A 230686-nucleotide genomic window follows, 5' to 3' on the forward strand; every position below is an offset into this window, starting at 1 on the left:
TCGATGACAGAGGTATCTTCGGTTGATTCGATCTCGATATCGATCGTTCCACCATACACTCCGGAAGAAGGTCTTCCTTTTGCATCTACATCACGGTTTAGGGAATAGGCACAATGAAGTACATCGTACTCCTTGCCCGAAAAGTTTAATCTTGCTTTGAAAGCCATAACTTTTTGTTTTAGGGTTTGTTATTAATTAACTGTAAATGGAACATCAAAAATTCTGCCATTTTTACGTTAAAATCAATACGATATAAGAAAAAGATAAAAATATCTTTAAAGTACTTTCAGGAAGGGTTGTTTTTAAATTAAAACTAATTTATTCGCCGGAATATTCTCCAGTGTATGAATTACCAAACAAAGCCTTTGAGGGATAAAGTGGTTCCGAAGAATGGAAAAGCAGAAATATTTCCGGTCGTTTTCTTTTTAAGACAGCGGTTTCCGCTATCTGTCTTATTTCCTGTACTGTTAACTGCTCAATGCAGTTTCGATTTCTTTAAGCGGCTTCCCTCTTTCTTGCTATCTTTACCAGCATGAAGATTACTTTCATCAGGCATTCAAAAGTTGATTTCAAGTGGAAAGCACGCTATCATTCCAGGGACTTTGATTTGGCTTGCGGGGCCTACGACCATGCACATACCTTAAACTGCGGAAGCTTAAAACTAACCGGGAAAAGCGTATACATCAGTGAGCTGAAAAGAGCAGAAGAAACTGCTCATGCTTTTCTCCATGGAGAAAAAGAACTGTTCAGAACGGCTTTGCTGAATGAAATCCCCTTAAACTCTTTTATGGAGACAAAAATTAAATTACCAACCTTCATCTGGATGATTGCCGGCCGGCTGCAATGGTATTTTAATTCTTCGAGACAGAAAGAAGTCCGTACCCAATCTAAATTACGGATCAATCATTTCCTAAACCTCCTGGAAGAGAAAAATGAAGATTGCACCATTATCGGACATGGCTTTTATTTCGCCCAGATGATGAGCGAAATAAAAAAAAGAAAGGCCTCAGGCAATACGGGAAAAAGGATCCAAAATGAAGAGGTCAGGACCTTTATTTTACATCCCCTTCGGGACGAAGGTACAGACCAATTTCCGCAATAGCAGGCTGAAGCCTGGAAGAAAGAATCGTTAACCTCAATTCCTTTGCCGTTACCGAAGGGAAGCGCAGTAAGCGTTTATAGCCTATAGTAGTGCCTTCTGTTGCTTTTTTCCAGGCATTCCCCTCTTTATATTCCAGTAAAAATTGCTCTACCCTTTGTCCGATCTGTAAATTCTCCTGAAGCAATAACAGGTTAAATTTCTGATCTTTATCCAGCTTAAACTCCATCACCAGGTTGCCTTCTGTCTTTCCTGTTTTCCAGTAAGAACTGTCTTTTCCATCCAACAAGAGGTTGGTCTTTTTCGTAGTGCTGCCCTTTAATGTCGCTGATTTCAGCAGGTTATTTTTAAAGGTCTCCAGGAGTTGTTTCCTGAATCCTGTTAACGCATTTACATCACTCTCATTGATCTTTCCTTTTTTATCCGGTGGAATGTTGAGCAGCAAGACTCCGTTCCTGCCTACTGAGCTGTAATAGATGTCCATCAATTTCTCCGGCGTTTTCACTTTAGTATCTTCTGCCGGATGGTGGAACCATCCCGGACGGATGGACACATCTATTTCTGCAGGGTACCATACCAGGCTCTTTGCTTTGGCAATTTTCTCCCTGCTGCCCAGGTCATTCGACATGAGGTCTCGGGGTGCAAAATCGGCGTCCTTTTGAGAGTTTGCCGCGATTGCTTCAGGAATCATCTGATCCCCGGGAACCACACTCCATTCAGTTTCCCTTCCATATCCGGTTTCTGTACCTACCCATCTTACATCCGGTCCGGAAACTGCAATTGTAGCTGAGGGCTGCAATTTACGGATCAGGTTATACCAGCGGCTATATTCATAGACCTGCTTTTTTCCGGTTGGCCCTTCTCCGTTCGCGCCATCAAACCAAACTTCATCAATCTGCCCATATTGCGTGAGCAGCTCTGTCAGCTGGTTGATGAAATAATCATTGTATTGCATGCTTCCGAAATACGGGGAATTGCGGTCCCATGGAGAAAGGTAAATTCCAAACCCAATACCAAATGCTTTACAAGCTTCGGCGACTTCCTTTACCACATCCCCTTTTCCGCCTTTCCATGGACTATTTTTAACAGAGTGTGTTGTAAATTTACTTGGCCACAGACAAAATCCATCGTGGTGTTTGGCTGTCAGAATGATTTGTTTAAAACCGGCATCTTTACAAACTTTTACCCACTGACGGGCATCGAGTTCTTCAGGGTTAAATATTTTAGGATCTTCCGTACCATCCCCCCATTCTTTATTGGTAAAGGTGTTGATTCCAAAATGAATGAAAGCAGTCAATTCCAGTTGTTGCCACCTGAGTTGTCGCGGGGAAGGCGTCACATTTGCTGCTTTTCTCACGATATCCGCTTCTTTATCTGCCGGACTGATTTTAACGTAATTCTTATCTGTAAATAGCTGCGCCTTTCCTGCTTGGGGTAAGCCAAGAGCGATGGTACAGCCAACAATAAACGTTAAGCGATGGCAGGCTTTGCCTTTTAAAAATTTTATTTCCATGATCTGTCCGGTATTAAGCACCATTAAATAAGCTGAAAGTGCCTTTTTCAAAGAAAGGACGAATTTCATTTATAAAATTGGCCTTAATTGCCAAAATGTTAAGCTTTTTTGGCATTTGTCCGCAGATTCGGCCGAATAAAAGGCCTTAAATACGGATCAGGAAATCAGAAGATTTTATTTTTCTAAATATTAAGTACAGTATTTAAGAGACTAAAATTCAGGTTAGGATTTCTTCGGTTCTCTTTTGGAAAGCTCAGAACCAAAAACCTTATCCCACAAATCAGAAGTCACACCATAACCTTTGGTTGCATCATCATAATGGTGTAACATATGGTGTTGTTTTAGTTTTTTCCAGAAAGGAGCTGTAAATTTTGCATGATGTAGCATATAATGGGTCATATCATATACAAGATAGCCAAAGATGAATCCGCAAAAGAAACCATCCAGCATACTTACCGGAATAAAGACCCGGAAAAGAAAGTAAAAAGCGGTAGCCAGAGGAATGCTTGCTGATGGCGGCATCACCAAGCGGTGTGCATCGTTCGGATAATCATGGTGTACGCCATGAAAGATGAAATGAATTCTTTTTCCCCATTCCGACTTTGGATAAAAGTGAAACACAAAACGATGCATCACATATTCAATTAAAGTCCAGATAAAAAGGCCCAGCAAAATCTGCCCTAGTGCACTGAGTGGACTGTTGATCACAAACGATTGCCAGCAAAAATATCCGATCACAGGAATGAATACGATTAAGGGAACAAAATAGGGAACCTTAGACAAGCCCTCCAATAGTGAACTCTTAAACATTCTAACAGATTCGGATGAATTGGATATGTAGTTCTTTTTCATTAGGATCAACTTTTGCGAAAGACAAACTTATGCAGGATTCGTTAAAAATTAATTCAACAATAATAGTTATGAAATTATCATGACATTCTTAAAGATACAAAAAAGTTATTTCTTACGATATGGTAAGATTTCGCAGAAACCTAAGTCGTAATTTTGTGTTGTAATTAATAATTGAGCTATGAAAAACGAAATTTTAGGTATTCATCACATTACCGCCATCGCAGGAAACGCAAAAAAGAATTATGATTTTTACACCCGCATATTGGGATTAAGGTTAGTTAAAAAAACAGTTAATTTCGATGACCCTCATACCTACCATTTCTATTATGGAGATGAACACGGAACTCCCGGAAGCATTTTAACTTTCTTCCCCTGGGAAGGAATCGGAGCAGGCAGAAGAGGAACCAGACAGGTTACTGAAATTGGCTACAGTGTACCTGCAGGAAGCCTTGATTTCTGGCAAAACAGATTAGAAAAGAACAACGTCATCTATAATAAACCTGCCGTAAAATTTGGAGAAAGGTATTTAACCTTCCTGGATCCTGACGGATTGAAATTCGAATTAACAGAAGCAAAAACTCCGGATAGCAGGGTACAATGGGAAACCAAAGAAGTCAGCAAAGAAAATGCTGTCCATGGATTTCACCACATTACCATTACCACGAATAAAATGGAAGCTACAGCAGCTATTTTAACGCATGTATTGGGTTATCGCCTACAGGAAACCGAGGTGAACCGATCCCGCTTCATTACTGATACGGTGGAACATGCAGCAATTGTAGATTTAGTAGAGGCTCCTGGAGAAGCCGTCGGACATGTTGCCGGTGGTTCAGTACACCATGTTGCCTTCCGGGTTAAAGACGAGGAGACGTTGATGTATTTCAGGGATAAAATTGTGGACTTGGGTTTAAACATCACCGAAAAAATTGACCGCAATTATTTCTATTCTTTATACTTCCGCGAACCCGGAGGCGTACTTTTTGAATTGGCAACAGACAATCCGGGCTTCACTGTTGACGAGTCTTTGGAAGAATTGGGAACCAACTTGAAATTGCCAGCACAATACGAAAGCAACAGGGTAATGATTGAGGGGATTTTACCAAAATTAGACTAACATGTATATACACCAGAAAAATATCATCACGGCCGGAATTCCAATGGAAAGCGCAGATAAAGCCATTGTATTTTTACATGGCCGTGGTGCTTCTGCAGCGGACATCATCCAGTTAAATCAACATTTAAAAGTAACTGATGCCGTTTTATTCGCGCCACAAGCAAGTAACCATAGCTGGTATCCTTATGGCTTTATGGCACCGGAAAATGAAAATCAGCCCGCACTGGATTCCGCTTTGGAACTGATCGGTGACCTGGTTGCTGAAATTGTTGCCAATGGCATCCCTTTAAACAAGGTGTTTTTTGCAGGCTTTTCTCAGGGTGCCTGTCTGACTTTGGAATACATCAGCAGAAACGCAGCCCGGTATGGTGGAGCCATTGCCTTTACCGGCGGCCTGATTGGCGAAACCATTAACCGTTCTAAGTATACAGGTGATTTTATGCAAACGCCGGTATTCATCAGCACTGGAAACCCTGACCCTCATGTTCCGGTATCCAGAGTAGAAGAAAGCGGGGCAATCCTGAAAGAAATGAACGCAGAGGTACAGGTAAAGATTTACCCCGGAAGAGTCCATACCATCAGTAACCCGGAGCTGGAGCTGGCCCGGAAAATGGTGTTTCATTTATAACAACCTCATCAATATAAAACTATGGCACAGAAGATATTACATAAAGCCAATACCCGCAACATTGCAGATCATGGCTGGTTAAAAAGCTTTCAAACCTTTAGCTTTGGAATGAACTATGATCCTGATCGTGTGCAATTCGGCGCGTTAAGGGTGCTGAATGACGACATTGTAGATGGAGGAATGGGGTTTGGAGAACATCCGCACGACAATATGGAGATCATTTCCATTTCGCTGGAGGGCTCATTACAACATGAAGACAGCATGAAAAATGTAGCCATTATTGAACCCGGTGAGATCCAGGTCATGAGTGCGGGAACAGGAATTTATCACAAGGAGTTCAATAAGAACCCCGATCAGCCTGTAAAGTTCCTTCAGATCTGGCTGTTTCCGAATCAAAGAAATGTGAGCCCAAGGTATCAGCAAAAGCGCTATGATACGTTGTTAAAACCGAATGAATTTACCCAGATCTTATCTCCGGAAAAAGACCTCAACAGCGTCTGGATCTATCAGGATGCCTGGTTTCATATCGGAAGATTTGAAGCGGGGGTTAAACTCAGGCATCCCTTAAAAAATAAAGAAAATGGCATTTATGTCTTCGTGATTAAGGGTTCATTAAAAATAAACGGGCAGGAATTAGAAGAGCGGGATGGCTATGGATTATGGGAAACCGAATCAATTGAAGTAGAAACATCAGCAGCATCAGAAATTTTGCTGATGGAAGTTCCTATGAATTATTAAAGCCATGAAAAAAACAGAGATTTTAGTGGTGTGCTGTCATCCGGAGATTTCAGCAACCATCATCCGGTTGATTGACAAAGGGGAAGAAATGACGGGAACCGCCGTTTCTTCTCCGGAGGAGGCTATAATTAGCTTTACTTCCAGGGCTTATGACCTTGTGCTCATTGGCGCAGGCCTGGCACCGGAGACTGAAAAACAGCTGGAGGCTGAGCTGAAAAAGCAAAGTCCGGAGGTTCCAGTTGTTTATCATTTTGGAGGCGGAAGCGGATTGCTGTATACAGAGATCAAACGGGCATTAAACAAGCGTTAACCTTAAGCTGCCTTTCTCTGGTTTTGATTTCATTCCCTGCCTGGAAACAAAAAATCAGTTCCGGTCAGTAGAAGCGATAATTAGATTTACGCTTACGGGACACCGGCTGGCCCCCAGGGCTTAAGACGCCGATAAACAGCGAGTAATGTTTTTTTATTGTATTATCTTGAGGTTTAGCATCTTTAAATGGCCGATTTTTTGTTATTTTGAGTGTTATTAATACACCGGGTTACCTTTATACCAATTCTACATGCCTGAAGAACAGAAAAACAGCAATATTTTATCCATCGATATCGGTGGAACAAGCATCAAAGCATGTATTTTAGACCCTAAGGGCGAACAGCTTTCGGAATTCAAAAAGCTTCCTACTCCCAAAAACTCCAGTCCGGAGGAAGTCATCAAATCTATTAAAGAGCTGGTGGCAACATTAGACCTTCCTTTCGAGAAAATTTCTATTGGCTTTCCCGGTTATGTAAAATGTGGCGTAGTGCAAACTGCACCAAACCTGGCAAAAAACAAATGGACCAATGTGGACCTTGCACAGCAGATCAGCGATACCTTTGGGAAACCGGTTCGCCTGATCAATGATGCGGATCAGCAGGCCCTTGGAATTGTATCCGGAAAAGGTTTTGAGATTGTCTTTACTGTGGGAACCGGCTTCGGTACTGCCCTGGTATTTGACGGAGACCTCCTCCCACATTTGGAACTGGCGCATCTTCCGATCACCAAAACCAAAGATTACGATGACTATCTCGGCAATAAGGCTTTTGAGAAACAAGGGAAGAAAGAATGGAATGAGCGCCTGGAACGCGTGATTGAAATTTACAAAACCGTATTTAATTACGATACCCTATATATCGGTGGTGGCAACTCCAAAGAAATTAATTTCCCCTTAGACCATAACATCAAACTCGTTTCCAATAAAGACGGAATCAAGGGCGGTGCTAAATTATGGGACCTGGAAGAGAAGTTTCATGTATTCACCACACACCCTAAAAAATAAATAGCAGATAATGAACAAGTACACTTTAGGAATGATTGGCCTGGGCACAATGGGCCGCAATTTATTGCTTAATATGGCCGACAATGGCTACTCAGTAACAGGTTATGATAAGAGTCAGGACATGTTAAAGAAGCTGGAAGAGGACGGAAAAGCACATCAATTGAAAGGTTATGCTGTCCTTGAAGATTTCATCCAAAGCCTGGAATTACCAAGAAGAATCGTTCTTTTGGTACCTGCAGGACCGATTGTAGACAGTGTCATCCAGGAAGTTCTTCCTTTATTGGATAAAGGTGACCTGATCATTGACAGTGGAAACTCCCATTTCACAGATACCACCAGACGCTCCCTGGAGCTGGCTGATCAGGGGATCCATTTCTTCGGAATGGGTATCTCAGGTGGTGAGGAAGGTGCAAGATTCGGACCCAGCATGATGCCGGGTGGTGATAAAGCAGCTTATGAGGCCGTGAAGCCAATTCTTGAAGCAGTTTCTGCAAAAGTAAACGGTGATCCATGTGTGGCTTATATTGGCCCCGGAGCTTCCGGACATTTTGTTAAAATGGTGCACAATGGCATTGAATATAGCATGATGCAAATCCTTGCGGAAACTTATGACTTGTTGAAAAACAGCCTGGGTTACAACAACGAGCAGATCTATGCGGTATTTGAAAAATGGAACAATGGCCGTTTGAAATCGTTTCTGCTGGAAGTAACCAGAGATATTTTCAAAGTAAAGGATGAAAAATCCGGAGGGTACCTGATTGATGTGATCAAAGACCAGGCTAAATCTAAAGGAACCGGAAAATGGACTTCTCAGGTTTCTATGGACCTCCAGTTGCCGATCCCTACCATCAACGAATCGGTAAGTGCAAGGGACCTATCTAAATTCAAAGATTTAAGGGTAGCACTTGATAAAGCTTTACCCCATCCTTCAGTAAAAATTGACAACCCGGAAGAATTTATCGTTCATTTAGAGCAGGCACTTTATTTTGCCATGATCACTTCTTATGCACAGGGTTTACATTTATTAAATCAGGCTTCTATTGAATATAAATATGAGTTGAACCTACAGGAGATCTCTCAGATCTGGCGTGGAGGATGTATCATCAGGGCGGTATTGCTGGAAGATATTTATCAGGCTTATAAAAAACAACCCCAACTACCTCACCTTTATTTGGATGAAAGCATTCAGCAACAGTTGAAAGACATCATTCCTGGAACAAGAAATGTGGTGGTTACCGCAATTAACCATGGTATTGCCGTACCGTGTTTTGCCTCTGCCCTAACCTATTATGATTCATTAAGAACAGCAAATTCACCGTTGAACTTAACGCAGGCACAGCGAGACTTTTTTGGCGCACATACTTTTGAACGCACAGACAGCGAAGGAATATTTCACGCAGACTGGAATTCAGACAATTCATAAATAACCCCAGTGAACTAAAGACACAAATTCACAACAATGAAAACAAGCATCAACCTCAATCCAACCATAATCGTCATTTTTGGTGGTACCGGTGATTTAAATTTGCGCAAACTTGCGCCTGCACTTTACAATCTGTATTCTGATGGCTTTATGCCGGCAAAATATGCGATCATTGGTACAGCCCGAAAGAAGCTTACTGATGATGACTTCAGAAAAACATTGATGGGAGGCGTAAACAGCTTCTCCAGATCCGGTAAGGTGAAGGAAGAAAAGTGGAACAAATTTGCAGAACATATTCATTACAGCCCGGTTGATGTAGAAGCTCCGGAAACTTTTGGTGTTTTAAAAACCAATATTGAGAAGTACCAGAAAGAATTTGGTCCGGATACACAGATCCTGTACTATCTTGCAGTAGCACCGAACCTGTTTCCACTGATCGCCAAATGCCTTTCAGAATATAACCTGGCCGGAGAGGAAGACAATTGCAGAATCGTGATTGAAAAACCTTTTGGAAGGGACCTGGAAACAGCGAGAGAGCTGAACAGCATCCTGACCGGGATTTTTACAGAAAAACAGATCTATCGGATCGATCATTATCTGGGTAAAGAAACGGTTCAGAACATCATGGCATTCCGTTTTGCCAACTCCTTCCTGGAGCCACTTTGGAACAGGACGTATATTGACCACGTACAGATCTCGGTAACAGAGCAGCTGGGTGTGGGCGACAGAGGTGGTTACTATGAGAGTGCCGGTGCCTTGAGAGACATGATCCAGAATCACCTGCTTCAATTGCTTTGTTTAATTGGAATGGAAACCCCGATTAACTTTGATGCGGATGAGATCAGAAATAAAAAAGTAGATGTATTGAAAGCAATGCGTCCTTTCAGTCCGGAAGACATCAGGTTTAGCACCGTCCGCGGACAGTATACCAAAGGATGGGTAGAGGGCAAAGAAGTACCGGGATACCGCCATGAGAATGGGGTTGATCCGGATTCAAATACAGAAACCTTTGCTGCAATCAAATTCTTTGTAGACAACTGGAGATGGCAGGGAATTCCTTTCTATGTTCGTACAGGAAAGCGTTTATTCCAGACATCTTCATTGATCACCATTCAGTTTAAAGATGTACCTCACCAGGTTTTCCCTTCGGGAGTAACCGAACACTGGCAACAAAACAGGCTGATCATCAGCATCCAGCCGGAAATGAGTATCCGTTTACAGGTTCAGGCGAAAAGACCTGGACTGGACATGGTCTTAAATCCTGTGGATATGGTTTTTGACTATAAAGGAACTTATACTGCTCAGGCTCCGGAAGCCTATGAGACCTTGTTACTGGATGTAATGACGGGTGATCAGACACAGTTTATGCGTGCAGATCAGGTCGAAAGTGCATGGGAACTGTTAATGCCGATAGTGAATGCCTGGGAAACTAAAAAATCACTGAGCTTCCCGAACTATACTGCCGATTCATGGGGACCGGAAGATGCGGAAGCTTTGATCGCCAGAGATGGTTTCCATTGGTTCACTTTACCATTGAATAAAGATTAAATAAATAACATTTTTAAGAGGCTAATTATAAGGCGGTCCTATATCGCTTTATGATTGGCCTCTTGACAATAAAAACAAATCGTGATGAACTTATTGATTTATAAAACCCAGGAAGAATTACAGGAAGACCTTGTTGACTACATTGTGGCAATTGCCAATAAGGCGATTGAAGAACATGGCATTTTCAACTTCGTATTAACCGGGGGGAACTCTCCAAAAGCACTGTACCATTCGCTGGCGACAACCTATAAAGAAAAAATCGACTGGACTAAAGTCTATTTCTTTTTTGGAGATGAGCGCAATGTAATGCCAACGCATGAGAGTTACAATGGCCTGATGGCAAAAAATGCCATGCTTGACCTGCTGGAGATCCCTGAGGATCAGATTTTCTATGTAGATACGACGCTGGCTCCTGAAAAGGCAGCTATTGAATATACCAAAGCAATCAATGCACATTTCAAGGGTTCAGATTTAAATTTCGACCTGATTCTGTTAGGAATGGGTGATGATGCACACACCGCTTCCCTGTTTCCGGGAACGACGATATTAAACAGCAAAGAAGTAGAAGTTGACTCCGTATTTGTAGAGAAACTAGCTACTTATCGCATCAGTTTTACAGCTCCACTAATCAACAAAGCGAGAAATATTGCCTTCCTGGTTTTTGGAGAAAACAAAGCCAATGCCGTAAAACACGTAATTGATGACAAGAAAAAGAACACCAAATTGTACCCTACACAATTGATACAACCGATTGACGGAAGTGTAACCTGGTTCTTAGACGATGCCGCTGCAGCTTTGCTGGACAGCTAACTAAACAACACAGATTCTGATTCTCGAGATCAGCGCCAAATAACAAAGGGCATTCGGTTCCGGATGCCCTTTGCCGTATATAAAACCTGCCGCCCCTGCTTTTTGATTTACCGTACCAACCATCCCAATCCTGGTATTTTTCACATCCCGGCTAGCCAACGCTAATCTCATACTTCTGGTATTTAACCCAAATTTCAGCAAATGAATACTCCAAAAGCATCGAATATTATCCCCTCAATCCTGAACAGAATGAATAATTTTTTCATAAAAAGCAAAGAATCTTGACTGATAGATGATTACAGACGCTAGCCATATGGATTTGATGTTTTTTGAATAAAAAAAACATCAATAACAACGCTAAAAATGAACAATATGAACAGAAATTAAGCCCCCTTTGTAGCCTAAGTTTGAAGTAGTGAAAAACCAATTGACTGTTTTGACGCTCTCAGCGGCATTTAAAGCAGTTGTAAATGCCGATTACTATGCTCTTGTTCAGACTGAAAAATAGGTTTACCGGTTATTTTTGGTTGCTACTAACTTTTGCGTTGGTGGCCGGAGGAGGAAATGTAGCAAAAGGACAATTGAGAACTTATGCCACATTGAGCACACAGGGTGGATCAGGAATTGTTACCGGCCTGGCAAATGTCAGAGGAGCCAGCACTACAACTCCGCCGGCAGGATCAACCCCCGCGAATCTTTCTGCGACAGGAACAACAGGTGCCTTAGGTGGATCTGCAGTTCCGGTGTTTATCAATTTACAATTTGCATCCAATGTTCCTACAAATACAGTTGTATTTATAAAAGTCTCTGCAATAACGCTTCCCTCAGTAGCAAGTTCTGTTAGCGCAGTAGCTTACAATAACACTACTGCTGCCACTGGCTCAACTTTTTACAACTTAGTAGCGGGGGATGGCACTCAATATATCGGGGTTTATGCAACCAGTGTATTCAATCAGGTTCGTCTTATCGTGACCGCAGGTGGTGGCGGACTTCTGGGTGCTCCCGCTGAAACAGCTAGTGCAAATGTATTTCATGCCTTTTACAGCACCTCAAATACCGCCGACTGCGGATCCGCAATAGGAACTTCATGGTCTGGAAATGGAACAGTAGCCAATTCATCAAATGCAATAGATGGTAATTTGGCCACCTATTCAGACATTACTCCTTCCCTCCTGTTAAGCACCGTTGAACAGAGCTTTTATTTCTCAGGCCCCTCTGTTACAAATGATGAGGTAAAGGCGACCCTTTCCATCCCTCCCTCAGTATTGAGTCTTGGCTTACTTAGTAATATCACCGTAAATGCCTACAATGGCAGTAATACGACGCCTGTCTGGACCACTAATCTTGGGGCGGTATTAAGCCTTGATCTGCTCGGTCTTTTTAATACGGGGGCACCGATTACGGTTTCCGTAAAGCCCAGCCTGCCATTCGACAGACTTTCTATAAACTATAGCGCGGTACTAGGGCTTTTGGTGACCTTACATGTTCATGAAATTCAACGAACCAGCCCCAGTCCGGTATTCACCGTTCAAAATGCAACCATTTGTACAAACTCTACTGCGACATTAATTGCGACTGCCCCTGCAGGAAATCAAACCCTCTGGTATAATGCCAGTGGCACCCTTCTTTTTACCGGCAATAGTTTTACCACACCAGTATTAAGCACAACAACTACCTATTACGCAGCGACCAGTAAAATCGGATGTACCGGAGAATCATTAAGATTGCCGGCAATTGTTACAGTTAACCCCTTACCAACGGTTGCTCCAATTACCGGAACCACCAGCATCTGCTTAAATCAAAGCACCACATTGAGCAGTACCACAACCGGAGGGGTCTGGTCCAGCGGTACAACAGGAGTAGCCACAATCAACAGCAGCACAGGCGTAGTCAGCAGCGTTGCCGCCGGAACCAGCACCATCACTTATACCTATACAGATCCGGCTACCACCTGCTCCAATTCGGTCAGCACTACCCTGACTGTCAAGCCCCTGCCTACCTTAACAAGTAGCTTAACGCCCGCCGTTTGCAGCAGCAGTGCTTTCAGCTATACCGCAACCAGCAGCCTGGGCAGCACCAGCTTTAGCTGGACCCGTGCAACGGTTGCCGGCATCAGCAATGCTTCAGGATCGGGCGCAACCAATGCCATTAATGAAACCCTGATCAATACCACCAATACGGCAATCACAGTCACCTATGCCTTCAGTTTAACCGCAAATGGTTGCAGCAACACGATAAATGTCCAGTTAAAAGTGAACCCCAAACCTGGGGCACCTCATATATTATCTAATTAACCCTCTTAATTACTTACCAAACCCTAAAAACTTAAAATTATGAAAACGACAAGTAAAACAATCAGATTAGCGATGGCATTTTGTTTACTATTCATCTTGCCAATGGGCGTTTTTGCCGCTGTACCGGACATCTATGTATGTGGAACCGGATCCGTTACCTTAGCCTATACCGGTACTTATGTTCTCACCACAGGAGATAAGGTGGTTTGGCAAAAAGTCGATGCAGGCGGGGTGCCTGTCAGCGGATCTGCTGCAGTAACCAACACTTATTCAGGAACCTCAGGCAGTGCAGACCTTACCGTTGCCGGTGGTACAGACATGACTACCGCCGGAGAGCATTTTTGGGTTGCCCACGTAATCAGTGCTGACCCTGCTGCCTGTACGGGTGATGTTTCTACTGCAATCGATATCTACATGCTGCCAACGTTTTCCGTAGCCGTTACGCCTGCAGCAACCTCTTATTGTGTGGCCGGAACAACAAACACCACAAAAACCGTAGTGAGCTCACTGGCTACTCCAGCTTCGGGGCTTCCAACAGGAGTAGTTTTTGATTACGACTGGATTGGTACTACTGCCGGTGCGGGTGCTGTGGATGGTACAGATCCTAAAAAATTCAACATGACTTCTACCACTCCTGCAAGTTATACCGTGACCTCAAACGTAAAATACAATGTAAGCGGAACAGGAAAGATTTTGAAATCTGCAGGTGGTACAGCTTGTACACAGGCACAATCAACCACCATTACGGTAGCGCCTAAACCAGGAACACCAACCATTACCGTTTCTTAACCAGATAGTATAAACGCCGGAAATGGCTATTGATTGAAAATACATGTCCTATAGAAAAAAAAGTTTTGTGTCAGGTATGCTGTTGCTCAGTGCAACGGCATGCTTTGCGCAATCTTCAGGTTCTGCCACTGCGAATATCCCCAACGGATCTTCGTTAAAGTTGCGGGCCAATTCTGTAAGTGCAGTATCTTATCAATGGATCAAAGACGATTTAACCATACCAGGCGCCACACAGGAAGAGTACCAGGCATTTCTTCCCGGTACCTATACCGTTATTTCGTTTAATGCAGAGGGCTGTGCTTCTGACATCTCCCCCGCCCTGGTCCTGACCGCCGATCCTGTTGGCTCGGTTAGTGCCGATGTAATGATCAAAAAACAATCCGAATCAAAAGGGGTCAGCATTAACAATACTTTTGAATATACCATTCAGGTGAAAAATAATGGTGCAGGTGCAGCAAATATGATCAAGGTTCATGACGTACTTCCAAATGAATTGAGCCTGGAAGATCTTGGCCGGCCAAGTCTCGGATTTGTCAATTACAACCAGGGAAGTAAAACCATTGTATGGGAAATTGTTAAACTGGAAAATGGGGAGACTGCAGACCTCAGAATAAAAGTCAAAGCATTAAATCCCGGAATGGTCACTAATACGGCTACAGTGACCGCCAATGAACAGGACCCCAATATGAGCAACAACAGCTCAACCGACGTTAAATCAGTTGCCAACATTACCATTCCCAATGTATTTACACCAAATGGAGATGGACTAAACGACACCTTCGCCATCCCAGGCCTGGAGTTTTTTGAGGCCAATGAGCTCACCATGTTCAACCGTTGGGGATCTACCGTATTTGACAAAAAAGGATATAAAAATGATTGGGACGGAGCTCAACTGAATGAAGGCACCTACTTCTACCTGCTGAAAATTAAGTCTGCATCCAATAAATGGGAGGTTTACAAAGGTTTCGTCACCATTATCCGCGGAAAATAGCAGCTCACATGACTCAGTTAACAACATGAAAAAAGCTTTATTATTATTCCTGTTCTTCAGCATTCATCAGGGCCTCAGCGCCCAGCAGGATAGCCAGTTTACGCAGTACATCTTCAATGGGCTTCATATCAATCCTGCCTATGCCGGTACCAAGGGCGATTATTACATCCAGTCTTCCTACCGTTCCCAATGGCAGGGCGTAACCGGTGCTCCAAAATCATTTTCTATCGCAGCTGATGGCTCTTTTTATGATGGCAATGTAGGCCTTGGCTTAATCATCGCCAATGATCAGATCGGTGCTCAAAATAACCTTACCGCCTTTGCCAATTATGCGTATCACTTAAAGTTAGATGAGGAAGCAAGCTCAGCACTTTCCTTTGGACTTGCTGCAGGAATGATGCAAATGGGCATTAACGGAAGCAAACTCATTGAGATTAGCCCCGGAGATGGAGCTATAACCCCTTACATGTCGCAAACACGGACTTATCCCGATGCCCGTTTCGGTATCTATTACTCCGGAAAGAAATATTTCGCAGGGATTTCCGCAACCAACCTTATTGCCAGATACATGTCCGACAAACACGACAATGATTTTCTCGTCCCCATACCTGAACCTCATTTTTACCTGACTGCCGGAGCCTTATTTCAGCTGAGTGACGAAATACATATTAAACCGAGCATTTTGGTTAAGGATGATTTCAAAGGTCCCACCGCCGTTGATTTTAATGCTTTCTTTTTAATCAAAGAACGCGCATGGGTGGGTGGCTTTTACAGGGGCAGCTATCACCTGCATAACAGCAATTTGCAACTGAACCTCCCGGCCAGCAATTCTGTTGGCCTGATCACTGAAATCTTTGCCACACCAGATTTGAGAATTGGTTATTCTTATGATTATTCTCTTGGTAAACTCAGGGGATATGGCAGTGGAAGTCATGAGATTTCTGCAGGCTTATACCTCAATAAGAAAGATGACAGAAAAGCCCGGTTAACCAGGTGTTATGTTTTTTAGCATAGATGCATCTGCTCTATAAATCCCGGTCTTCAGTTCAAAGAACAATTCTTTTGCTACCTTGTTATTAGGAAAACGCTTATCTATCGGTTATGGAAACCAAAATGGACATTCTGATTGCAGGAGGAGGATTAGCGGGATTGACCGCAGCAATTCATCTTTTAAAATCAGGATTCCCCGTTACAGTTATCGAAAAGAATACGTATCCTCAGCATAAAGTATGTGGTGAATACATTTCAAATGAAGTTCTTCCTTATCTGGAATGGCTGGGCCTGGCCATTCACAATGCCGCTCCCAGCAGGATTCAACATTTCCAGATTTCTACAGCTGAAGGCCACTGCCTGAATGCCGTCCTCCCCCTGGGAGGCTTTGGCATGAGCAGATACCTGCTGGATGCACTCCTGTACGAACATGCAGTCGGCCTTGGCTGTAAGTTTATTCATGAAACCGTCAGCGACATCCGTTTTAACGACGATGAATTTCAGGTAAGCCTGGGAAATAAACAAGTCATTTCTGCAGGAATTGTGATTGGTGCCTATGGAAAACGAGATGGCTTAGATCAGAAATTATCGCGCAACTTTATTCAAAAGAAATCACCATGGCTGGCTGTAAAAGCGCATTATGAAGGGCCTTTTCCCGATGATCTCGTTGCCCTTCATAATTTTGACGGCGGATATTGTGGCGTTTCCAAAGTAGAGGACAACCGGATCAATATCTGTTATCTTGTAGACTATGCTTCTTTTAAACGCTACAAAAGTATTCCAGAACATCGAATGCAGGTATTGTATAAGAATGAACATTTAAGAAAGATCTTTGAAAACTCCAGAATGCTGTTCGATCAGTCTCTGGTGATCAGTCAGATTTCTTTCGATCCTAAAAATGCGGTATCGCAACACGTGTTGATGATTGGAGATACTGCCGGATTGATTCATCCGCTTTGTGGAAACGGGATGGCCATGGCGATCCATAGCGCCAAGCTCTGTGCAGAATCGGTGATCTCTTACCTGGAAGGCAAGACCAGTACCCGTAAAAAAATGGAAACACAATATGAGGCCTTGTGGAAAAAGCATTTCAACAAAAGACTGGTTACCGGAAAAATAATCTCCCGAATTCTGAGAAAGAAGCAACTCTCCGCCAGATTACTCCGTATATTAATAAAATTCCCTGCGCTGTTACAGGCACTGATTAAGCAAACCCATGGAAAACCCATAATGGCCAAATGATGGTAAATACCTCCCAAAGAAGCGAAGCCCCGGAAATCATGGATGATTTTTCCATGGAGGGAGAAATATTGAGGGATGCGCTGGATAAAATTGCCGGGATCAACCGGCTTCTTGGCGGGAATAAGGTAACCCTGGACGGCCTGCAGCAATTACTTCGCAACGGCCAGGAACAGGGCCGCGGAAGGGAAATCAGCATTCTGGATGTAGGTTGTGGAAATGGGGATATGCTAAGGACCCTCGCTGATTTTGCCAAAAAAAACAAATTGAAATTCAGGCTTACCGGTATAGATGCCAACCCTTTTACCATTGGTCATGCCCGGCAATTGTCTGCAGGTTATGAGCAGCTGGATTTCCGTTGTGCTGACATCTTTGAAGAAATCCGCTCAGAAAACAAATACGACCTCATTTTATGCACCCTTACCTTGCATCATTTTAAAGATGAGGAAATTTTAACATTGCTCAAAGGCTTTAAACAACGTTCCAGATTAGGTATCGTGATCAATGATTTGCAGCGCAGTGCCCTTCCCTATTACCTGTTTATCGCATTATGCTTTGTCTTCAGGCTCAACAGCATGTCGAAACAGGATGGCCTGGTTTCGATTTTAAGGGGATTTAAAAAGGCCGATCTCCAACGTTACTCCAATCAATTAAACTTTAAACACACCAGCATCCGATGGAAATGGGCTTTCCGCTACCAATGGATAATTCCGTCAATATGAGTGTAAAAATCAAAACCCTGGCGAAGTCACTGCCTGGATATTCCAGAACAACAGCCGAGATCCTGCCTTTTTTGGATGCCTGGCTGTCCGGACAAGAGGACCGGTTTGTGCGAAAAGTAAAGAAGATCTTCGAAAATGCCATGGTAGACCGAAGGTACTCGATCATGTCGCCGGAAGAAGTTTTCAGTCAGCTGTCTTTTGAAGAAAGGAATGACATCTATATCCGTGAGGGCATTCAGCTTGGTACTGCAAGTTTAAAGCTGGCTTTAGAACAGGCATCCTGGAAAGGATCAGATTTAGATTACATCATTACTGTAAGCTGTACCGGCATGATGATCCCCTCGATGGATGCTTACATCATCAACAACCTGAAACTAAGACAAGACATTGTGCGTTTGCCTGTTACAGAAATGGGCTGTGCCGCCGGCATCTCCGGAATCATTTACGCCAAGAACTTCCTGCAGGCAAATCCCGGAAAACGTGCCGCAGTGATTGCTGTAGAGTCCCCTACCGCAACTTTTCAGCTGAATGATTTTTCTATGGCCAATATCGTGAGTGCAGCGATCTTTGGAGATGGGGCAGCCTGTGTATTGCTGTCTTCTGATGAAAGTGATGAAGGACCTGAAATCATTGGGGAAGAGATGTATCATTTTTATGATACGGATCAACTGATGGGTTTTCACCTGAAGAATACAGGTTTAACCATGGTGCTGGATGTCGCTGTTCCCGAACAAATCGAGCTGCATTTTCCTCAGATCATCCATCCTTTTCTTGCAAAACACGGAGTGAGCATCTCAGAGATCGATCATTTGATATTCCATCCTGGAGGCAAAAAAATCATACAGGTGGTAGAAGAATTATTTAACAAAGTTGGGAAAAACATCGACGACACCAGGGAAGTATTGCGGCTATACGGCAATATGTCGAGCGCAACAGTCCTTTACGTACTGGCCCGTTTCCTGGATCAGCCGCAAAAAAAAGGAGATCTTGGACTGATGCTAAGTTTCGGACCTGGTTTTTCTGCACAGAGAATATTATTAAAGTGGTAAATTAGCGGATTAATTATAGAAAAAACATGAATACAGCAGAAATACTAAGCCACTTACCTTATAGCAAACCATTTTTATTTGTTGATGAATTGCAGCACATTGATGAAAACGGCGTGACCGGATCCTATACTTTTTCTGAAGATCTGGACTTTTACAAAGGTCATTTCAAGGATCATCCGGTAACACCAGGTGTAATTTTAACAGAAACAATGGCACAGATTGGTTTGGTTTGCCTCGGTATTTATTTGACAGCAACCGCAGCGGCAGGTGTTCCCGGACATGTAATGCTGACCTCAACCGCGATCGATTTTATGAAGCCTGTTTTCCCGGGAGAAAAGGTAACGGTAACTGCAGAAAAGGTTTACTTCCGTTTTAAAAAATTAAACTGTACCGTTCAGATGACCAATGCAGCAGGCGAAGTGGTTTGTAAAGGAACCATAGCAGGAATGGTGACCAATAAAATGAATGCCTAACAGAGTCGTCATCACCGGTCTGGGTGTAGTTGCACCAAATGGGGTTGGATTAACCCCATTCCTGGAAGCCATACGACAAGGCCATTCCGGTATTGCGCATGACCCGATATTGGAACAGCTTCAGTTTTCCTGTCAGATTGCAGGGAAACCGGAGCTTTCCCAATCATTAATTACCGGGTATTTTTCGGAACTGGAATTGAAAAACTTTAACAGTTCCGGAATTCTATATGGTGTTATTGCTGCGATGGATGCCTGGCAAGATGCCGGACTCCACGTTGCAGCAACAGCAGAACCGGACTGGGATAGCGGAACCATTTTTGGAACAGGCACTTCCGGGGTTGATAAATTCCGGGAAGCTGTTTATAAGATCGATGAACTTCAGGCCCGTAAACTGGGCAGTAACGTAGTGGGCCAAACCATGGCCAGCGGCGTCAGTGCATATGTTGGCGGAAAGCTGGGACTGGGCAACCAGGTCAGCACCAATTCTTCTGCTTGTACAACGGGCACAGAAAGCATTTTAATGGCTTATGAGCGCATCAAATCAGGTCAGGCGACCAGAATGCTTGCCGGAAGCACCAGCGACAGCGGGCCTTATATCTGGGCCGGATTCGATGCCATGCGGGTTTGTACCTTTAAGCACAACCAATCGCCTGAGCAGGGCTCCAGACCAATGAGTGCCAGTGCCAGCGGTTTTGTTCCGGGAAGCGGTGCCGGGGCGCTGGTCCTGGAATCACTGGAAAGCGCGCTTTCCCGGGGGGCCAGGATTTATGCAGAGGTACTTGGAGGAAACCTGAACTCCGGCGGACAACGTGGTACAGGAACCATGACTGCCCCAAATGCCATCGCCGTGCAACGCTGTATTGCAACAGCCGTCCGGAATTCAGGCATTGAAGCAAAGGACATCGATCTCATTAACGGCCACCTTACTGCTACCTCTAAAGATGCCCTGGAAGTAGAGAACTGGAGCATCGCCCTGCAAAGATCAGGCACCGGTTTCCCTTTCATCAATTCTTTAAAATCCATGGTTGGACATTGCCTGAGTGCTGCAGGAAGTATAGAATCTGTAGCAGCCGTATTGCAGCTGTATCATGGTTTTATTGCACCGAACCTCAACTGTGAAGATTTACATCCGGAGATTACGGACAGAATAGATTCCACTAAAATCCCTCAGAAGATGATGACTAAAAATATTGAAGTCATTGCAAAGGCAAGCTTCGGATTTGGGGATGTAAATGCCTGCATTATTTTAAAAAAACATATTGCCTCCTGATCTGTTTGATAGAGGTATTAAGGATTAAACATGGACAGACAGTTATTACTCTCGAAATTAAAAACCATTGTTGCCAGCTACAGTCATGACAAGGATGCATTAGAATACCTCAGCGAAACCACTGATTTCACGAAAGACCTGAAGATCAATTCTGCCAATCTGGTGGATGTTGTGCTGGATGTCGAAGAAGAGTTCGACATTGAAATAGACAACCTGTCTATGGAGCGTATGCTCAACGTCAGCGCAGCCATAGAAATCATTGAAAGTAAATTGAAAGAGAAGTGATCGGAAACGATATTGTTGATTTGCTTCAGGCAGATGCCGAGAGCAACTGGCGCAGAAAGGGCTACCTCCAAAAGGTCTTTTCTTCGGAAGAGCAGCAGCTCATTCATAGCGCTTCTAATCCCTGCCAAATGGTCTGGCTGCTGTGGAGCATGAAAGAAGCTGTTTATAAGATTCATTCCCGAAAGAAGAACTGGCAGGCTTTTGCTCCCGGAAAACTGTACTGTTCGGAAGTAAAGATCAGCGGACAATGTGCAAGCGGCGTGGTAACCTGTCAGCGGATCCGGTATTTTACCCAAAGCTCCCTATGTCCTGATTTTATTCATACCATAGCTGGAGAAAGTTTCCCCATTGAAGCCGCAAGCATCAGGATCAGCAGTTATGATCCTTCAGACCTGAGTTATAGAAACACGGCTCCGGCCACAGTGAGTCACCATGGCCGATACCTTGCTTTAGCTTATTTATAGGCCGGTTGAACCAGGTTTTCTTCAATCAGCAGATTGATAATTCCATCGGCCATTCCTACTTTAGGCACATAAATTTGTTTGATGCCCGTCCATTTTAACAGCGTAATGTATATTTCACAGGCCGGAATGATTACATCTGCGCGATCCGGGTTCAGTCCAAAAACCTGAATTCTTTCTTTTAAAGAATGTGCATTCAGGTTATTATAAAGGCCCTTTAACTTTAGGAAAGACATTGGCATCCCTTCTTTCTCATCAGACATGCGGTACAGCTTATTGATGTTTCCACCTGTACCGATGGCCGCCATATTTTTCAAAGTTTTGGTATTCTCTTTTACCCAAAGCTTCATCTCTTCCCAGGTCTCTTCCCGGTCCTGGTTGTCAAGGATTCTGATCGTTCCAATATCAAAAGATTTAGAGGCGATCGGAATGCGGTTTACAAAGACTGAAAGCTCTGTGCTACCTCCGCCTACATCAATGTAAAGATAACTTTTCTTGTTGTCCAGGTTCTCTTCAATATGATTGGAATAGATAATATTGGCTTCTCTTTGCCCCTCGATAATTTCCAGGTCAAGGTCTGTCAGTTTTTTTACTTTTTTAATGATCTCGGCTCCGTTATCCGCTTCACGCATTGCGGAAGTGGCACAAGCCAGGTATTTAGAGACCTGATATACGTCCATCAGGTTTTTGAAAGCAGCCATTGTTTTCAGCAGCTCTTCCATTTTACGCTCAGAGATCCGATGGTCTAAAAAGGCATCATCTCCCAGTCGCAGGGGAACCCTGATTAAAGTATTCTTTTTAAAACCGAATCCTTCGTCAGTTTTTGTGATATCAGCAATTAATAACCTAACGGCATTTGACCCTATATCTATAGCAGCATATCTAAGCATTGGTTTTATTGATGTTTATTTTTTAAATAATTGTAGGTCTGCACCTGCGCCCTAACTTTTGTATTGATTCTGTTTTTATGGTATTTATTGTTGTTCAGCTTCGTGATGTCACGGGCTTTCACATTGTCCTGTAACTGGAATTCGATGATGTCTCTGATTTCCTGTCTGACTTCCTTATCCAGCACAGGAAAACCTACCTCTACCCGGTGCTCAAAATTCCGGCTCATCAGGTCGGCAGAAGAAAGGAACATTTCTTCTTTTCCATTATTCCCGAAGATAAAGACCCGGGCATGCTCCAGAAATTTATCGATGATGCTGATCACGGTAATATTTTCACTAAAACCTGCAATTCCCGGTACCAGGGTACAAATCCCCCTTACGATCATTTTGATCTGAACCCCGGCATTGCTTGCTTCATATAATTTCTCCACCACACCTTCATCTGCGAGGCTGTTTACTTTCAGGATCATATAAGCCGGCTTGCCTTGTTTGGCAATCCTTATTTCCCGATCGATCAGGCCGTAGAACTTTGTTCTTGACTCTAAAGGAGAGACAATCAAATGCTTGAATCCGGTGGCCACTGTCTTTTTATTTAAAGCAGTAAAAAGTTTCAGCAGGTCGAGGGTGATTTCTTTTTTGGAAGTAAAGATGCTATGGTCACAATAGATCCTGGCTGTTTTCTCATTGAAATTTCCGGTCGCAAGGTTGGCATAATAAACTGCCCTTCCTTTTTCCATTCTTTTCACCAGGCAGATTTTGGAATGCACCTTATAATCAGTGAGGCCATAATTTACATTGACCCCTTCTTCTTTGAGCCTGGTGCTCCAGAAAATATTTGCCTGTTCATCAAACCGGGCTTTCAGTTCTACCAGACAGTTTACTTTCTTGCCATTTTTAGCGGCATTGATCAGGGCATTGACTACCCTGGAATTTTCCGCCAGACGGTAAAGCGTAATGTTAATTTCTGCTACTTTCGGGTCGATTGCTGCTTCTCTGAGGAACAGAATGATGTAATCGTACGACTGGTAAGGCAGGTTGATCAGGTAATCCCTTGTGGCCAGTTTATTAAAGATACTTTCCGTACGGTGCAAGCCTGCTACTTTAATTGCCGGGTTTGCTGCGTATTCCAGTTCTTTGCCCCCTACGTTCGGGAAGGAGATAAAATCGCCAAACCTATGGTAACGGTTTCCGGGGATCAGGCTTTCTGCTTCAATCTTCATTTTATTCACGAGTACGGTCAGCATCTCGAAAGGCATTTCCGTATCGTAAAGCAAGCGCATTGGTTTTCCTTTTTTACGTTTATCAAGGCTGGTTTTCAGTTCTTCAATAAACTTATCGCTTACATTTTTATCGATGTCCAGCTCCGCATCTCTGGTCAGCTGGATGGAATAAGCATCAAGCTCATCGTAGTTAAAAACATAGAATATATCGTCCAGGCAGTATTTGATAATGTCTTCTGCGAGGATAATGAACTTAAGACCATTGGTTTCCGGTAAGACCAAAAACCTTGGAAGGTCCGGAGGCAATTCAATCAGGGAATACCTTGCACTTGTCTTGGACGACTTTTTAGACAATCTTACGAAAAAGTACAGGTAGCGGTCTTTGAGTTCCGGGAAAGGCTTATCCAGGTCCACCATAATGGGAACAAGGTTGGAAAGGATCTTATCACGGAAATGGTTTCTTACGAATTCTCCCCTGGCTACGTTGAGCTGGGTTTCATTAAGGATAAAGATCCTGTTTTGTGCCAGTTCATTGATCAGGGTGGCCTGAAACAGCTGCTCGAACTTGCGTTCCTGTTTGACCACAATATTCTTTATTTCATTTAAGATCTTTTTGGGATTGAAGCCCAATAAGGCCTTTGCTTTTTCGTTTAGGTTTGCTAAACGACTCATTGTGGCTACCCTAACCCTATAAAACTCTTCCAGATTGGACGAAAATATAGACAGGAACTTGATCCGCTCAATCAGGGGAACCGTTTCATCTGCAGCTTCCTGCAAGACCCGTTCGTTAAAATATAACCAACTGATCTCTCTATTTAGAAATGGTGCCTTTTTTCTCGTCATGTATAAAATAAAAAAATCCCTGTAAGAAACAGGGATGCTCAAAACTGCAAATTCTATTGTTAAGTAATTGTTAATTATTACCTAACCATAGAATTAAAACTTAACCTCCCGCTATTTGCTCTCTGCTACATCCTTGACAGGTGTTGCAGGTGCTGCGGCTGCTACCTCAGGTTTTGCCTCAGGAGTAGTTTCCGCTTTTGCCGGAGCGGCTTTCGGAGCAGCAGCTTTTGGCGCTGCAGGCTTAGCAGCAGCAACAGGTTTCGTTGCCGCGGCCTTAGGGGCAGCAGGTTTCTTCGCAACAGCAGGTTTTGCCGCCGGCTTAGCCGCTGCTTTTGCAGGTGCTTTTGTTGCCGCAACCACTTCTTTTTTCACTTCAACAGCATTTTCAGCTACTGCTTTAGCTGCCGGCTTTGCTTTAGCTTCTACTTTTTTAACGGTTTTTGCAATGGCATCAGCCGCTTTTTCTTCCGTAGCAATTGCTGCAACTTTCACGCTCTGAACTACCGGTTTAGCTTTCGCAACGGCTTTCTTAACCACCTTCTTTGCATTCTTAACGTCTTTGGAAACTTCTTTCTTTACCTCTTTTTTTACAGACTTGGCTTTCTTCTCCGCTTTCTTTCCGGCTTTCTCTGCTTTCTTTTTAACGGTATCGCTTGCTGCAGCTGCTTCTTCCAGTTTTTCATTCACTGCTTTCCTTACTTCCAGGAATTTCTTAGACAATTTTCCAGCTACAACTTTACTTGCTTTAGCAATATCGTCACCTATTTTCTCGGCATCATGGCCTAAATGTTTTACTACTTCAAAGAACTTATCGCTAAGACTCTTTTCCAATTGTTTTTTGGCTGCCTTTTTATCAGCTTTCTTCTGTACTCTTGATTTATTGCCTTTCATATTCTTTTATTTATAAGTTTTATTGTTGATCGTATTCTTTGTTTAATGTTTTATATTTGTGAGAACAACCCTCAACGGGTTAATTTTTACGTTAAATCTAATATATTTTTTATTCTAAAGCTATAATCATGCCCACTTTTGATATTGTAAGTAAAGTTGACGCGCAAACTTTTGATAACGCGATGAACAATGCAAAAAAAGAAATCCTAAACCGTTATGATTTCAACACTTCTAAAAGTACGATAGACCATGATAAGAAGACCAATCAAATCACTATTGTAACAGAGGATGATATGCGTTTAAAGGCAATTCAAGACGCTATTATTTCCAGAATGGTTAAACAAGGACTGGATTCAAGCAGTCTTGATTTTGGTAAAGAGCAATATGCTTCAGGAAATATGATCAGAAAAGAGATCTCTGTAAAAGAAGGTATTGACAAAGAAACCGCAAAAAAAATTGTTGCAAAAATAAAAGCCAGCGGACTAAAAGTTCAGGCTTCGATGATGGATGACCAGGTTCGTGTACAGAGCAAGAGCATTGATGACCTTCAGGCAGTCATTTCTCTTTGCAGAGGCGAAGACTTCGGACAGCCATTACAATTCATCAATATGCGTAACTAATCGTTGTTACCTCATCTTATTTAAAGGAAAATCCTAAGATAAGATGAGGTAATTTTATAAGTATAAACCGATACTCATGGAAATTATTGATAGTGGTTTTATTTATTCAGACGACCCACAGAAAATAGATGCTGTTGCGGTCCACCATTACCTGAGCACCCAATCCTACTGGGCGCAGAATATCCCCTTAAAAACAGTACAGAAGTCTATAGACAACTCTCTTTGTTTTGGAATCTATAAAGATTCAGCACAGATTGGATTTGCCAGATGGATTACAGACAAGGCCACCTTTGCCTACCTTGCCGATGTATATGTATCGGAGATCTACCGCGGACAGGGCCTCTCTAAAAAACTGATGTCCCTCATGCTTTTCCACCCTGACCTGCAGGGATTAAGAAGATACATGCTCGCCACCATGGATGCTCATGGATTGTATGAACAATTTGGCTTTAAGCACATAGAACATCCGGAAAGGCTGATGGCGGTAGTCATCAAAGACGCTTACCTTTAAACTGTTTTCACATCTCCTTCACTGTAATCCCTGATATCGGCAATGTATCCGTTCAGGATCAGGAAGTCGAACAGTGGCTTTGCATCCGGTGTTACCGGCATGTTGGCACTGGTAATGACCGTATTGGTCTTTTTATCTAAAAACGGATAAGCGAATAAACGCACGTTCTTGCTGAACATATCACTCACATAGCTCAAAAGCTGACTGGAATAATTCTCTCCGAAATTACTGGAATTGAACACAAATTTAAGGTTGTTGATGTTCGTAGAAATCCCTACACTTTTCGGTTTGCATCGGTCTAAATATTTAGCCAGTTTATTGTGCCTTGTAAAGTTAGACACCATCACGAGGTTGCCCGTTTTGCACATGTCTTCTGCTCTTTTGGCCACTGCTTCCAGGTCAAAGCTTTCCGGCTCTTCATCTCCTGCACTCAGTACATTGGACATCAGAACTTCAATCAATACACTTAAATTTTCTTTGCTCACACTCTCAGAGCGCACAAACTGATCCACCGCCTTATTTAACATGCTAAAGTTAGGATTCGATTTCTGTGCGTATTTGGTCCGCAGGATCATGATGTCCTTTTTGTACAAAAGGTCTTTCGGCAAACAAGGGTTCCCAAGGGAATCAAATATGGCCGCATCCGAAAAATCCTTCACAATCAGGTAAAGGTTCAAAAGGATGTTATTGATGTTCTTAAATGCAGGTCCGTTTACAGAGATTAAATCGATCTCCACAGAACCAACAGTCAGGTTATCTGCCAGAGACTCGATCATTGTTTTCGGGTCCTGGTTATAGTAGAAAGCAGCATAAACAAGGTTTACGCCTATAATTCCCAATACATTCTGCTGCAAGGCAGCATCGGTATCAAGTAACCTCACATGGAAAAAAATCTCATTGGGCTCCCCTCCCGGCTCTGCCTGGAAACGGATTCCGATCCAGCCATGCGGATCATTGGATTTGTTATAATTTAAAGTTGTTACCGTATCTGCAAAGGCAAAGAAAGTACGGTCATCGTATTTCTCCCCGTTTAACCTTTCGTTTAACAAGGCAAACTCATGGCCCAGCATTTTCAATAACCTGGATTGACTCACATATCTCCCTGATTCTTCGACACCATAGATCGCATCACTAAAGGTCATATCATAAGCAGACATGGTCTTTGCAACCGTTCCTGAAGCAGCCCCTGCGGTAAAAAAGTTACGGGCCACTTCCTGTCCTGCACCAATCTCTGCAAAGGTTCCGTAGATCTTAGGGTTTAAGTTAATCTTCAAAGCTTTACGCTTGGTATCCAGAATTTCTCTTTCCATTTTGCAAAAATAACACAATAACGCGGATTTCAGGCCATAAAATTGCCTATCTTGATCTCAATTTTTTTAAGATCAAAACACTACCTTGGTTGTCAGATGCTAAACGTTAAAAACCTCGACATACAATTCCTGAATAAAGAAGACAAATCCTGGCTAAAAGCTGTGAATGACATCAGTTTCCGGCTGGAAAAAGGAAAAGTACTCGGAATTGTCGGGGAGTCCGGATCAGGGAAATCGGTGACTTCATTTTCTATCATGAGGCTCCATGATCCGGAAAGCACAAAAATTACCGGCGACATTGAGTTCGATAAAATTGACCTGCTTGCTTTATCTCCTGCAGAGATCAGAAAATACAGAGGCAATAAGATTGCGATGATTTTTCAGGAACCGATGACCTCGCTGAACCCGGTATTTACCTGTGGCTATCAGGTTCAGGAAGCGATCATCCTGCATCAGCATACCAGCAAAAGCGAAGCACGGGAAAAGGCCATAGAATTGTTTAAAGAAGTGCAGCTCCCCCGTCCTGAGCAGATCTTTGAAAGCTATCCGCATCAGCTTTCCGGCGGACAGAAGCAAAGGGTAATGATTGCCATGGCACTGAGCTGTAATCCGGAACTGTTAATCGCCGATGAACCGACTACAGCATTGGATGTGACCGTTCAGAAAACGATCCTGGAGCTGTTACTGAGGATAAAAGAAGAACGTCAGATGGCCATGATCTTTATCTCGCATGATCTGGCCGTTATCCGCGAGATTGCGGATGAGGTGGCGGTGATGTACAAAGGAAATATTGTAGAACAGGGGCCGGCAAAACACCTGTTTGAATCGCCGGAACATCCCTATACCAAAGGACTGCTGGCCTGCAGACCTGATCCCAAACATTTGTTAAAGAAACTGCCTGTTGTTGCAGATTTTCTAAACGAAAATAAGGATATGGCGGTTGCTCATTTATTGAAAAGCAATACCTATACTGCTTTGGAAATTGCAGAAAGAAGAAAAACACTGTATGCGCAGGCTCCTATCCTTCAGGTAAAAAACCTATGCACCTGGTATCCGGTAAAAAAGGGCCTATTCGGCAAAACGACAGACTTTGTAAAGGCAGTAGATGACATCTCCTTTGATATTTTTCCAGGAGAGACACTAGGACTGGTCGGTGAATCCGGTTGCGGTAAAACCACCTTGGGCAGAAGTATTCTGAGATTGGTGGAACCTACTTCAGGAGCCTTATTGTTCGAAGGTACAGACATCCTTTCCCTGAATAAACCTTCGTTAAGAAAAATGAGAAGAGAGGTACAGATTATCTTTCAGGACCCTTATTCTTCTTTAAATCCCCGGTTAACGGTAGGCAATGCACTGATGGAACCTCTACAGGTTCATGGGGTATTTGACAATGACAAACAGCGAAAAGCACATGTACTGGAATTGCTGGAACGGGTAGACCTGAAAGCGGAATACTTTAACAGATATCCACATGAGTTTTCAGGAGGGCAACGTCAGCGGATTGTGATCGCAAGGGCATTGGCACTCCAGCCGAAATTCATTATCTGCGATGAATCGGTCTCTGCGCTGGATGTATCGGTACAGGCCCAGGTATTGAACCTGCTGCGTCAGTTGCAGCAGGATTTCGGATTGACCTATATTTTCATTTCACATGACTTGTCGGTGGTCAAACACATTTCAGACCGAATGATCGTCATGAATAAAGGAAAAGTAGAAGAAGCGGGTTTTCCGGAAGACATCTACAATCATCCGCAGGCAGAATACACTAAAAGATTGATTGCAGCCATTCCGGGGCGGAATTCTGACAAGGTTTAACTTCAACTCCGGTGTTCATTAATATTAATGGATTTCCATTTCATCCTGCCCCGCAGCAAGGCGCAATAAAGCGGTATTGAGCAAACGTCTGACTACCCTTTCTTTTACTTTATCGTAATGTTTTAACAGTACCATTACTTTAAAAATGGCCGCATCCTTATTGATGGCAATGGTCTTTACCGACAATCCACCTTCCATCACGTTTTCTGTATTATTGGCAATCGCATTATTCAGATATTCTTCCAGAAAAGCGGGTGTATATCCATTTTTCAAAGGCATATCAAATTCAATGCTGAGCTTCTTTGTATTTTGTTTAGACTGGTTGATGATGACAGAGCTGAAGGCAACAGAATTCGGAATGATCACCATATCGCTGTCTTCATTCTGAAGGATCATATTGATCAGGGTAATGTCCAGGATCTTACCTTCATGCTCTCCCAAACGAATATGATCGCCCAGGGAAAGGCGATCGGAAAACATGATGATCAGACCATTGATCATATTGGCAATATAATCTTTAAACGTTACCGCCAATGCCGCAGCAACAATGGAAACACTAAAAATCAGATCTTTCGGATCGACATCAAAAAAAGAGGTAAATGCGATTGCAAAAACGATGGTATTCAGGATAGAAACGACTCTGTTGATTCCAAGAATAAAGTTATCCTTGATGTTCTTTTTTAGCTTGTGTTTTTTAATGTACCAGTAAATAACAATCAGCCGGAGTACAGAGATGATCAGACTTGGTCCTAAAAAGAGAATGGAAGTATCTGCAATTTTATCCAGCGTAGGAAATTCTGTATAAATCTCAGGATTAGTGGCGTAAAAATAGATCAACACTAAGCAAATGAATGCTTTGCCCAGGATCATTAGCAGTTCCTTCCCTGTTTGTCTTTCTTTGTCTTCTATCATTTTAAACTGGAGTTTTTATTAAAAAAGCCTCATTTCCTCCGGTAAAAGCAAAGGTACAAAATTCATGGTGTGATTTTATTCAGACAGAAAAACGTTCCGGGGGTATAAACGATCAAAAAGCGTAATGACGTCCTCCACCATCCACAACAGCCACCGTACCGGTGATGTATTTCGCCCTCGGAGACACCAGAAAAGTGGCGAGATTGGCGACATCCTGAGCTTCGCCGAAGTCCCCGAGAGGGATTTCCTGTTCCGCATAGGCTTTACGTTGTTCATCACTAAAGAAACGACGGATATTCTCGGTATCGATCAGACCTGGCTGTAAGCAATTGACCCGGATGCCATACTTCCCCAACGCTCCGGATAATTGCTTGGACCATACTGTTATCGCAGCCTTAGCAACAGCGGAAGCATTGATCGTCCTTAATTCATAGGTACTCGTGATGTTCAGGATGACACCCTGCCCACGCTCCATAAACTGGGGCAAAAGTTGTTGAGTGAGTTGCCGGTGGCGATCAAAATCCAGGGTCATCGAAGCTGCCCATTCTTCTTCCGCTCCGATCACATCTAAAGGACGACTGCGACCTGCGTTGTTGACCAGAATATCAACATGTCCGAGGCTGGACAATGCAGCGGCGGCGATCTTTTCAGGGGCATCAGCGGCAACGAAATCCTGGATAAAAGTAACTGGCTCTGTGCCACCAGCTTCTCTGATTTCGGCTTTCATACTGTTCAACAAATCTTCGTTTCTTGCGGTGGCAAAAACTTTTACTCCCTCCATAGCCAATTCTTTCGTGATTGCCCGTCCAAATCCCTGACTTGCGCCAGTCACAACTGCTGTTTTATCGTTTAAATAAAGATCCATAATTTTATGATTAAGGTGACCGCCTCCAGGACGATCCGGTTAAAAAAAATGTTTTTCAGAAATTCCTTTGTAAAAGTAGTCCGAAGCATCTAATTTTACCTGTGCTACAGCCAATTGTGCGGTACGAACAAACTTGTAAGTAATGGCAGCCCGAAAGAAAAACTCGACCTATACCCGTAATGAAGAACACATCATTGAATGTGACCTTACCTATGCTGTCAACAAAATCAACGGCAGATGGAAAATATTGATCATCAGCAAACTGGAATCCGGAAAGATGAGGTTCGGGGAGCTAAAGAAAGAGTTTCCCTATATGACGGAGCGCATGCTCACCTTACAGCTCCGGGCAATGGAACAGGATGGGCTTGTTAAACGCACAGTTTATGCAGAAATTCCTCCAAGGGTGGAATATGAACTCACAGAGATGGCATTGGCATTCGGGCCAATTTTCAAACAATTGAGTGAATGGGGAGGCAAGTACCGCCTTCCGGTTAAAGCAACGGTAGAAGGGGAAGGATAATGGTCTTTAATTAAAGCTTTTTACGATGAAACTAAATTTCGAAACCCTTATTATTTTTGTTCAGAATGTTGATCAGCTTAAACCATTTTACGTTGACATTTTAAAACTCGGCATTGTTGAAGAAATTAAATCGGAATGGTTGCTGCTGGAGGCAGGTCATTGCAAAATCGGATTGCACAAAATCGGCGATCAATATCTGGAGGCCGGTGCAGCAGCATTTAAATTTGACAACAACACTAAAGTTGTCTTTGAGGTTGAAGAAGACATTCATCAAATCCGGGAATACCTGCTCCGTGAAAAGGTGTTGATGAAAGAAATAAAAACCTTTGACAATTACGACTATTTACTTTGCGATGGAGAAGACCCGGAAGGGAATGTCTTTCAAATCAAACAAAGGAAGAAATAGCCGGCCTCCCCTCCCCTTATTTCCTGAATTCCGTACGCTACTGTCATTTCAAATCCCTCTTAAACACATTTAACTAGGGTTTCGGTCAGTTTTTCAGTTCAAATTGCTACCTTCGAAAGATTCATATCTATACTATGGCAAAAAATAAATCATCTCACTTAGAACTCGTTTTAATACAATTAATCAGCGATGTTCTGGAGAAAAGCAATAAAGAGGCTTTAAATTACAAACAAGTCTCGGCAAAATTAAACATTACAGATACCGCTTCGAAAGAAACGATCCTTGACATACTAAAACAACAAACCCGTAAAGGGGTATTTGCAGAACCTGAAAGAGGAAAGTTCCGCTTAAAGGACCTAAAGGTTTACCTTACAGGTAAAGTAGACATGACGGCTGATGGTTCAGCGTTCATCATTCCCGACGATGAGTTCGAGAAAGACGTTTTTGTCTCTTCCAGAAAGCTCCACAATGCCTTACATGGTGACAAGGTAAAAGTTTACATCTACGCTAAGAAAAGCGGACGTAAAAATGAAGGTGAAGTGGTGGAAATCATCGAACGCGCGAAAACCGACTTCATCGGGGTCATTAAAATTTCCGACCGTTTCGCTTTTGTCAACATCGACGACCGCAAAATGATGCAGGACATCTTTGTTCCTTTGAGTGACCTTAACGGCGCTAAAAACGGACAAAAAGTACAGGTCAGCATTACGGACTGGCCGGATGGAGCTAAAAACCCAATTGGTAAAATCATTGCGATCCTTGGTGAGCAGGGCGAGAACAATACAGAAATGAACGCCATCCTTGCGCAATACGGCTTCCCCCTAAGCTTCCCTCCGGAAGTGGAAAAAGAAGCCAATGCGATTCCTGAACAGGTTACTGAAGCAGAGATCAAAGGCCGTAAGGACTTCAGGGATACGGTAACATTTACCATTGACCCTGCGGATGCAAAAGATTTCGATGATGCGATTTCCTTCAAAAAACTGGAAAACGGAAATTATGAAATCGGCGTACACATTGCCGATGTTTCTCACTACGTGATCCCTAACTCTCCGCTGGACAAAGAAGCTTACGGAAGGGCGACTTCCGTATATCTCGTAGACAGGGTGATTCCCATGCTTCCTGAACGTCTGAGTAACGGCGTATGTTCATTGCGTCCTCATGAGGATAAATTGTGTTTCGCTGCAGTCTTTGAACTGGATGATAAAGCAAACATCATTACCGAATGGTTCGGAAGAACGGTGATCCATTCCAACAGACGGTTCAGCTATGAGGAAGCTCAGGAAGTGATTGAAACCAAAACCGGCGACCACGCCGAAGAAATCCTGAAATTAAACGAACTGGCCTATATTTTAAGGGACAGAAAGTTTAAAAACGGAGCGATCAGCTTTGAGAGCACGGAAGTGAAGTTCAAACTGGACGAAAGCGGAAAGCCGATTGGTGTCTTCGTTAAGGAGCGTAAAGATGCCCATAAACTGATTGAAGATTACATGTTGCTGGCCAATAAAAAGGTAGCAGAATTCATCGCCAAGAAAGGAAAAGGAAAACAGAAATACACCTTTATTTACCGTTCCCACGATTCGCCAAACCTGGAAAACCTGGGTAATTTCGCGCTCTTTGCCGCACGTTTCGGTTATAAGATCAATATGAAATCCGATAAGGACATTGCGAAATCACTGAACTACCTGATGGAAGATGTGGAAGGCAAAAAGGAACAGAATGTACTGACCCAGCTTGCCATCCGTTCCATGGCCAAAGCCGTGTATACGACGAAAAAAACCAGCCATTACGGATTGGCATTTGACCATTATACCCACTTTACCTCTCCAATCAGACGTTACCCTGATGTGATGGTACACCGCCTGCTTGCGGCTTACCTGAACAATGAAAAATCGGCCAATGCCGAAGAATATGAGGTAGCTGCATCCCACTCCTCTTCTATGGAAAAACGTGCTGCAGATGCAGAACGCGCTTCCATCAAATACAAACAGGCAGAATACCTGGAAGAAAACATCGGCAATACCTTCCTGGGGATTATCTCGGGAGTTACCGAATGGGGAATGTATGTGGAGCTGGTAGAAAACAAGTGTGAGGGCATGATTCGCCTGAGAGACTTATCAGACGATTTCTATGTACTTGACGAAAAAAATTACTGCATCATCGGACAGCGTAAAAAGAAAACTTACCAGCTGGGTGATGAAGTACAGGTAAAAGTCAAAAAAGTAGACCTTTCAAAAAGACAGATAGATTTTTCTTTAATACAATAATATAAAACAGATACTTCGGTAAACTCCATTGCAAAAAATGTATACTCCTGCCCAACTACAAGAAATCATAGAAAACGCAATTCAGAACGTTCAATATCCTTCACATCCTGAGCGGCTTTATCAGCCCATCAGTTATATCATGAGCCTGGGGGGCAAAAGAATAAGACCAGCATTGGTGCTGATGGCTGCTGATTTATTCGGGGCTGACCTTGATAAGGCCATTCCTGCAGCTTTGGCCATAGAAACCTTTCACAACTTCACGTTGATCCATGACGACATTATGGACAATGCTCCTTTGCGCAGGGGTAAACCAAGTGTACATGAAAAGTGGGGGGTAAACAATGCCATCCTGAGCGGTGATGTCATGATGGTAGAGTCCAATAAACACCTGTCGATGCTGGACACTGCAGTCCTGAAAGATGCCCTCAACACCTTCAACGCTACTGCACAGGGCGTATGCGAAGGTCAGCAGCTCGATATGGAGTTTGAAGAACGGGATTTCGTGAGCATTGAGGAATACATCAATATGATCCGCCTGAAAACAGCAGTATTGCTCGGTGGCGCTATGAAACTAGGTGCACAGGTGGCAGGTGCAACGGCAGAAGAAGCGGAACAGTTGTATCAGTTCGGAGAAAATATCGGAATTGCTTTCCAGCTTCAGGACGATATCCTGGATGTTTACGGTGATCCGGAAAAATTCGGAAAACAGGTTGGCGGAGACATCATTGCCAATAAAAAGACCTTACTCCTGCTCAAACTAAAAGAACTTGCCGGGGATTCAGACCTGCTGGAACTGGAGAAACAAAGTGTAAGTCAGGATTTTGAGGATAAGATCAGCAATACCACCCTATTGTATAACAAATACAACATCAGGGAACTGGCCACCACAGAAATGAGAAATTATTCTGAAAAAGCCTTCAATGCGCTGAGCGCTTTAGCGGTCCCTGAAGAACGCAAAAGGGAATTGATACTCCTATCTAACCAATTGATGAACAGAGAGCACTAGTCGCTTTAAAATCAGTCTGAAACAATATTGAGCAGCTATAAGGAGATCCGTTAATCTTCTAATAGCTGCTTTACTTTTTCAGAGGTCAGTGGTTTCACATAAAAGTCTTTTACACACAGGAAGGACTTTGCCCTCAATCGTTCTCTCGGATCAATTGAAGAGGAAACAATGACCACATCAATAAAGATATTGTGTTCTTCCATCATGTGCAGAAACTTCCAGCCGTCGATCTCCGGCATATGAAGGTCCAGGAGGATCAGGTCGGGATTGTTTTCCCTAATGTAACCCAATGCAATTTCCGGATCATCAAAAAGCGCAATTTTCTTATCGCTATGGTGTTTTTTAATCAACATCTGGTGCAGCCGGTTCGTGATCACATCATCATCCACCAACACAATGTGTTTATTGTCTCCCCGGTCGTTTAAAGCATCAAACAAATCCGTATTTTCCTGCTGGTGCAGCATGGAGTTGAGCATTTTAATGATTTCATCCAGTTTTAGCGCCTGCAGGTTGATGTCGCTCAGCAGCTGATTGATCTTCAGGATATCATAAGATTCCAGCGGATGATAATTGGTAATGGTAGAGAGACTTAAAATATTGGTGATGGGTGCCCTTAACTCATGAGAGGTGAGGTGTGAATACTCGCTCAGCATTTGCATTGGACCCAGGGTATCTGTATTGTTGATCAGGGTACAGATCACCTGATCTTCCTCCCCTTCTTTTGATAAAGGAGTGAAAATAATCTGTAGAAAAAGATCCGTTGATTTCTCTATTGCGAAGCGTTGCTCTATACTGAAACTGTGTCCCAGGAAGCATCTCGCCAGCAGGCTTTGAAAATTATTTCTGTATTTCTGAGCAATCATTTCCACAGCAGAATCCCCAATTTCGGGACTTTTAGCAAGGAAGCCACCAAGATCATGCTGGGACTCGATCTTGAAAAATGCAAGCTTGTAATTTTTATCTATCAGGAAAAATGAACTGTTTGCGCTTTCGCACATCCTTCTAATTGGCATGTTTGACCTCATTTATGCCATTAAATGAACATAAATCGGCATAAATACAATTTACCTGATATTCATTTCCTAGCTTTAGCATTAACATAATTAAACCTTATTTATTATAAACTGATACTTTGACGAACTTTATGGAGCTATAATTGCCTTACATTCAAAACAATTAACCCTCGAACTCATCACAAATCAACGAAATATATATTACTTATGCAAGAAATTCTATCAAAGAAGGATATTGGTGACAGGATAAAGGATTTACGATTAGAAAATGGCCTTTCCCAGTCATTTATAGCTGAAATACTAAATTTATCCCGAAGCAATTACTCCCAAATAGAACTTGGAAATCAATACCCCTCCTTCCATACTTTACATAGCATTGCCAGATATTATAGCAAGAGCTATGAATGGCTTTTGCATGGCATTAGCGGGACGCAAAATGAAGAACCGACAGTTAGGGTTGACCTGCTGATTAAAGACCTGGAAAGCACCTTAAAAAGTTTCACGAACTCATTGGCAAAACTGGAACAGGAACTGGTACAGATTAAGAACAAAAGAACAGAAGCTACCTCATAACCACAAAAAAAGGCCACAACATCAAGTCGTGGCCTTTTCTATATTTTAATATTGTACTATTCTGCCGGAGCTGCTTCTTCAGTTGCTTCAGATTTAGTCTCTTCAGCTTTAACTGCTTTCTTTGCAGGTGCTTTTTTAGCCGGTGCAGCTTCTTCTGTAGCTGGAGCAGCAGCTTTTGCAGCTTTAGCTACAGGTGCTTTTTTCTCTGCTACTTCTTCAGTAACTACCGGTAAAGGCAAGATAGAAACGTATGATTTGTTATCTTGTTTCTTTTTGAAGATTACGGTACCATCAACCAAAGCGAATAAAGTATGGTCTTTACCAATACCTACTCCTTTATCAGGATGATGTTTAGTACCACGCTGACGTACCAGAATGTTTCCGGCGATAGCTAACTGACCACCAAAAATTTTAATACCTAAGCGTTTACTATGCGATTCACGTCCGTTTCTCGAACTACCGGCTCCTTTTTTGTGTGCCATCTTGTTTTATATTTTACAAATCACCTGATATTCCGGCAATTTTTTTGTTTAACAACTAATTATAAACTGATACCAGAGATCTGGATTTTAGTGAAGTACTGGCGGTGACCATTTTTCTTTTTGTAACCTTTTCTACGTTTCTTTTTGAAAACGATTACTTTATCACCTTTTAAATGAGACACGATCTTAGCTGAAACCGTAGCACCTTTCAAAGTAGGAGCTCCTACTGTGATTTTACCACCATCTTCAACCAACAATACATTGTCAAATTCAATACTAGCGCCTTCATCTCCTTGCAAACGGTGTACAAAAAGGTGCTGGTCTTTTGCAACTTTGAATTGCTGTCCTGCTATATTTACTATTGCGTACATTGTTAAATAATTATTATTTTAAACTGTTTATTTTTTTATCGAGGTGCAAATATAGAATTAATTATTCTAAATCCATAACAGATTTATTTTTTCTTTCCATACCTTTCTTCTGCGTCATTGATGCTCTGTGACACAAGGGTTTTCATTTGCTCTGCCAGCCCTTTTAATTTCGGGATTTCTACGTAATCGGTCAGATAGACTACCTTTTTAGATTTCTTCTTATAATTGAACTGGATCACATAGCGCAATACTTTCGAAGAATCCAGGTTCGTTCCCTGGTTCGCAATGACCTCCGGAAAATTCCAGAAACCAATTTCTGCCGCTTTACTATGCAAATACAGCATGTCATTCGGCCGTAGTTTTACATTTGTTTTGATCACCGAGTCTTTCCCGTCCACGTACTGATAATCCCCTGTTTTAGAATTATAAGTGTTCTCCAGATTATTCCCTAAGCCCCATTTGAAATCAATAGATTCGAATTCTGTCGACTTAAACGGCGCATTACGAAACATTGGCGTGTAATAAATGACACAATAGGCCAGGAAAGGGACGACAATGGTTAATAATAGGAAGATTTTCTTCGCTTTGCTACTCATGTTATTTTATTGTTGTTAGTATATACTCTTTTTAAAGGCTAATCCAGGGGCTCTGAGAGCTCTCCCTCCCACTTACTCACTACCGCAGTAGCGATACTGTTTCCGATCACGTTAGTTGCTGATCTTCCCATATCCAGTAAAGGATCGATCCCGATCAGTAAGGCCAGGCCTGCTTCCGGAATATTGAAAGAAGCAATGGTACCTGCAATCACCACAAGGGACGCCCTTGGCACACCCGCAATTCCTTTACTCGTTAACATCAGGATCAGCAACATGGAAACCTGTTGCTCAAAAGACAAATGAATGCCATAAGACTGCGCAATGAATAAGGAAGCAAATGTCATATATAACATAGAACCATCCAGGTTAAAAGAATAACCCAGCGGCAATACAAAACTTACAATTTTCTCTTTACAACCGAAACGTTCCAGCTGAAGCATCGTTTTTGGATAAGCAGCTTCACTGCTTGCGGTACTGAAGGCTACCAGTACCGGCTCTTTCATTCTGTTCATCAGGTTAAACACCCTGCTTTTGAGAATGGTAAAACCGATAAAGATCAGCAGGATCCAGAGCAATAACATACTCGAATAGAACTCCCCGATAAACAGGGCATAGGTCGACAGGACAGTGAGTCCTTGTTTCGCCACAATAGCGGCCATCGCCCCAAACACCGCAAAAGGTGCAAAATTCATTACATATCCCGTAACCTTTAAGATCACATGTGCTACCGCGTCAAAGAATTTAATGATCACCTGTCCCTTTTCTCCGATCGCAGCCGTGGCTACCCCAAAGAATAAAGAGAAAACGACGATCTGCAGGATCTCATTGGTGGCCATGGCCTCCGTCATACTCTTGGGAACAATGTGAGAGATGAAATCTTTAAGTGATACCGCCACTTTATGAATCCCTGTATCTGCATTGCTCGGAGGCAAAGGCAGCTGCATCGCTTCACCTGGCTTAAATATATTCACCATGATCATTCCCAGTACCAGTGATAAAAGCGAGGCGCTCATGAACCATAACATGGTTTTTCCGCCAATCCTTCCAACAGCTTTGATGTCCCCAACTTTGGCCACCCCTACTACAAGCGTAGAGAAAACCAGGGGTGCAACGATCATTTTAATCAACCGAAGAAAGATATCACTTAATAAGGTAAGGGGTTCTAATTTTTTCTCTCTGACCTTTTCCGCTTCTACACGGGCTTTCTGGGCAGCAACCTTCTGAATGTTTAAATCCGCATACTGAACAACAGTGGTGTCTTTCAGGTTGTTTAATTTGACTTCTATCCCTTTTACTCTTATCTCTGCTTTGGTAATGTCTCCATTGTAGTCTTTAAATGAATTTACATTTAAATAATACCCGAGAGCGACCCCTAATATTAAGGCAAGAAAAATAAAAAATGTTAACCTGTTGTTCTTTGACATCGTAAGCTTTTAAAGTAATTGTACAGCCTGTAAAACTACAACAATTAAATTATTCTCTAAATATTATTGATAAAGGAACTAACTTTATACCTTGCATTTTGTAACAAATGGCCCCTGCCTATATCTAAACCAATAATAAAAAGACGCATATTGAAAGAGAAAGACCTGTTATTTAAACAAATCTTTGACACCAACTCCAAGAAAATATTCCACCTGTGCTACGGCTATACCGGGGATGAGGATTCGGCCAATGACCTGCTCCAGGAAACCTTTCTAAAGGTTTGGCAAAATCTGGACAAGTTCAGAAACAAGTCGCTGATTTCTACCTGGATTTACCGGATTGCCGTAAATACCTGCCTCACCTATTTAAGATCAGAAAAGCGACAGGCAAAAGATGAATTAACCGACAACATTATTGAAACGCGCCCTGAAGAATTTTCTGAGAAGAACGAACAGGTGGCCTTACTTTATAAGTCGATTTCTCAATTGGAAGAAAATGACCGTTTGATCATTACGATGGTACTGGATGAACTTCCTTACCATGAGATCGCCGAGATATCAGGGATTAGCGAAGGAAACCTAAGGGTAAAAATCCACCGCATTAAATTAAAACTTACAGAATTATACAATCAGCATGCAAGAATTTGATCATATACAATCGCTTTGGCAATCACATTCTGTAGAGGTGAAAATCTCTTCGGATGAAATGTTGGCACAGGCAAAAAAGGAAGTAAACTCCATTAGCAACCGATCGAGACTCAACATTGTGGGAATGGTAACCTCCTTTGTAGCTGTTGGAAGTCTGTGTTTTTTCATCGACTTTCTGTCCTGGACCACTTATGCAGGAATCATAATTGTGCTGCTGGCTATAGCCGCGCTTACCGTCATTTTAATTCAGGGACACCGCCTGATCTCCAGAAATGATTTCACCACACATCCCAATGAATTTCTGGTGAGCCTGAAACAATACCAGCTGAGCAGGTTTAGCCTTTACAACAAAATGTACTGGATCTATGCAGTTGCCCTCACCCTGGGTGTTGGACTTTACCTGATCGAAGTAGTGACTTATATGGCACTATGGGCACAGATTCTCATCGTCCTCTTCTCCTTCCTGTGGATGATCTTTTGCTCCACTTTAGTCCGCAAGGCGGTGATCAAAAAAGACAGGGAAAGAATCGCCCTGCTGATCGAAAAGTTCGAAAGACTTGGAAGTCAGTTCAAAACACAATCTTAAATCAGAAAAAACAAGTCATAAAAAAAGTCATCGTCCTAATCGGAGATGACTTTTTACTATTAACTAACCCAAATCTAATTCATCCGAACTTACATATGGATCATCCTGCTACAAATATACCTTCAATCATCCCCCTGCGATAGGCGAAAATCACCAATTTAGCGGTTTTCGTTAAATTTATTTACTTGAGTGACTTGCCAAAGTCCCTGCTCATTCTTTTCGATCGTCAGGAAATTACGTTGTAAAAAAGTAGGAAATTTAAAATCCACACGAACCATCACCACATTACCGCTGCTCGATAGCACTTCATAATCTGAATCGCAGTTAAGCTCTGTTGGTCCCATCTTTTTGTAGAAAGCCAATAAGTCAGATTTGCGTTGTTTCTGTGCCTTTCTTCCATTGCAAAAACTGACGAATGCATCCTCACTCATCACCTGGTCAAAAAGCTTCACATCCGTATGCAGATTTGCATCGATGTAAGCGCCGACTACATCAACTGGTTTACTGTTTATATTCTTCTTTGGGGGGTGGTCTTCAAAAGTCTTACCGAAGGCGAAAGTGCAGCCAATACATAGTATGGACAGGCACATTGTTAGCTTGTTTTTCATGAGCATTTGTTTTTTTAAGGTTGCGAACGATCATCAGAAATGGCCGTTTTTGAGCGCTTAACCGATGATGGTTTCATGAGACGTTTTTTTTATTAAAATTCAGTTAAATAACTGAATATCAATATGCTAAAAACACTTTTCAATAAAAAAACACAACAAAAAGCTTACCTGTACTGGCCCGGGGTTACCTGAAAAGAATTCCTGAACAGGCGGATAAATGAGCTTGGGCATTCGAAACCAACAATGTCTACGATTTCATTGATCGGGTAATTTGTATTGCGCAGAAAATATTTCGCCTGCTGCAACCTGATGCTCGTTAAGAACTGATGCGGCGATTGCTGGTAAGCCTGTTTAAAAGTACGGAGGAAATGATTTACAGACAGGCAGGCAATTTTGGCAATATCTTCCAGACAGATATTTTTGTTGTAATTGCTGATGATGTAATCCCTGGCAATTGAGAGCCTTCTCAGGATTTCAGACTTGGTGGTATGGCTGAGGAATTTCAGGGAAGCTTCTCTGCTGATCACCTCAGAATGATAAATTTCATAATAATTGATCAGGCAATGTTCCAGATAACTGCTCAGCATCAATGAATCCGTACTCCCCTCATCGATGTGCTTTTTCAGGTGCAGCATGTTGAACTTCATATTGCCCTGTAAAGGATAGATCGCCTCTACAAAAACCGGCGCTTCTTTCCTGTTGTTTTCAGGATCATCCAGAAGAATGCTGTCCTTTGCTGTTCTTGAATATTCAAAATCACTTACAAATTCAGGATCAAATAACACCGACATGGAACGGACTTTCGATGGAGAATTGATCCTTTTGGTATAAGAAGTCTGCTGATTAAAAAAGATGAAGTTTTCAGAGAAGAGCGTCAGGTCACGGTTAGAAGCGGTATAATCGGCAGATCCGCTAAAGATCATGTCAATCGCGTACCTGCCGGAAATTTCCGGATGAAAAGAATCATAGGCAGACTCAATTATGACTTCATTTTTGTTGACCAGTGTTCTCTGATACTTCATGTCTTCTTTAATTAGGCATCGGTATAATCTCTCTCTTCCAATAATACAAACCTGTTGCCGCAGGGATCCGGAAATTCGATGGCTACCCCATCCGCCCTGTAAACAGGTTCCGTTAAACCATCCACCCGTTCTTCTTTAAGCCGGTAATGGTCCCTCAGACAATCATCCGTATATAAAATAACCGGTGCGGTTTCCAACTCCTCATTTTGCAGCAACATTAGAAAATCACCATTGAACATTTTTAATACCGCACAATCCCTGCCCGGCATGTTCAGTTCTTCCTGTTTTTTTAAACCGAGCTTATTGATAAAGAAATCCAGCGAACTTCTGATGTCCGTCACATAGACTACTTTATATTTTTGTTCAAGATTCATAGTAAAAAACCGGCAAAGATGAGTTCTTTTGTAAATTATTTAACAAAATTAACATTGCTTAATCACTGTCTGTTCCCCCCTCAGGGGGTATATTTCAGATTTCACAAAATATCACCCTTTAAGGGGTATTTTTTAATTGTGAAGGGATAAATATATTTACAGTGGTTTAAACCCTGAACTCCCACCGAACTTGCATTACAAAAAGATTATTTTCATTGGATTAGCCCTGTTGCTTAACAGTTTATACAGTTTTTCCCAGCGCTACAACTTCCGTCAGTACGACATCGAAGATGGCTTAACGCAATCACAGGTTACCGCCATTACCCAGGACAGCAAACGCAGGTTATGGGTGACTACCCTTGGCGGGGTCAGCTGCTTTAACGGAAAGCAATTCTGTAGTTATACCAAGACCAATGGTTTAAACAACAATTTCACCCTGGCGCTCAGCCTGAATAAAAATGATGAGATATGGGTTGGAACTGCCTGGGGAATCTCGAAATTTAACGGACAAAAATTCAACAACTATAAACAGACCAAGGAATGGGTAGGGAAACTCGTCACCAGTCATGAGGGCATCATCTACGGGCTGAGCTCAACAAAGCTCTTCAGGACCAGCGAAAAAGGAACAGAATTCCTGAACATCAGCAGCGAAGGCGATGACAATGTAACTGCGCTTAAGGTAGACGATACCGGAAAAGTAGCCGTTGCCGTACTCAGAAAAGGGATCTTCTACCTGGAAAATGAAAAATGGAGGCCACATCCGCTCAATGATCAGTTGAAGAACTTATACATCACCGATTTTTTCAGCGACAGGTTTCACCGGAATAAATTATGGTTTCTGACCAATGAAGGGCTTTTCGCCGCAGAGAACAACAAAATATCTCAATACGTTTCGGGAAAATTCAAAGTAATAGAACAGGATTCAAAAAGCAATATCTGGATTGGAGCTGCAAACGGAGCCTATTACCTGACCGATACGGCACTGATTCATTTCAACGGCAAAAACGGCTTTAGCAACAACATGGTGAATGCCATTTTTAAGGATGCAGAAAACAACATCTGGCTGGCAACCGATGGTACCGGATTGTTTAGGTTTATTGACCGCAGCTATGTCATTTTTGACGAATCCCAGGGTTTGAGAAGTAAGATCGTCATGAGCCTGGCCAAAGGCCCCTCGGCAGAGGAAATATGGATGGGCACCTATGGTGGCTTATTTCAATATAAAAATGGTCAGATTAAAGAGATCAGTATTCCTTCCGATATGGAAAGCAGCAGGAACATCAACTTCCTGTACAATGACCGGGCTAAAAACATCTGGATAGGAACCGTATATGGTGGCCTCTGGAGGTACAACGGGAAGCGCATGGAGCAAATGGTCAAAGACCAGCATGCCATCGCTTACAACACAATTCTGGAGGACAGCCGGGGCCAGATCTGGTTGTCTACCAATGCAGGTTGTTTTCTATTGGATCAAAAGCGCAAACAATTGAAATGGATTGGCAAGCAATTTGGCAGTACACTACTGGAGACTTACCTCGGCGAGATCCTGGTCGGCACACAGGATGGCGCCTACCTGATCAATTCCAAACATGAGATCTCCCAGCTCAAACTTCCGCAGCTTGCCGGCTCCAGTATCCTTTGCATGTCTAAAGCGGCGGGTTCGGTCCTTTTTGGAACCTCAGACAATGGCGTACTGGTCTGGAACCCGAAAACGGGAAAGACCATGCCCATCAGCACCCGTGACGGACTGGCCTCAGACCACATTTACAGCATGCTTGCTGACGACCAGGGCATCATTTGGGTCGGAACAGGGAAAGGCATCAATAAGATCAATACCAGCAATTTCAGCGTCATCAAAAACAACAATGAACAGGCATTACTGGTAGAGTGCAATCAAAATGCCATTCTTCAGGACCAGAACAAGGTCTGGATTGGCACCACCAAGGGGGCCATTGTCTACAACAGCGCTTCCTATATTCCAAAATCCGGCAAACCCTATATCTACATTAATTCGGTGACTGCCTTTGCACAAAACAAGGGAAATCAGCAAAAACAACAAACCACTTTTAAAGCAGGCGACCTGAGCGGGATCATCACACTCCCCTATCAGCAAAACAACATTATCGTCAATTTTACCGGCATTTTTCTGACCAATCCAGAGGGATTGCTCTATCAATACCGCTTAATCGGACTGGATACCAAGTTCAGTGAAACGATCAGCAATACCTCCATGAATTTCAGTTCCGTACCCCCGGGCAGGTATACCTTTCAGGTAAAGGCCATTACAAAAAGCGGCACCTCTTCCCTCAATGCGGCTTCTTTTACTTTTGAAATTACCCCTCCCTATTATCAGACTGGTGTATTCAGATTGTTTATCTTTGTGCTCATTGTCCTGCTCATTCTTTTAGCCGTTTATATCATCATCAACCTGAAAGAACGCAAGCGGAAACTGAGGTTAAAGATCAAGCTCGAAGAGCAATTTAAGGTGAGAAAACAAACTGCTGAAGATTTTCATGACGATCTTGGTAACAAATTGACCCGTATCTCCGTCTTATCAGAAGTATTGAGCAGTATGATTGATGAGAAAGATACTGAAAAGAGAAATATCATCTTAAAGATCAATGACAATGTGAATGAATTATATAGGGGTACCAAGGATATATTATGGTCGTTAAATCCTAAAAACGATAAATTGAGCGAATTGCTGGAGCACATCCGGGAATTCGGTAAGGAGATGTTTAACAGCACTCCAATCCGGTTTGAAGATCACATTCAGCTGAATCATCATGACGGAAAACTATCGTTAGACATGAGCAGGAACCTGCTGATGATCTTTAAGGAAGCGATACACAACGCGCTGAAACATTCCAAAGCAGGAATGGTCATTTTTTCAGCAACAGTACAGGATGGGGTTCTCGAAATCGGGGTTAAAGACGATGGGCAGGGACTTGATGCTGCAGTATCCATGGATGGGCATGGAATAAACAATATGAACGTGAGAGCACAAAGAATCAACGCAAAACTAAATATCAATTCGGACCATTCCGGTACAGAGATCATGCTAAGGGTTAATCTTTCCACGCTAATGCGCGCTACAAATGTATAATCAGCCGGAACCAAGAATCGTGATCATTGAGGACGACCAGACCATCAGGGAGGGTTATGCTTATTTAATTAACCATACCTCACCTTATACAGTGGTAGCCACCTATCCCTCTTTCGACTCTGCAAGAAATAAAATTGTCAGGGACAATCCTGATGTCATTATTCTGGATATCCAGCTTCCCGGAACCAATGGTATTGATGCTTTACCGGTCCTCAAGAGGTTACTTCCGGATGTTTACATCATCATGCTCACGGTTTATGAAACTGAAAAGACGATTCTTGATGCCCTGGCAAATGGTGCTTCCGGTTATTTCACAAAGAATACCCCTACGGCAAAATTGATTGAAGCCATCAGGGATGTGGTTCAGGGCGGTGGCCCGATGAGTCCTGATGTGGCTAAAACAGTGATTCTCTCTTTACAAAGAAATCCGGATTCCCCGCTCACCAGAAGAGAGACCCAGATTCTGGAACTCATGACCACAGGTAAAGACCGTGGACAAATTGCAAAAGAGTTGTTTATCGAAATAGAAACCGTAAGAACGCATACTAAAAATATCTACAGCAAGCTCAATGTAAATTCCAAGGCGGAAGCCATACAGGTTGCAAAAGACAAAAGGCTGGTTTAAAAAACCAGCCTTTTGTCAATCATATTTTCGGAAAGCAACTTATTCTTTGATTTCATTTGTTGAGAAGCTATTCCCGCTCAGACGGTATTGCAGCATCTTAATTGCTCCGGCTTTAATCGTGGTATCCTTAGGATTCACCATCGGGAAAGACCGGAATAAATCGCCATTTTTAATGATGAATTTATCTCCACCCTGATACGCCTTTTTCATAGAACTACTCAAAGGAGGGAAACTGATCTTTCTGAATTCACCACCGGCATATTCATAAACATTGAGGTCCAGTACATTTTTCTTGCTGAGCAATTCAATATAAAGTTCCGGATTGCCATCGTTGTCAAGATCCATATTCCAGGCATCAGTAATGATGCCTTTGCGTTCGTTGGAAAAGGATTTGTAATTGTTTCTAAGGGTGTCTGATAATAAAATCAGGTATCCACCTACACTATCCACTCCCTTACCCCAGCTGACTACCTCAAAGTTAATTCCCGGGCGGATGGCAATGTCCTTATAAAAAGGAAACTGGCCCGCAGGCTTTTTAACATCAGGTTGAGCGGATTTGTTAGCCGCCATCTTTTCGGAAGCGCTGTCTCCACAGGAAGCCAATAAAAGCAGCCCTGCAAATAGCAGGGGCAGCTTCATGAAATATTTACCTAGGTTCATCATTTATCTTTTTTTAACGAACAATTATTTAGCTTTTACATCTGCAGCACCATTGTTTAAAATGGTTTCTGTGACTACACTTTGCTTACCTGCAGGCGTGATCACCAGGGTTTTCAAAACGCGTTTTTCTCCTTTAGGAACGATCAATTTCACTCCGTTAGTATACAGGTTGCCGTTAACCGAAGGGCGGGTAAGGTCTAATGTATAATAAATTTTCGATCCCTGTACCGGAGCTTTAAGTTCAATATTGAAGTTTTCTCCGTTCATCACCCTCTCGTTTAAGCCCAGTGGTGTAGGAACCCAATAATTGGTTTCAGTCTGGTCTAATCTTGCCAAATGTAATGGAAGACGCTCTTCAGAGAAGTTTTTCAGGTCTTTACGCTCAGGCTGGCTCCAGGCAATTTCCGCTAAAGAGAATACTCTTGGAATGATCATATATTCTACTTTTACAGGCGTCTGGATGTACTCTGTCCAAAGGTTGGCCTGAACACCGATCACGTATTTCTGCTGATCCGCATTCAGTTCTTTAGGCATTGGATCATAAGCATAAGAACTTGTATACGGTGCAAAACCACCAATATTGGTCGGCTCATCCGGAGAATTACTTTGCTTATGGTCAAAATACAAACCACCTGCATTAGGGGTCATGATCACATCATGGCTTTGTTTAGCCGCAGCGATCCCACCTTCAGTACCTCTCCACGACATCACTGTCGCATTTGGTGCCAGTCCGCCTTCCAGGATTTCATCCCATCCGATCACAGAACGGCCTCTTTTATTCACGTGTTTTTCAATTCTCTGGATGAAATAGCTCTGTAATCCGTGCTCATCTTTCAGGTTCAGCTTTTTGATCAGCTTCTGACAAAATTCGCTTTGTTTCCAATATTCTTTAGGACATTCATCACCACCAATATGGATGTATTTTGAAGGGAACAATGCGATCACTTCATCCAATACATTTTCAAGGAATTTAAAAGTGTTGTCATTAGGTACGAATACATCGTCAAATACACCAAACTGCTGTTGCACCTGTTTGCCTTTTCTGCTTCCTGACCATGGTGTTTTCGCATCTACAAAAGTATCTCTTTCCGGAAAGCAGCTCAACTCAGGGTAAGCGGCAATTGCAGCAGAAGCATGTCCGGGAAGTTCAATTTCAGGAACCACATTGATAAATCTTGCGGCGGCATAAGCCAGGACCTCTTTGACGTCATTCTGCGTGTAAAAACCTTTATATTCCTTATTATCCGTTCCTACACCCGGGTGGTGTCCGATGATGGTTCCGTTTCTGCTTCCTCCTACTGAGGTCAGCTTTGGATATTTCTTAATTTCTATTCTCCATCCCTGATCGTCTGTCAGGTGCCAGTGAAAATTATTCAGTTTATACTGAGACATCACATCGATGTATTTTTTTACCAGAGAAACCGGGAAGAAATGACGGGATACATCCAGGTGCATTCCTCTGTATTTAAAACGTGGATAGTCATTGATCTCAGCTGCCGGAATCAGAATCTCGTTATTTTGTTTTTCCGGCATCAGCTGTGTCATGGATTGTACCGCGTAGAACAATCCTGCTTCCTGACCCACAATCGTAATCTTTTTATCTGTAATGTTGATTTTATAACCTTCCGCAGGCAACTGACCTGCACCTTCTGAGGTCAGGATGATGGCCCTTTCGTTTGCACTTTCAGATTTCACTTCTCTCAGGGCAAAACCGCCTTTAGCAGTGACAAAAGCATTTAGCAAATCTGCCATCCTTGAATTTTTAGGCTCATTGGAGATTAAAACGACTGTTTTATCCAGCTTAAAGGTTCCGCTATTCTTCTTAACGGACACTGGCGCAGGGATAATCCCCATGTTCGGGTCTTGCTGTGCTGATGCTTCTATTGCAAGAAATGCCAACAGAACAATTGTAAATAGTTTTTTCATTTGTGTGTTTTGTGTTTAATTCTTTTTTTTAATCCCATGGAATTTCAGCAGCCTGGTAAACAGCTGATCATTCCTACAGGTTGGTTAAATAATCGGGTTTGAATTAATGCACAAGATAAAAAAAATCCTTTAAAATAAGGTTTAAGAATGGCTATAACTTAAAACCTATGGGTTTTCTGGGTTCCTCCTCTTTTTCCATAAACTGATTTAAGTAACCAAACAGCAGTGCGATCTTATCATCCTGCTTGCCCAGCCGTTTTTCTACCTGCTCCGCGAGGAGGCAACATCTTTATGCAAAAGCAGGGTTTCCCTTAGTTTTACGAAAATTTCAATGATGCGGATGCTCATCTTTAAAGCCCTCTCGCTTTTCAGTACATTGGATAACATTAAGACTCCGTGTTCTGTAAATACATAGGGAAAAGTACCTCCAAGTGCCTGTTTCGAAGGTATCGCATTTTGCGATACCATGTTACTGACCTCTTCTTCTGTCAGCTGAAACATGAAATTCTCAGGGAACCTATCCTTATTTCGTTTGACCTGCTCCCGCAGCCTGATCGGTTTAACCCCATACAATTCTGCCAGATCCCTGTCTAACATTACTTTTTGGTTTCTAAGGAGATAAATCTTACTGAGGACAACCTCATCCGGTACGACGGCATTTTTTAATGGACTCATAAGTCTAATATATCCGAATATCGCTACCGCTGGTTATTTTATCGCAAAAAAAAACGGGCCCCTTAGGGAGCCCGTTTTCCTGACATCATGATGTCATGGTATCTTGATATCTATTAAGATAAAGCTTTCACTTCATGTTCTTTAGCAGCCAGATAACGTTCTGCATCCAATGCAGCCATACATCCTGATCCCGCAGCGGTTACTGCCTGACGGTAGTAATGATCCTGAACATCACCGGCAGCAAAAACACCTTCTACATTTGTTTTTGTAGATCCCGGAATGGTTTGCAGGTAACCTGTTTCGTCCATATCCAACCATCCTTTAAAGATGTCTGTATTTGGCTTATGACCAATTGCAACGAAGAAACCTTCCACAGGAATTTCTGATTCCACACCAGTCTGGTTATTCAGAACTTTCACTGCAGTTACATTTTTACCATTACCAATGATCTCCTGAGTTTCCGTATGGTATACCACCTCGATATTAGGGGTATTCAACACACGGTGAACCATTGCTTTTGAAGCTCTGAATTCATCTCTTCTCACCAGCATGTATACTTTTTTACAAAGTTTAGCCAGGTAAGTTGCTTCTTCAGCAGCAGTATCACCAGCACCCACAATTGCGACATCCTGTCCTTTAAAGAAGAAGCCGTCACATACTGCACATGCGGAAACACCAAAACCATTGTATTTTTGTTCTGAAGGTAAGCCCAGCCATTTCGCGGTAGCACCGGTAGAAATGATTACCGTATCTGCAGTAATCGTTTTAATGTCATCTACCACCACTTTATGTGGCATAGAAGAAAAGTCTACAGAACTCACATAACCAAAACGAATATCCGTTCCAAAGCGTTCTGCCTGCTTACGGAAGTCTTCCATCATTTCCGGTCCCATAACTCCACCCGGATATCCCGGAAAATTATCAACGTCGGTGGTTTGTGTCAATTGTCCACCCGGCTCCATACCGGTGTACATTACTGGTTTCAGGTCTGCGCGGGCCGCATAAATTGCTGCAGTATATCCTGCCGGTCCTGAACCTATAATTAAACATTGAACGTGCTCTATTTCTTCTGACATATTATTTATTCTTTCTATTATTATACAAAATTACACTTTTATCCCGCTTTGAACAAGAGACAAAATGCAACAAAGCCGCATTATGATTAAGGGATTATAAATCAGTGCTTTTATTCTCTTCCTCAGCAGATCAGGTTTGGATAATCCCCACATTGAAGGCCTTTTTAATAGGCGACTGGTTCGCTGCTTCTATCCCCATGGAAATCACTTTCCGCGTTTCTTTAGGATCAATGATGCCATCCACCCATAGTCTGGATGCCGCATAATAAGGAGTGGTCTGACTGTTATAACGGTCTGTAATTTCCTTTAACAGTTCGGCTTCTTTTTCCGGGGTAATGGTTTCTCCCTTTGATTTTAAAGAAGCTTCCTGAATCTGCAGCAGTACTTTTGCAGCCTGTGATCCACCCATTACCGCAATTTTGGCGCTTGGCCATGCGTAGATCAATCTTGGGTCATAAGCTTTACCGCACATGGCATAGTTCCCTGCACCGTAAGAATTTCCCAGAACGATGGTAAATTTAGGCACCACAGAATTGGCCACTGCATTCACCATTTTCGCTCCATCTTTAATGATTCCTCCCTGTTCAGATCTGCTGCCCACCATGAATCCCGTCACATCCTGTAAGAATACCAAAGGAATTTTCTTCTGGTTGCAGTTCATAATGAAACGGGCGGCTTTATCAGCGCTGTCGGAATAGATGACCCCGCCGAATTGCATTTCTCCTTTTTTGGATTTCACAACTTTACGCTGATTGGCCACGATGCCAACTGCCCAGCCATCCACCCTGCCCAATCCGCAGATGATGCTTTGGCCATACAATTCCTTATACTGTTCAAACTCGGAATTGTCTACCAGGCGCTGGATAATGTCCAGCATATCATAAGGTTTTTCTCTGTTTTCGGGTAGGATGCCATAAATTTCTTCCGGATCAAGCTTAGGCATTGCAGGTTTAATCCTGTCAAAGCCTGCAGATTCCGGAGCGCCCAACATGCTCATGATGTTGCGGATGCTGTCCAGACAAGCCTGGTCATTGGGGTGTTTATAATCGGTTACGCCCGAGATCTCACAATGTGTGGTTGCTCCGCCAAGGGATTCATTATCGATGTCTTCCCCGATGGCAGATTTCACCAGGTAAGAACCTGCAAGAAATACAGAGCCCGTACCATCCACAATCATTGCTTCATCGCTCATGATCGGAAGGTAGGCACCACCGGCAACACAAGAGCCCATGATTGCAGAAATCTGTACGATTCCCTCCGCAGACATCAGTGCATTGTTGCGGAACATTCGTCCAAAATGTTCTTTATCCGGAAAGATCTCATCCTGCATCGGCAGGTAAACGCCTGCACTATCCACCAGATAGATTACCGGTAAACGGTTTTCCATGGCAATTTCCTGCGCCCTAAGGTTCTTTTTTGCCGTCATAGGGAACCACGCTCCGGCCTTCACCGTCGCATCGTTAGCAACGATCATGCACTGCCTTCCGGAAACATAGCCAATTCCACAAACAACGCCTGCAGAAGGACAGCCTCCCTGTTCGGCATACATGCCTTCAGCGGCCAATGCACCTACTTCCAGAAATTCGCTTTCTTTATCAATTAAATAGGCGATACGCTCACGCGCCAATAGCTTTCCTTTTTCCTTTTGCTTTGCAGCACTCTTCTCTCCCCCACCCTGATATATCTTTTTAAGTCTTGTCTTTAATTCGTAAACGGATTGTTTGTTCAAGTCTTCGTTTTTGTTGAACTCTATATTCATTGGGGCAAGTTAAATCTATTTTCCATTGAAACAAAAGTCCGTTTCGGGCTTTGGTATAAAGCTTTCATTTGTTTTGTATTCCGTTATAAATTTGTTGCAAATATTTCTTTTTATCCCCGCTGCAGGCAGCTGTTTTTCTATCCCCCAGATCCGCTTTCAGCATAAGAAAGAAGGTGTTTTTCTCGCTGAGCCCAATCTTTGCAGCAGGAAAGCCATTAAAAATCTGATTCCCGGGAATCTTCTCCGATCGAAATTTCAGGCGTATACAATTCCCTGAATTCTTCCAGAAATTCTTTCAAATCACTATAGCCCATCAGGATCCTTAACCTTTCATCCCGGTCTACCTTAATCGAGACCTGCAATGCCCAGCCCCTGTAAAGCACATACAACACTTCGATGAGCTCGTCGAATGAATGCTCCTTAAAAAAGGAATGGATCAACAGCCTGAGTCTTTCCTGTTTGTTATTGTCCATATACATTTTTATTTCTCCTTTCTTTTTAAGCCCTCAAACCGACATTCGCCTGCATTCAACCTCAGGAGAAAGCACTTTCCATTTTCAGCTGTCCAGGGCATACTTTTGTTTGTCCTGACGAAATGTGGCCGCTGTACCGGCCTGTTCCAAATGGAAGTGATATACATCGGCTTTGCGGAAATATTAAGACATAACAAAGCCATACTCAACAACAACAATTTTTTCATATTGAAATTTATTTAAGTTCTGATAAGCTAAAATTTTAGTACATGAGATGTATCCCCCGATACCCCCTCTATACTATCGAATCTATATATTTTAGGAGATTGAGTGGTAAGATTTATTCGATTATTTTAGGACCGATAATTGCCGTCTAATTGAAAAGCCCAAATGAACGACATCTACACTTCCATAAAAAACTTTATATCCTACCGCTTCAACTTGCAGGAAGACAGCGAGGAACAGGCCGAAACCGTAGAATCCATCAAGAAGAACGTGGAATTCAGAGGGGCAAATTTATGGACTTTAATCTTTGCCATTTTTGTAGCCTGTATAGGACTTAATGTAAATTCTACTGCCGTAATTATAGGAGCCATGCTAATTTCCCCGCTCATGGGACCGATTATGGGGATTGGCTTAGGGATCGGCACCAATGATTTTGAACTCGTCAAAAAAGGCCTGAGAAATTTAACCATTGCCACCATCATCAGCATCATCGCTTCTTCCTTATATTTTACCTTAACGCCATTGCATGAGGCACAATCGGAGTTGCTGGCCAGAACATCGCCTTCTGTATGGGATGTTTTTATTGCCGCTTTAGGGGGCCTTGCCGGAATCGTGGCCGCTACAAGAAAGGAAAAAAGCAATGTGATCCCAGGCGTAGCGATTGCCACGGCCCTGATGCCTCCGTTGTGTACCGCAGGCTTTGGAATTGCGACCGGAAACCTCTACTTTTTCCTCGGTGCCATTTACCTCTATTTTATCAATAGTGTTTTCATTTGTGTCGCAACTTTTCTCATCGTTCGTTACCTGAAATTCCACAAGAAAGACTTTGGAGACAAAGTCTATGAGAAAAGAGTAAGCCGTTACATCCTTATGATCGTACTCCTTACCGCAGCGCCAAGTGTTTACCTGGCCTACAGGATAGTAGACAAAAGTATTTTTGAGAGCAATGCCGCCAGGTTTGTGCACCAGGAACTCAATTACAAAGACACACAGGTCATCTCTAAAAGTTTCAAATACAATAGAAAAGGAAGTGAAATTGATTTACTCCTGCTCGGAAACGAGCTCTCTTCAGGACAACTGGATTCCCTGAGCAATAAGCTGAAAGGCTATCAGCTGAAAGGAACAAAACTCGTCATCAGACAAGGATTGAATGCCAAAAATGAGATCGACCTTTCTCAAATTAAAGCCAGTATCCTGGAAGATGTTTTCAAGAGCAATTCCGCACAGGTTAAGCCCAATACAGGTTCTGCCGCCCTGGATTTACCCTTGCCCGACCTCAGGCCGGAACTGAAAATACTCTATCCCGACCTGAAGGCCTACAGCATTTCCAATACCATATTTAACAGAACTGATTCCAACCGCGCCGACACCATGACCATGTTCGTTGCATCGTTTGTGAAACCAGTGCCTGTTGCCGATCAAAACAAGCTCAGGTTATGGTTAAAGAACCGGGTAAAAGCAGATTCCCTGAAATTGATTATTCAATAGGCTTTTCTTCCGAAAGCACCTCCTTTAAGATCAGGACTGCTTTTTCCATCATTTCTTGCTTAAACCCTGTAAATCCCAGGAAAAAGGCCCCTTCATGCCTGAACGCTACAGACAATTCATCAATGGCATACAGCATGACACCCCGCTCCCTTGTCTTACGAAGGATTTCCAGTGGGTCATACTTTTTTAACAGCCAGATGATCAGGTGCATTCCCGCGTCCGCCACAGAAATACGAACCTCTGCAGCAAGGTGCTTTTGAAGCAGGACTACCAGGTCTTCCTGTGCTTTTTTATAAATCAGCCGCATTCTCCGCAGGTGCCGGGAGAAATGTCCCTCCAGGATAAACTTCGTCAGGATGGCCTGATCGATCACCGGACTTTGACGATCGATGACTGCCTTTGCGATGGTAAACTCAGTGGCCATTTCTGCCGATGGCAGCACCATATAACCGATTCTCAATGCCGGAAACAGGGTTTTATTAAAGGTCCCCACATAGATCACCCGGCCAAAGGTATCCAGGCCTTTTAAAGCGGGAATCGGCCTTTTTACGTAGCGGAATTCACTCTCATAATCGTCTTCAATGACCCACATCTGATGATCGGAGGCCCATTTCAATAATTTGATGCGCTCAATTAAAGGCATCGTCTCTCCCAATGGATACTGATGTGAAGGGGTCACATAAGCCAGCTTTGCAGCAGGAAAACGGCGCATTGCATAGTCCAGGTCCATTCCTGACTTCCCTACAGGAACCGGACAAATTTTTGCACCAAACCTTGCTATGGCCGATTTCGCCCTCAGGTACCCCGGGTCTTCCATCCAGCACAGTTCATCCTTTTTCAGCAATAGTTCGGCCGCCAGGTGTAAAGCCTGACTGGAGCCGTTTACAATAATGATCTGATCTGCGCTGCAATGAATAGAACGGTTCATCCGGAGGTAATCCGTTAGTGCTTCCCTTAAAGGCAGGTACCCCTGTGCACTGTCGTAACCCAGATGAAGGCGATGGATGTCTTTATATACTGAGGCGGCAAGTCTGGCCCAAACCTGGAAAGGGAAATCCGCAAAGGAAGGTATGGAAGGCTGGAAAGGTAAGGTTGCTTCCTGCCCGATATAGTCCAGTACAAATTTGGTATGCAGGGGAAAATCATTGCAGTTGACCGCTGTTTTTTTCACCCTGACCAGCGGAACCGCTGGCATCTTCTTTTTACCCGGAGGTTTCAGCTCATTCAATTGCTCAGAGACATAAGTCCCCGCACCTACTGCTGAGGTTAAAAAGCCTTCCAGCCGAAGCTGCTCAAAAGCCAGCAGCACACAATTTCGGGAAATGCTGAATTCAGCAGCCAGACTACGGGTAGAAGGCATCCGGTCTCCATGCCTCAGCATTCCTTCAAAAACGCCTTTCTTAATTTCCTCATACAACTGGATGTACAGTGGCGTTTTACGCGAACGGTCAAGCTGAATAAAAGTAAGTAAGATTTCAGGAGATATTTTACTCATAAACTGGTACTATAAATATTCTTCAAAATGGCTCTTTTACAAGAGCCAATGTAGCGTTAGTTTTGCCTTCACGCAAATAGAAAAAGATGAAGGAGCATAGAAAAACCCTGTTGATTACGCTTACCCTTGGTATTTTAACCGCAATTGGCTCTATCTCTATTGACATCTACCTTCCGGCATTTGAAGTCATGGCCCATTATTTTAAGGTGCCCCTTGTACGAATTGAAAGTACAGTAACCGTTTTTCTTTTTGGAATGGCCTTCGGGCAGCTATTTATCGGACCATTATCCGATGTCTGGGGCAGAAAGCGGCCACTGCAAATCGGGTTAACGGTTTATATTTTATGCAGTCTGTGTTGTATCCTTACGAGCTCCTTTACCCTGTTTCTTGTGTTGAGGTTTATTCAGGGCCTTGCGGGAAGTGCCTGTCAGGTGATTTCCCGGGCATTGGTAAACGACCTCTACGGAGACCGGAAAGCCGCCCATGTATTTACAATTCTACAAATCATCATGGGAATTTCTCCAATTCTGGCCCCTATGACCGGCGGGATGCTGGCCGATGCGGAGACCTGGAAATACCTGTTTCTGATCATGGCGCTGATATCGGCTACCGGACTGACAGGCTGTTTAACCATCCTGCCACCGGGAAAACGCCCGGAAGACCATAAAAAGCTGAACCTCCCGGCCATCCGTAATGCCTACAGCTATTGCCTAAAAAATACCGCTTTTGTAAACTATGCGCTCCTGAGGGCCATCAGCAACAGCGCTGCTTTCGCTTTTGTGACCGGTTCTCCTTTTGTGCTGATGCAGATCTATGGCCTGAGCAAAAAGCAATTCGGCCTTGTTTTCTCCCTCCTTGCAGTTGGGATCATTTGTACAGGCATACTCAATACCCGATTCCTGTCCTGCTATGGCGCAGCACGGATCACGAAATTTGCAATTGCTGTTCAGATGATCACCGGCTTTGTGATGATCATCCTGTTGGCTACCGGTGGCTCCCTACTCAGCCTGCTGAGTGTAACTTTTATCTTCATGTCGATGCTGGGATTCATCCTTCCCAATGCGACCTCCTTATATCTTGTTGCCGTTTCTACATATAGTGGTGCCGGATCGGCACTTGTTGGAAGCATGAGCTATTTATCTGCCTTTCTCATCACTTCCCTGCTGAGTCTACTGCACAACAATACCGCCTACCCCATGTTTATCGTGATGTGGGTCTGTGTTGTCCTTGCTTTTTCATGTCTGATGTATCGGAAAATCAGTTAGGGCAACAAATCGATATACCAGTACCCCGCAGGTTTCTCTGCGGTATCTACCGGAGAAGGGAAAGTCTTATACACCTTTTCTCCCAGGCTAAAATGAACCGGTGATTTAAAAACTGGCCCATCAAAAACGAAAGTATGAAACTCTCCGTTCTCTCCACATGGATCGATTCCGGGCGGAAGGTCGTCCATAAACTGCTCGTCGATCACCCTTCCACAAAACGCTTCCAGACCTTCTTTTGCACAGACGATCACCGTTTTATAACCCAGACTTAAAAATTCCCGGATGATGGCCCGGGTATCCTTTTTCCATAAAGGGAAGACGGCTTTTAGTCCGACTTCTTCCAGTTTGGTTTCCCGGTATTTCTTTAAGTCTTCCAGAAAGATATCTCCAAAAATAGAATGCGTGATTCCCTCCCCCCGTAAGCCGGTTAAATGCCGATGCATACTTTCTTCGTAATCTTCCATTTTTGGGGATTCCGGTAATCGGATCTGGTACAATGGAATTCCAATATTTTCCGCCTGTGTCCTGAGTAACGCTTCCCTGACTCCATGCATGCTCACCCTGTTGAAGGCTTCATTTACGGTGGTCAGCAAATACCTGACTTCAAAATCATCATCTGCTAAAATATGGTGCAGGGCGAGGCAACTGTCTTTGCCCCCGCTCCAGTTGAAAAGGCTGATCTTTTTACTCATCATGGTACAATATTACAAGAACTTTTCTGAGTTACTACAAGAAGTCCCCTGAGTTATTACAAGAGTTTCCCTGAGTTATTACAGGAGCTTCCCTGAATCCTGAACATGCCTGAACACTATTTCGGCATGATTATCGTTCTTTTAAACGTATGAAGATTAAACTGGTCTTATTTTTTTTAGCTTGTCAGACGGCTGTTTACGCGCAAAATTTTAAATACCCAACGCTTCCAAATCAGGGGAAATCGTTGTCGGCATTGCTTCCTGCAAACTGGAAAATCCTGGATTCTATTTCCGGCGACCTGAACCATGATCAGCTGAATGACCTTGCTTTTATCATGGAATACCATAAGGAAGTCCGGGAAAGCCGCGCTTATGGCGACAATACCACAGAAATCATCACAGAAATTCAGAAGCCAAGAATTCTGGCTGTTTACTTTAAACGTGCAAACGGAGAAGGGTACCAGATTGGCGTACAAAACAATAATTTCATCCTCCGTTCTGCAGAGGGTGGCACCATGGGAGATCCATTACGGCCATTAAAAATCGATTCCAACAAACTCGTTTTATCCTTTGAAGGGGGTGGCGACTGGCGCTGGAAGCTGAACTATACCTTCCGGTATAAGGATAAAAACTGGTTTCTGGAAAAAGCCGGCAACGAGTATTACAATGAAGCCTCCGGAGAGATGACCAATAAAAAGTATGATTTCGTGCTCAGAAAGCGCCGCGTGACAACAGGAAAGACCCACAACAGAGATGCAGCGAATGAAACCATTTCTGAAGACTTCCCCTTTAAAACCCTGCGCACCTTCCAAAGCTTTAAGAAGCCCTGGACCTGGGAAATAGGTCCGGACGAATTCTTATAATTTAGCTGAGGTTTCGGTCTTTGAACCATTTATCGTCCGGAAGGACATTGAAGTTCATCATTTGATCTACCAGAATTTTCGGATCAGCTTCGTTGAAGACCAGATCTCTGTTGCTTTGTTTCAGAAACTGATGTTGTACCATCACATCCATCTGGGCAAAAAGATGGTCATAGAAACCCGCTATGTTCAGGACACCGATTGGCTTGGTATGTAAACCCAATTGCAGCCAGGTCAGGACTTCAAAGAATTCTTCCAGGGTTCCAAAGCCTCCGGGCAGGATGATAAAACCATCAGCGAGGTCTGCCATCTTTTGTTTGCGCTGGTGCATATTTTCCGTGATGATCATTTCGGTAAGCCCTGTATGGCCCACTTCTTTGTCCATCAGAAATTGAGGAATCACTCCCGTTACCAGTCCCTTACGTTTCAACATCTCATCGGCAATGATGCCCATTACGCCGACACTGCCGCCACCATAGACCAGGCGGATCTCCTGATCGGTAAAAGTCTGGGCAAGATTTTCGATCGCTGCCAATAAAACCGGATCGCCGTTAAAGTTGGCACCGCAATAAACACCTATAGCTTTCATAAAAAATTAAAATAAGAAAGGGTTTCCGTAGAAACCCTTTCGGCAATAAATTATCTGAATATTGAATTATCTCGTACTCGAATAGTTTGGTGCTTCTTTGGTGATCGAGATGTCATGTGGATGACTTTCTCTCATACCTGCAGCAGTGATGCGCACAAACTTCGCTTTTTGTAAATCTTCGATCGTTGCTGCTCCGCAATAGTGCATTCCAGCTCTCAATCCACCTACATACTGGTAGATCACTTCTGCTAAAGTTCCTTTGTAAGGAACACGGCCTACAATTCCTTCCGGAACCAGTTTGGTCACTACATCTTCTTCATCCTGGAAATAACGGTCTTTAGATCCTTGTTGCATGGCTTCTACAGAACCCATACCACGGTAAGATTTAAATTTACGTCCTTCATAAATGATGGTTTCACCTGGTGATTCTTCTACTCCTGCGAACAATGAACCTGCCATAATACAGCTTGCTCCTGCAGCGATCGCTTTAACGATATCACCGGTTTGTTTGATTCCGCCATCGGCGATGACAGGAATGCCTGTACCGATCAATGCCTGGGCACATTCGAAAACCGCATATAACTGAGGTACACCTACCCCTGCGATGATCCTTGTGGTACAGATTGAACCTGGTCCGATCCCTACTTTAACCGCATCAGCACCAGCTTCAGCCAATGCTCTCGCTGCATCTGCAGTAGCGATATTTCCGGCAATTACCTGTAAATCCGGGAACCTTGCTTTAATGGCTTTCACCATATCAATCACACCTTTGGAATGGCCATGTGCAGTATCTACAGTAACCACATCAACTCCTGCGGCAACTAATGCTGCTACACGGTCGATATTGTCTGCTGCTACACCGACCGCAGCACCTACGCGTAGTCTTCCACGCTCATCTTTACAGGCTTTAGGGTAGTTTTTATATTTCTGGATGTCCTTGAAAGTGATTAAACCTGCAAGGTGTCCTTCTGCATTAATTACAGGAAGTTTTTCAATTTTATAATCTTGTAAGATCTCTTCTGCCTGTAAAAGGGTGGTACCTTCAGGAGCAGTGATCAGATTTTCTCTGGTCATCACTTCTGAAACTTTACGTTGCATGTCTTTTTGGAAACGAAGATCTCTGTTGGTAATGATACCTACCAGTTTATTGTCGGCATCAATTACAGGAATTCCACCTATTTTAAAGTCCTTCATGATCTGGAATGCATCTGCCACTTTAGCATCAGCATTTAAAGTAACCGGATCCTGGATCATTCCACTTTCTGAACGTTTTACTTTTCTGACTTCTTCCGCCTGACGCTCGATGCTCATGTTCTTATGAAGCATTCCGATACCACCTGCCTGGGCGATGGCAATTGCCAGACCAGCTTCAGTTACGGTATCCATTGCTGCAGAAACTACAGGGACATTTAAGCGTATTTTTTTGGTAAGAAAACTTCCGGTATCCACGTCGCGTGGCAGAACTTCAGAATAAGCAGGGACTAATAATACGTCGTCGTATGTTAAGCCTTCAGAGATAAATTTATTGGGATCGAGTTGCATAGCAAATAATTTAGGAGTTACTATTTGCCGGGCAAACATACGATTATTTTGGCTTTTCTGCAACAGTTATCCGAATATAGCCGCTTTGAGTTAAAAGATTACACTAAGATTAAGATTCCTTAATCCCGGAAAAGGAACTCCTGATCAGTTCAGCTTTATGCAGGAGTATTTAGCATTTGTTTCAGGTGATGTTCCATATGCGCAACATAGTCGATGAAAAGCCATTCGAGGGTTTGAGGGGCTTCTCCCCCATTCCAGCATGTTCTACTCAGGTTCTCCGGAGCAATATGATGAATCAATTCGAGGATATGCCGGTTATAGCTTTCCCAGAATAAGATCAGTTGTTTACTGTCGAGCAAGTTGTAATGGCTATAGGTATTCCAGTTGTTCTGATCGTAAATGATGGTTGGGCTTTCTTCAAACTGCGCCCTTACAAATCGCTGGTGGTTGTTTGTTGCGCTGTCAATCAGGTGTCCAAGTATTTCCTTATTGCTCCATTTTCCGGGAGCAGGTTTGCGCGAAAATTCTGCTTCGGGGATCCGGGTTAATAAAGCGGGAATGGTATCGCACAGATACTGAAGACGGGTAATGCTTTGCTGGATGGACATATCGCAAAGGTAATAGAAAACTTAAAAAACGTCATGCGGCCTTTGCAATCAGGGGGATGGGGAACAAAGACCAACATGACGTAACGAGAGAGAATTTTATAAAGTGGACCAACCCGATGCCCAATAAGGGGATTGCGAGAAAGCGCCATAGAAAGCATTTTCGAAACTTAAAGGACCATCATTAAAAAACGGTTGTGTCATCCCATAAGCAGGTGCCGTAACCGAAGTAGACTGTGTGTTATTGACATAGCTTCCGGCAGGGGTAATTGCGGCATTAAAGCCATGAAAATAATTGCCTTCCAGTATGGAAGGGCCGTATGCGTAAGATGCTTCTGTACCATCATTAAACACCAATCCTGAGGGATAACCGACGATGATGGAATCATACAATTCAAGTTCAGCACCCCGGCGATTGCGAATCCCGTATCTATAGGCCCCATTCCCAAAGGAGGAATAGAAAAAAGTTGAGGTTCCAATAATACTCAAACTGCTAAGTATAGGATGGGTTTTAGGCATCAAGCCAAAGGCAGGATCTTCCAATACCCCATTGTTATCAGATTCAATCCCATGAGAATCAGAATTCCCCCCACTTCGGCTATGTAAAGAATTTTTATCGGCAAGAGCCAGCGAATAGGCAATTTCACCTCTATACCCGTTGTCAAAATCGAAGTTATCATCCTGAGGAGCCTTAGAGATTAAATACGAGGCATTAACCGTTCCCCCAAAAAACTCAAAGGAATCATCCAGGCCATAACTTGCTTCGATATGCTCCAGGGTCGTACCGCGGCCAACACCCCCGCAGGTAAGAGAATTCACTTCATTATCCGCAGCTAAAATAAATCCTGCATATTCAATACGCGCATACTGTATGCTTCCAGAGTTGTCCATGGTATCCAAACCACCAAAGGAAAAGTCTTTTCCCGGGAGGCCTTCAATGTATTTTGAGCCAACGTTTACAGGTGCATTGCCTAAAAGAATAATTCCGCCAAAATCTCCCGGGTCGGCAGATTTTCTGTTGTCACCAAGTTTGTACCGGCTGGTAAAAACAATGGGTTGGTCTACTGTACCTATGGCCGAAATTTTCGCCCCTTTTTGAATCACAATTACTCCATTTGGATAAAGGCTGTTGTTTACAGTTGACTTGATATAGGTCCCCGGCTGAATTGTTAAAGTAGCGCCATTTTTAACCACTAAAACCCCGTTGATTTCCCATACTTTGGAATTATCCCAGGTCGTGTTAGTCGTGATACTTCCACTTACCGTCTGTACCGGCAATAAAGCAGCAGCGGCATAACTTGCTTTTAAGTTTCTCTTTTCGAACCCTTTATTAGTTTGAGGGTCAACCTCTTTTTTACAGGAGAAGCAAAGGGCTAAACTGGAAAAAAGCAAAATATTTACGATCTGGATTTTCATAAGGAGAGCGTTAATGATTATTTAAAATATTGAGCGATGTCAGTAACAAGAAGATTAATTACAGTTCCACGTCTTGAAGCCGGTCCAACTGTGGTCTCGACCTTTTCATCAGTGATGACTAATATGGAAGAACTTCCCGGGGTAAACGTGATTAGTTTCCTTCCGCTTTCTGGTTTAATTGGTTTCACTGAATTGGTAAAATCATAAGGTAAATCATCATTCGTTCCTCTTTTTACGATTTTAACGAAATAATTAGTTCCTGCCTCTGCAGTTAAAGAAGGTAATTCGACTGCATTACTAAATGAGCCATCAGTTTTTATTTCTATCCGCAGATCGGTTGGTGTAAAAACACCTGCTTTTTCCTTTAGGACAACCATATCGGCCGGTCCCTGAAAAATATTCACCTTACTATTGAACTTAATACTCAATAACATATTTGCCGGGTTTACTGGCTGCCCGATATCAATCTTGTCAAAAATATTTGTCCCGTCATAATAAAAAGCCAATGACTGGGCACTTTGATCTGCTGGGATTTCCCTTGTTAGTAAAATTCCGGTTTCTCCCTGTTTCCTCACCTGCAGCTGGCGGTTTTTTCCGTCGTCAACTCCTAAAGACATGATTTTGGACAACTCAGTTCCTGTACCTGAACCTATCGTTTTTCCATCCAAAACCAATTCAAGTATACCACTACTTGCATAACCTTTGATCTTTAGGGTAACAAAGTTTCCATATACCTTCTCTCCGTCATAATAACAGTTGATAATTTGATCGAACTGATTGGAAGAGATTTTTCTTGTAGCTAAAATTTCATTATGCCCTTTAAGCCGGACAGTCAATGAAGAATTTTCATCTTCAACTGAGACTTTAACATCAGCAAGATTAAAACTTTCATTATTATTTATGGTTTGAGCAATCACTTTGCCGTCTTTTACAAACTCAAGGGTGTCTGTCGCTCCTTTGGTTCCGCGAATCTGCAGGTTTACAATTTTAACAGCTTTTGGTTCCGCAAGCTCCTGTTTTTTACATCCCGTAAACCCTAAAAAGGCAATACTTATGGCGATAAAAAGAATATTTTGTATGTTTTTTTTCATGTATAATAAAATCTAAAAGTGATTGCAGCAAAATTGCTGCAATCACCTGATCTATATCAGATAAAGAGATTAAAGAGTTGACCAGCCAGCTGCCCAGTTTGTAGAAGGGAACGCGCCTTTAGAAGCACCTAAAAGGTTTAGTGTACCATCATTAAAGAATGGTTGTCCGATGCTGAATGAAGGAGCAGGTGTTGCTGTAGACTGAGTGTTACCAGCGTAAGTTCCAGCAGGAGTAATCGCAGCTGTAAATCCGTGGAAATCGTTACCATCTAGTACAGAAGAACCTGGAGTAGTTCCGTCAAATACAAAACCTGAAGGATAACCAGTGATGATTGAATCATATAATTCGATCTCAGCACCACGACGGTTACGTACTGCATACTTGTAACCAGAGTTAGTAGTTGATGTACCAATGATAGAGATATTACTCAATACCGGGTGAGTTTTTGGAGTCAGGCTGAAAGTAGGATCTTCTGCAGGAGCATTGTTATCCGACTCGATACCGTTTGAATCTGAACCACCACCACTTGTACTGTGAGTAGAGTTTTTATCAGCTACTGCAACAGCAAAGCTAATGCTTCCGTTGTATCCATTGTCAAAATCGAAGTTATCATCATCTGCTGCTTTAGAAACTAAATAAGAAGCATTCACTGAACCACCGAAGAATTCAAATGAATCATCTCTTCCATAGTTTACTTCAATGTGATCTAAAGTAGTCAGGTTTCCAACGCCACCGCAAGTAAGTCCGTTTACTTCGTTATCAGCGCTCAGGTTAAAACCTGCATACTCGATACGCACGTACTGAATTGTTCCTGAATTATCATTTTCAACAGAACCACCAAATTCATATTCGCTTCCAGGAAGTCCTTCAATCAGTTTCTTTCCTGTAGAAGTATTCACATGCGCATTACCTAAAAGAATGATACCTCCGAAGTCACCAGGGGCAGCAGCTTTAGTAGCATCACCAAGTAAATAACGGCTGGTGAAAACGATTGGATTTTGAGCAGTACCAACAGCAGAAATTTTAGATCCTTTTTGAATTACCAAAACTCCGTTTGGAACGTTTGCAGTGTTAACAGTAGATTTTATGTAAGTTCCTGGCAAAATAGTTAAAGTAGCACCATTTTTCACAGTTAACACACCACTGATTTCCCAAACTTTAGAAGCATCCCAGGTAGTATTAGTAGTGATGTTTCCGCTCACAGTTTGTACCGGAAGAGCTGACGCTGAAGCATAGCTAGCTTTTGTGCTACGTTGTGAGAAAGAACTGTCATTAGAATTTTGGTCTTTTTTGCAAGAAGAAGCGAATGTTAAAGCAGCCAGGGCTAAACCTGTAAATAGTATATTTTTCATAATCTAATAATTCTTGTATTCGGTTTTTTGGATGATTTGTTTTTTTATAATTATTCTAAACACAAATGATGTTAACATTTTATGTTTTTTTTATTAAATTGCAGTCGTATTGAAGCTGACTAACGCTTTTAAGCTTAAGACCCTTGGTCTGATCGCTTTATGAATGGATTTATTTAATTTTTAAGGCAGTTTTTTACTGTTATACTGTTCGCGCCATTGGGGTAGCACAGATTTTTAGGCAGGGCTTCTCACAGCCCTGCTTTTTTTCTTTTATAACAGATCAAAGTCCCTCATTTTTATTGCTCCTTTCTTTATTTAAAAGTTGAACTTTAGGTTAATTAAAAATTATAATTTAATTGCAGACTAAAAGTACGGCCGATGCGCTGAGAGAATGTCTTCAGATCTCCGCTTTCATAATTATCTGTAAATCCAGGTTTTAGTAAAGCACGGTTATCACCTTCCGATACGCCTCCCTGCCCTTGCAGGTCATAACTCTTCTGGTTATTGTAATACTCTATTTTCTGATTCAGTAAATTGCCGGCATTTAATTTGATTTCAATTCCAGGCTTCACAAATTTATAGCTGACTTGTGCATCGAACTGGCTGTAAGGCCTCTGATAGTCAATATCGGCAGCGTTTACAGCAACAATATAAGTCTTGCGACCTGTTCTGTTGTACACCAGATTTAAACCAAGATGACTGCCATCATACTGTATCCCGGCATTTAGTAAATATGGAGTCTGCCCATATAAAGGTCTTTTAACTTTGCTCAAAACAGGTTCTTTTCCTGCTGTAGCACGAATGTTGCTTCGCACATCGGAATGAATATAGGTTGCGTTTCCAAAGACCGAAACATCGCTTAACCAGGCCAGGTCTGAAATAAAACTCAGCTTCTTACGAAACTCCATCTCCAGACCATAGTTTTTTGCCCAAACAGAATTGTCAAGAATATATTCAAATCTTCCATCAAGGGCCGTCCGTCTGGTTAACTCTACCGGCTTGTCGAAATAACGATAAAATGCGCCTACGGATAAGGTCTCGCCCAGCCCGGGAAACAACTCAGCTCTAAAGTCCAAGCCATCAACCCTGGTGCTCGTCACTCCTTCGCTATATACATAACCATCAAGATCAGGGTTATACATCTGGAATCTTACCCGCTCCAAAAATTCAGGACGTACTACCGTACGTGAATAGGCCAGGCGTAAATTAATTTTTTGTGTCGGACTATAGGTGAAATTTGCAGAAGGCAACCATCTCCAGGCAACATCCGAGGTATTGATGTCTGTATCCCCCAAAGCCGGCGCATTTGATGGGTTTCTTAATTCTTTATACTTATAATATTCCGCACGAACTCCCCATACCAATCTAAATTGTTCATTAAAACGGTTATCCAACATCAGGTAACCCGCGTGTTGCTGACTTTTACCTTCATAGCCATCAATTAACCAGGGTTGAACCTGCCAGACAAAACCTTTGGAGTTTAAATTTTCAGGTTTGATTTTCTCAGCAAGCGGCAAATACAGCAGGCTATCGGGTGTTATTTTGTCAAAATGATTCAACTGTGCACCTTGCCAGTCAAAGGTTAATTGTTTTCTCGTTCCGGAATAACCTGCTTTCAGGGTATTGCGTGTATTGGCCAGACTAAAGGGAGCTGATCCTGAGACATTCCAGTTATAATCAGTTTCTTTATTCAGGTAATGGTGACGGGAATTCGGAAAATCACCCGTTTGACTGGAATTGGTCCAATCCATCAATATATACTTACCATTCACCAGCTGAGGATATAAATCCCGGCGGATCACATCTTTCTGGTTACGTGTAATGCCTGTTCTGGCGATATCCCATTCCAGCTTTACTTTCCCTAGCTGGTGTTGCAATCCTAATTTATTTTGGAGTAAATCCAGAAAAGTAGGATTCACATTGATGCGTTGATTTGGAGGTCTGGTTGCAATTTCTGTTTCCGATGCAGTTTCCAGATAGTTATTAATAATACTGATATTATTTTCAAATTTTCTGGTATAGGTGTTTCTAAGGCTAATCCGATGATTTTTCAACTTCAGACCTGCGTTTAAGATGGCACCCCAGGTAGTATTAAAATTGTAGAAATTTCCATAGTTATTGGTTCCCATATTAAAGAACCCCCTTCTAAAATCACTTACATCGGAAATATTCTGTGTATTTCTGTAGCTTAAAGATCCGATCACCCCGAAGGTGCTTGAAGTATCGACATTCATCACACGTCCCAGGGTAAACTGGTAATTTTGAGCAATGGGTGCGCGCGACTTATACAAAGTCATGTTGTCCTGGGTAAAGCGTCTGCTTTGAGCAAATTTATCCTCTGCCCTTGGAATATCAGGACGGCTTGGGTTTAAATCTACTGTATATCTTAAATCTTTTGGAAAATCCCTTCTTCCGTCATCAAAGCCCAGGTAGTCATACTTTCCACGTTTAGGAGAATAAAAATCTTTGCCGGTGCTATTGTCATTTACTCCGGAGCCTATAGAGATACTGGTAAAATTTGCATCGGGAATATCTTTGGTATTGATTTGTACCAAACCACCAGCAAAACCGGCATTCATATCTGGGGTGATCGTCTTGCTCACGGTTACGTTATCGATCAGATTGGAAGGAATCAAGTCGAAAGAAAAACTTCTTCTTCCGGTTTCAGTACTGGGTAATACGGTACCGTCCAAAGTAGCTGAATTGTAGCGTTCGCCCATTCCTCTTACCACAATATACTTGTTGTCTACGGTAGAGATTCCGGTAATTCTTTTGATCGCTTCTCCCAGATTTGCATCCGGTGTTTTACTGATCTGTTCCGCACTGATCCCATTGCTCAGTTCCGCCGAGTTTTTTTGTTTTGCCAAAAGTCCTTCTGTCGATGTCTTTTTGTAGCCACCGGTAATTACAACCCCTGTCAGGGTTTCTGAAGCTGGTTTCATACTGATGCTCAATGGCGTATTTTGTCCAGATTTAACGATCACATCGGTTACTCTCCTACCCTGGTAGCTGACATAACTTATTTCCACCGTATAATTTCCCGGATCAAGGCTGATGCTAAACGATCCGTCCACAGAACTGCTTGCAGTACGGTTCAGTTCTACAATCTTAATCCCGGCACCAGGCAAGGGTTCACCTTTTTCGTCCAGGATTTTACCACTGATTTTACCCTGTTTTACCGGATCAGGAAGTTTATATAAAAGAATGGTTTTAGGATCGCTCACCTTGTAGGTCACCCCGGTTCCTTCCAGCATTTTCTGAACCACCTGTGCAACCGGCATGTCTTTTACATCGATACTGATCTGGTGTGCGGTTCTAAAAATTGCAGGATTATAATTGATGACACATCCTGCTTTGTCTTCTACGGCGGTCAGCCCTTTGGTCAGGTTTACATTTGACAGCTTTAAGCTGATTCTGTTTTCCATTGCATTCTGAGCCTTGGTATTTCCTGAAACACTGCAAATACAGCATGCCGAAAGTAAGGCCGTCATCACAAGGGATTGGTGTTTTATTTTATTGAAGTATTTTATTATTAAAAAGTATAGCGTTATATTCATTGAAAGTTTTTTAATTATCGAGAGTTACGAAACATTTTTAAGAACCGTCCTGTTACAGCAGGGCGGTTTTGTTTGTAATAATTATTGAGTTATATTTTTCATAGCGTAGCCGATAGGGATGTGGCGGGTTTTATAAAAACTTAGCTAATCATTGACAGTCCTCCCCCCATAAAGTAATTATTGTTTTATGTGTATTGAATTGATAATGGATCTTACCACTGCTCATGGTATGTAATTGTTCTACAATCTGTTTGATGTTTTTATTATGGAAGGTCGCATTGAAGCGGCACTTTAGCATTTGTTCATTTTTTACGTTAAAACTTACATTGTAACTTCTTTCCAGACGGGTAAGGATCATGCTCAGCAATTCATTTTTAAAGATGAACCTGTTTTCTGTCCAGCTGTTAAAATCGGCTGCTTTTGTCTCATTCACTGCATAGCTGGAATCCCTTAATTTATAGACCAGATTTTTTCCCGGAGTAAGGAAAGAAAGGTGTGTCAGTTTACCTTCATTTGAAGAAGAGATCCCAACTTTACCTGTACGTACAGAGATGCTGAAATGCTGGCTTCCCGGATAAGCATCGATGTTAAACGACGTTCCCAGTACCCTTGTTTGTAAATTGCCGCTATGAACGATGAACGGGCGGCTGGCATCAGATTTCACTTCAAAAAAAGCTTCTCCTTCGAGATGAATTTCTCTTGTTTTACCTTTTTCGAAATGTTGAGGGAAGCTCAGCTTACTCACCGCATTCAGATAAACCACCGAACTATCCGGGAGTAACAATTTAACTCTTTCTCCCCTTTTGGTGATTTTAGTCATCAGGGCGATCTGCTGATTTCCTTCTTTCGTTTCTGTCTTCACCGAATACCAACCCAAAGCAGCAGCACAAACCAGGATAAAGGAAGCCGCATATTTTAACCAGGATGAATTTGCTTTTTTAAGAAGATCCTCTTCTTCTGCGATTTTTGACCAGACCGATTGAAGCTCCACCTTTGCAGATAGAGAATCATCTCTCCAGCTATTGTCTTCATTCCATACTGCTGCAGTCGACTCCTCAAAAGATTCGTCCATTTCTTCCTGTTCGCGGATATGGAAAAATAATTCTTTTTCCTGTTCAGGAGTGGTATTCCCTTCCAGGTAAAGTTTAAATAATTTTTTTAATTCTTCGTTTGTATTCACTTTCATCAATTAAAACGGCCAAACTTCTGCCTGTCTATAAGTATATATCCCGCAAATGGAGGAGATGTCTAGCCGATGATGAAATATTTTTTAAAATAATCACAAAACATTGATAATCAGCACAAAAAAAACCTCCATTGATTAGAAGGAGGCTGATCATAATAGGGATAGATTGTTTTAAAGTGCTGAGGCCAGAGTACAGAGGACAAGTACGGTCTCCGGGGTATGAATTTTGAAATACTGTCTGATATGGCTTAAAGACTTGGCCATATGACTGTGAACGGTATTCTTGGAAATGTTCAACTGATTTGAAATGTGTTCGTAAGTAGCGCCTTCTTCACGGCTCAGCTTAAAGACCTTTTTACTCTGTGGCGGCAAACTACTAATTGCCCTTTCGGCCAGATTGCGGTAATCCTTTAAATCCATAAAACTGGCGATGGGATCGTAAACCTGTTCTGTTTTCAACTGTTCGTTCTGGTAGGCATCCGCTTTAGCTTTACGCTGAAATTCTTTGAACACCAGATTTTTGGTGATCGTTAGCAGGAAGGCATCAAAATCCCGGGATTCATCTATGGTATGTTTGTATTTCCAAAGGCGTACAAAGACAAGTTGGGTTAATTCAGCAGCAGATTCGGAACACCTCACAAAGCGATAAGCAAACTGATGAACTTTCCCCTTATAACGGTAATACAACTCATTAAAGGCAGCTGTATCACCTTCGCGAAGCAAAACAACTAATTTCTCAAGCAAGGATTTGTCTAACTGTTTCAAAATAATAGGGGATAAGATTTTTCAGTTTTTATACCCCCGAAAATAGCTCCCCTATTTTAACTTAATATTAAGCCTAAATCAAATGTGTTAACGTCTTTTCTATTTTTAAGATTATCGGTGAGTCAGCACCATACTTTGACTTGCTTTGCTCAGGTGACTATCGGACAGCACCACACTATTTTGAGTAGTAAACCGGGGTTCATTAACAGCCGAAAGCTTTTGACCGATCTTTCCCTGTGAAGAAATCTGAAGCAATGCTTTGCTCAATAAAGCATCATTTACATTTCCAAATGGAACCAATGGAAGCACAGAAAATTCGCTGACTTCTGTGTCCGGAAGAATTCCGGTATGGTATCCCCCCTGCCCCTGTGCATTGAATAATTTATAGATGATCGGATACATCTCCCAATCTACCTGTTTGGGGATCCGTTCATCCCGGATTAAAAAGCTGGCTTCGTCTTTACCCATTGTTTTTTCTCCTATAACTTTTACCTGCATATAAGGCCTAAGGTTATTGATAAGCACTTCTGACGCAGAGGCGGTGGCCCCTGTTGCCAGTACAAAGACGCTCTTCATACTGATGTTACTTTGAAGAAGGGAATTGAAATCCACCCTTTTATCGAAGGTGGCAGCCGCACCAATGGATTCTTTCCTTTGTCCTCCATTCTTATTTCCCTTGTAAATGATAAAATCTGTATTGTAATTTATGCCGGGAGCAATCATTGCGCATAACCCTGCAGCCTCCGACACATCCCCGCCTGAATTATAACGAAGGTCGATGATCAGGTCTGAAACCGCAGCATTTTTAAATTCGGAGAAAACAGAAAGAAGGGCCCTGCTCAAGCCTCCCGAGAAGCCGTCAATGTAAACATATCCAATTTTTGCTCCTCCCCATTCTATGACCTGATGAATCGGGGGCTGATCAAAAGTTAAACCCGCTATCATGTTCAGTTCCGGTTGATCCGTATAGGTTCCATCTTTTAATGTGGTCAGAACCAGATTAGTTGTTCTGCCAGTGAGCAATTCCTGATCAAGCGCAGCCGCATTACTGCTGCTAAAGACCTTCCCGTTTACCTTACGAATATAAGCCCCTCTTTTAAGGCCATATCTTTCGGCGGGCGAGCCTTTCAGGACACATTTCACCAGTCCAAAAACCTGCTGACCGAGCGGCTCCTGAATCACGGCATAATCAAATCCATATAAAGAGCGGGAACTGGAAACACCAGCCTGATTGGGCAGATAAAGCTGGGAAAAGCGGTCCGAAGTATTTTTCACTGAAGCAAAGAATGCCATTGGCGACTGGCCCAGGCCCGGTTTCTTCGGCAGTTCAGCAGCCCAGTAATAGTATCTGTTGAGGCTATCCAGAATCCAGGTATTGATTTGTTCATTACTCCCCTGGGGGTATTCCTTTTTTATATTGTCTTTCTTACAGGCACCAATCGTTGCTATTAATCCTATACAAAATCCCGAAATAATAAGTTTGATCAACCGACCAGCTCTTTTGTTTTGAATTTCCATTTTAATAGCGTTAGCATTAATTAGCTGAAGACAAATGTAATGCGGTACTATAAACAAATTGTTAAGTCCGCTTCAATTCCAACTCATTTATAGGGAGTTAAAAAATAGAATCCCGACGACGGCTTTTTTAGGTCATCTTTTTATCTTTACCAACCAGAATTACCCTGGGCTTTTGCAGTAAAAAGCCTGATTTTAACACGAAAACATGAGTTATATTACAGAATTTAAAGATATCCCGCTGGAAAGCTATTTAAGACTAAGAAAAGAATCGGGCTTGGGTGCCAAGACCGAAGAGGCCGGAAGAATCGGCTTAAAAAACTCCATATGCTCGGTATTGGTTTCTGATCCGGAATCCGGGCGTGCCCATATAGGAATGGGAAGGATCATTGGTGATGGTGGCTGCCATTGCCAGGTAACGGACATTTGTGTATTACCTGAACATCAGGGAAAAGGGCTTGGAAAAGCAATTATGGAAAAGCTCATGGAATTTATTAACAATGAACTTCCTGCTTCCTGTTACATCAGCTTAATTGCAGATGGAGATGCCTCTTTCTTATATGAGAAATTTGGCTTCAGGGATACCATGCCTGAATCGAAAGGTATGTATTATAAGAGATAGCCCTGCATAAGAAGTAGCCCTGCTTAAGCAGAAGTAAAATCCTCCCAGACCAGGGCGCTAATTCTCCAGCCTTCCCGGGTTTTGATAAACTGAAAGATCTTATTTCCGGATGCTTTAAATGGAACACCGTTTAAAGCTCCGCTTTTCTCATACTTTGAAAATCTCTGGGCGATGTTTCCGGAGATTTTTGTTGCTGCACTGACCTCCCATTCTTTGAATTCTTTTAAAGTTCCATCGGCAAGTATTTTCATTCTGGGTGTGACGAAAGACTCCAAATGATAAATCTCCTCCTCCAGTCCGGTTTTCTTTATAAAGACCGCTTCCGGCAGACAAGTTTCCCTCATTTCCTCCCAATCCGGCTGATGGCCATTTACATTGTTAAAAATGCCAAAGAAACGATGTACAAGTCGATTTAACAACAATTCATCCACCTCAATATCGTACAGGAACAGCTCCTTTCCCTCTACCTTTATTTCTTTATCCAGGACCAACCCCAGTCGTTCCAACAGCTGCATAGAACTGCTGTTGTGCTTTAAGGTTGTTGCCAGAATCCTGCGATGTCTGGCCAGCGTGGAAGGATGATTCAATACTGCAGATGCGGCTTCAAAAGCATATCCTTTTCCATTGTACCCCGGAAGAAAGGCGAAACCAATGTCATGATAATCCAGGTAATCCCGTTTGATCATGCTGACCATTCCAATAGGAACGCCTCCGGCTTTGAGCTTCACTACAGAATAGCCGAAATTAGGATTATCTATAATTTTCCGGATGTAAACTTCCGCTTCCTGTTTATTGTTTACGTTTCTGTCTCCAATAAACTTTTTCCAGCCCTCCGTATTCAACAGCTCCAGAATAAATTCAGCGTCATCTAATGTCATCCTGCTGATGAAAAGGCGGTCGGTTTCAAAAAACATAATGGTTTGACTTAGTGTCCATTTCAAAATTATAAATCATTTTAAACAAACACCTCCCAATCTGTAAATTGTTTTAAACAAATCCGAAAATTGTCATCAATATAAAATCCTAATATGAAAATCCAATATTGTGTGTACTTTGCTCCGCTTGCTGAAATAAATATTAAAACAATTTTTCTAAAGAGAAAATGAAAACATCATGATCTTACAGCCCGCATAATGACTGATGACCAAAATCATGATGGCTTCATGGCCAATAAACCAGGCTTAGGGGTTCTTGAGCACTACTGAACTGAACTTGAGAACTCTTAAGAACCTTTGAACTGAGCCTGCGAGCTCTTGAGAACCATTAAAAAACAATAAAAGATCAAAAAAAAACAATAAAAGGTCGAAAAAATAATGATATGCTGATGAAAACAAAAGAACTGACTATAATAGGACTCGGTGGTGTTGGGGGTTATTTCGGGTTTAAACTCGCACAGAAATATGCTTCATCTGATGCACTGAACATCTCGTTTGTTGCCAGGGCACAGACCTATGAGATCGTAAAAGAAAAAGGATTGACCTTACTTTCTGCAGAACACGAAAACCCCATTGCCCATCCCCATCAGATTTACAGCAATCTGGAAGAATTGCCTGCAACGGATGTATTCGTCATTTGTGTAAAGGAATACGATCTGGAAAACATTTGCCGGCAATTGAAATCCAGAATTAAGGATGATACCGTGATTTTACCCCTGATGAACGGCGTAGATATCTATGAAAGAATCCGTAAAATTATTTCCAATGGGATCGTACTCCCATCCTGTGTCTATGTAGCCTCCCATATTAAGGAAAAAGGCCTGGTAGAACATAAAGGCAATCCAGGTAAAATCGTAATGGGCAAAGACCCTGAAAATCCACAGTACGATGCCTTAGAGGTGGCAACCCTACTGAAAGATGCCGGGATTGACCTGGACTATAAAGAAGATTCCTTCCCTGATATCTGGACAAAATATTTCTTCATTGCCAGTTTTGGCCTGGTTACCGCGCGTTACAATAAATCAATCGGACAGGTAGTAGAAGAACCGGAACTCCACAACAGAGCAGCTTTGATTATGAAAGAAATTAAAGAGATTGCGAAAAAGAAAGAAGTGGCTATCTCTGAAGACATCATTGAAAAGACCTTTCAAAAAGCAGCATCCTTTCCTTATCAGACCCCAACTTCTTTGCAATTGGATGTGCAGTCGGGAAAAGCAAATACAGAACTTGAATTGTTTGCCGGGGCCATCATTGACTATGGAAAAGACTTAGAAATTCCAGTCGCCGAAACCCGGCAGATTTACAATGAAATAAAAGCAGGATTACTTCAGTAAATCCTCCGGCAGAATCCATAAAAAAAACGTATTTTTAAGTAGCAGATTTTGGATTATTTTAAAGATTAAACAAGGTTGAAACTGCTTCGGATGAAACCCGGATAGAACAGGGATCAAACAGGGATAGAACAGGGACAAATTCCGTGTTTGATCCCTGTTCTATCCCTTCTTTATGCTTCCCTAATCCCGGCTTCTTCCGAAGCGGATCCTAAAGTAGTATTTCGTCTTCAATCCCCTGTTAAAAAATCTCCTCATCGCCTCGCTGAACAGCTCTTCATTAAAGAGAAAATAGCCGCAGAAATTTCCTTAAAATCCTGCAGGTGCAGGGTGTTTTCCTTTGACATTGATGATCGTCCTGCTGATGACAGGCTGCAAAGCAATCAGCACAATGGTAATCAGACAAAGGATCGCAATCATTTCATAATAATCAATACAAAACTGAAGGAAAGCCTGCTTCTGAACGGCTTTATTTAGCAAACCTGTCGCCACCTTAGCCGCCTGATCTTTCAGCATCCCATGTCCTGACAAGGCAGACTGGTAAATATGCAGCCGTTCTGCCAGTCCGAAATCAAGCAAAGACAAGCCCTTCCCCATATCGTTGCTATGTCCCCCTTTGAAATACAGCTGACAATAATTGATCAGCGATAAGCTCAGGCTAAAAGTAGAGAAGCGAACGAAAACCCCGACTGAAGCCGCAGATTGTCCCATTTGTACCGGAACAGCCGAAACGATAAACATCACAATCGGCGACATCACCATCCCTGCCCCCAGGCCCTGAAGAAATAAAGGGATAATAAATGTTTCCGCATCTGCTTCCGAGGCAAAGAGAAAACACATCATTCCAAAAAATACCATTAACAAAGCGAAGCCCGCAATCCACAAAACCCGCAGCATCTTTTGCAGGATTAAAAAGCGGATAGCAATAAAAGATCCGGTAATGATGCCAAGGATGTTATAAATCATCAGCTCATTGGCATGCAGGGAATCCATCCCCAATACCGTGATAAAATAGGTGCTGGTTAATCCGAATGCTCCCCGGATCAGGTAAAGGATCACGAGAAAAACAATCCCGATGCTAAAATTCCGGTACTTAAACACAGAAAGATCTACCGTAGGACGCTTTAATGAGCGCTGTCTCAGGACAGAGGTCAGAAATAACAGCACAATGGCGATCATACTGTACACGATCCCTGAGTCTTCCAGCCAGTCCTTTTGCTGCCCGTAGATCAAAACATAGGCGATCAGCACGAGCATCACGACAAACAGTAAAAAACTGCCCCAATCCAATTGATATAAAGGTTTTTTCCGAAAAATATGAACCCGGTTTAAGATCATGAACAACAGAGCTGCACTAGGCAGAAAGCAAAAAATGATCGCTTTATACAGCACATTATATTCAAAATTCTCCACCAAAGGTGCTGCGAATAATGCCGTTACAGGCGATACACAGAGGATCATCGCATAAAATATGGTATAGCCCACCTCTCTGGAATGTTCAGACTTTAAGCGCCCGAACAACAGGTTTAAGCAAATGCTCGTAATTCCGCAATTCACCAGCCCCTGCAAAAAGCGGAAAGTAAATACCAGCCAGATCTCCCGGGTATGGTAACAGCAATAGGCAATCAGGATCTCCAGTACGATACAGATCAGCAGATACTCTTTAGTCACGATCCGTTCAAAGAACCTGCGTTCTACCCCTGCAAAACTGGCAATGGCCGCATAAAACAAAAGCAAAGAAAACTGCACATCAGCAGGTTCCATTCCATAATATCCCGCAGCAGCGCTTCCATCAGCCGTAGACAAAGCAAACAGCAATACAGAAGACAAGAGCAGCAGCATAATGCTCAGCCGGATCAACCATTCCGGTGCCCATGATTTAAAGATGGGGATTGCTTTAATCATGGGGACTGTTCTTTTTGATATGTACCGTAACGCTCATTCCTGCATTCAGGTTTGACAAGGCCGCCATAGCACCTTCCAGACGAATCCTTACCGGAATCCGCTGCGCAATTTTCACGAAATTCCCCGTTGCATTGTCCGGAGGTAAAAGCGAGAACCTGGAACCTGTAGCCGCCGATAAGGACTCTATTTTTCCCGAAAATTCTTTCCCCGGGAAGGCATCCACCTCGATGTCCACAGGTTCTCCAACATACATTTTTCCAATCTGTGTTTCTTTAAAATTGGCGATCACCCATTTCCCCGCATCACGGTCCACGATGTAAGCAATGGTTTGTCCGCTTTGGACCAGCTGCCCCGGCTGAATGGTTCTTCTGCCCATCTTGCCGTTATAAGGTGCTACAATTACCGTATAAGAAGTATTGAGGTCGTTCCTTTTTACCACAGCTGCCCTCCGCTGAATTTCAGAAAGCAATACTTCAGACTGTGCCCTGATTTCGTTTGTTTTGGAAAGTGCAGCAGCATAATCTTCCTGAGCGGCATTGTATTCCGCCTGGGCAACTTCCAGCATGCTCTGCATACTTTCCAATTGCTGGCGGGTGGCAGATTCGGCCTCAAATAATCTTTTATAACGGTCGTATTCTGCCTGCTGTTTCCAGAGTTTTGCTTTTGCAGCCGCAATTTTTGCCTTGCTCGCCCCTGCACTTGTACCGGCGGTCTGGATATTGCTCTGCAATACAGAAACCTGTGCTTTGGCATTAGACAGGGAAGCCAGGGCCTCGTCCTGCTGAACGGTATAGTCGCTGTCGTCGATTACCAGCAGGGTATCTCCCTTTTTCACTTCCTGGTTCTCTACATACCGTACCGATTTTATATAACCATTTACCCTGGAGGTAACCGGATTGATGTATTCTTCTACCTGGGCATCATTGGTATCCTCATACCTTAAATAAGTAAATACCGTTCTTGTCCCCCAAAACAGCAATACGACCAATACGATGGCCGCAATCATGGTCGTGACACGTGAAATTATTCTATCTGTTTTATTTTGTTGTTTAGTGCTCATTTTTATAGGGTGCCTACTGCTTTTTGTAATTGATAATATTGAATTCTGGCGTTTACCTTTGCGGTAGTCAGCTCAAACCGCGATTGTAACAGCTGTGTTTCTGCATCCAGCAGGTCGGTCAGTAAAGCCAGCTGGTTGAAATAAGTATTTTGTACGATGCGATAACTTTCCGAAGCCTGTGTAATGTTTTCTGAGGCCACTTCTATTCTTTTCAACGATTCTGTATACCGGATATAAGATTCCTGGACCTCCTGACGAAGGTTTTCCCTGACCTCTTCGTCCTCAACTTCCTGTCTGTGGAGCTGAATTTCCGCCACTTTCACCTTGTGTTTATTCGTATAGAAAGACGAAACAGGCACTTTTAACTTAATCCCGGCCATTCCATTGCTATACAGCGAAAGGGCATAAGGGTAAAACTGGATTTGCGGGTACGCATACATGTACTCCCCAAACAAACCGATTGAAGGCAGCACATTGGATTTCACCTGCTTCAGCTTTAATGCGCTCAGTTCCTGTTCTTTTTTTGAGATCTGAATTTTAAAGGAGCCGGATTCTGCTTCAGACAGGTAGTTCGATAAACCTTTTAGCAATACCGGATCGGCTTCCGCATCAGAAACGATGGGATTACACCGCACATCATCTGCATTACCGGTCAAAAGGTTGAGTTTTTGCGAGGCGATCACAATGCTGTTTTCAATCTCGGTCAGCATCATCCTTTGTTTCGACAAGCGAAGTTCCGCACGCAGGACATCACTTTTAAGAACCGTTCCGTTTTTATACAATTCATTGATCTCATGAAGCTGCTTTTCCCGGTCCTTAATGTCTTGCAGCAGCAGGAGCTGGTAAGATTTATTGCGGTAGACATCGTAAAAGTAAACCGCGGCGATGTAATGGATTTCCTGTTTGGTCAGGTTCTTTCTGGCAATTGCCAGCTCATTCTCTCTCCTGGACGAAGCAATCTCCCTGTTGGTTTTTCCTCCGTTGTAAATGTTCAGATAGGCATCTGCAGAAACCTTGTAATATTTAGGTTCTACCGGATACTGTGAGGGGGTATGAAACAAACCTTTTTCATAAATCGGCATTTGAAAAATATTCGCCAGTACGCCATTTGCGGCGATTTCCGGCAGTCTTTCTGACCGGGCTACCTGGATTCCGGCTTCAGCAGCCAATACTTCCAGCTGCTTCATCTGAAGCTTCTTGCTGTTGCTGTCGGTTAACTGCCAGACCTCTTTGATGGTAAGTGGGATTTCGGGACTTGAGGGCTGTTGTGCATGGACGAAAAGAGAGGATAAAAGAACGGACATGCACATCCCAAACTTTCTTTTATACGGACTAAAATTCATATAGATTAATTAATGGCACAAATTTCGGCTAAGAATTGTTTCTTTATTTTATCTAAACTGACATATATTTGTTCAAACCAGCCACATGAATACCTTAAGCAACGAAGCCTTATTATCTGCAATTGATGCGCATCAGGAAAGCACTTATGTATGGCACAGTAAATTTGAAGACCGTTTCCGGCACCATAAGCACATCAAAGGCCAGTTGACCTATGTAGAGGGAGGGGTAATTTTTCTTTATGCGAATGACAAATCCTACTTTATTCCGGCACGTCATTACCTTTGGATTCCTGCCGGTGTGGAGCATCATTTACAGCATCGTTACCGGGCAGCCATTGTCCGCAATATCTATTTTGATACCGCTCCAGAAGAGAATAACCCATTTTTTGACCATATCGGCATTTATCCGGTAAATGGATTGTTATTGGAAATGCTTAAATTTTCCGAGCACTGGAACGGGGACATTTTTCCGGGAACACATGAATATGGTTTTTTAAACACGATACAGAACATACTTCCTACTATCAGCAAGCATCCCTTACCCATCGTTGTTCCGACTACAGACAATGAAAGACTGCGACCGGTGCTCTGGTATATTCATCAGCACCTGGCGGATGAGCTGACACTGGAGGTCATTGCTGCTGCCACAGGTTTCAGTGAACGCACCTTATCTAGGATCTTCCAGGCTTCTCTGGACATTTCATTTTTTCAATATCTGAAACTGGTCAGGATCACTAAAGCCATGGAGAAACTCCTGGAGAGCGACCTGACCATTAGCGAAATTGCCTACGAAGTAGGCTATGACAGCATCTCCTCTTTTAGCAATACTTTCTTTAAGATGACAGGACGCAGGCCTTCCACCTTCAAAGAATTAAAAATAGCGAGTTTAGATCCGGATTAGTTACCGGCGTCTTCTTCAGGTTCGGTATGTTGTCTGAGTTGTTTTGGTCCCTGAGGCCAGATGTAACAGGTGGATTGCTTTTTCCATCCCAGGCTTTTATAAAAATCTCCCTTTCCCGGAGCAGCAGTTAAGTTTACGAAATGATAATTATCGCCCAACTTTTCATTCAGGGTTTTAACCAGGTATTTACCCAATCCATTTCCCTGAAAGTCCGGGTCAACAATGATATCTGCCAGCACCGCATAATACCTTCCGTCGTCTACCGTCCTTCCAAAAGCAATCAGCTGATCTTCCTTATAAATGAAGAGTGTCCAGCTGCTTCTTCTGAATGCAGCTTCTATTTCTACTTCTTCCCTTTTTCTCCAGTCTACCTTCGAAAACAGCTCACATACGTAAGCCCAGTCCACAGTGGATAAATCAGGATTGATTTTATAAGTAAGGTCATTCGCATGTATTTTGTTCGGAGACATATTTATCTTAAAGATTTTAATTGGGCACAAATATCAGTAAATAATTCTTTTCTATTTAATCCTTTGGATGATTGTGGAAAAATCTGCCGTATGCCCCTGATTCCTTAAAAAAACAAGGAATACAGGCCTGTAAAACCGACAATTCAATCAGCAATACCATAAATGTATTCAACCAAATCTACATTTTTATTGCCGCAATAGATAGAATTGTTAAGCCAGTAAAAAACAAAAAAATAGAATTTTTCCCATGAAGAAAAATTCCTATAATTGTGCAAAATAATTAACCACTCATGAATAAGCTAAAACTGCTGTTATCCGGCATTTTCTTCCTGGCTTCGCTCTGCTCCTACGCTCAGAACAAACCTGTTATCCAAAAAAATTTTAAATATGGAAAGATCGATCCTGCAGAATTCGGCACGAAAGTAACAGGTATAGATTCTGCCGCCGCAGCAGTAGCATTGTTTGATGTAGGTAAAGGCTGGTTTGAACTGAGTCCCAAAACCAATGGTTTTGTCTATGTTTTTGAGCGCCATACCCGTTATAAGATCATCAATAAAAACGGTTATGACCTCGCGAATTTAGAGATCCAGTTTTACCGCAAGAATGGCTATGAAACCTCACTCGACTATATGGAGGCAGCCACCTACAATATGGAAAACGGCAAAATGGTGGTGAGTAAGATCAACAAAGAGGCTAAGTTTTCCGAAAAACAGGACAAGAACTTCACCATGAAGAAATTTACCCTTCCCAATGTAAAAGAAGGCGCGATTATCGAATATAAATACAGAATTAAATCTGACTTTACCTTCACACTGAGCCCCTGGTATTTCCAGAAAGAAATTCCGGTTTTATACTCCTGCCTTCAGATCAGAATTCCTGAATATTACACTTATAAAACAACAGGTGGCGGATTTGTGCATTTAAACCCAAGTTATGAAGCACAAAATCAAACCTTTACACTGGGAGGAGACCAGCTCAGCGCCACGGTTAACCAGACCACTTATATTGCTGAAAATGTGCCGGCCCTGAAAACAGAACGTTTCATTACCACCCTGAAAGATTATGTAAGTAAGGTTGAATTTGAACTGAGCGCCACGCGTTTTCCGGGTGCGATGTACGAGGAGCATACTTCTACCTGGCCCAAGATCGTAAAGGTTTTAAAAGGAGATGAAAATTTTGGCAAGTTTACTGATAAAAGAAGCTACAATAAGACGCTCGTACAGCAGCTCATCAAAGGGGAAACCAATCCCGACAGCATTGTCAAAATCCTTTTTAAACATGTTAAAAGCAATATAAAATGGGATGATGAATGCAGTAAGTATGCAAATGTCTCCAATCCAAAAGCTGTTTTTGAAAAGAAATCCGGAAACTCTGCGGACATCAACCTGAGTTTGTATTGCTTACTGAACGAAGCTAATATTAAAGTATTTCCTGTATTGCTCAGTACAAGATCAAACGGAATGCATCCCGGCTTTCCAATGCTGACACAGTTTGACAACGTGATCGTAGCCGTTCAAACCGGTGATAAATACCAGCTGCTGGATGCAACAGATAAAAACCATACCCCGGGCCTGATCTCTTATGACAACCTCAACCATGAAGGGCTCAAAGTAGACCTGGCTTCGGAAACCGGAGAATGGATCTCTCTTGAAGAAGATAAACTCAGCCGGAAAAACATTACCTATAGCCTGGTACTCGATGCAGAGAATAAATTATCAGGCAAGCTTTTTCTTTCCTTCACGAATTATGAAGGACTGGGCCGCCGGGATAACTATCAGGCTGCAGCAAATCAGGAAGAATACCTGAAGAAATACAAAGAAGACAAACCCGGACTTAGTGTTAAAAATTACCAGGTCACGAATTTAGACCTTGTGGAAGAGCCATTGGCAGAATCTATGGATGTCCTGATCGAAGACAATGTGGAGGAAGCCGGGAACCTCGTATACCTCAGCCCCTTGTTGTTTGACCGGACCAAAGAAAATCCATTCAAGCTCGAAGAGCGGAAATTTCCGGTAGACTTTGGTTATCCGACGGAAGAAAATTACCGCATCAGCATTGAGTTCCCTACAGGATATCAATTGGACAAGATGCCCAAAAATGAAAGAATTGTATTACCGGATGAGACTGCTTCTTTTACTTTTATAACGGCAACAGAAGAAAACAAGCTCTTGCTCTCCAGCAAAATCACCCTTAAAAAAGCTTTTTATACCCCTGAAGAATACCAGGATCTAAAAGAGCTCTTTAAAAACATCGTGAGAAAACAGGCGGAACAAATCGTATTTAAGAAGATTTAATGAAACAGAAATTGATGTTAACAGCCATGCTGGCCTTTGCCGGGAGCTGCAGTTACGCCCAGGGGGAATATGATGTCAGCAAAATTCCTGCAACGCTAACGGAGAATGCAGCCGTAGTGGTCAGAAATGAAGAGATGGTCTATGAGGTTAAGGGACTGGGAACGGCGAGAGAGGATTATAAAACCGCCGTAACCATTTTAAATAAAAAGGGAGAAGGCGCTTCCAACATGTACGAGCATTATGATAAATTCTCCAGCATCTACAATTTAAAAGCAACGCTTTACGATGCAAAAGGAATAAAAATAAAGGAGTATCGTTCTTCTGATTTCAAAGACAGGAGTGCTGTATCCGGAGGTACATTGTATTCAGACAGCAGAATAAAGTTCATGGAATTTTTATATGCTTCTTTTCCTTACACCATTGAATACAGCTACAGTGTCGATTACAGCGGCATTTTAAGCTATCCTTCCTGGAATCCGGCATCTTCCTGGGCCATGTCGGTAGAAAAGTCTTCCTATACTTTTAAGATCCCGAAATCATTGAGCTTTAAGCAGCTCAACAGTGTTGGATTGAAAACAGATTCTACGGTTATAAAAGACCAGAAGCAGTACCAATGGTCCTGCGCGGCTGTTCCTGCATTGGTTCATGAGCCGATGAGTACCGGATTAAAGACCGTAACCCCATGGGTTAGCCTGGCACCAAATCAGTTTGAATATGACAGCTCCAAAGCAAATATTGAAAACTGGCAAAATCTGGGTGGCTGGTTGTACCAGCTGAGCAGCGGTTCGCAGGTCCTGCCGGCATCCGCAAAGTCAAAGGTACAGGAGCTCATCAAAGATGCGAAGTCACCAAAGGAAAAAATGAAATTGCTTTACCGGCATTTACAGGAAAACACAAGATATGTTGGCGTTCAGCTTGGGATCGGTGGGTTTACGCCCATCGTCGCAGAGAAAGTATCTACCGTAAACTATGGAGATTGTAAGGGGCTTTCCAATTATATGAAGGCCATGCTGCAGGAAGCAGGCATAAAATCAAACCTGGTGGTGATCGGGAATGGCATGCCTTCGCTTAACCGCAAATATGCCAGTATGAATCAGGCCAACCATATGATCCTTTGTGTGCCTTTGGAAAAAGACACCACCTGGCTGGAATGTACGAGCTCCTATGATCCCATGGGTTTCATCGGCAATAACAATTCAGGCAGAACGGTTTTACTCGTGACCGAAGATGGAGGTAAACTCGTGGAAACACCACTCATGACCCCTTCCGCCAATTATTTGAAACGAAGTACAAAGGTTATTCTAAATGAAGAAGGCAGTGCGGACATCCAGATTGACGCGAAATATGCGAACGCCCAATATGAGGACAACATTGGATTAATGCTGATAGAGCCGGTTACGCAGCGTAAAAACATCATGAATTCCTTAGGGATTCCGAATATGGAGATCACTTCTTTGAAGTACAGTCAGCCGGACAAAGACCAGCCTTTATTAAATGAAAGCATCAGTCTGAAAAGCAGCCAGCTGCTGAGCGGAGGCGGGGGAAAACTATTCCTCACGATGAACCTGTTAAACAGGCAGGAAAATTCGCTGACGCCAATTGAGAAGCGCAAAACTCCTTTCTCTCTTAACTATGGTTATCTGGATGAAGATGAGGTGATCTACACCATTCCAAAGGGATTTAAAGTAGAATTCATCCCTAAAGATATCCTCATAGAATCTGAATTTGGAAAGTATACGGCAAAAGTGGTTGCCAAAGACAATACCCTCATTTATACGCGGACAAAGTCCATCATTAACAAACAATATCCTGCTGAAAAATACAATGATTACGTTGCTTTTCATAAAAAGCTGTATCAGGCAGACAAACAAAAAGGAATCCTGGCTAAAATAGAATAGCCAGGAGATTTCCTTTTATTTCTTTCCAACCACCACCTTTGTGAAGTCGGCAGGGTTCAGATATTGATTGGCCAGCTGTTTCAGTTCTTCAGCGGTAATCGTTTTTACGGTTTCGATATAGTTATCGTAATAGGTATAATCCAAACCGGAGAAATACGCATTTTTAAACTTGTCAGCATGAGAGAAAGCATTCTCCAGGCTGCCCAGCATAGAGCCAAGCATGTAATTGCGGACCAGGTTCAATTCTTCTTCAGTCACCGTTTCTGTTCTCAGCAGCTCGATTTCTTTTTCAATCTCCGTCAGTGCACTGCTGCAAACATCTGCTCCTACTTCTGTGGCAATAAAGAAATAACCAGCGTCTTTTAAAGAGACTACTGCAGAGCCAATGCCATAAGTATAGCCTTTATCCTCACGGATATTTGCCATCAGCCTGGAGCCGAAATAACCACCAAGCAAACAGTTCAACACCTGGAATCCAGGAAAATCTTTGTGTTTTCTGGTAATGGCAAGTGCGCCCATCCGAATGGCCGACTGAATCGCGTCCGGACGCTCAATCAGGACTTCTCCCTTTGTTCCTTCGCTAAACTCAAATTTATTGACAACCGATGCTTCATGGTTGTCCCAGTCTTTTCCAAGGAAATCATTCAACAGGTTGAATTCTTTATCTTCGAACTTCCCGGCCACGATAATCGTACAGTTTTCAGGTTTGTATGCCGCCTTGAAATAGCTCAGTAAATCGGCCTGCTGTATGGCATCGTAATCCGATGCTGCAATATTGGAACCGTAGGTAGAATCTCCGAAAATGGCATGTGCAAAATGTTTCCTGGCCAGGAAATCATTCTTCTGCAAGCTCACCTGCAGCGATTGTTTTTGATTCTGGATAAAAATATCCAGTTCCTGCTGAGGAAAAATACTCTCGTTCAGGATCGACCTGAGGATCGGCAATACTGCCGCCAGGTGTTTATTTAAGGTATAAACCTTTACGCTCGACTGATCTGCACCATATTCCGTTTGCAGGAAAGCACCATAATAATCTACTTTTTCTGCAATATCTTTGGCTGTTAGTTTCGCCGTTCCGTTATTGATCAGGTGGCTTACCGCGACTGCCTGAAGGGGCTTTGACTGGTCCCAGTTTACATTCTCAAATATAAACTCAATCCGCACCAGTTCCTGTTTACCTGCATTGATCGTGAATACGGGAATCCCGTTATCCAGTTGCTGCTTTAATGGTTCAATAAAATTTATTTCATCTACCTGTTTCGATTCAGGCGCTAATGTACGATTAAGCATCTTGAGCAGTTAAATAGTATAAAATTGAAGATTGTTCTTTTACGAAGGTGCGTTGTGCAACTTCTAAAATGCGCGATGAAGTCACATCATGGTATTTATGAATCTCTGTGTTCAGCAGGTTTGCATCTCCTAACAATTCATAATAAGCCAGGTTCATGGCCTTATCTAAAAGGCTCATCTCGGCAAATACAATAATGGATTCAGACTTGTTTTTCACCTTGGTGAGTTCATCCACCGTTACTTCTTCTGCGGCGATGGCATTCAGCTCTTTCCAGATGGCTGCTTCGGCAGCTTCCATGCTTACGCCTTCTACCAGTTTTCCTTCTACAATGAACAATCCTTTGTCAATACTTCCCGTCAGGTAAGCATTGATCTCGCTGAACAACTGCTGTTCTTTGAGCAGGCTATTGTACAGTCTCGACGATTGTCCCTGCGAAAGGATATCCGACAACAGGTCGTAAACCTGGTAATCTTTATCGGCCCTGTCCGGCATCTGAAAAGCCATATAGATCGCATTCAGCGGAACCTCTGCGGTTACCGTTTCCTGACGTGCTTCTGTTTGCTGAGGTTCAGCCGGCAGGTTTCTCAGGTAACGTTCTCCTGCGGGAATTGGTGCAAACCATTTCTCGGCAAGCGCTTTTACATCTTCGGTTTTCACATTACCGCCAACTACCATAATGGCATTCTGAGGGTTGTAATGCTTTTGAAAAAATGCCTTTACATCTTCCATCTTAGCATCTTCAATCTGCTTCAGGTCCTGTCCGATGGTGGCCCAGCGGTAAGGGTGTTCCTTATAAGCGAGTGGTCTCAGCTTCAGCCATACATCGCCATAAGGCTGATTCAGATAACGCTGTTTAAACTCTTCACATACCACATTACGTTGTGTTTCCAGGCTTTTCTCAGAAAAGGCAAGGCTCAGCATACGGTCGCTCTCCAGCCAGAAAGCAGTTTCCAGATTGGTGGCAGGAAGTGTGATATAATAATTGGTGATGTCATTGCTGGTAAAAGCATTGTTCTCTCCCCCTACTCTTTGCAGGGGTTCATCATAACTTGGAATATTTACAGAGCCCCCAAACATGAGGTGTTCAAATAAATGGGCAAAGCCGGTTTTATCTTGTTCTTCGTCTCTTGCACCAACGTCGTATAGAATGTTTAACACCGCCATAGGCGTTGTATCATCCTCGTGTACCAGGACACGCAATCCATTGGCCAATGTAAAACGGTTAAAATCTACCATATATTTATTAAAATAATTGTTTCAAATATAGGAATAAAGCAAAAGGGAAATGTGATAATAATGTGAAATAAAAAGAAAGGAACTTATGGTATATTTGCAGTATGAATACTGCCGAATTATTGCATAGGGCCTTACATTTTGACTTTCTTACCCAGGAAGAAGGTGTTTTTTTGTATCACCATGCATCAACTGCCGAACTGGCCTATGTAGCCAATGAACTGAGGAAAAAACAAGTACCCAGCGGGAAAGTGACCTGGCAGATAGACCGTAATGTCAACACCACTAACGTATGTATTGCCAATTGTAAATTCTGTAATTTCTTCAGAAGACCTGGCCACGACGAGAGTTACATTACGGATATCGAGACTTATAAAGTTAAAATTGAAGAGACTTTCAGATTGGGCGGTGATCAGTTGCTGCTTCAGGGCGGGCATCATCCTGACCTTGGCTTAAAATTTTATGCCGATCTGTTTAAACAACTCAAAGAATTATATCCTGACCTGAAACTGCATGCTTTAGGTCCGCCGGAAATTGCACACGTCGCGAAACTGGAAGGCATTTCTCATACGGAAGTGCTGAGTGCCCTGAAAGCCGCGGGAATGGACTCGCTTCCCGGTGCGGGTGCTGAAATCCTGAACGACCGTGTCAGAAGGCTGATTTCCAAAGGGAAATGTGGCGGAAAAGAATGGCTGGATGTGATGCGTGCTGCTCATCAGCTGGACATTACCACTTCTGCGACCATGATGTTCGGACATGTAGAAACCATTGAAGAACGTTTTGAACACCTGGTATGGATCAGGGAGGTTCAAAGTGAAAAGCCGGCAGATGCCAAAGGTTTCCTTGCTTTTATTCCATGGCCTTTCCAGGACGACGGCACCTTGTTAAAAAGATTAAGGGGCATCAGCAACAATGTTTCCGGTGATGAGTACATCAGAATGCTGGCGCTGAGCAGAATTATGCTGCCTAACGTTAAAAATATTCAGGCCTCATGGCTTACAGTGGGTAAAAATGTAGCTGAATTGTGTTTACATGCCGGAGCAAATGATTTCGGGTCCATCATGATTGAAGAGAATGTGGTTTCTGCAGCGGGAGCGCCGCACCGTTTTACGGCGAAAGGAATTCAGGATGCGATCAGGGAAGCAGGTTTTGAACCTCAGCTTCGTGGTCAGCAGTACAACTACCGCGATCTTCCGGAGCACCTGGAAGAACAGGTGATCAATTACTAAAAAAAGAGGGGAACTTACGTTCCCCTCCCACCTCAAACTTAAACAATCATCCCTCTTAAGAAACTCCAAATAATTTTACAATATCCAACACTTGCTGGGTAGTTAACGGCTCATCAAATGATTCTGAGGCTGCTGCAGCATTCACAGCAGTTCCATTAATTCCAATAATTGAAATCGTAGCCTGAGTAGTCAGTTCCTCTCCGGCATATACTGCCGCCGCATTCGGCACTCCGCTATCATTTCCTCCGGTAATCCATGGTTTGATGGCAAAGCCATTTTGGGAACGCATGTAACGGATTTTTGCAGCATGACGTGCTTCCACAGAGTGAATGTTAAGTGCAGCGGTCAGCACACCTCCCTGTCCTACCAAAGCAGGAGCCTGTCCTTTATAAGCACGAACACCGGTATCTTCCAGGGCCTGTGCTACTGCAAGAAACACCCCGTAATTACCTACTGCGAAAGGATTCGGAAAGGCACCGCTTGCGGTCCAGTCGTAACTTGCTTTTGCAGTAACTGCATCTGAACCAATCACCCCTTTCAGGAAATTCACATGTGAAGTTTCATGTCCGCTGATGATGCCAATTGCAGTTTTATCCGAAGTACCCTGTGCTGTTCCCGGGAAATCCGCACCACCTGATGCTTTTAACGCCTGGGTATAAAATGCCGCTTCAAAATGTTCCAGTGTTAGCGCAAACTGAAGTACTGCTTTTACACCTGATGGTAAAGTACTTTGTCCGTAAGCTTTGGTAAACATAGAACCTAAGGCCATAGGAACGGCCGCAAGGCTTACTTTTTTACCGATATTAAAGAACTCCTTCATGGCTGTTCTCCGTGGACTAAAGCGTTCATACACTTCTCCATCCACTTTTTCAATTTCTTCTAATATATCTACGATATTCATGTTTTCCAGGTTTAGGCGTTAAAATTGGTTACGTTGATTTTTGTTTTGACAAATCCACCGGCAATGGCCAATACTTCCAGAGGGTTACGGGATTTGTCCAGGCCATTGACCATATCCACCACTTCCACATTAGAGAAGGAGTTTGGAGAAATCAGCTCTCTGATATAAGCCGCATGACGGGCTTCCACGGATACAATTTTACCTGCAAGGGTTAAATAAACGGTACTTTTTAATAAACTGCCTGCACCATTATAAGCGGAAACACCTAAATCTTCGAACGCTTTTGCGGTTCCTAAAACACTGGTACGGTCTGCAAAATTGATTTTTGAAAAATCAACCTCTAAACTGCCAATGGCTGCTGCTCCCAATGCATTTTTGAAAAATTCACGATGGGCAATTTCATGAAACTGAATGTCTTTAAAATAAGCAAGTTCTGCCGCACTGATATTGGCATAAGGCGTAGCTGCTACCTGAATATAAAAGGCGGCTTCCAGTTGCTCTAATGCATAGGCATAGTTTAATACGCCAAAGTCATCTTTAAAATCCAGAGTTACCCCGGTTGCTCCCGGCTCCATTGGATTATTACGGTCTTTTTTACAACCGGCAGCGATCAATGCGATACCTGCTGCTCCTGCTCCTGCATATTGCAGGAAAGAACGGCGCTGCAATGTGGAATTAAAAATACTGCTTTCCTCCTGCAGCATTTCTTTTTCTTCTTGTAAGTTTTTCATAAGGCTATTTTTTTTATGGCCATGAAGCGCTCATCATCTTGTGATTCATTTCGTTAGGTCATCTTTAAGATCATGATGGTTTCATAGTTTTTTGTTTTGGGTTTAAAGCTCATGAAGCTTACCTGCGCAGGTTTCAGATTCATAAAATTTACTGGGTTTATAAACGCATCTACGAGATAAAAAGGAGGACGGTTTTCAGTGCGGGGAAGAAATATTCTTAGTTCCCTCAATTTTTTAATAAATTCACCCTATAAAACTGATAAACTGTGCTGAATACAATTATTGTTGATGATGAAGAATTTGCCCGCTCCTCTCTTTATTTCTTATTACAGGAAAACTGCGAGGGCATCCATATTTCAGGGATTGCCAAATCTGTAGCTGAAGCAAGGCAATTGCTGGTTAACAATAAGATAGACCTGATTTTCCTGGACATAGCCATGCCCGGAGAGAATGGTTTTGACCTGATTCCGCAGGCACAAATCAGTAAATCACATGTGATCTTTACCACTGCTTATGACCAGTATGCACTCCGGGCAATCAAGGCAAATGCACTGGATTATTTGCTAAAACCCATCGATATTGATGAGCTGAAACTGGCCGTAGAAAAAGCAGGTAAATATATTGCCCTGAATAAAAAAGAGCACAACAGGAATGAAAATCTTCAAAATCTGGCCGTTCATTTATCCGAAAGAAATGAGATCCGGAAGATCAGTTTGCCCAATGGACAGGGCTATTCACTGATCAATATTGACGACATTATTCATATTGAAGCAGACAGCAATTACTCCATATTTCATCTCGCCAATAAGGAAACCATTACTGTTTCCAAGGTTTTAAAAGAATATGAGGAGATCCTTCCCGAACAACAGTTTGTCAGAATTCATAAATCAAGCATCGTCAACCTGAATTATTTAAAGGAATATAATTCTAAGAATGGCATGGAAGTGATCCTGAAGAACGGGGAGAAAATCGCAGTTTCCAGAAGAAGGGCGAGTGATTTTGCAGAAAAGATTAAATCATATACCCGTTTTGAAAGTGATAAATAATAAAAAAACATCGGCCATTAAGCTTTTCACGATCAGCATTTTAAGCTTTTTGTTCAGTGCAACTGGTTTTTCACAAAGCACCTACCTGCAGCATTTCAGCACAAAAAGCGGACTCCCAAGCAACAATTGTTTTTATACCTTACAAGACAGCAAGGGATACATATGGATTGCAACCGATGCCGGGGTAAGCCGTTTTGACGGTAAAATATTCGAAACATTTTCGATCAACGATGGTCTTCCCGATAACCAGATCCTCCAGTTAAAGGAAGATAAAAGCGGAAAGATCTGGTTTCTCGCACTGAATGGGCAGCTCAGTTATTTTTTCAATGGAAAGATCTATAATGAGACCAACAACAACCTGTTGAAATTACTCAAGTTCAATGCGGTAATCGTCTCTTTTTTCCAGGACAGCAAAGGCCGGATCTGGCTGGGAACCAATAAGAATGTACTCGTGATGTATCAGGATAAACACATTACAAAATACATTTCGGCTGATCATGACCGGCAGTTCATCAATACTTTTGTCCATGAAGATGCTGCAGGGAAAATCTGGGCAATCAGCAATACCTCTGTGCGGATGCTGCAGGGAACTAAATTCAAAGTAGCCCCACATAGCAGTTTACCCATTTCGTATAAAACAGCGCTCAACCTTCCCGATAAAACCCTGGCCTACCTCGACGCTTCCGGCTTAAAGATCAGAACAGGTAATGAAGAAAAATTACTGACCAAAGTCAATACGGCCTTGCTGAGCAATGACCCCGGTTATTTTCACCTGGATCAGAATAAAGACCTCTGGCTAAGCAATGCCTCCGGCATTTACCATATTGAGTCTGACGGAAAAACGAAGCGTTACCTGGACAATATTTCTTCCAGTCAGGCGATCAGGGATGCCAAAGGCAATATGTGGTTTACCACCACCAATGGGATTTACATGCTCCCTCAGAAAAATGAGCGGTTGTATGTGGTCAACAAAGCCAACGGGCTGGGCAGTGATCTCGTAAAAAGCATTACAAAGGACGACAAGAACAGGTTATGGCTTGGGATGGATGAAGCAAAAATCAATGTCGTTGATCAGCAGAACAACCAGATCAACCAAATTGCCCTGGGAGACAAGAAGAAATACAACATCGTTAAACAACTTGCTTTCGATACCACTGACCATTCCATTTACTTTGCTTCTGATTATGGCTTAGGGAGGATCAATGACATATATAAAGACAACAGGAACATTGATTACCTCCGGGAAACGAGCAGCTCCATGTTTGTCATTAAAAGTTTCAGCATCTCCTCAGGGGGACTTAAAAGTCTGGCACTGGCACTTTCTTCGGGTGTGGTCATTATCCCAGACAGGTTAAAGAAATTTGAGTTCAGCTCCCTTTCTTTCCGGCAGGGAGAAGATTTCTTTAACAACAGGTCCTACCGGGTATTCTACGACCGGCATCAGGGCTTATGGTTTTCAAACATCAATGGTTTGTCTGAGTTCAATAAGGGAACCCTCACCAATTTCTTCGAGAAACAGCCCCTGTTAACGAAGCGGATTAACGACATTCAAGAGCTTCCCGATGGCACGATTGTGCTCGCTACCGATGGAAACGGGCTGTTGTTTATGAAAGAAGGGCTGATCGTCAAAGTCATCACCCAGGAGGATGGCCTGGCAGACAACATCTGCAAGCGCCTGTTTGTAAAAAACAACCAGACCTGGGTAGTCACCAATAATGGGATCAACAGGATTTATTTCGATGGGACAAATGCAACAGTCGAATCCTTTGAATACACGAATGCACTGCTGACAGATGATGTGAATTGCCTGTATATTGACGATAAGAACGCCTATTTTGCCACCAATAATGGCCTGGTTTATTTTGCCTATAACCAATCAGAGCACAATAAAGAAGCGCCAAAGGTTTACATCACCTCTGTGGTCAACAACAAGAATAAGCTGGGGATGAACCATCCGGATCACGTATTGGATCCTTCCAACAACAGCATTACCTTTTACTATAGTGCCATAGATTTCCAGAACAAGAACATCCTTTACCGGTACCGCCTGAAAGCAGATGCCCCATGGACGGAAACAAAAAGCCGGAGAATAGAGTTCTCTTCCCTGGAACCCGGAGAATATAGCTTTGAGCTGAGCGCCAAATCAAACAACAGCAACTGGAGCAGCCCTGCGAAGGTTAATTTTGTGCTTAAAGCACATTTCTGGCAAACCGCCTGGTTCCTGGGGCTGATTTTTCTGCTGGCAGGTTTTGCTTTTTATAAGCTGGCGGTTATTGTAACCCGGCGACAAAAAAATAAAGAACAGGAGCAGCTGCTGCTGAAAAATAAAATACTCATGCTGGAGCAACGGGCCCTGCAGGCGATGATGAACCCCCATTTCGTGTTCAATGTGATGAATTCCATTCAGCATTACATCAATACAAAGGATACCAACTCCGCCAATAAGATCCTCACGGGATTTGCAAAGCTGATCAGAAAGAACCTGGAAATCTGTACCCGGAGTTTCATCACACTGGAGGAAGAACTGGATTATCTGGAGCTCTACCTGAGCCTCGAGAAAAAAAGATTCGGGGAAAAACTGATGTACCAGATCAAAGTGAGCCCCGCCATCGACAAAGAAGAGACGATGGTTCCCTCGATGATTTTACAGCCTTATATTGAAAATGCCATCTGGCATGGCATCATGCCTAAGGAAGAAGGCGGTAAAATCGACCTGCTGATTGACCTGCAGGGACCGGATCACCTGATCATTAAAATTATTGATGATGGTGTTGGCATAGACAATTCCCTCCGAAACAGAAAAGGCGATCACCAGAGCAAAGGAATGGACCTGACCAAAGAACGCATCAATTTATTAAACCAGGTTGAAGCGAATCCTATACAGATAAAAGTACAACAGACCGGTATTTCGGGCACTTTTGTATCCATTTTGATCCCTTTAATACAGTAATTTACCGTTTACTCAATTATATATACCACTTACTAATTCTATATTAATCCTGCTGAAATTTGCATTAAACTTGTTATAGATATTAAAACAAACATAGTTTGTAAAAAGCGTTCTTATAGAATTGATCAAAGATATTTTACCTAACCTAAAACTATATCTCAATTCAGGTTTCATTTGTGTGTTAAAAAATGGTAAAGCCTCAAACTTTACCATTTTTTTTTGCCCGCTCCGCTCCTTTCCACTGCTCAAAATAAATCTGCTATTTATTTTTAAATAACTCTTCTCATAAAAGTTTTTTATACTAATTTTGATGCACCAAAAAATCAATTAAAACAGCTTTGTTTATATTTAAAAAGATTTTTTGTATTTTTAACGTACCAATAAAAACCTTACTGAATTTATTTTTTTTGTAATGAAAACTCCAAAAACACCGATTAACAAAAGCCCTTTAGTTGACCCTGAAACTGAGATGGATGATTCAAGTGAAGAAACCAGTAAAAAGAAGTCATATCAGGATGATGAAGATGACGATTTTGACATGCCTTTAGATGACCTGGATACCTTCGACAACTTCAGTGATGATGATGACGACGACTATTAACAGGTAGAACATAATGATTTTCTAAGCATCCTCCACGGGATGCTTTTTATTTTAATTCCAGCTCAGCACATGCAGATTATAGCAGTATCCGATTCAAAGACAAAAAGAGATTTTTTAAACGTTGCCCGTTTTCTATATAAAGATGATCCCAACTGGATCTGTCCGCTGGATGCGGACATTGAACAGATCTTCGATGCAGCAAAAAATCCCTTCTTTAAACACGGTACCTGTAAACGCTGGATCTTAAATGACGAAACCGGAAAGACCATCGGCCGGGTGGCTGCCTTTATCAATGAAAAGAAAGCCCATCAATATGAACAACCTACCGGCGGCATGGGTTTCTTTGAATGTACCGACAACAAAACAGCAGCTTTCCTGCTGTTTGATACGGCAGAAGCCTGGTTGCAGGAACAGGGAATGAAAGCCATGGACGGCCCGATCAATTTCGGGGAGAATGATTCCTTCTGGGGATTGCTCGTAGAAGGCTTTACACCCCCTTCTTACGGCATGAATTACAATCATGCATACTATCGCCGCTTTTTTGAAGATTATGGATTTAAGACCGCCTATGAGCAAATCACCAACCACCTGGCAGTCAGGAAACCTTTCCCGGAGCGCTTTACCAAAATCGCCAACTGGGTAGCCAATAAGCCGGGTTATACTTTTGAGCATTTTTCCAAGAAAAATTCGGCAAAGTACGTGCAGGACCTGATGGACATTTACAATGATGGATGGCAGGATTTTGAAAACTTTGTACCGATCAAAAAAGAAACGCTGGAAGAGAGTTTTAAAAAGATGGAAGCCATCATGGACGAAAAGCTGATCTGGTTTGCCTACATCAACGGGGAACCTGCATCCTTTGTAGTGATCATCCCGGATGCCAATCAGATGATCAAAGGTTTTAACGGAAAACTGGGACTGATTGAAAAACTGACCTTCCTTTACAAACGTTGGGTTGGGGTGAACAGGATGCGTGCGATTGTGATGGGAACTAAAAAAGCTTATCAGAAACACGGACTGGAATCCGCATTGTTCATTAAGCTAAAGGAATATGTATTGCCTTTAAATCAGTATGATGAACTTGAGCTTTCCTGGGTAGGAGATTTTAACGACAAAATGCTTTCTATTCATGAAGCAACAGGTGCCACCTTTGGTAAGCGACACCTGACACTTCGTAAAATCTTCTAAAAAGAATTATTTTTCTCTGATTTCTTCATAAAGGTCAATCACCTTCTTCTGAAGTTTGATGATCTCTTCTTCTCTCAAAGAAAGTTTATCTTTCAGGCTATTGATTTCTTCAAAATTAAGCGACTGAGGATTTTCTCCCTCTTTAGAGATAATATCCATAGTGGAGACTGCAAACAGGTTCGCAATCTGTTCTAATCTTGAGATGTTAATATCTGTGATACCTGTTTCAATTTTAGAAAAGGCAGGAATAGAAATATTTAGACGTTTAGCCACTTCCCCTTGGCTCCAGCCATTTTTCTGGCGTAATTGTCTAATGTTTTTTCCAATGATATTCATGTGATTAATTTAGGTGTATTATTATAGTTAGTACTTTATTTTATTTTGTATTCAACTCGCGTGCCAATTTCACTAAATCCAGTCCACCAAAATTTCCGGAGCTCATTAACAATAAGTTAGTACCAACAAAATTCAACCCTAATAAGTAATCTTTAAGCGCATCAGAATTATTAAAAAACTGCAATTCCTTACTTTGAAACGCCATTTGAACCTCAGATTTGCTAAAAGGTTTAATCTTTTTATGCTCAAAAGTTTTTTCATCAATATATACAATTGCATGGTCTGCTTCGTCCATTGTACCTGCATACTGTGCTAAAAAATCTTTATTCAAACTGCTAAATGTATGTAACTCTATACACGCCACCAATTTCCTTTCAGTAAATTGAGTTTTCACCGCCTGAATGGTCGCTTTCAACTTTGAAGGCGAGTGTGCAAAATCTTTATAGACATTTGTCTTCTCTGTTTTACTCAGCAGTTCCAGCCTTTTCGCTGCTCCTGTAAAGGAAGAAATCGCCTGATTAAACTGCTCATCATTTACAGCCAAAGCATTACAAACCAACCTGGCGGCGTTGAGGTTCATTAAGTTATGATTTCCAAAGACATTTAAAACAGTGTGGTCGGGCAACAGGGAAGTTATACCGTCTTTCACCTCATGCTGAGGAATTTCGTAACCTATTTTTTCTATCGCGGCCTTTGATTTCAAGACCATTTTATTTAAATCTTCGTCTGCAGCGCAATAAATTAATTTCCCGCCCGGCTGAATCGTATCGATAAACAAGTCAAACTGATGGGTATAATCTTCGAATGTAGGGAATACATTGATGTGGTCCCAGGCGATTCCGCTGATCACACCGATATTTGCCTTGTACAAATGAAATTTCGGCCTGCGGTCTATCGGAGAAGCCAGGTATTCATCCCCCTCAATAATGATCAGTGGTGCTGAATCGGTAACCTTCACCATGGTGTCAAAACCAGCCAGCTGTGCACCCACCAGGTAATCAAAATCCCGGTTATAATAATTCAATACATGCAGGATCATGGAAGTGATCGTTGTCTTTCCATGACTCCCCCCGATAACCACCCTCAGCTTGTCTTTCGTCTGCTCGTAAATGTATTCCGGATAAGAGTAGATCTTCAGTCCAAGTTCCTGGGCCTTCAATAGCTCCGGGTTATCCAGCAAAGCGTGCATCCCTAAAATCACCACATCCAAATCAGTGGTAATTCTAGCGGCATCCCATCCCATTTTTTCGGGCAGGATGCCATGTCCGGCAAGCCTGCTTACAGAAGGTTCAAAAATAACGTCATCAGATCCCGTTACCTGATATCCTTTTTTATGTAATGCAATGGCAAGATTGTGCATGGCACTACCACCGATAGCTATAAAATGTACGCGCATATGTCTATGATAATGATGAATAAATTATACCGCCGGAGCGGTATTAATCTTTTTTAAAGCGGGCAGCAACCCATTCTCCAATCTTTTTATGATCGATATACCTGATCTGGAATTTCTCACATTCTGCCTTGATCATATCCAGGTCCGGAGATTCATAGAATCCGCTGAAGAAAATACTCCCACCGGCAGTCAGCACTGAAGCGTATACCCCGATCTGATCAAGCAGGATGTTCCTGTTGATATTGGCAAGGATCACTTCAAAAGGCTGTGCAGGGATCGTTTCCTTTCCACCACAGGCAGCGGTAATGTTGCTGATCTGATTTAAGGCTGAATTTTCTAAAGTACTCTGGTAACACACCTCATCATTGTCTATCGCAACCAATGATGATGCGCCTTTTTTTGAAGCAAGGATGGCCAGAATCCCTGTTCCGCAACCCATGTCAAGAACGGTCTTTCCCGCAACGTCTGTCGACAGGATATACTGCATCATCATCGTAGTGGTCTGATGGTGCCCTGTTCCGAAAGCCATTTTAGGATCGATCACAATCTCATACTGATACTGAGGCTGTGCCTGGTGAAAAGTTGCCCTGACATAACATTGATCGTCGATGATCAGGGGTTCAAAATTCTTTTCCCATTCTTCGTTCCAGTTCTCCGCAGCAATTTCTGTGATGGTGTAATTCGATTCAAATTCCCCTTCATACCTGGCTAAAACATCGCCAAGGTCCTCCTTTTTATAACTATCGAAATCAATAAATGCCGCAAATCCATTTTCAGTATCTTCAAATGTATTGTAGCCAATTTCCGCCAGATCACTGATCAGCAAATCCTGCTGATATTCTGCTATCGCTGTAAAGCTGAATGTTACCTGTATGTACTGCATTAAGAATTGAAAGTTTTAACGATATCTACAAAATCTCTGGATTTCAATGAGGCACCACCAATCAGGCCACCATCGATATCAGGCTGAGCGAACAATTCCGCTGCATTTTTAGGGTTGGCACTACCACCGTAAAGGATAGAAGTCGCATCTGCAATCTCCTGACCATATTTGGCAGCAATTTCCTTACGGATATAAGCATGAACTTCCTGAGCCTGATCTGAAGTTGCAGTTAAGCCCGTACCGATGGCCCATACTGGTTCATAAGCGATCACCAGTTTAGCGAAATCTGCTGCATCCAATCCAAAAATACCATGCTCAAGCTGAGATTTAAGGACTTCAAAATAACTTCCGTTATTTCTTTCGTCTAAAGTCTCTCCGATACAGAAAATCGGTGTCAGGTTATTTTTCAAAGCGATCACTGTTTTTTGTGCCAGCAACTCATCGCTTTCTGCGAAATACTGACGTCTTTCAGAGTGACCAACGATCACATATTCTGCGCCTACAGATTTGATCATCTTTGCAGAGATCTCTCCTGTAAAAGCACCGCTTTCATTCTGATGGCAGTTCTGAGCACCAATCTTAACCGTTTCGCCACCTAGTTTTGCCAGACTGTTTAAATGTAGGTAAGGTGAGCAGATGATGGCGATTTGATCCCCTTTTTTCTCATCTCTTACCATATTTACAATCTCTGAAAACAAGGATACGCCTTCGGCATAATCCAGGTTCATTTTCCAATTTCCGGCAACAATTTTTTTTCTGGTCATATGTTTATTGTTTTAGCAGGGATGAAGGGATCAAATATCCCCGGCTCCTGCTGGTTTTTCTAATTATTATCAGAAGTTCTGTAAGCTTGAGTCTGCTCAAAAACTTCTCTTAAAATATTTTTCTCTACTTCGTCAAACGCAGTTTTTCTACGTTCAAACACTTTTTCTGTGGTCTCGAACATTTTATCCAGCTGATAGGTTTCAAAGCCATGGGCTCCGCCCCAGGCAAAGTCAGGGATAAAATTCCTCGGGAACCCGGAACCAAAGACATTGGCACCTACGCCTACTACAGTTCCGGTATTAAACATCGTATTGATCCCGCATTTCACATGATCAGCCATGATCATCCCGCAAAACTGTAATCCTGTTTTACGAAAGCTTTCTCCGGCATAGTCCCAAAGTTTCACTTCAGCATAATTGTTCTTCAGGTTAGAGTTATTCGTATCGGCACCGATGTTACACCATTGGCCCAGTACGGAATTCCCCAGATAACCTTCGTGGCCCTTTCCGGAGTAACCCCAGATCACTGCATTGTTGATCTCTCCGCCTACCCTGCTGAACGGTCCGATGGTGGTTTGTCCGTAGATTTTGGCCCCCATCTTTACCTGCGAATCATGACAAAGGGCAAAAGATCCCCTGATGTGTGTCCCTTCCCAAACCTGACTGTTCTTACCGATATATATAGGTCCGCTCAGGCTGTTAAATGTGGAACACTCCGCACCTCCGCCTTCTTCAACAAAAATATCATCTCCCAGCAAGGTATTGGTTTGGCTTAAAGCCTGGGATGTTCTGCCTTTGGTCAGCAAGGTAAAGTCTTTCTTAAGCTCTCCGTCGTTATTTTTAAAAATATCTTCAGGATAGTATATTCTGGTTAGTTCCTCTTCATAAAGCACGGGTGTTAAATCCCGGGCCTGATCCAATTGCATTCCTGCTGCCCCGCGATAAGCAATTACCAGGTCCTGTTTTTTCAGCACCTCTCCCATACGAAGCTTATCAATTGCTTCCAGTAAACCGGCATCAGGACATACTGCACCATTAATGGCTAAATCAGCTCCGCTTTGAGCAGGATATTTAAGGGCAAGATAAGGAAGGGCATAAAAGCCGGCGGTAGCCCCCAGGTGTTTTTCCCATTTTTGAGCGATGGTTAAAATTCCAACGCGAAGGTCGGCCACTGGTCTTGTGAAAGATAACGGGCGAAGGGATAGCCAGGCATTATCATCAAATAAATTGATTGTCATAAGCTACAAAAATAAAAAAAGTCCCGAAGCAACAGCATCGGGACTTAAAATAATTACCTTTTTTGGTGGAATTACTTCTTAGCGTAACGAGTTTTAAATTTATCGATACGACCAGCAGTATCTACCAACTTCATTTTACCAGTATAGAAAGGGTGTGAAGTGTGTGAAATCTCTAATTTGTAAAGAGGATATTCGTTACCATCTTCCCACTGAATTGATTCTTTAGTATCTACACAAGATTTAGTTAAAAAAGAATATTCATTTGACATATCTTTAAATACTACAAATCTATAGTTTGATGGATGCAGATCTTTTTTCATAATGTTTATATATTATTATATTTCCTTATTTCTCGCTTATTTTTAAGGTTGCAAATATCCTAAAATTATTTTTCAATAGCAAGTAAGTGTGGAAAAATTATCTACTATACTTTTTCCGGGTCTCGATTTTCTCTTTTTGCCGCGTTAAATAGGCATCAGCGATGACTTCAGCCGAAGGCAGCTCCGAATTACTGACCAATAGCTTTTTCAATTTATCTTCGTTTACATCTGTACGGTACAGTATATTCATCATTTTGGAAATGTCATTGTCCAGCAGGTAAGCAAATGCCTGGACCAGTCTTTCCCTTAACAGGGCCTCTGATAAGAGATCTTCAATTTCAAAATCCCGGCTGATGATGCTCGTTAATGATTTCAGGTCCTCCACTATTTCGCTTTTATTTCCTGACACAACTCCACCAGTACTCCGTTTGTTCCTTTTGGATGAAGGAAACAAACCAGTTTATTGTCTGCTCCTTTTTTAGGCTGCTCATTCAATAAGACAAAACCTGCTCCCCTGAGGCGTTCCATTTCCGCCAGGATATCTTCCACATCGAAAGCAATGTGGTGAATCCCCTCTCCTTTTTTTTCCAGGAACTTTGCAATCGGGCTGTCCGGATTTGTGGCAGACAACAATTCAATCTTGTTTTCCCCGGTTTTAAAAAAGGCGGTATTCACCCCTTCGGAAGCCACCTCCTCTTTTTTATAGCAAGCGGTATTCAATAGCTTTTCGTAAAGTTCGCAGGATAAATCCAGGTCCTTAACAGCGATACCTATATGCTCAATTTTCCTCATATTCTGATTAAACGGTTAGAAAAATGTAAAAATGCGTGTTTTAACTATAAGGTCATAGCTATTATTTATAATTGTTGGCATTCTTTTTTTGTACCTTTGTGTATTAATAAGAATAAATATATACGATGGAACTTCCTATTTACTTAGATAACAATGCGACTACTCCTCTTGATCCAAGGGTTTTAGAAGCGATGCTACCATATTTCACCAGCAAATTTGGTAATGCTGCCAGCCGGAACCATGCTTTTGGATGGGTTGCTGAAGAAGGTGTTGATTATGCACGTGAACAAGCGGCAAAACTAATTGGCTGTACTGAAAAAGAAATCATCTTTACTTCAGGTGCAACAGAAGCAGACAATTTAGGTATCAAAGGGGTTTTTGAAATGTACTCAGATAAAGGTAACCATATCATTACCGCTACTACTGAGCATAAAGCTGTTTTAGATACTTGTAAACACCTGGAGAAATTAGGTGCTAAAGTAACTTACCTGAAAGTGAAAGAAGACGGATTGATCGATCTTCAGGAACTGGAAGCAGCAATGACAGAACAAACGATCCTTGTAACCATCATGTATGGTAACAACGAGATCGGTGTGGTTCAGCCGGTTAAAGAAATCTCTGCAATTGCACATAAATTCGGTGCCTTATTCATGACTGATGCGACACAGGCTGTAGGAAAAATTCCTGTAGATGTAAATGCAGACGGGATTGACCTAATGGCTTTCTCTGCACACAAAATGTACGGTCCTAAAGGTGTTGGTGTACTTTATGTACGTCGTAAAAACCCAAGGGTTAAAGTTACTGCACAGATTGATGGTGGTGGTCATGAGCGTGGCATGCGTTCGGGAACATTAAATGTACCGGGAATTGTTGGTTTGGGTAAAGCATGTGAGCTTTGTCGTCTTGAAATGGATGAAGAAGCAAAACGTTTATCTAAATTAAGAGATAAACTGGAAGCATCTTTAAGCCAGATGGAAGAAAGTTATGTAAATGGTAATGTAGAACACCGTTTACCACATGTAGCAAATATCTCCTTTAAATATGTAGAAGGTGAAGGCCTGATGATGGCAATGAAAGACCTTGCAGTATCTTCGGGTTCAGCTTGTACTTCTGCTTCACTTGAGCCTTCATATGTGTTAAAAAGCTTAGGTCTTTCGGATGATTTGGCACACTCTTCTATCCGTTTCGGATTGGGTCGTTTTACGACTGAAGAAGAGATTGATTATGCGATTGAAAACACTAAAAAAGCAGTAAACCACCTGAGAGACCTTTCTCCGCTGTGGGAAATGTTTAAAGATGGAATTGACTTAAGCAAAATTGAATGGGCGGAGCACTAAGCTTTCCCCTTAAATAAACAACATTAAAATCAATCCCTCTAACCGGGGATTTAGAGGAAAAAACAAAATGGCATACTCAGAGAAAGTAATGGAACACTATACCAACCCAAGAAACGTTGGTACTTTAAATAAAGATAGCAAATCTGTTGGAACAGGATTAGTTGGTGCACCTGAGTGCGGTGACGTAATGCGCCTGCAGATTGAAGTAGATGAAAACAATGTAATTACAGATGCAAAATTCAAAACCTTTGGTTGCGGATCTGCAATTGCTTCTTCTTCTTTAGCTACAGAATGGTTAAAAGGAAAAACGGTTGATGAAGCATTGACTATTGACAACATGGATATCGTGGAAGAACTGGCTTTACCTCCGGTAAAAATCCATTGTTCTGTATTGGCAGAAGATGCGATCAAGTCAGCAATCAACGATTACCGTGTTAAAAACGGTATGGAGCCGATTGCAATGCCTAAATCTCATCACTAATTTCTATTCTGATTTTAGTTTTGGTATACCATTTGAACGATCATTCCTGAAATTAAATTTATAAAAAGATGATTACGATAACCGATAAAGCGAAAAGCAAAATTGATCACCTGATGCAGGATTCGCATCTGGATGAAAAATATTTTTTGCGTGTCTCAGTTAAAGGTGGAGGCTGCTCTGGTTTATCATACAATTTAGATTTTGATAACGAAGAGAAAGCCGGAGACCAGTTTTTTGAAGACAGAGGGATCAGGATTGCATTAGACATGAAATCCTTCCTATATCTTGCAGGTACTGAACTTGACTTTACAGATGGTTTAAACGGAAAGGGATTTAACTTCAATAATCCCAATGCAAGCCGCTCTTGCGGTTGCGGCGAAAGCTTCTCTGTTTAAAAGATAAACCTTATTTATTTTAAAGGGCACAATAGTGCCCTTTTTTCATTTCCAAAGAAAAAAGTTTATCATTGTCCCTCCAATCAAACAAAATAAATCAACATGGTATTATTCAATGAGTTTTCTACTGTCCCAAGCCTCTTGAGAAACGTGGTAGAAAATATCCATAAACCAGAGGAAACCTTTCTCATTCATAAGAAGAATACAGAATGGGAAGAAATCTCTTTTGGGAAAACACTTGAACACGCGGATGCAGTAGCTACCTTTTTCCTGGACAAAGGAATTGTAAAAGGCGACAGAATGGGTTTGATGATCGAAAACTCACCTGAGTATGTCTACTACGATCAGGGCATTCAACAGATTGGTGCCATCAACGTCTCCATCTATCCTACGCTGTCCGAACATGAGGTAGAGTACATCATCAACGATTCAGGAATCAGGGCCATATTGGTCGGCAATCCCTTCCTCTATAAAAAAATAGTTAAAATAGCCGCAAACTGCAGGCAACTACAATACATCATCCCGGTTTTTGCCGAATATCAAAAGATTGCTTTACCGGAAGACCTGAGAACGGAGATCGTCCCTTTTTCTGAACTGCTGGAAACCCCGGTGAGCGATGAACAGAGAACAGAAATCACGCGTTTGCGTACAGCTTTACGCCCTTCGGATATTTCTTCCTTAATTTATACTTCCGGCACAACAGGAACGCCAAAAGGCGTCATGTTGTCGCATTACAATTTTGTTGAAAATGTAAGGGCCTGTCTGGAGCAGATCACGGTAATTAACGAGACTGAAACCTTCCTTTCCTTCCTGCCATTGTCACACGTATTTGAACGTACGGCAACCTATCACGTATGCTGTGCACAAGGCTGCAAGATCGCCTATGCACAAAGCCTGGAATTGCTGGCTAAGAATATGGGAGAGATCAAACCAACAGTCATGAGTTGCGTTCCCCGTTTACTGGAAAGAATTCATGATAAAGCCATTAAAAGCGGTACTGCAGAAGGTGGCTTAAAAGCGAAAATCTTCCTTTGGGCATTGGAAACCGGACAAGAATACCGCCGGCAGAAAGAAGCGGGCAAAAATCCGGGAATCCTATTATCCGGTAAAAAAGCCATCGCCGAGAAACTGGTGTTCAGTAAGATCAAAGAAAAGACCGGCGGAAGGTTAAAATTCATGCTTTCCGGTGGTGCCGCACTTCCGAAGAATGTGGGTGAGTTTTTCGGTAACCTGGGCATCAAAGTACTGGAAGGATTCGGATTAACGGAAACTTCTCCGGTAATGGCAGTTACAGAATACCACAGACAGGTATATGGTACCGTAGGACGTGTAATTCCAGGGATAGAAATTGGCATTCAAAACATAGAAACGAAAGAAATACTGAGCATCCAGACACATGAAACTTTTAAAGAAGATTTTGAATGTGAAGAGGGTGAAATCATCGTTCGCGGACATTGTGTAATGCAGGGCTATTTCAATAAACCTGCAGAGACTGCAGAAGCAATAGATAAGGATGACTGGTTCCATACCGGAGACATCGGCCGTTTCTATAGCGGAAACCTGCAAATTACCGACCGGTTAAAAAACATGATCGTGAATGCTTATGGTAAAAATGTATACCCTACCCCGGTAGAAAACATCTACCTCAAAAGCCTTAAAATTGATCAGTTGTTCCTGATTGGTGATAAAAGAGAATACCTGACTGCCTTTATCATTCCCAATAAGGAAAACCTGCAGGAAGAATTCAAACTTCCCGAATCGTTTTTTCAACAGCCAGATCTTTTTATTGAAGATAAAGAGATTGTGGAATGGATTGGAAAAGACATCAAAAAGTTATCAAATGAGCTCGCTAAATTTGAACGCATTAAAAATTTCAAGATCAAAAGGAACCCTTTCAGCATTGAAGATGGAGAAATGACACCAACGCTGAAAGCAAAAAGAAAGGTAATTGAGAAAAAGTATGCAGCGAACATTGATGAAATGTATACGGAGTCTGTGGAAGCGGATTAATAAAATCATTCCGATATCACAAATTTATACCCTCAGCTATCGCAGGTATATTTTAGTATTTAGATAAACGAAAAGGCACCATCATCATTAAATTGAGTATGGTGCTTTTTTTCAATTCAAATTTGAATTAGAAAAATTGAGCGCATTACACGTATAATAATTATTATACATATATGAATAAAACACTTCAAATCGCTATTTTTGCCTAAACACAGAATTTTGTGTTGAATATCACACAATAAACATTTTCCGGCCTCAGGCCGGACAGATCACATATATGAGTACAGGACTATCAGAACAAGAGTTATTGCGCAGAAATTCGCTAAATCAACTCCGTGAATTAGGGATCGATCCCTACCCTGCCGAAGCATTTGAAATCAATGCTAATGCCGCAGATATTTTAGCTAACTACGAAAGAGATAAAACAGCTTATAAGAATATCAGCATTGCAGGTCGTATCATGACCCGTAGAATTATGGGAAGTGCTTCCTTCGTAGAATTACAAGACTCCACAGGCAGAATCCAGGTTTATCTGAAAAGAGACGATCTGTGCCCAGATGAGGATAAGACCTTGTACAATACTGTATTTAAGAAGTTGTTAGATCTTGGCGATTTTATCGGCGTTAAAGGTTATGTTTTCACCACTCAGACTGGAGAAATTTCCCTTCACGTTACTGAATTCAAATTACTCTCTAAATCCTTAAAACCTTTACCAGTGGTAAAACGTGATGAGGAAGGAAATATTTACGATGGATTTACTGATCCTGAAATGCGCTACAGACAGCGTTATGTGGATCTTACCGTAAACCCTGGATTCAAACAGATCTTCATCAACCGTTCCAAAGTGATCAATACCATGAGGAACTATTTTGATGAACAAGGATGGATGGAAGTGGAAACACCAATCCTTCAGCCGATCCATGGTGGTGCTGCTGCGCGTCCTTTCGCAACTCATCACAATACCCTGGATATGCCCTTATACCTTCGTATTGCCAACGAATTATACCTTAAGAGGTTAATCGTTGCGGGTTTCGACGGGGTATATGAGTTCGGTAAAATGTTCAGAAATGAAGGTATGGACCGGACGCACAATCCGGAATTCACTTCGATGGAGATCTACGTAGCTTATAAAGATTATATCTGGATGATGGCTATGGTAGAAGAATGTCTGGAGAAAATCGCTTTGGCCATTCATGGAAAGACAACCATCGAGGTTGGTAAACATACCATCAACTTCGAAGGTCCTTATGAAAAACTGACCATGTATGAGTCGATCCAGAAATACACTGGTATTGATGTTTCTGCCATGACAGAAGACGAAATCAAAGACGTTTGTAAAAGCCTGAACATTGAAGTTGATGCTTCTATGGGCAGAGGTAAACTGATTGATGAGTTGTTCAGTGAGAAAGTGGAAGCCAACCTGATCCAGCCTACCTATATTACGGATTATCCGTTGGAAATGACCCCTCTTGCTAAAAAACACAGAAGCAAAGAAGGTCTGGTAGAAAGATTCGAGTTGTTTGTAAACGGAAAAGAAATCGGCAATGCTTACTCTGAGCTGAACGATCCGATTGATCAGAAAGAACGTCTGGAAGATCAGTTGAAACTGGCTGCAAGAGGTGACGACGAAGCGATGGCAATGGATGATGACTTTATCCGTGCCCTGGAATACGGAATGCCTCCTACCTCAGGTTTGGGAATCGGAATTGACAGACTTGTGATGCTGATGACCAACCAGTCTACCATTCAGGAAGTATTGTTCTTCCCTCAGATGAGACCGGAGAAAAAAGCAAAAATTACTACTGATGAAGATTTCGTCAATGCCGGAATCCCTGCAGAATGGGTTCAGGTGATCAGAAAGATGAATATCAATACGATTGAAGAGCTGAAAGCTGCCAGTCCGAATAAAGTTTTCAATGATTTAGGAGGAATGCGCAAGAAAATGAAGTTAGAATTAACCATGCCTTCAAAAGAAGACGTAACTGCCTGGTTTTCTTAACAAACTGATAACAAAAATTTAAAGGCTTGCTACAAATAATGTAGCAAGCCTTTTTTATTTTTAGACATATTTAAATGATAGAAAAAATGAACAGTTCAAGTTTAGAAATAACAGAAAAAGAATACTGCATCAAATTGAGCAAAGAAGCCTTTGACCTGACCTTAATCCGTCAGCTGATCACCAGGATTCAGTCGGAACAATTGTTCTTCAGCAAAAAGAAGGATTATATGGAAGATGACATCATCAGCAGAACTACGCGCGACAGCATTGAGAATTTCGACAGATTGAGTGAAAAATAAAAAGCCACATTTGCATGTGGCTTTTTATCTGAATTTTTTTGTGATGTTATCTGTATCTTACTTGTTGTTGTCTGTCCATCATTCCCATCTGATCTTTCATTTGTTTGATCTGATCAGCAAGTAATTTATTCTTATCGGCTTTCTTCGCTTCTGTCAGATACATCTGCGCTTCTCTTTTGTTTCTCTTTCCCATCGCAATTCCTGCAAGGCTTAGTTTAGCCAATGCAATGTTGTGGTCCATTGTCATTCCTAAAGAAAGTGCTTTCTTAAAGTATTTCTCTGAAGCCATAGGTGCTTTTCTGGACTCAATCAAACCAATCAACAGGTTATAGTAACCATGTTGGGTTCTGATCAGTTGTTTTTCATAATTGGTAATTCTGTTCAGAAAAACTTCTGATTTAGGCATGTTGTCTTTTCTAAGGTACCACTGCGCAAGCAGCATATTCTCGTTGAAGAAATAAGTCACCAGGATTAAAATACTTATGAAAAATGCTAAAATTCCCCATCCCCATAAACCGAAGACCATCAGGGCAATCGCCCCTCCTAACACTGCAAAACCTAAAATAAGGCGAATTATATTTGGCATATTCCTTTTAAATTATTTTTTGCAAATATCGTGTTTATATAACAAAAAGTAGATTTAAAGTTATAATTTCAACAAAAAAAGGAAGGAGCGCTGACCTCTTTAAACATGGAAAGCGATTACAGATCATTATAAGCCCTTATCCCATGAAACCATCATGATCTTACAGATCACATAACGAAGCAAATAATAAGATCATAATCGCTTCATAACCATTAAAAAATAATAGATCACCATGAAAAAACTGATCAGTGCCGTACTATTACTATTTGCTATGAATGCCAATTCACAAGAAATCAATAAGAAAATCCAGGATGATGCAGGGAATGTACTTGGATTGATCAACACCTGTACCAGGGAAGGCTTAAATACCATTCCGGAAATGAAGAGCAGGTATGATGTGGAATATCCAAACTATCAACCTGACAAGGCCACCTTAAAAGCCTTAAAACCACTATTAAAAGGGAAGAAAATTACCATTGTGATGGGCACCTGGTGTGGGGACAGCCATTTGCAGGTTCCTCATTTTTATAAAATTCTGGATGCACTGGAAATCTCCGAAAAAGAAACGGAGCTCATTTGTGTAGACCGCAGTAAAAAGGCGGAAAATGGCCTTATAGACCAGTTAAACATTTTACACGTGCCAACTTTTATCTTCACAGAAAATGGGGAAGAAATAGGCCGGATCATAGAATCGCCAAGGGAGACCCTGGAAAAAGATATGTTGAGTATCTTAGCAAAAAAATAACGTTATGCCTGTTGATTTAGATAAAAGCTGGGTAGAAGCCCTGGACGGTGAGTTTGATAAAGCATATATGAAAGCTTTAAAAGCATTCTTACTGGAAGAAAAAGAAAATGGATATACCATCTATCCTAAAGGTGCAGACATTTTCAATGCACTTAACCATACACCATTTGACAAGGTAAAGGTTGTGATCTTAGGACAAGATCCATACCATGGTGTCGGACAGGCACATGGTTTATCCTTCTCAGTACAAAAAGGAATGACCATCCCTCCTTCCTTAAAAAACATTTACAAAGAACTACTGGAAGATATTCCGGGTTTTCAAATCCCTTCACATGGCAATCTGACCCAATGGGCAGACCAGGGGGTCTTGTTACTCAATGCCACCTTGACGGTAAGGGCCCAAACTGCGGGATCTCATCAGGGAAAAGGCTGGGAAACTTTTACGGATAAGATCATCAGTGAATTGTCTGCCCAGAGAACAGGTATCATCTTCATTCTTTGGGGAAGGTACGCACAAAACAAGGCTGCGCTTATTGACACCAGTAAGCATACCATTCTTACGGCAGCTCACCCCTCTCCTTTCTCGGCTTACAATGGTTTCTTTGGAAGTAATCACTTCTCAAAAACAAATGCGAAGCTGATCGAGGAAGGTAAAGCCCCGATTAACTGGCAAATCAGCTAAATAAAAACGGGGGTTGTTAAAAACAACCCCCGTTTTTACTCCGGACAAGGACATTCCCTGTCTCCCGAAAAATAAGCTTAATACTCCAAAGGAACGATCGGTTCTTTTTTGGTGGTAGACATGATCATCATCGTCTGAAAAGTCTTTACTACAGAAATCTTACTGATTTTATCCATGATCAAACGCTCATAAGCTTTGATGTCATTTACATATACCTTTAACAGAAAATCTGCCTGTCCGGTTACGTGGTGGCATTCTGTAATCTCTTTAATCTCATTTACCTCATCCAAAAAAATCTGAATGGTATTGTTCTTATGAAAGTCCAGTTGAACCTGGATGAAAGTTTTGATTCCTAAGCCCAGTTTCTCTTCATCAACCAAAGCATGGTAACTCTTTATAAAACCAGACATCTCCAGTTTACGCACCCGCTCTAAAGTTGGTGCCGGAGAGAGTCCAATCTCCTGAGACAAAAGTAAGTTGGTAATCCGACCGTTCTCCTGTAGTAATTTAAGTATTTTAAAGTCTGTTTTATCTAATTCTGCTGCCATCTGTATTTTAAAATATGGTCAAAGGTAGGCTATCAATGCGTAATTCACCAAATTTTATTCTATTAATCGTATAAAAATTTATAGTTTATTTCTCTTTATTTTTTTAGATTTGTCTAAATATATAGTTAGATACACAAAAATGCAATCATTCACTGAAGAGAACTATCTGAAAATCATCTACCATTTATCGGTAAACAATGACCAGGCTGTACAAACCAATGCCATCGCAGAAAAAATGCAGACCAAAGCTGCTTCAGTAACAGACATGATTAAAAAACTCGCTGATAAAAAGCTGGTACTTTATAAAAAGTATCAGGGCGTGCATTTAACAGAGACAGGAAAACAGGCAGCCATTAATATTGTGCGCAAGCACCGCCTCTGGGAGGTCTTTCTAGTAGAAAAGCTAAATTTTAAATGGGATGAGGTACATGACATTGCGGAAGAACTGGAACACATCAACTCGGCAGAGCTGGTAGAACGTTTAGATGAATTTCTATCCTTTCCAAAAAACGATCCTCATGGGGATCCGATTCCCGATAAACACGGGAAATTTGATGCCGTTCCATTTACCAGACTCAGTAAGCTTAAAACCGGAGAAAAGGGCCTCATCATGGGGGTCAGTGAGCATTCTTCTGCATTTTTAAAACACCTTGAAAAACTGGGGCTCACCCTGGGGAAAACATTAACATTAACCACCATCACAGATTTTGACGGTTCTGTAGAAATCATCGTCGAAGACAAAAAGATCAGCGTTACCAGAGAAGTAGCCAAACACATACTCATCAGGATTTAATATGAAGCATTCCGAATCACTAAGCGAAGTAAATCAAAGTGTAGACACCAGCAAGCGGACCGGATGGCGCCGTATCTTATCTTTTATCGGCCCGGCATACCTGGTAAGTGTGGGTTATATGGATCCGGGAAACTGGGCAACCGACATTGCAGGAGGAAGTAAATTTGGTTATCAGCTGATCTGGATCTTACTCATGTCGAACCTCATCGCTTTGTTATTGCAGTCGCTGAGCGCAAGACTCGGTATTGTCCGCGGACTCGATCTGGCACAGGCTTCCAGAAACGCCTATCCCAAATGGATTAACATTCCCCTCTTTGGACTGGCCCAGACCGCTATCATTGCCTGCGACCTTGCAGAGATCATCGGGATGGCCATTGGTCTACAGCTCTTATTCGGTCTTCCACTGATCTGGGGGATTAGTGTCACCATTTTTGACACCGTTTTACTGCTCTTTCTGCTCAACAAAGGAATGCGCAAAATGGAAGCATTTATTGTTTCCATGGTGTTTATTGTCGGCCTTTCCTTTTTGGTGGAGATGTTCATCGTAGAACCTTCTTTAAAAGAAATCGTGAAAGGTTTTGAGCCTTCCATGTTATCAGGAGACGCTTTATACATTGCCATCGGGATTATCGGTGCCACAGTGATGCCGCATAACTTATACCTGCACTCTTCACTCGTACAAACCAGAAAGTTTGAGCGGGACCAGAAAGGCATTAAAGAAGCCATTAAATTTAACTTTATTGACACTGCCGTAGCCTTGAACCTCGCATTTTTTGTCAATGCAGCGATCTTAATTCTTGCCGCAGCGGCATTTTATAAAAATGGATTACACGAAGTTGCAGAAATTCAGGATGCCCATAAACTACTTCAGAATATATTCGGGAATGTAGCCCCTGCCCTCTTTGCGATTGCGTTAATTGCCGCCGGACAAAGCTCTACAGTAACCGGAACACTGGCAGGGCAGATCGTGATGGAAGGCCATTTGAAATTGAGAATTCAACCCTGGTTGCGCCGTTTAATTACCCGTTTGCTGGCCATCATTCCGGCTTTCTTTACCATTCTTTATTTTGGTGATGGTGCTTTAGGTGGATTGTTAATCCTAAGTCAGGTGGTGCTCAGCTTACAGCTGGGTTTTGCCGTAATCCCACTGATTCACTTTACTTCGGACAAGAAAACCATGAAAGGCTTTGCCATAAAACCATGGGTAAAGGTCCTTGCCTGGATCAGTTCCCTGCTGATTGTGGCCCTGAACGTAAAACTTGTGATAGAAGAAATTGCTACCTGGTCCAGTTCGGGAGGTTGGTATTTATACGTGATTGTCATCCCCGGAGCGATTCTCATCGGTTTACTCCTGCTTTATGTATTCATTTATCCATTGCTGGGCGCTGGAAAAGAAGAGCACAACAATGTCCCTCATGGAAATGCCCTGGATATAGAAAGCGTAGAAAAAATCAGTTATACCAGAATCGGAATCACTGTTGACTTTTCCAAAAATGACAGAAACACCATCCGTCATGCCCTCCTTCAGGGGGGTAAACAGGCCAGCTATTACCTCATTCACGTTGTAGAGACCGCAGCAGCCAGGTATCACGGGAAATCAGTCCTTGATTATGAGACCCAAAGTGATGCAGAGAACCTGGAGAAATACCGTACAAACCTGAAAGAGCTGGGCTATAATGCTACCGCACATATTGGTTATGGCGGGACAGTAACGGCAATTGTAGAAATCAGCAAACAGAATAACCTGGAACTACTCGTAATGGGTGCCCATGGACACCAGGGCTTAAAGGACCTGATTTTAGGAACAACGGTGAATTCTGTAAGACATAAAGTAACTATTCCGGTATTAATTGTCCGATAAAATTCAGAAATCCCTATTTCTTTCGGATATTAGCGCTATTCTTATCAAACCTAAACCTAGTTTAGGTTTGATATTTGCTTTGAACCATCATCAACGGATGAATTACCTCGAAGCCAAAACAATAAATTACAGATGAAGAACGATATCCAGATTAAAAATAAAAGAGCCTACTTTGATTACCATATTGTTGAGGAGTTTAATGCCGGACTGGCCCTGTTGGGTACCGAAATTAAAGCCATCAGACAAGGTAAAGCAAATATGTCCGATGCCTTTTGCATGTTCATAGGGGAGGTTCTTTATGTTAGAAATTTACACATTTCCGAATATAGCCACAGCTCTTTTCACCATCACGACATTAAGCGCGACCGTATTTTGCTGCTCCATAAGAAAGAGCTGAAGAAACTGAAAGCGAAAAGTGAGGAAAAGGGATATACCATTGTTCCTTTAAGGATCTATACCAATGAAAGAGGTTTTGCAAAAATCCAGATTGCATTGGCACAGGGTAAAAAGGAATTCGACAAAAGGGACAGCATTAAAGACAGGGAATCCAAAAGAGAAATGGATCGGGCAATGAAGTTTTAACTTACCAGGCCTGGTCCCCTACTAAAGGAACGAAGCGGAAGGTATCGAGCTCGATGCGTTCGTAATCCGTTTCACTTACCCTGATGACCGTCACCATTTTCTGGCTATGCTCATCTCCCACAGGGATCACGAGAATACCTCCTATTTTCAATTGTTTGAGCAGGATCTCCGGAACAAAAGGTGCACCGGCAGTAACGATGATCTTATGGTAAGGGGCATATTCTGCAATGCCCTTAGAACCGTCTCCAAAGAAAAAGTTGGCATTATAGCCCATCCCCGGTAAAACACGGATGGTATGTCTGTAAATGCTTTCCTGACGTTCTATGGTGTATACATTGGCACCCAGTTCCATTAAAATGCAGGTTTGGTATCCTGATCCTGTACCGATCTCCAATACTTTATCTCCCTTTTTGATGTGGAGCAATTCACTTTGGTAAGCAACAGTATAAGGCTGAGAAATCGTTTGACCGTCTCCGATAGGGAAAGCAATGTCTTTATAAGCCTGATTCCAGAAAGTTTCATCAAAGAAAAAATGACGGGGTACTTTCCCGATTGCATTCAACACATTTTGATCTGTGATACCTCTGCCTTCGAGATGAGCAACCAATTTCTTTCTCGCTCCCCGCTCCCTGTAATTATCTACAAACTTATACGCCATTACGTCAAAAATAGGCTTTTGAAATCTAATCCTGAACTATAATCGGTGGCAAAATTCTAATCATCACAGTATCAATCGCTATAAAACTAGTATGGATCGACATCTACCTGAACAATAGCACTTCTATAGTCCTTTTGCGACTGAAATTGCAAAATAACCTCCTTCAATACCGATTTTACTTTCGTAATCGCCGTATTTTTATCGCTTTTGATGATGATCTGTTTGATGTAATAATTCCTGATCCGGCCCACCATAGGCTGCTCCGGTCCAAGGACCCGGTTCCCCAGTTGTACCCTTAAGGCAGTTGCAAACTGCTGGGCGGCAACATTCAGCAGGTTCATGTCTTTATGCTTAATGTTGACAAAAATCATGCGGGTAAAAGGTGGATAATGAAACTCCCTTCTCTCCCTGATTTCATCAGTATACATCTCCTGGTACTTGTTCTCAATAACCTGCGCAATGATCCGGTGCTTGTCGTCATAAGCCTGAATGACTACTTTCCCCTGTTTATCCCTTCTACCGGCCCTTCCTGCTACTTGTGCCAGCAACTGGTAGCTCCTTTCGAATGCCCTGAAGTCTGGATAATTCAACAACGTATCTGCATTGATTACTCCGATCAGCGTTACATTGTCGAAATCCAATCCTTTCGCCACCATTTGAGTACCGATCAGAATGTCTGTTTTTTTCTCCTGAAAGTCGGAAATGATCTGTTGTAATCCATTCCTTGTCCGGGTACTGTCTACATCCAAACGGGATATCTTCGCTTCCGGAAAGATCAGGCTCAGCTCTTCTTCTACCCTTTCCGTTCCAAAGCCTTTCTGTTCAATATGTACCGATCCGCAGGCCGGACAAACATTGATGCTGCTCTGGTGATAGCCGCAATAATGACAATGCAGCTTTCCGCTCGTTTTATGATAGGTAAGACTCACATCACAGTTCACGCATTTAGGCGCATAACCGCAGGTTGCGCAGATGAGAATCGTTGCATAGCCCCTCCGGTTTTGAAACAGGATTACCTGTTCCTTAAGTTTTAGCGTAGCCTCAATCTCATCAACCAGAATATTGGAGAAATAGGAAACCATTTTTTTCTTTTTGGTTTCTTCCGCAATGCTGATGACTTCCTGAACAGGCAGTTCCACCCCTCCAAACCTTTCGCTCATCGTTACCAATCCGTATTTCTGGTGCAAGGCATTAAAATAGCTTTCAATCGAAGGTGTTGCAGAGCCTAAAACAACTTTTGCTTTGTGCAGCCAGGCAAGGTATACTGCAGCATCCCTTGCCTGATAACGTGGTGCAGGTTCCTGCTGTTTATAAGAAGATTCATGCTCTTCGTCCACCACTATCAGTTTTAAATCCTGAAAAGGCAAAAACACGGCAGAACGTGCGCCCAGCACCACCCTGTATTTCCCGTTCAGGACCTTATTCCAGATCTCTACCCTTTCATTATTATTGAATTTAGAGTGGTATACCCCAATCGCATCGCCAAAATAACGTTGAATACGTTCCACAATCTGCGTGGTTAAGGCAATCTCCGGCAATAAGAAAAGGACTTGTCCGCCTTTTTCAATTGCCTTTTCAATGAGTTTAATATAGACCTGTGTTTTACCCGAGGCCGTTACCCCATGCAGTAAAACCACATCTTTTTGATCAAATTCGTTTTCAATTTGCGTCAGTGCCTGCTCCTGTGTCTCACTCAATTCAAAGTTCATCACGAAGTCATCGTCCTGTTCTTTCAATCGGCTCACCGGCCTCTTCTCTACCACAAAGATCTCTTTATCCAGCAGCGTTTTAAGCGCAGCCTGGCCACAATCGCTCTCTTCAAGAAGTTGTTGCTTAGGAACCAGACTTTGTTGCTTAGAAAGCTTTAAAAACGTTAGTAAAGCATTCAGCTGTTTTGGTGCACGTTCCAGCACAGAAAACAATTGTTTCAGGTTTTCTTCTTCATGATAAAAAGAATGAAGGCTGATAAAAGACTTCAGCAACGGCTTATATTTTTCTACCACTTCCTCAGCGATATACACCATTTCCTTATCCAGTAAGGTGTTGATGATCGGATACACGGTTTTCTGTCCCAGCAGTGCAGATACCTGATCTATCGTGAGGCGGTTATGGATCTTTAACGCATTGATCAGCACTTCCTGCTTTGCGGTTAAGACTTCGCCATCCTGAGGAAATTCTTCTTTAAGAACGATGATCGTCTCACTCGCCAGCTTTAAGCCGGCCGGTAATGCCGCAGACATCACTTCACCTTCATTACAAAGGTAATAACCTGTCATCCAGTCCCAGAACTCCAGTTGGGTAGTGGTAATGACCGGATGATCATCAACAACATCGATGATATATTTTGCCTGATAAACCTCGGGGGCATTTTTACTAATGCTCTTGATTAATGCAGTATAGATCTTATTTTTTCCGAATTGCACCACCACCCGTTTTCCTACAGCAACCTCCCCGTTGAGGTCGAAGGGAACGCGGTAAATGTAATTTTTAGCCAGGGATAAGGGCAGGATGACTTCTATGAAGAGGGTTTCCCTTTCTTCAAATTCCAATTGATCAGCAGCCATGATTATTTATTTTTTGAAGCGGCAAGAAATAAACTCAGCCAGCCAAGGATAAACAACAATCCTCCTATCGGGGTTACCGGACCGATAAAGCGCACAAAACTGATCTGGGTAATCTCTCTTGTTGCCAGCAGATAAAGGGAACCTGAGAACAGGACAATCCCAAAAGTAAAAAAACCGTAGGCCAGCTTTATCAGCTTCGGCTGGTTCAGACTGAGCTGCGAAAGGAACAATAAAGCGAAAGTATGATAAAACTGGTATTCTACCCCTTTGCTCCAAATGACCAAAGCTTCCGGGCTTACCTGGCTCTTTAAACCATGGGCACCAAAGGCACCAAGTACTACAGCGGTCAATCCAAATAGAGATGCGGTTAAAATAATACGTCTGTTCATCATAAAATCGGCTTTTTTAATCCTTCAAAATTAAGAAACTTGGTTGCATTTTCTTAGTAATCCCAACTTATTAAATTAAATTTGTAGGAACAACAATAAAACCTGTACCAGTATATTGCTTACTAAAGTTGGGATTGAGCTTAGGTAGGCTTCACAACGGCAAAAAATATCTGATTTGAAAAAGATCCTCGTTAGCATCATCGTACTTCTGACAGCCATTGTGACCATGGCTTATTTATATTTCTCCAAACTGAATACCCGTCATGCACAGTCTGATCTCAGTCTGTATGCCGCAGTAAACCAATCGGGCTTTGTATTCTCTTTTGAAAATGACAAAAGCATTCTTGACATTTTCAAAGGACAAGACAACTTTGAGGAAATCATTGGAGAAGATAAAGCGAAGCAAATGCAATCCCTGAAAACCTTTTTACTCTCCTCGCCGGCAATCAATAAACTCATTCATAAACAAACGGTATACCTTAGCTTCCTTCCCGGAACAGGCAAAGAGATCAATTACCTCCTGAGCACTCAAAGCGGAACGGAAGTGAGTAAAAGACAATTGTTCCAGTCCTTAAAATCAGGAAATATTCTGCTCGACAGTACCGGCAATACGACGAAAATTACCTTACCGGACAGCAGCATATTTTATTTAGGGGTTAAAGACCATTTAATCCTGCTTTCCAATACCCCAAAGCCAGTCGCAGAAATACTCACGAAAACATTTGATAAAAAAGACGACAATTTTGTGGCCTATATTAAGTCGGGCAGCAGGTTTTCTAAAAACAGCCTTGCACAGCTTTACCTGAACTTTAACCGCATTCCGACAATATTGAAAGCGGTAGTACCCGGAAAATTAATTGGAGAAGCAGCTGTACTCGACCATCAGGACGCCTTTGCAATATTCAGCTATAATTTCAGTAAGGAAAGGGTTTTGTTTACCGGTACTACGCAATTAAACGACCCGCAAAGCTATTACCAGCTGTTCTCTGAAACACCTCCGCAAAAGATTACGATCAGTACGATCCTTCCGGAACAAACAGCCAATTACAGCATCTATGCGGTAGACAGCTATGCCAACTGGAGAAAAAAACTGGCCCCATGGTTTGCCCACAGGAAGGAAGACAAAAAAAGAGAAAAACTCATCGAAGACATTAACCTGAAATACCATTTAAATCTGGAAGCACTTTTTCCAAAATATTTCAAAAACCAGTTCTTAAATTTTCAGCTGGGCAGTGGTGAAAAACTGGCCGCGATAAACCTGACAAACGGAGACAAGCTCAATCAGCTGCTTCTTGACCTAAGCGATAACTATTCGGACGAAATCAAACAATTTAAAGAAGCCGATCTTCTATACACTTATTTCGGGATGCCTTTTAAATCCTATAAGAAACCCTATTATGTCATCATCGACAACTATCTGGTCTTTTCTAACTATCCCGCTCCGATCCAGACTTTTCTGGATGACTACAGAAGCAACAAATTATTGGTCAACACCCACACTTATACCAACGTAAACAATCAATTGCCGAATAATTCAAACCTCAATTTCTATGTGGACCACCGGAATTCTGCTGAGCTCCTGAATAAAAATATTTACCTTCCTTACCTGAAACACCTTCAATCAGAAAAAGGATTGAAAGAATATGAAGCTTTCGTCTATCAGTTAAGCGGAGACAACGGAACCTTCCAAAGCAATATTCTGTTAAGCAAGCCATTGGTTATTGAAAAAGAATTTTAGAATTTTCACCATAAATCATTAATAATCATCAAGTTTGTTAAGCAATTTTTTAAAACATGTTAAAAAGGGGAATAATTATCTGCATCTCACTCCTATCCGCTAATTGCTTAAAAGCACAGCAGTATGGGTTATTTAATACAAAAACGCTCTTTGACGGGTTTGAAAACCCAGCACAAAAGACCTTTACACTGGATTCTTCCAGAAAATTTGCCTCCAACTTCCTCCTCCCTTATTTTGGGGTAAATGCAGCGAGTAAGGGCAATTCTGATTTCATCAGAAAAGCAATAAATGAGAACAAGACGGACAACAGCCTTTTGCCCATGGGCAAAAAAGGAAACAATACCGTCGCTCAAAATACAAACATCTACTTGTTCAATCTTAAAATTTTCAATTCTTACAAATACCAGAAGGAACTCGGCTTTTCCTGGCAACTCAGGACAGATGCCCACCTGAATTACACAAATGAGACCCTGGATCTGATCAATAACTACAAAAACCTGATCACACAGCCTCAGCAGTCAAATGCTTTTAACAACGATGGTTATGTTCAATCGTACCATCAATTCAGCGTCAGTTACCGGGAAAATTATACTAAAAAATTAGCTTTTGGTGTCAAGTTTAGCATTTTAAGTGGAACAACCTATAACAAACTGGACATCACAGATTCAGAGCTCAGGGACATCGGCGGTGTAAGAAATATCGCATTCAATGGAAGTTACCGGGGAACTTTTCTGAAAGGAAAGGAGATCTCCTACAATACTTTTATGCCCAGCTTCAGAAATCCAGGTGCCTCCATCAGCCTTGGAACTTCCTACAATGCTAAAAGCGGCGTTTTTATAATGGCCAATTTAAAAGACCTGGGCTTTATACGCTGGAACAGCAAATCTTATACAAAGGACATCAATGCGTTAATTCCACTTACAGGCTCAGAAACCAATAAGGAGATGAAAAACCGCATTACCGATGCCATTACGCTCAAACCAGACACCAACAGTTTCTATTCCCTAACCAATGCAAAAGCTGATTTTATGCTCTCCAAAAGCTTTGGTTTCTACACCCCGGGATTGATTGTATCCAAGAACCTTTTTTATAAAGGGGGCGATGCGGCATTCGTCAACAAATTTAAATATGAGAACTTTTCCCTAACAGCTATCCCTACTTATAACTTCAATAACCTATTCTTCATGGGGCTCCAGGGAATGTACCAAACGCCTAACTTTGAAGTATTTCTTGGCTCCGATGATTTGCTCAAAACGGTAAGTCAGGCCAAAGGCTACTTTAACAAAGATGCGACGACAGGAAAAGGCTATAATGGTGCAGCAGTTTACTTCGGACTGGCGATAAAGGTCGGAAACTTCGTGGAACATCCGTTAAACAGCAGCACGATGCCTGGCCTGGGGGATGAGCCTCAAAGTCTTTTCAAACGGTTTTTCAGCATTTTCTCTAAAAAGAGGTAGGGTTTTTATTCCTTAAATAATATCTTATTCTATCGGCACACCAATCTCAATAAGGTGTCGTTACTGAAACACCCTGCAAAAGCAAACAGGAAAAAATAATAGCCTCATGAAGCGAGAATCGAAATCACAGATCCCAAATATTGCGTATCAGAAGTAAACTTTCCGTCTGCCGAAACAAAGAAGATCCAGCAATGCAACTCATCGTCTTTGTACAATTCAGGTATAGTTAACGTTGCAGACAAGTCACTTCTTCTTGTTTCCGGGAATTCCATGCACCTCTTCTTCATCTGATTATAGCAAATGATATAAGCCAGATCGTCTGATTTCGTCGTAATACTCCTCATCCTCGGCATTTGCCAGCTCACTGTCAGTACGCCATCTTTTTCTACTAAAAATTCTGGTTTTATAACCGGATCTATTGATTTATGCAAGCTTAACTTCACTTTAGCATAATTCAGCTCATAGTCCGGATAAATGCCTGTTACCGCGTTTTCTAAATGATAAGCTACCGCTACATTTATTGGAATCCGCTTCTTTCCTACCCCTCTGTAACCCAGAGCGACAAAACCGGAACAACAGGCCAGAAAATCATTAATCAGCTTGAAACGGCTTCGTTGATCCACCTGACTCAGACTCGCTTTTTTATTCGTTTTTTCAGGGGAATTTTTGACAATGTCTTTTCCCTTCCATTTCGCGGCAACGACATGTCCGACAGTGCCGTTGAAGGGACCAAATATCCCTGGTTTATAAGTGCCCATATTTCAAAATTTTAAATTGAATCCAATTACCAAAATAGCTTTCCAACGTAGACACTGTTTGAAATACGTTTTCTATCGCTTGAGATAAATGAGATATAAAGTTCCATTAATGACTTCTTTCTTTCGATGAATAAAGGAAGCAGATCTTTACCGATGGACCTGGCAGCACCAGCTGTAACGAATTTTGCCAGATTCAACTCCGGAAAGTAAGCCAGCAGCATCACCTGATCCGACCAATGACTTCCCTCCGGATCAGTTTCTCCATCCCAGCTAAACTCCACTCCATTATCAACCAGTTTTATTCCAGCTCCCGGGGATATCGGCAGCTCGCCTTTAGTTAATAAGACCTTTTCGAAATCAATTTTGATCTTTGGATAATTCCCTTTGGTTGCATTCTTCCAATTATACACGAACGCCGGATTTTGTGGATGTACTTTAGTCAGTTTAGCCTCAATTTCAAATCCAATCATAATAAAGGGCATTACCGGATTTAGAAATTTAGAAGTTACCTTCGTTCTCTGCATTACACCCAATTGCGATTTACTCCGCTTCTTATTGTTTTCTCCAATGCCACGTGTGACCATTTTGCCATTTAGCTCATAAGAGACTGTATTTCCCAGTTTTCCACTAGGAAGCCTGTTTTTTGACGTCGCCATATCTTTATAGGTTATATAATTATAAATTTAATAAACTATTATAACAATAACAACCTTAAATTACAAATTCAAAAGATTTAATTTCCCGACATCGCCGAAGATTACCGAAATTTGCTGCAAATTATCCGGCAAATCAGCAGCTGTAAGCTTAGAATAGTAAAATCAGCATTTTTATGTAAACTTATCGTAGTATAGAACACTCTTTATAGGCTTGCTTGGATATGATTTGCACAGCCTTTGGCCCTGAACAGGGGTTGCTGAGGGGTTGACGTAGGGTTGGTAACGTCAAAGGCCTTATCAACCCTTATCAACCCTACGTCAACCCCTCAGCAACCCCTCAGCAACACCAATGCCTATACGAAGCTCCTCCGCATCCTTCCGAACACTTAGAAACAACATTGTAATACCAGGAAAAAACTGAGGAAGCGCGCTAAGAACCGATTTTAGCCGGGAAAATATTACTTCTTCTTAGGCGTTGTTAAAACGAAATCCTTTAGATAAAAGGGTTCAAAATAAGCTACATCTTCAAATTTTGCAGCTTCAAAAGCTTCCATCGCAAGGCGGCTCATATTGGAAGCAGAGTTGAAATTTATTTCAGAAAAGCGGGCATGCTCATGACGCAATGCTTCGGCACACTTTGCCGCACCATCACCTATAAAAGTGATGACCTGATTATTCAATAAGTCTTCAAAGCTTTGCTCATCTATGATTTTTGCCTCTACAGGAGAAATATGCTGTAATTGCTGATCAAATACAGCCGTAAAGACTTCCATTCTTCTCGCATCGATCATAGAACAGATCAATCCTTTGTTTTCCGGCTGCTGTGCAGCAAAACCTTCAGCCATCATCTGCAGCGTATCTATTGCAATCAAAGGCTTGTCTAAAGCAAAACAAAGTCCTTTAGCCGTAGACACACCAATTCGCAATCCGGTATAAGAACCCGGACCTTTACTCACTGCAATCGCATCGAGTTCCTCATACTTTAATCCCGCAGTGTCCATTACAGATTTGATGAATAAAGTCAGGCTACCTGCATGAATGTTACTCGCCATTTCTTCTTTCAGTGCAATGGTTTTCCCATTCTGAGAGATGGCGGCAGAACAAACTTGTGTGGCAGTTTCGATTTGAAGTATAGTGGTCATCAGATAAAATTAAATACTCAGGCTTAAGGAACGGGATCGTGTCCATGTTTCCCCCAGGGGTGACAGCGTCCAATCCGTTTCAAAGTTAACCATCCTCCTTTAAAAGGTCCGTGTTTTTTTATTGCCTCCATCCCATACTGAGAGCATGTAGGTGTAAAACGACATTGCGCCCCTAATAATGGCGATAAAAGCAACTGATAAGCCCTGATCAGCAGCAGGAAGAACCAGCCGATGACCTGCTTAACTGCCCTGATCATTTTTGATGTTGTTAATCAGCCTTTTTAAGGCGCCATCCATCTTCTTCTCCATAAAAGAGAACTCATAGATCTTCTTTCCTACAAACTGTAAAGAAAAAATAAGCAGCTGCTCCTGTTCCGCAATTGCGGGATAGAGCTCGGCCTGTTTTTGCAAACGGTAAGCCTCACGGCTTCTTCTCTTGATCAGGTTCCGGTCTACCGCTTTTTTGAAGCGCTTTTTGGAAACATTGATCACTACCTGAGCAGGGAAGCTGTGCGGGGCATCAACAAAAAGATAGGAAACGCGAAATGGATATAATAAAAAAGAAGAACCGTCTTTAAATAGCAGATCTAATAATTTTCTACTACATAACCGTTCTTCTTTATTAAATGTGTTCATGTTTTTGATCGCAAATTTGCAGATATTGTGATCTGCTAACACTTAATGTGCTGCAATCAAAAATTATGCTTTGTGACGACGTTCGTCAGAAACTGATAGTTTGCTTCTTCCTTTTGCACGACGAGAAGCTAATACTCTTCTACCGTTTGCTGTAGCCATTCTTTCGCGGAAGCCGTGTTTGTTTCTTCTCTTTCTTTGCGAAGGTTGGAATGTTCTTTTCATAACTGTATTATATCTTAGACTATTTTTTTAAATAAGAGGTGCAAATATAGCTTGATTTTTATTTAATTGCAAATAGAATTCAAGGTAGTTTTCTTTTTTCTTGATTTCTTACAAGCCAAGCGCCGCTTTAAGCTTGATATAGCCCGTTTTACTTACCGGAAGCCATATGTCAGATTTCAACAATACAATATAACTGTCCTTTTCTTTCAGCTCTATTTTTGTCACCTGCGCCAAATTTATGATATATGAACGATGAATACGAATAAATTGAGAAGATTCTAAAGTTTGCTCAAAAAAACTCATCGTTTTATTCTTGTGAAATATTCCTTCAGTAGTACTCAGCTTCACATAATCGTCATCTGCTTCCAGGTAATGAATGTCGGTAACCGCAATGATCTTGATCACACCATTCTTCTTCACCACCACCCTGTTGTTCTGTGCAGGGTTCAGGGCTGCAGAATCCAGCAGTTCTTTCGTATTGCCATCTCCATTGTTTAACCTCGCCGGCAATTTATGGATCGCCTGCTCAAACCGGCTTTGCTCTATTGGTTTCAACAGATAGTCTACCGCATTGACTTCAAAAGCCTTGATGGCGTATTCATCAAAGGCTGTAGTAAAGATGACCGCAGGATGCTTCTCTACCAGCTCCAGCATCTCAAAGCCATTGATCTTGGGCATCTGAATATCCAGAAAGATGAAATCCGGCTGATGCTGCGTAATGGCCTTAATCCCTTCAAACCCATCGCTACACTCTGCAACGATCTCAATATCCGGAAAATTGCTTAAGTAATGTTTCACTATGTCTCGGGCAAGGGATTCATCATCTATTAGTATCGTTCTCATCATTGTTTCTGAGGTATTTTAAGCGTAGTTATATACATATTTTCTTCTGTGGCCCTGGTTTGCAGTAATTTCTCATCTCCAAACAACAAATACAGTCGCCTTTTAATGGCCGTCAACCCAAAGCCCGTTCCTCCTGTCGCCTTCATTTCCGGATCAAAAGGATTTTGAACCGTCACTTCAAGCATGTTATTCTCCAGCGTAACCAATATGGAAATCGTAATGGCCGCAGCGGTATTGTACAAACCGAATTTAATGGCATTCTCCACAATCGGTTGCAGCAGAGTCCCTGGCAAGCATAAATCTATGGTTTCTTCCTCAACTTTCACATCAATATTTAAACGATGGCTAAAGCGTACTTTTTCTATGTCCAGGTACAGCTGAATGTACTCCATCTCCTCCCCTACATTTACCCAGACCTCATCGTCTCTTTTTAAGGTTCCGCGAAGGAAAGAGGCCAGCTTCATGATCATCGTCCCCGCTTCTTTAGGGTTCATAATCGTCAGTGCATACACAGAATTCAGGCTATTGAAAAGGAAATGAGGTTGCAGCTGATGTCTTAATTTATTCAATTCCGCTTCCTTAGATAAATTTTGCGCCGTAAGTAAACGTTCCTGGGTGGCCGACTGCTCTTCCAAACGATACCATAATATATTCGCCAGGGCGCACCAGGCCAAAAAGACAAATACAATGATGAACCGAATGATGAGCGATAACTGCAGAAAACTTTTGTAAGTAGGTTCGTCTACAAAAAGATAACTTAGAGAAACATTGCTGATAAAAGTAATCAGGCCTGCAAGCATCAGGGTCAGGACAAGCAGGAAAAGAATGGTTTCATTTTTCGGCTGATAGTAACCAAGCATATTGCTCAGAATCATACAGGCCAATGCCAGCAAGCCGTTTGTAATCAGGCTATCTGCCACAGAAATGAACCAGTTAAAATTCAGGGTATAATAAAAAAGCAGTACAAATACAGTAACCCAGGCCATAAATATGGCCGCGGCAAATCGTTGAATATTCTTATTGGCTAGAGGTCTGCTGGTCAAAATAGTTTTAATTAGGATTCTTTATGGATATACTTTGATGCAGAAACGCCTCCCGACGTTTCAGCTCATCTAAAAAATTTGCCATATCTTCTGGCTCATGTAATACGGAAGCGATCTCAGACCCATCTCCGGGGGCTTCAATCTCATACAAATCCGCAATACAGATAAACTCCCACTTCACCAGCTCTCCCTTACAGTTTCGGAATGGACGGTGAAAGTTTTCCGATTGCCCCTCTCCTTTATTTAAGGCTTCCTGAGCATCTTTGGCCTGGATCAGCCGTAATTGTTCATCAAACTGAGAAGCATAATTCCCATCTCCGCTGATGATTTGAAAAATATATCTTAGTGCAAACCACTTCATCGGTATTCATTTTAAAAGTTTCTGATCTCTATCCCTCCAAATAACGCCAAGCCTGTGATCTTAACAATCTTCCCTTCATTGCTGGTCACAATAACCGGCCCCCTCTTATCATCACAGCCTCCAAAAATGGCGGTCACTTCCGACTTCACGATCCAGCTTGGAGGAAGAATAATTTTAACCCCACCAAAAACAGCAATGATTTCCAGCACAATTACTCCCTCAAAATCAGCCTGGGTAAGGTTCAGGTTACAACCCCCAAAAACCGCTACGACCTCTCCACCTTTAAAATTTTTGGAATAAATCATCTGATCTGTTCCACCAAAAACAGCAACCGACTCAATCACGTCATTTTCATCTACCCAATCGCCCTTTTTTTTCTTTGAAGATTCAGCGGCTCCGGAATCTCCGGCGCCCGAACCATCACCCATATCTCCGTAATCATTCCCCATACTTCCCGATCCGTCGCCCATATTTCCAAAACCAAAGTCGGTATTAAAGTCAGCGTGTTTTTTCTTCCATTTCTCCCTGTTAAAACCTCTGCCTTTAGGTTTTAAAATCAAAAACAGGCCGACGATGATAAAGGCAAAAGCAAAGAAATACCTGGACAAATCAATATCAACAATATCCTTTGCCGTAGCGTAGCCTCCGATAAGGACCAGGATACACCAGACTCCCGCATCAAAATTCCGTTTGTACCCAATCAGCAATCCGATCACCAACATCAAAGTATGCCAGCTCAGTACCCAATGAGGGATATAGATATCCATATTCCTCAAAAAGAACACTAAACCAATCAGAAGGAGAATGAAACCACTCCATACCCTGTTGTTCTTATTACAATCTTTCCACTTTTCCATTATTACTTATTTTCAGTATAACCTATCTATTCATTTGTGTTGAAAGCTGATCTGTTGCGCTTTCTATCATCAAATGTATATAGGTTATCATCATTTTAAAAGGCAGATCACTCCGGAAGGAGCGAATAGTCGGTAAACTCCTATTTTTAATCGGTAAAAATTATCCGTTATTTTGAATTCTTAACTATTTACCCACAAAACCGATTCTCAATAATGAAAAAACTACTCGTCGCTATTCTGCTTTGGATCCCCCTGATTACATTTGGACAATCCCCCGGACAGTCCTACAAAATATATGATGTAAAAAACAAAAAAATCATCAGCATTGATGAATTAATAGCCAATACCAACGATATCGACGTCCTCTTTTTTGGAGAAGAACACAATGATTCCATCGGTCACCTTCTCGAGTTCGAATTGCTAAAAAAACTGAGCAGCACTTACCCTAAAACAGCCCTGGCTTTGGAGATGTTTCATACCGATACGCAACCCATAATGAACGAATACCTGGCAGGTCTGATTTCGGAAAAGAATTTCAACAAAGAAGCAAGGGCCTGGAACAACTATAAAGATTACCGCCCAATGATCGAATTTGCCAAGGCCGGTCAGCTTCCGGTAATTGCCGGAAATGCTGCTGCACGATACAGCAATGCCGTTACTAAATCCGGATTGGAAGCCTTAAAGCAATTTCCTGCTGCATCTCTTGCCTTCCTTCCTCCAATCCCGCTGGATACAGCTACGGGAAGATATTATGATAAATTTATAGAAACCCTTGGAGGTCACGACATGGGTCCAATGAAGATCTATCAGACGCAAAATCTCTGGGATGCCAGCATGTCCTGGTCAATAGCCAAATATTATAAAGCCCATAAAGGAGCAAAGATTTTCCAGGTCAACGGGCGTTTTCATAGCGATGAAAAGCTGGGAACTCTCGCTAAATTAAAGCAATACCTGCCAAAACTTCGGATCTCAAATATTTCCTGTTTTCCGGGAGATGATTTTACAAACCCAGACTGGACTAAACACCAGCACCTGGGAGATTATATTATCCTTACAGACCCGAAAATAAAAAGAACTTTTTAAGACCTGAACCACAATAAAAAAGGGCTTTAAGAAAATGATTATTTTCTTAAAGCCCTTTCATTTTTTTAACATTGTGCGCTTATTTGCTTTTTAGCAAATCGCGTATTTCGGTAAGAAGTACCTGGTCTTGTGTTGGCGGTACCACTGCAGGAGCAGCTTCTTCTTGTTTTCTTTTCATTTTGTTGATCGCTTTCACCATCAGGAAGATGATAAAGGCTAAAATGAAGAAATTGATCACCTCTGTTACGAAGTTACCCCAGGCAAATACAGGACCTACTTTCCTTGCGTCTTCCAGAGAAGCAGTAGGGTTCGATTCCACGAATTGTCTTACTTTTTCGCTTAGTGGCAGATAGAAGTTAATGAAACCTTTATCACCAATCAATAAGCTAATCGGAGGCATGATCAAATCATTCACCAGGGAGGTCACAATCTTGCCGAATGCCCCTCCGATAATCACACCGACAGCCAGGTCAATCACGTTGCCCTTGACTGCAAATTCTTTAAATTCTTTTACAAAACTCATAAGTAGTATTAGTTTTAGTTTTTAAACATCGTAATAAAAGTATAAACTTTATTTCTAAAAAACGCCATTAATCCAGCCATTGCCTCTTTTTTTTTAGTGCGGCTAAACAAGTACGGTGACATATTTTTCTATAAAAATGAGAAAACGAGAATATTTTGAATACAATCAATCTCTATAGAAAACATTGTAATCTCAGGTATTGCACGACAAAACTCAGGTCGGGATTATAGTCCTTTTCCTGCTGATAAACCACGTTCAGGAATTCGTGAGAACCTTTGAGATCAATAAAAACCACGAAAAACTCAGCTTGAGAACCCTTTAGAACCTCTGAAAACCAATAAAAAAAACAATTATATACTGATGAAAAAAACAAGTATATTGGCTAAAGACCGATAACGCTTAAAACCATACCTACCAATCAGATATAAATTAGATAAACCGATTTCCTGAGTTTATCGGCCTTGCCGAAAACACAATAATACTTTGTCGGGATAGTTTATATGTAAACCAAATTCGTATTTTTGGAGCGGGTACATAAATACCTATTTTACAAAACATGCTTAAACAACATCTACAACAAAAATTACTTCAGAAGCTATCTCCACAGCAAATTCAATTTATAAAATTGCTGCAAGTACCTACAGTTGCATTAGATACCCGTATAAAAGAAGAATTAGAAGAAAACCCTGCACTTGAAGATCCCAGCTTAATGATTGCCGAGGAGCCTAAAGGTGAATATGATGATCTTAATGATACTCCGGATGATTTTGATTCCAGTGCCAAGGAAGAAAGCACGGATGAGTTTAATGTAGATGATTATTTACAGGACGACAACGTAAACGACTATAGTACCTCCTATAACAATGATGATGACGAAGAAAAAAAAGAAACTCCAATTGCAATTGAGAGTACTTTTTTTGAAAGCTTACAGGAACAGCTCGATTTAGTTCCTTTATCTGATCAGGATTTCATCATTGGTAAGCAAATCATCGGAAGTTTAGATGACGATGGTTATCTGCGCAGGCCCATCACCTCCATGATCGACGACCTTGCATTTTCACAAAATGCCATGGTAGAAGAAGAGGATGTACTGGAAATGCTCAAAGTAATCCAAAGCTTCGATCCTCCGGGTATCGCAGCAAGAGACCTTCAGGAATGTCTGACACTTCAGTTAAAACGTAAAGATCCGGCAAACCCAATCATTCAGAAAGCCATTATCATCGTTGAAAACCACCTGGATGAATTTACGAGAAAACACTACGATAAACTGGAAAAATCATTGGGTCTGAACAGTGATGACCTCAAAGAAATCATTGCGGAAATACTACGCTTAAATCCAAAACCGGGAGATTCTAACCAGGTAACCACCAAGCAACTGCAAGTTATTCCTGACTTCCATGTTTCCAATAATGACGGCACCTTAATCCTGACACTCAATTCAAAAAACGCACCGGAACTCAGAGTGAGCCGTTCGTATATTGATATGTTTGATCATTATGATAAAGCGGCACAAAAAGATAAAAAACTCAAGGAAGCGGTACAGTTTGTAAAGCAAAAACTGGATTCTGCAAAATGGTTTATTGATGCCATTAAACAAAGACAGCAAACCTTGTTGAAGACCATGAATGCCATCATGCAATACCAGTATGAATACCTGCTGACCGGTGATGAGCGCAAAATGCGTCCCATGATCTTAAAAGATATTGCAGACAAAATTGACATGGACATTTCTACCGTTTCAAGGGTAGCAAATTCTAAATATGTACAAACAGAATTTGGAACTTTTCTCCTGAAATCCTTCTTCTCTGAAGCCATACAAACTGAAAGTGGTGAAGAAGTATCTAACAAAGAAGTAAAGAAAATTCTGGAAGACTGTATCGGTAACGAAGACAAACGAAAACCGCTTGCAGATGAAAAACTGACAGAGATTCTTAAAGAACAAGGGTACAATATCGCCAGAAGAACGGTTGCAAAATACAGGGAACAAATGAACATTCCTGTAGCACGTTTAAGAAAGGAGCTGTAAAACAGCTACCACATTCTTCGCTGCCCGCTCCAGACCTGGTATACATTATTCAACTGAATGCCCAACACGATTTCATGACTTCCGTTACTCACCTTATTTAAACCGGAAGTCGTGAAATCATAAGCATAAGTCAGGTTTAACATTTTACCAAAGTTACCTCCCATCATCGCCGAAAAGGAATCCCCCTTCCGGTAACTCCCACCGATCCAAAACTTATCCTTATAGGATGCTTTCATATTCAGGTCTGCCGAAAGTGTAGAAGATACCTGCTTAAACATCAGCGAAGGTGTCAAAGAAATCTCTTCATCAACGAAAAACCGATACCCGGAAGTCACAAATAAATGCGGCACCTCCTTACCGGAATTATAATCGGTATTCTGTGTAAATGACAGTTTCTGAGGCAATGCAGACTGCAAAGCTACACCGGCAAAGAAACGTGCTCCATACAACCATACACCCATTCCCAGATCAGGCTTAAACTGGCTGATCGTGGTGTTTCGTATCGCAGGATCTTCCATCGTCTGATCCTCAAACTGTAAGGAATTCACATCAAAGCCTATCCTAGAAAACCCGGCAGATACACCTACAGAAAGATTTAAGGCATTCTGTAACCGTAAATGATAAGCATAGGTCAGGTTAAAATCCAATCGGGATATGGCCGCAGCTTTATCATACACGGCAATCAGTCCCAGTCCATGGTGGGCGGGAGAAGCAGTGTAATTCTGCATATAATTCCTGCTCATGGGATCATCTCCTTTATCCGGGAGTGACAATGGGTTGCCCCAGAGGTAGTCATCTCCGAGCTTCCAGTGCGCTGCAACAAATGAGGTTTGAGGTGCATTTTCAATTCCAGTCCATTGTCGCCTGTATCCTATTTTTATATCGGTATAGTTTTCGATACCACTTAAAGCAGGATTCAACAGGTAATTGTTAAAAATATACTGTGTATACTGAGGCCTTTGCTGGCCATGGGCGCCAAGGCCGGCCAGCAATATTGCTGCGATAATATGGCCTAGTTTCCTCAATTAAATTACCTGATTAAAGTTAAAGCTCCTGATTTTTCTTTTCTTCCGTTGTTTGGCCGGATGAGGTAGTAATACGTCCCTACCGGTAGTGTTTTTCCGGAAAAAGTACCGTCAAAAGGCCTTGTATAGCCCTGGCTATTGAAAACCCTTTCTCCGTAGCGGTTAAAAATTTCGACCGTTGCAGCAGGGTAACTGTCTATATTTACCAGATTCCACAGGTCATTTATACCATCTCCATTAGGAGAAAAGGCATTAGGTACCGTAATGTCATCCAGGACTTTCACCTTTACCCGGTCTGTAACCACACAACCATTCCCGGATTTTACGCTTAAAGTGTATTCTGTATCCTGATCTGGCTTAGCCATGGGATTTAAAATATCATCTCTGCTCAATCCTGCTGCCGGAGTCCATTTATATTCCAGATCAGATCCGGATGCCTTTGCGTTGAGCTGTTTTTCCTTCCCTGCAACCAATACCACCAGATCCGGACCGGCATCAATTTCAGGGAGCGGCAAGACCTTAATTTCCTGCGAATATTCATCAACGCATCCCCTTCCCGAAATCAGTTTGTATTTTATGGTATGCGTTCCCGTACCAGCCAATAACGGATTAAAAAAACCAGCAGGACTAATTCCCGGCCCGGAAAAGCTTCCGGATTCCCCGGTTTTCAAAACCGCTGCATTTACCTGGAATCCATCCGTATTCAGACATACTTCCGCTAAGATATTAAAATGTGCAACCGGAACGGCATGAAAAATCAGTTCCAGATCTTTTGCGTTCTGACAAGTAACCTCTTCCTCCAATCCGGAATAAGCAACCAGCGTTAAGACGCCCCGCTTGCTTTCCGGGCTTACAAATGACTCATAATTAAAAGTATAGATCTTATTCGGAACCGGGTTCCTGTCGATCTCCAATAGGGCTCCATCCAGGTACCATTTAAGCGTTCTGATTTTACCAATCCCAACAGTCGATGTATTTCTTACCTGGAAAGAATGGTTACTGCACAATGCACCGGGATCTACCAGCTCAAAGGATGCAAGGGGATCGGAACTGCTCAGCTCAAAAGAATTCTTTACTTTTTCTACAGTACAGCCACTGGCATTTGTAACGGTTAAGGTAACGGTATATGTTCCAGCCGCACTATACCGGTGTTTTCCATCCCGGCTTGTACTTGTATTTGATGCACCCGAACCGGGCTCTCCGAAATTCCACAAATACTGCAGCCCGACGGCATCTGCGGTCAGATTCTTAAAAACGGCCTCATTACTGACACAAGCACCCGGCAATTCGAAATCTGCCACAGGAAGCGGAACGATCTCAACCTGGGCGGTATAACTATGAACACAACCAGAACCGGTTTCGACCTTCAATACCACGGTATAAGTTCCGGCTTCCGCATAAGTATGCACCGGAGCCTGAAGCACGGAAATATTGTCTGTACTGGAAGGATCTCCGAAGTCCCAGTGCCATTTGTTTATGCTTCCCTCATTGGCAACAGACAGGTCTGTAAATGCAGTTGCCTTTGTTGCACAGGATCCGGAATAACTGAATTTAGCCTCAGGAATCCGGTTGATATGAAGGTCTTTAAGCCCACTCGACGATGGCCCGCAACCATTTTCATTGTCTATCTTCAAACTCACCTTATAATCTCCGGCTGTGGCATAGCTATGCTCAACCGGAGCTCCGTTATCGCTAATCAGTTCCGGACTTCCATCACCGAAATTCCAGATCCATTTTAAGATATTTTTTCCTTTCGGATTACTTTTATCGGTAAATACAACCGCAGTACCGGCACAACCACTCGCTGTACTCATTGAAAAATCAGCCACCGCAGGGGCAAAAACCTCAAAATCCAGATCAATCTTCTCAATAGGGTCACAACCCGAAGGACTTGGATTTAAGACCTCTACCTTTAGCGCATGTTTGCCTGGCGCGTTAAAAACCACAGGTTGATTATAGCGATAGGTATACACGGTAACCCCATCAATAAGGACCGGTATTCCCACCGGATCAATTAAAGCAGGCTTGCGCACACCATCAATAATCCAGGTCAGACTGGTAGTCGCATATGGCAAAGTCAACACGAATTCCGAAGAAGCGCCCATACAAACATCGGGTGTTTTCAACTCCGTGTCGGTATTGATGATTTCAATATTCTGAAAAAGATTCCGGACATCTGCGCCCGCCAGATACCCATAGGATTCTACCCTTCCGTACCCATAAGCAATTGCAGAAAACCCTCCGGCTGCCAACAAAGTATGTGTAGGGTTGATGGCAGAGGACAGCGTCACATCTTCCTGGAGATAAGAATAAGGACTTCCTGCGATGGGTACAAATCCGCCAGCCGGAACACTTCCATTAATCCGGAAAGAGGGAATAAAATCATTCCTGATGATCACATTGATAAAATGCTGAGTGATCTGGGTTTGAGGGCTCGTCTGGTTCCTCATTGCGGAATAAACGGTAATCCTCGACAAAGTTTGTTCTACAGGATTCAGGATCGTCATTTCCGGATCTCCGGGATATAAAGGATTATCTGAATCGGTATTCCGGGGATCACAACCCTGACTGATCTGATATTGAACCAGACTAACAGGTTCTGATGCTACAATATGGTTCGCCTGATTTGAGCTGAATTCAAAAAACTCTCCTTTGTTATAAGTACTCTTGAGTGGTCCTGGAAGAAAATTGGTACTTCCGGCATTGATTGCTGCTCCATTGATGGTCAGGCTGGTATTGTCTTTACTGAAATAAAGCCTGAAAATATCATAAGGCTTATTGATCATGGGTGCCGTAATGAACTCCTTACCCCATGACGAAGTTGGATACAACTGCTGATAAAGGTTATCCCCTCCCTGAATCGAACCTTGCAAAAAACTACAAAAACCAACCCAGGAACTTCCGGAAAATACAGCTACCGGCTGGCAGCTGCTGCCGGCACCGGCAACAGATACAATATGACTGCCGGAAAGGTCCCCGGTAGACTGATACTGATAAATCTCTCCTTTCATCAGTTCCTTCGTAAATGTCACCCCTGCCTGATGTTGTCCATTCCGTTCCGCAGCTTTAGGTGTGATTTCTACCTGAGTATGGTCTGCCACACCAATGATGGTAAACTCGGAATAGCCCTGAACGAGTCTCGGATTCTGATTGGGACTCTCAATATAGCTGTTTTGTACGTAAGCCGAAACATAGTATTCTCTCCCCAGTACCTTAGTGGGAAGCACCAGCGTCGCAGCAGACCTTGCCGCTCTGAAAATATGTGAATAGACAACCACCGGCTTTTCTGCGGTGATCTGAATGGCCTTATTCTGCTCGATCAGGTCTGAACTTCCGATATAAACATTCAGCAGCTGAGGATTGATCAGAATGGGTCTGATCGTATTTGCAGTAACTGAAAAGGGTGACCCTGGAATAGCCGTTCCTCCAATGCTGACAGCAACTTTGGTGCTCACATCAGAAGTGACGTATAAATATAATCTGGAATTTACCCCATCAACATGGCCGGTATAGGCGACCCAAAACTCGGTTCCTTTATTGGAGGTATTCTGGGCATAAGCACAGCTGACAAAAAAGACAGAGAGTAGTAACCATAAAACTAATCTCCGTTTTCTCATGTATTTTTAGGTTAAAGATCGATCAGGCGTCCAGGTCTCCCCTGAGCAGGTTCTCCAGTTTTTCATTTGCCACGATAAGACTGGCAGTCAGGTCTCTGTTTTCTTTCCTCAGCATGTAAAGTTCAAATGCTTTCTCAATGTTAATCCTGAGGTCATCTTCCATCCATGGCTTTTGGATGTAACGGTAAACCTGCCCCTTATTAATAGCATCAATAACGGCATTGATATCCGCATAACCGGTGAGTAAAATTCTAATGGGTTCCGGAAAATCAGGGATGATAGATTCCAGAAATTCAATCCCCGTAGTCACGGGCATCCTTTGATCGGTAACGATCACGTGAATATCTTCTGACTCTAAAATCTGCCTGCCCTCAACCGCCGAATTTGCTGTAAAAATATTAAATTTACGCCTGAAACTGGCTTTGAAAGCATTTAGATTATGGACTTCATCATCAACATAGAGAACGTTTGCGGAAGTGTCAGAATTCATAGAATTTAGCCTTTTTTTTGTTAAATATATTTTAATTATTATGAACAAAAAAACTATTTATTGATAAAAATTACATCAGATTTTATTCTTAAATAATTACACAAAAAGGTACTAAAATGTTACCAAAACACCTTAAAATAAAGAAATCATCAAAAGAATATCTGAGTTAAGAAATAAGTTTCTGACGCAACATGAACTCTAATTGTTCATTGACGATCAGTAGCTTTTTAGTCAGCTCTTTATTTTCCTTTCTCAGTTGAAAAACTTCAAAAGCCTTTTCAATATACAACTTTAATTCCGTTTCCTGCCAGGGTTTTGTAATGTATAAATAAACCTGCCCCTTGTTAATCGCATCGATAACGGCAGCGATATCTGCATAACCGGTCAGTAAAATGCGGATGGGGTCCGGATAAGCTTCCAGAATAGACTCCAGAAATTCTACCCCCGACATCTGTGGCATCCGCTGATCGGTAATAATAATCTGAATGGCATGCTCCGCCAGTATCGGCATTGCTTCCTTCGCTGATTCTGCTGTAAAGACGTTAAACGATCGCCTGAATGACGCTTTAAACGCATTGAGGTTATGTACCTCGTCGTCAACATACAAAATATTTACTAACTGGTCCTCCATATAAAACAAAATTAATCAAAAGTGCTAAATACATCGTTAAAAAAAGAAGTAATGTCTTAACATATACTATTTTTGCAATTCATAAAATAAACCCGTTTAAAGATGTTAGTACTTGAGAACCTGATAAAAGAAGATTTCACCACCTGTGAACCCCTATTCTTTAGAATCTATCAACAACAAGATAAAGACGCACTTGAGGCTTTATTAAAAGACAAACCACATACCAAAATACACGATGAGATAGAGACTCAGCTGGATGATCTGATCAAATCAAAACACCCGAAAAAGAAACCGGAACCTGCAGAAATGGAGGCATTGAAAATCAAACACATCGGAAATTTATCCAAACTGGAATATGGGGTATGGGTATATTATCCATGGTCTGAACGTCTGGTCCATCTCCTGGATGAAGAAGAATTTATAGCAGTAAGAACAAACAGAAATATATACAAAATAACACCGGAAGAACGCGATATCCTGGGCAAGCAGAAAATTGGCGTAGTAGGTCTTTCGGTAGGACAATCCATTTCCATCACCATGGCCATGGAAAGAGGATTCGGAGAGATCAGACTTGCCGATTTCGACCTTCTTGAACTCACCAACCTTAACCGCATCAGAACAGGTGTACAAAACCTGGGCATTAAAAAAGTAGTCCTGGTTGCCAGAGAGATCAAAGAAATAGATCCTTTCCTGAAAGTAACGTGTTTTGACGACGGTATGACCGAAGAAAACATGGACCGCTTCTTTACAGAAGGTGGAAATCTGGACATCGTTGTAGACGAATGCGATGGCCTTGACATTAAAATTTTACTCAGACATAAAGCCAAATCACTGGGCATCCCTGTGGTACAGGACATGAGCGATCGCGGAACCCTGGATGTAGAACGTTTTGACCTCGAGCCTGAGCGTCCTATCCTCCATGGCTGGATCGACCACCTAGATCATACCCAGGTAAAATACCTGAAAACCAACGAAGAAAAAGTTCCTTTCCTGCTGGCGATGATCGGTGTAGACACCCTCTCCAACCGCTTGAAAGCTTCCATGGTGGAAGTTGGACAATCGATCACCACCTGGCCGCAGCTAGCCTCGGCAGTCGCCCTTGGTGGTGCATTGGGTGCCGACGTCTGCAGACGCATCAGTCTGAAACAATATACAGAATCAGGCAGATACTTCGTAGATTTGGAAGACCTGATCGGTGATAAAAGCAAAGCAAAAGACAACGATTACAATGTAGTGGATTACACGGCAGAAGTACTGACAACAGACGAAATGAACCAGGCAATTGCAGACATCAGCAGCAAAGAAATGGAATCGTTCCCATTGAGCACCGAACAGGTGGAACAATTGGTCTCTGCAGCAGCTATTGCTCCTTCGGCAGGTAACAACCAGCCATGGAAATGGGTAGCCCGTTCCGGAAAACTATACCTCTTCCATGATGAGCAACATTCGGTATCATGGGGAGATTTTGACAACATCACCTCCAACATCGCGTTCGGAACTGCCATTGAAAACATCAAACTAGAAGCAGGAAAAGCAGGGCTGGAAGCCAGTTATCAGGCTTTTCCGAATCCGGAAAATAAAAGACTGGTAGCGGCTTTCTCTTTCCGGAAAAGTACCGTAGCCTATGCAACAGATCTTGCGGCAGGAATGGGCATCAGGTTAACCAACAGAAAACAGGGAAATAAAGCACCTATTGATGCCGCAGTAGTTACTTCATTAAAATCGGCTGCAAGCCTCAACTCCCCTGCTACCTTGCAGGTGATCCAGGATGAACAACAAATCAACCTGATTGCAGATATCGTTGCCGGTGTAGAAAGGGTTCGTTTCCTATACCCTCAGGGCCACCATGATTTTTATACCAAAGAAATCAGATGGACCCCGGAAGCGGTCAATGAAACCAAAGACGGATTGGATATCTTATCTCTTGAATTGTCGGAATCAGATAAAACCGGATTAAAAGTTGCCGAAAGTCCGGAGGTCATTAAACTGTTAAACAGATGGGGTGGCGGTGCTGCATTTGAAAACCTGTCGAGAAAAGCAATCCGTACATCTTCCGGAATTGGCCTGGTTACCATGCCGGCTTATGAAGCGGAAAACTTCCTGAAAGGAGGAGAAGCTGTTCAAAGGGTTTGGATCAATGCAAACCTCAACGGGCTCTCTTTTCATCCGATTTCTGCTCCGTTATTTCTCTTCGCAAGACTAAATCATGGAAAGGGAGAAGGCCTCAATCAAAAAATGACGGAAGAACTGTCAAAATATCAAAAGGATCTATTGCAAATATTCCCTACTTTAGGGGACCAACAAGGAATATTTATGTTCCGGTTGTCCCATGCTTCGGCTCCAACGGTACGGGCTTTACGAAAACCTTTAAAAGATATATTACAATTTATATAAAAATGGAAATGAAGCTAACCTTCCGGTCATTTACTGCGGTTAAAGAGCCCGAAACCTGTGAAAGGTATCTTGAAGGGCATGTACAGGTGTTAAAAGACTATGGGATTACCAATATCACCACCAATAACAGACAATGGATGGACCTGCCCAATGTGCATGGAATCGTTGCTGAAACAGAAAGTGGAGAAGTGGTAGGCGGGGTACGTGTTCATATCGCAGATGGCATTCATCCGCTTCCTGTAGAAAAGGCAGTGGGATCGATGGACCCTAATGTGGCGACGATCATTAATCAGTATTTTGATAGCGGAACTGGTGAGCTTTGTGGACTTTGGAATGCAAAAAGTGTGGCTGGTGTGGGCATCAGCATCCTGCTCGTAAGGGCAGGAATTGCGATTGTAAACCAAATCAGACTGGCCTCACTTTTTACCATCTGCGCAGATTATACCCTGCCAATGGTTAGAAAAGTAGGCTTTGTGGTAGAGGACTCCCTGGGTAAAGGAGGTGAATTTGTCTATCCCAACGACAATTATATTGCGAGGGTTCTCCGAAAAATGAATGCAAAAACGCTGGAAACAGCAGAGGAATTTGACAGAGAACGTATCTTTGACTTAAGAGACAACCCGATCCAGCTTACCATGGAAACCGGGCCTAAAGGAGACGTAGAAATTGATTATCAGTTATTAATACCTAAATATGAATAAATTCTGGAGTTGTTTTCTGTTGTTAATCTGGGCAGCATTTTTTGCGCCTTTGCAATCATCAGGACAAGACACCGTAATTGTTAAGACTGGTAAAATCGAGCGTAATTTTGGCAATAAAATTATGCTCTTAAAAGATCAGGAACACAGCATCGACATTAAAGCTGCCCTGACAAATCAGGAGTATACTCGCTTAAATACCCCCGTACCTAATTTAGGCGTTACAAATGCTACTTATTGGTTGAAATTTCTGATCAAAAATGAAAGCAACAGGTCTGACCTCATGTTGAGGCTTGCCCTTCCAACCATTGATTATTTAGACTTTTTTATCGTCGATTCCGCTCATAAAGTGATTCGTCATGAAGCAACCGGCGACAGGCTACCCTATGCCAGCAGGAAATTCGACAACCCCATCCCTACCCTGAGGTTTAATCTGGAAAGGCATAAAACCTATACCATTCTGTTGAAAATTCATGGCGGAGAACAACTGCAGGTTCCGCTGACTGTTGGAAACAGCAGCTCCCTGATCGATGAGATCCAAAACGCCTCCATCATCTTCGGTTTATATATCGGGATCATTTCCGTAATGTTTATCTATAACCTGTTTTTGTTCATCTCTACAAAGGACAAGAGCTATTTATACTACATTGTCTATATCCTGATTATAGGCCTTACACAGGCCAATTTTCAGGGCTATGCCTTTAAATACCTATGGCCTGACAATACATGGCTGTCTACCCATGCCGTTTACATCCTGAGTTCACTGGCGGCCCTGTCGGCAATAGAATTCATGAAGCAGTTTTTGCATACCCGGGATTTCCTTCCAACATTACATAAAACGCTGAACTTTTTCTATCTGCCATACCTGATTGCCCTGATCTCTACCTTTTTTGGAGATTTAAATTTAGGGTATCAGATCATTCAGGTTACCGCTGTTGCCGCAGCAATGTATATGCTGATCATTGCTTTCATGGTCTATTTAAAAGGATTCAGACCGGCCAAGTTTTTCCTTCTGGCCTGGAGTGTCTTTCTCCTGGGCGTATGCAGCTTTGTACTGAAAGATTACAATATCTTAGAATACAACACCTTTACCTATAACATGATGCCATTTGGCTCAGCATTGGAAGTGGTTTTACTTTCTTTTGCACTGGCTGATAAGATCGATACCTTTAAAAAGGAAAAAGAAGAATCTCAGGCTCAGGCCCTTCGGATTTCCCTTGAAAATGAGCAGTTGATCAAGCAACAAAATGTCGAATTGGAGCAAAAGGTAAATGAAAGAACACTCGAGTTACAGGAATCCAACAGTACACTTGAACTGACGCTTAAAGACCTTAAGGAAGCACAGAGTCAGCTGGTCGATTCAGAAAAAATGGCCGGGCTCGGACAACTTACTGCCGGTATTGCACATGAAATCAACAACCCGATTAATTTTGTGACCTCTAATATCAAACCTTTGGAACTCGATATTGAAGAGCTAAACGAAGTCATCAACATGTACGAAAACCTCAAACTTGATGAGGATCTAAACACACAAATCAATGCAATTGAGAGCTTTAAGAAGAGAATAGATCTCGATTTTGTCCGCGATGAAATCAAATCCCTCCTGTCGGGAATCGGTGAAGGCGCAAAACGAACTGCAGAAATTATCAGAAGCTTGAAAAATTTTAGCAGATTAGATGAAAACGATTGTAAATTCGTTGACCTGAACGAAGGATTGGACTCCACATTGGTGCTGGTTAGAAATACCTTTCCTGCCAACTTTAATATTGAGAAAAATTATGGTAACTTACCTAAAGTTGAATGCATGCCGGGGAAAATCAATCAGGTATTCATGAACCTGATCAGTAATGCCATTCAAGCCATTAAAGGAAAAGCACCAAGTACGGAAGAAGACAAGTTAATCATTACCACCTGGCATGAAAATGATCAGGTAAAAATCAGCATTAAAGACACAGGACCAGGAATGTCAGAAGAAGTTAAACAGAAAATTTTTGAACCCTTTTTCACCACTAAAGATGTGGGTGAAGGAACTGGTCTGGGATTATCCATTGTGTTCAGAATCATTGAAAACCATCATGGCCAGATTGATGTACTCACAAAAGTAAATCACGGTACAGAATTTATTATTACCTTACCCGTAACCTCACGATAATACACTTTATTATGAATGCAACAACTATACGTGTTCTGTATATTGATGATGAAGAAAATAACTTGCACGCTTTCAAAGCAAGTTTTAGACGCCAGTATGAAATTTACACAGCCATATCCGCTGACGAAGGATTAAAAATTCTTGAAAACGTTTCCGTGCAGGTGATTATTGCGGATCAGAAAATGCCCAATACAACAGGGGTGGAATTTTTTAAGAACATTAAACACACTTATCCCGATCCTACAAGAATCTTGCTGACCGGTTATACCGACATTGAGGCCCTTGCAGATGCGATCAATCATGGGGACATTTACAGGTATATCACCAAACCATGGAATGACCTGGAACTGCACAACTCCATCAAAAATGCTTATGATGCCTATAAATCTAAAATAGACCTCAGAAATAAAGTAGCGGAGCTGGAGAAAACCAATGATGAACTGAACCGGTTTATTTACAGCATTTCCCACGAGCTACGGGCACCCCTGGTTTCTGCCATGGGAATTGTCAACCTCGTTAAAATGGAAGGCCTCTTTCATTCCAGCGGCGAATACTGGGGATTGATAGAAACCTGCTCCAACAGATTGGATTACTATATCCAGAAAACACTCCAATACTATAAAAACAACAAGACCATTTCAGAGAACACTGCGGTCGACTTCAAGAAACTGGTCTCAGATCTGATCGAACTGTATTCGTATACGGATAAAGACATGCATTTCAATGTGAACATTACCCAGAATGAACCTTTCTTTGGGGATGCCTTCAGAATTGAAGTGATTTTAGGCAATCTGATTTCCAATGCCATCAAATATCAGAAAGAAACTGAGCTGAATAAAAATGTAAACATCACCATAGAGGTTCAGCCAACGCAGGTAAACATTGCCATCAACGACAATGGAATGGGCATCCTGAATGAACATTTAGAAAAAATATTCCTCCAGTTCTTCAAGAGCAAGATCAATCATGGAAGTGGTCTGGGCCTTTTCATCGTGAAAGAAGCATTGAATAAAATTAACGGAAAAATAGCGGTAAGTTCGAACTCAATAGAAGGCACCACCTTTAAAATAACGATTCCAAATGTTAAGTAAGTACAAAAGAGTAATGTTGATAGATGACAATGAAGTTGATCTGAAGATCAATTCAAAAATCATTACGATATCTAAGTTATTTGATGAAATCATTCTTTGCCAATCCGGAGAAGAAGCACTCAACTACCTCAACCGAAACCTGAGGGAAGAAGACAAACTCCCTGATTTCATTTTACTGGACATTCAAATGCCGGAAATGGATGGCTTTGAATTTCTGGAAATATTTAAAAGATTGCCAAGTCCTATTACAGAGAAATGTATTGTGGCCATTCTTTCCTCCACACTGGATTTCGGGGACATCAAAAAAGCAGAGGCAAACCCTCATGTCATCAGGCTGTTCAAAAAGCCCCTCTTCCCTAAAGAACTGGAAGAAGTACTGGCTAAATATCTATAAAAAAGAGCTAAAATAAAGAAGGGCAATTTTCAGTTTGAAAATTGCCCTTTTTTAAAAATAACAGGATTTATACCAATCCTGAAATCTCTACCATTTCGTTTACATCTGCTTCGTAGTCAATTCCTGCTACGTCAAAACCAAAAAGGTTAAGGAAATCTTTTTTGTAACCAGCAAGGTCTCCTGTTGAAGGAAGCGTTTCTGTAGTTGATTCCAGCCATAAAGCCGCAACCTTCGCCTGAACGTCTTCACGCATCTCCCAATCGTCTACACGGATTCTTCCCTGTGCATCAGTCAATACTTCAGCGCCGGTATATAGGCGCTCTTTAAACAAACGCTGGATCTGCTCGATACATCCTTCATGAATTCCTTCTGCTTTCATCACTTTATATAGTAAAGAGATGTATAACGGAATCACCGGAATTGCGGAGCTCGCCTGGGTCACTAAGGCTTTGTTTACCGATACATAAGCTTTTCCCTTAATATCCTTTAACTTATCCGTAATCGTGAAAGCTGTGGCCTCTAAATGGTCTTTAGCGCGACCTATAGTTCCCTTACGGTATACTGCCTCAGTCAAAGCAGGGCCGATATAAGAATAAGCAACTGTAGTTGCACCTTCAGCAAGTAAGCCTGCAGCTTTTAATTCGTCAATCCACATTGCCCAATCTTCACCACCCATTACGGCAACTGTATTTTCAATATCTTCTTCATTCGCCGGCTGAATAGAGATTTCAGAAACAACTCCGGTATGAAAATCTACCGTATTGTTGCTAAATACCTCACCTATCGGCCTCAAGACTGAATTATGCGTTACTCCCGTTACCGGATGAACCCTTTTAGGAGAAGCCAGACTGTAAATAACCAGGTCGATCTGTCCAAGGTCTGCTTTGATTAAAGCCAGTGTTTTTTCTTTGATCTCTTTGGAAAAAGCATCTCCATTGATGCTTTTAGCATACAAGCCTGCAGCATGCGCCTGTGTTTCAAATGCGGCAGTATTGTACCAGCCTGGAGAAGCTGTTTTTCCTTCTGCAGGTGGTTTTTCAAAATAAACACCAATGGTAGCTGCATCAGATCCAAAGGCACTGGTAATCCTGGAAGCCAGACCAAAACCGGTGGAAGCACCAATGACAAGCACTTTTTTCGGGCCATCAATCGGTCCTTTCGATTTTACATAGTTGATCTGATTCAACACATTTTGGGCACAACCTTCAGGATGAGCGGTAAGGCATATAAACCCACGTATTCTAGGCGCAATAATCATAAATATTTTTTTTATAGCGTTTTTACTCAATTATTCAGCAAACATAATAAAACAAAAAACAAAACCCGGTACTTTAGACCGGGTTCTGTTAGATCACCTATTCACAAGGCGCTATATTAATTTTCAGGAATTAATACAGGTAGTTAAGCGCAATAATGTCATTGGCGTTAAAAGTACGGTTTCCACCGTTCGAGCAGGCAAGCATCCATGAGTTTGCATCAGGGCCTGTCGGCGTTCCAGGGATGTGGGTTGCACCAACACCTGCTGTTCCTTCATTACCGGCACCAGATGCACCGCAGCTATAAGCACGGTTCATGTAATCGGTATGACGGAAGCCGATACAATGTCCAACTTCATGCTGAATTACAGAAGCAAGGTAATTCAAATTAGGATTCGTTCCATAAGCCGCCGGGTGAGTATTCATGCGGATCTGGTTAAAAGGGTTACCCCCGCTAGGAAATCCTGCCGAACCTAAAGTAATGAAACCTCCGCTCGGACCTTCATAAAAACCAACAATATTGATCCTTCCGGTGGTTCCGGTTGTCGCCAATTGGAAAGTAAGGGCCAAATTGAGCGCATTGTATCTGTTGATCATGATGATCGCAGCATCTTTATATACCTGCGGCAGGTTCGTTACGGAAACCGTAATTACCTGCGGAAGGTTGGTTACTAAATTGGTGGTTCTATACTGCTCTTCTTTTGCGATCACCAAATTAGGGCTTTCGACTTTTTGAGCAAGATTCTCATCTGTCAGAAGGATATCTCCTTCTACAAGGTACCCGCCTTCAGTTTTACGGGCACCTTCAGTGCTAAATCCCTGGGCTTTAATCTGGGCTAAAGTGGCAGCAGAAAGTTCTTCCTGTTTTGGCGCTTCTTCAGCTACACTTTTGTCTTTTGTACATGAGTAAAGTCCCCCGGTTAATAAGCACAGCACGGCTAGGGTTAAGATTCGATTGGTTTTCATAAATTAGTTTAATTAGGATGATTAATATTGGTTAGTTAATTTGTGAAATAGGTGATTAATTGTAATTTAGTAAGAATTATTTACGTAATCAAAATTTTACAACATAAAATTATTGAATTTTCTACCTAGATCTCTTTTATTGCTATTCTGGCTAATTAGCACCGATGTCCAGGCCCAGATTCCCTCAACGAAAATTGAGCGGGCATATGAGAAGTATGTTTCGGTTTCCGATAAAAAACTAATACTTCCTGTAGATAGTATGGTCCTCATAAAAACCAACAGAGTTCTTAGTGCCAATGAATTAGCAAAATTAAATCCCAGCAGACAGTTCTCCTCAACCCATTTTGTGCTGAACCGGAAAGCCTTAAAAAACTTAGCCGCAACAGTCGTTTTTCAGGCTCCGGCAAACGCTTTATGGAAGGCCAGTGACCGGCTCAATGAGCTGTTGGCACAAGGTAGTTCCCAGGCCAAACCCATAAAAGTAAGGTTCGTCCTCAAAGAACTCAAAAACGGAGTTCCTTCATTTCTATCGAAGTACCAGCCGGAGGTTGATCATCGCCATAACCTCATCACCGCACTGATGCCGCTTTCCGAAATACCTGCTGTTTTGGAACAGGAAAACATTCTTTTTGCAGACATTATCCAAACGGTCAAAGAAGAAGCCGTTCAGGCAAAATTTGACCATACACTGAATGAAATCTCGACCGTACATGCCCTCTTTCCGGAGATCAACGGCAATGGAATTACCATTTCCTTAAAAGAGCGAATGTTTGATGTCAAAGACATCGACTTATTAGGCAAGTATATTCCGGGGGCAATCAGTGGCAGCAGCCAGATTGCGCAGCATGCGACGGATATGGCAACCACAGCACTTGGCAATGGAAACTCCTATTACAAAGGCCTTGGGGTAGCACCTGCTGCTAAATTGAGTTCCTCAAATTTCGAAAGGAGTCTCCTGCCCGATGAATTGAAAAGTTTTAAAGATTTAAACATCAATATTCAAAACCATTCGTACGGAACGGAGCTAGAAAATATGTATGGCATCGAAGCCGCTGCCTACGATAAACAGGTATTCGAAGCACCGGAACTGATCCATGTTTTCTCCGCAGGCAACAGTGGTACAGAAACGCCAAAGTCGGGAACCTATAACGGCCTTCCGAATATCGCAAACCTCACCGGAAATTTTAAACAGGCAAAAAATATCCTGGTCATTGGCGGAATAAACCGGGAGAATATGACCGAGTCCGGCAGCAGCAGGGGACCAGCCTATGATGGAAGGGTAAAGCCGGATCTGGTTTCTTTTGGAGAAGACGGAACTTCCGGTGCAACAGCCCTGGCCAGTGGCGTAACAATTCTCTTTGAACAAAAATACCAAAGCCTTTTTGGAAAAACACCTTCTTCTGCACTGGCAAGGAGCATATTAATCAATTCCGCTGATGACCTGGGAACGCCACAGGTGGATTATGTGTATGGCTATGGTAAATTAAATGCACGTGAAGCCTTAAATACGCTGACAGAGAAAAGGTATCAGACAGGGGTACTGAGCCAGGATCAGGATTTCAGTTTTCCGATATCAGTTCCTGCAAATCAAAAATCAATTAAAGTTACCCTGGTATGGAACGATCCTCCTGCGCAGCTGAACACTGCACAAAGCATTGTTAACCACCTCGACTTGTCATTACAAAGCCCATCCGGAGAAGTCATTTTACCCTGGGTGCTGAGCAGTTATCCTCACCTGGATTCACTTGCAGCTCCGGCAAAACGAAAGATCGACCAGCTGAATACAGTACAGCAGCTTAGCCTGGAAAACCTTGCTCCGGGAACCTATACGGTTCATATCAAAGGCCGTAAAGTACAGCAAGCCACTCAGGATTTTTCCATTGCCTACAGCCTCAGTGCTGCAAATGATTTCCTTTGGACTTATCCTGAAAATGCAGACCATGTTCCGGCAACTGAAGCAAATTATTTCCGATGGAAAAACAGCTTCTCTCCTGGTAAAACAGGAAAGCTCTCCATTAGCTACGACAACGGAACCAACTGGACCGTTCTCAATAACAATACCGATCTGAGCAAAAATTTCTATCAGTGGACCACACCCGACCTGTTCACGAAAGCAATCCTAAAAATGGAAATCGATGGAAATCCATTTCAAAGCAAGCCCTTCCTCATTTCTAAATCACCTCAACTGGAAATCGGCTACAATTGCGATGAGGCATTGTTCTTCCACTGGAGCCCGATAGCCAATGCTACCGGTTATACCATCTATCACCTTAAAGATCAGAAAATGGTCCCTCTGGTTGAGCTCAGCGATACCCTGACCATTGTACAAAAAACAACAACCAACAGTACCATCTTTGCCATTGCGGCCAAAGGGCCTGGTTTTACAGGATTGAGAAGCCGGACTATTGATTATACCCTACAGGGGATCTCCTGCTACACCCGCTCATTCACCGGAACCGCTATCGGAGATGAGGTGGTCCTGAATCTACTGATTGGCACCACCAATAACCTGAAAAAGCTCAGCTGGGAAAAACAGATTTCAAGAGGTGTTTTCGCCCCCCTTTCAGAAAGCAACATCATACCCGGACAACTGACCTATAGCTATACCGATCTTAACCCCAACAAAGGTCCGCAATGGTACCGGGTAACAATGGAAACGCTTGATGGCCGCAAAATCCAGACAGAAGTCATCCTGGTGGATTTCCTGAAAGATGCGGATTTCAGTTTTTACCCCAACCCTGTCGAAACCAGCATCAATATCCTGAACGGAGGATACGAAGCCTATACTTTCGAAATGTACAACATTCTTGGCCAGCGCGTCTTCGAAGAAAAAGCAAATGGGAATACACAATTTGACGTCTCCAGGTTAAACACAGGGCTCTATATCGGCGTGATCTCCAGAAATGGCAAATCCCTGAAAAGGATTAAAATCATTAAGAAATAACTCCTCCTGTTTATGAAAGAGATCAGGTACAAACCGCTGAAGAGAAAGGAAATTGAACAGATCAGAACAATTGACCGGGCAGAAAGCATTTATGAATCTTACGAATACAAAGAAGGAATCCTGATCCTGGTTCCTGATCATTATGAAGTCAGCGAATGGGAGGATGAAGAACTTGACGAACTGATCGCCGCACAGTATAAAATCATAGATGCAGGCGGAATTGTAATCGGTGCCTTCGACGATAAGACACTTGCCGGAGCGGTCTCCATAGAAAAGAAAAAAAGGGGCTCCAATGCTGATTACTGCAAAATGGACATGTTATATGTCAGTTCCAACTATAGAGGCCGACAAATCGGACAACATTTAATCGTAGAAGCAAAAAGAGAAGGAAAGGCTTTTGGAGCGACGAAATTGTACATCTCTGCGACCCCAACAAAAGCAACTGTCGACTTTTACCTGAAATCCGGAGCAACATTAACCGAAGAACCTGATGCAGAACTACTTGGCCAAGAGCCACTTGACATCCACCTGGAACTAAAAATCTAATCCACAAGAAAAATAAACAGAGAAAGATATCTGCATTATAAAAATACATTGCCCATAACGCAAATCAAACTGCGAAAAGACTCACATTTGGCATAAAAACAAACCAACAGAGAAAATTATAGTTACCTTCGTTCAAATTTAAACCAACACAGAAATAATGAAGAAAAACATTTTATTCTCTGCCCTTCTATTAGGGGCTCTCGTATCATGTAAAAAAAAGGATCTGAATTCAGAGCCACCAGTACTTCCACCTGTTAAACTGGAATATTCTAAACTCACCGTTGAAAAACACAAAGAAGCTTTAGTAGAGAATGGGATTAATTTTATAGGAAAAATAAACACTTTACCTAATGAGAAATTTATTGGCGCATTAACCAGACTGGCAGAGCTTGACCTTGAAATAATTTCCAACACTGTGGTTGGAAGACAACTCATCTCTACCGGATTCGCGGCTAAGAGTAAAAATGTAACCGGCATATTTTCTGCACTTACCTCAACAAATACAGGCGTTAAATCGGGTGCTTTAAATGAATTCTACGGAATCTACACCTTCGATAGCAAACTAAACAAATGGACCAAAACAGCATCCAGCGATAAATTTGAAATCCGCTATCCTGCAACAGTAACGGCTACCGAAAACAATGCGGTAATCACAGCAACCTATACTGCTGCTAAAGCAACGGCATCCCTTGATGGAACAACGTATGAGCTGCCTGCTTCTGTAAGTGCAACATTGAAAGTTGACAATAAAGATGAGCTGAAATTAACCTCAACTTATGAGTTCAATACAGACGGTACACCTTTAAAAACAAACATAAACCTGGCTTTAGGTTCTTTTACCCTGAAAATAGACGTAAGCAATGATTTAAAAGTATTAAAATCAAGTGCTTCCATTTCCAAAGGAACTGAAACCTTGTTTAGTATCAACACTACAGGAAATGGCAATACAAACTTTAACGTAATTAAAGATGCCGAAAGATTTGCAGATGTATTAAAAGATGCAAATACCTCTATGCAGATCATGAACATCCAGGTTGCCGGTCAGATCAATATTAAAGCAATAGATGATGCCATCATAGCAAACGAAAAACTTGCTGAAAAAGAAAGATATAAAAAGGATGCTGAGGCTTATACCGCCAACTCTAATATCCTTGCTGTCTATAAAGCAGAAAATGCAATCATTGCCAAAACGGAGTTTGTATCTGTCGAAGATTCTTATTCTTATACCTATTACGATTACGAAAAGAAAGAACCCGTTACGGTAACACAATACTACTATAATATTGAACCTCGCCTGATATTTGGCGATGGGTCTAAATATAGCATGGAAGCATTTAAGGAATCTGGTTTCAGCAAACTGGTTAAAGAGTTTGAGGCTTATACCAATCGTTTCTAAAATACGGTAACGAAGATAAAAAAGCGGAAGATGATCATCTTCCGCTTTTTTATTGGGCAATCACCCGATAAATGGTAGAAGCATAACCACACCATATTCCAACTCCGGGCCCCTTAATATTTGTTTTCAGTGCTTTCGTACTTCCAACCAAAGGATTCGAGCCATTCAGCACCTCATCCTGCAAGCTGTTCCAGAATTCAAACCCACTTTGCGGGATTCCCGAAAATTTAACCATCACTGTATCCCCCTTCATAAAATAAGGATCGTGTTTACTTGTCAGGTTATTCTCCGGACCTCTGTTTACCTGGAGCTGTAATTCTTTCCCGTTAAAATACTGGTCGTTCTGATTGGAGAGCAGGGTTGGCGTAAAAACTTTTGCCTTTTCTAATTTAGTATATAGCCTGTAGTAATTCTTATCGGCCGCCTCATCCTTAAAACGAACATTTAGCTGGACCTTATTCTCAGGCTTCGAGACAAACCAAACGCTTTCTAAAGGCGTAACCTTGGGAATAGAAGTCTCTGCCTCAAGCGTATTGCCGGCATATTCTACGGTTAACTTATAATTCCCTCCCGTCGCCCCTTTCAGCGAAGTCCCCCGGTATAAAAAATATGGAAAGTAACGTTTGTCGGTCACCCCGGTTAACACCTCTGTTTCAGTTCCGTCAGACACGGTTACTTTAGCATATCGAATCACCACTTCTGCCAGTTGCGCGGAATCTATCGCCGTAAAAAAGGGTAAATTATGAGTTACAATTACATAAGGATAATCATCCTTTTCGATCCAGCCCTCTACTACAAAACGGGGCTTATATGGCGCCGGTTTATCCTCTTTCTTACAGGAATAAGCCATGATCACCAGCAGGATAATAAAAACATTTTTACAAAAATTCATCATTTGAAAACTACTTTATAATTAATTGCAGGAAGGATGGGAAGCAGGGCGATGGACTTTTCCTGTACAGACACCCTGCCCGAACTCAGACTCCCGCGGGCCATATAATAATTAAACATGGGGTTCTTTTTATTGTACACGTTATAAACCGATAAGGAAAGCGAACTCTTATACTTGCCGGTATTAAACTGATATCCTGCAGAAAGGTCAAGCCTGTGATAAAGGGGCATTCTGGAGTCGTTATATGCGCCGTATTCATTGACCACATTCCCCGCAATCAGATACCTGCTCACCGGCTTGGTATAAGCATTGCCGGTGGCTAAGGTAAACAATGCCGATAGGTTCCAGCGCGGAGATAACCTGTAATCAGATACCAGCGAAAGATCATGCGTTCTATCGTACTTAAAAGGAAAAGCCCGGCCTTCGTTAATTTCGGCAAATGTCCGTTCAGACCTGGAAAGTGTGTAACTCAGGTAACCGGTAAACTTTCCTTTTTTCTTTTTCAGGAAAAATTCGGCACCATAACTCTTACCCTTTCCCAGGTAAATATGGTCTTCAATCTTAAGGTTATCGAACAGGTTCATGATGCCACCGGAGAATTCGATCGCATTTTCTGCATCTCTCGCATATAAATCAATATAGCCCTCATACCCCGCATCGGCCCATTCTTTAAAAATACCGAAGCTGTATTGGTTCCCCTTTTCAGGGGGAACCCCACTGATACTGGGCATCCAGAAATCACTTGGAAAATTGGAGGCCGTTACCGGAATCAGGTGAATGGTCTGTACATTCCTGGAATAAGCAAACTTTAGTGCCGTCTGCTTGTTCAAATGATACCTTGCCGTAAAGGAGGGTTCCAGAAAAAGCTCGTCATTCAGTGTTTTACTTCTTGGAAAATAACTAATCCCACCGTCTTTATTAGTGATTCGATAGGGTCCGGTATGGCGGTAATACGTTAACCGAAGTCCGGCATAAATACTCAGACGCTCTGAAAACCGATAATCATCACTAAGGAATAAGGCAGCCTCGTCGGCAAAGTAAGTATTGGGGATTCCATAATCAAAATCCGTCAACCCATTTCTGGCGAAGGGCGTATTGGGTTTAAATTTATGCTGACTAAGGTTTATGCCTGCTTTCAGCTGATGCTGTTCCAGGTAAACCTGTATCGCCGACTGGTAAGTAAAATCCCTGATTGCAGATTGGACCCCTGCTTTAAAGCCCTCCTGCTGCATGCCGAACTTAAAACGGTATCCACTATAACTTAAGGTATTGTCCAGGACTACCTGATTAGAAACCATACGGTTCCAGTTAATGGATGCGGCGCTATTCTGCCAGTCCATTCCGTTGTTTATCTGAAACCTGCGGATGTCAAAGCCAAAATCATCTCCTCCCATATATAAACTGGCAAACAAACGGTCCTTCTTTGTTAAAGACAAAGCAGAAGAGAAGTTAAGGTCATAAAAATCATAACTCATGCGGTTGCTGGATTCATCTCTGTTTCCTAACCGGTTCACGATCGGCCATACGGAATGGTTCATAAATGTTTTCCGCATAGCGGTCGAAAAGGACCAGTTCTTCGTGATCGGAACCTTCAGGTTCAGACTGGCCGCCAACACGCTCAGCTCTGCTTCCAGTCTCAGCGAATCTGCGACCTCGGAATTGCTTTTAATGTCGATCACAGCAGACAACCTTCCGCCATATTCCGATGGAATCCCCGACTTATAAAACCTGACCTGTTCCACAGCATTGCTATTAAATACAGAGAAAAATCCAAGCAGGTGCGAAGGGTTGTAAACTACAGAATGGTTAAAAAGCACCAGATTCTGACCGGAGCTGCTGCCCCGAACAAAGAGCCCCGCATTTCCTTCTCCGCCGTTTCCGATTCCAGGCAGGGTCTGGATGGTCTTAATAAGGTCATGCACCCCTAAAAAAGCAGGTGCTTTCTCCAAATCACCGGCCTTTAGCAGGTGATAATTATTCAGGTTACTTTTCAGGATTCCCCGCTCAGCACTGATCTGGACCTCATTTAAGAATTGGGTATTTGTTTTTAAATAAAAAGTCTGATGATGGTCCTTCCTCAGCAGCAATTCCGGGCGCAGCTCCACATAAGACATATGGCTGATCCGCAGCCCGGTCTTTCCTTTATCGAGCAACATTTTAAAATAGCCGTTTTGATCGGTCAGGGTCTGCTCTTGTCCTGATTTTGAATAAACCCGCGCTCCGGAAATGGCCTTCCTGCTGGAATCAGCCAACACTATACCTTCCAACAATACTTTCTGGGCCAGCCCATTAAAACCCAATAACAGGAGCAACAAAACGAGAAACGGTTTAGACATATACTTACAAAAACGGGATAGCGCGTTATGTTCGTAAAGAACGTCATTTTTTACTCAAGGGCTCCCATAAAGTGTAAAAAAATCAATCCATAAGATATAAATTTTACGGACAATTATTTTCCCGGGATTGCGCCCTGACTCGGCTTCTTCTCATAAATCATTCATTAAAATCCCAAAAACGCAAAAGAATGATCGCATTTAAAGACCTATATTTGGCCCCCAAATATAAACAAGCATGCTTTTTAAAAATTCCGCATCCCTGATCGCTTTGTTGGGTTGTACCCTCATCGTGAATGCGCAAACAGAAAATATTCCCAAACCTTTAAATGATACCACCAGGAAACTGAATGAAGTCATGGTCAAAGAAAACAGACTTCAATTGCCTTTTTCCAAACAAAACCGGAACATCTCTATCATCGACCGGGAGAAAATCCAAAGCCTGCCGGTCAGGTCGGTCAGCGAATTGCTCAGTTATGTTTCCGGTGTAGATGTTCGTCAGCGCGGTCCAGGTGGATCACAGGCAGACATCAGCATGGATGGAGGAACATTTGATCAGAGTCTGGTGTTAATCAATGGAGTTAAAGTTTCAGATCCGCAGACCGGACATAACATGATGAACCTCCCGATCACGATGGACGACATTGACCACATCGAGGTTCTTCGGGGATCGGCCTCCAGAATCTATGGCATCAATGCCCTCACCGGCGCCATCAATATTGTTACCCGAACGGTAAAGAAAAACGGGCTTTCAGCAAACCTGTTCTCCGGGAGCAGTTTTAAAAAGAAAGAAGGAAATGGCAGTACCTATGCCAATTACGGCATACAGGCCAGCGGATCACTCGCATTAAACAGTTCTTCCCATTTGCTCTCTGTGGCTCAGGAAGCCGGAAACGGTTACCGCTACAATACCGCCTTTAACAACCAGAAACTGTATTACCAAGGAAAAATAAATGTGGGGTCTTCGGACTACCTTGATGTTATGGCAGGCTATGTCCATAATAATTTCGGCGCAAATGCATTCTATGCGGCTCCCGGAGATAAAGAAGCCGAAGAAACCGTAAAGACCGCACTGGCCTCAGTTTCCTATACGACTAAAATCACGGAGAGCTGGACATTGGTGCCCAGGATCAGTTACCGCAATAACGTAGACGATTATCTTTACATCAAGCAAACACCAGACAAGTTCCACAACCACCACATCAGCAATGTATTCGATGCAGAACTGAACAATACAATCCAAACGGGCATCGGTACTTTTGGTTTCGGGCTGGAAGCAAGAACGGAACGCATCAAAAGCACCAACCTCGGCAAAAGAGACCGGACCAATACCGGTATCTTTGGAGAATACAAATTTGAGCCCATCTCCCGTTTGCTCGTGAATGTGGGCATGTATACCAATTACAATTCCGACTATGGATGGCAGGCCTTTCCCGGTCTGGACGCAGGCTATAATTTTTACGGCAACTGGCGCTTATTTGCGAACCTCGGAACCGGACAACGCTTACCCACCTATACCGACCTTTATTATAAAGGGCCAACCAATATCGGAAACGATCAGCTTCGCCCGGAAAAATCAAAATATGCAGAGGGAGGGATTAAGTTCAACAATGACCAGCTTTCCATGAATGCAAGTTATTTTGTCCGCAGAATCGATAATTTTATTGATTGGGTAAAAGCACAGCAGAGCGATCCATGGCAGCCACAAAATTTCAGTCAGGTCAACACAAAAGGTTTTACTTTAAGCGCAGACTATAAGCTGAGCAACCTTTCTCAAAACGGATGTTTAAACGGACTCAGACTGGGGGCTTCTTATACCCATCTTGATCCCAGCTTTAAAACCACACTAAGCACTGCAAACTTCTCCAGATATGCACTGGAAAGTTTGAGAAATCAGCTGAGCGGAACGGTCAATGCGACATTTTATAAGGTCATCGACCTTACGCTGACTGCCCGTTACAACGAACGCATCAGCTATAAAAACTACACCGTAATGGATGCAAGAATAGCCTTTAAACAATCGAAATTCAGCATTTATGCAGATGGGGCCAACCTGTTTAATGTACAATACATTGAGGCAGGAGCGGTACCTATGCCCGGTTCCTGGTTTACCCTCGGCCTAAAGGCTGGAATCTAGTCTTAAAAATGGCTATATTTGGTTAGAGATCTACCAAATATGGCCATTTTATTATCCTCTGGAAACTATTTCGGCATAGAGAAGAAGTTTAATGAACACCCCCTGTTCAAGTTAAACATCACCCATTATGCGCCATTTGAGTGCATCCATGAACATTACCATGAAAATGCCTACCTCAGCTTGCTGATCAAAGGAAAATACCATGAACTGAACCAGCGCAGCGAGGGCATTATGAACCCCGGAGAAGTGATTCTCCGTCCTTCCGGATACCTTCATGCCAATAACTTCCCAGAAACCGGAGGCAGCTGCATGAACGTTGAATTTAAGAACGATGTGCTGACTACTTACGGACTCCGCTCCGTACTACCTGAAAAGGCAACCACCTACAAAGCAGGGGCCTTTACGTACCTTTATAAACTCCTCTATTGCTTTAGCAATGATCTTGACCCTGAACTCTCTGAAGAATACATCTTCAACTGGCTGGCGGAAAATGAGAATTACCCCATTCCTTCCCGTTTGTTGTGGCTGCCAAAGGTGAAAACGATTCTGGAAAATGAACTGGAAATCCAACATACCCTGGTGTCGATTTCAGAAAGGGTCTTTGTGCACCCCGTCTATCTGGCCAGGGCATTCCGGGAACGGGAAGGCCTCACACCCGGAGAATATAAGCTTAAAATGCGCGTTAAAAAATCAGTAGAACTGTTGTTCAATACAAAGCTTTCAATTTCTGAAATTGCCTATTCCACAGGATTTTCTGACACCGCTCATTTCATCAAATCTTTCCGTCTCTATTACCCGGTTTCACCTCATAAATACCGATCCGTTTTAAAAGGTTAATCTGATACAATTTTTCCGGCGCTGCCTTTCCTTCTTTTGTATAAACCTTTGGATAAAAATTATGCGTTACAAAACCAGATATCAGTACCTGTTTTTAGCTTGCCTTTTAATGTTCAGCAGCCTGGGATACACTCAGAAAAACCTCCGGTATGAGATGGAGGTAACAGCGGATTTAACAGCAGGCCGCTTTGCAGTCAAAGGCAAAATATCTTTCCTTACCGAGGCTTATTCATCAGATTCCGTACAGATTGTCATCAGCAAAGGAAATACAGCACCCATCATCAGGTTATTGAATCAGGAGGTTAAAATCAGCAAAACCGATACCTCCAGAAATAATTCCGGCGATATCGTTTACCAACTGAGGTTTTCCCGAAGCCTGGTCCCGGGCAGCCGGCTGGAATTTGATTATCAATATGAACGTGGCGCAACACGCAGCTTTCAATATTTCATAGATACCACTTTTTGTATGGCGGGTGGTTATGGTTCTGCCTGGTACCCCCAGCTCAACTCCCTTGCTGAAGATGGCAGCAAAAAATACACAAGAGGTACAGGGACTATTACCGTTACCACTGCCCCCGGCCTTACTGCGGTGATGGCAGCCAGTACTTCAAAAATCCTATCCGGCAGACCAGGAAAAACGGTCGAATTCAGCTATACAGAACCGGACATCTTCTCTTTATACATTGGGAACTACAAAGTACATTCCTACCAGGGAATTGTTCCTTTCTATGCTTATACCCTGGCCAATACTGCTTATAACGAAGAAGTGGCCATCAAATCGGAGCAGGTACTCTCCTTTCTCAGTACGCAATTTGGTCCCTTAAAAATCCCGGGCTTCAGCATCATTGAATTTCCGGAACATGTTTCCGAGCAAACCGGAATTGGCGGGGCGAGTTTACTTGGTGGCATCCTGATGCCCAGTTCTGCCATCAGACGGTTTAATTATGCCTTGTTCGGTCATGAGCTTGCCCATCAATGGTGGGGCAACCTGATCATGGCGAAGGGAGAAAAAGGAGAAGCCATACTTTCGGAAGGAATGGCACAATACGGTTCATTCCAGGTGGTTCAGAAATTTGATCCTGAACATGCCCTTGATTACCGCAAAACAGGATATCCCGGTTATATCAATGACCAGTCTGCTTTTGGCTACCTGAAGAATGCCGCAGCCGGAAATGATGAAGCCTTAACACATCTGACCGGTAGCAATGACCACATCATCGCGGACAGCAAAGGCTTCCTGGTATTGGAATTACTCTCCGAAACCCTGGGAAAGCAGAAATTCAACCAGGCACTTCATCAGATCAGCTCCAGATATCAGGTTTCCGGTCTCCGCTGGGAAGATTTCACAAAGGAGATCAATCAAGCCTATGGAAGCAACCTGGACTGGTTCTTTAAACAATGGTTTGAGCAGACCGGCGTTCCGGAATGGAAAAGCGAATGGCGCCAGGGACAAAAAGAACTCTTGCTCACCATCACACAAATCAATAACAGCTACCGCTTGCCCATGGACCTCCTCATCAGCTATGAAAATGGAGAAAGTATCCTTAAAAAAGTAGAGATCAGCACAGCGGTCAGCAGTATAAAAATCCCCATCAGCGGGAAAGTAAGCTCAGTTAAGACAGATCCCCATTTTAAAATCATCCATTGGGAGGAAAGCCTGAAACCAGCAGCATACGCAATGGCTAAAGTATCAGCCGTACAGAAACTCCGGATAGAACAGCAGTATGAGGCCGCCGAAAAATTAGCACTTTCCTATATTGACAGCTTATCAAAAACAGACAAATATGGCGTTGAATTCTCGCTGCTGTATATTTTAGGGCGAATGAAAGGCAGTCAACAGAAAAATACGGAAGCACTTAAATACTATATGAAGGCCATTAAATGTGCCGTCAGAACTCCCGATTACCTGGCCTATACCTATTACAGAATCGCACAGATCGCGGTAGCACAAAAAGACCGGGAATTACTTAACTGGGCCGTTGAGCAGGCGAAAAAAGCAGATGAGCTGAACAACGAAAATGACCACATCAGCACGATGACAGATCGCCTTTCTTTTTAGACACCTGGCGGATGATGTCGATGATCCCCTCCTGTTGAATAATGTACATGCCCAAACGTTCTTTCGAAACCCCTTCTTTTAGCTTATAGGTAAATACCGGCCGCTCGTCTTTGAAAAAGGTATCCATGTATTTGAAGGAGATGTTTTCAAAATGCCGGAGTTCGGCTGCCAGTTCAACGATATGCGTGGAGATAAAAAATATAGAATTGTGAATCCGGGAAAGCTCAGAAATAATTAAAAGAGAAGCATCAAAAGCATCTTTTACATTCGTTCCCCGGAACAGCTCATCAAAGATGATAAACATTCGATCCTGCTCAAGTAAACTGCTGACAGCCGCTTTCACCCGCTTCACTTCGCTGTAATAATGGCTGAGGCCCTGACCGATGTTGTCCGGTAAATTGATCGTCGTCAGCAAGCCGTTAAAAATGGTCGTTTCCATTCTCTCCGCAGGTACCGGGAAGCCGAGGTGCGACAGGTAAATCACGAGGCCCAGAGATTTCAATAAGGAGGATTTGCCCGCCATATTTGATCCGCTCAGGAAAGTAATGTTTTCCTCTTTTTTCAATAACAGATCATTACTAACCGGTTGCGCCAGCTCAGGATGAAACATGCCTGTTAACGTAACCCTTACCTCCTCATCAGCAGAATAAACCGGAAAACACCATCCCTTTTTAAGGGCTACGTTGGAGATCGTTTCAAAAGCATCCAGTTCATAGACCAGCTGGATCAATTCTTTCATTGCTGTTTTCTCCTTTCCACGACAAACATGGTCAAGCCGGCTAACCTGATAAAAGCGCAACTTCTTTTCATTCCATTCCCTTGCTCCTTTTAAAGCCTCCGAATTGATGATCCCGCTGATCCTTTGGCCAAGCCCCTGCAGATACTCAGGTGCGGCCTCTGACAACAATGTGTTGATAAAACCGTCAAGATATTTTAACAGGCGGATTAAATGACGAAGCCCTGTACTGATGGTATAATAATCATTGCCAGATCTGCTCCTGAGGAAATCAACCAGGGAATCCAGCAGGTTATTTCTGGAATAGGCTTTATTAAATTTTAGATAGTGTTCAATCAGGTCCAGCTGCTCCGGTCTGATGTCCAGGGCAATCCGCTGTTCAGAAAAATATTGGATCGCCTCTTTCCGGCGGTTCAGAAAGTCCAGGTCTGTGGAAGGCTGCCCCATCATTGTCCGGATCACCTCTCTTCCTCCTAAAGTCCTGCTCTCCCGGAAGATATTGAATATCGGATCTGACCCGGAAGTGCTGGTAAATATATTCAAGTCCCTGTAGGACTGGACATCCATATTAAAATTCATAGCATCTGCGATCAAAACCTGCTTAAGATAATCAAAACATTGGAACCCTTTTCCAAACAAGACATTTTATATCTATTATTTAAAGTGATCATCAATTCTGCTTAATTGTAATTTTTATTTAACATTTTTAAACCGGTTTTGAATGACATTACACTTAAAAAAATAGAAATGAAAATACCGGCATTAAGGACACTCATTTTAATGTTGCTTTCCCTGTTCTTTTCTTTAAGCGGTTATGCAGACGAAGGCTTATCGGAAAAAATAAAAAAGCTTCCTGAACTCAGTCCGAAAGTTGCTCAGGATTATTTATACCAACTTACCATAACTTACATCATTACAGCCTCCGATACCGATCACATCACGATAAATAAGAATCAGCTCCTGGCTGCACTTTCGGAAAGCAATATCGTGGCTAAGAAAATATTTGCCTATGAAATAGAGGCACTCGCGGCAAAAAAGTTAAGAAATCCCGAAAAAGCAAAACAGTATATTCTCCTTGCCCTGAAAGAAACAGGAGAATGGAAACCACAATTATCAAGGTTGCTGGGCATCCTCGCATTTATTGAAACCGGTCTGGAAAATTACATGGGCGCGATGGAGAGTTACCTCATGGTGGGAAAAATTCTTCAAAAACACCGCGATACCACCCGCCTCATTTTCAACTACAACAACATTGCCGACCTTTACATCAAGAACAACCTCTACCATGAAGCGATCTCTTCATTAAACCAGGCAACCTCACTTTCTCTTAAGTATTACAAAAACTTTGTTCCCAGCGTCATCTATCAAAATAAGGCCATCACCTATTTCTATCTTCAAAACCTGGATTCCCTGCAGCATTATACACAAAAGGTAATCAAAGGAGAAAAGCGTTTTCCTTACGACGTAATCGTGGAGCACAGGCTCCGGTATATGGAGCTTTTGCTTAAAAAAGATCCCGCAGCAATCGATGCCATCAAACTGGTCATGAATAATTTCAGGGATGATGACCATCTGTATACCAGCATTCACCTGGCCCGGGCCTATCTGCTATTCAACAAAACAACTAAAGCTAAAGAACTCACCTTCAAAATCCTGTCCTCCCCAAGCCTGAAGAACCCCGGGTATACCAGAAGTATTCTTTATGAATTACTCGGTGATGCCTATCAAAAAGAAGGCAATTTTAAATTGTCTTCCCGCTATTATGAGCAGGGAATGGATCAGTCTTTACTCAATGCAGAAAACATCATGAAGACGGGCAGTGTACTTACCTTTCTGAAATACGATGAAATTAAAAACAAGTATGTCCTGGCAGAGGAAAACCTCAAAGTCAAAAAAAACTATTTCATTTTACTGATGATCGTTGCAGCAATGGTCATCATTGTACTCTTTCTACTTTATAGATCAGTACGGATCAAGAAGAAATACAATGAACTCATGTACAATAAATTAAATAAAGAAATTTCGTTCATGAATTCTCACGAAGTCAGAAGGTACCTGAGTAATATCCAGGGCATCATCATGGTCATCCAAATGAGCGAAGATAAAAAGACAACCTACGTAGAGCTGGAAGATGCTCTTTTTGATTCAGCTCAGAATCTGGACAACTCCATTAAAAGCATTGCCAACAAACTCCATGACCATACTGAAAGCACCTATAAACATACCGGGTAAGGCTAGTTTGTTCTTTTTCGTTCTTCATCATTTCCAAAACTGCGTTCCTTTACATTTACCTTATCGTTTCCAAAATTGTAAGTCAGGGAAATCCGGAAAAACCTGCTGCTGTTATTTTCATTATATACCTGCCTGATTCCGTTCAGCACTGAAGTATAATTTTTCAAGTAGTTCCGGTTAAATACGTCGTTAACCAGCATCGATACCTGCAGGTTGTTTTTTACAAACGTTTGTCGCAGGCCAATGTTTAAGCCAGACATGGCATCAAATTCATATAGCCCTCTTTTAAAAGAAGAACTGTAGCGGTAATCTACCTGCAGCTTTGTCGATTCCCTCAGGGAAAAAGTATGACCTGTCGAGAAATACAGCTGCGCAGTATTTTTAGGACTGGCATTGATTCCGCTTGTAAACTTAGTTTTTGAACCTAAAAGGTAGACAGAATTCTCACTTTGCCACCAGGAAGTCAGCTGAAGGCTATAGTTCTCCCCTAGTCCAAAATATTGCTCCTGATAATAGTTTTCCCTTGTCAGCACAAGGGTATTGGTTTCCGGATCGGAGCTAAATACCGGCCCATATCCCTCGGTCGTGATGTTAAAGAAAACATTTGTCCTCCATACCCCTTTATAGACATGACTAAAGTCAAAGTTATCACTGAAAGAAGGTTTCAGGAAAGGGTTTCCTTCAGAATAACTGTTGCTGTTGATGTAGGAGCGGAAAGGGTTTAATACTCCGAAATCAGGTCTGTTGATCCTTCTTCCATAATTGAAAAGGAAACTATGGCTGACATTCGGTTTATAAGCACCGTAAAAGGTAGGAAACAACTTCAGGTAACTGTTTTTGTTTCGCTCGTTTAACGTTTCCGATTCCCCTTCAGTTGTTGTATTTTCAAGCCTCAGTCCGAACTGAACGCTCAGCTCAGGGCTAAAATCTTTAACTCCGTTTACATAGACCGCCTGGTTGTTCTCCTGATAACGAAATTCATTGGAACGGCCTTCATCTAAAACCGGGAATCCGGAAATGGTATTGAAGTAGTGAATGTCACCTTTACTTTTTATAAAGCTGATTTTAGCGCCGTACGACAAATTCATAAACTTTAGGGGCTGCTCCATATCGACCTTTGCGCTCAGGTTATTTATCGTCCTGGCCGAAACATTCCTTGCCGCCTGACTGGTATTCAGAAAAGTCATGTCCGGAGAAAAAACATTGGCTACAAAACGGTTATCTATCTTAGAATTATAAGTAAAGTAATCCAGATCCGCTGAAATTTTCCGGCCCGATGTATCTAACCTGGAAACCAGGTGTGCATTGTAGGTATGGTTTCCGGAACGGAGCTTTCTAGCCCCCTGATTGATCAGCAAGGAATCGACCTGCCCCATCCTGTTGTGAATTTTTATACCCGCAAAATCTTTAGAATCCGGTGTCTGGTCATTTCCCAGGTATTGAATCCCGACACTCGTCCGTTCTGAGAGGTCATAATCAAATGCCAGTCGCCCGGAAAGCTTGTCTTCCCTTTGTTTTCCATCGTATTTCAATTCCCAGAGACCGGAAGGATAGCTGGTATTCAGTTCCTGCAGCACCTTACTGTTTCCCATTGTTCCGCCCCCGCTAATGGAAAACCTGACTTTGTTTTTATGGTATAAGTAGTTGTTCCTCAAAGTGACGAGTCCATAACTGTTTTGATCGTAGGATAAAGTGGTAGAATTTTTCCAGGAATCCCTTGCTCCTTTCTTTAAAATGATATTGATCAGCCCTCCTTCTCCTCCAGCCTCATATTTTGCCGGAGGATTGCTGATCACTTCCACCTGCTTGATGTCTTTTGCCGATATGGATTTCAGAAAGCTGATCAGGTCATCTCCGGACAGCTCCACCATTCGCCCATCCAGCATCACACGCGAGGCCCCTTTTCCGAGCATACTGATGGCGTTGTTTTGTACCAGTACACCAGGGGCGGCACTGATTGCAGAAATGCCATCTCCAGCTTCCGCAGCAATACTGCTTTCAACATCAAAGATTAAACGGTCGGCTTTATAGCTGATGAGTTTCTTCCGCGCAACAACCAGAACCCCTTCCAGATTTCCGGTGTTTTCTTTCAATACAATTTCCCCCAGATCTAATTCCTTTTCAGGAGCCAGATTTAGCGACCAATCGCCCAGTCCCAAATAGCTGACCTTAATTTTGTAAGCTCCGCTTTTAACGTCCAGTTCAAAAGTACCATCGTCTTTTGTCAATGTTCCTTTGACCAGTTTCCCTTCAGAATTGCTTAAGATGACATTTGCCCAGGCCAGGGGAGCACTGCTGTTTTTCACCTTTCCTTTAATTTTTATTTGTGGGCTTGCCAGGAATGGCAATAAGATCAGGAGGAATAGTACAATACGCTTCATGTTTTTATTTTTTGTTCGAAACAAAGGTGCTGAGGTGCAGCAAGAGAAAGGTTCGACAAAAAAAAGTCGAACTCTTTTTCCATGAAGAAATCGGTTCGACTTTATACAAAGGTGTACGACTTTTTACAAATCCGCCTGAGAGAGAAACACAATCAATTGATTACAAACAACATCAAACCAAAGAATTGCGAAACTGCGTAGGCGTCAGGTTGGTGTATTTTTTAAAGGCCGTATTGAAAGAAGATTTTGAATTGAACCCAACCTGGTATAAAACCTCCTGAATATTTAGCTCAGTTTTTGAAGGATCTTTTAAGATCGCCATTGCTTTTTGAATGCGGTATTCGTTCACGAAATCAAAAAAGTGCTGATCAAGGTGATGGTTGATGAGAATCGATAAATCACGTACCGGCATTTCCATTTGCAGCGCAAGGTCCTGAACAGTTAAAGAGGGCTCAAGATAAGGCTCCATCCGACTCATATATGCTTTCAGACGTCCGATCTTTTCCTGATTTTCTACACTCAATTCCTGTTTTTGCAACCCGCTTTCTTCCTCTGGCAGCGCAATCATATTTTCAATTGGCTGAAGCCTGGAGTCTACCCCTCTGAAAAGGTCCGGATAGTACAGCGCCTTCATCACAAACCAGCACAGGATAAATACCGCATTGACGCCCACAAAAATTTGCGCCCCGTTAAAAATATCAGAAGAACCGCTAAACAACAGCAGGTCTTTAAACATCACAATGGTATGCACAATGGTAATCACAACAGTCAGCTGAAACAACCATTTGTAAGTAATCGTAGCGCTATTGGTATAATTCTCCAGATAGACCTTTTTATACTTCCTCAGCACAAGAAAGATAGCGATGATGTAAAATGCAAATTGAAGGTGACCAACAACCAGGTGTACTATGCCTGCAGTAAAACCACCCTGGTTATTTAAAAAGCTGGTTTTATCCTCCGCTGATACCAGGTAAAAGACACTGGTCAGGTACAGGTTTTCGATCACAAAAGGAATCGCATGCAGCAGATGCCTGGGTTTCAGCTTAAAATCAGAATAACAAACCGCTAAGGCATACAGAAAAAACAAGGGGTTAATTAAAGCAGAAGTGGTCCTCCTGAACACTTCCAGATCAGGATAATGCTGGGTAAGGGGATAGATAAACCATCCGCTAAGGTCCACTGCGTTCAGAATGATGAAACCAGCAAGAAGGACGTTTCCCAATTTATTATTTGTGGAGACCGTTAACAGGAAAAAGGACAAAAGCAAGGACACAAAAACGGCAACGATTGAAATAATGCTGATTAGATTTTGCTCCACCATTTAGCGATTGTTGATTTATATGCTAATGTAATACATTGTTTCAATTCTGCAGGTACCTCTCCAAAAAACGCTACCGCTATTTCAGCATGATGCCTGCTCCTGCAGCTGTCTGAAAATCAATTCATAAAAAAGCAGGTACGTGACCAAACGTACCTGCTGATCCCCAACCAGGGCATTAATCTGACTCAGATTAATTTTTAAACACGCCAACTTCTGCGAGCGAAGCGTACTGACGACCATCAGTAGCGGAGGTAACGATTACCTTAAAATATTTAAAGGTCTTTGTAGCGGGCAAATAAATGAACTGTGGCCCTCCCAGGTCTTTCAACACATAATTCCCCAGTACCGTCCAGGCGATATTGTCGCTACTCGTCAGAATCTGCATGTCTTTTATTTTACTGCTTCCTCCACGCTGGGTAAATACAAACCCATCTGCTGCCAATGCCTGGCCCATATTGACCACAAAGTGATGCGGAAAGGTCGGTGCATTGTTATTCCAGCGCGTCACCCAGGCAGTGGTATTGTTCCTATCCAGGAGGTTGGTTACCTTTCCATTTTCCTCCACCGTCTCCTCTGAACTGAAATCAGTCACCTGCCAGTTTGTTTTCGCATATTCGTTTTTATCCCCGAAATCAATAACCGGGCTTCCGTTTTTGATTTCATAAGGATAAGGAACATTCAGCAGGCTTCCGTTTTCACTGCAGAGCATGATCCTTAACTCATAAGCATAATCTTCTGTATTGCTAAACTCAGTCAAAGGCATGCTGACATAGAAACTGTCTACCCCAATTTTTTGCGTAGACCAGAGAACGGCATCATAGTCTTTATTTCCACCGATTCCGTTTTTATTCCCATCGTTATAAAAATTGATGTAATTAACGGAACCTGCAGCGGACAAACGTCCGGAAATTACAATATTTCCGCCTTCGTATTTGGCATTCAAATGGTTGATTGACGCATTGAAAGGGCTGTACCAATCTGTTTTCGTGACTTTACTAAAGACCTGATTGTTGTTCAGAATCGCGCAATCCGCTTTGGTCAGGTAAGTTGGCGTTTTCCCATAACTTGAGTTCCCCGCCCCCATCAATGAAGTTCCAAATTGTGCATTTTCTGATTTTTGCCCCCCATTATGAGGTAAATTGATGCCATGGCCAAGCTCATGCATTAGTCCGCCGATCCAGCCTGTTGCTTTATCCCCGGCTGCTGTACCGGTGCCCAGATCTTTAATGTCCATTCCCGGATAATCCAGAGCAAAACAGTTACGGCCCAATCCGTAAAAAGGGGCATTATCTGCCTGAATGTCTTGAACGCACATGATGATGAGGGTATGGTCACTCGTTTTTTCCGTCGGATGTGCCACGAAATATTCGTCTATTTCTTTGAGGACATTACCTGCTCCGCCATTATAGGAATAATTAGACTGATCTAATTTTCCTCTGATCTCTACGATCTTGATCCTCTTTTTTGCCACATCTTTCAGCAATCCAAAGCTTTTGTCTCCAAATCCCCAGTGTTTCATCCATTTTCCATAGAATTCCTGGCCTTGAAGCATCATTTCACTGATCCTGCGGTGGTAATCATCATTGGCCGTTTTACCGGAAGCAATGAAATAAACCACATTCAGGTTATACGCATAATCAGATTTGTAATGGTATCCCGTATCTATTGGAACTTCGTCAACAGGTACTCCGGGAACATCGCTTTTTTTACAGGCGAATAGAAAGGCTACTGCGAACAGCAGGAGGCAAGCATGTTTTTTCATCTAAGGTTTGTTTAGGTTAATGATTCTTTAATGTTCTTCTGGTTAACAAGAACAAACGAATATAAACCTCCCTGAGAATGATCACTTTACATGGAGTGTCCAATGCTGACACCATATTGCCATCAGGACTAATTGTCCTGCATTAACGCACTTCTTCCCCCATCAATGGGATAAGTGGTTCCGGATGCAAATGCCGCATAATCGCTGGCCAGAAAAGCACACCAGGCCCCTATTTCTTCTGTGGTTCCCAGTTTTTTTACCGGATGAAGGTCAACCGTTCTTTGTCTTTCCTGTTCAGCGTCTGCAAAGGAATCGAACCAGCTCTGATTTCCAGGGGTATCGATAAATCCAGGTGCGATCCCTACACAACGAATTGCGGGGCCCCATTCAATGGCCAGACTTCTTACCAATCCGGTCAGTGCAGTCTTGGCAAGGTTATAAGGAAAGCATCCCGGAATCGTATGATTGGCATGATTGGAGGTCATGATCAGGATCACTCCCCCTCTCTGTTCGAGGTAAGGACGGCACAATTTGGCCAGTCGCCAGTGCGAACTCAGGTTCAGGTTCAGGTTGTCCTGCCATTCCTGTTCCCCACATTCTGCCGCGCCTTGAAAAAAGTTCTTCCCGGCATTGGAAACCAGGATGTCTATTCCGCCGTCTTTTGCCGCAGCTGCAACGAGTGTTTCCAGCGTTTCTGCTTTGCTGAGATCCGCCTGTATATACTGGCCCGAAGCACCTTCCGCTTTAAGGGTATCGAGGAACAAATTCGCTCCTGCACTGCCGGCAGCATCCAATGCACATCCGGTAACCCTACAGCCAGCTCTGGCCAGCATTTTTGCGATGCCCAGACCTATCCCCGAACTCACTCCGGTAACGACTGCCTGTTTCCCTTTTAAATCAATTTGCAAAGCCATGATGATGATGTTATTTTAAACGTAAAAACCTGGCCTCGGAACCAGAATCCCTGGGTGTTTCTCCATTTCTTCTTCTACCAGATCTACCCCCAGACCTGGTCTGTCGGACAACTGTAAATGGCCATTGTTAACCATATTTCCAATCGGATGGCTGATCACCTCGTCTCTCCAGGGCACATCATTAAACATAAACTCCTGTCTGAAAAAGTTCGGAACCGAAGCACAAACATGTGCGCTTGCCAGGGTAGATAAAGGTCCGTTTGGATTGTGTGGTGCCAGCAAAACATTATAAGCCTCCATCATGGTTGCCATGCGTTTCATTTCTGAAGGACCCCCACAACGAGTAATATCAGGCATCATGATGTCGCAAATATTCTTTTCTAAAACAGGTCTGATGCCATGTCTGGTATAGTGTCTTTCTCCTACACAGATCGAAACGTTCGATGGAATTCTTTCCCTCATGGCCCGCAGGTTGTCGGCACTTTCAGGTCCGGCAGGTTCTTCATACCAGGTGATGTCCAGTGCCGATAAACGTTGCGCCATTTTTACCGCAACGCGATAGTTTAACATGGCATGGGTTTCAATCATGATGTCGAACTCAGGTCCGACGGCATCACGTACTGCCTTGCTGACATTGAAAGCCAAATCCTGCTGTTCTGCTGTAAGGGTAAGGTTCGAAGACAGGTCTTCCCCATACAAGTAGTTCGTATGGGCAAAAGGATCAAACTTTAAGCCTGTAAATCCGGCTTCTTTAACCTTTAAGGCCTGGGCTGCATAATCTGCCTCATTGTGTCCGCCACCGGTAAACCAGTAATTGGCATAGAGTAAAATATCTTTCCGAAAAGCGCCACCCAGCAGTTCATAACATGGCGCTCCCAATACTTTTCCTTTAAGGTCCAGTAAGGCCATATCTATACCACTAATCGCACACAGGCTGGCACCATAAGGGCCCATCCAGTTTAAATCACGGTAAAGCTTGGTCCAGATGAAATCTGTTTTCATCGGATCCAGGCCTATAATCCTTTCTCCAACATGTTTGGCCGCATGGTAGACAATCGGACTCCCCGGCCAGTTCGTTGCTTCTCCAACCCCGGTATGTCCGGTATCTGTATAAATCTTTAATAAAGTCCAGTTGTATTTAACCCCCTCTACCAGCCAGACTTTTACCTCAGTGATTTTCATCAGTATATATTTGTTTTTTATCGGTTATGAAGCGATTATGATCTCGTGTTCATTTCGTTGTATGATCTTACAGATCATAATGGTTTCATTACCATATATTGTTTAGATCCTTTTATTTAGATCCCTCTAATTTAAGCTTAATTTTTCCTTTTAATTCAGAACCCATTTTTAAAGGCCTGCGTTCTTTGCTGTAATAACCCGCAAAGAAGCCATCAGAACCACCTCCATTTAACTCTGCCAGCAGAAACCTTGTTTTATTACCATCAATCCAGCTTCTCGCACTTTGCGTTCCATCACTATAAACCGTGAGCCGCTCTCCTTTGTCGTTGCTCAATCCGGCATGATAAATATTGGCTTTGGTACTTCTGAAATCCCGGCTTCCCAAGTCATTTGCATCAGCAGACCAGGGGCCCACAGGAACCTGCAAAGGAGCTTCCACATATTTCTGATGCACCGGCAAGGCCCGGATGTCTCCGGCAGTTCTGGCGATATCGTGTTCCGGATAAACGCTCCAATATCCTTTACTCGAATAATTTAAATGCTGGAAATCTGAGGGCAGTTCGAAAGCCAAGCCCCATTGTCTGGGATTGATGTTCAGCGTATCGGTCACCTTAAAATCGTATTCAATTTCAATCGTTCCATCTGCCAGAAACGTATAGTTAAAAGCACCTTTCAGGTAATTGTAACTGCCTTCTACTTTAACATGAACCGACTCCTGATCTTTTGAGGCAGTCAGCGAACCCGTTTTCCAGTTCCCTTCCGGCTGATATAAAATCGGCTTGATGTTTCGCTGATAATTGTTCCCAGCGATATGAGGTGCCCCACCATCATCGCCATTCATCGGAACCACCATCATGGCAATCCCGCCAAGAATTTTATGGTCAGTTACCAGGCCTTTATTTTTATCGAACGTATATTTTTGTGTGCCACGGCTCAATACAATCTGATCACCGGATTTCTTAAATTTAACGGCAACATTTGATTCCAGCGGGATGGCCATTCCTGCAGCAGAAAAAACCATTTGTTCTTCCTGGGTGATGAATCCCCTCGGGTCGGTAAAAGTGATGCCAACGACCTTCGCATCATCGGGTACCTGCAGTTCCAAATCCCCTGATGATCTTGCCGGAATATCCAGGCTTACAGACTTGGACACACCATCAACCGTATATCTGAGCTGCCCTTCCTTTAAATTGGCGAAGTTATACCTGTTCTCTATTTTCAGCAGCAGAATGCCATTATTTGGCCTCGCTTCCTTTAAATTACGAACCACAAAAGGGGCGTACGATTTCCTTACAGAAATGAACTCCGGCTTCTCTCTTCTCCAGCTATCAAGAACAGCGCCCCATGGTCCATAGCCCACAATGGTACTGTCCGGTTTATGAAAGATATCGTCAATCCCGGCCCAGATGGCACCACCCAGGCAAGCCTCATGCGTATACATTTTATCGTACATCTGGTGCAGCATCCTTCCCCAATCTACACGGACATATGGATCCGTTACTTCCTCCAGTCTGTTATAGGTCTGCACATGGCAATACTCCCCAAACAGCACCGGCCGGTCTGTAAATTTATCGGTTTGCTCGGGCCCGCCCAAACCAGGATAATGAATATTCCTGATATCGGCCTTACTGCCCGCATTATTAAAGCCTCCATAAGTCTGGTCATGGAAAGCTGTAGGGCGCAATGGATCGTATTTTTTCACCTCCGCGTTTACTTTATCCCATAAAGGGCTCCAACGGGATTCATTGGCAATAGACCAGATGATGATGGAAGGATGGTTTCGGTTTCCGCGAATATTCTCAAAATTAGCCCTTAGAAAATGAGGCAGAAATTCCGGGTTCAGGTAATTCCATTCTTTCCAGATCGGGCTGGCATGATGTTCTACCCAGGTAATTGCGGCTTCAGCCTCGACAAACATTCCTAAAGAATCACAGGCAGACAGGAATTCTTCTGAAGGGGGATAATGTGAAGTACGGATATAATTACAATTGGCATTTCTGAACAATTCGGCATCTTTCCGGTTCAATGCCACGCTCAGGCTTCTGCCGCCAAGCGCAGTCACATCATGTCGGTTGGCACCATGTAACTTTATAGCTTTGTTATTGACGAAAAACTGGTTCCCCCGGATGTCAATCTGCCTGAAACCCATTTTTTGTCTGTTTTCCTGCAGGACTTTTCCTTTACTCAGCAACTGAGTGACTAAAGTGTAGAGATAAGGATGTTCTGTATCCCATTTTTCCGGTTGATTAACGGGGATGCTGAGGATTCCTTTCAGATCTGTCTTTGGACGAAGCCCTTTCTTTTCCATGGCATTTCCGCTGATACTGAGTTCCTTTCCTTGCGGGTCCAGCAATATAAATTTCAATGCAACATCTGCGGCAAGTTTTGATTCATTAAAAACCTGATAGTCGATATGGAGACTGGCATGCTGATAGTTTTTATCAAAGGTTACCTGAGGATAGATTTCACCTATATTCAGTTCCGGTAATGCAGTTAAAGTCACCTTTCTCAGAATTCCACCTACAGTATGTGCGGCATATTGAGATACACAACCCAACTTATCGGAAACCGTTAAACTCGCCACCTTTACTTCTATTTTATTTGTCCCTGCTTTTACCGCAGCACTGGCATCCATCTCAAAAATCACAAAGCCACCTTCATGCCTGCCGAGGGTTTTCCCGTTCAGCAGGACTTCACAATATGAACTTACTCCGTCAAAACGCAATTTGATCTTTTTGCCTTTCCAGTCGTCCGGAAGTTCAAAAGAAGTGGTATAAGAGGCCTGCGCTGCAGAATCTACATGATAACCCTGCATTTCCCATTCTCCTGGAACCTGAATTTTGCCCTGCTGTGTCTGATACTTAAAATCCCAGGTCCCGTTTAAAGACAAAACAGGATATTTGACGTTTTCTACACGTACAGGAACCGGCGATAAGCGTTCCGGCTTAAAAGAGATGCTCCTGATCTTTTCTGCCAGGACATCCTGGTACACCAAAGGTTTTGACCCGGTAGACAAGATCTCCAAACGGCTCAGCGGAACATTTGCACCGGAAACTGCGATCAAATCGAACATAAACGCTCCATCCTGACAGGCAGCAGCCGGAATAGTGTAAGTGACCGTCAGTGCTTTCCCGTAAGGCAGTGCCAGGGAACTGCTCAGAACCTCATGATCTGCCACGACTTTGACCTTGCGGTCTTTGGAATCAGAAAGATAGGTGACCCTCAGCTGATAACTGCTTTTAACATCAGCAACCTTAAATGGAATGGAGATCCTGCCTGCAAAGAAAATTGCCCTTTCTTTCGCATTGACCGGCAAGACATCGGCAGGAATTTCCTGTCGGGTATAAGTATAGGCCTGGCCTGTTTTGCTGAGCAGGCAATCTCCGCAATCCGACGCACTGTAATTTTGAACTGTTTTATACTCCTGACTGTAAGCGGCTCCCAAGCCGAACAGCAGCAGCATTGGAAGACAGCGTAATTGTTTTAACATTATATTTTAAAGTTAGATTTTTTTCATTGGTACATCATTGTTTTTTAATGGTAATGAAGCGATCATGGGCAGGTTCATTAGATGTCTTTGTTTATCCTGCTTTCCATTACATAATCCCATAAGTTTCAAATGCCGCTTTGGCCGACATTCCTTCTTTGATTTTTTGAAAGACCACCTTCTCTCCCCTTGCTTTTTCAAAAGCAAGCCTGAAAATCTCTTCGGAGGCTGCTTTCGGAACAATACAAACCCCATCCCGGTCTCCAATCACATAATCGCCATTCCGGATCAGCACCCCATTCATTTCTATAGGCGTTCTGAAGTCGATCACTTTCCCTCTTGGTGCCTGATCTTTCGCATAACTGCCATAAGAAAAAACAGGAAAGTTCAGTTCCAGAATCCCATTTGTATCGCGGGAATAACCATTGACTACTGCTCCCGCAGCACCCAGTTTAACCGCCCTCATGCTCATCAGTTCTCCCCATAAGGCATAGGAAGGGGCCGATCCGGTACAGATGTACACTTCGTTTTTCTTCAAATCATCCAAAGCCTCGAGCATCAATCCAAATGGCTTTTGTAAAACAGGGTTGTTTCCCTGCTCTGCAGACTCCACAACATCGGCTTCCAATACCGGCATTGCCTTACCTACAATGAGCATATCGCTTCGCAATGGCTGGACCTGAGGTGGCAAAAACTGGTTCAGGAAACCTAATTTGTCCATAATGTCGCCGATCACCGCAGTAAAAAGTTCTGCTTTTATAGAGGCAATCAGTTCCTCTTCGCTGGTAGGGTTGTGCAATGAGATCATCGGCTATATTTTTTAAGCAAGTTACCTGCTCTTTCTTGCGGGAACTCACCATCAATTGCCCAAGGCTGACACTATATTGTCAATTATTTTGATTTATCAGAATAAAAAAGCAAATTAACCTTATGCAACCACTTTTATTCGAAACTAAAACCGTTTTACATGAAAGCATCTTTGTAAAGGAGGTGAATGTAAAATGTCTGACCAATCCCTTACATTTTCACAACGAATATGAAATGGTATGGATGACTAAAAGTAACGGGCGAAGAATTGTCGGCGACAGTATTGAGAACTTTTCCGAAGGTGATCTGATCATTATGGGGCCGAACCTGCCTCATGTCATGTACAACGATAAAGAATATTATGAACCTGAGAGTGAGCGGGAGGTTAAAGCAATCGTGACCTACTTCCGTCTGGACTGGCTGAACGATAATTTTCTGGGCGCAAATGAGGTGGGCAAATTCAATGACCTTTTAAAAGACATCCAAAGAGGCATCCGTATTTTTGGAAAATCAAGAAACGAGGTCGTTGCCATTTTGAATGAGTTGCTCCTCAGTGCAGGATTGAGAAGAATTATTCATTTGCTGAGCATTCTGGACTTGCTATCCGGTACAAAGGAATACGAATGCCTTTCCAGTACGGGTTATACCAATCCTCATAACCAGAAAGACGTTCAGCGCATCGATAAGATTTATAATTATGTAATGAACAATTTCACGCAGAACATCAGTCTGGAACAAACGGCTGCAATGGCCAATATGACCACGGCCTCCTTTTGCAAATACTTTAAAGGCAGAACACAAAAGACCTTTACCCATTTTGTAAATGAAGTCAGAATTGGATATGCCTGTAAGCTCTTGTACAACGATCACCTGACAGTATCACAAATCTGCTTTCAAAGTGGGTTCAATAACCTGACCAATTTCAACCGGAACTTCAAACGTTTCATCCGGATCAGCCCTTCCGACTTTAAGAAAAATTTAAAACCATAGCCATATTCCCGGTCATTATTTTTCATCCGTAGATATTGTCTTTTATTGGTGATGAAGCAATCATGATCTTTTGCTCATTTCGTTAGCTGATTTCAAAGATGGCCATGCTTTCAATTAATTTCCCCGGAATAAGAGCTGCTTAAATAAATCGGTACATTATATTCGTTTTTTGTTATTTTTAACGACAGATAAACATCAGCTATGAGCGAGGAACCAGAAAACAATTCTTTTGGAATTTTAAGAAGTTTAAAGAAACTAATCTTTGAAGACAGCCCGGAACCACAAACTTCTGCTACACCAGAAGCCCCTGCACCTCCGGTTATACCAAATAAAACAGCTGAACCTGTAACGAAGAACCCCCAAACAAATCTAACACAAAACACTTCTGATTTACCGGCAACAGATGTAAAGCAGATGAAGTTAAAAGTATTGGAGATCCTGGAAAAGATCAACCAGCCGGGAATTGATTTTTTTGAAGTATGGAATGCAGCAGCAGAAATGGGCAGTGTAAATGCAGGAACCTTAAAGGCCGCATTTACCTCTTTAAAGTACGTTGATAAAACCCTGGACAAAGAGAAGCTCAGCAGAACCGGACAAAATTATGCCACTGAACTAAAGAAAGTAATTGACAAAGAGACCGCCGCTAAACAGGCAGAAAAACAAAGTATTGAGCAAAGCCAGGTAAAAGAAAAAGCAAGCCTTACGGCAGAGGTACAGCAGATCGAACAAAGCATCCTGGAACTTCGTGAAAAGCTCAGCTCGAAACAAAAGGACCTGAATGAAATCAACAGCAAATATGAACCTCAGCTCCTGGATATTGATAACAAAATTGCGGTTGGCAATACTGCCGTTATCGAAGTTGTAGCCGATATTCAAAACGCCCTTAACATAATAGAAACCAATATAAACTAAAAACTCTCCTATGGAAAACAAAAGTCAATTCGTAAATATACCGGCAGAACTGAAGAGTCAGCTCCCTATATTTCAGGTGCTCGGGGATCATTTACCCTCGCAGCTTCAAACGCCGGAAGCAAAGAAAACCATTTCCAGCATCTTCTTCTGGGCCCTTATTTTAGGTGGTGCCTTTGCCTTCTTCAAATTCCTGCCCATCATGCTGGAATATGCGGCGAAAAGCATCCTGCTTGTAATTTTCAGTATCATTTTAATTGTCTTGTTGTTACTGGCCCCAAAAATCATTGCATTATTACATCGCCTTGGAACCATCCTGATTTTTAAAGGAGAGAAAGCCATCATCCGTAACAACCCGATCGAAACTTTACGATTGTTATCTAAAGATGCCAAGGATACCCTGAAGCGTGTAAAGGATAAAATAGCAAATGTAGATGGTGTCCGTATCGACATGATTCAAAGTGGTGAAACCGCACAAAAAACAGCTGAAGAAAAGTATACCTATGCAAAACGCTTTACAGTAGAAGCAGCCAACCTGGACGAAAAAGGAAAACAGGAAAGCAGTAACAGCAATACAGAGAAAGCAAATGAATATGCCAGGGACGCTAAAGAAACCCGCACAAAAGCATTTTTATTGGGTAAAGAGGGCGAAGCGGAAGAGCAAAACGCAAGAAGTTATGTTCAATATGCCAATCAGTTTGCGAAAGTTTTAGAAGTATTGAAAGACAATGAAAGTGCAGCCAGAATCTATGTCAGCACATTGGACAGCAGCATTTCCATCATCTCTAAAAAACTGGAAGCCACTCAAAAAATGAAGAATGCAACAGAAGGTCTTGCCGAAGTCTTTAACATCAAAGACGGATGGGTATTCCAGGAAGCAATGGACGCGGCAACAGGCGCGATCAGCCAGAACATTGCATCGATCCGTTCCAATCTGGACTTCCTTGACCAGAACAACAACATTACCGTTGGTGGTGCGCCTTCACAAGGTGAACTGGAAGAGTTCATCAAAAAAGTAGACGAACGCAACCTGAAAATGCTGAACGTAAGCAAAATGGCGGATTCCTATTATGACCTGAAACCGGAAGAGAAAGTAGACAAAGGTTTCTCCTTATTAGATTAATCAATAAAACCAAAATACAAACAAGAACATGGAAGAAAAATCAACCTGGGCCAGATTACGCTGGCCGATAAAAGCAATCATTCTGGCCATTCCAATCATTGGAATCGGTTACTGGGCATTTGAAAGTGGTAAATTTGACGGAGCAAGCCCTAAATCAGCTACTGCAGATACCACAAGTGTCAGCCCTACAATGGCTGGTACAAAGGCCACTGATGAAAAAAGAACCTTCAATTATAGCCCTGAAAAACCCGTTAACGGAGAATACAAAGGAGTGGTTGAAGTAGGTGCTTCAGGCTTTAACTCTTTCGTTGTCAACATCGATAAAGAGAAACGCTGGGAGATCATCTCCAAAGACTTCGGTAAATCTTTCGTATATGAAGGAATGGCCACTACAGCTGATATCCGTACCGGATTAAAAAACTATATCGGTGCGATGTTTGATAAAGGGGTGAAATCAAAAAACATCCACTTCGTAATCAGTTCAGGTGCACAAAAAGAGCCTAAAACTGCAGCAATTTCTACGGAATTAAAGAAAATGGGATATGTCGTGAACCTGGTTACTGCAGAGCAGGAAGGTAAACTAGCCTTGAAATGCGTATTGCCGGCTTCTTATTACGACAACTCTTTTGTGGTTGATATCGGCTCTGGAAACACTAAAATCTCCTGGATAGACGGAGATGTTAAATCTGTTGAAGCACCAGGAGCTAAGTATTATGAAAAAGAATTAAAGGATGATGCCGTTTATGCACAGGTGAAAAGTGCACTGGAAAAATTGCCTGCGAAAAAACGTGAGATCTGTTTCATCATTGGTGGGGTTCCTTATGAACTGGCCAAACAAAGCCGTAACGGAGAGGAAAGATTTACGGTATTAAACAACCCTGAAAAATATGCCGTTGATAAAATCAAGATCAAAAGTGGTGTAAATATCTATAAAGCGATTAAAGATGCTACCAAATGCGATACTTTCGTATTCGACTGGGATGCTAACTTTACCATTGGATTCTTATTGACAGTTAAATAAGATCCTCAAATGAAGAGAAAAAGAGGGGTTCATCGATGATGGGCCCCTCTTTTTTTTATCCCCACAGCAGCCCTAAATTATTATTTCAATCCGCTGACATTCTGTTATTGCAAAACAAACCGATCGGTCTTATATTTGTATGGTAATTACAAAAGCAATGAAGAAAACGTTGCTGTTTTTTTACTTAAAAAAAGACCAGTTGGTTTATTTTAGAACACAAACTTCATAGCGAGCAAAAACAACGTTAACAACAACATTAAAATCTAAATAAAATGGACATCACAAACAATACCATCCTGATCACCGGCGGAAGCGCAGGCATCGGATTTGAAATCGCTAAAGCATTTACCGCAGCCGGCAATCAGGTGATCATCACCGGCAGAGATCAGAAAAGACTTGACGAAGCCCTGATTCAGCTTCCCGGAGCCATTGGATTTAAAGGGGACATCAGCAATGAGCAGGATACTGCGGCATTGGTCGCTGCTCTGATCAAGGATTTTCCAGCACTGAATTTGGTGGTCAATAATGCCGGACAGGCCTACAAATATGACATCGCAAATAGCGAAAATGCTTTTGATAAAGCCCAGGATGAAATGCTGACCAATTACCTGGCCGTGGTTCGTCTGAACGAAAAACTATTACCGGCACTAAAAGCGCAAGCCACCGCAGCCATCGTAAACGTGACCTCCATTGTTGCCCTTGTTCCCGGTCAGCTGACCAGTTATTCTGCCTCAAAAGCAGCCTTACATTCCTATAGCCAGAGCTTAAGGATCGCCCTGGAAAGAAGCAGCGGACAGGTAAAGGTTTTTGAGCTGATGCCTCCATTGGTGAACACCAGCTTTAGTGCCATCATCAATGGCCACAATGGAATTCCTGCTTCAGAAGTAGCGGCAGATCTGATCGCGGCCCTTGAAAACGACGAGTTCGAAATTCATGTGGGCAATACTAAATACGTGTATGAGCTCTCATTAACTGCACCAGAAGAAGCATTGGCCCTCATGAACCCTATAGAATAATTGCTGCTGTTTATAAAATTTCATCAATCATTCCAAACGCTTTAGCCTCTGGAGCGGTCATCCAATAATCCCGGCTGGCCGCTTCATTGATACGTTCATATTCCTGTCCGCTATGACTGGCGATAATCTGATACAGCTCTTTTTGAATTTTAAGGATTTCCCTGACGCTGATGTCCATGTCTGTGGCAGTTCCCTGCGTTCCGCCGGAAGCCTGATGGATCATCACCCTGGAATGTTTCAATGCAGAGCGTTTTCCAGCAGTACCAGCACATAACAACACCGAGCCAAAGGAAAGTGCAATCCCGGTACAGATCGTCGCTACATCAGGCGAAATCAGCTGCATGGTGTCATAAATTCCCAAACCTGCATACACCGCTCCTCCCGGACAATTGACATACAGCTGAATGTCTTTCCCGGCATCCACAGATTGCAGGAACAGCAACTGCGCCTGAACAACGTTCGCATTCCTGTCGTCAACAGGTTCCCCCATAAAAATAATCCGGTCCATCATTAGTCTGGAGAATACATCCATCTGGGCTACATTTAGCTGCCGCTCTTCTGTGATATAAGGGGTCATTGCCATTGGGCGCATCGCGGTGGATGCTCTGGAAATGTAATTTTCCATATAATTACTATTGATCCGGTGGTGTTTCACCGCATACTGAAAAAATTCATTCTTGTTCATATTCATGGTATTAAAGGATTAAATTTTTGACATAGCGATGCCTCATCCCCTATTCGGGGAAATCTGTAAAGGCATGCGAAAAATTGAAATTATTTACGGAAGAGTTTCAGGATCTTCTGCCGGAAAGACTGATGCTCAGGGGCACTGAACAACTTTTCATGGACCTTTTCGATTTCCGATCTCAGCTGCTGCCGTCCGTATTGCTGAATCAGACCATAGGTTCTTTTCTGCCAGTAGAGGCTTTCCTTCAGTTCAGGTTGTAAAATCAGCCTGGCTTCGAATAAGAGCTGATCTCCCGGCTCCCCTTTGGCACTCAGATAATCCTCCACTAAACGGAGCTCATTCCAGGATGTCTTCATACTTCAGGGATTTTTCTTTTACCGTTTCTTTAACTTTTTCCAGGCATTTAAACTTCTGAACGGTGGCCGACCGGGGACTGGAAAAGCCAAAGCGCTCTGCCATTTCTTTCATATCCATTCGCTCATAATAAAATGCACTGAGCAGCTCCATACATTTTTGTCCGGCGGTTTGCAGCAACCTGAGCAACCTGGGTGCGGAGACTTCTTCATAGCCAGAGTCGCTCAGGTTCAGGCTTTCCTCAAAGTCAGCCCCAAACTGGTCCAGGGAAATCTTGTTATTATTTTCCTGATAGCGCTTATTCCAAAGGAATCTGGCAATCCCAAAAAGATATGATTTTTCAGTATACCTAAGGGCGACATCCCCTCGCTGTGTTTTCTCATAGTAGATCACCAAGGCATCCTGAAACAGGTCTTTGGCCTCCTCAAAGGAACCACCCATCCTGCTGATGTACCTGGCAACCAATGGGAATGCGTCCTGATACAGCGATAATAATCGCTGCTCCCTGGCTCCTTCTTGTTTTTCCATAATTGGTATTGTCCTCATAGCCATGATGCTTTTTATAGTATGTGACTCTTTTTAACCAAATATCACCCGAATCCGAAGATTATTTTTCAGGACCAGTGTTTAACCATGAATGGCTTCCTTATTTCCGAAGCTCTGAATCAGCTCTCCTTCAAACTCCAGCCATTCTTTCCATCTTTTATCTACATCCACATCAATCGTGTATTTACGTGCAAAATTTAGGAAAGTCGTATAATGTCCCGCTTCTGAAACCATCAGGTCATGATAAAATTTAGCCAGTTCAGGATCTTTAATGTTTTGCGACAATACCCTGAAACGCTCACAACTTCTGGCTTCAATCATTGCGGCAAATAAAAGGCGGTCTATAAAAGAATTGTTCCTGCTTCCATCCTTACGACTAAACTTCACCAGGCGGCCTACATAATCATCTTTTCGTTCGCGGCCAAGGGTATATCCTCTTTTCTTGATGATCTCGATCACCATTTGGAAATGCTGCATCTCTTCAATGGCAATAGCAGTTAATTCCTCCACCAGATCCATATGTTCAGAATTATTGGTAATCAGCGTAATGGCATTGGTCGCTGCTTTCTGCTCGCACCAGGCATGGTCCGTTAAGATTTCTTCCAAATTCGATTCCGCAATATTCGCCCAACGGGGGTCTGTCAATAATTTTAATCCTAACATTCTGGTATAAATAAATTCTTCGTTCCAAAATTAGGAATAATCATAGTCTTTGCATTAAAAACATCTATTTTGCATCAATTTTAAAGAAATGAATGAAAATCGCATATTGATCATTGGGCTGGTCTGGCCGGAGCCAGGCTCATCGGCTGCAGGTACAAGAATGGTTCAACTGGTTCATTTGTTTCTTTCCAGGGGATATGAGGTTATTTTTGCTTCTGCAGCTTCCAAATCTGAATTTAGCTTTAACTTACAGGAGATCGGGGTATCAGAACGTGGGATCACCCTGAATGATCCGGGTTTTAATGTGTTTCTGAAAGAAATCAATCCGGGGATAGTGCTCTTCGACCGTTTTATTATGGAAGAGCAATATGGATGGAGGGTTCTGGAAGAATGCCCGGATGCGATGCGCATACTGGATACCGAAGACCTTCACTGCTTACGGAATGCCCGGCAGCAGGCCTTAAAAAAACACCAGCCTTTTAATGAGGCAGATTTGTTTACCGATATGGCCAAGCGGGAAATTGCAGCCATCCTGAGGTGCGACTTATCATTGATCATCTCTGAAGTAGAAATGAAAATTCTACAGGAACAATTTCAGATCAATCCTGCATTAATTTACTATTTACCATTTTTAGAGGAAGCGCTCAGCGGGAAAGATATCCGGAACTGGAAGCGCTTTGAGGAACGTGAGGGATTTGTCTTTATCGGGAATTTTTTACACGAACCCAACTGGCATACCCTGCAGGTCCTGAAGACAAAAGTATGGCCACTGATCAGGAAGAAAATACCCGCAGCGAACCTTCATATCTATGGCGCTTATGCCACACAGAAGGTGATGCAATTGCACAATGAGAAAGAGCGGTTTCACATTCATGGACGCGCTAAAGATGCAAGAAAAAGCATTTCAAGTCATAGGATTTTGCTGGCACCCATCCAGTTCGGAGCAGGTGTCAAAGGGAAGTTCATAGATGCCATGCAGGTAGGAACACCTGCAGTAACTACAACTGTCGGGGCCGAAGCCATGACCGGAGGCATGGATTGGAATGGGGAAATAGCAGATGATTTAGCCCTTTTTTCGGATCAGGCTGCGGCTTTATATCAAGACAAAACCCGATGGCTGCAGGCACAGCAAAACGGGGTCCTGATCATTAATGAGCGTTATGGAAAATCAGGTTTTATGGATGCATTTATGACGGCAATAAAGCTTTTATCCGCTGATTTAACCGGACATCGCCGCCGAAATTTCTTTGGGCAGATCCTGCAGTACCATACCGCAAGCAGCACCAAATATATGTCCTTATGGATTGCAGAAAAAAAAAGGCCCTAGTTTTCACAAAGGGCCTTTACGTACCAATCTCTTATAATCTTCCAGCAATGCAATGTACTTTTCCATCCAGTAATAAACGGAATCAGGCGGACTAAAGCGATGGTCAGAATTTAAGACCATCAAATCTTCCTTAGGCATGAACTGTTTGAATTCATCTTCAAAATCATTTGAAAAATCGTAATCTATCACTTTCCCTATCTCACAAATTACGTCAGCATGCAATTTTTTTTGCCTGAACCAATTGTACAGGGTCCTCCTGTTTACATGTAATCGCCTTGATAATTCACTAATGTTCACATTCTTCCGCCGAACAGCAAGTTCAACGATTTCACCAGCATTAAGTTCCATAGTCTTTGTAATTATTACATCATAAAACAACTTTTAGGTTAAACAATTTGGGATGCGTTTAAACAAAAAAAGGAAGAAGCAATTCTGGAGGGTTCGAGCGCAGATCTAATCTAGTTTGAGCAGCAGTTATGGTTCAACGTCAATGTTATCAAAATAATAGACGTTTCAGTATAAATTTTCAAAATCTTACAATCAAATATATTCCTAAAAAAAGTATTGTAAGAACCTACTGGTGGTCAAAAATCTATTATTCATGTTCAAATCCTCAATAAGTGGTTACAAAAAGGATCATCCCTCCCAATTCCCCCACATCATCATACCAGGGATTCACTGTGCTTTTCAATAAAGTTCCGTCAATATAAAAATCATAATCTCCAGCCAGCGTAGCTATTTCTCCCTGCAAAACCCTTCGTTTTAAAAGGTCCAGGTCTTTACCCTTTCCTGGGAAAAAGTCAAAGAAATTTTTACCAATTAAATCAACATCTGTTAAATTACACACGCTTATTAATTGTTTCGAAATCAACAAATAATTCATGTTTTTATCCAACATGGCCACCGGCAAAGGAAATTGAGAGATCAGGATATGGTTCCTTTCGGTCAGGTCCTCATTCTCTTTTTCATGGCTGTTTTTCTCCCCTTTATTCCGCAAATACCGGTTGTAACATAAGGTATAGTTTGCGGGGTTTGAGAAGCCCAGCATAAATGCCATTTGTTTCTTACTGCAACCTGTACTTCGAATGTGTTCTTCGGCAAATTCCATTTGTAATCTTCTGAAATAGAGGTATGGACTGGTCTGGAACGTACTTTTAAAATCACGCATCAGCTTAGAAACAGAAATATGATGCAGGCCCGCCAGATTTTCTACCGCAGGGAATCCTGAAAGGATCACTGTACCAAGATATTCGGCAATTTGAACACTTTTATTATTAGTCCCCATGATGTTCGGATGTTATTTTGTCAGCACACGGTTTGACATGAGCAAGGCTTAACCAGCTGCTGCCCATGAGTAAAAACGTACCGCTTAGGTTCCAACATCAAAATCATGAACTGCAATCACAGCAGAAAAATATTCCTCCCGGACCTCAGTATATTTACCGTTAAGGCTGCGACCTGAGAATTCCCCCAAAGATAGCCGCAGCCTGATTCCAAAAGCCCCCTGACTTCCGGAATACAAATTAAAAAACGCCCCCATTTTTTATTTTTTATTTATAAATTTTCTTTCCCTTATTTCCCCGTTAATGATGTTTTCCCACAACATCCGGGAATAACTGAACCTTAATATAACAAAAAAATTACAGAACCATCAAATTTCTGGCTCCACACGAACATTAAACAAAGTAGTTCCCGATTCTTTCAGCACTCCGATACCTTGATAATCTGCATTGCTACTCACATATTCAGGGATCATTTCCTGCATTTTCCGAACCGTCTGCTGGTTATCATTCAACTGGCTCAGCGCCAGAAGCTCGTTGATTTTTCTCGCTATGTACTCATAAGGATAATCGATCACCGAGGATATCTTTATTTTTTCATGGTAAGTGGGGATCACTTTCTCCGTTTTATTCAACAACTCCTCATACAATTTCTCTCCCGGCCTAAGCCCCACGAAACAAATTTTTATATCGGTATACGGCAAAAATCCAGCTAACTTTATCATGTTTATTGCCAGATCCAGAATTTTAACCGGCTCACCCATATCAAAAATATAAATCTCCCCGCCATTCCCCATCACTGAAGCTTCCAAAACAAGTTGTACAGCCTCGGGAATCGTCATAAAATACCTGGTCACTTCAGGATCCGTAACTGTTACCGGTCCGCCTATTTCAATTTGAGCCCTAAATCGTGGAACAACTGACCCATTTGACCCCAGCACATTCCCAAAACGTGTGGTGATAAAACGCGTTTTATGCAGGTGTTCCGCCTGGTAATTCTGGAGCGACTGGATGTACATTTCTGCAATTCTCTTGGAAGCCCCCATCACATTCGTTGGCTTTACGGCCTTATCGGTAGAAATCATAATGAACTTTTCAACCTGATATTCAAGGGCAAGATCTGCCATGTTCTTTGTCCCCAAAACATTGGTCAGAATTGCTTCTGAAGGGTTGTGTTCCATCATTGGGACATGTTTTAATGCTGCAGCATGAAAAATTACTTCCGGCCGGCAGGTATCAAACATATGCTTTAGCCTGCCATAATTCTGAATGTTGATGATCATAAATTTACAGGAGCTGTCCGGAAAATGATCTTCAATTTCCAGCTGCATTTCATGAAGCGGACTTTCTGCCTGGTCACATAAAATCAGCTGTTCGGGATGACATTTCAGGATCTGACGGATAATTTCAGATCCGATAGAACCGGCAGCTCCGGTAACAAGTACCCTTTTACCACAAAGACCCGCAATTACATTGGAGCCATCCATATGAATGGGCTCACGCTGCAGCAAATCTTCAATCTTCAGGTCCGGAAGCTGACTGAGCTTTAATTTCCCTTTTAGCCAGTGGTTGGAAGCAGGAACAGATATCACCCTGATGCCGCATTCCATACATTTTTCTATCGCCAGCTTCCGCCCTTCTATGTCTTTACAATCCTCCATCACAATCATTTTCTCTACCCCATGCTTTTTCTTCAGTTCAGGAATCCTCCAGGAACCATAGACCCGTTTTTGTTCCAGATGTTTGTGGACCAGGTCCGCATGGTCATCCACAAAACCCAGTACTTCAAAATTCTTTTCTGAAGCAGCATCAAGCCCTTGTTTGATGAGCAGGGAAGAACGGTCTACCCCATAAATCAACAAGACCTCTTTCCCAACGATCTGCAGATCTTTGAGGTAATGAAAAAGCTGTTTTACGCTGATCCTGAGCGCAATCAGGACCGAGGCAGAAATGAAGAAGTTAATGACCAGTGTCGAAAGGAACCGCTGACTGTCAAAATCAAAATACGGCTTTAACAATGTATAACTGGCGATTATAAATAAGCAACCCGTTAGCATTACAGCCTTAAATACACGGAAAATATCTTCCACACTGGAATACCTGATGATACCGGTATGAATTCTCATCATGACAAATGCCAGCACAGAAATGACCTGGTATAAGAGCAGATAGCGCAGTTCATGATGATCAAATACATCCCTGTAATTCCCCTTTTCCAGAATGATGAGGGACAGTACAAAGGAAACACTGACAATCATCTGATCAATTGATAAGATAATCCACCTGGAGTATACTTTTTCGCAAAATAGAATCTTTTTCATTTGAATACGTTTATTTTTTTGCGGTTATGAAGCGATCATCAGCATGTTCATTCCTCTTGGTAAGCACGATGCTGATGACGCGGTACAGATATGAGTAAGGAACAGACCTATACCTTATGTGCCTGCAAACGGTATAGCGGAAAAAAATCAACTTCGGTTTGAGGTTCAATCTCCTGCTGAAGTATCAATGCGGTATAAGCCTCCTGATCGGCCACAAAACGCCAGGTTTGGTAGGACATGGTCAGGCTGGAGAAATTGGTCTTCCACAGAAATAAAGAATCCTCTTTAAAACCCAGTCCTCCTCCCAAATTATAGTATTTCGCACCCAGTTTACGTCCGAGAATGGTGATCTCCTCTGTCAGCAGTTTTGCCGGAGAATCGGCGAGATAAGCCGCTCTTGTGCCTAATAAATGTGCCTGCATGATCCCGTTTGTCAGGACAACAACAGCACCACATACCGGATAATCGTCTTTATCATACACAAAGATCAGCCGGGCATCAAATTCATCGGTATGCAAGAGTGCTTTAAAATAGGCTTCGTCAAAATAGTATGTTTCTGAAGCATCCACCCGAAGCATATTTAAGGTATAGATCGAGACAAAATTCCGGATGTCCTCATCTGTATTGGCTTCCTTTACATAATACCCCTTCTCCCTCAGTTTTCTGATTTTCCTCAGCACTCCTCCATGATAGTTCTGCTGCTGCACTTCCAAAGAAAGGCTGAGGTCAAACACCACCACCTTTCCATTGTCGACCAAACCTCCAAAACATCCCACTAATGCCGACTGGTCAAGAAAGGGGTTTAACCTGGAAAAGACCGTCACCACCTGCTCTTCCTTTAGAAAATTCAAAAAAGAACGCTTAAAACCTGCGATAAATCCAGCCGTTAAAGTCTTAAAATCCCGGTTTGAAATCGGACCGCTATAGCCATAAACAGAACTCATATCATGGTATGCAGAATCCGGTATGTTTCTTTTGATTAATGGAATGGCCATAAAATCAGCTCCTTCTTCGTAGACAAACAGGACTGCCTTTCCGTTACTGTTGTCCAATGAATGATAGGTCCAGGAATGGTAGAAATCATACTTCAAAGCCTGCTTAACCAGGCTTCTCCATTTCGCTTCCTCCTCCAGGGTAATGGTATAAGAACTCCCCTCCCTTACCAGCTTATCATCGTTTCTATGCAATTCCATCCGGATAAACCCGCCCACAAGCCCAGTCTCTTTAAAGCCCAGTTTCTTGTAAATGGCAACCGCACCGGTGTTTTCCGGATTTACATCCAGCAGGATCTTGTCCAGATGAAGGGTATTAAAGCCATAATCAAGGATCAATGAGGTCGCCTGACTGCCTATTCCCTTCCCCCAACAGTCCATTTCCGCAATAAAAAGATGAAATTCGGCCACTCCATCTGCGATATTGATCAGCTGAACATTCCCAACATACCTTTTTGTGTCCGTCAGGCAAATGGCAAATCTTTTCTGATCCTCCCGCAGCAGGGTCTCACTTAACCATTTGGTCTCCATTTCCGCAGTAATTGGCGCGCTTGGCCTGAAAGGAGTAAATTTCCATACCTCCGGATTGTTCCGCCAATGGAAAGAGGTCATAGCATCGGCCACGACCAGGGGCCTTAAAAAGACAGGTGCTTTCATAATACAGTTTTTAATACATTTAGGATTCGCTTCATATCCGCATGGGTATAACGATGGTCTATGGGCAATGCAATCAGATGACTGGTCAGGTAATGCTCATACATCATTTTTGTGGTCCATTCCAGGACGTTTGGCCAATAAGTAGCGACATAGATGTGTTTATCCAGTAATTTTTTTTTGAGGCTCAGGGAGGAAGTCAACAGTGGGTATACCATTGGTCCGTTAATCAGCGAGGCATCAAAAGCATAATCATTGTGGGCCTCCAGAAAATCATGGAGGTACATAAAATTGGAATTCCGCCGGTACCTGCACATCTTGTAATCGATGCCGGACAAGATTTTCTGCGATAAGGAAGACATTCTTTTAATCGGATTATTCGACAGCAGGACATTGTTATTGATAAAATCTTCATACCCCATTTCGATTCCAAGATCAATGCTCTTGGTCAGATGAGAAAACCTTTCAAAAGAAACATCTTTCTCCAGCTTCAGGCGCAGCGGGCTATTGGTTTGAAGGTAGGCCCCATCCGGAACACCGAAAAATTTCCTGCAGGAATAAAAGGTATCCGGCCCCTCCAGTGGCGGAGCGAAAAAGGCCTGAGAATTGTCGATGATCAGGTTTGGAAACACCGCGCTCAACCTGCTCACCGTTTCCTGTTTCAGGCCAAAGTAATTCGTATACAACAGACATTCTTCAGGGCCAACTTCAAAATCCAGTACCGGATCCATGTGCTCATCAATGGTATAATACTGAAATGGAATGCCCAGCCTTTTCAGCGGTTCCAGCATGACCTCACAGGTATAATAAGGGACATGAACCAATCGGTACCGCTTTACCTTTAAAATGTATTCAAAGGCATTTCTGCCGGTATTTAATTTTAACAGGGAAGGATAAAATTCTTCTCCTTTGGACAGTTGCAGCTCCAAATATCCTCCAAGTGATCTCATTTTATGCAGTTTGATTTGTGAATTACTCCTGTCCTCTCTGGTACATTCTTTTTTCAACGGGCTGATAATACTCCTCGAAGTCAGCAGGAACCCTTGAATTGTAACCGATCACCTGTCGCAGGTCCTCGCTTAAACCCGCTCCGAAATCATAGCCGAGAAATCTTGGGTAGTCCATTTGTTGTTTCATAAAAGGTTTCGTAAAAGCCATGGTCAGCGCCCTTCTTGGCGCATCTGTATTGTTTTTACCCGCAGCATGCCATAGGTTCGCATCGAATAAAACGATGCTGCCTTTTTTCGCCAGGGCCCGGTCTGCCTGTTCATAAAAGCGGGAAGCTTCAGGTTTTTCATCAGATTTATGCGATCCTGAAAGGAAATAAGTCGCTCCGTTTTCCAGGGTAAAATCATCCAGCAGCACCATCATCTGAACCATCAGCCGATAAGAACCTGTAAAGGTCCTGATGTCCCTATGGATGTTCTGAACATAGGTCTGACTGTTTTTCAAATTGATCACCGCTCCTAAAGAATTGAGAATGTACTGTCCGCCCAGGAAATGCCGGATTTGTTGGTCACCAAACTTCTGTTCCAGAAATTTCAGAGAAAACAGGTCTTTTTCTACCAGATGATGAAGTGTTCCATCTGTGCTTTCCCCGATCCCGTTATTCACTTGTATTTTTCTCCTGAATTCGTAGGCCGGTTGAAGGGATTGCTTAATGTCCTCCACAAACTGCGGATCTAAAGCATTTTCATAAATAATCCAGCCATATTTTCCGATGACCTCATCAAACAAGACGAGGTCAGTCATGGAATAGTCCAATATATTTTGCATGATTAATTTGTTTTAAAAGCAGGCTACTGTCTGTAGGCAGGGAAGAAAGTAGATTCAGGACTGATCTCCGCTCCACGTTGAAGTACGAGTTCCTGATAGACTTCCTGGTCATTGATATAACACCAGATCCGGTCTGCAATCTGTAAATCGGAAAAATGTCGTTTAAACTGAAATAAGGAATCTTCTTTCCCCCCGACTCCCCCACCAAGGTGAAATATTTTCTTTCCCAATCTCCGGCCAATCATACTGATTTCATCAGTGAGTAATTTGCTTGGAGATACATTAAGGTATTTTTCGGAAGTCGCAGATAAGTGATTTCGGACCACATGCTCAGAGATCAGCAGCAATGCGCCGCAAATCAGCTCTGGTCCATCGTAAATCAGGATCAGCCGGTTGCTGAATTCCTCGGGATTCAGCAGGCCTGTAAAATAGGCCTCATCAAAATAATAACTCTTACCGGCATTTAACCGGTCCATATTTTTATGGTAGATCTCTGTGAATAAACGGATCTCCTCCGGGCTCCGGGCATCTTTGATCGTGTAATTCGTTTCTCTGAGTTTCCTGACCTGCCGCTTTAAACGCTTCTCATATCTGGCGCGTTGTTCTTCCTCAGTGATGGATAAATCCATATAAATGGTACTTCCGTTTGAGGAAACTCCACCAAGATTTTCGAGCAGATATTGCTGCGCTAAAAAAGGGTACAACCGGGTAAAGACGGTAACACAACGTTCGGCGGTCAGAAAGCGGCAGAATTCTTCTTTAAAAGACTGTAAAGAGCGCTCCGAAATCGCGCTGAAATCAGTGTCCGACACCGGCCCCGCGTAACCATAAACCGAGGTAAGGTCATAAAAAGAAGAATTGGCGATCCTTCTTTTTATCATTGGGAAAGCGATAAAAAAGCCTACTTCTTTATACACAAAAAGAAGGGGTTCTCCTTCCCTGTTCAGTGAATGATAATACCAGGTATGGTAAACTTCATAATTACAGGAACGTTTTACATAGGCATCCCATTCCGGCTTTTCCCGGACAATAAAACTTTGATATTGCATGGATTTTTTTGTGGTTAGTATTGGCCCTCAAGTACACGAATCATCATTTCATTCACCTTATTGACATCAAATTTTTCGATGGCATATTTCCTTCCATTGTTCCCAAAGCGGGTAACATCATCGGTATGCCTGATGTAATACTCCATTTTCGAGGCCAGTTGCGGCGCATCCTTTACCGGAACCAGAAATCCGTTCGCTTTCCTCAGCAAGGGATTAATCGTTTCCCGGCAACCCACAGAGTTGCAGGTAATCAGGGCCCGTCCCATCGCCATGCCCTCCAAAAGGCATCTCGGAACCCCTTCCCCATAATAGGAAGGCAGCACAACGACCGAAGATTCCCTGATGTAAGGACGTACATCTTCCCGTAATCCTAAATACTGAATCGTCCCATCGGACCTTATTTTTGCATATAAATCATCGCTTATGGCATCGATATTATCGTCGTAAGCCCCGATCAGCGTAAAATCAACCTCCGGAAATTTACCCTTGATTATTTTTGCAGCCTCATAATATTCCTTAATTCCCTTTGCATTGATGAGACGGGAAATCATTAAAAAATTAATGTGCTGTACATTTGGCTGCGAATATTCATAGCTGGACAAATCCACACCTGAACCATTGACCACGGTAACTTTGTTCTTTTTGCTGAGGATATGCTCACGGATCAGGAGCTCATAATCGTCCTGATTCTGGAAGATAATGTGTAGTCTTTTCGTCGCCCTCAGACTTAATTTAAGGAGTATTCTTGTGATCTTCTGTACCCATGTTCTGGGGCCGATGTTCAGGAAATTATAGCCCAGACCAGTCAGCATTGGTGTAATGAGCTTCACGCGGCAATACCTGGCCACAAAACAACCATAAATCACCGGTTTAAAGGTATAAGGAAAGAAGACATCCGGTTTGACCATCCGGATTACTTTGCGCAAGGCAAGCAGGTATTTCAGGTCTGAGCCTATGGAGACATTACTCGGATTGAGTTCATTCTCATAGACGGTCACCCCCATTTCCATCAGCCGATGGCTGATACTTTGCTGTTCAATCTGCGGACTGAACACCATTACCTCATGCTTTTCTACCAATGCTTCCATCAACTTTCCCCTGAAATCCAGCAGCGAGCGCGGAGAATCGCAGGAGATCAATATTTTCTTCCTTTCCGTTACCATCTTTATTTAATTTTATGAGATAAAATCTTTAGTCGAATTAGCGGGAAATAAGGGTATATTTAAGGGGCAGCCCGACAAATAGATGTCAGACCCGCCCCCTCAATATTTTAAAACCATAGCCTCCGGATTCCCGTCAGGCTGTGATCAAAGAAGTTTTAGCGTTTTAATGTGGCACCTGCGCCGGCAGATACGACTGCAGGAACATTTGCCGCAGCAATCAGTTGAGATTTATACTCATAAGATGGCACCCATGTTGATGCCGCTGTAGAGATTCTGTTTGCCTTACTGTTGGCGTAAATATTGGTCTCTGCACCACTCACATAACCAGGCTTAGCATTGTATTCCGTGAAAATTGGAATCGCCTGATTTTCAAAATAGTTGTTATCCGTTCTTACGGTAGCGCCCATCGTTACCCCGATTCCATAACCACTTCCATTTTGCAGGTAGTTATTGAAAACGTGCATGTAACCAAATCTGGTGCTTGGCTGACGTTCAGAAACGTTGTAAAAATAGTTGTTGTTTACCGTCACACGAAGGCGGCCGATATCGTCCGTATTCTCATCACCAAAGCCAATCAGCATTGGAATATGACTATCGTGCAACCTGTTCCAGGAAAGGGTCACATAGTCTGCTCTTTTCCCTACATCCAGTAATCCATCATAATAATCCCAGCCGTGGTTTCTGTCGGACGACAAGTCACAGTGGTCAATCCAGATGTGGTGTGCTCCTTCTTTAATGATGATGTTAGAATAAGTCACCACATTTCTGATGGTCATGTTCTGAACGATTACATTGCTGCTGCCGTACATCATCAGACCAACACCTTCCAGACTTGACCCGGTCAATCCGATAATGCTCTTATTGGATTTTACATTCAGGAATCCGGTTCCCGTAATTTTCCCGGACACGAGAACGATTAAAGTGGAGCTTGATTCTACTGCAGTCTTCAATGCAGACAGGCTCGTTACTGTTACTGTTTGTCCACCGATACCACCGGTAGTTTTACCATCAACTGAGGCAAAGCCGATCGCTGTTGAACCCGAAACCGGTTGTTCCGTCACTGGTGGCGTTACCGGAGGGAGAATCGTTGCCGTATTGCTGCCGTCCAGACTATAAGTATAGGTCCTTCCGTTGGTCCTTGGATCAGTGTTATCAGAGGCGGAGAAATACAGGCCACCTGCCCAATGGCTAAAAAGACCTTTTCCTTTGCTTCTGATGTCCGCGTGCATTGCATGCCCGGGACCAAGCTCTTTTCCATTTTCAAATACCTTAAGCGTAGAGGCCGAAGGGCTATTCTGCGAGTCACTTGTTCCGGGAATGTTAATCACTTTGTAGGAAAACCCACCATCACTGCTCGCTTTAGTTGCGTCAATTGTTTTAATTCCGGTAATGCTGCTTGCTCCACCACGGGCGGCTTCCGTAAGATCAGCTGGGTTTTCAGGGTTTGCCACATCCGAACCTTTTTTACATTTACTAAAAGTTAATAAAACCAGCAGTAGCAGAAGGTTCATGGGCAGTCGATTTGTTACGTTTTTTTTTCTTTCCATTTCTTGTTGTTAAAAGTACACAATGGTAACGCGAAAAAGCACCACCTTATACGTTCAAACAATTATGGAAAAGCACTGATTTTCAGTAAGAAAAGTCTAAAATCCAAACCTTATAAAAAAAACGGTTCTGATGGATTTAATTTCTAAAACCAGTTTATTATTCAATTAAAAAGCGGAATATTCCACAAGTTAATCAAATGAAAACAAGGGTTAGCAGAAGTAAAAAATGATTAATATACTTTCTGCCTGAAGATTTAATATTTATTGTAAAAAAGTCAGATTAATTTATTTTACCCGATCAATCAGGGGAAATCAGCAAGACAAATCAGCGAATTATTGTAATTTTTATGTCATAAACAACATGAAGAATTCCTAAAGCCCAATTTATACTCTCAAAAATTTGAAAATACGGACATTTATTTGTATACTTTTACTAGGATTTTTCAATGATATCCGGCAGGTTCCAGCTGCAATTGTATATTTTCTGTTACGAGGTAAAAATCTTTATACCAATTCACGAAATTCCGCACCCCTTCTGCCACAGAAACCCGGGGATGATACCCCATCATTTTTTTCATCGCTGAGATGTCTGCCCAGGTTTTAACGACATCCCCGTTTTGCATCGGCAAGTAGTGTTTATGCGCTACTTTTCCCAGATTTTTCTCAATCTCTGCAATGAACTCCATCAGGTCTACCGATTGTCCCCTGCCGATATTAAATACGCGGTAAGGTACTTTTGAACTGGCTGGGTTTGGTTTGAATTCATTCCATTCCGGATTGCTTTCTGCAGGATGGTCAATCACCCGGACAATCCCATCTACAATGTCGTCAATATAGGTGAAATCACGTTTCATCATTCCATTGTTAAACACTTCAATGTTTTTATTTTCAAGAATGGCTTTCGTGAACAGGAACAGCGCCATATCCGGTCTTCCCCATGGACCGTAGACCGTGAAGAACCTCAGCCCTGTAGTTGGAATCTGAAACAAATGACTGTAGGCATGGGCCATCAGCTCATTGCTCTTTTTCGAAGCCGCATATAGAGACACCGGATGATCCGCATGTTGAGTCGGGGAAAAAGGCATTTCCTTATTCAGTCCGTAAACACTGGAGGAACTGGCATACACCAGGTGTTTGGTATGGTGCGTTCTGCAGCATTCCAGAATGTTCAGGAAGCCGGTGATGTTGGATTCCAGATAAGCCCTTGGATTGCTCAAGCTATACCGCACCCCTGCCTGTGCAGCCAGGTTACATACGACATCAAAATGGCAATTTTTAAAGACTTTCTTTAATTTACCGTGGTCTGTAATGTCCAGCTTCACAAACTGATAATTGGGATATTTAGTACTCCTCAATTCCTTACCGTATACCAGGTCGGCCCTCATGATGCCCGTTTCCTCCAGCCGCCTGTACTTGAGGTTGACATCATAGTAATCATTAATGCTGTCTATTCCGACCACCTCATCACCTCTTTCCAACAGGAATTTCGCGAGGTGGAATCCAATAAAACCGGCTGTACCGGTAACCAATACTTTCATAACGATCGCTTTAAATTATAGATTAAGTAATTCAGGACGACAGGCTTTTATGCCATACTTCCAGACTGAACACACAAAAGAGAATTTTAGCCCTTCTTTCATCAGAAATGCGAACCTGTCTGGCCATCAGCTGCACAATGAAAGTTTTCCTGATTATTTTAGGATACAAAGCATCTGCTGCCAGCAGGTATTGCTCCATCACTTCCCGGAGCTCATGGTCTACCCATTTTTGCAATGGGATTTCAAAACCTCTTTTCGGCTGATCAATCAATTCTGCCGGAAGGTATTTCCGGCCCAGGTCTCTCAGGATAGGTTTGGTTTGAATGTTTCTGACTTTATAATGATCCGGCAAGCCGGGCGCAAAATCAAGGATTTCCTTGGCCAGAAAGGGACTTCGCCCTTCAATGGAGTGTGCCATTGTTGCAATGTCCATTTTTGGCAATAAGCGGCTAAACAACATGGATTCAAAATCCATCAGCAAAATCTTCTTTAAAGGCGATATGGAATAACCGTTATACCGCTCCAGATCCGCGGAAATCGCCAGCATTTGAGGTTTTTCAATAAAGACATCTTCAAAACCGACAAATAAATCTGAAGAAGCAGAACAATAAATCTTGACCAGATCCGCGTAGCTTGCAAATTTCAACAGCCGGTAACCATAGGTATAAAGGCTCTGTTTCTGATTGGCTACCGGCAGGATTTTAGTCAGAATCCCGGAACTGATTTTTGTAAACTGACTGGGGTTAAAAAAATCCAGGTGTTTAAAAGGAACATACCTTCGATAACCTCCAAATAACTCATCCGCCCCATCTCCGTTTAAGACCACCGTAATGTATTTCTTAGCGGCTTTGGCCACATAATAACTGGGAATTGCCGAGTTGTCGGAATTGGGTTCCCCATGATTTGAAATGATCTTTTCGATATCATTTGCCAGATCGGCAAAATCAATTTCCACCACGGTATGTTCCGTATCGTACTTTTTCGCCACCTTTTCTGCAAGCAGTGATTCATCAAATGATCCCGCTACTTTCACGGTAAAAGTCTTGAGCCTGGATTGCTGCTGCGCCGCCATCGCGGTGACCAGTCCACTGTCGATCCCTCCGCTCAAAAAGGAACCTACATCCAGGTCCGCGCTTTCTATTCTGCGTTTTACTGCGGTTTTTAAATGCTCGTCCAGCTGGCTTAATGAATCTTCATAATTCAAATGATGCGCATGCCGATAGGCATCTTCTATCTTAAACCAGGAATGCTGTTCCGACACTCCGGAGCGGGCATCAATCACCAGGTAGTTTCCGTTTTCCAATTCATTGACCAAATGGTAAGGCGTTGCTTTCCGGTAATAATGCCCCAGATAGAGGTAATCGGCCATTGCCGCATAATTCACTTCCGGCCGGCAAACGCGGTAAAGGATATTGAGTTCCGAGGAAAAAACATAACTCGCTCCCTTATTATAAATGTATAAAGGTTTTTTCCCTGCCCTGTCCCTGGCCAGGTACATTTTAAGGTTTATCGTATCATACAAAGCGAAGGCAAACATGCCATCAAATTCTTCCAGCATCTTCATTCCTATCTGTTCAAATAACATCAGGATGGTCAGTGTATCGGAATTTGAAGCCGCCCTGAGGTTATATTTCTGCCTCAGCTCCATGTGGTTGTAGATCTCTCCGTTAAACACGATAACCAGTCCATTGTGCTTCATCGGTTGCTGCCCCGATACCGTCAAATCCTGAATGGCCAGTCTGGTATGGTAAAGGTTTACCGGATCCAGGTTGAAACAGCCCTGCTCGTCAGGTCCGCGGTGAAACAACCCTTCAAAGATCTGTTCCTTCGCGATCGCATGTTCATAATTTAATGTTCCAAAGATTCCACACATCGCGATTCCGTTTTTTCAATCAGTGCTTTCCATTGCTCCATCACTACGGCTTCAGAAAATTCGGCTTCAATGTATTGCCTTCCCCTTTCGCCGAGTTCTTTCCGCTCTGCCTCCGTAATATTCATGACCTTTAACAGCTTGCCTGCCAAGTCGTATTCATCCTGTTTTTCAAATAAAAAACCACAGTTCACCGCAGTCAGCAGTTCCCTATTCCCGTCAATATCGCTCACCAGTACCGGTAAAGCATGCGCCATCGCCTCCAGCACTGCATTGGGCATTCCCTCCGAGAAGGAAGAGAGTACAAAAGCATCTGACTGTTTCAGAAAAATTGAGGCGTCCGGCCTAAAACCAATCAGGTTTACCCGCTCCTGAATGTTCAGCTCTTCGATCATCTGATAGGGCCAGCTTACGCCGCCCAGTTCCCCGATAATATCCACACTAAAGTTCCGGTCTTTGATCAGTGCAATCGCTTTAAACAAGGTTGGATAATCTTTATTCCACCTGAAATGCCCTACACAAACCCATTTAAAAACCTCCCCTCTTTCTACTGCCGGCGAAATCTCCTCAGGAATAAAAATGCCGTTATGAATCACCATTCCTTGCTTTAAGCGGGGATTCCTGCTTTCAAAATTACTTTTAGAAGCCGCTGAATTATAGACCACTGCATCATCCAATCCCGTGGTCATTTTAAATGGCACAAACCATTTTGCCGGGAGGACAGAAATTCTGATGCTCGAGATGAGCTTAAACTTTAAGTTCATTTTCAACAAACGGGCAAAAATGATGGCGATAAACATAAAGGCAATCAGCACATCCGGTTTAAATTTTTTTACCCTTCCATAGAGCAGCCGGAGATTGGACATAAAATGCGCAGACCAGCTTTTCAAAAACACCACTTCCAGCCCGGATTTTTCGAGTACTTCCTTAAATTCATCTATAGGTTTCAGCGAAATGATCAGTACCTGCTCCCCTTCCGATTTCAGAAAAAGTGCCAGCTTTAACAATTGCGTTTCTGCGCCACCTTTACTCATGGAAGGGGTCAGTAAAATCACACGTTTGGGAGCTTTCATAAAGCAGATGCCGATAGGTAAGCTTTCACCTGTTTCTGTTTAATCCTGAACACCACATCTACATATTTCGCATCCCAGGAATTGAAAAGACTGAAGTGTTGTTTATAAAAAGCATAAGCCTTTTTCCTGACTTCCATTTTTGGGTTCGGTTGATAAAAAGGACTCACCTCCAGATAAATAGGCTCTGTACTGAGGTCATCGTCCTGCCAGGTAATGTCGAAAGCTCCGGTGGTCAGTTCCAGCGAACGGAAAGTATCGATAATGTGCTGTCTCCAGTGCTCCGGAAAAGAATCAAAATCAACTTCACTGCCATAACTTGTCGATGTTGGCTTCCATTCTTTGTCTTTATTGATCCGCCAGTAATGGAGTACAATTTCCCCATCCACCAGAATGACCCGCAGGTCTTTCCGCATATTGATCAGTTCCTGGGCAATGATGTGTCTGTTCTTTCTGATAAAATCGGGATTAGCAACCAGTCTGGCGAGGTCAGCATAGCTGGCAATCTTGAACAGCCCTTCAGCAGAGCAGGAATGTTCTGCCTTAATCAGGTAGGGGAATTTTATTTTTGCATGTAGCAGGTGTTTCATGGAATCAAAAATCCTGGTCCTCGGTTCATGAACTTTCGCCATATAAAAGCGCTGGTGCATATAGGTTTTATTTTCCCAGAAAATCGTCTCACACTGTTTTGGAAAGACCTCATTTCCCTGAATTTCCAGCTGCCGGGTGATGTGTAATAAAATATTGGTATAATCGTCGAAACCATAAATATTGTACCTGTTGTTGATGGAAAAGAAAATCTTCTTGTCGTGGTATTTGCCGATTTTTTTTCCGGTCACCATTCTGAATTCTTTATTTTCTGCCACCAGGCCGGCAATTGTGGCCATGTCCCAGATAAAAGCATCCGATCCGAAATAAAGGAGCGAGAGGTTGGGAATCCAGATGAGGATCTCGCTTTTGGAATGGTAAAGTTTCCAGAACCTGATCCATTTAATGCTGACAATAATCTGAAAAATTCTCGCAAGTCTTTTGAGTATCCTGGTGATCGATTTCATCTATTTGTTGTTTGAGTTGATTAATTCTATTTCTTTAATGCCCAGATAGGTAATCGGAAGGCCACTTATGTCCTGAATCAGTTCATCGTATAGTTTCATCTCGCCATACTCATGGTTATAACTCAGGTCATCAATATAGACGACAGGGAGCCCCATTGAAATCAGGGTTTTGATATAATACATTTTGTCCGCAGCACGGGCGACAAGGATCAGGTCGCAACCCTCAAGCCCACAGGACCGCAGCCATTCTTGCGTAGTCCGGTAACTCAGGAAGCTTCTTGCGGAGATAAAGATCACTTTTGCTTCTTTTCGCTTGCAGACAATGAGCTTACGCATACCCAGAAATACCGATAAAGAGCGATACCTGTCTTGCTCCTTATCGTACACCAGCTCTTGTAGTGATGGCCAGGTATCCGCAAGCGTATTGTCTATGTCTACGAGATAAACAGGAACCGAGGGTTTCAGGTTAGCCTTGATCCTGTGGAATTTCAATTTAAATAAACGGCTGAAAAAGCCGTAATAGATCATCTTAAACAGCCCTTTCATCGATCAGGTCTAAAACAAAGTTCATTTCCATACATGATTTTAAGCTTTCGATGATGTAATTGTTTTCTGTTCTCGAACGCGAGGCCAGCCTGATGAACTGCCCTTCCAGTCCGATTTTATCATCACAGGTCCGGATATAGATGCCATAGGTAATCAACAGCTTGGCGACAAATTCTGAAGCCATGATGCCATTGGTCAATTCAATGAGCACAAAATTCGCCATGCTTGGATAAACCTTAATGTAAGGGAGCTGCCGGAGTTCTTTGATAAATTCCAGCGTTTCTACAATGTATTTTACGCGGAGGATATCATACCTCATGGCAAAGTCGCTCCTGGCATACAACCTGAAAAAGTATTCCGCCAGTCCGTTGGAATTCCAGAGGTAACCGTTGTTCAGCAGTTGCTGAACATATTCCTGCCTCATGATGCCATATCCTGCCCGGATTCCGGCCACACCAAAATCCTTAGACATGCTCTTAATGACAATCAGGTTTGGGTTTTCCTCCACCAGACTGGCCAGAGAAACCAGCTGATAGCTTTTACTCTCATACGCAAAATGGATAAAACTTTCATCTACGATGATGTTCTTTACAAACCACAATTCGTCCAGAATGCGCTGTACATCGACCACCCTGATGTAAGCCCCATTAGGGTTATTGGGGTTGATGAGGACAATCGTATCCGGCCGGTGAAACTTGACTTTCGCAATGTAATGCTCCACATCCAGGCTGTAATCTTCTGCTTTGGAAAGTTCATTATAAATCACTTCCACCCCTTCTTTCACGTACTCGTAATACGAAGAAAAAGTAGGGATATTGATCATGATCTTTTGCTCGGTAAAGTTGTGGATCACGGCCTGGATGATCTCAATAGCACCATTTCCGATAAAAATCTGCTTAGGATTGATCGCCAGGAATTCGGCCAGAATTTCAGCAATCACGCTATTCTGTGAAGGATAACACTCGAGCAGGTCTCTGATCTTTCCGGTTTCCAGGATTTCCTTATTGAAATATTCAATAAACAGATCTGTTGCATAAGGGTTGGACAGAAAGCAGGCGTCGATTTTAATTTCCACCTCGGGAAGCTTTTGCCTGAAGGTAAAAATGCCAGGTGAATGTGATCCCGCTTCATTTTTTAAGATTTCCAGTTTTTTGACAACTATCAATTCTTCATCAGTAAATTTCATCATCTTGTTTCGGTATTGAATGGTTCAACAATAGAGTTCCCGAACTTTATGCTCCGATAAGTTCATGGCAATCGCATACACTTTTAAATGCTTGCAAGCAGAAATACCAATGGTATATTTCTTTTCATAATCTTTTTTTAAATTCTCCTTTATAAGGACCTTATCCGAACTGTATAAGGCCTGTTTTAAAGCGTCATAATAAGCCGCTGTACTGACATCCTCGCTTAAAAAACCGGTAACACCGGTACTGATCATTTCATTCATACCGCCGATGGGCGTGCATACGGGAATACATCCCACAGACATCGCCTCGATCAGGGAGATCGGCATTCCTTCCCAGGTGCTCGACAAGCAGAAGGCATCTGCGATACTCAGGTAATCCCCTACATTTTTCTTTCCGCCCAGAAACTCAATATGGTCATCTGCACCGACCTGTTTTTTCAGACGCTGGTACAATTTCTCGTCTTTCACTTCCCCGATCAGGAGCAATCGGCAAGGCCTGAGCTCCGTTTCATTGATTTTCTGAACCACCTCAATCAGGAGTTTCTGGTTCTTTTCCGGAGAAATCCGGCCGATATGAACGAGTAGAAAACCAGATCCCGCCCCTTTATATTTCCTGAGCAGTTCCTCCCGCTCTTCTGTCATCTGCATTGGAGGCCGCGCATTTTCAATCACCACATCATTCCTCAACCGGTAATACTCCCGGTAAGATTTACTGCAATTGCCGGAGATGGTTACCGGGATCACTTTATTCCTTTTATAAAACAGCTTGCGGAACAGCTTCAACATTCGTCCGGGACATTCCGCTTCTGCCAGGTTATGTATCGTATGAAAAAAAATAGTATCATTTCTATCCAGGCGGTACAACAGCAGATACTCGCTGCTATTTTGATGACTGTGTACAATATCAGGTGCCTGAGCCTTTAGCCAGGCCGTGAGTTTCATCAGTACCGACCAGCTGAATCCGCTTTTCTTTTCAAAAGAAACATAGGTTACCCGATCGTCTATCTCTCCAATAAAGCTGTCTTCTTTCGCGTTTCCGCAGAGCGAAACGAGTATAATCTCGTACTCCGGTTTACAGGACATTTCATTACAAAGGTCGATCACGAAGCGCTCCGCACCTCCCCTGGCGAGGTTACCGATGATGTGTATGATCTTAGACATGAGCTTCTTTTTGTCGTTGGTACAGGTGAAGGATACTGAAATAGAGAAAAACCGTTGGCCCGTCTGCACTGATGAGCCATGGGTTATGCGAAAGCGCATTCACGGAAACCCCTAAAAAAGAGAAACAGAGACAGGCCAGCATGGCATTTTCCGGTTCCCTAAGGTGATGAAAGACATAGATACAGGCCTTTCCCACCCGATAATAAATCGCCGCCAGCAAACCCAATCCCAGAAAAGGGCCGAGGTAAGTGAAAAATATCAGGTAAGCATTATGAGAAGTAATCCCCGAAGAAAACACGTAATCCCGGTAAATCACATCGCTCCAGTTTTTGCCGTAAAAAATCAGCCCATAAGGGTAATCCGTATAGATGCGCAGGTTTTCTTCGGCCAGGTTGGAGCGGTTGTATGCCGCATCGTTATGGTTGTTCTTCGTTAGTATATTATTGTAGGAATCCAGGTTGTCTTTGAGTACATAATTGTATAACAGTCCGCAAACCAATACCATCAAGGCAATAACCAGAACCGCTCTGAAACGGTAGTACAATACCAGAAACAAAAAGGTTGCCCCCACAAATCCGACAAATACTGAACGTTGCATCCCCAGAAAAACAAAGAGCAGACAGCCTCCTAAAGCAATTCCTTTGACGATCAAAGGCGTTTTAAAAGCACAGGTGCAAATGAAAGCGAAAGGAACCAATGCCGCCAGCTGGTAACCATAAGAAAACTGACTGAGTGCAATTCCCGCCGGGCTTTGTAAAATCCGATCCCCCATAATCAGCTCCCTCAGGGTATCCATCTCTCCATAATAATGATTGAGGACCATCACGATAGAAGAAAAGAACAATAAACCATAAAACAACCAAACTGAAACATTGAACCTCCGCTCGCTATTGCCCACAAAATAGTTAAAATAGAAAGCACAGATCATGATGCACAGGATGTTGGCCGCAAAACTATTGACTTCCGAAAGGCCGATTACATAGTAGAAAAATAAGGCCAGACAAAGCAGGATGAGCTCCCTTCCATATTGGAACTTAACCGCTCCTTTTTCCCGGAATAAAAATACCAGTGGAAAGCAGAACAGAAAGGGGGCAGGGATCCGGAATACATCCGTCAGGAAGATCCCGAAGGCCAATGTTCCCAGATAAAACATCATGAGCAGTGTGACAATTAATTTCATAGAAATCAGGTATTATTGATGCTTTGTTTAAAAAAACTGATGAATTTCTCCGCGTCATTGAGGGCCTTCTCATACCTTTCCTGGCCATTTCTCGCAATTGCTCTGTAATACTTATAGTTGTTGATGATCTCCGTTAACTGGCCCTCCAGTCCAGATAAGTTCCAATGCACCGGAACATAGGTTTCGTCTGCAATAAAAAGATCCGGAAAGGTTTCTATATGACTCATGACTGGTTTTACCAGCACTGCGCCGGAAATAAAAGTTTCAAAATCACGGTAACAGATCTCTCCCCATCCAAAGGGGCTGACACTCAACTTCGAAGACTTCAGCTCTTTCCAGTACCTTGTTTTACTGACATTGGCACCCGTTGCCATCTGCAGGTTCATTTCTTTGAAAAGAGAAAGCAAATGGTTTCTCTGGTAAAAAACACCCTTCTGACCTTCATTATCGGAATGAATGGTTCCCCGGTAAGCCAGGTCATAAGGTCTTTGCTGGTAGACATCTGCAAAGCGAACAGGGTACAAATTATAGCTCAGGTAATTGCTCAGCCGACTCATTTTATACCCGAAATACCGGTAATCATTAAAGCCGATATTCCATCCCAACCTTACTTTATAAAGTTCCTTCGGCGGACAAGGATCAAACCTTTTTCTTTCCTCCGGAGATAAGCAGTTTAACCATACCCTGATGTCTTTCGTTCCCTCCGGATTTACATAATAATCCCGATTCAGCAGCAGCTGTTTTTTAAGAAAAACATCCACATAAGGAAGCACAGGAAAATCGTATGAGCCCGTGGAATCGGCAGCATCAAACCAGATCAGCCGATCTACAGCGCCCCTTAAAGACAGGAGAAAGCGAAAGAGAAAATCCTCATTCCTGGCGTTTCGTTTATTGATGTTCTGCCATCCTTCGGCGAAATACCGGGAATGAATCAGTACATAATCGGCATCAGATAAGCCTTTATCGCGATGATCAACGTGGAATTCTACCTTCAGCCCATGGTCCAGCAATTGCCTTTTCCATCGGTGAAAATGATGGGTCTCCCCATAATATTGTTTTGAAGGCCAATCCAGAATCTTTAAAATTTTCATCAGCACATGTTGTTTTTCAATGGACAGGAATCGATCATAAACCCCTTGTTCATTGATAGTTAAGCGGAATGCTCATGATGCTTTCATTTCAGCAGGATGCTCTTCAGCGTATAGGAAATGATTTTAAAATCGATCCAAAGGTTATGGTGATCGATATATTCCAGATTCTGACTGATTTTAGAAGGGATCACATTGTGGATATAAAAGCTTTCCGGATCTTCGGCTGTGGCCAGCAAACTGCTTTCGTCAATATACTTAATCGAAGCCCAGTCGGTGATTCCGGGCTTTACGCTCAGTACCCGCTGCTGACTGCTGTCGTACATCTCCACATATTTAAGTACCTCGGGCCTTGGGCCAACAAAGCTCATCTCCCCTTTCAGAATATTCAGCAATTGCGGAAGTTCATCCACTTTATGTTTTCTTAACCAGCAGCCTACCTTGGTAATCCTCGCATCATGATCCCCTATCGTCAGTAAGCCCATCTTATCTGCATCCGGGCACATGGTCCTGAACTTAATCAGCTGAAAACATTTCTGGTTCAGCCCGACACGTGTCTGCCTGTAAAACACAGGCCCTTTATGCTCTCTTTTCAATAAGATAGCGACCAGTAAGAATACCGGCAGGAGGAAAAATATCCCGATCAGGGAAAAAAATATATCGAACAATCTTTTCGCATCCATGAGCCCAAATCATTAAGATAAAACCTTTACTAATTTCTCTACTCCTTTTACCAGGTGCACAGATTCGATCACCGCATTGGTGATGTAACTGATCTCCTCATCAGAAAGCTGGGGGTAGATCGGCAAGGAGATTTCAGCGGCATACTGCTTGTAGCTATTCGGAAAGTCGGAGATGGAGTAGCCCAGACTTTTAAAATACGTTAACATCGGCATGGGAATAAAATGCACGTTCACATTAATCCCCCGGAGCACAAGTTCATCAATCACCTGATCCCGCTGGGCTTCAGTAATTCCCTTGATGCGCAATGGAAAAAGGTGGTAAGAAGCCTCCCTGTTCTCTGTTTTCATCACCGGTTCAATAAACCAGTCGTACGCCTTAAAGGCATCTCCATATTTTAAGGAGATGATTTTCCGGAGTGGCAGCAAGGTATTCACATATTGCCTGATCTGTGCAAGGCCAATCGCAGCACAGATATCCGGCATATTCATTTTAAAACCCTTAAAGAGAATATCATAGCGCCAGTTTGCGCCCTTCGATTTCGCGAAAGCATCCTTGTTCTGCCCGTTCATCGAAAACAATTTCAGGAAGGCATATTCTTCCTGGTTATCGAATGGTTCCGGCAAGTTGAGGCAAATACAACCTCCTTCAGCGGTAGTGATATTTTTCACCGCATGGAAAGAGAAGATCGTCACATCACATTGCTGTGCCGCAGGTTTGTCGTTGTACATCGCACCGATAGAATGTGCCGCATCGGCGATTAGCAGGATCCTTCCCAGCCCCGCCTGTCTGGCTGTTTTAGACACAAACTGCACTTTAATTTCCGGCTCCCTGACCAGGGCTTTCAACTCCTCATAATGGCATGGCAAACCGGCAATGTCTACCGCAATGATGGCTTTGGTCCTGATGTTGATTTTTTTTCTGACCATTTCAGGATCTATGGTAAAATCGTCCAGAATGTCTACCATGACCGGTGTTGCACCACAATGCAATACCGACAAAGCCGTAGCGCAATAGGTATAGGCAGGTACAATCACCTCATCTCCCGCTCCGATGCCAAACCAATTGAGCATCATAATGGCCCCCGAAGTCCATGAATTGACACAAACTGCAGCCTGAGTGCCCGTCAGCGTTAACAACTCAGATTCCAGCGCTTTAACTTTTGGTCCCGATGTAATCCAGTTTGCCTGGAGGGTATCCAATACTTCATCAATCACTGCCTGATCGATGAATGGCGGAGAAAATGGAATATTCATAATCTTTAATTTTTGGTTGGTTCTACGGATTAGGTATGTTAGAGATGACGGGTTTTACTTTAAACAGGACTGAGAATCAGCGCTTCCCATTTATCAGAGATGACTTCCAGGGAATTGGTCTGACCGATCAGTCTGGCCTCATTTCCCAGTTTCTTTTTCAGGCTTAAATCAAAAAGAACATTGAACATTGCTTTTGTGATGGCAGGAACATTGTCTTTAGGGACAAGGATTCCATTCTTTCCGTCTTCGATGATCTCCGAAGGCCCGAACTCACAGTCGACCGCAATACAAGGACAACCGCTGCTCATGGCCTCAATCAGCGCATTGGGATATCCTTCATTTCTGGAAGGCAGGACAAACAGTTCTGCCTGGTTGTAATAGTCCTGTAGGTCGTCTTTAGCTCCGGCCAGAACCACCCTGTCCTGCAAATTCAACCTGTTGATCTGTGCCGTTAAATTTTGTTTTTCCACTCCCTGACCAACAATGATCAGGTCGATATTTTTGATCCTCAGTTTACTGAAAGCATCAATCAGCCGGTCAAAACCTTTTTCATAAGAAAGGCGGCCAACGCCGAGAATAAATTTCCGGTGGTGAACAATCAGGTGTGTGTTCGATTTGAACACGTATACCGGATTCCTGATGATGCTGTAATTCGTGAGCCGGTTAAAGATGCCATTGTTTTTCAGACAGGTTTCAATGCCCTTTGCCGGCACAACCACCGCCTTGGATCCACTGTAAACAAAGTAAGACATCCATTTAAAGAAGAAATTAAAGCGGTTAATCGTATGGTCAGGAGTGGTTCTTTCCGAAACGATATAAGGTATTTTCAGCAAACCGCAACTCAGCCCTGTCCAGAGGTTTGCACTCGTCATAAAGGAAATGACGCAATAAGGTTTTTCCTTCAGCAAAACCCCTAGCAGCCGAAAATAGGTGAGCATTCCGTAGATCAGCCTTCTAAAAACATTCTCTTTATATTTTCTTTTAAGGAGCGGGATGACCCTGATTCCTTCGGCCAGCGGATAGCCTTGTTCTGCATCGTTCATGCAAACAATCACGACCTCATAGGCCCTTTCACTAAAACTATTCCCCAGGGTAGAGAGCACGCGTTCGGCTCCTCCTTTTTGCAGGGTATAAATCACAAAAACCAATTTTAATCCAGACATGGTGCAGGTATTATAATAAGTTCATAATCGTGTTCATTGCATTATTGATCTCCCGGTTTCTCAGGTCAAACAGAAAATACTGGCGGATGTAGATTTTGAGCAATTCCTTTTTCATCAGTCCGGAATATTTGAAATTTCTGATGGTCAGGTTGAAATCACTGACCATCCTCCTCTTCCTGATCCTGGAGTCGATCATGCTCCAGATTCCTCCGGTATGCAGGCGGTAACAAGCCATTACATCCGGCAATACAAATATTTTCTTGCCCGTACTGGCAAGTGCATAAAGTTTGAAAAGCGTATCGGTTCCATAAGTATCGAAGTACCAGGATTGCTGAGCTACTGATCTTACCGCATCGATGTTCCTGATCATGAGTGAGCAAATTCTCGTTTCTTCTCTTTTTCCCAGCAGGACATCCTGATAATCAAATTCCATACTAACCCGGTTCTCCTTGAGGTAAACGGTTTCGTCGTGTTCATTGATCACTTTGGTATGGTGACAACAGATCACATACTCCGGATTGGCCTCTAAAAAATCGACTTGTTTTTGCAGCTTCCGTTGGTCCGTCCAGAAGTCGTCCCCATCGCAAAGGGCAATGTATTTCCCTTTGGCTTTGGTGATCACGTCTACCTGATTTCTGATCGCTCCGATATTGGTTTCATGGTGTACAAGTCTGATGCGGCCGGGATACCGGTCTGCATATTCCTGAATCACTACCCTGGTACCATCTTTAGAGCAATCTTCTCCAATCAGGATTTCAAATTCAAAATTCGTTTGCTGCATCAGAAAACTATCCAGCGCTCCGGCAATATATTGTTCGTGGTTATAGGTGATGCAGCATACGCTCACCATGATCTCAGGTCTGGTACTCATCATAAAAGGGTTATGTTTAGCGGGAAGAAACTAATGAGCTGCCCCATTCCGGGCGATGGTTAATACAGGATGTAATGCTTCGATCGGAGCATTGATTTTTTCTGAAGGTTCCGGCTGGCCATAATTCTGAACCCGGAGGATGACCCGGGTGATCAGGTCCAGATCACTGGAAGTTAAGGTATGGTAAAGTGGCAGGCACAAAATTCTCGAAGCCACTGATTCACAAACAGGCATATAGGCCGGGGCAAGAAAAGGCAGACTGGAAAGTGGCGGATAAAAATACCTTCTGCAATAGATCTTTTCGTTTTCCAATGCTTTCAGACAGCTCAACATCATTTCGGCACTTTCAAACAGCACCGGAAAATAAGCGTAGTTATAATCCAGGTCTTCATTGAGCTTAGGGTACTTTGCTTTCAGCGGGCTCAGCGCTTTCCAGTAATAGAAGGAAAGCAGCCTTCTTTTATCCAGGATATCATCTACCTGTTTAAGGTTACACAGCCCCATTGCGGCATGAAACTCACAGTTCTTACCGTTGATTCCGAGTTCCGCAAATTCGTCCGGACCATTATGGCCAAAGTTCCTCATCAGGGCCATCTTTCTCAGTAAGTCCGGACATTTGGTAAATACTGCTCCTCCTTCAATCGTATGAAAAAGTTTGGTGGCATGAAAGCTCGTCGTGCTGATGTCCCCATACTCGAAGACCGATTTGTTTTTATATTTAGTTCCAAAACAATGTGCCGCATCAAAAATTACTTTCAGGGAATACTGGTCTGCGATTTTCTGAATTGCGTCGATGTCGCAGGGATTGCCATAAACATGCGTGGCCAGAATCGCAGAAGTTTTCGGGGTGATGGCCGCTTCAATTTTAGCGGGATCAATGTTAAACGTTTCTCCGTCAATGTCTACGAATACAGGCGTACAACCTTCCCACACGATGCTGTTTGTGGTGGCCACAAATGAAAAGGGCGTAGTAATAATTTCCCCCTTCAGGTCCAGCGCTTTAATCGCGATCTGCAAGGCCATGGTACCATTCGACACATAAAGCAAATGCTTGATGTTCAGGTAATTCTTCAGTTTCAGTTCCAGTTCATTTACCAATGGTCCGTTATTGGTGAGCCATTGTCGCTCCCAAATACTGCTCATATACGATTCAAATTCTTGAATTCCAGGGAGAAAGGGTTTGGTTACAGGTATCATCTTTTTAGGATTAATTGTTTAAAATCATCAATTGCGGCAAGCCTGAAGAGGCTGCTTCCAGCGAGATAAATGATCAAAAAGAAGGAACTGTCGATCAGGATTCTGCTGAGGTCAAATAAGAAAAGTGGTTTCAGGAAGTATACATCGCCGAGATAACAAAGCATCCCTGCAAGAAAGGAATTCCCGATAATCGGAGCTGCATCCGCCATTTGTTCCGGGATGGAATAGCTGATCATTTTACCACTATAAAAAGAATTGATATAATATCCGATGAAATTGAAAAGCAGTTGAAAATAAAGGAGTCCATAGATCCCGAAAGGGATCGCACATAAAATCCCGACCACACAAATTCCCTTCTTAACGGATTCCAGTTTCAGGATCAGGTCGCTCCGCCCTTTTACCTTCAGGATATTTAAATTATAGGCATGTAACGGGTACATGATGCCTGCGAAACAAAGGATTTGAAAGTAAGGTACTGCCGGCAGCCATTTGCTGCTGAGCAGGAAGTTGAATAAGGGTTCGGCGATGACAGCCAGCAGGATCAATACCGGAGTATTCCAGAAAAGCAGCTGCTGCATCAGCTTTTTGTATACCCATTTTAATTTTTCATCGTCGTCTACAATTTTAGAAAACATGGGATAAGTCACCTTATTGATCACTGCCGAAATATTGGTGACCGGCAGTTGGCTTACTGATTCTGCCCTCGAGTAAAAGCCAAGCTGTACCGCAGAGTAGTATTTACCAATAATCAGCACATATACGTTTTTATACAGAATATCGAGGAGTCCCGTGAGGGTCATTTTATATCCAAAATGAAAGTGCTTTTTAAAACAGGCCAGACTAAAGCTCAGGTCAGGTACCCATCCGGAATAGCACCAATGCATAACCGTCGATAAAAAAGATTGAAACAAACCCATCCATACCAGGCTCCATACCCCATAACCATTTAACGCGAGAAATACCCCCAACAGTCCGCCGGCCAATACGGAGGGAATCTGAATCAGCATCTGAATCCTGAACTTCATTTCCTTGATTAGCCTGGCATTCTGCACACTAAAAAAGGCATTCAGGATAAAATCAAGCGCGTAGATCCTTAAAATCAAGGTCAGCACAGCCTGGTGATAAAAAGCAGCGACCAGCGGTGCGATCAGGTAGACCAGGGCATAAATCAGGATACTTCCCAACAGGTTAAAATAAAATACTGTAGAATAATCATCCTGAGTAAGGTCTGCCGACCGGATCAATGAAGATGCCAGTCCGCCGTCCAAAAGAGAGTTACCTATGGCAATGAAGATTGTCAGCATTGCGATCAGTCCGAATTCCGCAGGCATTAAAATCCTTGCCAGAATAATGGTCATACAGAAACTGATCAGCTGTACACTGAATTGCTGTGTAAACGTCCATATCAATCCTGATAAGGTCTCCTTTTTTAAACTCATGATGATGATCTGTTCCGCTCCGAATGGCAGTTTAGGTTATTTTTGTTTTTGCAAAGCATTGGTATATCCTTGCCGCTGAACCCTCAGGTTTCTTAAAAAATGAAGCACAGGCTTTTCTAAAAACCTGGTCACCAGCCATGCGACAGTGACGATCAGCACAATAGTGATGCAAATGAGGAGGTATTCATTATGGATATACCGTCCCATTATTCTCATCCACACAAAACCGATATTCTGGTGAAGGAGGTACAGGGGATAAGAGATATAACCGAGAAATATAAACGGTCTCCAGGTGAGGATTTTAAGTTGGTTGTAGACAAATAAATAGAACAGCAGAAAGATGAATACAAACACATAAAAGAGGGTCATTCCCGGATGTTCCAGTACCGCAGCAAGGAAGCAGAAACAGATTAAAAGATGCTCATGCCAATCTCCTTTTGCAAATTTAATCTGGTAAAAAAGAATCCCCGCCATAAAGAACATGCCATAATGAAGGTTCAGAAAATAAGCACCAAAGGGCAGTTTAAACAGGCTGTTAGCGATCATTAAGCCCAACCAGACCATGGCTATCGTCCTGACTTTGCTTAACCATCCCAGCTGGAACAGGACTCCCATGCTGACATAAAAAAACAATTCAGGAATCAGCGACCAGTACACGCCATCTATATTTTTTACATTGAACACCCCCTGAAACATCGTCAGGTTCATCGCGAATACCGCTGCAGGCTGACTTTCTATCTTTGGGTCCTGTGCGAGACCGATGATCAGGAAGGTCAGGATCATACAGATCCAATAGGTCGGGTACAATCTTGAAAAACGTTTATACGCAAAATCCCCGATCGTTGTTTTCCCCTGCAGGGACATAAAAATCACAAATCCGCTAATGATAAAGAAGAGTTCTACACCATACTGGCCGATGTTCCAATCGTATTTCTGAGGGTAATTATGACCGAAATTCAACCTGAATTTAGCCGTATAATGGAACAGGACGACATTAATCGCCGCAATCCCCCTTAAAACATCCAGTTCTTTTAAGCGTACCATAAATTTAGGATGTCGTGTGTGTTACAGGCGCATATTGACCAGTTTGTCCGGCAATAGGGACTTTAAATCATAGACGATGGTTTGCGCGTTACACATCGCCGAAATGTCGATATCCCTGAATTTACGGTGTGCTACGGCAAGAATGATGGCATCATACTTTCTCATTTTTGATTCTCCATTCTGGCAAATCACCCCATATTCACGTTCCACCTGCGCCGGATCTGCCCATGGATCATGGATCACCACCTGGATGTTATATTCTCTGAGCCTCCTGACGATGTCGATGACTTTGGTATTTCTAACATCAGGGCAGTTCTCTTTAAAGGTGAAGCCAAGGATCAGCACTTTGCAATCCACCATTTTTCTGGAGGCGACGATTCGTTTCACCAGCTCATCGGCAATGTAAATCCCCATGCGGTCGTTGATCCGTCTTCCAGCCAGGATGATCTCCGGATAATAGCCCTGTTCCTGGGCTTTTTGTGCAAGGTAATAAGGATCTACACCGATGCAATGTCCGCCTACCAGCCCCGGTTGAAATTTCATGAAATTCCATTTCGTTCCCGCAGCCTTCAGTACTTCGCCCGTATCGATTCCCAGTTTATTGAAAATCATGGCCAGTTCATTAACGAAAGCAATGTTGATGTCCCGTTGTGCATTCTCAATAACTTTGGCCGCTTCGGCGACCTTTATTGAGGATGCTTTATAGGTTCCCGCTAAAATCACCGAACCATATAAATCGTTGATCATTTCGGCCGACTCCGGTGTAGAACCAGAGGTGATCTTTAAAATATGAGTGACGGTATGCTCCTTGTCTCCGGGATTGATCCTTTCCGGCGAATAGCCGACAAAAAAATCGGTATTGAACTTTAGTCCGGATACTTTTTCGAGCACGGGAACACATTCTTCTTCTGTAGCTCCCGGATATACTGTAGACTCATAGATCACCGTATCATTTTTCTTCAACACGCGGCCAATTGTTTTGCTCGCCTTTAGCAACGGCGTCATATCCGGCCGGTTGTTCTTATCCACTGGTGTGGGAACGGTAACAATATACACATTACACTTCCGCAGCATTTCCAGTTCATTGGTACAAAACAAGCCCGTTAAAGTGCTGCAATCGTTCGTGATGATCTTCATCAGTTCTTCTGCTTCAATCTCCAGTGTATGGTCGTACCACATTTTCAGTTCGGCGATTCTTTCCGGATTTGAATCAAAGCCAAATACCTTATACTTTCCGGCGAAGGCTACAGCCAGTGGTAAACCTACATATCCGAGTCCGACGATTCCAATTTTCAGTCCTTTAAGCACTTGAGTTACCATCTTATTTCAGTTAATCAGTTCAAGATCTTCGATGTTTACATTCGTGAGCAACACACAATTCAGGGTATCAATCACCACGACTACGCTTTTTTGTCTGAGTTTAATGATCTGTCCTTCTTTATGATTCATCAGTCCTTCTTTAATCATTACCCTGTCGCCGATCTCCATATGCTGAAGATCCACCACTTCTACATCGGAAAAGGTTTCCATACATCGCTTTACCTCCTCTATCACCACATCTCTTACCTGTGCAGGTTTTCCCATGTAATACACAAAATTCATCACCCCTAAGGTGACTCTTACTTTGAGCTCTTCCCTTGGATCAATGTAGACGAATACATAAGAGTTGAACAGCGGCAGTTCCACTTCTTTCATTCTGTCCGCCCATTTGTGCTTTACCCTTTTCAGGGGGCAGTAACTGATGATCCCCTGGAGTTTAAGCAGTTCATCCACTTTCTTTTCCCATCTTGGACGGGTATAGATGACGAACCATTTTTTAGGTGCATTGACCCTGAGTGCGGATAGACTTTCCATAGTTTATTTTTTGAGAAATGTTAACAGACTGAGGGTTTTATACGGCTTCGCCTCCTCACTTACATGATGTTTCCTGTTTTTAAGAAAATCTCCGCAGCCCCCTTTTATTTTTTCAACCTACCGGAACGATTACCGGTCTTTCACTACATCAACCTTATCTTCTATTTAAGCAGAATACGCATATCTGCCATATCTGTAGGTATTTTTATTTCCCTTACCTGCATCATTAAATACGATCATTGGATTTTTAAGCCGGCCGTTTTCACAGATCTCTTCAAATATGGCCAGGTCTTCTTTATGGGTATAATTGTACCTTACCAGGTAGATGCTTGAATCGGCAAATGTTGCAATGGTAAAGGCATCTGCCACATGTCCTACAGGTGAAGTGTCTACGATTACATAGTCGAACCGTTCCCTAAGTTCCCTAAACAGAATTTCGAGTTTAGGGCTCATGAGGATCTCTGAAGGGCTATCTGAAATTTCGCCACATCCGATCACAAACAGATGATCGGACTGCGGAGCTTTGATCAGAATGTCATCTACCCGTAGCTGATCGGATTTCAGGTAATCGGATAAACCTGTTTTACTTTGCAGGTTCATGTTGTTGAGCAGGTCTGGTTTGCGCAGGTCGAACTCCAGGATGACTACCTTTTTATCAATTAAAGACAGCGTAATGCCCAGATTGATGCTGAAGAATGTTTTTCCCTCTCCTTTTGAAGTAGAGGTCACCAGCAGCACCTTATTGTGCAGGTTCATGTCCATAAAATGCAGGTTGGAACGGATGTACCTGAAGAGTTCGGAAATGGTATTGCTTTGGTTCTTATGAACCACAATTGATTCTCCTATGGCTTTATGGCTCAGTTCGCCCAAAATTTTCCCGTTCATGGCGATGTATTCCACATCATAAATGTCTTTCACTTTGCTGTTGAGTTTATCTTTCAGGTAAATGACAGAGAATGGAATCGTCAGGCCCGCCATCATGCTGAGCATATAGATCAGCTGTACCTTAGGTTTGGCAGGGATCGGGTTGTAAGCAGGCTTATCGATGAGCTTGGAAGTGGGAATCGTGGCCGATAAGGAAAGCTCCGTTTCTTCTCTTTTTTGCAGCAGGTACTGGTAAAGTGTTGTTTTCACACTTTGCTCCCTGCTCCTTTCCAAAAGTCCCCGCTCCATTACCGGAACATGATTTAAGCGACTCTCAAACTGGGAAGTTTTACTACTCAGCTTATTTCTTTCCAGTGTAAGTCCCCTTCTGATCATCGTCAGGTTTTCCAGCAGGCTTCCTTTGAGACCAGTCAGCTGTTCAGTCAGACTGACCACCAATGGATTGTTGACACTGTTATTCCGCAGCAGGCGTTCCCTTTCAATCTGCAGGTTATTATATTTATCGGTAAGGTTTTGTAAGGTAGGATCTTTCAGTCCCAATGTGGTGGGTACCAGTTCAAAACTGGCATTTCCGCCCCGCAGGTAGCTAATGAGCGATTGTACAAGGCTCAGCTGTACCTCACTTGAGGCCAGTTGTTCGTTGTAATTTCCCGACGACTGCAAATTCATCTGTGCATCTGCACTTAGTTCAGTAATCCTGTTGTCTCTTTTATAGTTCTCTACATCCTGCTCTACTCCGGATAGGTTTTTAGTAAGAAATTTCAATTTACCATCAATGAACTTGATCGTATTTAAGGCCATGATGTTCTTGTTGTTGACATTTTCCATATTGTATCTGGAAATCAAGGCATTTAAGATGTCCATCCCACGCTGTGGTATGGCATCCAGGAGACTCAGCACCACGGTATTTGCATCTTTAATCACTGGCAGAACGGTTAATCCTGTTGTACTGTAGGCCTGTGCCATTTGCCCAAGATCTGCAAAACGGATCTGGATGACTTTATCAGAGATGCTAAATGCCGGTCCCTTGATCACAGTGATGTTAAACTGAGGACGGGAAATGGCATAACCAAAATTGTAAATGGTTCTCTTACCATTCTCATTTAAAATAAACTGATGGTCGTTGATGATGCTGAGGCTTAATTTTTGAAGATAGGCCTGTTCGTTGTTTTTATTCAGGAGCACATTTACAGGTAAGGCATTTCCATATAGCTCCTGTTTTTTTAGCGGCAATTCATAAAAATAACTGACCCCCATGTTCAGATCTTTCAGTACGCCATAGATCAAATCGCGGGAGCGCATGACTTCCATTTCATCGATCACCGTTTTAGAGCTCCTGAACATATTCAGGTCGCTAAATGCTGTTCCCTTCAACAAACCATCCCCCTTGGTATCGTCCTGAACAAGTAAGGTGCTGCTTACTTTGTATTTTGACACTGTCGTTTGCAGGTATAACCAGGCTGCTCCCAGGCTTAAGACCAGCGCGAGGACAAAGAAATACCAATATTTTACATATTTCATCCCCTCTGCGATAATGCCGGGATTATTTACAGGAGTTTGTTTATTATAAGGCATGACAATAGATTTAAGAAATGAACTTAAGCTATTTTAGAACAGTGGCCACCAACACCGCCACTGCAGAGATGGTTGCCACCACTAAAGGCATTAACCTGTTGTTGTTACTCACTTCCACCGATTTGGCCTTATCCGGCTCTACGTAAATCACATCGTTTTGTTTGAGATAGAAATAGGGAGAGCTCAATACGTCCTGACGGTTCAGGTTGATGCGTTCCATGATGCGTTTCCCTTCTACTTCCCTGATCAGCAGTACATTTTCTCTTTTGCCATAAGCGGTCATATCACCTGCCAGTCCGAGCGCCTCCAGCAGGTTAATTTTTTCATTGTTCACCGTAAAGGTGGAAGGATGGTTAACCTCTCCAATTACGGTTACCCTGAAATTCAGGAATTTGATATTGACAATTGCATTCTTGACATACTTGTTGAGTTGGGATTCTACCAGGTTCTGAGCCTGACTGATCGTCAGTCCCTGAACAGGAACCTGTCCAAGTACCGGAAATTTAATACTTCCGGATTCATTTACCCGATATCCCTCCCGTTCATATACTCCGTTTACCGTCTGATTAACCGGTTGTGAAGCAAATAAAACATTGGATTCCGGACTCGTGCTATTTACGGTAACGGACAGGATATCATTCTGAAGGATAGTTGGTTCTCCGTTATTCAAGATCTTCGAATAAGGGCTGGTTTTAGAATCCAGATCACTGAAATAGACTAAATTTCTTTGTCTCGAACAGCTACTTAATGTTATTACCATTAAGTAACACACTACAAGTTTTAGATTCATAAAATACAATTTAAATTAAACACCAATAAATGTTTGATTAAATATTACAATATGAATTTACTAACTTATTATAGGGTATAAATGGCCTCCAGCCCAATTGTGAAGACGCTTGTGGAACTTTCTCATTCTGTTACACACATGTGAGAATTTTTTTATACAACATGGTATTAATTTTGATGTCCGAGACAGAAACGATGATGAACAAACTCTTCCTATCTGCCTGTCTTCTATTACTGACGTTTAACTGTGTTGCCCAAAAAGACGCAGAAATAAAAACGCTGTTGTCTAAAGACGGAGTACTTGCCCTTCCTATCCCCTTAAAGAAAATTAATGAGGCCCTTAAAGTAAAGCCTGTTGTTATCAATGATGAAATGTTTGGTGATGAATATACCTGGAAACCGCTCAGCGGAGTTCATTTTTCTGCTTTTGTGGGAGAAGATAAAACCTGCTCCACGGTTTTCATAAAAGCAAATAAAGGAAAAGTAATCAGCGGATTGCCATACGACCTGATCTTAAATGGCAGCAGCTTAAAAGATTGCGAAGCTAAATTCAAATCCAGTATTCTGGAAAAACAAAAGATCAATCCGGAGGACAATCCCGGAGAAACCAGCAGTTTCATCTTAAAGGTGAAAAAAGGGAAATACTATGTGCATCTCGCCTTTGATACCAAACTAAAACTGGAACAAATCACCATTTCTACGGTTAACCTTGACGCTGCCGGTTAATCGTTACTCCTTACTTATCCATTGGAACAGCGCTCCGGTTAATTGCATTTGAAGTTAACCGGGCTTTCCCGGTGGGTGTTCCAGTTTCTGTTTAAGTATGGTATAACCACAGTGTTGATGATGTTCTACCGTCGTACCGCCGCGATCTTAATGCATTCCGGGCCGCTTCAGAAAGCACATAAAAAAGCCTGCTCTTTAACTTGTAAAGCGCAGGCTGAATATCCTCAATAAGGAAATATTTTATGCTTGTTGTTTTTTCTTTCTTTTCACCAGCAGGTAACAAATGTACAAGAGCAAGATCCATCCCGGGATCAGTTCAACAGAAACTTTCATCCCTGTGATCCACATGATCACTAAAATCCCAATCAGAAAAATCAGGCAGATATAGTTCGACAATGGGTAGATAAAAGAAGGAAATTTGGTTTTGATCTGTTCTTCTTTTTTGGTTTTTCTGAATTTCAAATGGGTAATGCTGATCATCAGCCAATTGATCATCAGGGAAGAAACCACCAATGACATCAGGATTCCCAATGCTTTTTCCGGGATCAGTTTATTCACCACGATACAAATGGCTGCAAAAATACTGGAGACCAGGATGGCTTTAATAGGAACGTGGTTTTTATTCAGTTTCTTTAGAAAGGCAGGCGCATTTCCCTGTTCTGCCAAACCAAAAAGCATCCGGCTATTGCTGTATACACAGCTGTTATACACCGACAATGCGGCCGTTAAAACAATCAGGTTTAGCACATTGGCAATGATGCTTGTGAAATAAATCGTCTTTCCGAAAAGGTCGAACTGAAAGCCTTTTAAACTTTCAAAGACCATCACAAAGGGACTGCTGTCTGTGGTAATGCTTTTCCATGGTGATAAGGAGAACAGGATCACCAGTGCACCTACATAAAAAATCAGGATGCGATAGATCACCTGGTTGGTTGCTTTCGGAATTGTTTTCTCCGGATTTGCCGCTTCGGCAGCGGTGATTCCGATTAATTCCAGTCCGCCGAAAGAAAACATGATCAGCGTGATGGCTGCGAACAGGCCTTCAAACCCACCTTTTCCATCAGAACTGAACCATCCTTTTGCAAAAAAACCACCGTCATTCCAAAGGTTTTGGATGCTTGCTTTTTCTCCTCCGCTTCCGCTTACCAACAGGTAAATACCGAAAAGGATCATGGCAATAATCGCCACGACTTTAACAATAGAGAACCAGAATTCCACTTCCCCATAGACCTTAACTGAGGTCAGGTTTAAGGCATTAATCGTCAGAAAGAAGAAAAGACTTGAAGACCATAAGGGGATTTCGGGCCACCAGAAATGCACATAAATTCCTATCGCGGTTAATTCCGACATGCTTACCAGGATATACAGGACCCAGTAATTCCAGCCAGAGGCAAAGCCTGCAAATGAGCCCCAATATTTATACGCAAAATGACTAAAGCTTCCTGATACCGGTTCTTCCACCACCATTTCGCCCAATTGGCGCATGATGAAGAAAGCAATGATACCTGCTAAAGTATATCCTAAAATAACAGAGGGTCCGGCAAGCACTGCGGCGGGCCCGATGCCTAAAAATAAGCCCGTTCCTATGGCACCGCCAAGGGCAATTAACTGAATATGTCTGTTTTGCAAACCTCTTACCAGTTTTTGCTCCTCAGGTTTTTGCAGTCCAGATTTTTCGTCTACTTGTTTCAATGTATGTGGTATTGATTTAATAATGGCAATTGAGTATTTCAGCAAAAATGTAAACTTATATTCATTTCAGCGATTAAAAGCTCAATTAATTTAAGCTCTCTTCTCAAATACGGCGAGGATCAGCTCATTTCACATATCAATATACCTAGATATATAGATGTATTTAAATAAATAAAATGCCATGATATGGAAATTCTGAATTTTATGCATCTCCATTTTAAATCATAAAATTATGGAAGAGCGTATCAATGGTGCCAGTCTGAGTTTCAAATGTGAAGAGAAATGGGAAGAAATGAAAGCCGAGGGTGATGGCCGGTTCTGCAGTGTATGTCAAAAAAAGGTCTACGATTTAACCGATAAAAAAACGGCCTACTTTATTCAGCTCATGCAGGAAAACAACAACAATGTTTGCGGCAGGTTTACCAGCGATCAGCTTGTCCCCGCAGCCCCCACTCCCCAACCGGTTTGGAAAAGATGGGCAATTGCGGCTATGGTTTTTATTGGTTTTGGCGCTGCCGGACAAAAAGCAAATGCCCAAGAGGAACTGATGGGGAAAGTGGTTAAGAAAGTAGCCGAGCCTGACCAGGAGAAATTTGCTGTTTTGGGATTCGTGGCGCCCAGGCTGGTCGAAGATGCGGAATTAGTTTCCTTACATGAATACCTAGTTCTGAATTGTAAAGTCCCTGAATCTATCAATGGCAGGTTAATTGCATCATTTAGGGTAAGCAAGGATGGTAGCTTAAATCATATCGGACTTACCGAGCAACTGCCCAAAGCGGTTCGCGACGAAGTACTGAGGGCGATCAAGGCATCGCCTAAATGGAAAAAGCAAAGTCATGCCTCCGGTCAGACCTTACAACTTACCTTCAAAAGAGGACAGATCGTGCCTCACCGCAATAAAGATTAGTTTGCCCCTGCCCTTTCCGCTTCAGTTTGGATTCCGCAGAGTCGTCGAAGTGTTAGGCCTTCCATGGTAAGCAAGCTATAACTAAAAAATAAGTTTCACAACTAAAATTTAGGTAATCCATTTAAGAATAAATTCAATATTTTAGTTGCCGAATTAAAACCTCTCAATTTGAAACATACTTTTCTTATTACCGCACTCTGCTGTTTCGCTGCCTTCTGTTTTGTTATGGCCCTTGTTAATTCCTACAACGGCCTGATTAAAAAGTTTAACCAGGTGAAAAACGCCTTTTCTACGATTGATGTGATGTTGAAAAAGCGTTACGACCTAATTCCAAACCTGATTGAACTGGTGAAACAATACAGCAGCCATGAAGAAAAAGTACTTACAGATATCGCTTCCTTACGCGCTACCGGCATGTCTGCAACGCTGAGCAATGAAGAAAAGATGATGGTCAACCGTCAGCTCGACTCGGCGGTGAGGGGTATGATGGTCAATATGGAAGCCTATCCTGAGCTTAAAGCAAATGAAAGCTTTTTGAGGTTACAGTCGACCTGGACGGAAAGTGAAGAACAGATTGCTGCAGCAAGAAGAAATTACAACAACACGGTTACCGTTTACAATAACGGGATCATGATGTTTCCCTCAAACATTTTTGCAAGCATACTGAACTATAAGCCTATTTTTGTGTTGGAGAATACCCAGGAAGAAAGAAAAAACATCAGTGCTAAAGCTATATTTAACAGTTAATGGCCCTGAACCTCAACGATAATCCTGAACTACAGGCCATATCGCAAAACCTAGACATTAAAAACAATTTATCAGTACAGGCGACTTTGCAGGAAATGGAAGTCGAGCGTAAACGGCTTGTTAACGAGGTGGGAAAGTCTGGTCTTTTTATTTTTCTGAGTTTATTATTACTGGTAGTAGGTCTTCTTAAGTTTTCTTTACCCATGTGGATTTACATTTTACCTGTTACCGGCTTTATCTATGGCTGTGTGCAGTCTGGAAAAACAAGTCCGAAGCTGTTGCAGTTCAAAAACGCTTATAAGGAAAACGTGATGATGCCAATGTTAAAAACCATTGATCAAAGCCTTGTCCTCCAACCAAATTCGGGAATAAGCCGTTCGGATTTCATCAACTCCCTGCTATTCAACAAATATCCTCACCTTTTTCATAGTGAGGATTATGTCTGGGGAAAAATAGACAAAACGGCCTTTTACTTTTCCGAAGTGAATGCAACGTATGTAAAAAAATCCGACAAGCGGGATTTGAAATTCTCTATTTTTAAGGGGATTATTTTCCGTGCAGATTTCAATAAAAATTTTGAGGGCATTACCATTTTGAGAGCGAACATCCTTACTGCCCTTCAGCATTCCCATTATGAAGGGGGAGCCCAGTTTGAGGTACCTACAGCAAAGATTGAAATGGAAAATATAACCTTTAATGATCGGTTCGTACTGAAATCGACCAATGAGGTCGAAGCCCGCTACCTGCTGAGCCCTGTGATGATGGAGAAGTTAATAGAGCTCGACAAAAAATCCAAGTACAGGATCACCGTGACTTTTGTCAGAAATAGCATTTACATTGCTTTCCCACGATATGAGCAATTCTTTGAGCCCCAAATCAACAAAAGTTTGCTTGACTCCAAAACCTTCGAGAGGGACCTTTCTATTGTCAGGTTTATGTGTCAGATCATAAAGGAACTGGGATTAAATACCAGAATTTGGGGGAAAGATTAAAAAGCTGCTTCCTTTTGTTTACCGCCCCCGGAAAGCGGCTAACTTTTGGGGCAGTGCACTGACTGGAAACAGCTTTTGATATGAATCAAGATTTTAACAATAGTTTCTGATCCATCTGAAGATCAGCTCTTTTGCCTCTTCAGTGTATTCAAATTTCTTTCCGAACATGTTGAATCCTTTGATTCCCCAGGCATGGTCCCCCTGAGGAAACACATATAATGCTGCAGGAATATCCTGTTTTTTCAGGGCTTCATAGTAGCGAGTACTATTAACCGGAGATACAATGGTGTCATCATCGCTGACTAAAATTAAGGTGGCCGGAGTATTGGAACGGACCTGCTTTTCGCAAGAGTATTTTTCTATTGATGATGATGATGGCGCTGCGCCCAGCAAATTCTGATAAGTATCCTTTTGAGTATGCAAGCCCATTGAAATTACAGGATAAAATAAAATGGAAAAATCAGGGCGTGTACTGATCCCCTCTTCCAAGAATAATGTAGCCGACAATGCTGCCAGGTGACCTCCGGCAGAAAAACCGGCCACACCGATCTTGTTTTCATTTAGTTTTAGTTCTTTGACATTCTTCCGGGTATACCGGATGGCTTCCTGAACATCATCCAGGGGAATTTCTTTGTTTCCATTTGGCATTCTGTACTTTAATACGATCCCTGTGATGCCGATAGTATTGAGCCATTCTGCAAAATCGTAGCCCTGTGTAGTGATGGCCAATCCCGCATAAGCCCCTCCAGGGCATATGATTACCGCAACACCTGTATTCACCTTATCGTCCGGGCTATAGATGATCAGCTCTGTTTCGATAACATTGGTCAGTTCCAGGATTGCTTCGGGATTTAGGATTTCATCGCCGGATAATCCGTTAGTGGCAGGAGGATTTCCATTCCACAGGTTTAGTCTTTTTATGTTTTTCATTTTTGTATCTATTATTTATTTAAGGCTTCCCGGACCTTTGGCGCTATTTTAGTTCCATATATTTCAATTGCTTTCATCAAATGGTGATGGTCAGGTGCACCTACATCCAGATGTGCTGAAAAGCGGGTAATTCCATATAGCTCCTGTGCGTACAGGATTTTATCAATCGCAGCTTCTGCGTCTCCAACAAATAAGGCACCTGCTTTGGACCTGCCGAAGTCATACTGCTCCCGTTGAAAAGGGAACCAACCCCTGGTCCTTCCGATCCTGTCCATCTGTGCTGCATACAAGGGGTAGTAGTAATCGGCGGTTACTTTTGCGTCCTGGCCAAATAGACCATGTGAGAACATCCCCACCTGGAACTTCGACATGTTATGCCCAAACTCCTTATAGGTCTCTTTATACAGGTCGTAAAGCGGCTTAAAACGTTCCAAGGGTGTTCCTGCTACGATGGCAAAAACCAGTGGTAATCCTAAACGGCCTGCACGTACCACAGATTCCGGTGTTCCCCCCGCAGCAATCCATACGGTAAGTTTATTGTTTACCGCTCTGGGCAATACCTGCTGATCTTTTAAAGAAGCACGAAAACGACCTTGCCAATTGATGGTTTCTTCCTGATTGATCTCTAGCAATAAATTCAGTTTCTCTTCAAACAGTGCACCGTAATCCTGCAAGTTATAACCAAACAGCGGGAAGGATTCGGTGAAACTCCCCCTACCTGCCATCAATTCGGCCCTGCCGCCGGAAAGCAAATCTACCATCGCGAAGTTCTGGTAAAGTTTAACCGGATCTGAGGAACTTAATACAGTTACGGAGCTGCTTAGTTTGATTCTTTTGGTGATGACCGCGGCCGCAGCCAGGATAATTTCCGGACTTGGCACAGCATATTCCGGCCGATGGTGCTCCCCTATTCCTAAAAGATCGATGCCGACTTCGTCGGCAAGCTTAATCTCTTCCATGAGTTCTTTAAGACGCTGTTGTGCAGGTTCTATTTTTCCGGTTGCCGGATCGACGTGTAGATCGCCAAACATACTGATTCCTAATTCCATATATATGTGTTGTTGTAATTCTAGAACAATCGTTCTGTTATTGATCAAAAAAATTATCTTTTTACCTTTTCTTTCCAGATGTCGAGATAATCGTAAGTGCTGTAAGCCTCACTATCAAAGGCTCCCCATGCGCTTTTTTCTATGGAAAGGTTGACTTCTCTAAGTTGAGAAGGCAGGAACTTCAATGTCACCATGTGTCCTAAACCAATCAGGACTTTCCAACTGAGTACTTCTACATTTTTAGGTGGAAAAATCTCCCAGAACTGGTTGTTGACCAGCGTTTCATTTATCGAATCCAGGTTTCTATGCTGCTGATGTTTTAAGAGGTAAGTAAGGATCATTTTATCTGTTTCCATGTTTGCTATTATTAATAGAACAATCGTTCCATTATTGAGTAAAAAATTTTGTTCTTCTAATTTCCCGGACGCTATTTTAAGCTGTCCAGGATATTTTTCGCCATTTGTTCTACCATTGTACGATCGTTATATAAGGCTTGCATTTGCCATAAGCCGGCAAAACTTCCTACGATAAACTGTGCCGATTGCCTGGCGTTTTTTTCTGCCGATATTTCTTTGGCTTGCTGTGCTTTTCCGATCAGATCTCCAAAAATGGAAATCAGGGCATTGCTGAGTTGCTTGAGTATCTCTTTCACATCGTTATCAAGCGGAGCCATTTCAAAAGAAGATTTAACAATCATACAAACCTTTTCTTCTTCGAAAGATCGCTGAATTGCTTTTTTTACGATCAGTTCAATGGCTTTGAATGGCGATTTCTCTCCTGTTGCAGCCTGCTTATATTCAGCATAAGTTTCCTTGGCATAATTTTGCAAGCTTTCTATGAAGAGCTGATGCTTGTCTCCATAAGTATCGTACATACTTCCCCTATTCACTTGCATCTGGCTCACGAGGTCCTGCATGGAAGTGGCGTGATAGCCCTTTTCCCAAAATAAATCACGGGCCTTTTCCAGCTTTTCTGTAGGATCAAATTCTTTATTACGTGCCATAATGGAAACAAAAGTATATATTTAGAACGAATGTTCCAATTAGGTTTTTTATTGTTGATGAATTGAGGTTTGATTTTACATTTCGTTTACAGAAATTCTGGAGAAACTGTTTTTGGGGACATTTGACCCTAGAACCTGAGGCTGAAGCAACCGAACTTAGTACTAAGATATTGGATGATATTCTTTAACTGAGGGGAGCCCCGGGATAACAATTTATCAGACATGACACAGGCTAGATTTTGTGCCATTATTTGGCCGCTTTGTTATTCCGGGAGTAACCCAGTTTTGAACGAGTGTAATTCATTCAGTTCTGAAATGGTAAAAGATGAATTTTTAAAGCCTTTGACAAATGGGGATGTCTGTTTTAATATATACGATTATTGCACTATTCATTGCGTTATGGATATACGCAGCAGTGCCAAAATTACGTAACATAAAGTATTTCAAGGAGGTTTTGAAAAGTCAGGCCATTCCTAAATGGAGTGTTCCCTGGTTGAGCTGGATGTTGCCGGTTGTGGAATTAGGAACGGTGGTTTTATTGATTATTCCGGAGACGAGATTGAGAGGAATGTATATTTCGTTGCTCATGATGACTGTTTTTACAGTGTATGTGAGTGGAATTATCTATCAGGTTTATGATATATATCCATGTCCGTGTGGAGGGGTATTTAGCAGAATAGGGTGGAAAAAACATTTTAAGGTGAATTTGTTGCTAACGCTGATTGCAGCGGTTGGGGTGGTATTGATGGAGATGAACTAAAGATCCAGGCTTCTATACTCGCTGAGTAAACTATCCATTGGTACTTCCAGAATTTCTATGATTTCATAAAATCTTCTCACAGTAAGCTCAGTCTCCCCACGTTCCAATTTTGAATAGGCGTTTTGGGAAATATTAAGCCGGAAAGCCATATATTCCTGACTGTAACCCTTAATCATTCTCTGAACTCTTATTTTGGCGGCAATTGGCATGGCATTTTATCTATAATTAACAGAGATTATAACGATATCAAATACAAATAGTTACAAAAAAGTAAGTTTAATACAAAAATGTATTTTTTTATGACAATTATACTAAATAATGAAGTAGTAAAAAAACGGTTTGAACATTCCTTCAATACTACTTTAGTATTTAAAACAGCCGTATAAACACGAAGGTATCACACTGTAATCCAGCACAATTAAGAACCTGATTCTTATGGAAATTTTAGAAGTTTTCATTGATTGAGCGTTTTTTTGTAAAAAAATTATTTCAATGTTGTCCGGAACATAAAACTTTAATGTCTTTATAGAAAACAAAAACCTCAAATTGCTATAAAGGCATGACCACAAGTTAAGCAATTAACAAAGAAGTAATTACAAAAAAAATATTTTTATAGCAGGGCTTTATCGTTCTAAATCCATTTATGTCCCCTGATATCTGCTTCCATCTAGCGGAAAGGACGTGACGGCACCAGACAAGACACACCCCTCCCCGGACATGGCGGTATCAGTTTGCCGGATGCAGGTGATTGACGAAATATTTTAAATTCATATTACAGTGCTTTCGCCATATAATGTGTTAGCTTTAGAAGCTATCCCACTACGTTCATTTCCTACATTTTAAAATACGGGCCCTTTAGCCAAGAACATGAAAAAAAACGATTCTGATGAATTAATCATTGCTAACAGGGAGATCGCCTTTCAAAATGAAGAGAAAGAGGACCGCGCAGCGGAGTTGGCTATTGCCAATAAAGAGCTGATTTTTCAGAACGCAGAAAAAGAAAACCGTGCTGCAGAGCTCGTTATCGCCAACAAAGAGCTTGCTTTTCAAAATGAAGAAAAAGAAAAGCGGGCTGCAGAACTTGTTATTGCCAATAAAGAGCTGATTTTCCAGAACGAAGAAAAAGAAAACCGGGCTGCAGAACTCGTCATTGCCAATAAAGAACTTGCTTTTCAAAATAAAGAAAAGGAAAAAAGAGCTGAAGAGTTAATCAAAGCAAACAAAGAACTAAAAAATGCAGAGGATGATATCCGCAAACTAAATGACGAATTAGAACAAAAAGTCATTCAACGCACTGCTCAACTCGAGTCCGTAAATAAAGAACTGGAATCATTTTCCTATTCCGTATCTCATGACTTACGCGCGCCAATCAGGGCAATTAACGGATATACGAGAATTCTGACAGAAGATTATGCGGAGAATTTAGATCCCGAGGGGCTAAAGATCCTCCATTCCATCATTCGAAATTCAAAAAAGATGGGTGAACTAATTGATGATTTACTGGCCTTTTCTAAACTGGGTAGAAAGCAAGTCAGCTTTTCGGAAATAGAAATGCCTTATCTGGTAAACACAGTTCGGGAAGAACTGTTATTCGAAGATCAGGAAAACATCCCTGAATTTGAGATCGGCGAACTTCCAAATGCCAAAGGAGACAAATCTCTTATTAAACAGGTATGGATTAATCTGATTTCCAATGCCGTTAAATATTCAAAGTATAAAGTAAAAACGAAAATCGAAATCGGTGCCTACAAAAAAGACCAGTTCATTGTATTTTATGTAAAAGATGCAGGAGCAGGATTTGATATGCAATACTATGATAAACTTTTCGGAGTTTTTCAAAGATTACATTCTCAGGAAGAATTTGAGGGTACAGGAATTGGTTTAGCCATTGTGCAAAAAATAGTGCAGCGGCACAATGGAACCGTTTGGGCAGAATCCGTGGTAAACGAAGGGTCCTGCTTTTATTTCAGCCTGCCAGCTATAAACTATTAAATCAAAAAAATGAGTTACCATAACGTTGAAATTTTATTTGTTGAAGACAGCCAGGACGATGCTGCACTCACCATCCGTGCACTTAAAAAAAGTGGCTTCACCAACAAACTACATCATGTTATTGATGGCGCAGAAGCACTGGACTTTATTTATTGTAAAGGCGCATATGCTGATCGCAGTCATAAGGAATTCCCCAAACTGATCCTGCTGGATTTAAAAATGCCAAAGGTATCCGGTCTGCAGGTATTAGAAAAAATAAAATCAGACCCAGTTTTTAAATCGATCCCGGTGGTGATGCTCACTTCTTCTAATGAAGGTCCGGACATAGAAAAATGCTTCGAACTTGGGGCGAACAGTTATATCGTGAAACCGGTTGACAGTGATAATTTTTTCAATGCTGTAAAAGAGATCGGGTTATATTGGATAATATTAAGTCAGCAGCCACACTAACATAAGGAATAAATAATGACACCAGGTCTTAAAATACTTATTCTCGAAGACAATGAAAGCGATGCTGATCTGCTGGTTCGTGAATTAAAAAAATCAGAATTGAGTTTTACAACTCAAATTGTACAAACGCGTAATGCATTCGAGAAAGCCCTGGAAAGTTTTGATCCGGATCTGATCTTATCAGATTACTCCCTTCCCTCTTTTGATGCGGGTACTGCTTTTCAGATCAAACAGGATAAATATGCGCATACGCCATTTATTATTGTTTCCGGAACTATCGGGGAAGAAAATGCGGTAGAACTGATCAAAGCAGGTGTAACCGATTATGTCTCTAAAAACAAGCTATTTACACTCTCTACAAAAATCAACAGGGCCTTAAATGATGCCAAGGCCAGGAAGGAAAAAATAATAACGGACCAAAAGTTAAAGGTCATTAATCAGGAGCTTTTGGAGCTGAACCAGGAGTTGGAAGTGCGGGTGATTAACCGCACAAAGGCATTGGCAGAGAGTGAAGACCGGTTCCGCAGCATGATGGAAACCATTCCCCAGATTGCCTGGACCAATAACACAAAAGCGGAGGTTGTTTTTTACAACCAGCGCTGGTATGACTATACCGGACTGGACAGGGAGCAAACCAAATTACTGGGATTTAAAGCGGTCGTTCATGAGGACGACCTCCAAATGGGGATTGATCAGTTCAGTTCGATCCTAAGCAGCCATGAGGGCGGTGAATTTCAAATCCGTGTAAAACGGGCAGATGAGCTTTACAGGTGGCACCTGATCCGGCTAATGCCGATCATGGATCTGCAGAACCAGATTCAGCTTTGGGCCGGTACTGCTACTGATATACAGGAACTCCGTCTGCTGCAACAGTACAAAGACGATTTCATCATTGTAGCCAGTCACGAGCTCAAGACACCAATCACCTCTTTAAAAGCATCGTTACAGCTTCTGGACAGAATAAAAGGTGATCCAACCTCAGCCATGTTGCCCAAGCTCATTGTACAGGCTAATAAGAGCCTGGGTAAAGTGAACGCGCTGATTGAAGACCTCCTAAATGCGAGCAAGGCAAGTCAGGGGCAACTTCATATCAATCCCCAAAGTTTTACTTTATCTGAACTCATTCTCGAGCGCTCCAATGATTTAAATACAGAAGGTGCATATACCATTGTCACAGAAGGAGACCTGCAAACGGAAGTATATGCAGACATCATCCGGGTGGAACAGATTCTCATTAACTTTATTAATAATGCCATAAAGTATGCGCCGGAATCAAAAGAAATACGGATTCGTATTGAGAAGGTAAATGACATGGTCAAAGTCTCCGTTATTGACAGAGGACCGGGCATTCCTCCCGAAAAGTTGCGTTACATTTTTGACCGGTATTATCGCGCCGAAAGTAACGACAGCAGTTATAAAGGTTTAGGCCTTGGACTCTACATCTGTGCTGAAATCATTAAAAAACACAATGGACAGATCGGTGTGGAAAGCGAGTTAAACAAGGGCAGTATTTTTTGGTTTACCTTACCTGTTCTGCTATAAGGTCTGGCAAAACGGCTTAATCCTGGGTTTCTAAGATTTGATGTCAATTAAAAAGGCATCTCCTTCACTTCTATATGGTTATTTTTGGCATAGGTTTTA

211 protein-coding genes (1 of these 211 only partly in view) are annotated in these 230686 nt (G+C 42.4%); 86 read left to right on the plus strand and 125 right to left on the minus strand.

The features are described 5' to 3' along the window. Nucleotides 1-167 (minus strand): type VI secretion system tube protein TssD (gene tssD, locus DBR43_RS18390; RefSeq protein ID WP_317126005.1); only part of this gene is annotated, 167 nt, incomplete at its 3' end. Between the two features lie 365 nt (nt 168-532). On the opposite strand from tssD, the gene DBR43_RS18395 reads away from it, so the two are divergent. Beyond that, nucleotides 533-1102, plus strand: a complete 570-nt coding sequence (locus DBR43_RS18395; protein ID WP_124583434.1) for a histidine phosphatase family protein — start codon at nt 533-535, stop codon at nt 1100-1102. Here the strand turns inward: DBR43_RS18395 and DBR43_RS18400 are convergent. Further along, nucleotides 1053-2612, minus strand: a complete 1560-nt coding sequence (locus tag DBR43_RS18400; protein WP_124583435.1) for an alpha-L-fucosidase — start codon at nt 2610-2612, stop codon at nt 1053-1055. The two genes, DBR43_RS18395 and DBR43_RS18400, sit on opposite strands and share 50 nt — an antisense overlap. Before the next feature lie 222 nt (nt 2613-2834). Continuing rightward, entirely contained in the window at nt 2835-3464 is a 630-nt protein-coding gene (locus tag DBR43_RS18405) for a sterol desaturase family protein (RefSeq protein ID WP_124583437.1), read from the minus strand. Between the two features lie 178 nt (nt 3465-3642). Between DBR43_RS18405 and DBR43_RS18410 the strand changes: the two genes are divergently transcribed. The 8 genes from DBR43_RS18410 (at nt 3643) to pgl (ending at nt 11038) form a co-directional block, all read left to right on the plus strand. After that, complete coding sequence (locus DBR43_RS18410) at nt 3643-4578, plus strand: ring-cleaving dioxygenase (protein WP_124583439.1); 936 nt, start codon at nt 3643-3645, stop codon at nt 4576-4578. A 1-nt stretch (nt 4579) separates the two neighbouring features. Then, on the plus strand, nt 4580-5206 hold the full coding sequence (locus tag DBR43_RS18415; protein ID WP_124583441.1) for an alpha/beta hydrolase: 627 nt from the start codon (nt 4580-4582) through the stop codon (nt 5204-5206). 21 nt (nt 5207-5227) lie between these two features. Then, complete coding sequence (locus tag DBR43_RS18420) at nt 5228-5944, plus strand: pirin family protein (protein WP_124583443.1); 717 nt, start codon at nt 5228-5230, stop codon at nt 5942-5944. Nucleotides 5945-5948: 4 nt separating this feature from the next. Beyond that, nucleotides 5949-6254 carry a response regulator gene (locus DBR43_RS18425; RefSeq protein ID WP_124583445.1) on the plus strand — a complete coding sequence of 102 codons (306 nt, stop codon included), beginning with the start codon at nt 5949-5951 and terminating at the stop codon, nt 6252-6254. A gap of 250 nt (nt 6255-6504) precedes the next feature. Continuing rightward, on the plus strand, nt 6505-7257 hold the full coding sequence (locus DBR43_RS18430) for an ROK family protein (RefSeq protein WP_124583447.1): 753 nt from the start codon (nt 6505-6507) through the stop codon (nt 7255-7257). A gap of 10 nt (nt 7258-7267) precedes the next feature. Further along, nucleotides 7268-8680 (plus strand): NADP-dependent phosphogluconate dehydrogenase, encoded by a 1413-nt coding sequence (gene gndA, locus DBR43_RS18435; protein WP_124583449.1) that lies wholly within the window; start codon nt 7268-7270, stop codon nt 8678-8680. 36 nt (nt 8681-8716) lie between these two features. Next, nucleotides 8717-10228, plus strand: a complete 1512-nt coding sequence (gene zwf, locus DBR43_RS18440; protein WP_124583451.1) for a glucose-6-phosphate dehydrogenase — start codon at nt 8717-8719, stop codon at nt 10226-10228. Between the two features lie 84 nt (nt 10229-10312). After that, complete coding sequence (pgl, locus tag DBR43_RS18445) at nt 10313-11038, plus strand: 6-phosphogluconolactonase (protein ID WP_124583453.1); 726 nt, start codon at nt 10313-10315, stop codon at nt 11036-11038. Here the strand turns inward: pgl and DBR43_RS32995 are convergent, their stop codons facing one another. After that, complete coding sequence (locus DBR43_RS32995; RefSeq protein WP_158622545.1) at nt 11039-11209, minus strand: hypothetical protein; 171 nt, start codon at nt 11207-11209, stop codon at nt 11039-11041. 299 nt (nt 11210-11508) lie between these two features. On the opposite strand from DBR43_RS32995, the gene DBR43_RS18450 reads away from it, so the two are divergent. From DBR43_RS18450 to DBR43_RS18500, 11 genes are all read left to right on the plus strand, one after another. Then, nucleotides 11509-13332 carry a hypothetical protein gene (locus DBR43_RS18450; protein WP_124583455.1) on the plus strand — a complete coding sequence of 608 codons (1824 nt, stop codon included), beginning with the start codon at nt 11509-11511 and terminating at the stop codon, nt 13330-13332. Nucleotides 13333-13371: 39 nt separating this feature from the next. Beyond that, on the plus strand, nt 13372-14121 hold the full coding sequence (locus DBR43_RS18455) for a hypothetical protein (RefSeq protein ID WP_124583457.1): 750 nt from the start codon (nt 13372-13374) through the stop codon (nt 14119-14121). 43 nt (nt 14122-14164) lie between these two features. Further along, complete coding sequence (locus tag DBR43_RS18460; protein ID WP_124583459.1) at nt 14165-15112, plus strand: gliding motility-associated C-terminal domain-containing protein; 948 nt, start codon at nt 14165-14167, stop codon at nt 15110-15112. Nucleotides 15113-15137: 25 nt separating this feature from the next. Further along, nucleotides 15138-16121, plus strand: coding sequence for a type IX secretion system membrane protein PorP/SprF (locus DBR43_RS18465; protein ID WP_124583461.1), 984 nt, complete (start codon nt 15138-15140; stop codon nt 16119-16121). 92 nt (nt 16122-16213) lie between these two features. Further along, on the plus strand, nt 16214-17344 hold the full coding sequence (locus DBR43_RS18470) for an NAD(P)/FAD-dependent oxidoreductase (RefSeq protein WP_124583463.1): 1131 nt from the start codon (nt 16214-16216) through the stop codon (nt 17342-17344). After that, nucleotides 17341-18063, plus strand: coding sequence for a methyltransferase domain-containing protein (locus DBR43_RS18475; RefSeq protein ID WP_124583466.1), 723 nt, complete (start codon nt 17341-17343; stop codon nt 18061-18063). The genes DBR43_RS18470 and DBR43_RS18475 overlap by 4 nt, the downstream gene beginning before the upstream one ends. Beyond that, on the plus strand, nt 18060-19112 hold the full coding sequence (locus DBR43_RS18480; protein ID WP_124583468.1) for a type III polyketide synthase: 1053 nt from the start codon (nt 18060-18062) through the stop codon (nt 19110-19112). Before DBR43_RS18475 ends, DBR43_RS18480 begins: the two co-directional genes overlap by 4 nt. Nucleotides 19113-19138: 26 nt before the next feature. Then, entirely contained in the window at nt 19139-19585 is a 447-nt protein-coding gene (locus DBR43_RS18485) for a 3-hydroxyacyl-ACP dehydratase FabZ family protein (RefSeq protein WP_124583470.1), read from the plus strand. Continuing rightward, nucleotides 19578-20855, plus strand: a complete 1278-nt coding sequence (locus DBR43_RS18490; protein ID WP_124583472.1) for a beta-ketoacyl-[acyl-carrier-protein] synthase family protein — start codon at nt 19578-19580, stop codon at nt 20853-20855. The genes DBR43_RS18485 and DBR43_RS18490 overlap by 8 nt, the downstream gene beginning before the upstream one ends. A 30-nt stretch (nt 20856-20885) precedes the next feature. Further along, entirely contained in the window at nt 20886-21140 is a 255-nt protein-coding gene (locus DBR43_RS18495; protein WP_124583474.1) for a phosphopantetheine-binding protein, read from the plus strand. Continuing rightward, nucleotides 21137-21604: a 4'-phosphopantetheinyl transferase superfamily protein gene (locus DBR43_RS18500; protein WP_124583476.1), complete on the plus strand. Its 468-nt coding sequence runs from the start codon at nt 21137-21139 to the stop codon at nt 21602-21604. The genes DBR43_RS18495 and DBR43_RS18500 overlap by 4 nt, the downstream gene beginning before the upstream one ends. Here DBR43_RS18500 and DBR43_RS18505 read toward each other — a convergent pair. From DBR43_RS18505 to DBR43_RS33230, 3 genes are all read right to left on the minus strand, one after another. After that, nucleotides 21595-22491, minus strand: coding sequence for an exopolyphosphatase (locus DBR43_RS18505; RefSeq protein WP_124583478.1), 897 nt, complete (start codon nt 22489-22491; stop codon nt 21595-21597). The genes DBR43_RS18500 and DBR43_RS18505 overlap by 10 nt on opposite strands. Before the next feature lie 5 nt (nt 22492-22496). After that, complete coding sequence (ppk1, locus tag DBR43_RS18510) at nt 22497-24554, minus strand: polyphosphate kinase 1 (protein ID WP_124583480.1); 2058 nt, start codon at nt 24552-24554, stop codon at nt 22497-22499. Between the two features lie 111 nt (nt 24555-24665). Beyond that, complete coding sequence (locus DBR43_RS33230) at nt 24666-25445, minus strand: hypothetical protein (RefSeq protein ID WP_199757089.1); 780 nt, start codon at nt 25443-25445, stop codon at nt 24666-24668. Between the two features lie 128 nt (nt 25446-25573). Between DBR43_RS33230 and DBR43_RS18520 the strand changes: the two genes are divergently transcribed. Further along, nucleotides 25574-26065: a YajQ family cyclic di-GMP-binding protein gene (locus DBR43_RS18520; protein ID WP_124583482.1), complete on the plus strand. Its 492-nt coding sequence runs from the start codon at nt 25574-25576 to the stop codon at nt 26063-26065. A gap of 76 nt (nt 26066-26141) precedes the next feature. Further along, the gene (locus tag DBR43_RS18525) at nt 26142-26576 is read left to right on the plus strand and encodes a GNAT family N-acetyltransferase (RefSeq protein ID WP_124583484.1); all 435 of its coding nucleotides are present in this window, start codon (nt 26142-26144) and stop codon (nt 26574-26576) included. On the opposite strand, the gene DBR43_RS18530 is transcribed toward DBR43_RS18525, so the two are convergent. Next, complete coding sequence (locus tag DBR43_RS18530) at nt 26573-27886, minus strand: nicotinamide mononucleotide adenylyltransferase (protein WP_124583486.1); 1314 nt, start codon at nt 27884-27886, stop codon at nt 26573-26575. The two genes, DBR43_RS18525 and DBR43_RS18530, sit on opposite strands and share 4 nt — an antisense overlap. Before the next feature lie 96 nt (nt 27887-27982). Here DBR43_RS18530 and DBR43_RS18535 point away from each other — a divergent pair, with 96 nt between their 5' ends. Continuing rightward, a complete protein-coding gene (locus tag DBR43_RS18535) occupies nt 27983-29701 on the plus strand; it encodes an ABC transporter ATP-binding protein (RefSeq protein ID WP_124583488.1) in 1719 nt (572 codons plus the stop codon). 24 nt (nt 29702-29725) lie between these two features. Here the strand turns inward: DBR43_RS18535 and DBR43_RS18540 are convergent, their stop codons facing one another. Both DBR43_RS18540 and DBR43_RS18545 read right to left on the minus strand, forming a co-directional pair. Beyond that, the gene (locus DBR43_RS18540; RefSeq protein ID WP_124583490.1) at nt 29726-30613 is read right to left on the minus strand and encodes a mechanosensitive ion channel family protein; all 888 of its coding nucleotides are present in this window, start codon (nt 30611-30613) and stop codon (nt 29726-29728) included. Nucleotides 30614-30725: 112 nt separating this feature from the next. After that, a complete protein-coding gene (locus DBR43_RS18545) occupies nt 30726-31478 on the minus strand; it encodes an SDR family NAD(P)-dependent oxidoreductase (RefSeq protein ID WP_124583492.1) in 753 nt (250 codons plus the stop codon). A gap of 142 nt (nt 31479-31620) precedes the next feature. Between DBR43_RS18545 and DBR43_RS18550 the strand changes: the two genes are divergently transcribed. The 4 genes from DBR43_RS18550 to DBR43_RS18565 all read left to right on the plus strand — a co-directional run bounded on the left by DBR43_RS18550 (nt 31621) and on the right by DBR43_RS18565 (nt 35674). After that, nucleotides 31621-31998 carry a winged helix-turn-helix transcriptional regulator gene (locus tag DBR43_RS18550; protein WP_124583494.1) on the plus strand — a complete coding sequence of 126 codons (378 nt, stop codon included), beginning with the start codon at nt 31621-31623 and terminating at the stop codon, nt 31996-31998. Between the two features lie 25 nt (nt 31999-32023). Continuing rightward, nucleotides 32024-32404 carry a VOC family protein gene (locus tag DBR43_RS18555; protein WP_124583496.1) on the plus strand — a complete coding sequence of 127 codons (381 nt, stop codon included), beginning with the start codon at nt 32024-32026 and terminating at the stop codon, nt 32402-32404. Between the two features lie 134 nt (nt 32405-32538). Further along, complete coding sequence (rnr, locus tag DBR43_RS18560) at nt 32539-34668, plus strand: ribonuclease R (RefSeq protein ID WP_124583498.1); 2130 nt, start codon at nt 32539-32541, stop codon at nt 34666-34668. A 37-nt stretch (nt 34669-34705) separates the two neighbouring features. Then, a complete protein-coding gene (locus DBR43_RS18565; RefSeq protein WP_124583500.1) occupies nt 34706-35674 on the plus strand; it encodes a polyprenyl synthetase family protein in 969 nt (322 codons plus the stop codon). 50 nt (nt 35675-35724) lie between these two features. Here DBR43_RS18565 and DBR43_RS18570 read toward each other — a convergent pair whose 3' ends face one another. Further along, nucleotides 35725-36687: a response regulator gene (locus tag DBR43_RS18570; RefSeq protein WP_158622546.1), complete on the minus strand. Its 963-nt coding sequence runs from the start codon at nt 36685-36687 to the stop codon at nt 35725-35727. 207 nt (nt 36688-36894) lie between these two features. Between DBR43_RS18570 and DBR43_RS18575 the strand changes: the two genes are divergently transcribed. Beyond that, the gene (locus tag DBR43_RS18575; protein ID WP_124583504.1) at nt 36895-37260 is read left to right on the plus strand and encodes a helix-turn-helix domain-containing protein; all 366 of its coding nucleotides are present in this window, start codon (nt 36895-36897) and stop codon (nt 37258-37260) included. A 56-nt stretch (nt 37261-37316) separates the two neighbouring features. Here DBR43_RS18575 and rpmA read toward each other — a convergent pair whose 3' ends face one another. The 4 genes from rpmA to DBR43_RS18595 form a co-directional block, all read right to left on the minus strand. Further along, on the minus strand, nt 37317-37742 hold the full coding sequence (gene rpmA / locus DBR43_RS18580) for a 50S ribosomal protein L27 (RefSeq protein ID WP_124583506.1): 426 nt from the start codon (nt 37740-37742) through the stop codon (nt 37317-37319). A 59-nt stretch (nt 37743-37801) separates the two neighbouring features. Continuing rightward, nucleotides 37802-38113: a 50S ribosomal protein L21 gene (gene rplU / locus DBR43_RS18585; RefSeq protein WP_074605730.1), complete on the minus strand. Its 312-nt coding sequence runs from the start codon at nt 38111-38113 to the stop codon at nt 37802-37804. Nucleotides 38114-38196: 83 nt separating this feature from the next. Beyond that, the gene (locus DBR43_RS18590) at nt 38197-38709 is read right to left on the minus strand and encodes a hypothetical protein (RefSeq protein WP_124583508.1); all 513 of its coding nucleotides are present in this window, start codon (nt 38707-38709) and stop codon (nt 38197-38199) included. 38 nt (nt 38710-38747) lie between these two features. After that, a complete protein-coding gene (locus tag DBR43_RS18595) occupies nt 38748-40133 on the minus strand; it encodes a dicarboxylate/amino acid:cation symporter (protein ID WP_124583510.1) in 1386 nt (461 codons plus the stop codon). A 150-nt stretch (nt 40134-40283) separates the two neighbouring features. Here DBR43_RS18595 and DBR43_RS18600 point away from each other — a divergent pair, with 150 nt between their 5' ends. Together DBR43_RS18600 and DBR43_RS18605 are read left to right on the plus strand one after the other, a co-directional pair. Continuing rightward, nucleotides 40284-40781, plus strand: a complete 498-nt coding sequence (locus DBR43_RS18600; protein WP_074605733.1) for an RNA polymerase sigma factor — start codon at nt 40284-40286, stop codon at nt 40779-40781. Continuing rightward, complete coding sequence (locus tag DBR43_RS18605) at nt 40768-41367, plus strand: hypothetical protein (protein WP_124583513.1); 600 nt, start codon at nt 40768-40770, stop codon at nt 41365-41367. The genes DBR43_RS18600 and DBR43_RS18605 overlap by 14 nt, the downstream gene beginning before the upstream one ends. Before the next feature lie 158 nt (nt 41368-41525). On the opposite strand, the gene DBR43_RS18610 is transcribed toward DBR43_RS18605, so the two are convergent. The 3 genes from DBR43_RS18610 to DBR43_RS18620 all read right to left on the minus strand — a co-directional run bounded on the left by DBR43_RS18610 (nt 41526) and on the right by DBR43_RS18620 (nt 43371). Beyond that, a complete protein-coding gene (locus DBR43_RS18610) occupies nt 41526-41975 on the minus strand; it encodes a nuclear transport factor 2 family protein (RefSeq protein ID WP_158622547.1) in 450 nt (149 codons plus the stop codon). Between the two features lie 164 nt (nt 41976-42139). Beyond that, nucleotides 42140-42997 (minus strand): helix-turn-helix transcriptional regulator, encoded by an 858-nt coding sequence (locus tag DBR43_RS18615; protein ID WP_124583517.1) that lies wholly within the window; start codon nt 42995-42997, stop codon nt 42140-42142. A gap of 11 nt (nt 42998-43008) precedes the next feature. Next, nucleotides 43009-43371 carry a hypothetical protein gene (locus DBR43_RS18620; protein WP_124583519.1) on the minus strand — a complete coding sequence of 121 codons (363 nt, stop codon included), beginning with the start codon at nt 43369-43371 and terminating at the stop codon, nt 43009-43011. Nucleotides 43372-43600: 229 nt separating this feature from the next. Between DBR43_RS18620 and DBR43_RS18625 the strand changes: the two genes are divergently transcribed. Continuing rightward, nucleotides 43601-46477 (plus strand): sensor histidine kinase, encoded by a 2877-nt coding sequence (locus tag DBR43_RS18625; protein WP_124583522.1) that lies wholly within the window; start codon nt 43601-43603, stop codon nt 46475-46477. Continuing rightward, nucleotides 46470-47102, plus strand: a complete 633-nt coding sequence (locus tag DBR43_RS18630) for a response regulator (RefSeq protein WP_124583524.1) — start codon at nt 46470-46472, stop codon at nt 47100-47102. The genes DBR43_RS18625 and DBR43_RS18630 overlap by 8 nt, the downstream gene beginning before the upstream one ends. Nucleotides 47103-47141: 39 nt before the next feature. Here the strand turns inward: DBR43_RS18630 and DBR43_RS18635 are convergent, their stop codons facing one another. From DBR43_RS18635 to DBR43_RS18660, 6 genes are all read right to left on the minus strand, one after another. After that, nucleotides 47142-47765: a hypothetical protein gene (locus DBR43_RS18635; protein ID WP_233603032.1), complete on the minus strand. Its 624-nt coding sequence runs from the start codon at nt 47763-47765 to the stop codon at nt 47142-47144. Nucleotides 47766-47786: 21 nt separating this feature from the next. Further along, nucleotides 47787-49688 (minus strand): beta-N-acetylhexosaminidase, encoded by a 1902-nt coding sequence (locus DBR43_RS18640; protein WP_124583526.1) that lies wholly within the window; start codon nt 49686-49688, stop codon nt 47787-47789. A gap of 261 nt (nt 49689-49949) precedes the next feature. Further along, the gene (locus DBR43_RS18645) at nt 49950-50363 is read right to left on the minus strand and encodes an ORF6N domain-containing protein (RefSeq protein ID WP_233603034.1); all 414 of its coding nucleotides are present in this window, start codon (nt 50361-50363) and stop codon (nt 49950-49952) included. 113 nt (nt 50364-50476) lie between these two features. Further along, complete coding sequence (gene trxB / locus DBR43_RS18650; RefSeq protein ID WP_124583528.1) at nt 50477-51439, minus strand: thioredoxin-disulfide reductase; 963 nt, start codon at nt 51437-51439, stop codon at nt 50477-50479. 130 nt (nt 51440-51569) lie between these two features. Next, complete coding sequence (locus DBR43_RS18655) at nt 51570-53198, minus strand: acyl-CoA carboxylase subunit beta (protein WP_124583530.1); 1629 nt, start codon at nt 53196-53198, stop codon at nt 51570-51572. A 215-nt stretch (nt 53199-53413) separates the two neighbouring features. Beyond that, nucleotides 53414-53671, minus strand: coding sequence for a hypothetical protein (locus tag DBR43_RS18660; protein WP_124583532.1), 258 nt, complete (start codon nt 53669-53671; stop codon nt 53414-53416). A 390-nt stretch (nt 53672-54061) separates the two neighbouring features. Between DBR43_RS18660 and DBR43_RS18670 the strand changes: the two genes are divergently transcribed. Further along, nucleotides 54062-55384, plus strand: a complete 1323-nt coding sequence (locus DBR43_RS18670) for a TIGR00341 family protein (protein WP_124583537.1) — start codon at nt 54062-54064, stop codon at nt 55382-55384. On the opposite strand, the gene DBR43_RS18675 is transcribed toward DBR43_RS18670, so the two are convergent. Then, on the minus strand, nt 55374-56879 hold the full coding sequence (locus DBR43_RS18675) for a PLP-dependent aminotransferase family protein (protein ID WP_124583539.1): 1506 nt from the start codon (nt 56877-56879) through the stop codon (nt 55374-55376). The two genes, DBR43_RS18670 and DBR43_RS18675, sit on opposite strands and share 11 nt — an antisense overlap. Before the next feature lie 86 nt (nt 56880-56965). On the opposite strand from DBR43_RS18675, the gene DBR43_RS18680 reads away from it, so the two are divergent. Then, the gene (locus DBR43_RS18680; protein WP_124583541.1) at nt 56966-58144 is read left to right on the plus strand and encodes a multidrug effflux MFS transporter; all 1179 of its coding nucleotides are present in this window, start codon (nt 56966-56968) and stop codon (nt 58142-58144) included. Here DBR43_RS18680 and DBR43_RS18685 read toward each other — a convergent pair. Continuing rightward, entirely contained in the window at nt 58141-58839 is a 699-nt protein-coding gene (locus DBR43_RS18685; RefSeq protein WP_124583543.1) for a diphthine--ammonia ligase, read from the minus strand. The genes DBR43_RS18680 and DBR43_RS18685 overlap by 4 nt on opposite strands. Before the next feature lie 146 nt (nt 58840-58985). On the opposite strand from DBR43_RS18685, the gene DBR43_RS18690 reads away from it, so the two are divergent. After that, nucleotides 58986-59699, plus strand: coding sequence for a hypothetical protein (locus DBR43_RS18690; protein ID WP_124583545.1), 714 nt, complete (start codon nt 58986-58988; stop codon nt 59697-59699). 1 nt (nt 59700) lies between these two features. Here DBR43_RS18690 and DBR43_RS18695 read toward each other — a convergent pair whose 3' ends face one another. The 10 genes from DBR43_RS18695 to DBR43_RS18740 form a co-directional block, all read right to left on the minus strand. Then, a complete protein-coding gene (locus tag DBR43_RS18695) occupies nt 59701-60285 on the minus strand; it encodes a TIGR00730 family Rossman fold protein (protein WP_124583547.1) in 585 nt (194 codons plus the stop codon). Nucleotides 60286-60351: 66 nt separating this feature from the next. After that, nucleotides 60352-61827, minus strand: coding sequence for an IMP dehydrogenase (gene guaB / locus DBR43_RS18700; protein WP_074605749.1), 1476 nt, complete (start codon nt 61825-61827; stop codon nt 60352-60354). A gap of 155 nt (nt 61828-61982) precedes the next feature. Then, nucleotides 61983-62435 (minus strand): DinB family protein, encoded by a 453-nt coding sequence (locus DBR43_RS18705; RefSeq protein WP_124583549.1) that lies wholly within the window; start codon nt 62433-62435, stop codon nt 61983-61985. 96 nt (nt 62436-62531) lie between these two features. Then, nucleotides 62532-63848 carry a hypothetical protein gene (locus tag DBR43_RS18710; protein WP_124583551.1) on the minus strand — a complete coding sequence of 439 codons (1317 nt, stop codon included), beginning with the start codon at nt 63846-63848 and terminating at the stop codon, nt 62532-62534. A 17-nt stretch (nt 63849-63865) separates the two neighbouring features. Further along, nucleotides 63866-64939: a hypothetical protein gene (locus tag DBR43_RS18715; protein ID WP_124583553.1), complete on the minus strand. Its 1074-nt coding sequence runs from the start codon at nt 64937-64939 to the stop codon at nt 63866-63868. Between the two features lie 69 nt (nt 64940-65008). Then, the gene (locus tag DBR43_RS18720) at nt 65009-66292 is read right to left on the minus strand and encodes a hypothetical protein (protein ID WP_124583555.1); all 1284 of its coding nucleotides are present in this window, start codon (nt 66290-66292) and stop codon (nt 65009-65011) included. Nucleotides 66293-66630: 338 nt separating this feature from the next. After that, nucleotides 66631-69849 (minus strand): TonB-dependent receptor, encoded by a 3219-nt coding sequence (locus tag DBR43_RS18725; protein WP_124583557.1) that lies wholly within the window; start codon nt 69847-69849, stop codon nt 66631-66633. Between the two features lie 148 nt (nt 69850-69997). Then, nucleotides 69998-71035, minus strand: coding sequence for a FecR family protein (locus DBR43_RS18730; RefSeq protein ID WP_124583559.1), 1038 nt, complete (start codon nt 71033-71035; stop codon nt 69998-70000). 171 nt (nt 71036-71206) lie between these two features. Then, nucleotides 71207-71800, minus strand: a complete 594-nt coding sequence (locus DBR43_RS18735; RefSeq protein ID WP_158622548.1) for an RNA polymerase sigma-70 factor — start codon at nt 71798-71800, stop codon at nt 71207-71209. Between the two features lie 111 nt (nt 71801-71911). Next, nucleotides 71912-73318 (minus strand): S41 family peptidase, encoded by a 1407-nt coding sequence (locus tag DBR43_RS18740; RefSeq protein WP_124583563.1) that lies wholly within the window; start codon nt 73316-73318, stop codon nt 71912-71914. 205 nt (nt 73319-73523) lie between these two features. On the opposite strand from DBR43_RS18740, the gene DBR43_RS18745 reads away from it, so the two are divergent. Continuing rightward, on the plus strand, nt 73524-73937 hold the full coding sequence (locus DBR43_RS18745) for a GNAT family N-acetyltransferase (RefSeq protein ID WP_124583565.1): 414 nt from the start codon (nt 73524-73526) through the stop codon (nt 73935-73937). 23 nt (nt 73938-73960) lie between these two features. Here DBR43_RS18745 and DBR43_RS18750 read toward each other — a convergent pair whose 3' ends face one another. Next, the gene (locus tag DBR43_RS18750) at nt 73961-74878 is read right to left on the minus strand and encodes a GNAT family N-acetyltransferase (protein WP_233603036.1); all 918 of its coding nucleotides are present in this window, start codon (nt 74876-74878) and stop codon (nt 73961-73963) included. A gap of 383 nt (nt 74879-75261) precedes the next feature. On the opposite strand from DBR43_RS18750, the gene DBR43_RS18755 reads away from it, so the two are divergent. Continuing rightward, nucleotides 75262-76206, plus strand: a complete 945-nt coding sequence (locus DBR43_RS18755; protein WP_124583567.1) for a ketopantoate reductase family protein — start codon at nt 75262-75264, stop codon at nt 76204-76206. Between the two features lie 306 nt (nt 76207-76512). Here the strand turns inward: DBR43_RS18755 and DBR43_RS18760 are convergent, their stop codons facing one another. From DBR43_RS18760 to DBR43_RS18770, 3 genes are read right to left on the minus strand one after another with little or no spacing between them, the layout of a single operon-like run. Then, a complete protein-coding gene (locus DBR43_RS18760; protein ID WP_124583569.1) occupies nt 76513-78108 on the minus strand; it encodes an MFS transporter in 1596 nt (531 codons plus the stop codon). Beyond that, nucleotides 78101-79168 (minus strand): HlyD family secretion protein, encoded by a 1068-nt coding sequence (locus tag DBR43_RS18765; RefSeq protein ID WP_124583571.1) that lies wholly within the window; start codon nt 79166-79168, stop codon nt 78101-78103. The genes DBR43_RS18760 and DBR43_RS18765 overlap by 8 nt, the downstream gene beginning before the upstream one ends. A 2-nt stretch (nt 79169-79170) precedes the next feature. Then, nucleotides 79171-80511 (minus strand): TolC family protein, encoded by a 1341-nt coding sequence (locus tag DBR43_RS18770; RefSeq protein WP_124583574.1) that lies wholly within the window; start codon nt 80509-80511, stop codon nt 79171-79173. An 85-nt stretch (nt 80512-80596) separates the two neighbouring features. Here DBR43_RS18770 and DBR43_RS18775 point away from each other — a divergent pair, with 85 nt between their 5' ends. Next, nucleotides 80597-81412, plus strand: a complete 816-nt coding sequence (locus DBR43_RS18775) for an AraC family transcriptional regulator (protein WP_124583576.1) — start codon at nt 80597-80599, stop codon at nt 81410-81412. On the opposite strand, the gene DBR43_RS18780 is transcribed toward DBR43_RS18775, so the two are convergent. Then, nucleotides 81409-81882 carry a GNAT family N-acetyltransferase gene (locus DBR43_RS18780; RefSeq protein ID WP_124583578.1) on the minus strand — a complete coding sequence of 158 codons (474 nt, stop codon included), beginning with the start codon at nt 81880-81882 and terminating at the stop codon, nt 81409-81411. The two genes, DBR43_RS18775 and DBR43_RS18780, sit on opposite strands and share 4 nt — an antisense overlap. A gap of 290 nt (nt 81883-82172) precedes the next feature. Here DBR43_RS18780 and DBR43_RS18785 point away from each other — a divergent pair, with 290 nt between their 5' ends. Together DBR43_RS18785 and DBR43_RS18790 are read left to right on the plus strand one after the other, a co-directional pair. Then, nucleotides 82173-84176, plus strand: a complete 2004-nt coding sequence (locus DBR43_RS18785; protein WP_124583580.1) for a DUF3857 domain-containing protein — start codon at nt 82173-82175, stop codon at nt 84174-84176. Next, nucleotides 84176-86074 carry a DUF3857 domain-containing protein gene (locus tag DBR43_RS18790; RefSeq protein ID WP_124583582.1) on the plus strand — a complete coding sequence of 633 codons (1899 nt, stop codon included), beginning with the start codon at nt 84176-84178 and terminating at the stop codon, nt 86072-86074. Before DBR43_RS18785 ends, DBR43_RS18790 begins: the two co-directional genes overlap by 1 nt. 15 nt (nt 86075-86089) lie before the next feature. Here DBR43_RS18790 and DBR43_RS18795 read toward each other — a convergent pair whose 3' ends face one another. Further along, nucleotides 86090-87364 (minus strand): M16 family metallopeptidase, encoded by a 1275-nt coding sequence (locus tag DBR43_RS18795; protein ID WP_124583584.1) that lies wholly within the window; start codon nt 87362-87364, stop codon nt 86090-86092. Continuing rightward, nucleotides 87357-88601, minus strand: coding sequence for a M16 family metallopeptidase (locus DBR43_RS18800; protein ID WP_124583586.1), 1245 nt, complete (start codon nt 88599-88601; stop codon nt 87357-87359). Before DBR43_RS18800 ends, DBR43_RS18795 begins: the two co-directional genes overlap by 8 nt. 101 nt (nt 88602-88702) lie before the next feature. On the opposite strand from DBR43_RS18800, the gene DBR43_RS18805 reads away from it, so the two are divergent. Beyond that, on the plus strand, nt 88703-89827 hold the full coding sequence (locus tag DBR43_RS18805) for a CofH family radical SAM protein (protein WP_073232836.1): 1125 nt from the start codon (nt 88703-88705) through the stop codon (nt 89825-89827). A gap of 55 nt (nt 89828-89882) precedes the next feature. Here the strand turns inward: DBR43_RS18805 and DBR43_RS18810 are convergent, their stop codons facing one another. Continuing rightward, nucleotides 89883-90728 carry a ferritin-like domain-containing protein gene (locus DBR43_RS18810; RefSeq protein WP_124583588.1) on the minus strand — a complete coding sequence of 282 codons (846 nt, stop codon included), beginning with the start codon at nt 90726-90728 and terminating at the stop codon, nt 89883-89885. Nucleotides 90729-90739: 11 nt separating this feature from the next. Next, nucleotides 90740-91459 (minus strand): ferritin-like domain-containing protein, encoded by a 720-nt coding sequence (locus tag DBR43_RS18815; protein WP_124583590.1) that lies wholly within the window; start codon nt 91457-91459, stop codon nt 90740-90742. A gap of 266 nt (nt 91460-91725) precedes the next feature. On the opposite strand from DBR43_RS18815, the gene DBR43_RS18820 reads away from it, so the two are divergent. The 4 genes from DBR43_RS18820 (at nt 91726) to DBR43_RS18835 (ending at nt 97244) form a co-directional block, all read left to right on the plus strand. Then, complete coding sequence (locus DBR43_RS18820; protein ID WP_124583592.1) at nt 91726-92505, plus strand: LytR/AlgR family response regulator transcription factor; 780 nt, start codon at nt 91726-91728, stop codon at nt 92503-92505. Beyond that, complete coding sequence (locus DBR43_RS18825; RefSeq protein ID WP_124584913.1) at nt 92495-95455, plus strand: two-component regulator propeller domain-containing protein; 2961 nt, start codon at nt 92495-92497, stop codon at nt 95453-95455. The genes DBR43_RS18820 and DBR43_RS18825 overlap by 11 nt, the downstream gene beginning before the upstream one ends. Before the next feature lie 412 nt (nt 95456-95867). Then, nucleotides 95868-96056, plus strand: coding sequence for a hypothetical protein (locus DBR43_RS18830; RefSeq protein ID WP_124583594.1), 189 nt, complete (start codon nt 95868-95870; stop codon nt 96054-96056). A gap of 69 nt (nt 96057-96125) precedes the next feature. After that, nucleotides 96126-97244 (plus strand): GNAT family N-acetyltransferase, encoded by a 1119-nt coding sequence (locus DBR43_RS18835; RefSeq protein WP_124583596.1) that lies wholly within the window; start codon nt 96126-96128, stop codon nt 97242-97244. Nucleotides 97245-97250: 6 nt separating this feature from the next. On the opposite strand, the gene DBR43_RS18840 is transcribed toward DBR43_RS18835, so the two are convergent. The 8 genes from DBR43_RS18840 to mce all read right to left on the minus strand — a co-directional run bounded on the left by DBR43_RS18840 (nt 97251) and on the right by mce (nt 102973). Then, on the minus strand, nt 97251-97580 hold the full coding sequence (locus DBR43_RS18840; RefSeq protein WP_073232843.1) for a helix-turn-helix domain-containing protein: 330 nt from the start codon (nt 97578-97580) through the stop codon (nt 97251-97253). A gap of 40 nt (nt 97581-97620) precedes the next feature. Beyond that, nucleotides 97621-98976 (minus strand): UDP-N-acetylmuramate--L-alanine ligase, encoded by a 1356-nt coding sequence (locus tag DBR43_RS18845; RefSeq protein ID WP_124583598.1) that lies wholly within the window; start codon nt 98974-98976, stop codon nt 97621-97623. 43 nt (nt 98977-99019) lie between these two features. Continuing rightward, a complete protein-coding gene (prmA, locus tag DBR43_RS18850) occupies nt 99020-99859 on the minus strand; it encodes a 50S ribosomal protein L11 methyltransferase (protein WP_124583600.1) in 840 nt (279 codons plus the stop codon). Beyond that, nucleotides 99859-100623 (minus strand): triose-phosphate isomerase, encoded by a 765-nt coding sequence (gene tpiA, locus DBR43_RS18855; protein ID WP_124583602.1) that lies wholly within the window; start codon nt 100621-100623, stop codon nt 99859-99861. The genes prmA and tpiA overlap by 1 nt, the downstream gene beginning before the upstream one ends. 59 nt (nt 100624-100682) lie before the next feature. Then, nucleotides 100683-101861: a GlmU family protein gene (locus DBR43_RS18860; protein ID WP_124583603.1), complete on the minus strand. Its 1179-nt coding sequence runs from the start codon at nt 101859-101861 to the stop codon at nt 100683-100685. Nucleotides 101862-101932: 71 nt separating this feature from the next. Continuing rightward, complete coding sequence (locus DBR43_RS18865; RefSeq protein WP_069377557.1) at nt 101933-102181, minus strand: type B 50S ribosomal protein L31; 249 nt, start codon at nt 102179-102181, stop codon at nt 101933-101935. 97 nt (nt 102182-102278) lie between these two features. Next, on the minus strand, nt 102279-102566 hold the full coding sequence (locus DBR43_RS18870) for a hypothetical protein (protein WP_124583606.1): 288 nt from the start codon (nt 102564-102566) through the stop codon (nt 102279-102281). Beyond that, complete coding sequence (gene mce / locus DBR43_RS18875) at nt 102566-102973, minus strand: methylmalonyl-CoA epimerase (RefSeq protein ID WP_124583608.1); 408 nt, start codon at nt 102971-102973, stop codon at nt 102566-102568. Before mce ends, DBR43_RS18870 begins: the two co-directional genes overlap by 1 nt. 125 nt (nt 102974-103098) lie before the next feature. Here mce and DBR43_RS18880 point away from each other — a divergent pair, with 125 nt between their 5' ends. From DBR43_RS18880 to DBR43_RS18905, 6 genes are all read left to right on the plus strand, one after another. Then, nucleotides 103099-104310, plus strand: coding sequence for an IscS subfamily cysteine desulfurase (locus DBR43_RS18880; protein ID WP_124583610.1), 1212 nt, complete (start codon nt 103099-103101; stop codon nt 104308-104310). A 67-nt stretch (nt 104311-104377) separates the two neighbouring features. Next, nucleotides 104378-104791 (plus strand): Fe-S cluster assembly scaffold IscU, encoded by a 414-nt coding sequence (gene iscU / locus DBR43_RS18885; RefSeq protein WP_037445199.1) that lies wholly within the window; start codon nt 104378-104380, stop codon nt 104789-104791. A 68-nt stretch (nt 104792-104859) separates the two neighbouring features. Beyond that, the gene (locus DBR43_RS18890) at nt 104860-105186 is read left to right on the plus strand and encodes a HesB/IscA family protein (protein WP_074605779.1); all 327 of its coding nucleotides are present in this window, start codon (nt 104860-104862) and stop codon (nt 105184-105186) included. Nucleotides 105187-105288: 102 nt separating this feature from the next. After that, nucleotides 105289-107196 (plus strand): AMP-dependent synthetase/ligase, encoded by a 1908-nt coding sequence (locus DBR43_RS18895; protein ID WP_124583612.1) that lies wholly within the window; start codon nt 105289-105291, stop codon nt 107194-107196. Nucleotides 107197-107473: 277 nt separating this feature from the next. Continuing rightward, on the plus strand, nt 107474-109195 hold the full coding sequence (gene lysS / locus DBR43_RS18900) for a lysine--tRNA ligase (protein WP_124583614.1): 1722 nt from the start codon (nt 107474-107476) through the stop codon (nt 109193-109195). An 86-nt stretch (nt 109196-109281) separates the two neighbouring features. After that, on the plus strand, nt 109282-109494 hold the full coding sequence (locus tag DBR43_RS18905) for a hypothetical protein (RefSeq protein ID WP_074606884.1): 213 nt from the start codon (nt 109282-109284) through the stop codon (nt 109492-109494). Nucleotides 109495-109540: 46 nt separating this feature from the next. On the opposite strand, the gene DBR43_RS18910 is transcribed toward DBR43_RS18905, so the two are convergent. Continuing rightward, nucleotides 109541-110080 (minus strand): DUF2892 domain-containing protein, encoded by a 540-nt coding sequence (locus DBR43_RS18910; RefSeq protein ID WP_124583616.1) that lies wholly within the window; start codon nt 110078-110080, stop codon nt 109541-109543. 232 nt (nt 110081-110312) lie between these two features. Here DBR43_RS18910 and DBR43_RS18915 point away from each other — a divergent pair, with 232 nt between their 5' ends. Beyond that, a complete protein-coding gene (locus DBR43_RS18915) occupies nt 110313-110825 on the plus strand; it encodes a thioredoxin family protein (protein ID WP_124583618.1) in 513 nt (170 codons plus the stop codon). 4 nt (nt 110826-110829) lie between these two features. Beyond that, on the plus strand, nt 110830-111507 hold the full coding sequence (gene ung, locus DBR43_RS18920) for a uracil-DNA glycosylase (protein WP_124583620.1): 678 nt from the start codon (nt 110830-110832) through the stop codon (nt 111505-111507). Nucleotides 111508-111584: 77 nt separating this feature from the next. Here the strand turns inward: ung and DBR43_RS18925 are convergent, their stop codons facing one another. Next, a complete protein-coding gene (locus DBR43_RS18925) occupies nt 111585-112055 on the minus strand; it encodes an Lrp/AsnC family transcriptional regulator (RefSeq protein ID WP_124583622.1) in 471 nt (156 codons plus the stop codon). A 139-nt stretch (nt 112056-112194) separates the two neighbouring features. On the opposite strand from DBR43_RS18925, the gene DBR43_RS18930 reads away from it, so the two are divergent. The 3 genes from DBR43_RS18930 (at nt 112195) to smpB (ending at nt 115291) form a co-directional block, all read left to right on the plus strand. Continuing rightward, nucleotides 112195-112848: a metal-dependent transcriptional regulator gene (locus DBR43_RS18930; protein WP_124583624.1), complete on the plus strand. Its 654-nt coding sequence runs from the start codon at nt 112195-112197 to the stop codon at nt 112846-112848. 1 nt (nt 112849) lies between these two features. Next, complete coding sequence (locus tag DBR43_RS18935) at nt 112850-114709, plus strand: Nramp family divalent metal transporter (RefSeq protein WP_124583626.1); 1860 nt, start codon at nt 112850-112852, stop codon at nt 114707-114709. Between the two features lie 132 nt (nt 114710-114841). Beyond that, entirely contained in the window at nt 114842-115291 is a 450-nt protein-coding gene (smpB, locus tag DBR43_RS18940; protein ID WP_073233891.1) for an SsrA-binding protein SmpB, read from the plus strand. A gap of 1 nt (nt 115292) precedes the next feature. Here the strand turns inward: smpB and DBR43_RS18945 are convergent, their stop codons facing one another. The 3 genes from DBR43_RS18945 to DBR43_RS18955 all read right to left on the minus strand — a co-directional run bounded on the left by DBR43_RS18945 (nt 115293) and on the right by DBR43_RS18955 (nt 118905). Further along, nucleotides 115293-115949, minus strand: coding sequence for a protein-L-isoaspartate(D-aspartate) O-methyltransferase (locus DBR43_RS18945; protein ID WP_124583628.1), 657 nt, complete (start codon nt 115947-115949; stop codon nt 115293-115295). Nucleotides 115950-116035: 86 nt separating this feature from the next. Continuing rightward, nucleotides 116036-118513, minus strand: coding sequence for a primosomal protein N' (gene priA, locus DBR43_RS18950; RefSeq protein WP_124583631.1), 2478 nt, complete (start codon nt 118511-118513; stop codon nt 116036-116038). Nucleotides 118514-118515: 2 nt separating this feature from the next. Further along, on the minus strand, nt 118516-118905 hold the full coding sequence (locus tag DBR43_RS18955) for a DUF423 domain-containing protein (protein WP_317125998.1): 390 nt from the start codon (nt 118903-118905) through the stop codon (nt 118516-118518). Between the two features lie 172 nt (nt 118906-119077). Here DBR43_RS18955 and DBR43_RS18960 point away from each other — a divergent pair, with 172 nt between their 5' ends. Both DBR43_RS18960 and DBR43_RS18965 read left to right on the plus strand, forming a co-directional pair. Further along, nucleotides 119078-120640 carry a hypothetical protein gene (locus DBR43_RS18960; protein ID WP_124583633.1) on the plus strand — a complete coding sequence of 521 codons (1563 nt, stop codon included), beginning with the start codon at nt 119078-119080 and terminating at the stop codon, nt 120638-120640. 56 nt (nt 120641-120696) lie between these two features. After that, the gene (locus DBR43_RS18965; protein ID WP_124583635.1) at nt 120697-122097 is read left to right on the plus strand and encodes a DUF5723 family protein; all 1401 of its coding nucleotides are present in this window, start codon (nt 120697-120699) and stop codon (nt 122095-122097) included. Nucleotides 122098-122201: 104 nt separating this feature from the next. On the opposite strand, the gene DBR43_RS18970 is transcribed toward DBR43_RS18965, so the two are convergent. The 10 genes from DBR43_RS18970 to DBR43_RS19015 all read right to left on the minus strand — a co-directional run bounded on the left by DBR43_RS18970 (nt 122202) and on the right by DBR43_RS19015 (nt 128615). Further along, on the minus strand, nt 122202-122855 hold the full coding sequence (locus DBR43_RS18970; protein ID WP_124583637.1) for a DUF6266 family protein: 654 nt from the start codon (nt 122853-122855) through the stop codon (nt 122202-122204). Between the two features lie 26 nt (nt 122856-122881). Beyond that, entirely contained in the window at nt 122882-123511 is a 630-nt protein-coding gene (locus tag DBR43_RS18975; protein ID WP_124583639.1) for a DUF6266 family protein, read from the minus strand. A gap of 458 nt (nt 123512-123969) precedes the next feature. Continuing rightward, the gene (gene tsaB, locus DBR43_RS18980) at nt 123970-124653 is read right to left on the minus strand and encodes a tRNA (adenosine(37)-N6)-threonylcarbamoyltransferase complex dimerization subunit type 1 TsaB (RefSeq protein ID WP_124583641.1); all 684 of its coding nucleotides are present in this window, start codon (nt 124651-124653) and stop codon (nt 123970-123972) included. A gap of 23 nt (nt 124654-124676) precedes the next feature. Next, entirely contained in the window at nt 124677-124910 is a 234-nt protein-coding gene (gene yidD / locus DBR43_RS18985; RefSeq protein WP_124583643.1) for a membrane protein insertion efficiency factor YidD, read from the minus strand. Beyond that, nucleotides 124894-125289: a ribonuclease P protein component gene (locus tag DBR43_RS18990; RefSeq protein WP_124583645.1), complete on the minus strand. Its 396-nt coding sequence runs from the start codon at nt 125287-125289 to the stop codon at nt 124894-124896. The genes yidD and DBR43_RS18990 overlap by 17 nt, the downstream gene beginning before the upstream one ends. 63 nt (nt 125290-125352) lie before the next feature. Further along, nucleotides 125353-125511 carry a 50S ribosomal protein L34 gene (gene rpmH, locus DBR43_RS18995; protein WP_073232865.1) on the minus strand — a complete coding sequence of 53 codons (159 nt, stop codon included), beginning with the start codon at nt 125509-125511 and terminating at the stop codon, nt 125353-125355. A 108-nt stretch (nt 125512-125619) separates the two neighbouring features. Further along, nucleotides 125620-126357, minus strand: coding sequence for a LytR/AlgR family response regulator transcription factor (locus DBR43_RS19000; RefSeq protein ID WP_124583647.1), 738 nt, complete (start codon nt 126355-126357; stop codon nt 125620-125622). Continuing rightward, complete coding sequence (locus DBR43_RS19005) at nt 126354-127397, minus strand: sensor histidine kinase (protein WP_233603038.1); 1044 nt, start codon at nt 127395-127397, stop codon at nt 126354-126356. Before DBR43_RS19005 ends, DBR43_RS19000 begins: the two co-directional genes overlap by 4 nt. A 7-nt stretch (nt 127398-127404) precedes the next feature. Then, nucleotides 127405-127758 carry a DUF4288 domain-containing protein gene (locus tag DBR43_RS19010; protein WP_124583649.1) on the minus strand — a complete coding sequence of 118 codons (354 nt, stop codon included), beginning with the start codon at nt 127756-127758 and terminating at the stop codon, nt 127405-127407. 11 nt (nt 127759-127769) lie between these two features. After that, nucleotides 127770-128615, minus strand: a complete 846-nt coding sequence (locus DBR43_RS19015) for a LiaF transmembrane domain-containing protein (RefSeq protein ID WP_124583651.1) — start codon at nt 128613-128615, stop codon at nt 127770-127772. Nucleotides 128616-128828: 213 nt separating this feature from the next. Between DBR43_RS19015 and DBR43_RS19020 the strand changes: the two genes are divergently transcribed. Next, nucleotides 128829-129698: a ChaN family lipoprotein gene (locus DBR43_RS19020; RefSeq protein ID WP_124583653.1), complete on the plus strand. Its 870-nt coding sequence runs from the start codon at nt 128829-128831 to the stop codon at nt 129696-129698. Nucleotides 129699-129777: 79 nt separating this feature from the next. On the opposite strand, the gene mscL is transcribed toward DBR43_RS19020, so the two are convergent. Continuing rightward, complete coding sequence (mscL, locus tag DBR43_RS19025) at nt 129778-130221, minus strand: large conductance mechanosensitive channel protein MscL (RefSeq protein WP_124583655.1); 444 nt, start codon at nt 130219-130221, stop codon at nt 129778-129780. Between the two features lie 556 nt (nt 130222-130777). On the opposite strand from mscL, the gene rpoN reads away from it, so the two are divergent. After that, nucleotides 130778-132247 carry an RNA polymerase factor sigma-54 gene (gene rpoN, locus DBR43_RS19030; RefSeq protein WP_124583657.1) on the plus strand — a complete coding sequence of 490 codons (1470 nt, stop codon included), beginning with the start codon at nt 130778-130780 and terminating at the stop codon, nt 132245-132247. A 5-nt stretch (nt 132248-132252) separates the two neighbouring features. Here rpoN and DBR43_RS19035 read toward each other — a convergent pair whose 3' ends face one another. The 4 genes from DBR43_RS19035 to DBR43_RS19050 all read right to left on the minus strand — a co-directional run bounded on the left by DBR43_RS19035 (nt 132253) and on the right by DBR43_RS19050 (nt 138010). Next, a complete protein-coding gene (locus DBR43_RS19035) occupies nt 132253-133272 on the minus strand; it encodes a type IX secretion system membrane protein PorP/SprF (protein ID WP_124583659.1) in 1020 nt (339 codons plus the stop codon). 5 nt (nt 133273-133277) lie between these two features. Then, entirely contained in the window at nt 133278-136889 is a 3612-nt protein-coding gene (locus tag DBR43_RS19040; RefSeq protein ID WP_124583661.1) for a gliding motility-associated C-terminal domain-containing protein, read from the minus strand. 22 nt (nt 136890-136911) lie between these two features. Continuing rightward, the gene (locus DBR43_RS19045; RefSeq protein ID WP_124583663.1) at nt 136912-137379 is read right to left on the minus strand and encodes a response regulator; all 468 of its coding nucleotides are present in this window, start codon (nt 137377-137379) and stop codon (nt 136912-136914) included. Between the two features lie 166 nt (nt 137380-137545). Then, nucleotides 137546-138010, minus strand: a complete 465-nt coding sequence (locus DBR43_RS19050; protein WP_124583665.1) for a response regulator — start codon at nt 138008-138010, stop codon at nt 137546-137548. A 102-nt stretch (nt 138011-138112) separates the two neighbouring features. Between DBR43_RS19050 and DBR43_RS19055 the strand changes: the two genes are divergently transcribed. From DBR43_RS19055 to DBR43_RS19075, 5 genes are read left to right on the plus strand one after another with little or no spacing between them, the layout of a single operon-like run. Then, nucleotides 138113-140404 carry an Rv1355c family protein gene (locus DBR43_RS19055; protein WP_124583667.1) on the plus strand — a complete coding sequence of 764 codons (2292 nt, stop codon included), beginning with the start codon at nt 138113-138115 and terminating at the stop codon, nt 140402-140404. A gap of 2 nt (nt 140405-140406) precedes the next feature. Then, a complete protein-coding gene (locus DBR43_RS19060) occupies nt 140407-141105 on the plus strand; it encodes a hypothetical protein (RefSeq protein ID WP_124583669.1) in 699 nt (232 codons plus the stop codon). Then, nucleotides 141098-143254: a 7TM diverse intracellular signaling domain-containing protein gene (locus tag DBR43_RS19065; protein ID WP_124583671.1), complete on the plus strand. Its 2157-nt coding sequence runs from the start codon at nt 141098-141100 to the stop codon at nt 143252-143254. Before DBR43_RS19060 ends, DBR43_RS19065 begins: the two co-directional genes overlap by 8 nt. Nucleotides 143255-143265: 11 nt before the next feature. After that, nucleotides 143266-144345 (plus strand): hybrid sensor histidine kinase/response regulator, encoded by a 1080-nt coding sequence (locus DBR43_RS19070; RefSeq protein ID WP_124583673.1) that lies wholly within the window; start codon nt 143266-143268, stop codon nt 144343-144345. Then, nucleotides 144335-144739, plus strand: a complete 405-nt coding sequence (locus DBR43_RS19075) for a response regulator (protein WP_124583675.1) — start codon at nt 144335-144337, stop codon at nt 144737-144739. The genes DBR43_RS19070 and DBR43_RS19075 overlap by 11 nt, the downstream gene beginning before the upstream one ends. A 67-nt stretch (nt 144740-144806) precedes the next feature. On the opposite strand, the gene fabV is transcribed toward DBR43_RS19075, so the two are convergent. Both fabV and DBR43_RS19085 read right to left on the minus strand, forming a co-directional pair. Then, nucleotides 144807-145997 carry an enoyl-ACP reductase FabV gene (fabV, locus tag DBR43_RS19080; protein WP_124583677.1) on the minus strand — a complete coding sequence of 397 codons (1191 nt, stop codon included), beginning with the start codon at nt 145995-145997 and terminating at the stop codon, nt 144807-144809. A gap of 130 nt (nt 145998-146127) precedes the next feature. Beyond that, on the minus strand, nt 146128-146961 hold the full coding sequence (locus tag DBR43_RS19085) for a M57 family metalloprotease (RefSeq protein WP_124583679.1): 834 nt from the start codon (nt 146959-146961) through the stop codon (nt 146128-146130). Nucleotides 146962-147220: 259 nt separating this feature from the next. Between DBR43_RS19085 and DBR43_RS19090 the strand changes: the two genes are divergently transcribed. The 3 genes from DBR43_RS19090 to DBR43_RS19100 all read left to right on the plus strand — a co-directional run bounded on the left by DBR43_RS19090 (nt 147221) and on the right by DBR43_RS19100 (nt 151847). After that, complete coding sequence (locus DBR43_RS19090) at nt 147221-149905, plus strand: S8 family peptidase (RefSeq protein WP_124583681.1); 2685 nt, start codon at nt 147221-147223, stop codon at nt 149903-149905. Nucleotides 149906-149917: 12 nt separating this feature from the next. Continuing rightward, nucleotides 149918-150451, plus strand: coding sequence for a GNAT family N-acetyltransferase (locus DBR43_RS19095; RefSeq protein ID WP_124583683.1), 534 nt, complete (start codon nt 149918-149920; stop codon nt 150449-150451). A gap of 157 nt (nt 150452-150608) precedes the next feature. Then, nucleotides 150609-151847, plus strand: a complete 1239-nt coding sequence (locus DBR43_RS19100) for a hypothetical protein (RefSeq protein WP_124583685.1) — start codon at nt 150609-150611, stop codon at nt 151845-151847. A gap of 49 nt (nt 151848-151896) precedes the next feature. On the opposite strand, the gene DBR43_RS19105 is transcribed toward DBR43_RS19100, so the two are convergent. Further along, complete coding sequence (locus tag DBR43_RS19105) at nt 151897-152742, minus strand: DUF4249 family protein (RefSeq protein WP_124583687.1); 846 nt, start codon at nt 152740-152742, stop codon at nt 151897-151899. Next, the gene (locus tag DBR43_RS19110; RefSeq protein ID WP_124583689.1) at nt 152739-155075 is read right to left on the minus strand and encodes a TonB-dependent receptor domain-containing protein; all 2337 of its coding nucleotides are present in this window, start codon (nt 155073-155075) and stop codon (nt 152739-152741) included. Before DBR43_RS19110 ends, DBR43_RS19105 begins: the two co-directional genes overlap by 4 nt. A 235-nt stretch (nt 155076-155310) precedes the next feature. Between DBR43_RS19110 and DBR43_RS19115 the strand changes: the two genes are divergently transcribed. From DBR43_RS19115 to DBR43_RS19125, 3 genes are all read left to right on the plus strand, one after another. Next, nucleotides 155311-157209 carry a TonB-dependent receptor plug domain-containing protein gene (locus DBR43_RS19115; RefSeq protein WP_124583691.1) on the plus strand — a complete coding sequence of 633 codons (1899 nt, stop codon included), beginning with the start codon at nt 155311-155313 and terminating at the stop codon, nt 157207-157209. Between the two features lie 39 nt (nt 157210-157248). Then, nucleotides 157249-158046: a helix-turn-helix transcriptional regulator gene (locus DBR43_RS19120; protein WP_124583693.1), complete on the plus strand. Its 798-nt coding sequence runs from the start codon at nt 157249-157251 to the stop codon at nt 158044-158046. 61 nt (nt 158047-158107) lie between these two features. Further along, nucleotides 158108-160105 carry a M1 family aminopeptidase gene (locus DBR43_RS19125; protein WP_124583694.1) on the plus strand — a complete coding sequence of 666 codons (1998 nt, stop codon included), beginning with the start codon at nt 158108-158110 and terminating at the stop codon, nt 160103-160105. Here DBR43_RS19125 and DBR43_RS19130 read toward each other — a convergent pair. Next, on the minus strand, nt 160074-161420 hold the full coding sequence (locus DBR43_RS19130) for a MutS-related protein (protein ID WP_124583695.1): 1347 nt from the start codon (nt 161418-161420) through the stop codon (nt 160074-160076). The two genes, DBR43_RS19125 and DBR43_RS19130, sit on opposite strands and share 32 nt — an antisense overlap. Nucleotides 161421-161588: 168 nt before the next feature. Here DBR43_RS19130 and DBR43_RS19135 point away from each other — a divergent pair, with 168 nt between their 5' ends. Further along, the gene (locus tag DBR43_RS19135; RefSeq protein WP_124583697.1) at nt 161589-163073 is read left to right on the plus strand and encodes a tetratricopeptide repeat protein; all 1485 of its coding nucleotides are present in this window, start codon (nt 161589-161591) and stop codon (nt 163071-163073) included. A 2-nt stretch (nt 163074-163075) separates the two neighbouring features. Here the strand turns inward: DBR43_RS19135 and DBR43_RS19140 are convergent, their stop codons facing one another. From DBR43_RS19140 to DBR43_RS19170, 7 genes are all read right to left on the minus strand, one after another. Continuing rightward, the gene (locus tag DBR43_RS19140; protein WP_124583699.1) at nt 163076-165454 is read right to left on the minus strand and encodes an outer membrane beta-barrel family protein; all 2379 of its coding nucleotides are present in this window, start codon (nt 165452-165454) and stop codon (nt 163076-163078) included. Between the two features lie 172 nt (nt 165455-165626). After that, entirely contained in the window at nt 165627-166775 is a 1149-nt protein-coding gene (locus DBR43_RS19145; RefSeq protein ID WP_124583701.1) for a helix-turn-helix domain-containing protein, read from the minus strand. A 190-nt stretch (nt 166776-166965) separates the two neighbouring features. Then, complete coding sequence (locus tag DBR43_RS19150) at nt 166966-168537, minus strand: discoidin domain-containing protein (RefSeq protein ID WP_124583703.1); 1572 nt, start codon at nt 168535-168537, stop codon at nt 166966-166968. Nucleotides 168538-168665: 128 nt separating this feature from the next. After that, entirely contained in the window at nt 168666-169451 is a 786-nt protein-coding gene (locus DBR43_RS19155; protein ID WP_124583705.1) for an SDR family NAD(P)-dependent oxidoreductase, read from the minus strand. Nucleotides 169452-169466: 15 nt separating this feature from the next. Further along, complete coding sequence (locus DBR43_RS19160; protein WP_124583707.1) at nt 169467-170633, minus strand: mandelate racemase/muconate lactonizing enzyme family protein; 1167 nt, start codon at nt 170631-170633, stop codon at nt 169467-169469. Nucleotides 170634-170745: 112 nt separating this feature from the next. Beyond that, nucleotides 170746-174123: a glycoside hydrolase family 2 protein gene (locus DBR43_RS19165; protein WP_124583709.1), complete on the minus strand. Its 3378-nt coding sequence runs from the start codon at nt 174121-174123 to the stop codon at nt 170746-170748. Between the two features lie 106 nt (nt 174124-174229). Beyond that, nucleotides 174230-174928 (minus strand): RraA family protein, encoded by a 699-nt coding sequence (locus DBR43_RS19170; RefSeq protein ID WP_124583710.1) that lies wholly within the window; start codon nt 174926-174928, stop codon nt 174230-174232. 122 nt (nt 174929-175050) lie between these two features. On the opposite strand from DBR43_RS19170, the gene DBR43_RS19175 reads away from it, so the two are divergent. The 5 genes from DBR43_RS19175 (at nt 175051) to DBR43_RS19195 (ending at nt 179986) form a co-directional block, all read left to right on the plus strand. Next, nucleotides 175051-175917, plus strand: a complete 867-nt coding sequence (locus DBR43_RS19175) for an AraC family transcriptional regulator (RefSeq protein ID WP_124583711.1) — start codon at nt 175051-175053, stop codon at nt 175915-175917. A gap of 201 nt (nt 175918-176118) precedes the next feature. Then, nucleotides 176119-176829: a hypothetical protein gene (locus DBR43_RS19180; RefSeq protein ID WP_124583713.1), complete on the plus strand. Its 711-nt coding sequence runs from the start codon at nt 176119-176121 to the stop codon at nt 176827-176829. A gap of 10 nt (nt 176830-176839) precedes the next feature. Then, on the plus strand, nt 176840-177949 hold the full coding sequence (locus DBR43_RS19185) for a hypothetical protein (protein ID WP_124583715.1): 1110 nt from the start codon (nt 176840-176842) through the stop codon (nt 177947-177949). 28 nt (nt 177950-177977) lie between these two features. Further along, on the plus strand, nt 177978-178970 hold the full coding sequence (locus DBR43_RS19190) for a hypothetical protein (protein ID WP_124583717.1): 993 nt from the start codon (nt 177978-177980) through the stop codon (nt 178968-178970). Between the two features lie 272 nt (nt 178971-179242). After that, nucleotides 179243-179986 (plus strand): SDR family oxidoreductase, encoded by a 744-nt coding sequence (locus DBR43_RS19195; RefSeq protein ID WP_124583720.1) that lies wholly within the window; start codon nt 179243-179245, stop codon nt 179984-179986. Nucleotides 179987-179996: 10 nt separating this feature from the next. Here the strand turns inward: DBR43_RS19195 and DBR43_RS19200 are convergent, their stop codons facing one another. The 4 genes from DBR43_RS19200 to DBR43_RS19215 all read right to left on the minus strand — a co-directional run bounded on the left by DBR43_RS19200 (nt 179997) and on the right by DBR43_RS19215 (nt 182237). Then, nucleotides 179997-180677 (minus strand): ATP-dependent Clp protease proteolytic subunit, encoded by a 681-nt coding sequence (locus DBR43_RS19200; protein ID WP_124583722.1) that lies wholly within the window; start codon nt 180675-180677, stop codon nt 179997-179999. A gap of 83 nt (nt 180678-180760) precedes the next feature. After that, nucleotides 180761-181030 (minus strand): hypothetical protein, encoded by a 270-nt coding sequence (locus DBR43_RS19205; protein ID WP_124583724.1) that lies wholly within the window; start codon nt 181028-181030, stop codon nt 180761-180763. Then, nucleotides 181011-181574 (minus strand): RNA polymerase sigma factor, encoded by a 564-nt coding sequence (locus DBR43_RS19210; RefSeq protein WP_124583726.1) that lies wholly within the window; start codon nt 181572-181574, stop codon nt 181011-181013. Before DBR43_RS19210 ends, DBR43_RS19205 begins: the two co-directional genes overlap by 20 nt. Nucleotides 181575-181655: 81 nt before the next feature. Next, the gene (locus tag DBR43_RS19215; protein WP_124583729.1) at nt 181656-182237 is read right to left on the minus strand and encodes a tRNA-(ms[2]io[6]A)-hydroxylase; all 582 of its coding nucleotides are present in this window, start codon (nt 182235-182237) and stop codon (nt 181656-181658) included. 88 nt (nt 182238-182325) lie between these two features. Here DBR43_RS19215 and DBR43_RS19220 point away from each other — a divergent pair, with 88 nt between their 5' ends. Further along, nucleotides 182326-183564 (plus strand): glycosyltransferase family 4 protein, encoded by a 1239-nt coding sequence (locus DBR43_RS19220; protein ID WP_124583730.1) that lies wholly within the window; start codon nt 182326-182328, stop codon nt 183562-183564. A gap of 3 nt (nt 183565-183567) precedes the next feature. On the opposite strand, the gene DBR43_RS19225 is transcribed toward DBR43_RS19220, so the two are convergent. From DBR43_RS19225 to DBR43_RS19370, 29 genes are all read right to left on the minus strand, one after another. Next, nucleotides 183568-183912, minus strand: coding sequence for a hypothetical protein (locus DBR43_RS19225; protein ID WP_124583732.1), 345 nt, complete (start codon nt 183910-183912; stop codon nt 183568-183570). A gap of 265 nt (nt 183913-184177) precedes the next feature. Beyond that, entirely contained in the window at nt 184178-184849 is a 672-nt protein-coding gene (locus DBR43_RS19230) for a helix-turn-helix domain-containing protein (protein ID WP_124583734.1), read from the minus strand. 366 nt (nt 184850-185215) lie between these two features. Continuing rightward, complete coding sequence (locus DBR43_RS19235; protein WP_124583736.1) at nt 185216-187165, minus strand: polysaccharide biosynthesis protein; 1950 nt, start codon at nt 187163-187165, stop codon at nt 185216-185218. Between the two features lie 107 nt (nt 187166-187272). Continuing rightward, on the minus strand, nt 187273-188814 hold the full coding sequence (locus tag DBR43_RS19240) for a GNAT family N-acetyltransferase (RefSeq protein WP_233603040.1): 1542 nt from the start codon (nt 188812-188814) through the stop codon (nt 187273-187275). Further along, nucleotides 188811-189761, minus strand: coding sequence for a hypothetical protein (locus DBR43_RS19250; RefSeq protein ID WP_124583739.1), 951 nt, complete (start codon nt 189759-189761; stop codon nt 188811-188813). The genes DBR43_RS19240 and DBR43_RS19250 overlap by 4 nt, the downstream gene beginning before the upstream one ends. Before the next feature lie 22 nt (nt 189762-189783). Continuing rightward, on the minus strand, nt 189784-190587 hold the full coding sequence (locus tag DBR43_RS19255; protein WP_124583741.1) for a phytanoyl-CoA dioxygenase family protein: 804 nt from the start codon (nt 190585-190587) through the stop codon (nt 189784-189786). Between the two features lie 23 nt (nt 190588-190610). Beyond that, entirely contained in the window at nt 190611-191636 is a 1026-nt protein-coding gene (locus tag DBR43_RS19260) for a GNAT family N-acetyltransferase (RefSeq protein ID WP_124583743.1), read from the minus strand. Nucleotides 191637-191650: 14 nt separating this feature from the next. Next, nucleotides 191651-192799: a glycosyltransferase family 4 protein gene (locus tag DBR43_RS19265; RefSeq protein ID WP_124583745.1), complete on the minus strand. Its 1149-nt coding sequence runs from the start codon at nt 192797-192799 to the stop codon at nt 191651-191653. 155 nt (nt 192800-192954) lie between these two features. Then, nucleotides 192955-194310 carry a polysaccharide lyase family 1 protein gene (locus tag DBR43_RS19270; RefSeq protein ID WP_124583747.1) on the minus strand — a complete coding sequence of 452 codons (1356 nt, stop codon included), beginning with the start codon at nt 194308-194310 and terminating at the stop codon, nt 192955-192957. A 479-nt stretch (nt 194311-194789) separates the two neighbouring features. Continuing rightward, nucleotides 194790-195884 (minus strand): NAD-dependent epimerase, encoded by a 1095-nt coding sequence (locus DBR43_RS19275; RefSeq protein ID WP_124583749.1) that lies wholly within the window; start codon nt 195882-195884, stop codon nt 194790-194792. Between the two features lie 31 nt (nt 195885-195915). Beyond that, the gene (gene asnB, locus DBR43_RS19280; protein WP_124583751.1) at nt 195916-197757 is read right to left on the minus strand and encodes an asparagine synthase (glutamine-hydrolyzing); all 1842 of its coding nucleotides are present in this window, start codon (nt 197755-197757) and stop codon (nt 195916-195918) included. After that, entirely contained in the window at nt 197733-198827 is a 1095-nt protein-coding gene (locus DBR43_RS19285; protein ID WP_124583753.1) for a glycosyltransferase, read from the minus strand. Before DBR43_RS19285 ends, asnB begins: the two co-directional genes overlap by 25 nt. Next, nucleotides 198824-199879 carry a RimK family alpha-L-glutamate ligase gene (locus tag DBR43_RS19290; protein WP_124583755.1) on the minus strand — a complete coding sequence of 352 codons (1056 nt, stop codon included), beginning with the start codon at nt 199877-199879 and terminating at the stop codon, nt 198824-198826. Before DBR43_RS19290 ends, DBR43_RS19285 begins: the two co-directional genes overlap by 4 nt. Beyond that, nucleotides 199880-200425 (minus strand): hypothetical protein, encoded by a 546-nt coding sequence (locus DBR43_RS19295; RefSeq protein WP_124583757.1) that lies wholly within the window; start codon nt 200423-200425, stop codon nt 199880-199882. Next, nucleotides 200409-201614 carry a pyridoxal phosphate-dependent aminotransferase gene (locus DBR43_RS19300; protein WP_124583759.1) on the minus strand — a complete coding sequence of 402 codons (1206 nt, stop codon included), beginning with the start codon at nt 201612-201614 and terminating at the stop codon, nt 200409-200411. Before DBR43_RS19300 ends, DBR43_RS19295 begins: the two co-directional genes overlap by 17 nt. Nucleotides 201615-201635: 21 nt before the next feature. After that, nucleotides 201636-202775 carry a glycosyltransferase gene (locus DBR43_RS19305; RefSeq protein WP_158622549.1) on the minus strand — a complete coding sequence of 380 codons (1140 nt, stop codon included), beginning with the start codon at nt 202773-202775 and terminating at the stop codon, nt 201636-201638. Further along, the gene (locus DBR43_RS19310; RefSeq protein WP_124583763.1) at nt 202768-203955 is read right to left on the minus strand and encodes an O-antigen ligase family protein; all 1188 of its coding nucleotides are present in this window, start codon (nt 203953-203955) and stop codon (nt 202768-202770) included. The genes DBR43_RS19305 and DBR43_RS19310 overlap by 8 nt, the downstream gene beginning before the upstream one ends. Before the next feature lie 5 nt (nt 203956-203960). Beyond that, on the minus strand, nt 203961-205046 hold the full coding sequence (locus tag DBR43_RS19315; protein WP_124583765.1) for a glycosyltransferase family 1 protein: 1086 nt from the start codon (nt 205044-205046) through the stop codon (nt 203961-203963). A gap of 83 nt (nt 205047-205129) precedes the next feature. Further along, nucleotides 205130-205726, minus strand: a complete 597-nt coding sequence (locus DBR43_RS19320) for a sugar transferase (protein WP_124583767.1) — start codon at nt 205724-205726, stop codon at nt 205130-205132. Between the two features lie 12 nt (nt 205727-205738). Beyond that, nucleotides 205739-206980 (minus strand): DegT/DnrJ/EryC1/StrS family aminotransferase, encoded by a 1242-nt coding sequence (locus DBR43_RS19325; protein WP_124583769.1) that lies wholly within the window; start codon nt 206978-206980, stop codon nt 205739-205741. A 59-nt stretch (nt 206981-207039) separates the two neighbouring features. Further along, complete coding sequence (locus tag DBR43_RS19330) at nt 207040-208143, minus strand: glycosyltransferase (protein ID WP_124583771.1); 1104 nt, start codon at nt 208141-208143, stop codon at nt 207040-207042. Between the two features lie 10 nt (nt 208144-208153). Further along, nucleotides 208154-209017 (minus strand): glycosyltransferase, encoded by an 864-nt coding sequence (locus DBR43_RS19335; RefSeq protein WP_124583772.1) that lies wholly within the window; start codon nt 209015-209017, stop codon nt 208154-208156. A gap of 27 nt (nt 209018-209044) precedes the next feature. Then, nucleotides 209045-210211, minus strand: coding sequence for a DegT/DnrJ/EryC1/StrS family aminotransferase (locus DBR43_RS19340; protein ID WP_124583775.1), 1167 nt, complete (start codon nt 210209-210211; stop codon nt 209045-209047). Then, nucleotides 210208-211650 (minus strand): lipopolysaccharide biosynthesis protein, encoded by a 1443-nt coding sequence (locus DBR43_RS19345; protein ID WP_124583777.1) that lies wholly within the window; start codon nt 211648-211650, stop codon nt 210208-210210. The genes DBR43_RS19340 and DBR43_RS19345 overlap by 4 nt, the downstream gene beginning before the upstream one ends. Before the next feature lie 36 nt (nt 211651-211686). Continuing rightward, nucleotides 211687-212694, minus strand: a complete 1008-nt coding sequence (locus tag DBR43_RS19350; RefSeq protein WP_124583779.1) for an acyltransferase family protein — start codon at nt 212692-212694, stop codon at nt 211687-211689. Nucleotides 212695-212715: 21 nt separating this feature from the next. Then, nucleotides 212716-214014 carry a nucleotide sugar dehydrogenase gene (locus DBR43_RS19355; RefSeq protein ID WP_124583781.1) on the minus strand — a complete coding sequence of 433 codons (1299 nt, stop codon included), beginning with the start codon at nt 214012-214014 and terminating at the stop codon, nt 212716-212718. A 6-nt stretch (nt 214015-214020) separates the two neighbouring features. Beyond that, on the minus strand, nt 214021-214548 hold the full coding sequence (locus DBR43_RS19360; RefSeq protein ID WP_124583783.1) for a UpxY family transcription antiterminator: 528 nt from the start codon (nt 214546-214548) through the stop codon (nt 214021-214023). A gap of 165 nt (nt 214549-214713) precedes the next feature. Next, nucleotides 214714-217008, minus strand: coding sequence for a GumC family protein (locus DBR43_RS19365; protein WP_124583785.1), 2295 nt, complete (start codon nt 217006-217008; stop codon nt 214714-214716). A gap of 28 nt (nt 217009-217036) precedes the next feature. Next, a complete protein-coding gene (locus DBR43_RS19370; RefSeq protein WP_124583787.1) occupies nt 217037-217798 on the minus strand; it encodes a polysaccharide biosynthesis/export family protein in 762 nt (253 codons plus the stop codon). 176 nt (nt 217799-217974) lie between these two features. Between DBR43_RS19370 and DBR43_RS19375 the strand changes: the two genes are divergently transcribed. Next, nucleotides 217975-218523 carry a hypothetical protein gene (locus tag DBR43_RS19375; protein ID WP_124583789.1) on the plus strand — a complete coding sequence of 183 codons (549 nt, stop codon included), beginning with the start codon at nt 217975-217977 and terminating at the stop codon, nt 218521-218523. A 240-nt stretch (nt 218524-218763) separates the two neighbouring features. On the opposite strand, the gene DBR43_RS19380 is transcribed toward DBR43_RS19375, so the two are convergent. Further along, nucleotides 218764-220215 carry an amino acid permease gene (locus DBR43_RS19380; RefSeq protein WP_233603045.1) on the minus strand — a complete coding sequence of 484 codons (1452 nt, stop codon included), beginning with the start codon at nt 220213-220215 and terminating at the stop codon, nt 218764-218766. Between the two features lie 232 nt (nt 220216-220447). On the opposite strand from DBR43_RS19380, the gene DBR43_RS19385 reads away from it, so the two are divergent. The 3 genes from DBR43_RS19385 (at nt 220448) to DBR43_RS19395 (ending at nt 222861) form a co-directional block, all read left to right on the plus strand. Continuing rightward, entirely contained in the window at nt 220448-221122 is a 675-nt protein-coding gene (locus DBR43_RS19385) for a hypothetical protein (protein ID WP_124583791.1), read from the plus strand. Nucleotides 221123-221290: 168 nt separating this feature from the next. After that, on the plus strand, nt 221291-221869 hold the full coding sequence (locus DBR43_RS19390; RefSeq protein WP_233603047.1) for a LemA family protein: 579 nt from the start codon (nt 221291-221293) through the stop codon (nt 221867-221869). Continuing rightward, the gene (locus tag DBR43_RS19395) at nt 221869-222861 is read left to right on the plus strand and encodes a DUF3137 domain-containing protein (protein ID WP_124583793.1); all 993 of its coding nucleotides are present in this window, start codon (nt 221869-221871) and stop codon (nt 222859-222861) included. The genes DBR43_RS19390 and DBR43_RS19395 overlap by 1 nt, the downstream gene beginning before the upstream one ends. Before the next feature lie 93 nt (nt 222862-222954). On the opposite strand, the gene DBR43_RS19400 is transcribed toward DBR43_RS19395, so the two are convergent. From DBR43_RS19400 to DBR43_RS19415, 4 genes are all read right to left on the minus strand, one after another. Further along, nucleotides 222955-223791: an alpha/beta hydrolase gene (locus tag DBR43_RS19400; RefSeq protein ID WP_124583795.1), complete on the minus strand. Its 837-nt coding sequence runs from the start codon at nt 223789-223791 to the stop codon at nt 222955-222957. An 11-nt stretch (nt 223792-223802) separates the two neighbouring features. Continuing rightward, nucleotides 223803-224840, minus strand: a complete 1038-nt coding sequence (locus DBR43_RS19405; RefSeq protein WP_124583797.1) for an LLM class flavin-dependent oxidoreductase — start codon at nt 224838-224840, stop codon at nt 223803-223805. 53 nt (nt 224841-224893) lie between these two features. Further along, nucleotides 224894-225196 (minus strand): hypothetical protein, encoded by a 303-nt coding sequence (locus DBR43_RS19410; RefSeq protein WP_124583799.1) that lies wholly within the window; start codon nt 225194-225196, stop codon nt 224894-224896. 71 nt (nt 225197-225267) lie between these two features. Next, complete coding sequence (locus DBR43_RS19415; RefSeq protein ID WP_124583801.1) at nt 225268-225843, minus strand: TetR/AcrR family transcriptional regulator; 576 nt, start codon at nt 225841-225843, stop codon at nt 225268-225270. Between the two features lie 355 nt (nt 225844-226198). Between DBR43_RS19415 and DBR43_RS19420 the strand changes: the two genes are divergently transcribed. Then, nucleotides 226199-226603 (plus strand): MauE/DoxX family redox-associated membrane protein, encoded by a 405-nt coding sequence (locus DBR43_RS19420; protein WP_158622550.1) that lies wholly within the window; start codon nt 226199-226201, stop codon nt 226601-226603. Here DBR43_RS19420 and DBR43_RS19425 read toward each other — a convergent pair. Further along, on the minus strand, nt 226600-226779 hold the full coding sequence (locus tag DBR43_RS19425) for a helix-turn-helix domain-containing protein (RefSeq protein ID WP_199757090.1): 180 nt from the start codon (nt 226777-226779) through the stop codon (nt 226600-226602). The two genes, DBR43_RS19420 and DBR43_RS19425, sit on opposite strands and share 4 nt — an antisense overlap. 691 nt (nt 226780-227470) lie before the next feature. On the opposite strand from DBR43_RS19425, the gene DBR43_RS19430 reads away from it, so the two are divergent. The 3 genes from DBR43_RS19430 to DBR43_RS19440 are packed head-to-tail and all read left to right on the plus strand — an operon-like array spanning nt 227471 to nt 230587. Next, entirely contained in the window at nt 227471-228595 is a 1125-nt protein-coding gene (locus DBR43_RS19430) for a sensor histidine kinase (RefSeq protein ID WP_199757091.1), read from the plus strand. A gap of 9 nt (nt 228596-228604) precedes the next feature. Then, nucleotides 228605-229045 carry a response regulator gene (locus DBR43_RS19435; protein WP_124583808.1) on the plus strand — a complete coding sequence of 147 codons (441 nt, stop codon included), beginning with the start codon at nt 228605-228607 and terminating at the stop codon, nt 229043-229045. A gap of 15 nt (nt 229046-229060) precedes the next feature. Beyond that, nucleotides 229061-230587: an ATP-binding protein gene (locus tag DBR43_RS19440; protein WP_124583810.1), complete on the plus strand. Its 1527-nt coding sequence runs from the start codon at nt 229061-229063 to the stop codon at nt 230585-230587. Nucleotides 230588-230634: 47 nt separating this feature from the next. Here the strand turns inward: DBR43_RS19440 and DBR43_RS19445 are convergent, their stop codons facing one another. Further along, nucleotides 230635-230686, minus strand: the final stretch of a protein-coding gene (locus tag DBR43_RS19445) for a hypothetical protein (RefSeq protein WP_124583812.1). The gene runs 476 nt beyond the window's last position; the window shows 52 of its 528 coding nt (coding positions 477-528); its start codon lies beyond the right edge, outside the window; the stop codon is at nt 230635-230637.

The organism is Pedobacter sp. KBW06 (assembly GCF_003852525.1).
Classification (GTDB): domain Bacteria; phylum Bacteroidota; class Bacteroidia; order Sphingobacteriales; family Sphingobacteriaceae; genus Pedobacter.

Bases quoted from the DNA above. Each gene is read 5' to 3' on its own strand.
- DBR43_RS18395 (WP_124583434.1), top strand. From the start codon at position 533: ATGAAGATTACTTTCATCAGGCATTCAAAAGTTGATTTCAAGTGGAAA.
- DBR43_RS18400 (WP_124583435.1), bottom strand. From the start codon at position 2,612: ATGGAAATAAAATTTTTAAAAGGCAAAGCCTGCCATCGCTTAACGTTT.
- DBR43_RS18405 (WP_124583437.1), bottom strand. From the start codon at position 3,464: ATGAAAAAGAACTACATATCCAATTCATCCGAATCTGTTAGAATGTTT.
- DBR43_RS18410 (WP_124583439.1), top strand. From the start codon at position 3,643: ATGAAAAACGAAATTTTAGGTATTCATCACATTACCGCCATCGCAGGA.
- DBR43_RS18415 (WP_124583441.1), top strand. From the start codon at position 4,580: ATGTATATACACCAGAAAAATATCATCACGGCCGGAATTCCAATGGAA.
- DBR43_RS18420 (WP_124583443.1), top strand. From the start codon at position 5,228: ATGGCACAGAAGATATTACATAAAGCCAATACCCGCAACATTGCAGAT.
- DBR43_RS18425 (WP_124583445.1), top strand. From the start codon at position 5,949: ATGAAAAAAACAGAGATTTTAGTGGTGTGCTGTCATCCGGAGATTTCA.
- DBR43_RS18430 (WP_124583447.1), top strand. From the start codon at position 6,505: ATGCCTGAAGAACAGAAAAACAGCAATATTTTATCCATCGATATCGGT.
- gndA (WP_124583449.1), top strand. From the start codon at position 7,268: ATGAACAAGTACACTTTAGGAATGATTGGCCTGGGCACAATGGGCCGC.
- zwf (WP_124583451.1), top strand. From the start codon at position 8,717: ATGAAAACAAGCATCAACCTCAATCCAACCATAATCGTCATTTTTGGT.
- pgl (WP_124583453.1), top strand. From the start codon at position 10,313: ATGAACTTATTGATTTATAAAACCCAGGAAGAATTACAGGAAGACCTT.
- DBR43_RS32995 (WP_158622545.1), bottom strand. From the start codon at position 11,209: ATGAGATTAGCGTTGGCTAGCCGGGATGTGAAAAATACCAGGATTGGG.
- DBR43_RS18450 (WP_124583455.1), top strand. From the start codon at position 11,509: ATGCCGATTACTATGCTCTTGTTCAGACTGAAAAATAGGTTTACCGGT.
- DBR43_RS18455 (WP_124583457.1), top strand. From the start codon at position 13,372: ATGAAAACGACAAGTAAAACAATCAGATTAGCGATGGCATTTTGTTTA.
- DBR43_RS18460 (WP_124583459.1), top strand. From the start codon at position 14,165: ATGTCCTATAGAAAAAAAAGTTTTGTGTCAGGTATGCTGTTGCTCAGT.
- DBR43_RS18465 (WP_124583461.1), top strand. From the start codon at position 15,138: ATGAAAAAAGCTTTATTATTATTCCTGTTCTTCAGCATTCATCAGGGC.
- DBR43_RS18470 (WP_124583463.1), top strand. From the start codon at position 16,214: ATGGAAACCAAAATGGACATTCTGATTGCAGGAGGAGGATTAGCGGGA.
- DBR43_RS18475 (WP_124583466.1), top strand. From the start codon at position 17,341: ATGATGGTAAATACCTCCCAAAGAAGCGAAGCCCCGGAAATCATGGAT.
- DBR43_RS18480 (WP_124583468.1), top strand. From the start codon at position 18,060: ATGAGTGTAAAAATCAAAACCCTGGCGAAGTCACTGCCTGGATATTCC.
- DBR43_RS18485 (WP_124583470.1), top strand. From the start codon at position 19,139: ATGAATACAGCAGAAATACTAAGCCACTTACCTTATAGCAAACCATTT.
- DBR43_RS18490 (WP_124583472.1), top strand. From the start codon at position 19,578: ATGCCTAACAGAGTCGTCATCACCGGTCTGGGTGTAGTTGCACCAAAT.
- DBR43_RS18495 (WP_124583474.1), top strand. From the start codon at position 20,886: ATGGACAGACAGTTATTACTCTCGAAATTAAAAACCATTGTTGCCAGC.
- DBR43_RS18505 (WP_124583478.1), bottom strand. From the start codon at position 22,491: ATGCTTAGATATGCTGCTATAGATATAGGGTCAAATGCCGTTAGGTTA.
- ppk1 (WP_124583480.1), bottom strand. From the start codon at position 24,554: ATGACGAGAAAAAAGGCACCATTTCTAAATAGAGAGATCAGTTGGTTA.
- DBR43_RS33230 (WP_199757089.1), bottom strand. From the start codon at position 25,445: ATGAAAGGCAATAAATCAAGAGTACAGAAGAAAGCTGATAAAAAGGCA.
- DBR43_RS18520 (WP_124583482.1), top strand. From the start codon at position 25,574: ATGCCCACTTTTGATATTGTAAGTAAAGTTGACGCGCAAACTTTTGAT.
- DBR43_RS18525 (WP_124583484.1), top strand. From the start codon at position 26,142: ATGGAAATTATTGATAGTGGTTTTATTTATTCAGACGACCCACAGAAA.
- DBR43_RS18530 (WP_124583486.1), bottom strand. From the start codon at position 27,886: ATGGAAAGAGAAATTCTGGATACCAAGCGTAAAGCTTTGAAGATTAAC.
- DBR43_RS18535 (WP_124583488.1), top strand. From the start codon at position 27,983: ATGCTAAACGTTAAAAACCTCGACATACAATTCCTGAATAAAGAAGAC.
- DBR43_RS18540 (WP_124583490.1), bottom strand. From the start codon at position 30,613: ATGATAGAAGACAAAGAAAGACAAACAGGGAAGGAACTGCTAATGATC.
- DBR43_RS18545 (WP_124583492.1), bottom strand. From the start codon at position 31,478: ATGGATCTTTATTTAAACGATAAAACAGCAGTTGTGACTGGCGCAAGT.
- DBR43_RS18550 (WP_124583494.1), top strand. From the start codon at position 31,621: ATGGCAGCCCGAAAGAAAAACTCGACCTATACCCGTAATGAAGAACAC.
- DBR43_RS18555 (WP_124583496.1), top strand. From the start codon at position 32,024: ATGAAACTAAATTTCGAAACCCTTATTATTTTTGTTCAGAATGTTGAT.
- rnr (WP_124583498.1), top strand. From the start codon at position 32,539: ATGGCAAAAAATAAATCATCTCACTTAGAACTCGTTTTAATACAATTA.
- DBR43_RS18565 (WP_124583500.1), top strand. From the start codon at position 34,706: ATGTATACTCCTGCCCAACTACAAGAAATCATAGAAAACGCAATTCAG.
- DBR43_RS18570 (WP_158622546.1), bottom strand. From the start codon at position 36,687: ATGCCAATTAGAAGGATGTGCGAAAGCGCAAACAGTTCATTTTTCCTG.
- DBR43_RS18575 (WP_124583504.1), top strand. From the start codon at position 36,895: ATGCAAGAAATTCTATCAAAGAAGGATATTGGTGACAGGATAAAGGAT.
- rpmA (WP_124583506.1), bottom strand. From the start codon at position 37,742: ATGGCACACAAAAAAGGAGCCGGTAGTTCGAGAAACGGACGTGAATCG.
- rplU (WP_074605730.1), bottom strand. From the start codon at position 38,113: ATGTACGCAATAGTAAATATAGCAGGACAGCAATTCAAAGTTGCAAAA.
- DBR43_RS18590 (WP_124583508.1), bottom strand. From the start codon at position 38,709: ATGAGTAGCAAAGCGAAGAAAATCTTCCTATTATTAACCATTGTCGTC.
- DBR43_RS18595 (WP_124583510.1), bottom strand. From the start codon at position 40,133: ATGTCAAAGAACAACAGGTTAACATTTTTTATTTTTCTTGCCTTAATA.
- DBR43_RS18605 (WP_124583513.1), top strand. From the start codon at position 40,768: ATGCAAGAATTTGATCATATACAATCGCTTTGGCAATCACATTCTGTA.
- DBR43_RS18610 (WP_158622547.1), bottom strand. From the start codon at position 41,975: ATGAAAAACAAGCTAACAATGTGCCTGTCCATACTATGTATTGGCTGC.
- DBR43_RS18615 (WP_124583517.1), bottom strand. From the start codon at position 42,997: ATGAAGTATCAGAGAACACTGGTCAACAAAAATGAAGTCATAATTGAG.
- DBR43_RS18620 (WP_124583519.1), bottom strand. From the start codon at position 43,371: ATGAATCTTGAACAAAAATATAAAGTAGTCTATGTGACGGACATCAGA.
- DBR43_RS18630 (WP_124583524.1), top strand. From the start codon at position 46,470: ATGTATAATCAGCCGGAACCAAGAATCGTGATCATTGAGGACGACCAG.
- DBR43_RS18635 (WP_233603032.1), bottom strand. From the start codon at position 47,765: ATGATGAACCTAGGTAAATATTTCATGAAGCTGCCCCTGCTATTTGCA.
- DBR43_RS18640 (WP_124583526.1), bottom strand. From the start codon at position 49,688: ATGAAAAAACTATTTACAATTGTTCTGTTGGCATTTCTTGCAATAGAA.
- DBR43_RS18645 (WP_233603034.1), bottom strand. From the start codon at position 50,363: ATGAGTCCATTAAAAAATGCCGTCGTACCGGATGAGGTTGTCCTCAGT.
- trxB (WP_124583528.1), bottom strand. From the start codon at position 51,439: ATGTCAGAAGAAATAGAGCACGTTCAATGTTTAATTATAGGTTCAGGA.
- DBR43_RS18655 (WP_124583530.1), bottom strand. From the start codon at position 53,198: ATGAATATAGAGTTCAACAAAAACGAAGACTTGAACAAACAATCCGTT.
- DBR43_RS18660 (WP_124583532.1), bottom strand. From the start codon at position 53,671: ATGGACAATAACAAACAGGAAAGACTCAGGCTGTTGATCCATTCCTTT.
- DBR43_RS18670 (WP_124583537.1), top strand. From the start codon at position 54,062: ATGAACGACATCTACACTTCCATAAAAAACTTTATATCCTACCGCTTC.
- DBR43_RS18675 (WP_124583539.1), bottom strand. From the start codon at position 56,879: ATGAGTAAAATATCTCCTGAAATCTTACTTACTTTTATTCAGCTTGAC.
- DBR43_RS18680 (WP_124583541.1), top strand. From the start codon at position 56,966: ATGAAGGAGCATAGAAAAACCCTGTTGATTACGCTTACCCTTGGTATT.
- DBR43_RS18685 (WP_124583543.1), bottom strand. From the start codon at position 58,839: ATGATGAGTAAAAAGATCAGCCTTTTCAACTGGAGCGGGGGCAAAGAC.
- DBR43_RS18690 (WP_124583545.1), top strand. From the start codon at position 58,986: ATGAAGATTAAACTGGTCTTATTTTTTTTAGCTTGTCAGACGGCTGTT.
- DBR43_RS18695 (WP_124583547.1), bottom strand. From the start codon at position 60,285: ATGAAAGCTATAGGTGTTTATTGCGGTGCCAACTTTAACGGCGATCCG.
- guaB (WP_074605749.1), bottom strand. From the start codon at position 61,827: ATGCAACTCGATCCCAATAAATTTATCTCTGAAGGCTTAACATACGAC.
- DBR43_RS18705 (WP_124583549.1), bottom strand. From the start codon at position 62,435: ATGTCCATCCAGCAAAGCATTACCCGTCTTCAGTATCTGTGCGATACC.
- DBR43_RS18710 (WP_124583551.1), bottom strand. From the start codon at position 63,848: ATGAAAATCCAGATCGTAAATATTTTGCTTTTTTCCAGTTTAGCCCTT.
- DBR43_RS18715 (WP_124583553.1), bottom strand. From the start codon at position 64,939: ATGAAAAAAAACATACAAAATATTCTTTTTATCGCCATAAGTATTGCC.
- DBR43_RS18720 (WP_124583555.1), bottom strand. From the start codon at position 66,292: ATGAAAAATATACTATTTACAGGTTTAGCCCTGGCTGCTTTAACATTC.
- DBR43_RS18725 (WP_124583557.1), bottom strand. From the start codon at position 69,849: ATGAATATAACGCTATACTTTTTAATAATAAAATACTTCAATAAAATA.
- DBR43_RS18730 (WP_124583559.1), bottom strand. From the start codon at position 71,035: ATGAAAGTGAATACAAACGAAGAATTAAAAAAATTATTTAAACTTTAC.
- DBR43_RS18740 (WP_124583563.1), bottom strand. From the start codon at position 73,318: ATGGAAATTCAAAACAAAAGAGCTGGTCGGTTGATCAAACTTATTATT.
- DBR43_RS18745 (WP_124583565.1), top strand. From the start codon at position 73,524: ATGAGTTATATTACAGAATTTAAAGATATCCCGCTGGAAAGCTATTTA.
- DBR43_RS18755 (WP_124583567.1), top strand. From the start codon at position 75,262: ATGAAAACAAAAGAACTGACTATAATAGGACTCGGTGGTGTTGGGGGT.
- DBR43_RS18760 (WP_124583569.1), bottom strand. From the start codon at position 78,108: ATGATTAAAGCAATCCCCATCTTTAAATCATGGGCACCGGAATGGTTG.
- DBR43_RS18765 (WP_124583571.1), bottom strand. From the start codon at position 79,168: ATGAGCACTAAACAACAAAATAAAACAGATAGAATAATTTCACGTGTC.
- DBR43_RS18770 (WP_124583574.1), bottom strand. From the start codon at position 80,511: ATGAATTTTAGTCCGTATAAAAGAAAGTTTGGGATGTGCATGTCCGTT.
- DBR43_RS18775 (WP_124583576.1), top strand. From the start codon at position 80,597: ATGAATACCTTAAGCAACGAAGCCTTATTATCTGCAATTGATGCGCAT.
- DBR43_RS18780 (WP_124583578.1), bottom strand. From the start codon at position 81,882: ATGTCTCCGAACAAAATACATGCGAATGACCTTACTTATAAAATCAAT.
- DBR43_RS18785 (WP_124583580.1), top strand. From the start codon at position 82,173: ATGAATAAGCTAAAACTGCTGTTATCCGGCATTTTCTTCCTGGCTTCG.
- DBR43_RS18790 (WP_124583582.1), top strand. From the start codon at position 84,176: ATGAAACAGAAATTGATGTTAACAGCCATGCTGGCCTTTGCCGGGAGC.
- DBR43_RS18795 (WP_124583584.1), bottom strand. From the start codon at position 87,364: ATGCTTAATCGTACATTAGCGCCTGAATCGAAACAGGTAGATGAAATA.
- DBR43_RS18800 (WP_124583586.1), bottom strand. From the start codon at position 88,601: ATGGTAGATTTTAACCGTTTTACATTGGCCAATGGATTGCGTGTCCTG.
- DBR43_RS18805 (WP_073232836.1), top strand. From the start codon at position 88,703: ATGAATACTGCCGAATTATTGCATAGGGCCTTACATTTTGACTTTCTT.
- DBR43_RS18810 (WP_124583588.1), bottom strand. From the start codon at position 90,728: ATGAATATCGTAGATATATTAGAAGAAATTGAAAAAGTGGATGGAGAA.
- DBR43_RS18815 (WP_124583590.1), bottom strand. From the start codon at position 91,459: ATGAAAAACTTACAAGAAGAAAAAGAAATGCTGCAGGAGGAAAGCAGT.
- DBR43_RS18830 (WP_124583594.1), top strand. From the start codon at position 95,868: ATGAAAACTCCAAAAACACCGATTAACAAAAGCCCTTTAGTTGACCCT.
- DBR43_RS18835 (WP_124583596.1), top strand. From the start codon at position 96,126: ATGCAGATTATAGCAGTATCCGATTCAAAGACAAAAAGAGATTTTTTA.
- DBR43_RS18840 (WP_073232843.1), bottom strand. From the start codon at position 97,580: ATGAATATCATTGGAAAAAACATTAGACAATTACGCCAGAAAAATGGC.
- DBR43_RS18845 (WP_124583598.1), bottom strand. From the start codon at position 98,976: ATGCGCGTACATTTTATAGCTATCGGTGGTAGTGCCATGCACAATCTT.
- prmA (WP_124583600.1), bottom strand. From the start codon at position 99,859: ATGCAGTACATACAGGTAACATTCAGCTTTACAGCGATAGCAGAATAT.
- tpiA (WP_124583602.1), bottom strand. From the start codon at position 100,623: ATGACCAGAAAAAAAATTGTTGCCGGAAATTGGAAAATGAACCTGGAT.
- DBR43_RS18860 (WP_124583603.1), bottom strand. From the start codon at position 101,861: ATGACAATCAATTTATTTGATGATAATGCCTGGCTATCCCTTCGCCCG.
- DBR43_RS18865 (WP_069377557.1), bottom strand. From the start codon at position 102,181: ATGAAAAAAGATCTGCATCCATCAAACTATAGATTTGTAGTATTTAAA.
- mce (WP_124583608.1), bottom strand. From the start codon at position 102,973: ATGAGGAAAATTGAGCATATAGGTATCGCTGTTAAGGACCTGGATTTA.
- DBR43_RS18880 (WP_124583610.1), top strand. From the start codon at position 103,099: ATGGAACTTCCTATTTACTTAGATAACAATGCGACTACTCCTCTTGAT.
- iscU (WP_037445199.1), top strand. From the start codon at position 104,378: ATGGCATACTCAGAGAAAGTAATGGAACACTATACCAACCCAAGAAAC.
- DBR43_RS18890 (WP_074605779.1), top strand. From the start codon at position 104,860: ATGATTACGATAACCGATAAAGCGAAAAGCAAAATTGATCACCTGATG.
- DBR43_RS18895 (WP_124583612.1), top strand. From the start codon at position 105,289: ATGGTATTATTCAATGAGTTTTCTACTGTCCCAAGCCTCTTGAGAAAC.
- lysS (WP_124583614.1), top strand. From the start codon at position 107,474: ATGAGTACAGGACTATCAGAACAAGAGTTATTGCGCAGAAATTCGCTA.
- DBR43_RS18905 (WP_074606884.1), top strand. From the start codon at position 109,282: ATGAACAGTTCAAGTTTAGAAATAACAGAAAAAGAATACTGCATCAAA.
- DBR43_RS18910 (WP_124583616.1), bottom strand. From the start codon at position 110,080: ATGCCAAATATAATTCGCCTTATTTTAGGTTTTGCAGTGTTAGGAGGG.
- DBR43_RS18915 (WP_124583618.1), top strand. From the start codon at position 110,313: ATGAAAAAACTGATCAGTGCCGTACTATTACTATTTGCTATGAATGCC.
- ung (WP_124583620.1), top strand. From the start codon at position 110,830: ATGCCTGTTGATTTAGATAAAAGCTGGGTAGAAGCCCTGGACGGTGAG.
- DBR43_RS18925 (WP_124583622.1), bottom strand. From the start codon at position 112,055: ATGGCAGCAGAATTAGATAAAACAGACTTTAAAATACTTAAATTACTA.
- DBR43_RS18930 (WP_124583624.1), top strand. From the start codon at position 112,195: ATGCAATCATTCACTGAAGAGAACTATCTGAAAATCATCTACCATTTA.
- DBR43_RS18935 (WP_124583626.1), top strand. From the start codon at position 112,850: ATGAAGCATTCCGAATCACTAAGCGAAGTAAATCAAAGTGTAGACACC.
- smpB (WP_073233891.1), top strand. From the start codon at position 114,842: ATGAAGAACGATATCCAGATTAAAAATAAAAGAGCCTACTTTGATTAC.
- DBR43_RS18945 (WP_124583628.1), bottom strand. From the start codon at position 115,949: ATGGCGTATAAGTTTGTAGATAATTACAGGGAGCGGGGAGCGAGAAAG.
- priA (WP_124583631.1), bottom strand. From the start codon at position 118,513: ATGGCTGCTGATCAATTGGAATTTGAAGAAAGGGAAACCCTCTTCATA.
- DBR43_RS18955 (WP_317125998.1), bottom strand. From the start codon at position 118,905: ATGATGAACAGACGTATTATTTTAACCGCATCTCTATTTGGATTGACC.
- DBR43_RS18965 (WP_124583635.1), top strand. From the start codon at position 120,697: ATGTTAAAAAGGGGAATAATTATCTGCATCTCACTCCTATCCGCTAAT.
- DBR43_RS18970 (WP_124583637.1), bottom strand. From the start codon at position 122,855: ATGGGCACTTATAAACCAGGGATATTTGGTCCCTTCAACGGCACTGTC.
- DBR43_RS18975 (WP_124583639.1), bottom strand. From the start codon at position 123,511: ATGGCGACGTCAAAAAACAGGCTTCCTAGTGGAAAACTGGGAAATACA.
- tsaB (WP_124583641.1), bottom strand. From the start codon at position 124,653: ATGACCACTATACTTCAAATCGAAACTGCCACACAAGTTTGTTCTGCC.
- yidD (WP_124583643.1), bottom strand. From the start codon at position 124,910: ATGATCAGGGCAGTTAAGCAGGTCATCGGCTGGTTCTTCCTGCTGCTG.
- DBR43_RS18990 (WP_124583645.1), bottom strand. From the start codon at position 125,289: ATGAACACATTTAATAAAGAAGAACGGTTATGTAGTAGAAAATTATTA.
- rpmH (WP_073232865.1), bottom strand. From the start codon at position 125,511: ATGAAAAGAACATTCCAACCTTCGCAAAGAAAGAGAAGAAACAAACAC.
- DBR43_RS19000 (WP_124583647.1), bottom strand. From the start codon at position 126,357: ATGATGAGAACGATACTAATAGATGATGAATCCCTTGCCCGAGACATA.
- DBR43_RS19010 (WP_124583649.1), bottom strand. From the start codon at position 127,758: ATGAAGTGGTTTGCACTAAGATATATTTTTCAAATCATCAGCGGAGAT.
- DBR43_RS19015 (WP_124583651.1), bottom strand. From the start codon at position 128,615: ATGGAAAAGTGGAAAGATTGTAATAAGAACAACAGGGTATGGAGTGGT.
- DBR43_RS19020 (WP_124583653.1), top strand. From the start codon at position 128,829: ATGAAAAAACTACTCGTCGCTATTCTGCTTTGGATCCCCCTGATTACA.
- mscL (WP_124583655.1), bottom strand. From the start codon at position 130,221: ATGAGTTTTGTAAAAGAATTTAAAGAATTTGCAGTCAAGGGCAACGTG.
- rpoN (WP_124583657.1), top strand. From the start codon at position 130,778: ATGCTTAAACAACATCTACAACAAAAATTACTTCAGAAGCTATCTCCA.
- DBR43_RS19040 (WP_124583661.1), bottom strand. From the start codon at position 136,889: ATGAGAAAACGGAGATTAGTTTTATGGTTACTACTCTCTGTCTTTTTT.
- DBR43_RS19045 (WP_124583663.1), bottom strand. From the start codon at position 137,379: ATGAATTCTGACACTTCCGCAAACGTTCTCTATGTTGATGATGAAGTC.
- DBR43_RS19050 (WP_124583665.1), bottom strand. From the start codon at position 138,010: ATGGAGGACCAGTTAGTAAATATTTTGTATGTTGACGACGAGGTACAT.
- DBR43_RS19055 (WP_124583667.1), top strand. From the start codon at position 138,113: ATGTTAGTACTTGAGAACCTGATAAAAGAAGATTTCACCACCTGTGAA.
- DBR43_RS19060 (WP_124583669.1), top strand. From the start codon at position 140,407: ATGGAAATGAAGCTAACCTTCCGGTCATTTACTGCGGTTAAAGAGCCC.
- DBR43_RS19065 (WP_124583671.1), top strand. From the start codon at position 141,098: ATGAATAAATTCTGGAGTTGTTTTCTGTTGTTAATCTGGGCAGCATTT.
- DBR43_RS19070 (WP_124583673.1), top strand. From the start codon at position 143,266: ATGAATGCAACAACTATACGTGTTCTGTATATTGATGATGAAGAAAAT.
- DBR43_RS19075 (WP_124583675.1), top strand. From the start codon at position 144,335: ATGTTAAGTAAGTACAAAAGAGTAATGTTGATAGATGACAATGAAGTT.
- fabV (WP_124583677.1), bottom strand. From the start codon at position 145,997: ATGATTATTGCGCCTAGAATACGTGGGTTTATATGCCTTACCGCTCAT.
- DBR43_RS19085 (WP_124583679.1), bottom strand. From the start codon at position 146,961: ATGAAAACCAATCGAATCTTAACCCTAGCCGTGCTGTGCTTATTAACC.
- DBR43_RS19090 (WP_124583681.1), top strand. From the start codon at position 147,221: ATGGTCCTCATAAAAACCAACAGAGTTCTTAGTGCCAATGAATTAGCA.
- DBR43_RS19095 (WP_124583683.1), top strand. From the start codon at position 149,918: ATGAAAGAGATCAGGTACAAACCGCTGAAGAGAAAGGAAATTGAACAG.
- DBR43_RS19100 (WP_124583685.1), top strand. From the start codon at position 150,609: ATGAAGAAAAACATTTTATTCTCTGCCCTTCTATTAGGGGCTCTCGTA.
- DBR43_RS19105 (WP_124583687.1), bottom strand. From the start codon at position 152,742: ATGATGAATTTTTGTAAAAATGTTTTTATTATCCTGCTGGTGATCATG.
- DBR43_RS19110 (WP_124583689.1), bottom strand. From the start codon at position 155,075: ATGTCTAAACCGTTTCTCGTTTTGTTGCTCCTGTTATTGGGTTTTAAT.
- DBR43_RS19115 (WP_124583691.1), top strand. From the start codon at position 155,311: ATGCTTTTTAAAAATTCCGCATCCCTGATCGCTTTGTTGGGTTGTACC.
- DBR43_RS19120 (WP_124583693.1), top strand. From the start codon at position 157,249: ATGGCCATTTTATTATCCTCTGGAAACTATTTCGGCATAGAGAAGAAG.
- DBR43_RS19125 (WP_124583694.1), top strand. From the start codon at position 158,108: ATGCGTTACAAAACCAGATATCAGTACCTGTTTTTAGCTTGCCTTTTA.
- DBR43_RS19130 (WP_124583695.1), bottom strand. From the start codon at position 161,420: ATGAATTTTAATATGGATGTCCAGTCCTACAGGGACTTGAATATATTT.
- DBR43_RS19135 (WP_124583697.1), top strand. From the start codon at position 161,589: ATGAAAATACCGGCATTAAGGACACTCATTTTAATGTTGCTTTCCCTG.
- DBR43_RS19140 (WP_124583699.1), bottom strand. From the start codon at position 165,454: ATGAAGCGTATTGTACTATTCCTCCTGATCTTATTGCCATTCCTGGCA.
- DBR43_RS19145 (WP_124583701.1), bottom strand. From the start codon at position 166,775: ATGGTGGAGCAAAATCTAATCAGCATTATTTCAATCGTTGCCGTTTTT.
- DBR43_RS19150 (WP_124583703.1), bottom strand. From the start codon at position 168,537: ATGAAAAAACATGCTTGCCTCCTGCTGTTCGCAGTAGCCTTTCTATTC.
- DBR43_RS19155 (WP_124583705.1), bottom strand. From the start codon at position 169,451: ATGGCTTTGCAAATTGATTTAAAAGGGAAACAGGCAGTCGTTACCGGA.
- DBR43_RS19160 (WP_124583707.1), bottom strand. From the start codon at position 170,633: ATGAAAATCACTGAGGTAAAAGTCTGGCTGGTAGAGGGGGTTAAATAC.
- DBR43_RS19165 (WP_124583709.1), bottom strand. From the start codon at position 174,123: ATGTTAAAACAATTACGCTGTCTTCCAATGCTGCTGCTGTTCGGCTTG.
- DBR43_RS19170 (WP_124583710.1), bottom strand. From the start codon at position 174,928: ATGATCTCATTGCACAACCCTACCAGCGAAGAGGAACTGATTGCCTCT.
- DBR43_RS19175 (WP_124583711.1), top strand. From the start codon at position 175,051: ATGCAACCACTTTTATTCGAAACTAAAACCGTTTTACATGAAAGCATC.
- DBR43_RS19180 (WP_124583713.1), top strand. From the start codon at position 176,119: ATGAGCGAGGAACCAGAAAACAATTCTTTTGGAATTTTAAGAAGTTTA.
- DBR43_RS19185 (WP_124583715.1), top strand. From the start codon at position 176,840: ATGGAAAACAAAAGTCAATTCGTAAATATACCGGCAGAACTGAAGAGT.
- DBR43_RS19190 (WP_124583717.1), top strand. From the start codon at position 177,978: ATGGAAGAAAAATCAACCTGGGCCAGATTACGCTGGCCGATAAAAGCA.
- DBR43_RS19195 (WP_124583720.1), top strand. From the start codon at position 179,243: ATGGACATCACAAACAATACCATCCTGATCACCGGCGGAAGCGCAGGC.
- DBR43_RS19200 (WP_124583722.1), bottom strand. From the start codon at position 180,677: ATGAATATGAACAAGAATGAATTTTTTCAGTATGCGGTGAAACACCAC.
- DBR43_RS19205 (WP_124583724.1), bottom strand. From the start codon at position 181,030: ATGAAGACATCCTGGAATGAGCTCCGTTTAGTGGAGGATTATCTGAGT.
- DBR43_RS19210 (WP_124583726.1), bottom strand. From the start codon at position 181,574: ATGAGGACAATACCAATTATGGAAAAACAAGAAGGAGCCAGGGAGCAG.
- DBR43_RS19215 (WP_124583729.1), bottom strand. From the start codon at position 182,237: ATGTTAGGATTAAAATTATTGACAGACCCCCGTTGGGCGAATATTGCG.
- DBR43_RS19220 (WP_124583730.1), top strand. From the start codon at position 182,326: ATGAATGAAAATCGCATATTGATCATTGGGCTGGTCTGGCCGGAGCCA.
- DBR43_RS19225 (WP_124583732.1), bottom strand. From the start codon at position 183,912: ATGGAACTTAATGCTGGTGAAATCGTTGAACTTGCTGTTCGGCGGAAG.
- DBR43_RS19230 (WP_124583734.1), bottom strand. From the start codon at position 184,849: ATGGGGACTAATAATAAAAGTGTTCAAATTGCCGAATATCTTGGTACA.
- DBR43_RS19235 (WP_124583736.1), bottom strand. From the start codon at position 187,165: ATGAAAAAGATTCTATTTTGCGAAAAAGTATACTCCAGGTGGATTATC.
- DBR43_RS19240 (WP_233603040.1), bottom strand. From the start codon at position 188,814: ATGAAAGCACCTGTCTTTTTAAGGCCCCTGGTCGTGGCCGATGCTATG.
- DBR43_RS19250 (WP_124583739.1), bottom strand. From the start codon at position 189,761: ATGAGATCACTTGGAGGATATTTGGAGCTGCAACTGTCCAAAGGAGAA.
- DBR43_RS19255 (WP_124583741.1), bottom strand. From the start codon at position 190,587: ATGCAAAATATATTGGACTATTCCATGACTGACCTCGTCTTGTTTGAT.
- DBR43_RS19260 (WP_124583743.1), bottom strand. From the start codon at position 191,636: ATGCAATATCAAAGTTTTATTGTCCGGGAAAAGCCGGAATGGGATGCC.
- DBR43_RS19265 (WP_124583745.1), bottom strand. From the start codon at position 192,799: ATGGTAACGGAAAGGAAGAAAATATTGATCTCCTGCGATTCTCCGCGC.
- DBR43_RS19270 (WP_124583747.1), bottom strand. From the start codon at position 194,310: ATGAACCTTCTGCTACTGCTGGTTTTATTAACTTTTAGTAAATGTAAA.
- DBR43_RS19275 (WP_124583749.1), bottom strand. From the start codon at position 195,884: ATGAAAGTATTGGTTACCGGTACAGCCGGTTTTATTGGATTCCACCTC.
- asnB (WP_124583751.1), bottom strand. From the start codon at position 197,757: ATGTGTGGAATCTTTGGAACATTAAATTATGAACATGCGATCGCGAAG.
- DBR43_RS19285 (WP_124583753.1), bottom strand. From the start codon at position 198,827: ATGAAAGCTCCCAAACGTGTGATTTTACTGACCCCTTCCATGAGTAAA.
- DBR43_RS19290 (WP_124583755.1), bottom strand. From the start codon at position 199,879: ATGAAATCGATCACCAGGATACTCAAAAGACTTGCGAGAATTTTTCAG.
- DBR43_RS19295 (WP_124583757.1), bottom strand. From the start codon at position 200,425: ATGAAAGGGCTGTTTAAGATGATCTATTACGGCTTTTTCAGCCGTTTA.
- DBR43_RS19300 (WP_124583759.1), bottom strand. From the start codon at position 201,614: ATGATGAAATTTACTGATGAAGAATTGATAGTTGTCAAAAAACTGGAA.
- DBR43_RS19305 (WP_158622549.1), bottom strand. From the start codon at position 202,775: ATGTCTAAGATCATACACATCATCGGTAACCTCGCCAGGGGAGGTGCG.
- DBR43_RS19310 (WP_124583763.1), bottom strand. From the start codon at position 203,955: ATGAAATTAATTGTCACACTGCTCATGATGTTTTATCTGGGAACATTG.
- DBR43_RS19315 (WP_124583765.1), bottom strand. From the start codon at position 205,046: ATGAAAATTTTAAAGATTCTGGATTGGCCTTCAAAACAATATTATGGG.
- DBR43_RS19320 (WP_124583767.1), bottom strand. From the start codon at position 205,726: ATGGATGCGAAAAGATTGTTCGATATATTTTTTTCCCTGATCGGGATA.
- DBR43_RS19325 (WP_124583769.1), bottom strand. From the start codon at position 206,980: ATGAATATTCCATTTTCTCCGCCATTCATCGATCAGGCAGTGATTGAT.
- DBR43_RS19330 (WP_124583771.1), bottom strand. From the start codon at position 208,143: ATGTCTGGATTAAAATTGGTTTTTGTGATTTATACCCTGCAAAAAGGA.
- DBR43_RS19335 (WP_124583772.1), bottom strand. From the start codon at position 209,017: ATGATGAGTACCAGACCTGAGATCATGGTGAGCGTATGCTGCATCACC.
- DBR43_RS19340 (WP_124583775.1), bottom strand. From the start codon at position 210,211: ATGATACCTGTAACCAAACCCTTTCTCCCTGGAATTCAAGAATTTGAA.
- DBR43_RS19345 (WP_124583777.1), bottom strand. From the start codon at position 211,650: ATGAGTTTAAAAAAGGAGACCTTATCAGGATTGATATGGACGTTTACA.
- DBR43_RS19350 (WP_124583779.1), bottom strand. From the start codon at position 212,694: ATGGTACGCTTAAAAGAACTGGATGTTTTAAGGGGGATTGCGGCGATT.
- DBR43_RS19355 (WP_124583781.1), bottom strand. From the start codon at position 214,014: ATGGTAACTCAAGTGCTTAAAGGACTGAAAATTGGAATCGTCGGACTC.
- DBR43_RS19360 (WP_124583783.1), bottom strand. From the start codon at position 214,548: ATGGAAAGTCTATCCGCACTCAGGGTCAATGCACCTAAAAAATGGTTC.
- DBR43_RS19365 (WP_124583785.1), bottom strand. From the start codon at position 217,008: ATGCCTTATAATAAACAAACTCCTGTAAATAATCCCGGCATTATCGCA.
- DBR43_RS19370 (WP_124583787.1), bottom strand. From the start codon at position 217,798: ATGAATCTAAAACTTGTAGTGTGTTACTTAATGGTAATAACATTAAGT.
- DBR43_RS19375 (WP_124583789.1), top strand. From the start codon at position 217,975: ATGTCCGAGACAGAAACGATGATGAACAAACTCTTCCTATCTGCCTGT.
- DBR43_RS19385 (WP_124583791.1), top strand. From the start codon at position 220,448: ATGGAAGAGCGTATCAATGGTGCCAGTCTGAGTTTCAAATGTGAAGAG.
- DBR43_RS19395 (WP_124583793.1), top strand. From the start codon at position 221,869: ATGGCCCTGAACCTCAACGATAATCCTGAACTACAGGCCATATCGCAA.
- DBR43_RS19400 (WP_124583795.1), bottom strand. From the start codon at position 223,791: ATGAAAAACATAAAAAGACTAAACCTGTGGAATGGAAATCCTCCTGCC.
- DBR43_RS19405 (WP_124583797.1), bottom strand. From the start codon at position 224,840: ATGGAATTAGGAATCAGTATGTTTGGCGATCTACACGTCGATCCGGCA.
- DBR43_RS19410 (WP_124583799.1), bottom strand. From the start codon at position 225,196: ATGGAAACAGATAAAATGATCCTTACTTACCTCTTAAAACATCAGCAG.
- DBR43_RS19415 (WP_124583801.1), bottom strand. From the start codon at position 225,843: ATGGCACGTAATAAAGAATTTGATCCTACAGAAAAGCTGGAAAAGGCC.
- DBR43_RS19420 (WP_158622550.1), top strand. From the start codon at position 226,199: ATGTCTGTTTTAATATATACGATTATTGCACTATTCATTGCGTTATGG.
- DBR43_RS19425 (WP_199757090.1), bottom strand. From the start codon at position 226,779: ATGATTAAGGGTTACAGTCAGGAATATATGGCTTTCCGGCTTAATATT.
- DBR43_RS19430 (WP_199757091.1), top strand. From the start codon at position 227,471: ATGAAAAAAAACGATTCTGATGAATTAATCATTGCTAACAGGGAGATC.
- DBR43_RS19435 (WP_124583808.1), top strand. From the start codon at position 228,605: ATGAGTTACCATAACGTTGAAATTTTATTTGTTGAAGACAGCCAGGAC.
- DBR43_RS19440 (WP_124583810.1), top strand. From the start codon at position 229,061: ATGACACCAGGTCTTAAAATACTTATTCTCGAAGACAATGAAAGCGAT.